189 protein-coding genes, 1 tRNA gene and 2 pseudogenes (2 of these 192 running past the window's edge) are annotated in these 230,686 nt (G+C 69.4%); 99 read left to right on the top strand and 93 right to left on the bottom strand.

Annotated features, from left to right (window positions below):
- The 8 genes and pseudogenes from MUU77_RS01760 to MUU77_RS01725 all read right to left on the bottom strand — a co-directional run.
- On the bottom strand, window positions 1–446 hold the 5' portion of the coding sequence (locus MUU77_RS01760; protein ID WP_245090948.1) for a hypothetical protein. Its footprint begins 82 nt before the window's first position; the window shows 446 of its 528 coding nt (coding positions 1–446); its start codon is at window positions 444–446; its stop codon lies off the left edge, out of view.
- Window positions 447–668: 222 nt separating this feature from the next.
- Window positions 669–1,076, bottom strand: coding sequence for a glyoxalase/bleomycin resistance/extradiol dioxygenase family protein (locus tag MUU77_RS01755; protein ID WP_245090946.1), 408 nt, complete (start codon window positions 1,074–1,076; stop codon window positions 669–671).
- A 10-nt stretch (window positions 1,077–1,086) separates the two neighbouring features.
- Window positions 1,087–1,512 (bottom strand): YciI family protein, encoded by a 426-nt coding sequence (locus tag MUU77_RS01750; RefSeq protein ID WP_245090943.1) that lies wholly within the window; start codon window positions 1,510–1,512, stop codon window positions 1,087–1,089.
- A 93-nt stretch (window positions 1,513–1,605) separates the two neighbouring features.
- Window positions 1,606–3,705 carry an NHL repeat-containing protein gene (locus MUU77_RS01745; RefSeq protein WP_245090940.1) on the bottom strand — a complete coding sequence of 700 codons (2,100 nt, stop codon included), beginning with the start codon at window positions 3,703–3,705 and terminating at the stop codon, window positions 1,606–1,608.
- A gap of 70 nt (window positions 3,706–3,775) precedes the next feature.
- A complete protein-coding gene (locus tag MUU77_RS01740; protein WP_245090937.1) occupies window positions 3,776–5,374 on the bottom strand; it encodes a DUF11 domain-containing protein in 1,599 nt (532 codons plus the stop codon).
- A 443-nt stretch (window positions 5,375–5,817) separates the two neighbouring features.
- Window positions 5,818–6,561 carry an energy transducer TonB gene (locus MUU77_RS01735; RefSeq protein WP_245090933.1) on the bottom strand — a complete coding sequence of 248 codons (744 nt, stop codon included), beginning with the start codon at window positions 6,559–6,561 and terminating at the stop codon, window positions 5,818–5,820.
- A 45-nt stretch (window positions 6,562–6,606) separates the two neighbouring features.
- A complete protein-coding gene (locus MUU77_RS01730; protein WP_245094131.1) occupies window positions 6,607–7,563 on the bottom strand; it encodes an isoaspartyl peptidase/L-asparaginase in 957 nt (318 codons plus the stop codon).
- A gap of 270 nt (window positions 7,564–7,833) precedes the next feature.
- Window positions 7,834–8,352: pseudogene (locus tag MUU77_RS01725) on the bottom strand (cyanophycinase); the annotation flags it as partial.
- Window positions 8,353–8,665: 313 nt separating this feature from the next.
- Here MUU77_RS01725 and MUU77_RS01720 point away from each other — a divergent pair.
- The 3 genes from MUU77_RS01720 (at window position 8,666) to MUU77_RS01710 (ending at window position 13,461) form a co-directional block, all read left to right on the top strand.
- Window positions 8,666–9,262 (top strand): sigma-70 family RNA polymerase sigma factor, encoded by a 597-nt coding sequence (locus tag MUU77_RS01720; protein ID WP_245090930.1) that lies wholly within the window; start codon window positions 8,666–8,668, stop codon window positions 9,260–9,262.
- A complete protein-coding gene (locus MUU77_RS01715) occupies window positions 9,240–10,274 on the top strand; it encodes a FecR domain-containing protein (RefSeq protein ID WP_245090927.1) in 1,035 nt (344 codons plus the stop codon). Before MUU77_RS01720 ends, MUU77_RS01715 begins: the two co-directional genes overlap by 23 nt.
- A gap of 136 nt (window positions 10,275–10,410) precedes the next feature.
- Window positions 10,411–13,461, top strand: a complete 3,051-nt coding sequence (locus MUU77_RS01710; RefSeq protein WP_245094129.1) for a TonB-dependent receptor — start codon at window positions 10,411–10,413, stop codon at window positions 13,459–13,461.
- Window positions 13,462–14,012: 551 nt separating this feature from the next.
- On the opposite strand, the gene MUU77_RS01705 is transcribed toward MUU77_RS01710, so the two are convergent.
- Both MUU77_RS01705 and arfB read right to left on the bottom strand, forming a co-directional pair.
- Window positions 14,013–14,573, bottom strand: a complete 561-nt coding sequence (locus MUU77_RS01705) for a lysophospholipid acyltransferase family protein (RefSeq protein ID WP_245094127.1) — start codon at window positions 14,571–14,573, stop codon at window positions 14,013–14,015.
- Between the two features lie 40 nt (window positions 14,574–14,613).
- A complete protein-coding gene (arfB, locus tag MUU77_RS01700; protein WP_245090923.1) occupies window positions 14,614–15,048 on the bottom strand; it encodes an alternative ribosome rescue aminoacyl-tRNA hydrolase ArfB in 435 nt (144 codons plus the stop codon).
- 134 nt (window positions 15,049–15,182) lie between these two features.
- On the opposite strand from arfB, the gene MUU77_RS01695 reads away from it, so the two are divergent.
- A complete protein-coding gene (locus MUU77_RS01695) occupies window positions 15,183–15,740 on the top strand; it encodes a DUF2059 domain-containing protein (RefSeq protein ID WP_245090921.1) in 558 nt (185 codons plus the stop codon).
- Window positions 15,741–15,845: 105 nt separating this feature from the next.
- Here the strand turns inward: MUU77_RS01695 and ung are convergent, their stop codons facing one another.
- The 5 genes from ung to rhlB form a co-directional block, all read right to left on the bottom strand.
- Window positions 15,846–16,553: a uracil-DNA glycosylase gene (gene ung, locus MUU77_RS01690; protein WP_245090919.1), complete on the bottom strand. Its 708-nt coding sequence runs from the start codon at window positions 16,551–16,553 to the stop codon at window positions 15,846–15,848.
- A gap of 16 nt (window positions 16,554–16,569) precedes the next feature.
- Window positions 16,570–17,409, bottom strand: a complete 840-nt coding sequence (locus tag MUU77_RS01685; RefSeq protein WP_245090917.1) for a response regulator — start codon at window positions 17,407–17,409, stop codon at window positions 16,570–16,572.
- A 14-nt stretch (window positions 17,410–17,423) separates the two neighbouring features.
- On the bottom strand, window positions 17,424–18,368 hold the full coding sequence (gene ftsX / locus MUU77_RS01680; protein ID WP_245090915.1) for a permease-like cell division protein FtsX: 945 nt from the start codon (window positions 18,366–18,368) through the stop codon (window positions 17,424–17,426).
- On the bottom strand, window positions 18,365–19,051 hold the full coding sequence (gene ftsE / locus MUU77_RS01675; protein ID WP_245090913.1) for a cell division ATP-binding protein FtsE: 687 nt from the start codon (window positions 19,049–19,051) through the stop codon (window positions 18,365–18,367). The genes ftsX and ftsE overlap by 4 nt, the downstream gene beginning before the upstream one ends.
- Before the next feature lie 164 nt (window positions 19,052–19,215).
- A complete protein-coding gene (gene rhlB, locus MUU77_RS01670) occupies window positions 19,216–20,883 on the bottom strand; it encodes an ATP-dependent RNA helicase RhlB (RefSeq protein ID WP_245090911.1) in 1,668 nt (555 codons plus the stop codon).
- Between the two features lie 226 nt (window positions 20,884–21,109).
- Between rhlB and trxA the strand changes: the two genes are divergently transcribed.
- The gene (gene trxA, locus MUU77_RS01665) at window positions 21,110–21,451 is read left to right on the top strand and encodes a thioredoxin TrxA (protein ID WP_062350453.1); all 342 of its coding nucleotides are present in this window, start codon (window positions 21,110–21,112) and stop codon (window positions 21,449–21,451) included.
- A 208-nt stretch (window positions 21,452–21,659) separates the two neighbouring features.
- Entirely contained in the window at window positions 21,660–23,363 is a 1,704-nt protein-coding gene (rho, locus tag MUU77_RS01660; protein ID WP_245090909.1) for a transcription termination factor Rho, read from the top strand.
- A gap of 46 nt (window positions 23,364–23,409) precedes the next feature.
- On the opposite strand, the gene MUU77_RS01655 is transcribed toward rho, so the two are convergent.
- Complete coding sequence (locus tag MUU77_RS01655; RefSeq protein WP_245090906.1) at window positions 23,410–25,377, bottom strand: winged helix-turn-helix domain-containing protein; 1,968 nt, start codon at window positions 25,375–25,377, stop codon at window positions 23,410–23,412.
- 176 nt (window positions 25,378–25,553) lie between these two features.
- On the opposite strand from MUU77_RS01655, the gene MUU77_RS01650 reads away from it, so the two are divergent.
- Window positions 25,554–26,417 (top strand): DUF2306 domain-containing protein, encoded by an 864-nt coding sequence (locus MUU77_RS01650; RefSeq protein ID WP_245090904.1) that lies wholly within the window; start codon window positions 25,554–25,556, stop codon window positions 26,415–26,417.
- Window positions 26,418–26,451: 34 nt separating this feature from the next.
- On the opposite strand, the gene MUU77_RS01645 is transcribed toward MUU77_RS01650, so the two are convergent.
- Window positions 26,452–27,282 carry an energy transducer TonB gene (locus tag MUU77_RS01645; RefSeq protein ID WP_245090902.1) on the bottom strand — a complete coding sequence of 277 codons (831 nt, stop codon included), beginning with the start codon at window positions 27,280–27,282 and terminating at the stop codon, window positions 26,452–26,454.
- A 132-nt stretch (window positions 27,283–27,414) separates the two neighbouring features.
- Between MUU77_RS01645 and MUU77_RS01640 the strand changes: the two genes are divergently transcribed.
- Window positions 27,415–29,211: a monovalent cation:proton antiporter-2 (CPA2) family protein gene (locus MUU77_RS01640; RefSeq protein WP_245090899.1), complete on the top strand. Its 1,797-nt coding sequence runs from the start codon at window positions 27,415–27,417 to the stop codon at window positions 29,209–29,211.
- Here MUU77_RS01640 and MUU77_RS01635 read toward each other — a convergent pair.
- Together MUU77_RS01635 and MUU77_RS01630 are read right to left on the bottom strand one after the other, a co-directional pair.
- Window positions 29,208–32,501, bottom strand: a complete 3,294-nt coding sequence (locus MUU77_RS01635; RefSeq protein ID WP_245090896.1) for an ankyrin repeat domain-containing protein — start codon at window positions 32,499–32,501, stop codon at window positions 29,208–29,210. The two genes, MUU77_RS01640 and MUU77_RS01635, sit on opposite strands and share 4 nt — an antisense overlap.
- Entirely contained in the window at window positions 32,494–32,751 is a 258-nt protein-coding gene (locus MUU77_RS01630) for a YcgL domain-containing protein (protein ID WP_245094126.1), read from the bottom strand. The genes MUU77_RS01635 and MUU77_RS01630 overlap by 8 nt, the downstream gene beginning before the upstream one ends.
- 163 nt (window positions 32,752–32,914) lie before the next feature.
- Here MUU77_RS01630 and MUU77_RS01625 point away from each other — a divergent pair, with 163 nt between their 5' ends.
- Genes MUU77_RS01625 through hemF form a run of 3 tightly spaced genes read left to right on the top strand, consistent with a single transcriptional unit; the run spans window position 32,915 to window position 36,794 of the window.
- Window positions 32,915–35,281, top strand: coding sequence for a S9 family peptidase (locus MUU77_RS01625; protein ID WP_245090893.1), 2,367 nt, complete (start codon window positions 32,915–32,917; stop codon window positions 35,279–35,281).
- Between the two features lie 3 nt (window positions 35,282–35,284).
- Complete coding sequence (locus tag MUU77_RS01620; RefSeq protein WP_245090891.1) at window positions 35,285–35,836, top strand: hypothetical protein; 552 nt, start codon at window positions 35,285–35,287, stop codon at window positions 35,834–35,836.
- A gap of 28 nt (window positions 35,837–35,864) precedes the next feature.
- Window positions 35,865–36,794, top strand: a complete 930-nt coding sequence (hemF, locus tag MUU77_RS01615; protein WP_245090888.1) for an oxygen-dependent coproporphyrinogen oxidase — start codon at window positions 35,865–35,867, stop codon at window positions 36,792–36,794.
- 175 nt (window positions 36,795–36,969) lie between these two features.
- Here hemF and MUU77_RS01610 read toward each other — a convergent pair whose 3' ends face one another.
- Window positions 36,970–37,458: a YetF domain-containing protein gene (locus MUU77_RS01610; RefSeq protein ID WP_245090886.1), complete on the bottom strand. Its 489-nt coding sequence runs from the start codon at window positions 37,456–37,458 to the stop codon at window positions 36,970–36,972.
- 366 nt (window positions 37,459–37,824) lie between these two features.
- Complete coding sequence (gene polA, locus MUU77_RS01605; RefSeq protein WP_245090883.1) at window positions 37,825–40,587, bottom strand: DNA polymerase I; 2,763 nt, start codon at window positions 40,585–40,587, stop codon at window positions 37,825–37,827.
- 95 nt (window positions 40,588–40,682) lie between these two features.
- Between polA and MUU77_RS01600 the strand changes: the two genes are divergently transcribed.
- Entirely contained in the window at window positions 40,683–40,985 is a 303-nt protein-coding gene (locus MUU77_RS01600) for a DUF2782 domain-containing protein (RefSeq protein ID WP_245090881.1), read from the top strand.
- Window positions 40,986–40,995: 10 nt separating this feature from the next.
- On the opposite strand, the gene MUU77_RS01595 is transcribed toward MUU77_RS01600, so the two are convergent.
- The 3 genes from MUU77_RS01595 to MUU77_RS01585 form a co-directional block, all read right to left on the bottom strand.
- Entirely contained in the window at window positions 40,996–41,442 is a 447-nt protein-coding gene (locus tag MUU77_RS01595) for a universal stress protein (RefSeq protein WP_245090878.1), read from the bottom strand.
- A gap of 82 nt (window positions 41,443–41,524) precedes the next feature.
- Complete coding sequence (gene uvrD, locus MUU77_RS01590) at window positions 41,525–43,717, bottom strand: DNA helicase II (protein ID WP_245090875.1); 2,193 nt, start codon at window positions 43,715–43,717, stop codon at window positions 41,525–41,527.
- 125 nt (window positions 43,718–43,842) lie between these two features.
- Entirely contained in the window at window positions 43,843–44,472 is a 630-nt protein-coding gene (locus tag MUU77_RS01585; protein ID WP_245090866.1) for a TIGR00645 family protein, read from the bottom strand.
- A gap of 106 nt (window positions 44,473–44,578) precedes the next feature.
- On the opposite strand from MUU77_RS01585, the gene MUU77_RS01580 reads away from it, so the two are divergent.
- From MUU77_RS01580 to MUU77_RS01570, 3 genes are all read left to right on the top strand, one after another.
- On the top strand, window positions 44,579–45,295 hold the full coding sequence (locus MUU77_RS01580; protein WP_245090863.1) for a glutathione binding-like protein: 717 nt from the start codon (window positions 44,579–44,581) through the stop codon (window positions 45,293–45,295).
- A 762-nt stretch (window positions 45,296–46,057) separates the two neighbouring features.
- Entirely contained in the window at window positions 46,058–48,286 is a 2,229-nt protein-coding gene (locus tag MUU77_RS01575; RefSeq protein ID WP_245090861.1) for a S9 family peptidase, read from the top strand.
- A gap of 30 nt (window positions 48,287–48,316) precedes the next feature.
- On the top strand, window positions 48,317–48,751 hold the full coding sequence (locus tag MUU77_RS01570) for a cytochrome c oxidase assembly factor Coa1 family protein (protein ID WP_245090859.1): 435 nt from the start codon (window positions 48,317–48,319) through the stop codon (window positions 48,749–48,751).
- Window positions 48,752–48,811: 60 nt separating this feature from the next.
- Here the strand turns inward: MUU77_RS01570 and MUU77_RS01565 are convergent, their stop codons facing one another.
- Entirely contained in the window at window positions 48,812–49,273 is a 462-nt protein-coding gene (locus tag MUU77_RS01565; protein ID WP_245090857.1) for a hypothetical protein, read from the bottom strand.
- A gap of 220 nt (window positions 49,274–49,493) precedes the next feature.
- On the opposite strand from MUU77_RS01565, the gene MUU77_RS01560 reads away from it, so the two are divergent.
- From MUU77_RS01560 to hemB, 3 genes are all read left to right on the top strand, one after another.
- Window positions 49,494–50,426: a pteridine-dependent deoxygenase gene (locus MUU77_RS01560; protein WP_245094125.1), complete on the top strand. Its 933-nt coding sequence runs from the start codon at window positions 49,494–49,496 to the stop codon at window positions 50,424–50,426.
- A gap of 72 nt (window positions 50,427–50,498) precedes the next feature.
- Window positions 50,499–50,747, top strand: a complete 249-nt coding sequence (locus MUU77_RS01555) for a hypothetical protein (protein WP_245090855.1) — start codon at window positions 50,499–50,501, stop codon at window positions 50,745–50,747.
- Between the two features lie 97 nt (window positions 50,748–50,844).
- Window positions 50,845–51,834 carry a porphobilinogen synthase gene (hemB, locus tag MUU77_RS01550; protein ID WP_245090853.1) on the top strand — a complete coding sequence of 330 codons (990 nt, stop codon included), beginning with the start codon at window positions 50,845–50,847 and terminating at the stop codon, window positions 51,832–51,834.
- Window positions 51,835–51,901: 67 nt separating this feature from the next.
- On the opposite strand, the gene MUU77_RS01545 is transcribed toward hemB, so the two are convergent.
- Window positions 51,902–52,633, bottom strand: coding sequence for an outer membrane beta-barrel protein (locus MUU77_RS01545; RefSeq protein WP_245090850.1), 732 nt, complete (start codon window positions 52,631–52,633; stop codon window positions 51,902–51,904).
- A gap of 359 nt (window positions 52,634–52,992) precedes the next feature.
- On the opposite strand from MUU77_RS01545, the gene aroE reads away from it, so the two are divergent.
- From aroE to MUU77_RS01530, 3 genes are all read left to right on the top strand, one after another.
- Complete coding sequence (gene aroE, locus MUU77_RS01540; protein WP_245090847.1) at window positions 52,993–53,841, top strand: shikimate dehydrogenase; 849 nt, start codon at window positions 52,993–52,995, stop codon at window positions 53,839–53,841.
- A gap of 47 nt (window positions 53,842–53,888) precedes the next feature.
- Window positions 53,889–54,242 (top strand): hypothetical protein, encoded by a 354-nt coding sequence (locus MUU77_RS01535; RefSeq protein ID WP_245090844.1) that lies wholly within the window; start codon window positions 53,889–53,891, stop codon window positions 54,240–54,242.
- A 76-nt stretch (window positions 54,243–54,318) separates the two neighbouring features.
- The gene (locus tag MUU77_RS01530) at window positions 54,319–55,095 is read left to right on the top strand and encodes a ThuA domain-containing protein (protein ID WP_245090841.1); all 777 of its coding nucleotides are present in this window, start codon (window positions 54,319–54,321) and stop codon (window positions 55,093–55,095) included.
- Between the two features lie 7 nt (window positions 55,096–55,102).
- On the opposite strand, the gene MUU77_RS01525 is transcribed toward MUU77_RS01530, so the two are convergent.
- From MUU77_RS01525 to MUU77_RS01495, 7 genes are read right to left on the bottom strand one after another with little or no spacing between them, the layout of a single operon-like run.
- Window positions 55,103–56,131: a DUF4380 domain-containing protein gene (locus MUU77_RS01525; RefSeq protein ID WP_245090839.1), complete on the bottom strand. Its 1,029-nt coding sequence runs from the start codon at window positions 56,129–56,131 to the stop codon at window positions 55,103–55,105.
- An 8-nt stretch (window positions 56,132–56,139) separates the two neighbouring features.
- Entirely contained in the window at window positions 56,140–57,438 is a 1,299-nt protein-coding gene (locus MUU77_RS01520; protein ID WP_245090828.1) for a DUF58 domain-containing protein, read from the bottom strand.
- Window positions 57,435–58,436 (bottom strand): MoxR family ATPase, encoded by a 1,002-nt coding sequence (locus MUU77_RS01515; RefSeq protein WP_245090826.1) that lies wholly within the window; start codon window positions 58,434–58,436, stop codon window positions 57,435–57,437. Before MUU77_RS01515 ends, MUU77_RS01520 begins: the two co-directional genes overlap by 4 nt.
- Entirely contained in the window at window positions 58,433–59,632 is a 1,200-nt protein-coding gene (locus MUU77_RS01510; protein ID WP_245090824.1) for a DUF4350 domain-containing protein, read from the bottom strand. The genes MUU77_RS01515 and MUU77_RS01510 overlap by 4 nt, the downstream gene beginning before the upstream one ends.
- Window positions 59,629–61,188, bottom strand: coding sequence for a DUF4129 domain-containing protein (locus tag MUU77_RS01505; RefSeq protein WP_245090822.1), 1,560 nt, complete (start codon window positions 61,186–61,188; stop codon window positions 59,629–59,631). Before MUU77_RS01505 ends, MUU77_RS01510 begins: the two co-directional genes overlap by 4 nt.
- Entirely contained in the window at window positions 61,178–62,176 is a 999-nt protein-coding gene (locus tag MUU77_RS01500; RefSeq protein ID WP_245090820.1) for a stage II sporulation protein M, read from the bottom strand. The genes MUU77_RS01505 and MUU77_RS01500 overlap by 11 nt, the downstream gene beginning before the upstream one ends.
- Window positions 62,173–62,853 carry an RDD family protein gene (locus MUU77_RS01495; protein ID WP_245090817.1) on the bottom strand — a complete coding sequence of 227 codons (681 nt, stop codon included), beginning with the start codon at window positions 62,851–62,853 and terminating at the stop codon, window positions 62,173–62,175. The genes MUU77_RS01500 and MUU77_RS01495 overlap by 4 nt, the downstream gene beginning before the upstream one ends.
- A gap of 162 nt (window positions 62,854–63,015) precedes the next feature.
- Between MUU77_RS01495 and MUU77_RS01490 the strand changes: the two genes are divergently transcribed.
- The gene (locus MUU77_RS01490; protein ID WP_245090814.1) at window positions 63,016–63,282 is read left to right on the top strand and encodes a YkgJ family cysteine cluster protein; all 267 of its coding nucleotides are present in this window, start codon (window positions 63,016–63,018) and stop codon (window positions 63,280–63,282) included.
- 16 nt (window positions 63,283–63,298) lie between these two features.
- On the opposite strand, the gene MUU77_RS01485 is transcribed toward MUU77_RS01490, so the two are convergent.
- Together MUU77_RS01485 and MUU77_RS01480 are read right to left on the bottom strand one after the other, a co-directional pair.
- Window positions 63,299–63,676, bottom strand: coding sequence for a VOC family protein (locus MUU77_RS01485; protein WP_245090811.1), 378 nt, complete (start codon window positions 63,674–63,676; stop codon window positions 63,299–63,301).
- A gap of 37 nt (window positions 63,677–63,713) precedes the next feature.
- Window positions 63,714–64,262: a gamma carbonic anhydrase family protein gene (locus MUU77_RS01480; protein WP_245094124.1), complete on the bottom strand. Its 549-nt coding sequence runs from the start codon at window positions 64,260–64,262 to the stop codon at window positions 63,714–63,716.
- Between the two features lie 61 nt (window positions 64,263–64,323).
- Here MUU77_RS01480 and MUU77_RS01475 point away from each other — a divergent pair, with 61 nt between their 5' ends.
- The 4 genes from MUU77_RS01475 to xth all read left to right on the top strand — a co-directional run bounded on the left by MUU77_RS01475 (window position 64,324) and on the right by xth (window position 68,423).
- Entirely contained in the window at window positions 64,324–65,859 is a 1,536-nt protein-coding gene (locus MUU77_RS01475) for a coniferyl aldehyde dehydrogenase (protein WP_245090808.1), read from the top strand.
- A 207-nt stretch (window positions 65,860–66,066) separates the two neighbouring features.
- Window positions 66,067–67,530, top strand: coding sequence for an MFS transporter (locus MUU77_RS01470; protein WP_245090790.1), 1,464 nt, complete (start codon window positions 66,067–66,069; stop codon window positions 67,528–67,530).
- On the top strand, window positions 67,497–67,625 hold the full coding sequence (locus MUU77_RS18465) for a hypothetical protein (protein ID WP_256452064.1): 129 nt from the start codon (window positions 67,497–67,499) through the stop codon (window positions 67,623–67,625). The genes MUU77_RS01470 and MUU77_RS18465 overlap by 34 nt, the downstream gene beginning before the upstream one ends.
- 27 nt (window positions 67,626–67,652) lie before the next feature.
- On the top strand, window positions 67,653–68,423 hold the full coding sequence (gene xth, locus MUU77_RS01465) for an exodeoxyribonuclease III (RefSeq protein WP_245090786.1): 771 nt from the start codon (window positions 67,653–67,655) through the stop codon (window positions 68,421–68,423).
- Window positions 68,424–68,536: 113 nt separating this feature from the next.
- Here the strand turns inward: xth and MUU77_RS01460 are convergent, their stop codons facing one another.
- A complete protein-coding gene (locus MUU77_RS01460) occupies window positions 68,537–68,794 on the bottom strand; it encodes a GlsB/YeaQ/YmgE family stress response membrane protein (RefSeq protein WP_245090783.1) in 258 nt (85 codons plus the stop codon).
- A 175-nt stretch (window positions 68,795–68,969) separates the two neighbouring features.
- Between MUU77_RS01460 and MUU77_RS01455 the strand changes: the two genes are divergently transcribed.
- The 10 genes from MUU77_RS01455 (at window position 68,970) to MUU77_RS01410 (ending at window position 81,490) form a co-directional block, all read left to right on the top strand.
- Complete coding sequence (locus MUU77_RS01455; protein ID WP_245090780.1) at window positions 68,970–69,587, top strand: 4'-phosphopantetheinyl transferase superfamily protein; 618 nt, start codon at window positions 68,970–68,972, stop codon at window positions 69,585–69,587.
- A gap of 7 nt (window positions 69,588–69,594) precedes the next feature.
- Window positions 69,595–70,251, top strand: coding sequence for a 16S rRNA (guanine(527)-N(7))-methyltransferase RsmG (gene rsmG / locus MUU77_RS01450; RefSeq protein WP_245090777.1), 657 nt, complete (start codon window positions 69,595–69,597; stop codon window positions 70,249–70,251).
- A gap of 187 nt (window positions 70,252–70,438) precedes the next feature.
- Window positions 70,439–71,236, top strand: a complete 798-nt coding sequence (locus MUU77_RS01445; protein ID WP_245090774.1) for an AAA family ATPase — start codon at window positions 70,439–70,441, stop codon at window positions 71,234–71,236.
- Window positions 71,236–72,132 carry a ParB/RepB/Spo0J family partition protein gene (locus tag MUU77_RS01440; protein WP_245090772.1) on the top strand — a complete coding sequence of 299 codons (897 nt, stop codon included), beginning with the start codon at window positions 71,236–71,238 and terminating at the stop codon, window positions 72,130–72,132. Before MUU77_RS01445 ends, MUU77_RS01440 begins: the two co-directional genes overlap by 1 nt.
- Window positions 72,133–72,346: 214 nt before the next feature.
- Window positions 72,347–74,119: a DUF885 family protein gene (locus tag MUU77_RS01435; RefSeq protein ID WP_245090769.1), complete on the top strand. Its 1,773-nt coding sequence runs from the start codon at window positions 72,347–72,349 to the stop codon at window positions 74,117–74,119.
- A 313-nt stretch (window positions 74,120–74,432) separates the two neighbouring features.
- Window positions 74,433–74,669: a 50S ribosomal protein L28 gene (gene rpmB, locus MUU77_RS01430; protein ID WP_055939185.1), complete on the top strand. Its 237-nt coding sequence runs from the start codon at window positions 74,433–74,435 to the stop codon at window positions 74,667–74,669.
- Between the two features lie 13 nt (window positions 74,670–74,682).
- Window positions 74,683–74,847: a 50S ribosomal protein L33 gene (gene rpmG / locus MUU77_RS01425; protein ID WP_027070918.1), complete on the top strand. Its 165-nt coding sequence runs from the start codon at window positions 74,683–74,685 to the stop codon at window positions 74,845–74,847.
- A 256-nt stretch (window positions 74,848–75,103) separates the two neighbouring features.
- Window positions 75,104–76,513, top strand: a complete 1,410-nt coding sequence (cls, locus tag MUU77_RS01420; protein ID WP_245090766.1) for a cardiolipin synthase — start codon at window positions 75,104–75,106, stop codon at window positions 76,511–76,513.
- Between the two features lie 42 nt (window positions 76,514–76,555).
- Entirely contained in the window at window positions 76,556–77,956 is a 1,401-nt protein-coding gene (locus MUU77_RS01415; protein ID WP_245090763.1) for an FAD/NAD(P)-binding protein, read from the top strand.
- Between the two features lie 63 nt (window positions 77,957–78,019).
- Window positions 78,020–81,490, top strand: coding sequence for a PAS domain-containing hybrid sensor histidine kinase/response regulator (locus MUU77_RS01410; RefSeq protein WP_245090760.1), 3,471 nt, complete (start codon window positions 78,020–78,022; stop codon window positions 81,488–81,490).
- Window positions 81,491–81,919: 429 nt separating this feature from the next.
- On the opposite strand, the gene MUU77_RS01405 is transcribed toward MUU77_RS01410, so the two are convergent.
- The gene (locus tag MUU77_RS01405) at window positions 81,920–82,978 is read right to left on the bottom strand and encodes an IS110 family transposase (RefSeq protein WP_245090756.1); all 1,059 of its coding nucleotides are present in this window, start codon (window positions 82,976–82,978) and stop codon (window positions 81,920–81,922) included.
- Between the two features lie 147 nt (window positions 82,979–83,125).
- Here MUU77_RS01405 and MUU77_RS01400 point away from each other — a divergent pair, with 147 nt between their 5' ends.
- Window positions 83,126–83,641 carry a hypothetical protein gene (locus tag MUU77_RS01400; RefSeq protein ID WP_245090757.1) on the top strand — a complete coding sequence of 172 codons (516 nt, stop codon included), beginning with the start codon at window positions 83,126–83,128 and terminating at the stop codon, window positions 83,639–83,641.
- 882 nt (window positions 83,642–84,523) lie between these two features.
- On the opposite strand, the gene MUU77_RS01395 is transcribed toward MUU77_RS01400, so the two are convergent.
- Window positions 84,524–85,582 (bottom strand): IS110 family transposase, encoded by a 1,059-nt coding sequence (locus MUU77_RS01395; protein WP_245090756.1) that lies wholly within the window; start codon window positions 85,580–85,582, stop codon window positions 84,524–84,526.
- 576 nt (window positions 85,583–86,158) lie between these two features.
- On the opposite strand from MUU77_RS01395, the gene MUU77_RS01390 reads away from it, so the two are divergent.
- The 5 genes from MUU77_RS01390 (at window position 86,159) to MUU77_RS01370 (ending at window position 88,544) form a co-directional block, all read left to right on the top strand.
- The gene (locus MUU77_RS01390; RefSeq protein WP_245090755.1) at window positions 86,159–86,479 is read left to right on the top strand and encodes a PLD nuclease N-terminal domain-containing protein; all 321 of its coding nucleotides are present in this window, start codon (window positions 86,159–86,161) and stop codon (window positions 86,477–86,479) included.
- 96 nt (window positions 86,480–86,575) lie between these two features.
- On the top strand, window positions 86,576–87,004 hold the full coding sequence (locus MUU77_RS01385) for a hypothetical protein (RefSeq protein ID WP_245090754.1): 429 nt from the start codon (window positions 86,576–86,578) through the stop codon (window positions 87,002–87,004).
- A 99-nt stretch (window positions 87,005–87,103) separates the two neighbouring features.
- Window positions 87,104–87,403 (top strand): hypothetical protein, encoded by a 300-nt coding sequence (locus tag MUU77_RS01380; protein WP_245090752.1) that lies wholly within the window; start codon window positions 87,104–87,106, stop codon window positions 87,401–87,403.
- Window positions 87,404–87,492: 89 nt separating this feature from the next.
- Window positions 87,493–87,909: an OsmC family protein gene (locus MUU77_RS01375; RefSeq protein ID WP_245090750.1), complete on the top strand. Its 417-nt coding sequence runs from the start codon at window positions 87,493–87,495 to the stop codon at window positions 87,907–87,909.
- Window positions 87,910–88,034: 125 nt separating this feature from the next.
- The gene (locus tag MUU77_RS01370) at window positions 88,035–88,544 is read left to right on the top strand and encodes an HIT family protein (protein ID WP_245090748.1); all 510 of its coding nucleotides are present in this window, start codon (window positions 88,035–88,037) and stop codon (window positions 88,542–88,544) included.
- A 31-nt stretch (window positions 88,545–88,575) separates the two neighbouring features.
- Here MUU77_RS01370 and MUU77_RS01365 read toward each other — a convergent pair whose 3' ends face one another.
- Window positions 88,576–89,244: a response regulator transcription factor gene (locus MUU77_RS01365; RefSeq protein ID WP_245090745.1), complete on the bottom strand. Its 669-nt coding sequence runs from the start codon at window positions 89,242–89,244 to the stop codon at window positions 88,576–88,578.
- Window positions 89,245–89,391: 147 nt separating this feature from the next.
- Window positions 89,392–91,335 carry an acetate--CoA ligase gene (gene acs, locus MUU77_RS01360; protein ID WP_245090742.1) on the bottom strand — a complete coding sequence of 648 codons (1,944 nt, stop codon included), beginning with the start codon at window positions 91,333–91,335 and terminating at the stop codon, window positions 89,392–89,394.
- A 319-nt stretch (window positions 91,336–91,654) separates the two neighbouring features.
- Here acs and MUU77_RS01355 point away from each other — a divergent pair, with 319 nt between their 5' ends.
- From MUU77_RS01355 to MUU77_RS01345, 3 genes are all read left to right on the top strand, one after another.
- The gene (locus MUU77_RS01355) at window positions 91,655–93,037 is read left to right on the top strand and encodes a DcaP family trimeric outer membrane transporter (protein ID WP_245090739.1); all 1,383 of its coding nucleotides are present in this window, start codon (window positions 91,655–91,657) and stop codon (window positions 93,035–93,037) included.
- An 11-nt stretch (window positions 93,038–93,048) separates the two neighbouring features.
- Window positions 93,049–94,710 (top strand): MFS transporter, encoded by a 1,662-nt coding sequence (locus MUU77_RS01350; protein ID WP_245090736.1) that lies wholly within the window; start codon window positions 93,049–93,051, stop codon window positions 94,708–94,710.
- A gap of 127 nt (window positions 94,711–94,837) precedes the next feature.
- Window positions 94,838–95,218 (top strand): tautomerase family protein, encoded by a 381-nt coding sequence (locus MUU77_RS01345; protein WP_245090733.1) that lies wholly within the window; start codon window positions 94,838–94,840, stop codon window positions 95,216–95,218.
- 6 nt (window positions 95,219–95,224) lie between these two features.
- On the opposite strand, the gene MUU77_RS01340 is transcribed toward MUU77_RS01345, so the two are convergent.
- On the bottom strand, window positions 95,225–95,569 hold the full coding sequence (locus tag MUU77_RS01340) for a calcium-dependent protein kinase 21 (protein ID WP_245090730.1): 345 nt from the start codon (window positions 95,567–95,569) through the stop codon (window positions 95,225–95,227).
- Between the two features lie 85 nt (window positions 95,570–95,654).
- Between MUU77_RS01340 and MUU77_RS01335 the strand changes: the two genes are divergently transcribed.
- The 4 genes from MUU77_RS01335 (at window position 95,655) to MUU77_RS01320 (ending at window position 100,786) form a co-directional block, all read left to right on the top strand.
- Window positions 95,655–96,488, top strand: coding sequence for an ATP-binding cassette domain-containing protein (locus tag MUU77_RS01335; protein ID WP_245090726.1), 834 nt, complete (start codon window positions 95,655–95,657; stop codon window positions 96,486–96,488).
- Window positions 96,481–97,308, top strand: coding sequence for a bifunctional DNA-formamidopyrimidine glycosylase/DNA-(apurinic or apyrimidinic site) lyase (mutM, locus tag MUU77_RS01330; RefSeq protein WP_245090724.1), 828 nt, complete (start codon window positions 96,481–96,483; stop codon window positions 97,306–97,308). Before MUU77_RS01335 ends, mutM begins: the two co-directional genes overlap by 8 nt.
- A gap of 84 nt (window positions 97,309–97,392) precedes the next feature.
- The gene (locus MUU77_RS01325; RefSeq protein ID WP_185894519.1) at window positions 97,393–97,959 is read left to right on the top strand and encodes an ECF-type sigma factor; all 567 of its coding nucleotides are present in this window, start codon (window positions 97,393–97,395) and stop codon (window positions 97,957–97,959) included.
- A gap of 22 nt (window positions 97,960–97,981) precedes the next feature.
- The gene (locus tag MUU77_RS01320) at window positions 97,982–100,786 is read left to right on the top strand and encodes a serine/threonine-protein kinase (RefSeq protein WP_245090712.1); all 2,805 of its coding nucleotides are present in this window, start codon (window positions 97,982–97,984) and stop codon (window positions 100,784–100,786) included.
- Window positions 100,787–100,792: 6 nt separating this feature from the next.
- Here MUU77_RS01320 and MUU77_RS01315 read toward each other — a convergent pair whose 3' ends face one another.
- Genes MUU77_RS01315 through MUU77_RS01305 form a run of 3 tightly spaced genes read right to left on the bottom strand, consistent with a single transcriptional unit; the run spans window position 100,793 to window position 102,947 of the window.
- On the bottom strand, window positions 100,793–101,416 hold the full coding sequence (locus tag MUU77_RS01315; RefSeq protein WP_245090709.1) for a thymidine kinase: 624 nt from the start codon (window positions 101,414–101,416) through the stop codon (window positions 100,793–100,795).
- Between the two features lie 29 nt (window positions 101,417–101,445).
- On the bottom strand, window positions 101,446–102,150 hold the full coding sequence (locus MUU77_RS01310; RefSeq protein WP_245090707.1) for a hypothetical protein: 705 nt from the start codon (window positions 102,148–102,150) through the stop codon (window positions 101,446–101,448).
- 47 nt (window positions 102,151–102,197) lie between these two features.
- A complete protein-coding gene (locus MUU77_RS01305) occupies window positions 102,198–102,947 on the bottom strand; it encodes a hypothetical protein (RefSeq protein ID WP_245090705.1) in 750 nt (249 codons plus the stop codon).
- A gap of 59 nt (window positions 102,948–103,006) precedes the next feature.
- Between MUU77_RS01305 and MUU77_RS01300 the strand changes: the two genes are divergently transcribed.
- From MUU77_RS01300 to MUU77_RS01290, 3 genes are read left to right on the top strand one after another with little or no spacing between them, the layout of a single operon-like run.
- Complete coding sequence (locus MUU77_RS01300) at window positions 103,007–104,983, top strand: UvrD-helicase domain-containing protein (RefSeq protein ID WP_245090702.1); 1,977 nt, start codon at window positions 103,007–103,009, stop codon at window positions 104,981–104,983.
- Between the two features lie 57 nt (window positions 104,984–105,040).
- A complete protein-coding gene (locus tag MUU77_RS01295) occupies window positions 105,041–105,427 on the top strand; it encodes a hypothetical protein (RefSeq protein ID WP_245090700.1) in 387 nt (128 codons plus the stop codon).
- Window positions 105,428–105,447: 20 nt separating this feature from the next.
- Window positions 105,448–105,822, top strand: coding sequence for a VOC family protein (locus MUU77_RS01290; RefSeq protein WP_245090697.1), 375 nt, complete (start codon window positions 105,448–105,450; stop codon window positions 105,820–105,822).
- 7 nt (window positions 105,823–105,829) lie between these two features.
- On the opposite strand, the gene MUU77_RS01285 is transcribed toward MUU77_RS01290, so the two are convergent.
- Both MUU77_RS01285 and MUU77_RS01280 read right to left on the bottom strand, forming a co-directional pair.
- On the bottom strand, window positions 105,830–107,251 hold the full coding sequence (locus tag MUU77_RS01285) for a DUF2235 domain-containing protein (protein ID WP_245090694.1): 1,422 nt from the start codon (window positions 107,249–107,251) through the stop codon (window positions 105,830–105,832).
- A gap of 16 nt (window positions 107,252–107,267) precedes the next feature.
- Window positions 107,268–107,882: a hypothetical protein gene (locus MUU77_RS01280; protein ID WP_245090691.1), complete on the bottom strand. Its 615-nt coding sequence runs from the start codon at window positions 107,880–107,882 to the stop codon at window positions 107,268–107,270.
- Between the two features lie 210 nt (window positions 107,883–108,092).
- Between MUU77_RS01280 and MUU77_RS01275 the strand changes: the two genes are divergently transcribed.
- Window positions 108,093–108,581 carry a DinB family protein gene (locus MUU77_RS01275; protein WP_245090688.1) on the top strand — a complete coding sequence of 163 codons (489 nt, stop codon included), beginning with the start codon at window positions 108,093–108,095 and terminating at the stop codon, window positions 108,579–108,581.
- Between the two features lie 3 nt (window positions 108,582–108,584).
- Here the strand turns inward: MUU77_RS01275 and MUU77_RS01270 are convergent, their stop codons facing one another.
- Window positions 108,585–109,238: a DUF480 domain-containing protein gene (locus MUU77_RS01270; protein ID WP_245090685.1), complete on the bottom strand. Its 654-nt coding sequence runs from the start codon at window positions 109,236–109,238 to the stop codon at window positions 108,585–108,587.
- 114 nt (window positions 109,239–109,352) lie between these two features.
- On the opposite strand from MUU77_RS01270, the gene MUU77_RS01265 reads away from it, so the two are divergent.
- From MUU77_RS01265 to plsB, 5 genes are all read left to right on the top strand, one after another.
- Window positions 109,353–110,261 (top strand): 5'-nucleotidase, lipoprotein e(P4) family, encoded by a 909-nt coding sequence (locus MUU77_RS01265; RefSeq protein WP_245090683.1) that lies wholly within the window; start codon window positions 109,353–109,355, stop codon window positions 110,259–110,261.
- Window positions 110,258–110,983 carry an orotidine-5'-phosphate decarboxylase gene (pyrF, locus tag MUU77_RS01260; protein WP_245090658.1) on the top strand — a complete coding sequence of 242 codons (726 nt, stop codon included), beginning with the start codon at window positions 110,258–110,260 and terminating at the stop codon, window positions 110,981–110,983. The genes MUU77_RS01265 and pyrF overlap by 4 nt, the downstream gene beginning before the upstream one ends.
- A gap of 310 nt (window positions 110,984–111,293) precedes the next feature.
- A complete protein-coding gene (locus tag MUU77_RS01255; RefSeq protein WP_245090655.1) occupies window positions 111,294–112,226 on the top strand; it encodes a hypothetical protein in 933 nt (310 codons plus the stop codon).
- Window positions 112,223–112,597, top strand: a complete 375-nt coding sequence (locus MUU77_RS01250) for an excalibur calcium-binding domain-containing protein (RefSeq protein ID WP_245090653.1) — start codon at window positions 112,223–112,225, stop codon at window positions 112,595–112,597. The genes MUU77_RS01255 and MUU77_RS01250 overlap by 4 nt, the downstream gene beginning before the upstream one ends.
- A 117-nt stretch (window positions 112,598–112,714) precedes the next feature.
- Complete coding sequence (gene plsB, locus MUU77_RS01245) at window positions 112,715–115,402, top strand: glycerol-3-phosphate 1-O-acyltransferase PlsB (protein WP_245090651.1); 2,688 nt, start codon at window positions 112,715–112,717, stop codon at window positions 115,400–115,402.
- Between the two features lie 3 nt (window positions 115,403–115,405).
- Here the strand turns inward: plsB and MUU77_RS01240 are convergent, their stop codons facing one another.
- Both MUU77_RS01240 and MUU77_RS01235 read right to left on the bottom strand, forming a co-directional pair.
- Window positions 115,406–116,125 (bottom strand): hypothetical protein, encoded by a 720-nt coding sequence (locus MUU77_RS01240; protein ID WP_245090638.1) that lies wholly within the window; start codon window positions 116,123–116,125, stop codon window positions 115,406–115,408.
- Between the two features lie 298 nt (window positions 116,126–116,423).
- Window positions 116,424–116,630 (bottom strand): YdcH family protein, encoded by a 207-nt coding sequence (locus MUU77_RS01235; RefSeq protein ID WP_245094123.1) that lies wholly within the window; start codon window positions 116,628–116,630, stop codon window positions 116,424–116,426.
- Between the two features lie 94 nt (window positions 116,631–116,724).
- Here MUU77_RS01235 and MUU77_RS01230 point away from each other — a divergent pair, with 94 nt between their 5' ends.
- The 5 genes from MUU77_RS01230 to MUU77_RS01210 all read left to right on the top strand — a co-directional run bounded on the left by MUU77_RS01230 (window position 116,725) and on the right by MUU77_RS01210 (window position 121,304).
- A complete protein-coding gene (locus MUU77_RS01230) occupies window positions 116,725–117,873 on the top strand; it encodes a hypothetical protein (RefSeq protein WP_245090635.1) in 1,149 nt (382 codons plus the stop codon).
- A 44-nt stretch (window positions 117,874–117,917) separates the two neighbouring features.
- A complete protein-coding gene (gene ttcA, locus MUU77_RS01225) occupies window positions 117,918–118,829 on the top strand; it encodes a tRNA 2-thiocytidine(32) synthetase TtcA (protein ID WP_245090632.1) in 912 nt (303 codons plus the stop codon).
- Window positions 118,830–118,915: 86 nt separating this feature from the next.
- On the top strand, window positions 118,916–119,818 hold the full coding sequence (locus tag MUU77_RS01220; RefSeq protein ID WP_093489263.1) for a recombination-associated protein RdgC: 903 nt from the start codon (window positions 118,916–118,918) through the stop codon (window positions 119,816–119,818).
- A 273-nt stretch (window positions 119,819–120,091) separates the two neighbouring features.
- The gene (locus MUU77_RS01215) at window positions 120,092–120,454 is read left to right on the top strand and encodes a hypothetical protein (protein ID WP_245090629.1); all 363 of its coding nucleotides are present in this window, start codon (window positions 120,092–120,094) and stop codon (window positions 120,452–120,454) included.
- Between the two features lie 61 nt (window positions 120,455–120,515).
- On the top strand, window positions 120,516–121,304 hold the full coding sequence (locus tag MUU77_RS01210; protein ID WP_245090626.1) for a SprT family zinc-dependent metalloprotease: 789 nt from the start codon (window positions 120,516–120,518) through the stop codon (window positions 121,302–121,304).
- 133 nt (window positions 121,305–121,437) lie between these two features.
- Here MUU77_RS01210 and MUU77_RS01205 read toward each other — a convergent pair whose 3' ends face one another.
- Both MUU77_RS01205 and hemH read right to left on the bottom strand, forming a co-directional pair.
- Window positions 121,438–122,283: an alpha/beta hydrolase gene (locus MUU77_RS01205; protein WP_245090623.1), complete on the bottom strand. Its 846-nt coding sequence runs from the start codon at window positions 122,281–122,283 to the stop codon at window positions 121,438–121,440.
- Entirely contained in the window at window positions 122,280–123,245 is a 966-nt protein-coding gene (hemH, locus tag MUU77_RS01200; protein ID WP_245090621.1) for a ferrochelatase, read from the bottom strand. Before hemH ends, MUU77_RS01205 begins: the two co-directional genes overlap by 4 nt.
- 147 nt (window positions 123,246–123,392) lie before the next feature.
- Here hemH and MUU77_RS01195 point away from each other — a divergent pair, with 147 nt between their 5' ends.
- The 4 genes from MUU77_RS01195 to tatC all read left to right on the top strand — a co-directional run bounded on the left by MUU77_RS01195 (window position 123,393) and on the right by tatC (window position 125,836).
- Window positions 123,393–124,250: a lipid-binding SYLF domain-containing protein gene (locus MUU77_RS01195; protein WP_245090619.1), complete on the top strand. Its 858-nt coding sequence runs from the start codon at window positions 123,393–123,395 to the stop codon at window positions 124,248–124,250.
- A gap of 81 nt (window positions 124,251–124,331) precedes the next feature.
- Window positions 124,332–124,550 carry a Sec-independent protein translocase subunit TatA gene (gene tatA / locus MUU77_RS01190; protein ID WP_245090616.1) on the top strand — a complete coding sequence of 73 codons (219 nt, stop codon included), beginning with the start codon at window positions 124,332–124,334 and terminating at the stop codon, window positions 124,548–124,550.
- A 24-nt stretch (window positions 124,551–124,574) separates the two neighbouring features.
- Window positions 124,575–125,081 (top strand): Sec-independent protein translocase protein TatB, encoded by a 507-nt coding sequence (gene tatB, locus MUU77_RS01185; RefSeq protein WP_245090612.1) that lies wholly within the window; start codon window positions 124,575–124,577, stop codon window positions 125,079–125,081.
- Window positions 125,078–125,836, top strand: a complete 759-nt coding sequence (tatC, locus tag MUU77_RS01180; protein WP_245090594.1) for a twin-arginine translocase subunit TatC — start codon at window positions 125,078–125,080, stop codon at window positions 125,834–125,836. Before tatB ends, tatC begins: the two co-directional genes overlap by 4 nt.
- 110 nt (window positions 125,837–125,946) lie before the next feature.
- Here the strand turns inward: tatC and MUU77_RS01175 are convergent, their stop codons facing one another.
- Window positions 125,947–126,825, bottom strand: coding sequence for a BPSS1780 family membrane protein (locus MUU77_RS01175; RefSeq protein WP_245090592.1), 879 nt, complete (start codon window positions 126,823–126,825; stop codon window positions 125,947–125,949).
- A 32-nt stretch (window positions 126,826–126,857) separates the two neighbouring features.
- Complete coding sequence (locus tag MUU77_RS01170) at window positions 126,858–127,535, bottom strand: glutamine amidotransferase (protein ID WP_245094122.1); 678 nt, start codon at window positions 127,533–127,535, stop codon at window positions 126,858–126,860.
- 131 nt (window positions 127,536–127,666) lie between these two features.
- Here MUU77_RS01170 and glyQ point away from each other — a divergent pair, with 131 nt between their 5' ends.
- The 7 genes from glyQ (at window position 127,667) to MUU77_RS01135 (ending at window position 140,285) form a co-directional block, all read left to right on the top strand.
- A complete protein-coding gene (gene glyQ, locus MUU77_RS01165; RefSeq protein ID WP_245090590.1) occupies window positions 127,667–128,581 on the top strand; it encodes a glycine--tRNA ligase subunit alpha in 915 nt (304 codons plus the stop codon).
- 192 nt (window positions 128,582–128,773) lie between these two features.
- Entirely contained in the window at window positions 128,774–130,972 is a 2,199-nt protein-coding gene (gene glyS, locus MUU77_RS01160; protein WP_245090587.1) for a glycine--tRNA ligase subunit beta, read from the top strand.
- A gap of 263 nt (window positions 130,973–131,235) precedes the next feature.
- Window positions 131,236–133,020, top strand: a complete 1,785-nt coding sequence (locus tag MUU77_RS01155; protein ID WP_245090585.1) for an autotransporter assembly complex family protein — start codon at window positions 131,236–131,238, stop codon at window positions 133,018–133,020.
- Window positions 133,021–133,028: 8 nt separating this feature from the next.
- Window positions 133,029–136,847 carry a translocation/assembly module TamB domain-containing protein gene (locus tag MUU77_RS01150; RefSeq protein WP_245090583.1) on the top strand — a complete coding sequence of 1,273 codons (3,819 nt, stop codon included), beginning with the start codon at window positions 133,029–133,031 and terminating at the stop codon, window positions 136,845–136,847.
- Window positions 136,848–136,849: 2 nt separating this feature from the next.
- The gene (locus tag MUU77_RS01145; protein WP_245090581.1) at window positions 136,850–137,902 is read left to right on the top strand and encodes a winged helix DNA-binding domain-containing protein; all 1,053 of its coding nucleotides are present in this window, start codon (window positions 136,850–136,852) and stop codon (window positions 137,900–137,902) included.
- A 77-nt stretch (window positions 137,903–137,979) separates the two neighbouring features.
- Entirely contained in the window at window positions 137,980–140,121 is a 2,142-nt protein-coding gene (locus MUU77_RS01140; RefSeq protein ID WP_245090578.1) for a S46 family peptidase, read from the top strand.
- Window positions 140,118–140,285 carry an oxidoreductase-like domain-containing protein gene (locus tag MUU77_RS01135; RefSeq protein ID WP_245090575.1) on the top strand — a complete coding sequence of 56 codons (168 nt, stop codon included), beginning with the start codon at window positions 140,118–140,120 and terminating at the stop codon, window positions 140,283–140,285. Before MUU77_RS01140 ends, MUU77_RS01135 begins: the two co-directional genes overlap by 4 nt.
- Before the next feature lie 13 nt (window positions 140,286–140,298).
- Here the strand turns inward: MUU77_RS01135 and MUU77_RS01130 are convergent, their stop codons facing one another.
- The 3 genes from MUU77_RS01130 to MUU77_RS01120 all read right to left on the bottom strand — a co-directional run bounded on the left by MUU77_RS01130 (window position 140,299) and on the right by MUU77_RS01120 (window position 144,084).
- A complete protein-coding gene (locus MUU77_RS01130) occupies window positions 140,299–141,108 on the bottom strand; it encodes a nucleotidyltransferase domain-containing protein (RefSeq protein ID WP_245090572.1) in 810 nt (269 codons plus the stop codon).
- Between the two features lie 48 nt (window positions 141,109–141,156).
- Entirely contained in the window at window positions 141,157–143,046 is a 1,890-nt protein-coding gene (gene mnmG, locus MUU77_RS01125) for a tRNA uridine-5-carboxymethylaminomethyl(34) synthesis enzyme MnmG (protein WP_245090570.1), read from the bottom strand.
- A 447-nt stretch (window positions 143,047–143,493) separates the two neighbouring features.
- Window positions 143,494–144,084, bottom strand: coding sequence for a hypothetical protein (locus tag MUU77_RS01120; RefSeq protein WP_245090568.1), 591 nt, complete (start codon window positions 144,082–144,084; stop codon window positions 143,494–143,496).
- Between the two features lie 146 nt (window positions 144,085–144,230).
- Between MUU77_RS01120 and MUU77_RS01115 the strand changes: the two genes are divergently transcribed.
- From MUU77_RS01115 to MUU77_RS01105, 3 genes are read left to right on the top strand one after another with little or no spacing between them, the layout of a single operon-like run.
- A complete protein-coding gene (locus tag MUU77_RS01115) occupies window positions 144,231–145,193 on the top strand; it encodes a pyridoxal-phosphate dependent enzyme (protein WP_245090567.1) in 963 nt (320 codons plus the stop codon).
- Window positions 145,190–145,798 carry an ElyC/SanA/YdcF family protein gene (locus MUU77_RS01110; RefSeq protein WP_245090566.1) on the top strand — a complete coding sequence of 203 codons (609 nt, stop codon included), beginning with the start codon at window positions 145,190–145,192 and terminating at the stop codon, window positions 145,796–145,798. The genes MUU77_RS01115 and MUU77_RS01110 overlap by 4 nt, the downstream gene beginning before the upstream one ends.
- Window positions 145,799–145,843: 45 nt before the next feature.
- Window positions 145,844–146,281: a ketosteroid isomerase-related protein gene (locus MUU77_RS01105; RefSeq protein ID WP_245090565.1), complete on the top strand. Its 438-nt coding sequence runs from the start codon at window positions 145,844–145,846 to the stop codon at window positions 146,279–146,281.
- Window positions 146,282–146,338: 57 nt separating this feature from the next.
- On the opposite strand, the gene bioC is transcribed toward MUU77_RS01105, so the two are convergent.
- The 4 genes from bioC to bioB all read right to left on the bottom strand — a co-directional run bounded on the left by bioC (window position 146,339) and on the right by bioB (window position 150,466).
- Window positions 146,339–147,238 (bottom strand): malonyl-ACP O-methyltransferase BioC, encoded by a 900-nt coding sequence (gene bioC / locus MUU77_RS01100; protein ID WP_245090564.1) that lies wholly within the window; start codon window positions 147,236–147,238, stop codon window positions 146,339–146,341.
- A complete protein-coding gene (gene bioH, locus MUU77_RS01095) occupies window positions 147,235–148,008 on the bottom strand; it encodes a pimeloyl-ACP methyl ester esterase BioH (RefSeq protein ID WP_245090562.1) in 774 nt (257 codons plus the stop codon). The genes bioC and bioH overlap by 4 nt, the downstream gene beginning before the upstream one ends.
- A 53-nt stretch (window positions 148,009–148,061) precedes the next feature.
- Window positions 148,062–149,261 (bottom strand): 8-amino-7-oxononanoate synthase, encoded by a 1,200-nt coding sequence (gene bioF, locus MUU77_RS01090; RefSeq protein WP_245090560.1) that lies wholly within the window; start codon window positions 149,259–149,261, stop codon window positions 148,062–148,064.
- A 128-nt stretch (window positions 149,262–149,389) separates the two neighbouring features.
- Complete coding sequence (gene bioB / locus MUU77_RS01085) at window positions 149,390–150,466, bottom strand: biotin synthase BioB (protein WP_245090558.1); 1,077 nt, start codon at window positions 150,464–150,466, stop codon at window positions 149,390–149,392.
- A gap of 61 nt (window positions 150,467–150,527) precedes the next feature.
- On the opposite strand from bioB, the gene MUU77_RS01080 reads away from it, so the two are divergent.
- Window positions 150,528–151,232, top strand: coding sequence for a ComF family protein (locus tag MUU77_RS01080; protein ID WP_245090555.1), 705 nt, complete (start codon window positions 150,528–150,530; stop codon window positions 151,230–151,232).
- Window positions 151,233–151,275: 43 nt separating this feature from the next.
- On the opposite strand, the gene ubiA is transcribed toward MUU77_RS01080, so the two are convergent.
- Complete coding sequence (gene ubiA, locus MUU77_RS01075) at window positions 151,276–152,190, bottom strand: 4-hydroxybenzoate octaprenyltransferase (RefSeq protein WP_245090552.1); 915 nt, start codon at window positions 152,188–152,190, stop codon at window positions 151,276–151,278.
- Window positions 152,191–152,292: 102 nt separating this feature from the next.
- On the opposite strand from ubiA, the gene MUU77_RS01070 reads away from it, so the two are divergent.
- Window positions 152,293–152,369 (top strand) — tRNA-Arg (locus MUU77_RS01070).
- A 120-nt stretch (window positions 152,370–152,489) separates the two neighbouring features.
- Here MUU77_RS01070 and MUU77_RS01065 read toward each other — a convergent pair.
- From MUU77_RS01065 to MUU77_RS01030, 8 genes are read right to left on the bottom strand one after another with little or no spacing between them, the layout of a single operon-like run.
- A complete protein-coding gene (locus MUU77_RS01065; RefSeq protein ID WP_245090549.1) occupies window positions 152,490–154,349 on the bottom strand; it encodes a family 43 glycosylhydrolase in 1,860 nt (619 codons plus the stop codon).
- Between the two features lie 39 nt (window positions 154,350–154,388).
- Window positions 154,389–155,240 carry an aldose epimerase gene (locus MUU77_RS01060; protein ID WP_245090547.1) on the bottom strand — a complete coding sequence of 284 codons (852 nt, stop codon included), beginning with the start codon at window positions 155,238–155,240 and terminating at the stop codon, window positions 154,389–154,391.
- Window positions 155,230–156,267: a glycoside hydrolase family 43 protein gene (locus MUU77_RS01055; protein WP_245090545.1), complete on the bottom strand. Its 1,038-nt coding sequence runs from the start codon at window positions 156,265–156,267 to the stop codon at window positions 155,230–155,232. Before MUU77_RS01055 ends, MUU77_RS01060 begins: the two co-directional genes overlap by 11 nt.
- Window positions 156,268–156,284: 17 nt before the next feature.
- Window positions 156,285–157,769 carry an MFS transporter gene (locus MUU77_RS01050; RefSeq protein WP_245090543.1) on the bottom strand — a complete coding sequence of 495 codons (1,485 nt, stop codon included), beginning with the start codon at window positions 157,767–157,769 and terminating at the stop codon, window positions 156,285–156,287.
- Between the two features lie 59 nt (window positions 157,770–157,828).
- On the bottom strand, window positions 157,829–160,531 hold the full coding sequence (locus tag MUU77_RS01045) for a glycoside hydrolase family 3 protein (protein ID WP_245090541.1): 2,703 nt from the start codon (window positions 160,529–160,531) through the stop codon (window positions 157,829–157,831).
- Window positions 160,531–162,297: a glycoside hydrolase family 43 protein gene (locus tag MUU77_RS01040; RefSeq protein ID WP_245090539.1), complete on the bottom strand. Its 1,767-nt coding sequence runs from the start codon at window positions 162,295–162,297 to the stop codon at window positions 160,531–160,533. Before MUU77_RS01040 ends, MUU77_RS01045 begins: the two co-directional genes overlap by 1 nt.
- The gene (locus MUU77_RS01035) at window positions 162,294–164,285 is read right to left on the bottom strand and encodes a sialate O-acetylesterase (RefSeq protein WP_245090537.1); all 1,992 of its coding nucleotides are present in this window, start codon (window positions 164,283–164,285) and stop codon (window positions 162,294–162,296) included. The genes MUU77_RS01040 and MUU77_RS01035 overlap by 4 nt, the downstream gene beginning before the upstream one ends.
- Window positions 164,282–166,468, bottom strand: a complete 2,187-nt coding sequence (locus tag MUU77_RS01030) for an alpha-glucuronidase family glycosyl hydrolase (RefSeq protein WP_280640355.1) — start codon at window positions 166,466–166,468, stop codon at window positions 164,282–164,284. Before MUU77_RS01030 ends, MUU77_RS01035 begins: the two co-directional genes overlap by 4 nt.
- Window positions 166,469–166,581: 113 nt before the next feature.
- On the opposite strand from MUU77_RS01030, the gene MUU77_RS01025 reads away from it, so the two are divergent.
- Complete coding sequence (locus MUU77_RS01025; protein ID WP_245094114.1) at window positions 166,582–167,643, top strand: LacI family DNA-binding transcriptional regulator; 1,062 nt, start codon at window positions 166,582–166,584, stop codon at window positions 167,641–167,643.
- Window positions 167,644–167,713: 70 nt separating this feature from the next.
- Here MUU77_RS01025 and MUU77_RS01020 read toward each other — a convergent pair whose 3' ends face one another.
- From MUU77_RS01020 to MUU77_RS00980, 9 genes are all read right to left on the bottom strand, one after another.
- The gene (locus MUU77_RS01020) at window positions 167,714–170,257 is read right to left on the bottom strand and encodes an exo 1,3/1,4-beta-D-glucan glucohydrolase (protein WP_245090534.1); all 2,544 of its coding nucleotides are present in this window, start codon (window positions 170,255–170,257) and stop codon (window positions 167,714–167,716) included.
- An 8-nt stretch (window positions 170,258–170,265) separates the two neighbouring features.
- A complete protein-coding gene (locus MUU77_RS01015; RefSeq protein ID WP_245090532.1) occupies window positions 170,266–171,681 on the bottom strand; it encodes a sugar porter family MFS transporter in 1,416 nt (471 codons plus the stop codon).
- A gap of 90 nt (window positions 171,682–171,771) precedes the next feature.
- On the bottom strand, window positions 171,772–173,106 hold the full coding sequence (gene xylA / locus MUU77_RS01010) for a xylose isomerase (RefSeq protein WP_245090530.1): 1,335 nt from the start codon (window positions 173,104–173,106) through the stop codon (window positions 171,772–171,774).
- A gap of 41 nt (window positions 173,107–173,147) precedes the next feature.
- Window positions 173,148–174,641 carry a xylulokinase gene (gene xylB, locus MUU77_RS01005; RefSeq protein ID WP_245090528.1) on the bottom strand — a complete coding sequence of 498 codons (1,494 nt, stop codon included), beginning with the start codon at window positions 174,639–174,641 and terminating at the stop codon, window positions 173,148–173,150.
- Between the two features lie 205 nt (window positions 174,642–174,846).
- Window positions 174,847–175,545: a DUF6445 family protein gene (locus tag MUU77_RS01000; RefSeq protein ID WP_245090526.1), complete on the bottom strand. Its 699-nt coding sequence runs from the start codon at window positions 175,543–175,545 to the stop codon at window positions 174,847–174,849.
- A 23-nt stretch (window positions 175,546–175,568) separates the two neighbouring features.
- Window positions 175,569–177,098, bottom strand: a complete 1,530-nt coding sequence (locus MUU77_RS00995; RefSeq protein ID WP_245090524.1) for a tryptophan halogenase family protein — start codon at window positions 177,096–177,098, stop codon at window positions 175,569–175,571.
- 17 nt (window positions 177,099–177,115) lie between these two features.
- Complete coding sequence (locus MUU77_RS00990) at window positions 177,116–178,135, bottom strand: cupin-like domain-containing protein (RefSeq protein WP_245090522.1); 1,020 nt, start codon at window positions 178,133–178,135, stop codon at window positions 177,116–177,118.
- A 4-nt stretch (window positions 178,136–178,139) separates the two neighbouring features.
- A complete protein-coding gene (locus MUU77_RS00985) occupies window positions 178,140–178,898 on the bottom strand; it encodes a SapC family protein (RefSeq protein ID WP_245090520.1) in 759 nt (252 codons plus the stop codon).
- A gap of 160 nt (window positions 178,899–179,058) precedes the next feature.
- A complete protein-coding gene (locus MUU77_RS00980) occupies window positions 179,059–182,196 on the bottom strand; it encodes a TonB-dependent receptor (protein WP_245090518.1) in 3,138 nt (1,045 codons plus the stop codon).
- A gap of 516 nt (window positions 182,197–182,712) precedes the next feature.
- On the opposite strand from MUU77_RS00980, the gene MUU77_RS00975 reads away from it, so the two are divergent.
- The 3 genes from MUU77_RS00975 to MUU77_RS00965 all read left to right on the top strand — a co-directional run bounded on the left by MUU77_RS00975 (window position 182,713) and on the right by MUU77_RS00965 (window position 189,013).
- The gene (locus MUU77_RS00975) at window positions 182,713–183,711 is read left to right on the top strand and encodes a LacI family DNA-binding transcriptional regulator (RefSeq protein WP_245094110.1); all 999 of its coding nucleotides are present in this window, start codon (window positions 182,713–182,715) and stop codon (window positions 183,709–183,711) included.
- A 354-nt stretch (window positions 183,712–184,065) separates the two neighbouring features.
- Window positions 184,066–186,033 carry a hypothetical protein gene (locus tag MUU77_RS00970; protein ID WP_245090515.1) on the top strand — a complete coding sequence of 656 codons (1,968 nt, stop codon included), beginning with the start codon at window positions 184,066–184,068 and terminating at the stop codon, window positions 186,031–186,033.
- Window positions 186,034–186,334: 301 nt separating this feature from the next.
- Entirely contained in the window at window positions 186,335–189,013 is a 2,679-nt protein-coding gene (locus MUU77_RS00965; RefSeq protein ID WP_245090512.1) for a serine/threonine-protein kinase, read from the top strand.
- A gap of 46 nt (window positions 189,014–189,059) precedes the next feature.
- Here MUU77_RS00965 and MUU77_RS00960 read toward each other — a convergent pair whose 3' ends face one another.
- The 3 genes from MUU77_RS00960 to MUU77_RS00950 form a co-directional block, all read right to left on the bottom strand.
- Complete coding sequence (locus MUU77_RS00960; RefSeq protein WP_245090509.1) at window positions 189,060–192,788, bottom strand: hypothetical protein; 3,729 nt, start codon at window positions 192,786–192,788, stop codon at window positions 189,060–189,062.
- Window positions 192,789–192,799: 11 nt separating this feature from the next.
- Entirely contained in the window at window positions 192,800–198,331 is a 5,532-nt protein-coding gene (locus MUU77_RS00955) for an OmpA family protein (protein ID WP_245090507.1), read from the bottom strand.
- 448 nt (window positions 198,332–198,779) lie between these two features.
- Window positions 198,780–199,529 (bottom strand): GntR family transcriptional regulator, encoded by a 750-nt coding sequence (locus MUU77_RS00950; protein WP_245090504.1) that lies wholly within the window; start codon window positions 199,527–199,529, stop codon window positions 198,780–198,782.
- A gap of 124 nt (window positions 199,530–199,653) precedes the next feature.
- Between MUU77_RS00950 and zwf the strand changes: the two genes are divergently transcribed.
- The 4 genes from zwf (at window position 199,654) to MUU77_RS00930 (ending at window position 204,522) form a co-directional block, all read left to right on the top strand.
- A complete protein-coding gene (zwf, locus tag MUU77_RS00945; protein WP_245090502.1) occupies window positions 199,654–201,132 on the top strand; it encodes a glucose-6-phosphate dehydrogenase in 1,479 nt (492 codons plus the stop codon).
- A gap of 88 nt (window positions 201,133–201,220) precedes the next feature.
- Window positions 201,221–201,934 (top strand): 6-phosphogluconolactonase, encoded by a 714-nt coding sequence (gene pgl / locus MUU77_RS00940; RefSeq protein ID WP_245090499.1) that lies wholly within the window; start codon window positions 201,221–201,223, stop codon window positions 201,932–201,934.
- A gap of 165 nt (window positions 201,935–202,099) precedes the next feature.
- A complete protein-coding gene (locus tag MUU77_RS00935) occupies window positions 202,100–202,618 on the top strand; it encodes a c-type cytochrome (protein ID WP_245090497.1) in 519 nt (172 codons plus the stop codon).
- Between the two features lie 164 nt (window positions 202,619–202,782).
- Complete coding sequence (locus MUU77_RS00930; RefSeq protein WP_245090496.1) at window positions 202,783–204,522, top strand: ExeM/NucH family extracellular endonuclease; 1,740 nt, start codon at window positions 202,783–202,785, stop codon at window positions 204,520–204,522.
- Window positions 204,523–204,730: 208 nt separating this feature from the next.
- On the opposite strand, the gene MUU77_RS00925 is transcribed toward MUU77_RS00930, so the two are convergent.
- The 9 genes from MUU77_RS00925 to MUU77_RS00885 all read right to left on the bottom strand — a co-directional run bounded on the left by MUU77_RS00925 (window position 204,731) and on the right by MUU77_RS00885 (window position 210,782).
- Window positions 204,731–205,153, bottom strand: coding sequence for a hypothetical protein (locus MUU77_RS00925; RefSeq protein ID WP_245090495.1), 423 nt, complete (start codon window positions 205,151–205,153; stop codon window positions 204,731–204,733).
- A gap of 33 nt (window positions 205,154–205,186) precedes the next feature.
- The gene (locus MUU77_RS00920) at window positions 205,187–205,729 is read right to left on the bottom strand and encodes a DUF1697 domain-containing protein (RefSeq protein ID WP_245090494.1); all 543 of its coding nucleotides are present in this window, start codon (window positions 205,727–205,729) and stop codon (window positions 205,187–205,189) included.
- Window positions 205,730–205,736: 7 nt separating this feature from the next.
- Window positions 205,737–205,967 carry a DUF1653 domain-containing protein gene (locus tag MUU77_RS00915; protein ID WP_245090493.1) on the bottom strand — a complete coding sequence of 77 codons (231 nt, stop codon included), beginning with the start codon at window positions 205,965–205,967 and terminating at the stop codon, window positions 205,737–205,739.
- A 182-nt stretch (window positions 205,968–206,149) separates the two neighbouring features.
- Window positions 206,150–206,455, bottom strand: a complete 306-nt coding sequence (locus MUU77_RS00910) for a hypothetical protein (RefSeq protein ID WP_245090492.1) — start codon at window positions 206,453–206,455, stop codon at window positions 206,150–206,152.
- Window positions 206,456–206,717: 262 nt separating this feature from the next.
- Complete coding sequence (locus MUU77_RS00905) at window positions 206,718–207,071, bottom strand: hypothetical protein (RefSeq protein ID WP_245090491.1); 354 nt, start codon at window positions 207,069–207,071, stop codon at window positions 206,718–206,720.
- Between the two features lie 38 nt (window positions 207,072–207,109).
- The gene (locus MUU77_RS00900) at window positions 207,110–207,490 is read right to left on the bottom strand and encodes a hypothetical protein (RefSeq protein ID WP_245090490.1); all 381 of its coding nucleotides are present in this window, start codon (window positions 207,488–207,490) and stop codon (window positions 207,110–207,112) included.
- A gap of 135 nt (window positions 207,491–207,625) precedes the next feature.
- Window positions 207,626–209,350, bottom strand: a complete 1,725-nt coding sequence (gene ggt, locus MUU77_RS00895; protein ID WP_245090488.1) for a gamma-glutamyltransferase — start codon at window positions 209,348–209,350, stop codon at window positions 207,626–207,628.
- 50 nt (window positions 209,351–209,400) lie between these two features.
- Window positions 209,401–210,102, bottom strand: coding sequence for a 2OG-Fe(II) oxygenase family protein (locus MUU77_RS00890; RefSeq protein WP_245090486.1), 702 nt, complete (start codon window positions 210,100–210,102; stop codon window positions 209,401–209,403).
- Window positions 210,103–210,167: 65 nt separating this feature from the next.
- A complete protein-coding gene (locus tag MUU77_RS00885) occupies window positions 210,168–210,782 on the bottom strand; it encodes a tetratricopeptide repeat protein (protein ID WP_245094108.1) in 615 nt (204 codons plus the stop codon).
- A gap of 175 nt (window positions 210,783–210,957) precedes the next feature.
- On the opposite strand from MUU77_RS00885, the gene MUU77_RS00880 reads away from it, so the two are divergent.
- The gene (locus tag MUU77_RS00880) at window positions 210,958–214,665 is read left to right on the top strand and encodes an indolepyruvate ferredoxin oxidoreductase family protein (protein WP_245090480.1); all 3,708 of its coding nucleotides are present in this window, start codon (window positions 210,958–210,960) and stop codon (window positions 214,663–214,665) included.
- A gap of 47 nt (window positions 214,666–214,712) precedes the next feature.
- On the opposite strand, the gene MUU77_RS00875 is transcribed toward MUU77_RS00880, so the two are convergent.
- Window positions 214,713–215,474 (bottom strand): hypothetical protein, encoded by a 762-nt coding sequence (locus MUU77_RS00875; protein ID WP_245090477.1) that lies wholly within the window; start codon window positions 215,472–215,474, stop codon window positions 214,713–214,715.
- A gap of 272 nt (window positions 215,475–215,746) precedes the next feature.
- On the opposite strand from MUU77_RS00875, the gene MUU77_RS00870 reads away from it, so the two are divergent.
- Both MUU77_RS00870 and MUU77_RS00865 read left to right on the top strand, forming a co-directional pair.
- Window positions 215,747–216,469 carry an iron-containing redox enzyme family protein gene (locus tag MUU77_RS00870; protein WP_245090474.1) on the top strand — a complete coding sequence of 241 codons (723 nt, stop codon included), beginning with the start codon at window positions 215,747–215,749 and terminating at the stop codon, window positions 216,467–216,469.
- The gene (locus tag MUU77_RS00865; protein ID WP_245090472.1) at window positions 216,466–216,897 is read left to right on the top strand and encodes a VOC family protein; all 432 of its coding nucleotides are present in this window, start codon (window positions 216,466–216,468) and stop codon (window positions 216,895–216,897) included. The genes MUU77_RS00870 and MUU77_RS00865 overlap by 4 nt, the downstream gene beginning before the upstream one ends.
- 57 nt (window positions 216,898–216,954) lie before the next feature.
- Here the strand turns inward: MUU77_RS00865 and MUU77_RS00860 are convergent.
- Window positions 216,955–217,589: pseudogene (locus tag MUU77_RS00860) on the bottom strand (DUF938 domain-containing protein).
- Between the two features lie 72 nt (window positions 217,590–217,661).
- Complete coding sequence (locus tag MUU77_RS00855) at window positions 217,662–218,492, bottom strand: NYN domain-containing protein (RefSeq protein ID WP_245090470.1); 831 nt, start codon at window positions 218,490–218,492, stop codon at window positions 217,662–217,664.
- Between the two features lie 122 nt (window positions 218,493–218,614).
- Here MUU77_RS00855 and MUU77_RS00850 point away from each other — a divergent pair, with 122 nt between their 5' ends.
- From MUU77_RS00850 to MUU77_RS00810, 9 genes are all read left to right on the top strand, one after another.
- Window positions 218,615–220,243 (top strand): TldD/PmbA family protein, encoded by a 1,629-nt coding sequence (locus MUU77_RS00850; protein WP_245090467.1) that lies wholly within the window; start codon window positions 218,615–218,617, stop codon window positions 220,241–220,243.
- A gap of 298 nt (window positions 220,244–220,541) precedes the next feature.
- The gene (locus MUU77_RS00845; RefSeq protein WP_245090464.1) at window positions 220,542–222,176 is read left to right on the top strand and encodes a TldD/PmbA family protein; all 1,635 of its coding nucleotides are present in this window, start codon (window positions 220,542–220,544) and stop codon (window positions 222,174–222,176) included.
- Between the two features lie 23 nt (window positions 222,177–222,199).
- Window positions 222,200–223,534 (top strand): TldD/PmbA family protein, encoded by a 1,335-nt coding sequence (locus MUU77_RS00840; RefSeq protein WP_245090461.1) that lies wholly within the window; start codon window positions 222,200–222,202, stop codon window positions 223,532–223,534.
- A 146-nt stretch (window positions 223,535–223,680) separates the two neighbouring features.
- Entirely contained in the window at window positions 223,681–224,385 is a 705-nt protein-coding gene (locus tag MUU77_RS00835) for a DUF4159 domain-containing protein (RefSeq protein WP_245090458.1), read from the top strand.
- A gap of 118 nt (window positions 224,386–224,503) precedes the next feature.
- A complete protein-coding gene (locus MUU77_RS00830; protein WP_245090455.1) occupies window positions 224,504–225,496 on the top strand; it encodes a MoxR family ATPase in 993 nt (330 codons plus the stop codon).
- A 13-nt stretch (window positions 225,497–225,509) separates the two neighbouring features.
- Window positions 225,510–226,400 carry a DUF58 domain-containing protein gene (locus tag MUU77_RS00825; protein ID WP_245090452.1) on the top strand — a complete coding sequence of 297 codons (891 nt, stop codon included), beginning with the start codon at window positions 225,510–225,512 and terminating at the stop codon, window positions 226,398–226,400.
- The gene (locus tag MUU77_RS00820; protein ID WP_245090449.1) at window positions 226,397–227,554 is read left to right on the top strand and encodes a BatA domain-containing protein; all 1,158 of its coding nucleotides are present in this window, start codon (window positions 226,397–226,399) and stop codon (window positions 227,552–227,554) included. Before MUU77_RS00825 ends, MUU77_RS00820 begins: the two co-directional genes overlap by 4 nt.
- Window positions 227,551–229,713 (top strand): hypothetical protein, encoded by a 2,163-nt coding sequence (locus MUU77_RS00815; protein WP_345779057.1) that lies wholly within the window; start codon window positions 227,551–227,553, stop codon window positions 229,711–229,713. The genes MUU77_RS00820 and MUU77_RS00815 overlap by 4 nt, the downstream gene beginning before the upstream one ends.
- Window positions 229,710–230,686, top strand: partial view of a carboxypeptidase regulatory-like domain-containing protein gene (locus tag MUU77_RS00810; RefSeq protein ID WP_245090446.1) — the 5' portion only. It continues 850 nt past the right edge of the window; only the first 977 of its 1,827 coding nucleotides appear in the window; it begins with the start codon at window positions 229,710–229,712; the stop codon falls past the right edge of the window. Before MUU77_RS00815 ends, MUU77_RS00810 begins: the two co-directional genes overlap by 4 nt.

Genomic DNA, 230,686 nt, shown 5'->3' with positions numbered 1-230,686 from the left:
GGCACGAACGCCTTCATGTAGACGTTGATCGTCCTGTCGTTCACTTCCAGAATGATGCCGGGGTCGCCGATATCGCCATCCACGGCTCCATTGGGCACATGATGGAGGACGCGCTGGTCCCGGAATATGCTTGCAATGTCAACGGAAGCCGAATGCTTCACACCATCCTTCGACTTCCACACCACTTGGGCAGGTTCGGGGAAGTTGCCGACCGAGAGATAGCTCGCATCCAGGTTCGCAGGGTACTTCTCGCCCAGCGACGCTGAAGGCAGCTGAAGCACATCGTCTGGCTCGGAGATGTGAGTGAACCCGTTGTAGGTCACCCGGCAGCCATAGGTCGAGTAGCAGAACGCACCGAAGTTGTGCCGCACGAACGTCAACGGTTCGCTAGTCGTTGAGCTTGCGCCCCCCGAGGGCACGTGTCCGGATTCCTGCGTCATCGCCATGCCTTGGCACCCTGTGGTTACGCCCATCGATACGATCACCCCCGCGAAAGCAGAGCGAACGCCATTCCTGCTTGCAAGCGCAGATCTTCTGATCATCGCAAGGCCTCCTGCCAGAAACAGCCTTATCTGTACGACACGCCACCATGCGACGCAAGCCGCGACGCGCCAATGTGAGCAACGTCGCGCACTGCATTCATCTACTTCGGAGCCTCACCTGCTGCATCAGTCGGTAGACGGTCTGGCCTCATCCATGTGCACGACCTCCCACAGGTGGCCATCGAGATCCTCGAAGCCACGTTGGTACATGAAACCGTAATCCTTGGCTTGCATCGGCTCACGACCGCCGGCCGACAGCGCCTTGGCGACCATCGCATCCACCTCGCTGCGGCTGGCGACCGACAGGCAGAGCAGCACTTCCGTGTGCGTCCGCGCATCGCACAGCGACTTGCGGGTGAAGCCCTGGAAGAACGGCTCCACCAGCAGCATTACGTAAATGCTGTCGCTGATGACGAGGCAGGCGGCTTCGTCATTGGTGAAGCTCGGATTGGTCGCGTAGCCGAGCGCGTTGAAGAAGGCCTTGGACGCCGGCAGGTCGCGCACCGGTAGGTTCACGAAGATCTGGGTGCTCATGCGCTGCGCCTCACTGCGGACCACGGGAGGTGAGGTCGGCCGCCAGCCGCGCTTCCTGCTCGCGCAGCTCCGGCGTCAGCGCCTCGCCGAAGTCGTCCGCCTCGAACACGGGTCGCAGCTCGACTTCCGCACCGCCATCGAACGGCGCGCGCTTGATCCACTCGATGGCTTCGTCGAGATTGCGCACCTGCCACAACCAGAAGCCGGCGATCAGTTCCTTGGCCTCGCCGAAGGGGCCGTCGATCACCGTGCGCTGTCTGCCCTCGAACCGCACGCGTGCGCCGCGCGAACTCGGATGCAGGCCTTCGCCGGCCAGCAGGATGCCGGCCTTCACCAGCGCTTCGTTGAACTTGCCCATTTCGGTGAGCAGTCCGGTGCCCGGCATTTGGCCGGCTTCGGATGCGGGGCTGGCCTTCACCAGGACCATGACTTTCATTCGGGTTCTCCTTCGCGCGTGGCACCGGGCGATCCGGCGCTTTCAGGGAGACGACGAATGGAAGGGGCGGCGATCGACACGCCGCTCCCGCAGCTAGGGCAGGCGCAGCGGCAGGTCGCGGCGACCCTGCGCCTCATTGCCGCTGTGGTCGCGGGCGGTGATGCGCAGCACGTAGTCGCCGGGCGCAAGCACCTCGGGCTGCCACGCGCCTTCGGCCCAGGCGCCATCGCGCACGGTGTTGGTGACGCTGTAGCGGAACCGGGTGACGGCGCTGCCGTGCACGGTGATGCCGCTGCCCGGCGCATAGGCCACCTGCACGGCATCGTCGGCGGGCAGGCGCTGGAAATCGATGGTCATGCGCGGCGTTTCGAAGCCGGGCACCGGCGTGCCGTCGTGGTGCAGCAACTGGTAGCCCAGCGCATGCAGGCCCAGGCGCCTGCGCGGCAGGTTGCGGTCCACCTGGTCCCAGGCATCCACCACGATGCGCACGCCCCGCAGGTCGCGGGGCACCACCAGCCGGCCGTCCTGTCGCGCGTCCAGGGGCTGGTCCAGCGTATCGAACAGGGTCACCTCGTCGATGCGCGGCGGATAGGCATCGCTGAAGCCGGCGAAGCCCAGTGCGATCGCATTGCGCTCGTAACCGGACGGGCCGAGAGACAGGTGCACGTGCGCCATGCGGTTCACCGTGCCCAGCGCGTCGCCCACGGAGAAGCGGGTGCCGCGGCGCACGCGGATCCGGGACGGGTCGCCGCTGAAGTCATGCAGCAACTGGAAGCGCGCGGCATCGAGAAGTTGGCCGCTTGGCGCGCGCCCCACCTTCATGTGGATGTAGCCCAGCGGGCCGACCGCCAGCCCTTCGCCCAGGCCATCGAAACCCCATGCGGCCGCGGGGCTGCCGACCTTGCCATCGGCGATGGCCAGCACCGTGGCGCCCACATCGCCGCGGATGTCGAGCCCGCCGTGCAGGTGGTGGCGGCTCTCGCCCTGGTAGTCGCCGCGCACTTCGCCCAGCGTCCCCACGACCTCGTGCCATCCATCCTGCGGCGCGAGCGGCCAGCGGCCACCGGTATCGGGCAGAGGATCGTCCGGCGCGGGACCGACCGGCGTGACGACGGCCGCCGCACCCGGCGCCATCGGTACGATGCGATGCACGCGATGGCTGCCCGCGTCGGTGACGTACACGTCGCCGGCGGCATCGACGGCCAGGCCTGCCGTCCGCGAGAACCGCTGCCCCGGCAGATGGCCGGCCAGGGCCCGCCAGCGTCCATCGCGCATCACCTGCATCACGCGGCCGGTGGACAGCTCGCCCACGTACAGGTGGCCATCGTGGGTGAGCGCCAGCGCCAGCGGGCGGCGCGGCCCGGCCTGCGTGTCCAGGTCGGGCTGCAGCGGAAGCGTGCTGACGCCGCCCTTCGGCCCGATGCGGCGGATCGCATCGTTGCCCAGGTCGGCCACCCACGCGACCCCCGTCGCATCCACCGCCACGGCGGTGGGTGTATCGAAGCGCGCCTGGTCGCCGGTGCCATCCTGGAACCCGGGGCGGTCACCGCCGGCCAGCGTGCTCACCTGACCCTCGCGGCCGATCACACGGATGCGGTCGTTGTAGGTGTCGGCCACGTAGACCCGGCCCGCGCCATCCACGGCCACGCCGATGGGTCCGTTGAACAGCGCCTGCCCGCCCGGCCCGTCGCGGAAGCCGGGGCCGCCTCCGCCGGCGAGCGTGCTCACCACGCCCTGCGGGGTGACCTTGCGGATGGCATGGTTGCCGGTGTCGGCGACATACAGGTTGCCGTCGCCATCCAGCGCCAGCGCCGAGGGCGTATGGAAGGCGGCCGTCGCGCCACTGCCGTCGGCGAACCCTTCGCGTCCGCCCGCCAGGGTCGACACCGTCCCGTCGGGGGCGATGCGGCGGATCAGGTTGTTGTCGCCGGCGTCGGCGACATAGCGCGTACCGTCGGCCGCCACCACGATGCCCCAGGGGTCATCGAAGCGGGCCAGGGTGCCGGCCCCGTCCCGGAGCCCGCGCATGCCATCCCCGGCCACCCATGACAGCTGTCCGGCCCATCCGAACGGCGTGGCGGGCGGGCCGGATTCGGGCATGGGAACGGGGAAACGGGGGGTGACCAGGAAGGTCGCGGCGAGCGCGACGGTGGTCAGCACCACCACCGCCCATGCCCAGGCAGTACGACTCATCACTTCATTGCGGTGGTTCGGGACGCCGCATCATGGAGACTGGCGACGCGCTTGGGAAGCGCGCGCGGACCTACAGGCCGCTGGCCGTCACCTGGCAGGGCACCGTGAAGGTCACGGTCCCGCCGGCCGGCAGGGTCGGCACCGCCACGCCCGCCCCCACCAGACCCGGCAGCGAGCCTGCGCCGGGACAGGCGGCGCCACCACTGGCGCTGCAGGTGATCGGAGTGCCCGAGGCCGGGCAGTCCAGTCCGGCGCCGGGCGTGTCGCTCACCATCGCGCCATCGGCCGCAAGCGGACCTGCGTTGGAGACGACGACGGTGAAGTTCGTCAGCTGCCCGCTGTTCACCGGGCCCATCGCCGCCGACTTGACCACCGACACGTCGGTCGCCCGCGCGCTGTTGGTGATGGAACAGAGGATCGCCTGTCCGGCGTGCGCATCGGTGAGGGTCAGCGTGTTCCCGCTCAGCTTGCCGCCGGTGCACGTCCATGCGCTGGCGGTGTAGGGACGCGCATTGCCCGCGCCCGGCGTTTCGGACAGGGTGACGACATCGCCCGGCGCCACCTTTACGGCGGCGCCGGTATCGGTCTCGGCGGCGCTGTTGGCGACGGATGCGAGCGTGGCGGTGTTCGTGCCGCCGCTGGCCGACAAGGTGGCGCTGTCGTTGACCGCGGCATGGGTCCAGGTCTTGGCCAAGGCCAGGGTCGCGGGTGCGGCGTTGCTCAGCGTGCAGGTGATGGTCTGGTTGGCGCGGTAGTCGGCGGACGCAAGGGTGACCCGGCGCGCTGCCGTGTCCACCGTGGCGGCCACCGTGGCCCCGTTCTGGTCGGTGCAGGCGGCCGCCAGCAGGACATAACCGGAAGGGACGCTGGATTCGGTCAGCGTGATCGCCGCCGCGTGGTTGGTGAGCGGATACGCGTTCGACGCCACCGGCACGTTCTGCGCCGTGGTGACCAGATTGAACGCCTGCGACAGCGCATTGTTGGCGGTGATGCCGAACGTGCCCGTGCCGCCGGCGGACTGCTTGCGCACGATCAGCTTCGCGCCATCGAAACTCCAGCGCAGTTCCAGCTCGTCGCCCGCGCCACGATCGCCCGCCATTTCCACCGCGAAGGTCAGCCGGGTGATGCCCGTACCATTGAAGCGGACCGACCCACAGGCAGTGCCGTTGGACGTGGACAGGCACTCGGACGAGCCGGTCCCGCCGAAGGTGCCGGTCGTCGCGCGCGCGAAGCGGTTCTGCTCCGGCGTCACGGTGAACTGGGCGTTGCCCGACAGCCGTTCCAGCGCCACCGCCCCACCCGCGGCGGTGAAGCCGGTCAAGGTCCAGCGTGTGCCGTTGGGCCGGTTGTTGTCGTAGAAGCCGCCCAGGCGATCCACATGCAGCACCGGGTTGTCGACGGCCTTGCTGAAGGTGAACACGTAGTTCCGCGTGCCGGCACTGTCGTAGACCATCGTCAGCGAGGGGCCACCGTTGACGCCACCGCCGTACGGATCGCTCCACCAGCCGGTGCTGTTGAACGTGCCGGCCGAATACGCCTCGTCCGCCTGCCCCGTCAATGTCACGGTGATGCCGTTGACGGTGGCACTGGCCGAGGCGCTGCCGTTGGTCGTCCAGCCCGCAGTGATCAGCGCCAGCGCAGGGCCGGCCAGCAGCAGGCCGACGAGCACCAGGCCGGCCCCGAAGGCGCCAGGCCGTCGGCGCCGCACCGGTGCGGCGACCGCGGAGCAGGGAGCGTGCGGGTGGCGTGTGGAAGGCGCGCCGCTCGGGCGCAGATCACCATGAGCGCGGTACGACATCGACGAACGGAACCCCTGACGCGTCTGTTGACGAGGCGCTGCCCGGATCGGACCTCCCGGATGGCCCCGCCTGCCCCTGTGGTGGGACCCTCCCGTGGCGCCGGTCCTGGCGAGGCGGGGTGGACCCAAAGTGTGATCTGTATCTTAACTTACAGACGGCACATTTGATAACTGCGTCACAGTTGCAGCCGCAGGGGCGCGGCCAGAGGGGCCCATGTTCTGCCGGGATATCAGGGTTCGGTGGAGCGGCGACAGGGGATGCAGAGGGGAGCGCCCCGCCAATCCGGAGGGCACGGGTTCCCCGCGGACCCCGCCTACCCGGCCGTGACCGGCCTGAACGGGGAATCCAGCACCACCGGTTGCGAAGGGGAGGCGTCCTCTGCCCCCATCGCCGCCCTGCATTCGGGGGAGCGCTGCCGGGCCTCGCGCTCCTGCCGCCTGTACTCGTGCATGCCCGGGCCGCCCATCGCAAAGTCCACGGGGATCGCCATGCGGGTGGCGACGGGCGCCCCGTCGATCTCCTCGGGCAGGTAGCGCAGGGAGGCCACCCAGGTGCGCAGCGCCTGCTCGAACAGGGGCAGTTGGCCCTGCCGGGTTTCGATCTGTTCCACTTGCGCACGACCGTCCGTGCCGATCCGCACCACCACGCGGAACGCTCCGCCCTTGTTCCGCTTCGCCGCCTCGACCGGATACCGCGGCGCCGGAGGGAAATAGCGGCCATCGGCGTAGCCCGGACCATTCCAGCCATAGTCCACCGCCAGCCGCATGTCGCCATTGTCCGCAGGCACGGCACACGCATCCACGAAGACGGTCGTGGCGCCCGCACGCGGTGGTCCGTCGGCCCGGGCCGGCTCGAAACGCCATTGCCCCACGCGCTGCGCGATCGCTTCGCGGATCACGGCGGGCAGCTTCGGGTCCACCTCGACCTGTCGCGGCACGCCCTGCGCATCCAGCGCCACCCGCGCATGGGCGCGGAAATGGATCGGCTCGCGCGCCGGCTCGGCCGACGCCGCACTGAGGGCCACCATCAACAGCCCGATTCCCCACCACTTGCGCATGCTTCGTCTCTCCCCGGCGACAGCCGGAGCATAGCGCCATCGGGCTCAGCGCGCGGGCAGCGGGTCTTCCTTGTAGATGGCCACATGCGGCACGCCGTCGGCGCCGATCCAGCCGCGGTACATGCCCTCGGTATTGAACGGGAATGCCATGCTGCCGTCGGCACCCAGCGCGATTGCGCCACCGTCGCCGCCGGCCTTGGGGATGTCGCGGTTGATCACGCTGTCGGCGGCGCGCGCGATGCTGTGGCCGGCCAGGCGCACGCGGGCGCAGACCTCGTGCGCGGCCGCGGCACGGATGTAGTACTCGCCCCAACCGGTGCCGGAGAACGCGCAGCGGTCGTCGGCCCAGGTGCCCGCGCCGATGATCGGCGAGTCGCCCACGCGGCCGTAGCGCTTGTTGGTCATGCCGCCGGTGGACGTGCCCGCGGCCAGCTGGCCCTTCGCATCCAGCGCCAGCGCACCGACCGTGCCGAAGTAGGCCTTGCCCGGCAGCTCCTGCGGCGTGTTGCCCGCCTGCGCCTGCTTCTCTTCCTTCAGCGCGTTCTGCAGCTGCTGCCAACGCTTCTCGGTGCGGAAGTAGGACGGCTCGACCAGGGCGATGCCCTGCTCCTTCGCGAACGCCTCGGCGCCGCCGCCGACCATCATCACGTGGCGCGACCTGTCCATCACCGCGCGCGCCAGGGTGATCGGGTTCTTGACGCGGTGCACGCCGGCGACCGCACCGGCCTTGCCGGTGGCGCCGTCCATGATCGAGGAATCCAGTTCGTTCCTGCCGTCGTGGGTGAATACCGCGCCGCGGCCGGCGTTGAACTGCGGCGCATCCTCCAGCACGGTGATCGCGGCGGTCACCGCATCCAGCGCGGGCCTGCCGGCCTTCAGCTGCGCATGGCCCGCGCGCAGCGCCGCTTCCAGTGCGGTGCGCGCGGCGGCCTCGTCGGCCGGGGTCATGCCGGCGCGCTCCACGCCCGCGCCGCCATGGATCACCAGCAGCGGCGAATCCATCGCCACCAGCACGCCGTTGCGCACCGCGTAGCGACGCTCGGCCGCCGGGTTGTCGACGCGTCCGCCGGGCAGGTGCAGCACCGAATCGACGCCTGCGATGACGGTGTCCACGCGCTCCAGGTTCATCGGCTCGTCTTCGGCCTGCTTCTGCGCGAAGCCGCCCTTCACCACCGTGGCGCCGGCGCCCGGCGCGGTGGCGTACACGCGCGCGGTGCCGTCGCCTTCCACGGCGACCGCGGCGTCTTCATCCACGCCCAGGCCCAGGATGGGGCGGCCGGCCAGCGATTCGGCCTTGGCGACGAAGGCGATCAGCCGGCCCAGGCGGTTGCGCTCGCTGAAGTGCGTATCGGTGATGACGCCCTTCAGCAGCGCCAGCTGCAGGAAACCCGTCTCGATGGTGTTGTTCGGACCCAGTGGGTCGGCCAGCGCATGCGGGCTGATCACGCTGCCGCCGTCCATCGCGCCGTAGAGGTATTCGCCCTGCATGGCCAGGCCGGCGCTGGTGCCGCCCAGCGGCTTGCCCGCGCGCACGTGCGCATCCAGCGCCGCGCCCACCGGCGTGCCGCGCCAGTAACGCACGTAGCGCGACTGGTCGCCGCCGGCCAGGAAGATGCCGTCGGCGCGCTTCAGGCTGCGCAGCACGGCCGGATCGCTCGCGCCTTCGCGGTCGCTGAACACGTAGGTCTCCACCGAGGCGATGCCGCCGACCTCGTTGAAGAATTCCTCGCCGATCTCGCCCGCCTGCGAGGCGCGCAGCACCACGATGTGGCCGTTGCCGGCCTTCTTCATGAACCAGCGCATGGCCTCGAAATTGCGGTCGCCCCCGCCCATCAGCAGCAGGCCCGGCTGGACCTGGCCCGGCGTCCGGGCCGACACGTCGCCGAGCACGTAGTGGGCGGGCCTGGCCGCCAACGCCGGCACGGCCACCGCCAGCAACAGCATGCCCAGCGCACCGCGCCGTACCGCACCAAGGACAGACACCATGCCATTCACTCCACGTCGAAGGTCGCGGCAGGATGCCACGCACCGGTGACTTGTGGAGACGAAGCGGGGCCGCGCTTCCCCCATGCCGCGGCGCGCGCGCTTGGGCTAGAGTGCGGGCATGCCCACTGAATTCGATGCATGGTTCGTCCGCGAAGTGCTGGTCCATGAACGGGCACTGGCGCTGTTCCTGCAACGCCACTGGCCGCACCGCGACGAATGGCACGACCTGCGCCAGGAGGTCTATGCGCGGGTCTACGAAGCCGCCGGGCGCATGCGCCCGGACACGCCCAAGGCCTTCCTGTTCGCCACCGCGCGCCACCTGATGACCGACCGCCTGCGGCGCAGCCGGGTGGTGTCGATCGAGCCGGTGGGTGATTTCGAGTCCTCGAACGTCTACCTGATCGACGAGGTGTCGCCCGAGCGCTGGACCGGGACCCGCCAGGCGCTCAAGCGCGTGGTGGAGGCCCTGGACCGACTCCCCGACCGTTGCCGCGAAGTGGTGTGGCTGCGACGCGTGGAGGAGCTGCCGCAGAAGGCGGTCGCCGCGCGCCTGGGCATCAGCGAGAAGACCGTGGAAAAACATCTGGCCAAGGGGATGCGCCTGATCGCCGACCATCTGTACGGTGGCGACGACGCGCACGCGCCGGGCGGGCGCAGGAATGCCCGCCTTGTCATGGACGAGGACGATGGACATGACCGACAGCAGGCAGATTGAACAGCAGGCGGCGGACTGGCTGGTCCGCCGCGACGCGGGCGACTGGGCGCCGCACGACCAGCAGGCGCTGGAGGCGTGGCTGTCGGCGTCGGCGCGCCACAAGGTCGCGTTCCTGAGGCTGGAAGCCGCCTGGGCCGAGGCCGGCCGCCTGCAGGCGCTGGCGGCCGGCCTGCCGGCGGGCGGGCCGCCGCCGCGGACGGCGAGCGATGCGCCTGCCCTGCCCGACCTGCGCGGCATCACCTTCGCGCCGCGCCGTGCGCACGCGCGTACGGGCCGCTGGCGGCACGGCGTGGCGGCCGCGCTGGCGATGCTGGCGCTGGGCTCGGCCGCATGGGGCGGCTGGCAGCTGACCGGACGCCAGCAGGCGCACTACGCCAGTGCCGTCGGCCAGGTCCAGACCTTGACCCTGCCCGACGGCTCCACCGCCACCCTCAGCAGCGACAGCCGGCTCGACGTGCGGATCACCCGCCAGGAACGCCATATCGCGCTCACGCGCGGCGAGGCCTTCTTCGACGTGGCCCACGACCGGCGGCGCCCCTTCGTGGTGGAAGCGCAGGGCCGCCGCGTCGCCGCCGTGGGTACCCGCTTCTCCGTGCGCCGCAACCCCGAGGACGTGCGCGTGGTGGTGACCCAGGGCAAGGTGCGCCTTGAAACCCGCACCGGCGACGACGGGCGCGCGCAGCCGGTGGCGCTGCTGCCGGCCGGCAGCGTGGCCACCGCCGGGCGCAACGGCGTGCTGGTGCGCTCGGTCCCGGTGGCCGATGCCGAACGCTACCTGGAATGGCGCGAGGGATTCCTGACCTTCGACGACACCTCGCTGGCCGAGGCCGCCGCCGAGTTCAACCGCTTCAATGCACGCAAGCTGGAACTGGGCGACGCCACGGTGGCCGACCTGCGCGTGGGCGGCAATTTCCGCTGGTCCAATGCCGAGGGCTTCGCGCGCCTGCTGGAACAGGGGTTCCCGGTACGCGTGGAGCGGCACCCGGAGCGCATCGTCCTGCACGCACGCTAGCGGGCCGTCGCGCCAGCGACGAACGTCGCGGGGGGATTTGTCCGGTTCGTTCGTCCTGATGTCCAGAAGGCGCCATTCCGAGCGCCCCCGGGGAGAGTCGTCCATGCGGTATCCAATGCGAGTCCTGCTGTTGAGCATGGCCTGTAGCGCGGCGCTGTCCGCGCAGGCCCAGGCGGCCCCCGGCCGCATCGACCTGCCCGCCGGCGAGCTGGCCACGGCGCTGAACACGCTGGCCAAGCAGTCCGGCACCCAGCTGGTGTACCGCGCCGACCAGATGAAGGGCCGCCGCACTCCCGGCGTGCAGGGCGCCGCGACCACCGACCAGGCCCTGGAGCGCCTGCTGAAGGGCAGTGGCTTCGAGGCCAGGCGCGACGCCTCGGGTGCGGTGTTGATCGTGCAGGCGGACGCCACGCCGCGTCGTGCCCCGGCGCCGCGTCCCGCGCCTCAGGAGGCGCCTCCCGGAGGCGGTGCCGCGCAGGTCGAAGAACCCGTAACCCAGCTGGAGACCCTGCAGGTCACCGGCTCGCGCATCCCGCGTGCGCAGATCGAAGGCCCGGCACCGATCACCGTGGTGACCGCGGAGCAGATCCAGGCCGCCGGCCTGACCTCGGTGCCCGAGGTGCTGCGTTCGCTGAGCCAGAACAGCGGCAGCGTGCAGGGACAGCAGAACACCACCAGCGCCCAGTCCACGCCCGGCGCACAGGCGGTCGACCTGCGCGGCCTGGGTCCCAACCACACCCTGGTGCTGATCAACGGCCGCCGCATCGCCGACTTCCCGCTGCCGCTCAACGGCCGCAGCAACTTCACCGACATCGGCAACATCCCGCTGGGCATGATCGACCGCATCGAAGTGCTGACCGGCAGCGCCTCGGCGGTCTACGGCTCGGACGCCATGGCCGGCGTGATCAACTTCATCCTGAAGAAGTCCATCGACGGCACCATCATCGACTACCGCTACGGCGACACCGAGCGCGGCGGCGGCGAATCGCACAAGCTGACCTTGACCACCGGCTTCGAGCGCGATGCGTTCAGCGGCATCGTCGGCCTGGAGCTGCTCGACAAGCGCCCGCTGTGGGGCTACGAGCGCAGCAACCAGGACTCCACCCTCGACGCGCCGACCTCGCGCCGTCGCCTGCCGCGGCTCACCGCGCAACGCTACGACTGGGACGACGATGTCCTCGTCGGTCCCGCCGACGATTGCGCGGCGATGAGCGGGCTGAACGAAGGCACCACCGCGCTCGCGGAAAACCGCTGGGGCGAGCCCTACTGCGGCAGCGAGCGCGCCATCGCGTACCGGACGATCCAGAACGAGCGCAAGGGCTTCAACGCCTACGGCTCGTTCGAGTACCGCTTCTCCGACACCTTGTCGTGGTTCGCGGACGTCCAGCTGGGCCGCCAGGACGTGAAGCTGCTCACTGGCACCAACGGCAACGACGTGGTCAGCGACGTCATGGGCTGGGAGTTCCACGACCCCAACTCCACCGACAACAACGACAAGGTGTTCTACAACGCCGTCAGCGGCCATTACGAGGTCTGGTCGCGCCAGTTCACGCCCGAGGAGATGGGCGGGCTGCGCAACCGCATGAACACCACCACCCAGAAGACCTTCGGCGTGACGACGGGCCTGCAGGGTGCATTCGGCGACAACTGGAACTGGGAAGCCGCCTACAACCACTCGCAGTACAAGGCCGACGTGGGCATGCCGCGCATCCGCGCCGCCGCCGCCAACGAACTCTTCCTCGGCCCGCTGCAGGGCTACGACGCCGACGGCTACGCGATCTACAGCCCGGATCCGGCACGCCTGTTCACGCCGCTGACGCCGGCCGAGTTCGCCACCATCGCGGCGATGTCCACCTTCCACCCGAAGGCCGACAACGACAACCTCAGCTTCACCCTCGACACGCCGGTGCTGTTCACCCTGCCGGCCGGCGACGTGGGCTTCGCCGCCGCGATCGAGTACGGCCAGCAGTCGTACGAGATCAACCCCGATCCGCTCGCCCTGACCGCCGGCGCCTACTACGGCCCGCGCTACGGCGACGGCAGGGGCGACCGCGACCGCTGGAGCGTGGCCGGCGAGTTCCGCCTGCCGCTGCTGTCATCGCTGCAGGCCAGCCTGGCCGGCCGCTACGACCGCTACGAGTACGGCAACAAGAACCCGGGCAAGTTCACCTACAGCGCGGGCCTGGAATGGCGCCCGGTCGACACGCTGCTGGTGCGCGGCTCCTACGGCACCGGCTTCCGCGCGCCCGACATGCACTACCTGTTCGCCGGCGACGACTACTACCGCACGCTGTCGACCGACTACTACCAGTGCCGCACCGACCAGCCCGGGTTCAGCGATGGCGAGTGCTACGACGACGGCACCTGGGACATCAACACGTTCGACGTCTACACCGGCAACATGGACCTGGACGTGGAGACCAGCAAGTCGTTCTCGGCCGGCTTCGTGTGGTCGCCGTTCGCCAACTTCGACCTGGCGGTGGACTACTACCGCATCCGCGTGTCCAACCAGGTGCAGGCGCAGAGCCGCGAGCAGCTGCGCATCGACGAAGCCAACTGCCGCCTCGGCGTGACCGACTCGGGCCAGACCGTCGACGTGAACTCGCCGACCTGCGTCGACGCCCTTGCCCGCGTGATCCGCGATGCGGACGGCAACATCACCAGCGTGCGTTTCGCGCCGATCAACATCGCCAGCGAGGAGACCTCCGGCGTCGACGTGACGGCGAACTACCGCCTGCAGACGGCCAACGCGGGCGACTTCCGCTTCACCGGCAGCTACACCTGGACCGACAAGCACACGCGCCAGCAGTACCCCGGCGATCCGGAAGAAGACATGCTGGACGTCGGCTTCAGCGCCACCACGCTGCCTCGCCAGAAGGGCAACCTGGGCATCAGCTGGGACCGCAACGCGTGGGGCGCCAGTGTGTTCGGCAACTACCTGGGCCGCGTCGCCAACTACGACAACGACGCGTGGACCAAGGCCACGTGGCGCTTCAACGCCGGCGCGCGCTACGACATCAACGACCACCTGCGCGTGTCGCTGACCGTCAACAACCTGCTGGACGACATGCCGCCCAAGGACGCCACCTGGGCGAACTACCCGTACTACGACACGTCCTGGTTCGACTCCACCGGCCGCAGCTACTTCCTGCAGGTCACGTGGAAGCTGGGCGGCGCGCCGCTGTAACGAGCACCCCATGGAAGGGAGCAGGCCCGCCGCAAGGCGGGCCTTTTTCTTTTCGGGACCTCACTGGCCGACAGCGAAGAAGATTCGCGATCCGTCATCCCGGCGCACGCCGGAACCCGGCGTCTTCCGCACGAACAGGACGCCGCCCTTAAACCTCGCGGGAAATCCCGTCCCGTCATCCCAGCGAATGCTGGGATCCATTTTGCTTTTGCCGTGGACACCTGCCCGAACAATCCGCCGCCGCCGTAGGCCGATCCAGGCAACCGCAGGATCAGGAGGGGTCCCGGCCTTCGCTGGGACCCGGCGTCTTCCGCACGAACCAGACGCCGCCCTGAAACCTCGCGGGAAACCCCCTCCCGTCATCCCAGCGCACGCTGGGATCCATTTTGCTTTTGCCGTGCACACCTGCCCGAACAATCCGCAGCCGCCGCAAGCCGATCCAGGCACCCGCAGGATCAGGAGGGGTCCCGGCCTTCGTTGGCACGACGACCGCTTCGTCATCCCGGCGTACGCGCTGATTTAGTCCCGACCGGGCCCAAGCCCGCCGGATCTCACACCGTGCCGCGGTTCTTTCCCTGCCACGGCCGGTACCACGCGCGGATCGCGGCCATGTCGGCGTCCATGTCCCCGGTGGGGTAGTACACCTCGCCGATGCCGATGGTCTTCTCGGGGTAGTGGAAATACGCCATCAGGATGGGCACCTGCGCCTGCTGGGCGATCTTCAGGAAGCCGCCCTTCCACTTGTCCACGCGCTTGCGGGTGCCTTCCGGCGTCAACGCGAACCACATCCTGTCGGACTGGCGGATCATGCGGACCGCCTGTTCCACCGTGCCCTGCGGCGAGCTGCGATCCACCGGCACCACGCCCAGCTTGCGCAGCAGCGGCGACAGCGGCCACCAGAACAGCTGCGCCTTGCCCAGCACGCGCACCTGGAAGCCCATCGCGATCTTCGCCGCCATTCCCCAGATGCCGTCCCAGTTGGACGAATGCGGCGCCACGATCATCACCAGCTTGGGGATGTCCGGCAGCGTGCCGACGATCTTCCAGCCGGACACGCGCAGGAAGGTGCGGCCCATCCAGCGGGTGAAGCGGTTGGGCGGCACCTGCGGCATGTTCGGCGGGATGCGCGGGACGATGTCGTGGCTCAAGCGGTTACTCCCATTGGTTCTTCTGCGAACGGCCGCGCTTGACCTGGCTGCGCTCGCGCTTGGCGTCCAGCCGGCGCGCCTTCGCGGCGCGCGAAGGCTTGGTGGCGATGCGCTTTTTCGGCACCACCAGCGCGGCGGCGATCAGCGCGGCCAGGCGCTCGCGCGCGTCCTGCCGGTTGCGGTCCTGCGTACGGAAGCGCTGCGCGTCGATCACCAGCACGCCCTCGTCGGTGAGGCGGCGGTCGCGCTTGGACAGCAGGCGCTCGCGCAGGGCGTCCGGCAGCGACGGCGAACCCGCCACGTCGAAGCGCAATTCCACCGCCGTGGCCACCTTGTTGACGTTCTGCCCGCCCGCGCCGCTGGCGCGCACGAACCGTTCGACGAGTTCGTCGTCGGGTATCGACAGCGTCGGCGTGATTTCGAGTGCGGTGCTCCCCATGCGCGGATTGTAGTCAGGATGTGGGTCCGTTCGCAGCGCGCTGGCGCCCCGATCGCCGCCGATTAACACCAGATTTACTCCCGGACAGGCACCCTACGCCCCCGACTCCGAGCCGCCCACGCCGTCCACGCCGCATGTCCTACCTCACGTCGACCACGGCCCGCGCCCTGCCGCGCCTCCTGTTCGCCCTCGCCCTGCTGGCGTCCGCGCCGGTCTTCGCCGCCGAGCCCACCGATGCCGACATCGACCGCCTGCTGAAGGCGTCCCGCGCCGAAAGCCTGCTGGCCGGCGTGGTCCCGCAGATGGAGGCGGTGCAGCAGCAGGAGTTCGACAAGCATTTCGCCGGCAAGGAAATGACCGAGGAACAGAAGGCCGAGGTGGCGCGCATCCAGGCCAAGACCCGGGAGATCGTGCGCAAGGCACTGTCGTGGGAGCAAATGCGCCCGGTGTACCTGGACGTCTACAAGAAGACCTACACGCGCGAGGATGTGCGCGCGATCACCAAATTCTACGAAAGCGCCGCCGGCCAGCGCATGCTGGACAAGAACCCGGCGCTGATGCAGAACATCATGACCGCCGTGCAGCAGAAGATGGTGCCGATGCTGGATGAGCTGCAGGCCGAGATCAAGAACATCCCGGTCACGCCACCGCCCCCGGTTTCGCCACCGCAGAAGCGGCGCCGTACGCGCTGATAAAAAAAGACTGTAGGAGCGGGCCATGCCCGCGATGCTCTTCGGTCGGATCGCACACAAAAGCATCGCGGGCATGGCCCGCTCCTACAGAGACACACGTGCGCGTCAGAGCGCCAGCTGGTCGCGCGGCGGCAACCGCCAGTCGATCGGCACCTGCCCGCGCTGCGTCAGGTACTGGTTGGTCGCACTGAAATGCCCACAGCCCAGGAAGCCGCGGTGCGCCGACAACGGCGAGGGATGCGGGGCGCGCAGCACGCGGTGGCGACGCGTGTCGATCACCTTGCCCTTGGCCTGCGCGTAGCTGCCCCACAGCAGGAACACCAACCCTTCGCGCTCACGCGCCAGCGTCTCGATGGCGTGGTCGGTGAAGCCTTCCCAGCCCTTGCCCTGGTGGGCGCCGGCGCGTCCTTCCTCGACCGTCAGCACGGCATTGAGCAACAGCACGCCCTGGCGCGCCCACGGCAGCAGGCAGCCATGGTCCGGCGGCGCGATACCCAGGTCGGCATTGAGTTCCTTGAAGATGTTCGCCAGCGACGGCGGCACCGGCACGCCCGGCAGCACCGAGAAGCACAGTCCGTGCGCCTGCCCGGGACCGTGGTAGGGATCCTGCCCCAGGATCACTACCTTCACCGCGTCGAACGGCGTGGCGTCGAAGGCCGCGAAGATCTGCGGTCCCGGCGGGTAGATGCGCGCGCCCGCGGCCTTGCGCTGGCGCAGGAAGGCGGACAGCTCGCGCATCTCCGGACGCTGCAGCCAGTCGCCGATGCGCGCCTTCCAGGAAGGCTCCAGCCTGATGCGGTCTGCCTCGGTCATGCCGGACGCACGCGCCTCAGACCAGCGCGCGCGATTCGTCCATGCGCGCCAGGCGCAGCTGGAACAACACCTTGGTCACCAGCAGGCGCTCGGCGATCGGCTTCAGCACCAGGTCGTTGGCGCCGGCCTGCAGCAACTCGGCCTGGTTGTCGCGGTTGCTGTCGCCGGTCATCACCAGGATCGGCAGGCGCCGCTTGCCGTAGGCGAAATCCACGCGGATGCGCTGCACGATGTCGCGCCCGCTCAGCTCTCCTTTCAGGATCACGTCGGTCAGCACCAGGTCGAACTTGTGCGTGGACAGGCCCAGCGATTCGGCGGTGAGCAGAGCGAAGGCGTCCTCCGCCTTCAACACGTGCACCACGTTGAGCGACTGCCGCTCCAGCATGCGCCGCGTGGTCTCGGCCACCACGCGGCTGTCCTCGATGTAGAGGATCGTCGCACCCACCACCGGCTCGGGCTGCACGTAGCCGCGGATGAAGGCCGCCAGCGCCTCGTGGCCCAGGGCCTTGTCGAAGTAGTCGGTGACGAACTCGGTGAAGCGGCGCTCCTCCAGGTGCTGCTGGGCATCGCCCGACACCACGATCACCGGCACGTAGGCCTGGCCCGCCGCCTCGCGCACGCTGCGCGCGATCTCCAATCCGTCGCCGTCGGGCAGCGCCAGGGCGGTGGTGACCAGGTGCACTTCGCCCTGCTCCAGCGCAACGCGGGCCTCGGCGATGCTGGAACAGCCGATCACCTGCACGCCCGGTACTTCGCGCTGCAGCACGTCGGCGATCAGCTTGCGCACCAGCTTCGACCCATCCACCACCATCACGCGGGGCGCGTCGCTGATCAGATGCCGGAGCTCTTGAGCCATGAAGATGCGGGAAGTCAGGTGGCAGTCGGGCGAGTCTGACGCAAGAAGTGGCCGGTCACCAGCCATGCCCCCAGCCAGCCCACGGCCGTGGCCGCCAGCACCACGGCCGCCGCGCCCAGCGGGTCCAGCCCGGACAGCGCGAACGGGCTGCCATAGCTGCGCGCCAGCGCGGCCAGCGGGTCGCGCAGGGCCAGCGCGGCCAGCGTCAGCAGCCCCAGGGCCAGCGCGCCGGCCGCCAGGCCGTACCAGGCCCCCAGGTAGACGAAGGGCCTGCGGATGAAACCGTCGCTGGCGCCGAGCAACTGCAGTACGCCGATCTCCTCGCGCCGCGACTGGATGTCCAGCCGCACGGTATTGCCCACCACCAGCAACGCACCCAGGCCGAACAGGGCGGCCAGCACCCAGGTCAGGCGTTCACCGAACCCCATCCAGCCGGCCAGCCGCTCGCGCCAGGCCGCATCGTGCTGGAGCAGATCGGCTTCCGGCAACGCCTCCAGCGCGGCGACCAGCCTTGCCTCGTCGCCTTCGGGCACCACCACCAGCACGGCCGGCAGCGGATTGCCCTCCAGCAGGTCCAGCGAGCCGGCCAGCCCGCTGCGCTGGCGGAACTCCGCCAGGCCCTGCTCCGGCGTGCGCAGTTCCACCCGGGCCACGTCGTCGCGCGCACGCAGCGCCTCGGCCAACGCCTGCGCACGCGCCACCGGCGTCTCGGGGGTCAGGAACAGGTCGATCTCGCGCGACTGCTGCACGTCGCCGGCGAAGTGGCCCACGTTCTGCAATGCCAGCCACAGCCCCAGCGGCAGCGCGAACGCCACCGCCATCACGCCGACCGTCAGCAGCGTGGCCCATGGGCGGCGCACGGCGCGTCCCAGGCTGGACACGAAACTGTAGAGATGCTGGTCCAGCCAGATGCCCGCACCGGAACGCGCCTGCGCGCGGCTGTTCTTCGCCTCGCTCATTCGGCCAGGTCCGCCGGGGAGATGTCGTCGACCAGCTTGCCGTGGTCGAGGATCAGCACGCGCTTCTTCATGCGCTTGAGCAGCGACAGGTCGTGGCTGACCACCAGCACGCTGGTCCCCCGCTCGGGCATGGACGCGAACAGCGACATGATCTCCGCCGCCAGCGTCGGATCGAGGTTGCCGGTGGGCTCGTCGGCCACCAGCAGGCGCGGCTCGGCCACGATCGCGCGGGCGATGCCCACGCGCTGCTGCTCGCCGGCGGACAGCTGGGTGGGCAGCGCGTTTTCCCGGTGGCCAAGCCCCAGCCGCGCCAGCACCTCGCGCACCCGCTTGCCGATGTCGCCACGGCGGTCGCCGCGCAGGATCAGCGGCAGCGATACGTTCTCCATCACCGTGCGGTCGGTGAGCAGGCGATGGTCCTGGTAGACCGCGCCCACCTGGCGACGGTGCAGCGGAATGCGTCCGCCACGCACCTTCAGCAGGTTCCTGCCGCCGAACACCACCGCACCGCGGCTGGGCCGCTCGCTCAGGTGGATCAGCTTCAGCAGCGTGCTCTTGCCCGCACCGGAGTGGCCGGTGACGAACAGCATCTCGCCCTCGGCCACTTCGAAGCTGACATCCTCCAGCGCCGCGTGGCCACCGGGGTATTGCTTGCTGACGTTTTCGAATCGCAGGACGCTCATGTGCGTCGATTATGCCGGAGCCGGCCTGCCGGTTGCGATGCGCACCGGCACCCATGGCGACCAACGCACTTCTGTAGGAGCGCCCCATGGGCGCGATGCTTTGCTCCGGATGCTTTCCGGCAAAAGGCATCGCGCCCATGGGGCGCTCCTACAGGTGTCGGGGGTCAGTTGCCCGAGACGAGCGAACGGATCTTGCGGCCCAGCCGGGTCAGGAACCCCGCGTTGTCGTCGGCGGGCCCGGGTGCGGCGACCGGCCTGGGTGCGGCCGGCGCGGCATTCGCCACGGCGCCCTCGGCCCCTTCCAGCGGGCGGCCATGACGGCGGCGACGGCGCTTGCGCGGCTTGCGCTCGCCTTCGGGCAGCGCGGCCGCCTCGGGACGCGGCACTTCGGCGGCCTGCGCCACCGGCGCGGCAGCCTCGCCTTCGGGGCGTGGCGGACGCGGTGCGCGCGGCGGGCGCGGCTTGCCCTCGCCCGAACGCGGACCTTCGCGGCGGCCGCCCTCGCGACGACCGGCACCACCGGCGCCACCGGGCTTGCGGCCACCCCCACGGCGTTCTTCGTCGGCGGCCTTCTGTTCGCGCGCCTCGCGGAAGATCTGGCCGATGCTCTCCTCTTCCTCGCCCGCGGCCGGCTTCGGGCGCTCCGGACGCGGCAGCGCGGTCAGCAGCTCCGCGGTGACCGGCTCGGACGGGATCTTCTGCTCGATGTAGGCCTCGATGTCGGGCAGCGACATCGCATAGCGCTCGCAGGCGAAGCTGATCGCATCGCCCTCGGCGCCCAGGCGGGCGGTGCGGCCGATGCGGTGCACGTAGTCCTCGGCATCGAACGGCAGGTCGAAGTTGAACACGTGCGACACGCCGTCGATGTGCAGGCCGCGCGCGGCCACGTCGGTGGCCACCAGCAACTCCAGCTGGCCGGCCTGGAACTTCTTCAGCAGCGATTCGCGCTTCTTCTGCGGCACGTCGCCGGACAGCACGCCGACGCGGTAACCGGCGCGCTCCAGCGCACGCGCCACGCGCTCGACGAAGGCCTTGGTGTTGACGAACACCATGGTGCGCGCGCCCTCGCTGCGCGACAGCAGGCCGATCAGCAGCGGGATCTTCTCCTCGTCGGCCGGGTAGTACAGCTTCTGCCGCACCTTGGCCGCGGTGATGAACTCGGTTTCGACGACGAGCTTCTCGGGCTCGTTCATGTGCTCGTACGCCAGTTCCAGCACGCGGTGCGACAGCGTGGCCGAGAACAGCAGCGTCTGCCGCGTGGTGCGCTCGGGCATGCGCCGCAGCAGGAAACGGATGTCCTTGATGAAGCCCAGGTCGAACATGCGGTCGGCTTCGTCCAGCACGCACACCTCGCAGGCGTGCAGGCTGACCACCTTGTGCTGCTTGACGTAGTCGATCAGCCGGCCGGGGGTGGCGATGATGACGTCCACGCCCTTCTGCAGCAGTTCGCGCTGCTTGTCGTAGTCCACGCCGCCGTAGACCAGGGCGAAGCGCAGGCCCAGGTCGGCGCCGAACTTCACCGCGTCCTTGTGGATCTGGATGGCCAGTTCGCGCGTGGGCGCCAGGATCAGCGCGCGCGGATCCTCGGGCTTGCGCTCGGCCAGGGCCGGGCGGCTCAGCAGGCGGTTCATCACCGCCACCAGGAATGCCAGCGTCTTGCCGGTGCCGGTCTGCGCCTGGCCGGCCACATCGCGACCGGCCAGGGCGACCGGCAAGGTCATCGCCTGGATCGGCGTGCAGCGGGAGAAACCTGCGCCTTCCAGCCCGGCGAGCAGCGCCGGATGCAGGTCGAACGAGGAGAACGTGATGTCGGTTAACGGTTTGTCGCTCATGCCTTCTTCTTTTGCGTCGCTGTGTTCCGCGCGCGTGTCGTGTGAATGCGGTGGGTGTGCTTGCATCGGCCGAACCGGCGTCGCACACTGCGCCCCCTGTGCCGGGTTGCGCGACCACCTGGGTAACCTTGAAAAGGTCGCGGAACGCCCCAGTTTACCCCAATCGTGGAGGCCGTCCCGGCCCGAACCCGTCCGCGCCCGTCCGCGGACCCCGCAGGAGATCCCCGTGAGCGACAAAGTGACCCACGTCGGCGATGCCGATTTCGACGCCGCCGTGCTGCAGTCCGGCGAGCCGGTGCTGGTGGACTTCTGGGCCGAATGGTGCGGCCCCTGCAAGATGATTTCGCCGGTCCTGGACGAACTGGCCGAGACCTACGGCGGCAAGCTGAAGGTCGCCAAGGTCAACGTGGACGAGAACCGCGCCACCGCCATCAAGTACCACGTGCGCTCCATCCCGATGCTGCTGCTGTTCAAGGACGGCCAGATCCAGGCCACCCAGATCGGCGCCGTCGGCAAGGGCCAGCTGACCCAGATGATCGACAAGGCCCTGGGCTCCCAGGCCGCCTGAGCCCCTGGCGCCCCGCGCGGCGGGGCGCGCTGGCTGAATCCGCTTGAACCCGCCGTGGCGGCCCGGCTTGCCGCCACCCAGGCCCGGTGATAGTGTCGAACCCGAATTCCGGCGCAGGGGATGCGCCGCACCCATCTGAAGCCCCGTCTCCTTTTTACTCACCCGCCGCCGCAACGCCGGCGCTCGCCACCTAGCGAGGATTCGCAACTTGTCCGACAGCAGCAACGAAACCGGCGCCCCCGCCGAGAAGCGCGTGCGCAAGACCCGCGCCCCCAAGACCCCCGCCACCGATACCGCCGCTCCCGCCGAGCGCGCGGCCGATCCGGCGCCGCAGCTTCCGCTGCCGCCGGTCGCCGAACGCGCCGCGGCCCCCGAAGCGCCCCCGGCGCCCGCCGCCCCGGCCCCTTCGCAGGGCGCAGGCGAGAACGCCGGCCCGCAGGCGCAGGGCGGCCCGCAGCACGAGGGCGGCGACCGCGGCGAATCCCGCGACGGCAACCGCTTCGGCAACAACCGCCGCGACCGCTTCCGCAACCGCCGTGAGCGCAACCGCGACCGCCAGGGCAACGACGGCATGCCGCAGGATGGCAATGGCGGCGGCCAGGACGCGTTCGTGCCGCGCGCCATGCCGAACGTGCCGGAAGGGTTCCCGCAGTACTCGCTGGGCGACCTCAAGCGCATGCCCGCGCCCAAGCTGCTGGACATCGCCGAGCAGCTGAACATCCAGGAAGGCGTCGCCCGCGCCCGCAAGCAGGACGTGATCTTCGCCCTGCTGAAGGTGCTGACCCGCCACGGCGAAGGCGTCGCCGCCGACGGCGTGCTGGAAATCCTGCCGGACGGCTTCGGCTTCCTGCGCGCCGCCGAGGCCAGCTACCTGGCCGGCCCGGACGACGTGTACATCAGCCCCAGCCAGATCCGCCGCTTCAACCTGCGCACCGGCGACCACCTGGCCGGCCGCATCCGCTGGCCGAAGGACGGCGAGCGCTACTTCGCGCTGTCAACCATCGACACGATCAACGGCGAGCCGCTGGAAGCGTCGAAGAACAAGGTGCTGTTCGAGAACCTGACCCCCCTGTTCCCGCGCCGCCGCTTCACCCTGGAGCGCGGCAACGGTTCGTCGGAAGACATCGCCGGCCGCATCCTCGACCTGATGGCACCGCAGGGCAAGGGCCAGCGCGCCCTGATCGTGTCGCCGCCGAAGGCGGGCAAGACGATCATGATGCAGCAGATCGCCACCGCCATCACCACCAACCACCCCGACGTGCACCTGATCGTGCTGCTGGTGGACGAGCGTCCGGAAGAAGTCACCGAGATGCAGCGCACCGTGCGCGGCGAAGTGGTCAGTTCCACGTTCGATGAACCGGCCGCGCGCCACGTGCAGGTCGCCGAGATGGTGATCGAGCGCGCCAAGCGCCTGGTGGAGCACAAGAAGGACGTGGTGATCATGCTGGACTCGATCACCCGCCTGGCGCGCGCCTACAACAACGTGGTGCCCAGCTCCGGCAAGGTGCTGACCGGCGGCGTGGACGCCAACGCCCTGCACCGCCCGAAGCGCTTCTTCGGCGCCGCGCGCAACGTGGAAGAGGGCGGCTCGCTGACCATCATCGCCACCGCGCTGGTCGAGACCGGCAGCAAGATGGACGAGGTGATCTACGAAGAGTTCAAGGGCACGGGCAACAGCGAAGTGCACCTGAACCGCCGCATCACCGAGAAGCGCGTCTACCCGGCCATCGACATCAACCGCTCCGGCACGCGCCGCGAGGACCTGCTGATCGAACCGGAACTGCTGCAGAAGATCTGGATCCTGCGCAAGCTGCTGCACCCGATGGACGAGATCGCGGCGATGGAGTTCCTGCTGGACAAGATGAAGAACACCAAGTCCAACGACGAGTTCTTCAGCTCGATGAAGCGCTGAGCCAGCGCGCGATCGACGGAACGCCCCGCGATGCGGGGCGTTTTCGTTACCGGCAATGGAAATCGTGGGCGCCGATGGGCGCGCAGCCGTCGCCCCAACGCCCGGTCTGGCGCCAGTAGTCGACGATACCGGCCTGCACGAGCAGCGTCTTGAAGTCCGGGTGCGCGCGCAGGCCGGAGTACGGCGCGTTCCAGAAGGCGACATGGGAGTACTGCGCCATCGTGCCCTCGCCGAACCCCGGCTCGGCCTCGAGTTCGCGGCGCAGCGCGGCCACCGCCAGGTCCGCATCGCCCAGGGCATCGGCCACGCCGGTACGGACGTAGGCGGCGTCGCCGGCGTAGGCCTGGTCCGCGATCGCCCGGCGCACCCGCCCGAGCATCGCGTCGCGATCGTCCAGCACGTTTCCCAGATCGCGGAAGAACGGCGTATCGAAACCCTCGTACGCCTGCAATCGCCGGTGCAGGTCGCGCAGTTCGCGCTGGCCCCCGCCGCGCTTGCCCGCCAGTTGGCGGATGAAGGCGACATAGTCCGCCTCGCGCTGGCTGCCTTCCAGCCGCCGGCCGCGCTGGTATTCGGCCTCGGCGTCCTGGTAGCGGCGGGCGGCGGTGTAGTCGTACTGCAGGTCGCGGGAGAGGAACAGGGCCCTGGGCTCCACGGCACGCACCCGTTCCACCAGGGCGATGGTGTCCTCCAGGTGTCCCACGGCGTAGAGCATGTAGGCATAGTCCCAGGTGCGCTCCTTGCTGGGAGGCCCACCGTCGGCGACCTGCTTGGCCAGCGCGATGGCGTCGGCGTGGCGACCTTCCCGCCAGAGCGCATTCGAGCGGTCGCGCATGGCCACCCAGCTGCCCGGCGCGATGCGGGCGATATGCGCGCGGACCTGCGCGGCCTCGGCCCGCAGCCGGTCCGCCTGCGGGCCATCGAGTTCCTTCGCCATCGCGGTGAGCGACGACGCCAGCGCGTCCTGGCACAGTACGCATGCCGGATCCAGCGCGACCATCTCGCGCGCCAGGCGCAGCCGCTCGCGGTCGTGGTCGGCATCGAACTGCTCCCGCATCACGATGCCGCGCCAGCGCAGGAAACGCTCGTAGGCGTCGACCTGGGTGGTGCCGCCCTGCTCGCGGTTGAACCTGGCCACATCCAGCTTCACCCGCAGGGCGAGGGCCACGTCGCGCGATATCCCGTCCTGCATCGCGAAGATGTCGTGCAGCGGGCGCGCATAGGTTTTCGACCACAGATGGGATCCGTCCTCGGCACGGACCAACTGCGCGGTGACGCGCAGCCGGTGCCCGTCGCGGCGCACGCTGCCTTCCAGCAGATAGGCCACGCCCAGCGCACGGCCGATCACGCGCAGGTCCTCGTCCCTGCCCCTGAACGCGGCGCTGGAGGTGCGACCCACCACGCGCAGCGCGGGCGACTGCGCCAGCTGGTCGCGGATCTCCTCGGCCAGGCCCTCGGCGAGATAGCCCTGGTCATGGGCCTGCGAGAGGTCGACAAACGGCAGCACCGCCAGCGACGGCCGCGCCTGCGCCGCGAGGGCATCGCGCGGCACGGCGGACCCGGGTCCGCGCATCCTCCATGCGAGGGCACCGACGATCAGCAGCCCCAGTACGGCCAGGGCCGCGATCCGCGGCCAACGTGGCCGCGCCGGCGCGGCGGGCGCGGGCGGCGCGGCAGGCGCCGCGACGCCTTCCGTGGCCGGCACATCGAAGCGGTAGCCGATGCCGTACACGGTGTGCAGCAGGCGCGGCTGCTGGGCAGCCTCACCCAGCGCCTGGCGCAGCAGGCTCATGATGCGGTTGAGCACGCTCTGGGTGACGTGCCGGTGGCCCCATACCGCATCGAGGATCTCGTCGCGGCCGAACACCCGGCCCGGTGACGCCGCCAGCAAGGCGAGCACGGCGAACGCCTTGGGTTCGAGCGCCTGTTCGGCCCCTCCACGCAGCAGGCGCCGGCCGGCGAAGTCGATGACCACGTCGTTGAAGACAAGGCGATCGGGAGGCGGCTGCGGCATGCGCTTTCCCAGCGGGCAAGGCCCTCGGACCCGGAGTATAGGTGCGCGGGCGGGCGCCCCGCGCGACCGTCCCTGCGCGCGGCCTCACGACTTCCTGCGACTGGCCTAACGATCTGGACGACGCCGTGGGCGAGGCTGCGGGCCGATCGCGACCCGTTGACCGAACCGGAGCCCCCATGGACATCTCGCCCGCCCGTCACCGCCCGCCCGCCACCGTCGCACCCGAACAACGCCTGCTGCGCGGGCTCGGCCGCATGTTCCAGCTGCTCGCGCTGGCAGGGCTGTTCGCCTTCGGCACTTACATCGTGCTGCGCGCCGCCGGCGCCAGCCACCGGAACTTCGGCCAATGGCGCGCGCTGGTGGATGGGCTGGCGATGCCGACCGCGGCGGACTGGATCGCCAATCTCGGCATCGGCCTGCATTTCGCGATGGGCACGGTGCTGGTACTGACGTGGCCGATCCTGCTGTCGGCGCGCATCCGCAGCCGGCACCGTACCGTGCACCGCTGGACGGGCCGCGTCTACGTCACCGCCGGCCTCCTCGCAGGCGCGGGCGGCATGTCGTTCATCCTCACCCAGGGCGCCTACACGCCCGCGGCGTCGATCGCCTTCGGCCTCTGGGGCGCGGTGATGATGCTGTGCGCCGTCATGGCCTACGTGCACGCCCGGGCGAAACGCTTCGACCGGCATCGTGCATGGGCGATCCGCCTGTTCGCGATGGTGCTGGGGTCCTGGGTATTCGATCTGGAGATCCGTGCCTGGAAGGATCTCACCGGCGGTCTGGGCATGGGTGCGGGCGGCACCAGCGGACCGTTCGACTACGCCATCCTCTACCTGTTCTTCGTGCCCAACCTGCTGGTCGCGGAGGGCTTCATCCGCAACCTGCACCGGCGCATCACGCTACCGCGCCGGTGGGCCTGGGCCGCCATCGCGGGGTTCGCGCTGGCGGTCGGCGTGTTCGCCTATGCGGTCGTGATGGTGACGGCCACGGCCTCCGGCAAGTACGGCAAGCACCTGTTGCAGGTACTCGGCGGCGGATGACCATCGCCCTCCGCCGCACCGACCCGCACGCAGGCTACGAGCCTTCGCCGCCCAGCGGGGTCAGCAACCGCAGGCCCTTACCCATCTGGTAGAGCCCGCCCGCGAGCATGGCTTCCGGGCTTTCGCTCGAAGTCTGGTCGTCCTGGACCCAGGATATCGGTTCTCTAGGACCCGGAATGTAGACTCTCCACTGGCCATATGTCGGCGGCTTGTTGCCTGCCATCTCGTAATCGACCGGAACGCGCAACGATACGAACCCGTATTCGCCCGTCGCACCGGCAGGCACCGAGAACGACCACTGCTTGGCGGCTTTGAGCGCGGAGCGCGAGAATGCGCTCCTCATCCGCTTCATCTGGTTGGCGTCGCCGACCGTGCGCAGGTTGACCTGCTCGATCGCGGCCTCCATCACCTTGCCGTCCGCTCCGATCTTGAGCACCACGTACGCGATACCGCTCGCACCGATCTCCGCTGCACTGAGCGGAAACGACGGCGGCTGCATGTCCAGTACCTTGACGGCATCGGGTTGCGCGACGCGCTCCTCCGCGGTCATCGCATCCTTGCCGAAGTAGCTGCTGCGGATACCGACGCGGTACCCGCCTTCCTCCAGCTTGTTGGCGACCACCAGCAGACTCATCCGCGCCTTGACCCGCCGCGGCTCGCCGTCCACGAGCACGGGCTCGAACCTCCATGTCGGCCCGGCCCTGTCCACCAGCGACGCCACGACCTCCGGCAACTTGTCGCGCTGGTCCAGCTCGAGCCCACTGACGCTGCCGTCCCGCTCGATGAGGACAGAGCCCGTGACCAGCATGCTGGCCTCGGCCTGTTTGCGGATCGATTGCGGGCTCTGGGCCAGACCCGACCCCATGCAAACCAGGAGCACCAAGCCGGATACCCACGCACTGCAACACCTGATCAAGTGCCCCATACGCCCTCCTCTATCCCTGGAAGCGGGCCGGTCCGGCCCTGTCCGCCGCATACTATCCCCTCGAGGTGACGCATGCACGGTAGTGGTCTTGAGTTGGCGCTGGTGTTCCTGCTGGCCGCGGTGATCGCGGTGCCGGTATTCAAGCGGTTCGGGCTGGGCGCGGTGCTGGCGTACCTGGTGGCCGGCGTGGTGCTGGGCCCGGACGGCCTGGCGCTGGTGCGCGACGCCGACCGCATCCTCAACGCCGCCGAGATCGGCGTGGTGATGATGCTGTTCGTCATCGGTCTGGAACTGTCGCCCTCGCGCCTGCGGGTGATGCGCAAGCCGGTGTTCGGCGCCGGCGGGCTGCAGGTCCTGCTGAGCGCGCTGGTGCTGGGGGGGACCGCGCTGCTGTTCGAGCATCACTGGAAGACCGCGCTGGTCGTCGGACTGGGCCTGGCCCTGTCGTCCACCGCCGTCAGCCTGCAACTGCTGTCCGAACGCAAGGAACTGACCAGCGAACACGGCCGGCTCGGTTTCGCGATCCTGCTGTTCCAGGACCTGGTGGCCATCCCGCTGCTCGCCGCCATCCCGCTGCTGGGCGGCGCCAAGAACGAAACGCTGACCTGGACGATGGTGTTGCATGCCATCGGCGCCATCGCGATCGTGATCTTCGGCGGCCGGCTGGTGCTGCGCCACCTGTTCCGCGTGGTGGCGCGCACCCGCATGCCCGAAGTGTTCACCGCCACCGCATTGCTGGTGGTGCTGGGCATCGCCTGGTTCATGCAGCTGGCCGGCCTGAGCGCGGGCCTGGGCGCGTTCCTGGCCGGCGTGCTGCTGTCCGATTCGGAATTCCGCCACGAGCTGGAATCGCAGATCGATCCGTTCAAGGGCCTGCTGCTGGGCCTGTTCTTCATCGCGGTCGGCATGGACATCGACCTGGACGCGGTGGTGGCGCAGCCGGAACTGATCACCGCGGGCGTGGCGATCCTGCTGACGGTCAAGTTCGCGCTGCTGTTCGGCATCGGCCGCTGGCCGGGACGGCTGGAGCCGCGCGGCGCGCTGATGCTGGCCGGCACCTTGTGGCTGGGCGGCGAGTTCGCCTTCGTGGTCTTCAGCGAAGCGGCCCGGGTGAAGCTGATGAACGCCGAACTGCGCAACCAGCTGACCGCCATCGTCGGCGTCTCGATGGCGCTGACGCCGGTGCTGCTGCTGGGGCTGCATCGCCTGCTGGCGGGGGTGAAGCGCCCACCGCCGCAGGGCCGCACCTTCGACGAGATCCCCGATGAGCAACCGCAGGTGCTGATCGCGGGCATGGGGCGGTTCGGCCAGATCGTCGCGCGCCTGCTCACCGCCCAGCGCATTCCCTTCGTCGCGCTGGAACACAGCACGGAAACCGTGGACACGCTGCGGCGCTTCGGCAACATCCGCCTGTACTACGGCGACCCGACCCGGCCGGACCTGCTGCGTTCGGCGGGCGCGCAGCACGTGAAGGTGTTCGTGATCGCGATGGACGACCCGGATACCAACATCAAGGCCACCCGGCTGATCCGGCGGATGTTTCCCGACGCCCGCGTACTGGCGCGTGCGCGCAACCGCCAGCATGCGTGGCGGCTGATGGACCTCAGCGCGGAGGCCTATCGGGAGACGCTGGGCTCGAGCCTGGAGATGGCGCAGCAGGTGCTGGTGGAGCTGGGCGTGCCGCCGGAAACCGCCGCCGAGCACACGCGCCGTTTCCGCGCGCACGACGAAAAGCTGTTGCGCGCGCAGTACCTGGTCTACGACGACGATGGCGCGGTGATCCAGACCGCGCGCGATGCCATCAGCGACCTGGAGAAGCTGTTCGAAGCCGACGCGACCGGAGAAGGCCCGCCGGCACGCGGGCGTTAGCCGCGATCGCGCAGGAAACGCGCCATCGAGGCGCCCGCGCCGGGCGCGACCGGTACGAACTCGGCGGCCACGTCGATGAAGCCGCGCATCACCGCGATCTCGCGCGGGGTGCGGTTCAGGGTGTCGCGCAGCTCGGGATCGGCGCCCGCGCGCAGCAGCCGGCTGACCACGCGCAGCAGGCCGTGCAGCGACGCCAGGTGCAGCGGACCGAAGCCCCGCGGATCCTGCACGTCCAGCGACACGTCTTCGTCGAGCAGGCGTTCCAGGCCCGCCAGCACGACCTCTTCGTCGCAGGCCGTGCCGGGTTCGGCGCGGGCGCCGAGCAGCAGCAGCAGCGGCGTCACCGAGCCGGCCGCCACCTGCTCGGATTCCGCGCCCGACAGCAGCAGGGTGTCGAGCAGGGCGACCAGGCGCGGTTTCTCCCGCGCGGTGAACCCGTACAGCGCCGCGCAGTGCAGCGGCGTCAGCCCCTGCGCATCGCCGGCATGCACGTTGGCGCCGGCGGTGATCAGGCGCGCGACGATCTCCGGCAGCCCCAGCGCGGCCGCGAGCATCAGCACGGTGACGCCGCCGGGCAGGCGGTGTTCGATGTCGGCCCCGGCCGCAAGCAGCGCAGCGACGATGTCGGCCTGGCGCATGCTCACCGCGGCCGACAGCGGCGTGGCGCCAGTGGTGGCGGCGCGCTGCGGATCGGCGCCACGGGCCAGCAGCAGGTCCACGGTGGACCCGAAGCCGCCACCGGACGCGCGCAGCAGCGCCGTACACCCTTGCGCATCCGGCGAATCGACGTCGAAGCCCAGGTCCAGCAACCGCCGCACGGCGTCGCGGTCGCCGGCCATCGCCGCCGCCGGCAGGTCGGATGCGCGCAGCGCGCGCCGCGGCAGCGGCCAGGTACGCCAGTCCAGCCAATCGGCCAGGTCGCGACGCCCGCAGGCCAGCGCCACCCCGAGGGGGGTCTGTCCGTCGGCGGCGCGCGCATCGGGCGAAGCGCCCTTGGCGATCAGCTGCTTCAGCGCGGTTTCGCGGCCGAGTACGGCCGCCAGGTGCAGCGCGGTCATGCCATGGCTGTCGCGCGCCTCGCGGTCCACGCCGATGTCGAGCAGGCGATCGAGCAGGCGCTGCCAGCCCAGCCGTACCGCCAGCGACAGCGCCGGATCGCCCTGCACGGAATTGCCGAAGGGGTCCGCGCCCCGTTCCAGCAGGTCGAGGGCGCAGGATTCCAGCGTACGGGCGGCCTGATCGTCGGCGGCGCACGCTGCGAGGAAGCGGGCCAGCCCCCCTGCCCCGGCCGGCGACAGGCCGCGTGCAAGCACGATGCCCAGCGCCACCGTGCCTGCGGCCCCCTGGGACAGCAGGGTGAACGCGAGCGTGTCGCCCTGGGCGTTCCGGATTTCCGCATCGGCACCGTGGCGCAACAGCCACGCCAGGCGTGCCGGACGCTGCATCTCCGGGTCGTGCAGCAGCGCGCCGAGTTCTTCGCGCGAGCACAGGCGCGCCAGCGCGTCCAGACCTTCAAGCTGGCCACTGGCCAGGCCGTCGCGCAGCAGCGCGGAGGGCGCGCGGTCCGCCACCGTCTCGTCCTCGGCGGACGCCACCGCGCTGGGCAGCGCGTACGCCGGATCGAGCGCCGACACCAGCGCCCACCGGCCCGCTTCCGCGGCGGCGTCGACGGCGCGCCGGCCGGCGGCGTCGGTGTCGGCCGGATCGAGGCCCCATTCCAGCAGGCGACGCACCAGGGCGGGCGAGGCCTGTTCGGCGCCGCACGCCAGCATCAAGGCATTGCGCCGGTCCGCATCCCGGGCCAGGCGGTCGGCGCCGGCGTCGGCGAGCTTTTCCAGCACCGCAACGCGGGCGCCGACCGCGGCCTCCAGCCAGGGCGTGCGCTGTTGCGCATCGCGGGCATGCACGTCGGCACCGGCGGCGAGCAATGTGGCGACCACTTCGACATGGCCGGCGTGGGCCGCCTCGTGCAGGGCGCTGCGGCCCTGGGCGTCGCGCGCGTCCACCTTGGCCTTGTGCTTGAGCAGCAGCTGCACGCCGGCGGCATCGTCCTCCTCGGTCGATGCGGCGGCCAGCAGCACCGGCTGTCCGCCCTGCGGATCGGGACATGCGCCGCGCTCGAGCAGGAACTTCGCCAGCCGCCAGTTGCCGGCCATGCAGGCCACCCCCAGCGGGGTCAGGCCGTCGTGGTTCAGCGCATCCAGTTCGGCGGCGGCATCGCGCAGCAGCGCCACCACGCCGGGGTCGGAGCTGCGCGCAGCGTGGTGCAGCGGCGTGTTGCCGTCCGCATCGGCGATGCGCGGGTCGGCGCCGTTGGCCAGCAGGGTGGTGACCGCGTCGGGCCGGCCGTGCCAGCTGTCGCGGGTGGCGGCCAGCAGCGGGGTGACGCCGGCATGCGCGTGGTTGAGGTCCACGCCATGCGCGATCAGCGTGCGCAGCAGGCGCAGGTCGGGCAGCACCGCCGCCAGCGCGCCCAGGCTGCGCTGGTCGCGCGCGCCGTCCGGCGGCAGCGCATGCGGATCCGCGCCGGCTTCGATCAGCTCCAGCGCGCGCTCGACGCGCCCGCCGCGCGCGGCTTCGAACAGCGCCTGCTGCAGATCCAGGGCCTGGGCGGCCGTCTCGAGCGCCGGTTCGGGTGCCGCGTTGCTCCGGATGTCCGGCATGTCCACGACCGGCAGCACACCTGCGCCCTCCAGCCGCTGCACGCCCCAGTGCAGCGCCGGCAGCAGCAGCGCGTACGCCACCGCCGAACCCGCACGCAGCCCTTCCGGCACCAGGCCGGGCCACGCCAGCCAAAGCCCGCCGCCGACGGCCAGCGCCAACAGGGTGGCCACGGCCAGACCGCGCCAGGCATGGAAGTCGCGCTCCACCAGGCCACGCCAGTGCGCGGACAGGGCACCGCCGTCGCGTTCCAGTCCGTGCCAGAGCGGCCACGTGCGCCACAGCCCCACGATCACCGCGCCCACCACCGCGCTGACGCCCAGCGCGGCGGGCAGGCTGCCGGTGTCGCGCAGCGAGGCCAGCGGCCATGCCAGCAGCACGGCCGTGCCGGCAAAGGCGGCCGCCCATGCCAGCAGCAAGGCGGGCACGTCCTCGCGCCAGGCACGGGCCGGTGCCAGCACGCGCGTGCCACGCAGCCAGGACACCCCCAGCGCCACGGCTGGCTGTGCCAGACAGGCGCCGAGCGCGGCCAGCAGCCCCCCGGCCCAACCGCCGGCGCCGGCCAGCAGCAGGCCCGCCAGCAGGGCGGCCACGGCAACGGGGCGGGTCTGCAGCCGGGACTCAGGCATCGGGACGGACGGCAGGATCGGGCTGCGGCGGGAACTGGATGTGGAAGCCGCGCGCGGCCAGGTTGGTGCGCACGACGGCCACGTCCTCGCGGGCCAGTTTGCGGTCCGGGGTCAGGGCCACGTCCAGCACGAACGTCAGCGCGCCCAGTTGGGCGCGCAGCGGCTCCGGCACGCGGCCGAAGTCATCGCGCGCCGCCAGGTAGACGAACGTGTCGGCCTTGCGCTGGCTCTTGTAGACGTAGGCGTGCATCCGCGCGTACTGCGCCCTGCGAGTGGACAAGCGGGGATTGTGCGGGAAATGCCCCATGCGCGAAACCCGCGCCGCAGGCGCGCGCGGCATGACGATCAGCGGCCGGCGCCTGGCGGAGGGGCTGGTAATCTTCGCCTCTTCACCTTGCACTAACGGATGCCCGATGCGCCCCGCCCTGCTTGCCTTGCTGCTGCCGTTCGCCCTCGCCCCCGCGGCGCACGCCCAGACGACCGCGCCGTTCACCCTGGAACAGGCGATGGCCGAACCGGACTGGATCGGTCCGCCGGTGGAACGCGCCTGGTGGACCTGGGACGGCAAACAGGTGCAGTACGAACTCAAGCGCGACGGCAGCAGCGTGCGCGACACGTTCGAACAGGCGCTCGAAGGTGGCGCCGCGCATCGCGTGGCCGACGACCAGCGCGCGCGCCTGGACGCGGCCAACCCGGTCTACGATGCCGCCCGCCGGCGCATGCTGCTCACGCGCAACGGCGACCTGTTCGTGCGCGACCTGCGCAGCGGGGCGCTGACCCAGGTCACCCGCACCAACGAGGCCGAACAGCAGGCGCGCTTCGGTGCCGATGGCGCGGTGCTGTGGCGGGCGGGCAACAGCTGGTACCGCTGGACCGCCGGCACCGGCACCGCGCTCGTCGCCGAACTCAAGGCCGAACGCGACCCCCTGGCCCCGCCCAAGGCCGATGCGCTGCGCGAGCAGCAGTTGCGCACGATCCGCACGCTGGCCGATGACCGCGCCCAGCGCGAGACCGCGCAGCAGCAGGCCGAGGCGTGGCGCAGGGCCGATCCCACCCGCGCGCCGGCGCCGGTCTACCTGGGCGCCGAAGTGGAGATCGAATCGAGCTCGCTCTCGCCGGACGGGCGCTGGCTGCTGGTGGTCACGCGCAAGAAGGGCGCCGACGCCGGACAGGCCGGCAAGATGCCCAAGTACGTCACCGAATCCGGCTACGAGGAATTCCAGGACGTGCGCACGCGCGTGGGCCGCAACGCGCCGCTGCCGCATGCCCTGTGGCGGGTGGACCTGGCCGACGGTAGCGTCAAGCCGCTGGCCTTCGACCCGCTGCCGGGCATCGACCGCGACCCGCTCGCCGCGCTGCGCAGGAAGGCCGGACAGGAGCCACTGAAAGGCCACCGCGACGTGCGCGTGGAGAACGACAGCGACGGCAGCGCGGTGGCGTGGACGAACGACGGCACCCAGGCCGCCGTGCAGATCCATGCCGTGGACAACAAGGACCGCTGGATCGCCACCGTCGATCTGCCCGGCGCGCGCCTGCAGCCGCGCCACCGGCTGACCGATGAGGCGTGGGTGAACTGGGGCTTCAACCAGTTCGGCTGGCTGCCGGACAACCGCACGCTGTGGCTGCTTTCCGAAGAGTCCGGCTACTCGCACCTCTATACCGCCACCGGCACCGGGAGGCTGCGCGCCCGCACGACGGGCAGATGGGAAGTATCCGAGCCGCAGGTGGCGCCGGACGGCAACGGCTTCCTGTTCCTCTGCAACCGTGCCTGGCCGGGCGACTACGAGGTCTGCGGCCTCGATCTGGCCACGGACCAGCTGCGCGAAATCACCGCGCTCGACGGCGTGGAGGGCTTCAGTGCCTCGCCGGACGGCCGCCAGCTGCTGGTCCGCCATTCGCGCAGCTACACGCCCGCGCAGCTGTCGGTGGTGGGCATGGACGGCCGCCAGGCGCGGCAGCTCACCGATACCCGCTCCGCCGCCTTCAAGTCGCGCCGATGGCACGAGCCGCAGTACGTGCAGGTACCGTCGAAGCATGGCGCCGGCGTGGTCTGGGGCAAGTACTACGGCCCGGAGACGATGGAACCCGGCAAGCGCTATCCCATCGTGATGTTCGTGCACGGTGCGGGCTATCTGCAGAACGTCACCGCGCGCTATCCCAACTACTTCCGCGAGCAGATGTTCCACCACCTGCTGGTGGAGCGCGGCTACATCGTGCTCGACCTGGACTACCGCGCCAGCGAAGGCTACGGCCGCGACTGGCGCACCGCGATCTACCGCAACATGGGCCACCCCGAGCTGGAGGATTACCTGGACGGCCTGGACTGGCTGGTCGAGCAGAAGCAGGGCGACCGCGACCGCGCCGGCATCTACGGCGGCAGCTACGGCGGCTTCATGACCTTCATGGCGCTGTTCCGCTCGCCGGGCACCTTCAAGGCCGGCGCCGCGCTGCGGCCGGTGGTGGACTGGACCCAGTACAACCACGAGTACACCAGCAACATCCTCAACACGCCGGAACTGGACCCCGAGGCTTATCGCACCTCGTCGCCGATCGAGTACGCCGACGGCCTGCAGGACCACCTGCTGATCGCGCACGGCATGATCGACGACAACGTGTTCTTCAAGGATTCGGTGGTGCTGACGCAGAAGCTGATCGAGCTGCGCAAGGACAACTGGGAACTGGCGGCGTATCCGCTGGAGCGGCACGGCTTCACGCGCTCGGACTCGTGGCTGGACGAGTACAAGCGCGTGCTGAAGCTGTTCGAGCAGAACCTGAAATAGGCCATGGGCACCCCGTCGCCCATCACGAAGAGCGCCGCCTTCGTCACCGTCACCGCGAAGGTGTCGATCGTGATGGGCCTGGTGGCGACGCTGTACGCCGCGCTGCAGGTGCTGGTGGCACTGCTGGTGCTGCGCGGCGGCGAGATCGACAGCGTCCTCGCGTTCCTGGCCACGCAGCCGGTACCGGCTGCGGTGCGGTGGGCGCTGTCGCATGGGGTGGCCATCAGCGTCGGCTTGCTGCTGGCCAGTGGCGCCTTCCTGGCGGTCTCGGTGGGCCTGCTGCGGCGGCGCGCGTGGGGCTGGTGGGGTTTCGTGGCCTTCCTGGTGCTGGGCGCGGCCGCCAACTTCGGCGTCATCGCGGTGATCGATGCGCTCTTCACCTGGATCGACCAGCTGCCGAAGGCGCCGGATGCCGCGTCGTTGGCGGCCGAACTGGCCGCGCTGCGCCACCTGTCGCTGGCACTGGCATGGGCGACGGCGGTGACGTTCGGCGCCCTGCATGCGCTGATCGTCTGGCAGCTGTGCCGTCCCCACGTGCGCGCCGAGTTCGGGTGAGCGCAGCGTGCCCGGTAGAATGGGCGGCATGAACGACATCACGCCCGTCCGCGATTACCTGACCGACCTGCAGGACCGCATCTGCGCCGCCATCGAGGCCGCCGATGGCACGGCCCGGTTCCGCGAGGATGCCTGGAGCCGCCCGCCCGGCGATGCCTCGCCGATCCGCGGCGGAGGGCGCACGCGCGTGCTGCGCGATGGCGCGGTGTTCGAACAGGCCGGCATCGGGTTCTCGGATGTCTCCGGCGATCGGCTGCCGCCCTCCGCCTCCACACATCGTCCCGAACTTGCGGGCGCCTCCTGGCGCGCGGTCGGCGTATCGCTGGTCTTCCATCCACGCAACCCCTACCTGCCCACCACCCACGCGAACGTGCGCCACTTCCGCGCCGAGCGCGATGGCGAAACGGTGGCATGGTGGTTCGGCGGCGGCTTCGACCTGACCCCGTTCTATCCGGTGGACGAGGACGTGCATCACTGGCACCGGACCGCGCGCGACCTGTGCGAGCCGTATGGCGGACAGGCCCGCTACGACGCGCACAAGCGCTGGTGCGACGAGTACTTCTTCCTCAAGCACCGCAACGAGACCCGCGGCGTGGGCGGGTTGTTCTTCGACGACCTCAGCGAAGACTTCGGGCGCGACTTCGGCTACCTGCGCTCCGTCGGCGACGGCTTCCTGGAGGCGTACCTGCCCATTGTCGCGCGCCGCAAGGACGTGCCCTACGGCGAACGCGAACGCCAGTTCCAGTTGTACCGGCGGGGCCGCTACGTGGAATTCAACCTGGTCTACGACCGTGGCACGCTGTTCGGCCTGCAGAGCGGCGGCCGCGCCGAATCCATCCTGATGAGCCTGCCGCCGCTGGTGCGCTGGGAATACGGCTATGCGCCGGAAGATGGCAGCGACGAGCAGCGGCTGGCGGACTATCTGCGCCCGCGCGACTGGTTGGCCGAATTCGCCTGAGCCTGTTCTTCTTCTGCAGGAGCGAGGTGAGTCGCGACCGCGCGCCACCCAATGCGTGGGGCTTGGCCGGCGCACGCGGGGGCAGGCATTCCCTGTTTCCCGCGCGGTGCGGGCGAGACGAACGTCAACGGCGTTTCAGTTCCACGGTCGCGACTCACGTCGCTCCTGCAGGGAGCTAGGTCTGCCTGCCCACCACCGTGATGTGCCCGTTGTTCTCCAGCACGGCCAGGCGGATGTCGGCCATGTCCAGGCAACCGGCTTCGCGCATCGCCTTCTCGAAGTCCTCGCGACTGATCAGCTCGCGCCGCAGCACTTCGCGATAGACCTGCCCATCCCGCGCCAACAGCACCGGCACGCCTTCGATCCAGCGCTCCACCTTCGGCGACCGCGCCGATACCAGGCCCACGCTCCAGTTCAACGCGATCAGGGTGGCGGCCAGCAGCAGGCCGCCGCCCACCGACGTATCCTCGCCGAGCAGCGCGTTCTGCACCGCGTTTCCCAGCAGCACGACCAGCAGCATGTCGAACGGCGTGAACTGCCCCATCGTGCGCTTGCCGCTCATGCGGATCATGGCCAGCAGGATGAAATACACGGCGCAGGCGCGCAGCACGAACGCCCACCACGGCATGGCCAGCTGGAACATCGGTTCGAGGATCGCGCTCATGTGTCACCGCCTGGTCGAGGACGCCACGCACGGTAGCGCACGCCATCGGGCCAAACGACGGGCAATAAAAAGCCCCGCAGACCAGGGGGAGATCGGCGGGGCCAGAGGAGCGGGACCTGGGGAGGGGTCGTCGCTCCGGGGGAGATCGCTCCAGGGGATGGGAGAGATCAGCGACAGACGTTGCATCTGTCGCGAGCTATATGACCACTCCGCACATGGATGGTTCGTGAAGATTCCGGTTAAAAAACCGTAAGATTCAGGAGGAATTCAGTTTATTGAACTGGCCGGTATACAAATATACCTGTCAGGGTTTTCCTGAGCTTCCGCAAGTACATGTTCTGCAAGGAAAACGTTTTCAGCCCGGGCTCAGTGGGCCTCTTCCCAGTTGTTTCCCACCCCGCTGTCCACCACCAGCGGAACGCTCAGTTGCGCGGCGGCCGCCATCCGTGACGTCGCTTCGGCCAGCAGCTCCGGCACGAAGTCGGCATCGGCTTCGAACACCAGTTCGTCGTGCACCTGCAGGATCATCAGGGCCTGGTCGCGGTGATGCGCCAGCCACGCATCCACGCCGATCATCGCGCGCTTGATGATGTCCGCCGCGGTGCCCTGCATGGGCGCGTTGATCGCCGCGCGCTCGGCGCCGGCGCGCTGGCCCTGGGTGCCCTTGTTGATGTACTCCAGGTACAGGCGGCGGCCGGACACGGTTTCGACATACCCATGCTCGCGCGCCTGCTGGCGCGTGCGTTCCATGTAATCGCGCACGCCGGGGTAACGGCTGAAGTACAGCGCGATGTAGTCCTGCGCCTCGCCGCGCCCGATCCCCAGCTGGCGCGCCAGGCCGAACGCGCTCATGCCGTACATCAGGCCGAAGTTGATGGCCTTGGCGGCGCGGCGCTCGTTGGCGGTGACCTCCTCCAGCCTGCGGCCGAACACTTCCGCCGCCGTCGCCTTGTGGATGTCGGCGCCGGATTCGAACGCGCGCACCAGGCCCGGGTCCTGCGACAGGTGGGCCATGATGCGCAGTTCGATCTGCGAGTAGTCGCAGGCCACCAGCTTGCGGCCCGGCGGCGCGACGAAGGCCTTGCGGATGCGGCGCCCGTCGTCGGTGCGGATCGGGATGTTCTGCAGGTTGGGATCGGTCGAGGACAGCCGCCCGGTCGCCGCACCGGCCTGGTGATAGCTGGTGTGCACGCGGCCGGTGTCGGGGTTGACCATCTCCGGCAGCTTGTCGGTGTAGGTGCTGCGCAACTTGGCCAGGCCGCGGTATTCCAGGATCACCCGCGGCAGTTCGTGCTGGTCGGCGATGGCCTCCAGCGCCTCCTCGTTGGTGCTGGGCTGGCCGGTGGGCGTCTTCACCAGCACCGGCAGCTTCAGTTCGTCGAACAGCAGCGCCTGCAACTGCTTGGGCGAATCCAGGTTGAAGGTGCGGCCGGCCAGCTCGGTGGCCTTCTGCTGCGCCGCCAGCATGCGCTTGGACAGGTCGGCGCTCTGCCGGCGGAGTTCGTCGCCATCGATCATCACGCCGTTGGCTTCGATGCGCGCCAGCACCGGCACCAGCGGCATCTCGATGTCGCGGTACACGCGCTGCAGGCCCGGCTCCGCCGCCAGCCGGGGCGCCAGCACGCGGTGCAGGCGCAGGGTGATGTCGGCGTCTTCGGCCGCATAACGGGTGGCGTCGTCGACGGCCACCTGGGAGAACGGAATCTGCTTGGCCCCCTTGCCGGCCACGTCCTCGTACTTGATGGTGTCGTAGCCGAGGAAGCGCCTGGCCAGGCTGTCCATGTCGTGGCGGTTGCTGCCCGAGTTCAGCACGAAGCTCTCCAGCATCGTGTCGTCGGCATAGCCCTGCACGTCCACGCCATGGCGGCGCAGCACGTGCAGGTCGTACTTGCCGTGCTGGCCCAGCTTGCGCTTCGCCGGATCGGACAGCACCGGTGCGAGCGCCTCCAGCACCCGGGTACGGTCGAGCTGCGGCGGGGCGCCGGGGTAGTCGTGCCCCACCGGCACGTACACCGCCTTGCCGGTCTGCGTGGCGAAGCTGAGGCCCACCAGATTCGCCTGCATCGGATCCAGGCTGTCGGTCTCGGTATCGAACGCGAACTCGTCGGCCGCGCGCAGCTGCGCGACGAGCGCGTCGAGCTGCGCGGGTTCGGTCACGGCCGCGTATTCGCCCGCGGCGCCCAGCGCCGGGTCGACGGCTTCGTCGGGCGCCGTCGTGGCGACGCGTCCGGTGCCGCGCGCGCGACCCGGTTCCTTCTCGGCCACGGCGGACGCCTCGGGCGCTCCGCCTTCGAGTTCCTTCAGCGCCTGGTTGAAGCCATAGCGCGCGTACAGCTCGCGCAGCGCTTCGACATGGCGCTCGCGCAACGGCAGCGAGTCCGGCCCGCCCTCCAGCGCCACATCGGTCTTGATGGTGACCAGTTCGCGATTCAGCGGCAGGCGCGGCAGGGCCGCGCGCAGGTTGTCGCCGATCTTGCCCTTGATCTCACCGGCCCTGTCGATGATGGCGGCCAGCGAGCCGTATTCGCCCAGCCACTTGGCGGCGGTCTTGGGCCCGCATTTCTCCACGCCGGGCACGTTGTCCACCGCATCGCCCATCAGGGCCAGGAAGTCGACGATCTGCTCGGGACGCACGCCGAACTTTTCGACCACGGCGTCGGCGGAGTCCAGACGGCTGCCGCTCATCGTGTTGACCAGCGCCACGCCCGGCCGCACCAGTTGGGCGAAGTCCTTGTCGCTGGTGGAGATGGTGACCTGCATGCCCTGCGCCGCGCCCTGCAGCGCCAGCGTGCCGATCACGTCGTCGGCCTCCACGCCCTCCACGCGCAGCAGCGGGAATCCCAGCGCCTGCACGATGCGGATCATCGGCTCGACCTGCGCACGCAGGTCCTCGGGCATCGGCGGCCGGTTCGCCTTGTAGTCGGGATAGAGCTCGTCGCGGAAGGTCGGCCCACTGGCGTCCAGCACGAAGGCCACGTAGTCCGGCTTTTCCTTCAGCGTGGCGCGCAGCATGTTGACCACGCCGAACAGCGCGCCGGTCGGCTCGCCCTGCGCATTGGTCAGCGGGGGCAGCGCATGGAACGCGCGGAACAGGTAGCTGGAGCCGTCGATCAGTACGAGTCTTGTCATGCCGGCATTCTACGCCGCACCCCCGGGCGCGGCGTCACGCGCAACGCGCCGCATTGGGCGCATAATCCGGCCGACTCCCCCGACAGGACGCCGCGATGAACCGCATGACGACCCTGGCCTTGCCGCTGTGCAGCCTGCTGGCCATCGCCGGCTGCGCGTCGACCGGCGGCCGCCCCTCCGAGGTGGACCTGGCCAATGCGCAGGTCGCCGTGCGCACCGGGACCAACGGCGACGTGATCGAGGAATACCGCGTGGCGGGCAACCTGCGCATGGTCAAGGTGACGCCGGCGCGCGGCGCGGCCTATTACCTGTACGACTCCGACGGCGACGGTCGCCTGGACAAGAGCAAGGACAACGTCGACGTCTCGCCGGTGTACTGGAAGCTCTACGGCTGGTGAGGTCCGGCGTTCAGCGGATCACCAGCACCGGCACGCCGCAGCGGGCCAGCACTTCGCTGGTCTGGCTGCCAAGCAGCAGGCGGCCCAGGGCGCGCCGCCCGTGCGACGCCATCACGATGAGGTCGCAGCCCTGGCGCTCGGCCGTGTCCACGATCGTCTCCGCCGCATAGCGGTCGGCCACGTGCAGCAGCTGCGGCGTCACGCCCGCCCGCTCACCCTCCGCCGCCGCCGCATCCAGTACCTTGCGCGCGGCCTCGTTGCGGGCGTTCTGGAAATCCGGCAGCGAGGTCGCCACCGCGCTCCAGCCCAGCGCATCGTCGAAACCGGTGTTGATGGGCTCGCTGACGGTCAGCACCGTGGCCTTGGCCTGCAGCCGGGCCGCCAGGGCCAGGCCGTGCTGCACGCCCTTGCTGGCCCGTTCCGAGCCGTCCGTCGCGATCAGGATATGCCGGTACATGCCGCACCTCGTGGTGATGGGATGCGGCCATTACACGCCCGCCGGGCTTAGGGCGCCGTGATCTGGATCAACCGGCGGCCCCCTAGAGGGCCTGCAGGTTGGCGTAGGCCAGCACCAGCCACTTGCTGCCCTCGCTGGCGAAATTGACCTGCACGCGCGCGTGCGCCCCGCTGCCCTCGTAATCGGTCACCACGCCCGGCCCGAACTTGGCATGGGTGACGGTCTGGCCCAGCTTGAGTCCCGGTGTCTCCAGGCTGGCATGGCCGGGCGCGGGACGGGTGGCGAAGCCGGAGGCCGGCCGGCTGACCTGCACGCGCGGGCGCACTTCGTTGAGCAGGTTCGCCGGGATCTCGCGCAGGAAGCGCGACGGGATGCCGTACATGTCCTGGCCATGCAGGCGGCGCGCCTCGGCATAGGTCAGGACCAGCTTCTGGCGGGCGCGGGTGATGCCCACGTAGGCCAGGCGCCGCTCCTCTTCCAGCCGGCCGCTCTCGTCCAGCGAACGGTTGCTGGGGAACAGCCCCTCCTCCAGTCCGGCCAGGAACACCAGCGGGAACTCCAGGCCCTTGGCCGAGTGCAGCGTCATCAGCTGCACGCCGTCCTCGCCGGCCTCCACCTGGCCTTCGCCGGCCTCCAGCGCGGCGTAGGACAGGAACGCGACCAGCTCGCTCATGCCTTCCGTCGCGTCGTCGTCGTCGATGCGGCGCACGAAGCGCGAAGCGACCGACACCAGCTCGTCCAGGTTCTCGGTGCGCGATTCGGAATCCAGTCCGCCACGGCTCTCCTTCGCCCAGTGCTCGCGCAGGCCCGAGCGGACCAGTACGTGGTCCACGCGCTCGGCCAGGTCCAGTTCGGCGGTTTCGCCGGCCAGCTGTTCGACCAGCGCCATGAACGCGGCCAGTGCGTTGCGTGCGCGCCCGGCCAGTTCCGTGCCCTGGGTGGCCAGCATGGCCGCGCCCCACAGCGACACGCGCGCGTTCCGCGCGAGACGACGCACTTCGTCCAGCGTGCGCTCGCCGATGCCGCGTGCCGGCGTATTGACCGCGCGTTCGAAGGCGGCATCGTCGCCGCGGTTGGCCACCAGGCGCAGGTAGGCCAGCGCATCCTTGATTTCGGCGCGCTCGAAGAAGCGCATGCCGCCGTAGACACGGTACGGCAGCTGTTCGGACAGCAGCGCTTCTTCGAACGCGCGCGACTGCGCGTTGCTGCGGTAGAGGATGGCGGCGTCGCCCAGGCTGCCGCCGTCGCGCACCCATTGGCGGATGCGTTCGACGACGAAGCGCGCTTCGTCCATCTCGTTGTAGGCCGCGTACAGGTCGATCGGCTCGCCGTCGCCGGTATCGGTCCACAGCTGCTTGCCGATGCGCCCGGGGTTGTGCGCGATCACCGCGTTGGCCGCGCCCAGGATGTTGGCGCTGGAACGGTAGTTCTGCTCCAGCCGGATGGTCCGCGCGGAGGGATGGTCGCGCAGGAACTGCTGCATGTTCTCGACCTTCGCGCCGCGCCAGCCATAGATGCTCTGGTCGTCGTCGCCCACCACGAAGACATGCCCGGTGTCGCCGGCCAGCACGCGCACGAAGGCGTACTGGATGGCGTTGGTGTCCTGGAACTCGTCCACCAGGATCTCGCGGAAGCGCGTGCGGTAGTGCGCCAGCAGGGCCGGCGTGTCGCGCAGCAGTTCGTGCGCGCGCAGCAGCAGTTCGGCGAAATCCACCAGGCCGGCGCGGTCGCAGCGTTCCTGGTAGCCGGCGTAGACCTGGCGGCGCACGTCCAGCCAGTCGTCGTTCGGCGCCGGCTGGATGTGCTCGGGCCGGCGGCCTTCGTCCTTCTGCTCGTTGATCCACCAGGTGAGCTGCTTGGGCGGGTACTTGCCCTCGTCCAGTTCCATCGCCTGCACCACGCGCTTGACCAGCCGCTGCTGGTCGTCGCTGTCCAGCACCTGGAAGGTCTCCGGCAGCTTCGCTTCCTGCCAGTGCAGCCGCAGCAGGCGGTGGGCCAGGCCATGGAACGTGCCGATCCACATGCCACGGCTGCCGTTGCGCAACTGCACATCGGCGCGCGCGCGCATTTCGCCGGCGGCCTTGTTGGTGAAGGTCACCGCCAGGATGCCGTGCGCGGGCACGCCGTGCACCTCGTTCAGCCAGGCGATGCGGTGGGTCAGCACGCGGGTCTTGCCGGAGCCGGCGCCGGCCAGCACCAGGTAATGCCCGGGCGCGGCCGAGACGGCGTCGCGCTGGGCGGGATTCAGGTCATCGAGCAGGTGGGAGACATCCATCCGCGCATTTTACGGCCTGCGGCGGCCCATACCCTGAGACGCAGTCCGTTCAGGCCCGTTCGGCGACGTGCATGAAGGCCCTGCCAGCGGCCGGCGGCCAGCCGGAGCCCACCTGCATGCCGGGATCAGTGCGCCGCGTGCTTGCCCTGCGTACCGCTGTTCATCAGCTTGTCGGTGTAGGCGATGCCGATGGCGGACAGGATGAAGATGGCATGGATGATGGTCTGCCACATCACCCCGGTGGCGGTGAAATCACTGCAGGTCTTCGCCAGCCAGCCGGCGGTCCTGGCGGCTTCCGCGGCGGCGAAGGCTTCCGGCGTGCCGCACAGCGGCAGGCCGGCCAGCGTGCTGGCGCCGATGAAGGTCTTCAGCAGGTGGATGGACGAGATGCCGATGATCGCCATGGCCAGCTTCACCTTCAGCACGCTGGCGTTGACGTGGCTCAGCCATTCCGGCTGGTCGGGATGCTTCTCCAGCCCCATGCGCGACACGAACGTCTCGTAACCGCCCACGATGACCATCATCAGCAGGTTCGAGATCATCACCACATCGATCAGGCCCAGCACCAGCAGCATGATGTCCTGCTCGCTGAGACTGGTGGCGCCATGGACCAGATGCCACAACTCCTTCAGGAACAGGATGACGTACACGCCCTGCGCCACGATCAGGCCCAGATACAGCGGCAGCTGCAGCCAGCGCGAACTGAAGATCAGGGCGGGCAGCGGGCCCAGGCGCGCGGATTTGGGATCGGTCATGCGGGGAACGGTCTTTTCCAGGGATGGCGCAGGGTAGCGGCCGGATCCGACGCTGCCAAGTCCGCGACCGCCGCTAGACTGCGGGCCTGCCCCGCGAGGAACCGCCATGATCGACCTGTACTACTGGCCCACGCCCAACGGCCACAAGATCACGCTGATGCTGGAAGAACTGGCGGAGGCGGGCGCGCCGCTCGAATACCGCCTCGTGCCGGTCGACATCGGCAAGGGCGACCAGTTCAAGCCCGATTACCTGGCGTTTTCGCCCAACAACAAGATGCCGGCGATCATCGACCACGCACCGGCCGATGGCGGCACGCCGATCAGCGTGTTCGAGTCCGGCGCCATCCTGTTGTACCTGGCCAACAGGAGCGGACGCTTCTTCGGTGCCGACACGCGCCAGAAGGTGGCCGTGAACCAGTGGCTGATGTGGCAGATGGGCGGCCTGGGACCCATGACGGGACAGTACGGCCACTTCACCGTGTACGCGCCGGAGAAGATCCCGTACGCCATTGACCGTTATACGCGCGAAGTGCGGCGCCTGCTCGGCGTGCTGGACACGCAGCTGGCGAAGCATGCCCATGTCGCCGGCGAGGACTACAGCATCGCCGACATGGCGACCCACCCGTGGATCAACGCGTACGACAAGGCGCCACTGGACCTGTCGCCGTACCCGCACCTGCAGCGTTGGCATGCCGCCATTGCCGCACGTCCGGCCGTCCAGCGCGCGTATGCGCTGACGTCGCAGGTCAATCCGGATGCCGGCAAGCCGCTGACCGAGGAAGAGCGCCGGCACCTGTTCGGCCAAGGCACCCCCAACCTGTAGGCGCGCCCTTGGGCACGATGCCTTTCTGACGACCCTCGCAGAGCATCGCGGGCATGGCCCGCTCCTACAGGCCATCTGCGGGCATGCCCTGCAATGACGGTGCGTCCCACCTGCGGGCATGCCGGGCAATGACGGCGCGTCGAACCTGTAGGAGCGCCCTTGGGCGCGATGCCTTTCTGTGGACCCTCGCAAACGCATCGCGGGCATGGCCCGCTCCTACAGGCCATCTGCGGGCACGCCATGCAATGACGGTGCGCCCCACCTGCGGGCATGCCGGGCAATGAAGGCGCGTCGAACCTGTAGGAGCGCCCTTGGGCGCGATGCCTTTCTGACGACCCTCGCAGAGCATCGCGGGCATGGCCCGCTCCTACAGGCCATCTGCGGGCATGCCCTGCAATGACGGTGCGTCCCACCTGCGGGCATGCCGGGCAATGACGGCGCGTCGAACCTGTAGGAGCGCCCTTGGGCGCGATGCCCTTCTGCAGACCCTCGCAAAAGCATCGCGGGCATGGCCCGCTCCTACAGGCCATCTGCGGGCATGCCAGGCGATGACGGTGCGCCCCACCTGCGGGCATGCCGGGCAATGACGGTGCATCCCACCTGTAGGGGCGCCCTCGGGCGCGATGCCTTTCTGTGGACCCTCGCAAACGCATCGCGGGCATGGTCCGTTCCTACAGGCATGCCATGCGATGGCTGCATCTACACCACCGGGTCCGGATGCAATAATCCGGGCCTGACCGGCCCTGCCGCCCGAGAAATCCGATGCGCCTTGCCCTGTTCGCCCTGATGACCGTCGCCACTGCCCTGCCCGCCCACGCCGAGAAGCTCACCCTGGAAGCCATCACCGGCAGCGCGCCGCTGTCGGGCCCGACGCTGACCAAGCCGCAGATCGCGCCGGATGGCACGCGGGTGACGTTCCTGCGCGGCAAGGACAGCGACCGCAACCGGCTGGACCTGTGGGAATACGACGTCGCCAGTGGGCAGACGCGCCTGCTGGTGGATTCGTCGGTGGTGCTGCCGGGCGAGGAGGTGCTGAGCGACGAGGAGAAGGCGCGCCGCGAACGCCAGCGCATCGCCGCGCTGTCGGGCATCGTCGACTACCAGTGGTCGCCGGATGGCAAGGCACTGCTGTTCCCGCTGGGCGGAGAACTGTATTTCCACGACCTGGCGAAGTCCGGCAGGGACGCGGTACGCAAGCTGACCGATGGCGGCGGCTTCGCCACCGATCCGAAGATCTCGCCGAAAGGCGGCTTCGTCAGCTTCATCCGCGACCGCAACCTGTGGGTCATCGACCTGGCCAGCGGCAAGGAAGTGCGACTGACCGGCGATGGCAGCGAGACCGTGGGCAACGGCGTGGCCGAGTTCGTCGCCGATGAGGAAATGGACCGCCACACCGGCTACTGGTGGGCGCCGGACGATTCGGCCATCGCCTTCGCCCGCATCGACGAAACGCCGGTGCCGGTGCAGAAGCGCTACGAGGTCTATCCCGACCGCACGGAGGTGATCGAGCAGCGCTATCCGGCGGCCGGCGACCCCAACGTGCGGGTGCAGCTGGGCGTGATTGCGCCCAAAAGCGGCGCGAAGCCGCGCTGGATCGACCTGGGCAAGGATCCTGACATCTACCTGGCCCGCGTGGACTGGCGCGATCCGCAGCGCCTGACCTTCCAGCGCCAGTCGCGCGACCAGAAGAAGCTCGAGCTGATCGAAGCCACCCTGGCGACGGGCGGACAGCGCACGCTGGTGACCGAAACCTCGAAGACCTGGGTGCCGCTGCACAGCGACCTGCGCTTCCTGAAGGACGGCCGCTTCCTGTGGTCGTCGGAACGCAGCGGGTTCGAGCATCTGTACGTCGCGTCGGAAGACGGATCGACGCTGACCGCGCTCACGCAGGGCGAATGGGTGGTCGACGGCCTGCTGGCGGTCGATGAAGCCGCCGGCCTGGCCTACGTCAGCGGCACGCGCGACGGCGCCACGGAGACGCATGTCTATGCCGTGCCGCTGTCCGGCGGCCAGCCGCGCCGGCTGACGCAGGCGCCCGGCATGCACGCGGCCACCTTCGCGCGCAACGCCAGCGTTTTTGTCGACAGCTGGTCCAGCGACACCACCCTGCCGCAGATCGAACTGTTCGAGGCCGACGGCACGAAACTGGCGACCCTGCTCGCCAACGACGTCACCGATCAGACGCACCCGTACGCGAAATACCGCGCCGCCCACCAGCCGACCACCTACGGCACGCTGACCGCCGCCGACGGCGCCACGCCCCTGCACTACAGCCTGATCAAGCCGGCCGGTTTCGATGCGAAGAAGCGGTACCCCGTCGTGGTCTTCGTCTATGGCGGCCCGGCCGCACAGACCGTGACGCGCGCCTGGCCCGGCCGCAGCGACAGCTTCTTCAACCAGTACCTGGCACAGCAGGGCTATGTGGTGTTCTCGCTGGACAATCGCGGCACGCCGCGCCGGGGTGCGGCCTTCGGCGGTGCGCTGTACGGCAGGCAGGGCACGGTGGAGGTGGACGACCAGCTGCGCGGCGTCGAATGGTTGAAGTCGCAGTCGTTCGTCGATCCGGCGCGCATCGGCGTGTACGGCTGGTCCAACGGCGGCTACATGACGCTGATGCTGCTGGCCAAGCACAGCCAGGCCTATGCCTGTGGCGTGGCGGGCGCACCGGTCACCGACTGGGCGCTGTACGACACCCACTACACCGAGCGCTACATGGGCCTGCCGAAGGCGAACGAAGCCGGCTACCGCGAAGCCAGCGTGTTCACCCACCTGGACGGGATGGGCGCCGGCAAGCTGCTGCTGATCCACGGCATGGCCGACGACAACGTGCTGTTCACCAACTCCACCCGGCTGATGAGCGAACTGCAGAAGCGCGGCACGCCGTTCGAGCTGATGACCTACCCCGGCGCCAAGCACGGCCTGCGCGGCAGCGACCTGCTGCACCGCTACCGCCTGACCGAGGATTTCCTTGGCCGTTGCCTGAAGCCGTAAGCGTTCAACGGGAAACGACCGGAGCCCCGCATGCACGCCACCGCCCCGCCCCCCTCCACCTGGTGGAGCCGCAACTGGAAGTGGTGTGTACCGGTGCTGGCGGCGCTGCTGCTCGCGCTGTTCGCCGCCTTCATCTTCGGCATCCTGGCGCTGGTCTTCGGCGCGATGAAATCCTCGGACCCGTACCAGCACGCGATGGCACGGGCGCAGGCCGATCCCGCTGTGACGGCCGCGCTCGGCACGCCGATCCAGGCCGGCTGGCTGGTGCAGGGCAACTTCAGCAGCAACGGGCCCGACGGCGAGGCCAACCTGTCCATCCCGCTGGACGGCCCGAAGGCCGACGGCACGCTGTTCGTCGTGGCGAAGAAGCACGCCGGCCAGTGGCGCTACGAAACACTGGCGGTGAACGTGGACGGGGGCGAGCGGATCGTGCTGGAACACGACGCGGCGATGCCCCTGCCCTGATCCCCGAACGACGAAGGCGGCCCAGGGCCGCCTTCGCGCATCCGATCCTGGCGGACCGCGTCAGGGTTTCGGGGCGGGATCGGGCACCACGAGGGACGGATCCACCGGCGTACCCGGCGGCACGTAGATCGCGATGCCTGCGGCCTGCTTCTGGGTGGTGGGGATGCCCATACTCAATCCGCCACCGGAGTGGCGGCCGTAGCTGCCCGCGCCGACCGACATGCCCACCGGCGATCCGCTGGACCCCACGCCCAGCAGCACCACGCCATTGGCGCCCAGGGCGGCGGCTTCGCGCTTGAGGCGCGCCACGGCGGCGTCGGTCTGGCCCTGGGTGCCGAAGCCGACCGCGCTCTTGGACTCCAACTGGGCGATTTCCTGCGAACCCGCCGGTGGCGTGCGATAGACCTGCACCTGGGCGGGATCGATCGGCGCGCGGGCCTGGCCCAGCATGACCTTGGAGCTGCCGGCACAGCCGGCGGTGAGCGCTACGGCGAACACGATGGCGGCGATGCGGAACGACATGGCGGCTTCTCCCGGTGGCCTTGCGGCGATCTTCCGCCGCACCGCCTGAATACTGGCATATCCCGTCGCCGGACGGCGGCGCCGGGGCGGCGGGTTATCATTTCACCTTGACCATGCACCTGTTTCCCGCACGATGAGCTCCGCTCCCGACCTCCCGCCCGCGCCGCAGCGGCTGGCGGTCGACTACGTCCACGCTCCCGGCCCGCAGGCGCTGCTGGGCATGCCCGAAACGCTGGCGGTGTTCGGGTTCGGCACGCTGGCACCGGCCTCGGCGGCCATCGACGATCCCCGCTACCTGCACGTGCCGCTCTCGCCCCTGCGTGAAGCCGCGGCCCCGTATGAGGTGTGGCGTTCGGCCGGCCCGGTGTCGACCGGTCGTGATGGCGACATCCGCTACAGCCACGACGGCGCGCTGATGTTCGGCGTGCTGGAGTGGGAGGAGCCGGCGGGCGGCATCCTGCATGCCAGCGCGCGCGCCTACGCGGCGATGGCGGCGTTCTGGCGCGGGAGCGGTTACCCGCACCTGCTGCGGATCTGGAACTACTTCGACGCCATTACCGAGGGTGAAGGCGATGGCGAACGCTACCGGCAGTTCTGCGTGGGACGCGTGCAGGGGCTGGGCAGCGTGGACACGCGCACGCTGCCGGCGGCCACCGCCATAGGCAGCCGCGACGGCCGCCGCGTGCTGCAGGTCTACTGGCTGGCCGCGCGCGAACCCGGCCTGCCGCTGGAGAATCCGCGCCAGGTCAGCGCCTACCGCTACCCGCGCGAATACGGCCCGCAGTCGCCCAGCTTCGCCCGCGCCCTGCTACCGCCGTCGCCGCAGGTGCCGCTGCTGCTGTCCGGTACGGCCAGCATCGTGGGGCATGCCTCGCAGCACGCCGATTCGCTGCGCGCGCAGCTGGACGAAACCCTCACCAATCTGGACAGCCTGCTGGGCGCGGCGCGCGCGCGCACCCCGGCGTTGTCGGCGCATCTGGACGCCAGCTCGCGGCTCAAGGTCTACTTGCGCGACGCGGCCGATGCCGATGCCGTCGCCGCGCAGCTGGAGGCCCGCCTGGGCACCCGCGTGCCGTGGCTGATGCTGCATGCCGATGTCTGCCGCCGCGAACTGCTGGTGGAAATCGAGGGCATGCACGGCGTCGGCGCTTGAAGCGGCGGACCCGCATCCGCATAGTGCGGGCATGAGGCGCCGCAACGTGCGCCCGGCTGCGGAGGATGTGCGATGGGACTGATCAGCCTGCTGTGGGGCATCGTGGCGATGGTGTGGATGGTGCTGGCCCTGATTCCCCTGCTGGGTTGGGGCAACTGGTTCCTGATCCCGTTCGCGGCGGTGGGCGCGATCATCGCGGCGGTCGGCATCCTGTTCACCCGCACCGGGAACCGGGGCCGCGCCAAGGTCGGGCTGGTGCTCAACGGCCTGGTCATCGTGGTGGGGATCTTCCGCCTGTCGCTGGGTGGCGGATTGGTCTGACGCCCTTCCGGACGCAGCGTTCCGCGCTGCGACCGCCTGTCGCAGGCCGGGTCGGGCGGCGCGGGCGTATCATGCGGCGCTCTGCCAGGAGCCCATGATGGCCTACCCCTACACCCGCCCGCGCCGCATGCGCCGCGACGAGTTCTCCCGCCGGCTGATGCGCGAGAACGTGCTGACCACCAACGACCTGATCTACCCCGTGTTCGTGCACGAGGAAAAAGGCCGGGTGCCGGTGGCGTCGATGCCGGGCGTCGAGCGACTGTCCATCGATGAGCTGCTGCGCGTGGGCGAGGAAGCGCTGGAACTGGGCGTGCCGGTGCTGGACCTGTTCGGCGTGCCCGATCCGGCGGCGAAGACCGCCGACGGCCGCATCGCATGGGATGAGGACGGCATCATCCCGCGCGCGATCCGCGCGCTGAAGGCGCGCTTTCCCGAACTGGGCGTGATGAGCGACCAGGCGCTGGATCCGTACACCACGCACGGCCAGGACGGCCTGATCGACGACACCGGCTACATCCTCAACGACGAGACCATCGAGGCGCTGGTCAAGCAGTCGCTGGCGCATGCCGCTGCCGGCGTGGACATCCTCTCGCCCAGCGACATGATGGACGGCCGCATCGGCGCGATCCGCGAGGCGCTGGAGAAGGCCGGCCACATCAACACCCGCATCATGTCGTACGCGGCCAAGTACGCCAGCGCGTTCTACGGCCCGTTCCGCAGCGCGGTGGGCAGCGCCGCCAACCTGGGCAAGGGCAACAAGTTCACCTATCAGATGGACCCGGCCAACTCCAACGAAGCGCTGCACGAAATCGCGCTGGACCTGGACGAAGGCGCGGACATGGTGATGGTGAAGCCGGGCCTGCCGTACCTGGACGTGATCCGGCGGGTGAAGGACGAGTTCGGCGTGCCGACCTTCGCGTACCAGGTCAGCGGCGAGTACGCGATGATCAAGGCCGCCGCCGCGAACGGCTGGCTGGACGAGAAGGCCTGCGCGCTGGAAGCGCTGACCGCGTTCAAGCGCGCAGGCGCCGACGGCGTGCTGACCTACTTCGCGCTGGATGCGGCGCGCTGGCTGCGGGACGGCTGACGTCGACCGCATGCTCTGGAAATGAAACGGGAGCCTTGCGGCTCCCGTTTTTGTTCCTGCTCCCGAATCAGAACCGTGCTTCGACGCCCAGCGTCACCGTGTCGGCACGGCTGAAGTCGCAGTCGTAGCTGTAGTCGTCGTCGCAGTCGCTGTCGTAGTACTCGTCGGCGTAGACGAATCCTGTGTACCCGAGCGTGATGTTGAAGTGGCGGTTGATGTCCACGCCGACCGCCAGGCCGGCATAGCCGCCGTCGGTGGAGAAGTCGCCACCACCGGGGATGTCCTGTTCCGCGTCGAAGTAACCGCCGCGCACCATCATGAACCAGGGGCTCTCACCGAAGGTCATGCGAGCATTGGCGCCCACGGCCTTGTAGGTCGCCTTCGCATAGCGCCAGCCGCCGTCGGTCGTTTCGTCCAATCGGCCACCCGACAGTTCCACGCCCACCTGCGTCCACGGGCCGGCCTGCCAGCGGTAGCCCGCGCTGACGGCCACGGCGTCCTGCTCGACGTCTTCGTAGATCCAGCCCTGGCCGGCCTGCACGCCGACGAAGAAGCCGCCGTCATCCTGCTCGCGCGCGGAGGTGTCGAAGGTGGCGGCATAGGGGGCCGGGGCAGGCGCCGCTGCGGGAGCGGGTGCCGGCGGGGCGGCATCGGTCTGCGCCGGCGCGGCGGATTGGGCGGGCGCGGGTGCCGGCGTTTCCTTCTTGCGGAAGGCGTCGTAGGCCGGCGAGAGCGACTGGGCCTGGGCGTGGAAGGCGAAGGCCACCAGGGCCAGTGGCAGGCAACGGAACAGCGTCATCGGATTTCCCCTTTCGGTCGTGGTGATGTCCCCGCGTCCTTGCGGTACCGGCGGGGTGGAGTGGGTGCTCGGCTTGCGCCACAAAGGCATGCACATGCGGGAGCAGCGTCCGGCCGGTTCGCGGCCGGTGGATGCCCGCGCGGCTCCGGATTCGATGGAGGGCGGCCGGACTCCCCTTCCCGGCCCACCTGTCGCCGTGATCCCTGGCACCGTTGCGGCGGCGGCACAGTGCCCCGGCGCCCACGGCCTGTCAAGCCGCCGCCCGCGCGCGGTAGACTCGGGCAGAGCGGCAGCGGCGCCCCTGTTCGCGGCGCGTCCCTGCGGCATCCCTTTCCTCCTGCCCGACGGGTTCCCGCACCATGTCCAGCCATCGCTATGCCGTCTTCGGCCATCCCGTCGCCCATTCGTTGTCGCCGCGCATCCATGCCGCGTTCGCGCAGCAGACCGGCATCGCGCTGGAGTACACCGCCATCGATGCGGCGCCGCACGGCTTCGTCGCCGCGCTCGACCGCTTCGCCGACGACGGTGGCGCGGGCGCCAACGTCACCCTGCCGCTGAAGGAAGCGGCCTTCGCGATCTGCACGCAGACCACCGACCGTGCGCGCCGCGCCGGTGCGGTCAACACGTTGACCCGGAACGAGGGCCAGTGGCATGGCGACAACACCGACGGCGCCGGGCTGGTGCGCGACCTGACCGGTCGCCACGGCCTGGACCTGCGCGCACGGCGCGCGCTGCTGCTCGGCGCCGGCGGCGCGGCGCGCGGCGTGGCGCCCGCGTTGCTGGACGCGGGCATCAGCGAGCTGATCATCGTCAACCGTACCGCCGAACGCGCGGACGCGCTGGCCGATGCGCTGGGCGAACCCGAGCGCGCGCACTCGCGCTACTGGCAGGACCTGGGCGATCTGGGCGACTTCTCGCTGATCGTCAATGCCACGTCGGCCTCGCGGCAGGACCAGGGCGCATTCACCCTGCCCTTCCACCTGGCCACGCCGCGCACGCTGGCCGTGGACCTGAACTACGGCGAGGCCGCCATCCCGTTCCTGGCCTGGGCGCGCGCCGCCGGCTGCCACGATGCGGTGGACGGGCTGGGCATGCTGGTGGAACAGGCCGCGGAGGCCTTCGAGCACTGGCACGGCGTGCGCCCGGACACCGACCCGGTCTACGCCGCGCTGCGCGACCGGGACAAGGTGCTGGTGACGGCGGATTGAAACGCGCACCTGCGTTACCCTGCATGCCATCACCGACGGAGTAGCACATGGACGGATTCCTCACCCAACTGCTGACGATGCTGGGCTACCAGCTGCCCGAACTGCTGGCCTGCGTGGCCGGCGTGGCGATGCTGTCGATGTGGGCGCCTGCCGCGCCGGGGCGCTCGCTGGCGCTGGCGGGTACGGGACTGATGCTGGCGGCCACGGTGTTGCGGGGCGCGATGAGCGCGTGGCAGGCCTGGATGATCCACAGTGCGGCCGATGGGTACGCCTCGATCAGCGGGATGATGTCGCTGTTCGGCGCCATCGGCATGTTGCTTGGGGTGCTGTCTGCCGTGGGCCTGGTGATGTTGGCCTGGGGCGCCAGCAAGGCGATGCAGGCCGCCCGCACGCCCGCCTAGGCGAGAACCGCATACCCGCGGCACCAATCGGAATAGCTGCACGCACGCCCAGCGCGCCAACCGGTAGCATCGCGGCATGACCCGACGCCTGCTGATCCTGCTCCTGTGCCTGGCTGCCCTGCTGCCGTGCACCGCCCTGGCGCAAGGCCAGTTCAAGGTGCTGGTGGTGGCCATCCCCAATCGCTACCACCACGACTACGCGGTGGTCGCCCAGCCGCAGTTCGAGCGCATGGCGCAGCGCCATGGCTTCGACCTGACCTGGTCGTGGAACAGCGCCCCCTTCGACGGCGACCTGTCGCCGTATGCCGCCATCGTGCTGCTCAACACGCCGGGCGATGAGTTGAAGGGCGCGCAGCGGGCGAACTTAGAGGCGTATGTGCGCAAGGGCGGTGGCGTGGTGGCGGTGCATCGCGCCCTGATCTTCAACCCGCCCGGCGAGTGGCCGTGGTTCGAACGCCTGATCGGCCGCACCTTCCGCATCCATCCGATGGTGCAGACGGCAGCCGTGCGCGTGGAGGATGCGTCGTTCCCCGCCGCCTTCGGCCTGCCGGCACGCTGGATATGGACGGACGAGTGGTACGAGTTCAACGCACCCGTCACCCGCGGCCTGCGCACGGTGCTGAGCGTGGACGAAACCAGCTACGACCCCACCCGCATCTGGCCCGGCCAGACCGCCAAGGGCATGGGCGAGCACCATCCCGTGGCGTGGTACCACCGCTACGACGGCGGGCGCGTGTTCGTGACCGCGCTGGGCCACACGCCGGCGCTGTACGACGATCCGCGGTACCTGGAGCACCTGTACGGCGGGCTCTGGTGGGCCGCGACCGGCAAGGGCATCGATACGACGCGCTGAGGCGGGGTCAGTCGGCCACCGCCCCGGCGCACAATGCGAGCCGGGCGCAGAGGAAGGCCACATGCGCCTGTGGCGTGTCCGCGCCGTCGTAGCGCAACACCGTCCAGCGTTCGCGCGCCTGCATCGCCTGGCCCGGCGCGAGCGTGCGGTAGGGCGCGTGGACTTCCATCTCCAGCAGCCCGGCAGCGACATCGGCCCCGTGGTCGAGGTAGAGCTCGACCTGGCCCTGTTCGGGATGGATCGCGCTGCGTGGCTGGTGGTCGAACCGGATAATGAACGCCTGTCCCTGGGCGAAGCCCGCCATCCACCCTGCCGAGGGTTGCAGGAGCGCCTTGCCGCGGCGGATGGCCGCCAGCGCCTGCGGCGGTTGGAATGAAAACACGCCCGCGTCGATGCGCCAGGCGGGCGCCATGCCGTCCGCCCCCTGGATGCGCACATCGCCGGCACCGGCCACCGGCACGTACACGCGGGTGGCGGCCGAGGTGCGCGTGTTGAACCACAGATCGCGCGAGACGGGCCGGTCGCGGATGTTGCGCGCCAGCGCAGTCACCTCCAGCGTGGCCGGATCGGCGGGATCGAACGCGAACGACTTCAGCAAGCGCACGCCGGTGACGGGGCTGTCGATGCCCTCCAGCACCAGCCGACCGGGTGCGCGCGCCACCACGCGCGTCTGCGCGAAGGCCAGGTACGGATCCGGCGGCCACACGGCACGGGCATCGCGGCGCGCTGCGTTCACCTGCTGGTCCGACCACCAGCCGCTCTGCGGGCCTAGCCATACATCATGGCCGAGGTAGCCGATGTCGTCCGCAGTCGCCGATACCTCCGGGTCCGGCTGCGACGCCACCGGCTCGCCGATCTTGATCAGGCTGGGATGCCCCTCCAGGCCGAACGCCAGCACGCGCCCGCCCAAGGCGGGCGTGACTTCGAGCACTGCGTCGCGCGACTGCAGGCGGATGCGTTCGACGTCCGCGGCATCGGCCGCGAACACCTGCATCCAGACCGCCATCGCGAGCAGGGGGATCGCCTTCGCGCGCATGCGGGCCACTACAGCACGCCGTCCCGCTTCACCGCCAGATAGCGCTCCACCAGCGCGGCCGGCAACTCGTCCGCGGTGACGTCCAGCACCATCACCCGGTGGCTGCGCAGGGCCTCGTGTGCGGCGGTGCGCTGCTCCAGGTAGCGCGCGACGGCGCCGGCATGGATGGCGCCCTGCAGGTCGTGCACGTCCTCGCCGAGCGCGGCGTCCAGCGACTTCTCGCGCAGGCTGGCCACGCAGACCAAGTGGCGGCGCTGCAGCAGCCGCACCGACGCCAGCAGGTCGTCGATGTCCTCGTCGCGCACGTTGGTGACCAGCATCACCAGCGCGCGGCGGCGTTGCCGCAGGCTCAGTTCGGTGGCGGCGGCCAGGTAGTCGGTGGCCACCGCGCGCGGTTGCAGGTCGTAGCTGGCGCGCAGCAGCGTATCGATCGCCGCCATGCCGCGCTGGGGCGCCACCCAGCGGCTGTCGCCGCCGGCGGCGAACAGGCCCACGCCGTCGCCCTGCCGCAGCGCCAGGCACGACACCACCAGTGAGGCATTGAGCACGTGGTCGAAATGGCCCAGCGCGTCCTCGCGCGCCATCATCCGGCGGCCGGTGTCGATCAGCATCACCAGTTGCTGGTTCTTCTCGTCCTGGTACTCGCGCGAGATCAGCTTGCGCGAGCGCGCGGTGGCCTTCCAGTCGATCTGGCGCAGGCTGTCGCCGACGCGGTACTCGCGCATCTGGTGGAAGTCGGTACCCTCGCCGCGGCGGCGCTTCAGGTGCGCGCCCACCAGGCGCGAAGCCTGTTCGGCACTGAACAGCGCAAACCGCGCCAGCGGCGCGAAGTTGGGGTACACGCGCACCCGCTGCGGCACGCCGGCCACGCGCGATTGCCGCCACAGCGCCAGCGTCGAGCGCAACCGCAGCTGCACACCCTCGAAGCGGGCATCGCCGCGCGCGGTGGGACGCAGGCGGTAGGTGAAGCGCGTCGCCGACACCGGCGCCAGCGACAGCCTGCGCGGCAGGCCCGACGACGTCCATCCGCCCGGATGCAGGTCGAATACCTCCAGCCGCTGCCGGACGTGCGTTTCCAAGCACAGCGCCACGTCGCGCTCGACGCCCAGCGGCAGGGCTTCCGGCACTTCGCGCACCACGTCCGGCGTGGGCCGGCCGCGCAGACGCCACCCATCCAGCGCCGCGATGCCCAGCATCGCCACGCCCGCCAGCTGCCATTGCCACAGCGGCCAGGCGAGGAACGGCACGGCCAGACCGGCCACACCCCAGCCTGCGATCAGGGCGATGAGCAGCGGTGCGGGCCTCATTTCCGGGGCGCGTCCACCTTGGCCAGCAGCGCACGCAGCGCATCGTCCGGCGACTGGCCTTCGATCTGCAGCTCGGGCGCCAGGGTGATGCGGTGGCGCAGTGCGGGCCGGGCGATGTCGCGCACGTCGTCCGGGGTGACGAAGTCGCGCCCCTGCAGCACCGCCTGCGCACGCGCGGCGCGCACCAGCGCCAGGCTGCCGCGCGGCCCCGCGCCCAGCGCGATGCCGGGCCAGGTGCGCGTGGCGGCGACGATGCGCACGGCATAGTCGATGACTTCCGGATCCACCCGCACGGCCGCGGTGTCGCGCTGCATGGCGACGATGTCGGCCGCACCCAGCACGCGGCTGACCTGCGACAGGTCGAAGTCGGCGGCGGTGCGGCCGGTGGTGATGGCATCCACCATGCGCTTCTCATCCTCGATGGCCGGGTAGTCGATCAGCACCTTCAACAGGAACCGGTCCAGCTGCGCCTCCGGCAGCGGATAGGTGCCTTCCTGCTCCACCGGGTTCTGGGTGGCCAGGGTGATGAAAGGCGGCGCCAGTTCGAACGACTTGCCTTCGATGGTCACCTGGCCTTCCTGCATCACCTCCAGCAGCGCCGACTGGGTCTTGGCCGGTGCGCGGTTGATCTCGTCGGCCAGCAGGATGTGGGTGAACACCGGGCCGCGGCGGATCTTGAAGCTCTCGGTCTTCGGGTCGTAGACGGCGTGGCCGCTGACGTCGCCGGGCATCAGGTCCGGGGTGAACTGCACGCGCGCATAGGTCAACTCCAGTGCCTGCGCCAGCGCGCGCACCAGCAGCGTCTTGCCCAGCCCGGGCACGCCCTCGATCAGCACATGGCCCCCGGCGAGCAGGGCGATGAGGATCTGGTCCAGCACTTCGGGCTGGCCGATGAAGGCCTTGGACACTTCTTCGCGCACGGCGTCGGCGCGTGCGGACAGCGCAGTACCGGGCGTCGGCGGAAGTGCGGGCGGGGCGGCGGCGGTCTGGTCGTTCATAGGCGGTTTCTCAGATGGATCAGCAGGGCGATGCGGTCGCGGAAAGCCTGCCGGTCGTGCGAGGCAGGCGCATTGAGCGCGGTGCGGATGCGCTCGGCCGGCAGGCCGGTGCGCTCGGCGAGGGCGGCCACCTGCGGCTCGCCCGACAGCGCGGCAGCCACCGCATCGCGACGGCGCAGGCGCGCCAGGAAGGCCTGGCGGACCGCGGCGTACAGCATGACGCCGCGGCCATAGCGGTAGAGGTGCTCGCCGCTGGCGCGCACGTGTTCCAGCAGCGAACGGCGTTCCCCGGCCGGCGCCGGCACGGGCGGCCCGAAGCGCTGCATGCGCATCCACAGCCAGGCCGCCAGCGCCAGCAGCAGCGGCGCCCACACCATCCAGCCGCGCAGGAACACGGTGCGCCACAGCGAGGGCATCTGCGCCGCATACACCAAGTGCACGGTGCCCAGGCCGTAGTTGGGTGCCAGCACCTGGCGCGCGAGGGCGCGGTGCGGCGCATCGCGCAGACCGCCTTCGGGCGGCTCGTCCATCGCCTGCCGCGCCAGCGGGCGCGAGGCGGTGTTGGTCATGAAGTCGAAGTCGGCCAGCAGGTCCACATGGCCGCGCCCGCGCGCCAGCCGCGCATAGACGTATCCGGCCTGCAGGTCGCCCCAGGCGAGCTCGGGCACCACGCCATCGAAGGCGAAGCGGCGGCCGGTGCAGAACTCGACGTGGTGCTCCTCGCCCTCGACCTGGAAATCCACGCAGTCCGGACTCTCTTCCACCAGCCACACCGACAGCAGGTCCAGCAGCGGAACCTGCGGCGCATCCGGACCCGCCACATCCTCGCCCGGCGAGTACAGCGGCGTGCGCACCAGCAGGTGGCCGCCCCCCTCCACCCACTCCAGCAGGCGTTCGGCATCGGGGGGCGAGAGCGTGCGCGGATCGTTGAACAGCAGCAGCGTGTCCGCGGGCGCGAGCGCGTTGTCCTCCAGCAGCAGGCGCTGGCGCGCGTTGACCTTCACGCCCTCGGCTTCCAGCGTCTTCTCCAGCGCATACAGCGGGTTGTAGGCCGCTTCGCCGGTGGGCGGCAGGTACAGCGTCTTCTCGACCCGGTGGAACGTGTGCCGGAACCACGCCACCAGCAGCACCAGCACCAGGGCGAGCACCAGCACGGCCACGCCCACCAGCCGGCCGTTGCGACGCGCCGCGGTCACGACGCCCACCCGTAGCGCTGCTGCAGTTCGCCCAGCAGCGCCTCGAACTCGTCCTCGCCCGGCAGCCGCTCCGCGTAGGCGGCGTACTGCCAGATCCTGACCACGCGCGCGAAAGCCTGGCGGTCCGCCGCCTGCGGCATGCGGCGCGAGGCGCGCAGGCATTCGGCCTCGGTCGCGCCCGGCGGCAGCACGATGTCGGCGCGCCGCACCATGCTGTCCACGCTGGCGCGATAGAGCAGCGCCAGCGCATGCCGCGGACGCCCTTCGCGCCATGCCCGCCGTGCCGCGGTGGCGATGTCGTCCGGCAGGGTCTCGGGCAACGTCAGCGCCTCGCTCACGGCAGGCGCCGGCGCCAGCACGGGCGGCCGCGCCAGGCCGCGCATCCACGGCCACCAGTGACGCACCGTCGCCAACAGCGCCAGCACCAGCACGCCCACGACCAGCCACAGGCCCCATTCGCCGATGAAGGCCACCATGTTGCCGATGCCGCCCAGCCAGGCGCGGTCGCGGCCGGCCGTATCCGGGTCCTGTTCCGGCGCGCGCTGGCGTCGTTCCCACGAGGTCTGGGTGTGCCGGCGGTCGAGCAGCGGATCGCGGTACGCCTGGTCGGCCGCCTTGCGGAAGGCGCGGTCATCGACCCGCTGCTCGCCGAACACGATCGGCAGGGTCGGCGGCGTGGGCGCGTCGCGCGGCGGCGCCGGTGCGGCGGGTGCCGGGGCGCGCTCGCCGTGCCGCTCCTGCGCCCGCGCGCCATCCGCCCCTGTCCACAGCAGCACGACCAGCAACAGCGGCGCAGCCGCAGCCAGGCGCGCGCGCAGGGTGCGGAACACGATCTCCAGGTCCCAGGCCTCGATCTGCGTGCGCCGGTTGAGGTACAGGCCGAAGCCGGCACCCACGTAGAACGGTTCCACCACACTGACCGCCGCCCATGCCAGCGCATTCCAGCCCAGCTTCAGCCATGCCGGCCATTCCGTCGCCAGCATGCCGAACGCCGCCTGCATGCTGTCCGGCAGCAGGTCCTGCGGCAGGTACATCACCACCGCCGCCACGCCGCCCAGCAGCAGCGCGGTTTCGAAGTGCAGGCACACCAGCGTCAGCAGCATGGCCGTGCCGTAGGCCTGCCCGGCCAGCACCCGGCGACGCTGGCGCAGGCGTTCGCCCTGCACGCCCTCCAGCAGGTCGATCGGCAGGTGCAGCGAACGCACCGGCGACAGGCGCCGCCACGTCAGCAGGTGCGGCAACGTGCGCACTCCCCACGACGCCTGCGCGCGCAGCGTTTCGCGCGTGCCCGGCACGCTGCCGAACACCGCACGCGAGATGACGTACAGCGGGATGCGGTCGAAGGCCGGCTTCAGCCACCACATCACGGCGGCCGCCAGCCAGAACTGGTCGATCCACCACGCGCCGAGGTTCAGCAGCGCGAACACCGGCAGCGTCAGCCACAGCCACGGCTTCCAGACGGCGCCCGCATGCCGGCGCACCAGCGCCATGCCCAGTTCCACGGCCTCCCAGTCCGAGCGCGCGCGCAGCCGGACGGTCAGCTGCTCAATCCGCATCGGCCACCCCGCGTCCGCCCAGGCCCAGCCACGCCGCCACCAGCGTCCACAGCACGCCGGACACGCTGTATTTCACCGCCGCGGGAATGGACTGCGTCGAGGACCAGAATGCCTCGATGAAGGCCGCCACCAGCAGCATGAAGGCCACGCCCAGGCACAGCCGCGCGCCCTTGGCACCGGCATGGGCCAGCGCGTCCACGCGCCGCCGTCGCCCGGGCGCTATCAGCCCCAGCCCCAGTCGCAGGCCGGCGCCACCGGCCAGCACGATGGCGGTCAGTTCGAACGGCGCATGCCCGCACACGAACCGCCACAGCGGATCGCCGTACCCGATCTGCTGCAGATGGCCGAATACCGTGCCGATGCCCACGCCGTTGACCACCAGCACGAACAGCGCGCCCACGCCCGCAAGCAGGCCGCCAGCGAAGGTGCGCAGGCCGATGCTGATGTTGTTCCAGATGTACACGCCGAACATCTGCCAGTCGCTGCCGCTCTCGCGCCCCAGCGCATGGCGGGCGTCGTTGGGGTCGTACATGCGCTCGTACATGGCCACCTGCTCGGGCGAGGCCAGGCTGTACACCAGCTCCGGCCGGACCTGCAGCAGCACGAACATCAGCACCAGCGGCACCACGAACACCACCGCGGCCACCGCCATGCAGCCGGCCTCGCTGCGCACCAGCCGCGGAAAATCCGCCAGCAGGAAGCGCACCGCGTGCTGCCAGCGCGGCGGCGGCGTGCGGTACAGCACGCCGTGGCCCTGCTGCATCAGCGCCTGCAGCCGGTCCACCACCACCGGGCTGTAGCCGCGCCTGCGCGCCAGCGCCAGGTGCTGGCAGATGCGCCGGTAGCGTGCGGGCATGTCCTCGTCGGTCAGGACGCCGTTGTTGCGCTCATGGCGCGCGCGGCGTGCGCTGCCACCGCGCGCCTGCAGCCAGGATTCGAAGGCCAGCCATTCGGCCTGGTGGCGGGCGACGAACTGTTCCTGCCTCATCGCCGTCCCAGCAGCCAGTTGGCCATGCCGTACAGGCGCTGCACGCCCACCTGCCCGCGCGCGCCGGTGACCGGCTCGGCCAGGTTGGCCAGTTCCTCCTGCCGGGCAGGCGTCAGCCGCGGCGCGCGCTCGCCGAAGGCGACGATGGCGCCCTGTTCCTCCGGCGACAGCCGCGCCGGCGGCACGAACACGGTATTGACCGGCGCCGGCGCGTGTTCGCGCTCGCCGCCGGCATGCACCACCAGCGTGCCCGCCACCATGTCGCCCAGCCGGCGCGCATGCGGATCGGCCAGGCAGGCGACCAGGCCGGCGGCATAACCGAACGGCAGCATGTCCACGGTGCGCAGCAGGTTGCGCGTGATCGCCGCCAACCAGCCCACCGGGGCGCCATCGGCCGACACCACCCGCAGGCCCAGCGCCTTCTTGCCCGGCGTCTGTCCGCGCCAGACCGACTCCAGCACGATGGGGTAGGCCCAGAACACCAGGAACAGGCCGATCAGGTACAGGCCCTCGCCCACCTTGCCCAGCATCGCCAGCACCATGCCCATGAGCATCAGCACGCCCATGCGGATGGCCAGGTCGATGCCCCAGGCCAGCGCGCGCGGCACCGGGCCGGCAGCAGGCAGGTGCAGGCCCACGCCTTCGGGCGTGACGACTTCGCGATAGGTGTCCAGCATCAGGCGCGCACCCGGCGACGCCCCGCCTGCATTGGCAGGATGGCCGCGCTGCATCCGATGTGGTTGAAGTGGCGTGTTCCGCTGTCCATGCGCCGTCCCCGTGCCCGGCGACTTTAGCTGGCCGCGCTTCACTTGCCCAGCCGCACTAGACTGCGCGTCATCGTGGACACCCTCTTTCACTGCCGCACCGGCTGCGGAGCCTGCTGTACCGCCCCTTCGATCACCTCGCCGATCCCCGGCATGCCGCACGGCAAGCCGGCAGGCGTGGCGTGCGTGCAGCTGGATGAAGCGCTGCGCTGCCGGCTGTTCGGCCTGCCGGAACGGCCGGCGTTCTGCCGCACGCTGAAACCCGGGCCGGACATGTGCGGCGCCAGCCGCGCCGAGGCGATGGCCCTGCTGGCGGCACTGGAGCGGGCCACCTCGCCCTGACGCCGCCGCGCCGCGCTCACGCCACCTGCGTGGAGATCCACCAGGTGGTGCCACCCGCATCGCGGAAGCCACCGCGGCGATCGCCGTCGCCCTTCTCCTGCGGCGCCTGCACCGGCGTGGCGCCGGCCGCCAGCGCGCGCGACCACGTGGCATCGACATCCGGCACGTACAGGTGCACATGGCTGGCGACGGGCGGCCAGCCGTCCATGCCGTCGGCCAGCATCAACACGGTGTCGTCGATGCGGACTTCGGCATGGCCCAGCCGCTCACCCATCGGGTGCATGCGCAGCGGCTGGGCATCGAACACGACGGTGAGGAAATCGATCGTGCGCTGCGCGCCGTCGACCACCAGGTACGGGGCCACCGAGGTGTAGCCGTCCGGTTTCCAGGCCATGCGGGTCTCCCAGGCGGCGCGGAGCGCGCGACGCCCATCATGCCGCGGGGGATGTTGGCTGCAGGTAACGGTCCTTCAGCTTGACGTAGTGGCCGGCCGAATAATGCAGGCTCTCGATTTCCTTCTCGGTCAGGGCACGCGCGAAGCGGGCGGGATTGCCCAGCCACAGCTCGGCCTCGCCGACCACCTTGCCCGGGCCCAGCACCGCACCCGCGCCGAGGAAGCCGTACTTCTTCACCGTCGCGCCATCCAGGATGCAGGCGCCCATGCCGATCAGGCACAGGTCCTCGATGGTGCAGGCGTGGATGATGGTGCCGTGGCCGATGGTGACATCGGCGCCGATCAGCGTGGGATAGCCGGCCTTGTTGTACGGGCTGTGGTGGCTGACGTGGACGATGGTGCCGTCCTGCACGTTGGTGCGCGCACCCACGCGGATGAAGTTGACGTCGCCGCGCAGGATGGTGCCCGGCCAGATCGAGACGTCCTCGGCCAGTTCGACATCGCCGATCACGGTGGCCGCCGGATCGACGTAGACCCGCGGCCCCAGGACGGGAAAGCGGCCAAGATAGGGGCGCAGGGCGGTCAGAGTGTCGGTCATGCCCGGATTGTAGTGCGCCCGCGCGCAAGGGAAGGCATACACTCCGGCCATGACGACCTTCCCGCACGCCGCCACGACCGCCGCGAACGCCGCCATCACCGCCGCCAACGCGGCGATAACGGCCGCCTCCACGACGGCGCCGACCGACCCGGCTTCCCCCGCCTCCGCAGCCGGTGGCCCGCTGCGCGACACGCCCGTGTCCGATCTCGCGCCCACCCTGGACCGGCTGCGCCAGGCCTGGCAGGCGCGCAAGCCGGACTACGACCAGCGCCGCGACGACCTGCACCGCCTGCGCGATGCCTTGAAGCGGCGACTGCCGGAGATGGCCGACACGGTCGCGGCCGACTTCGGCCACCGCTCGCGGCACGAGTCGCTGATCGCCGACGGCATGACGGTGCTCAACGAGATCGACCACCTGGCCTCGCACCTGCGCCGCTGGATGAAGCCCAGGCGCGTGGGCGTGGGCTGGCGTTTCTGGCCGGCGCGCGCGGAAGTGCGCCAGGCGCCGGTCGGCGTGGTGGGCGTGATCTCGCCATGGAACTACCCGGTCAACCTGGCGCTGATCCCGCTGGCCACCGCCATCGCCGCCGGCAACCACGTCTACCTGAAGCCGTCGGAGCACACGCCGCGCACGACCGCGTTCCTGCGCTCGTTGCTGGCCGAGGTGTTTCCGCTGGAACGGGTCGCCGTGGCCGCCGGTGGCGCCAAGGTGGCGGGCGCGTTCGCCGCGCTGCCCTTCGACCATCTGGTGTTCACCGGTTCCACCGCCGTGGGCCGCAAGGTGATGGCCGCGGCCGCACCGAACCTGACACCGCTGACCCTGGAACTGGGCGGCAAGTCGCCGGCCATCGTCTGCGACGACTATCCGGTGGAACAGGCCGCGGCGCGTCTGGCCACGGGCAAGTGGTTCAACGGCGGACAGACCTGCATCGCGCCGGACTACGTGCTGCTGGTGGGCCGCAGCCGGCGCGATGCGCTGGTGCAGGCGCTGCGCGGGCAGGTGGCCGCACGCTACGGCGACCTGTCCGATGCCGGCGACTACACCCGCATCATCAACGACGGCCAGTTCGCGCGGCTCGACGGCTACCTGGACGACGCACGCCAGCGCGGACACGAGGTGGTCCCGCTCGCCGCCGCCCATGATCGCGCGCAGCGCCTGTTCGCGCCGGTGCTGGTGCTGGAGCCGGGCGACGAGGCGAAGGTGATGCAGGACGAGATCTTCGGCCCCATCCTGCCCATCCGCACCGTCGCGTCGCTGGACGAAGCCATCGCCTACATCAATGCCCACGACCGTCCGCTGGCGCTGTATCCCTTCAGCCACGACCGCGGCCGGGTGGAGAAGATCCTGCGGCACACCCTGGCCGGCGGGGTGACCGTCAACGACACCGTGCTGCACTTCGGCATCAATGCACTGCCGTTCGGCGGCATCGGGCCCAGCGGCATGGGCGCCTACCACGGGCGGGCAGGCTTCGATGCGATGAGCAAGGCGCTGCCGGTGCTGTGGCAGCCGCGGCGGGCCGGCAGCGACCTGCTGAAGCCTCCGTACTCCCGGGTGGCGAAGTTCATCGACTTCATCATCCGCTGAGCGGCGGCGACGTCGCCGCCGCGATGCTTCCGCTGCCGGGCGCTGCGTGGCCGCGTGGCGACAAGGACGGTGCGCGCCGTAACGTCCCGGCAACCGACTCCGGTTCTGCGGCGACACCGCGATCCGAGGACAACATCCGTCCGCAGCTTCGTCGAGAATCGTCCTTCCCGTTCGTCGGACGGGAAGACGCCCACCTGACGGACCGCCATGTCGAACCTGAACCCGCCCGCCAAAGCCACCCGCCGCGAATGGATCGGGCTGGCCATCATCGCCCTGCCCTGCATGGTCTATGCGATGGACCTGACCGTGCTGAACCTGGCGCTGCCGGCGATCAGCGCCGAACTGGACCCCAGCGCCAGCCAGCTGCTGTGGATCGTCGATGTGTACGGCTTCCTGGTGGCCGGCTTCCTGATCACCATGGGCACCCTGGGCGACCGGATCGGCCGGCGCAGGCTGCTGCTGATCGGCGCGGCGGCGTTCGCGCTGGCATCGGTGATCGCCGCCTTCTCGCGCAGCGCGGAAATGCTGATCGCGATGCGCGCCCTGCTGGGCGTGGCCGGCGCCACGCTGGCGCCGTCGACGATGTCGCTGATACGCAACATGTTCCATGACGAACACCAGCGCCAGTTCGCCATCGGCGTGTGGATCGCCGCCTTCTCGGTGGGCGGCGCCATCGGCCCGCTGGTCGGCGGCCTGCTGCTGCAGTGGTGGTGGTGGGGCGCGGCGTTCCTGGCCGCGGTGCCGGTGATGGTGCTGCTGCTGGTGCTGGGGCCGAAGCTGCTGCCCGAGTACCGCGACCCGGACGCAGGCGCGCTCGATCCGCTCAGCATGGTGCAGTCGCTGTTCGCGGTGCTGGCCGTGGTCTACGGGCTGAAACGCATCGCGGAGTACGGCACCGATGTGCGCGGCATCGCCGTGCTGCTGGTCGGCCTCGCACTGGGCGTGCTGTTCGTGCGCCGGCAGAAGCACCTGGCCTATCCGTTCCTGGACGTGACCCTGTTCCGGCGGCCGGCGTTCTCGGCGGCCATCGTGGCCTATGCGCTGGCCGGCCTGTCGATGATGGGCGTGTACATCTTCATGACCCAGTACCTGCAGCTGGTGCTGGGCCTGACGCCGCTGCAGGCCGGCATCGCGACGGTGCCATGGTCGCTGTGCTTCACCGTGGGCTCGCTGCTGGCGCCGCGGCTGGCGCGGCACTGGGGCGCGCGCCGGGTGATGGTGCGCGGCCTGCTGCTGGCGGCGGCCGGCTTCGGCATCACGGCCCTGGTGGTGCCGCCGTACGGCTTGTGGATCCTGATCGCGGGCATGCTGGCGATGAGCTTGGGCATGGCGCCGGTGTTTACCGTGGGCAACGAACTGATCATCACCACCGCCCCGGCCGAACGCGCCGGCGCGGCCTCCGCCCTGGCCGAGACCAGCGCCGAGCTCAGCGGCGCACTAGGCATCGCCGTACTGGGCAGCCTGGGCATGCTGGCGTACCGTCTGTGGCTGGACCCGGCCCTGCCCCCTCACTCGCCGATGCCGACACCACCCGCGCGCTGTCCACGCTGGGTGGCGCGGTGCAGGTGGGTGGCGAACTGGGCGGCGCGGCGGGCGCGGCCGTCGTGGACACCGCGCGCCATGCCTTCACCGATGCCATGCGCGCCATCGCCGTGTTCGGCATGGCGATGATGCTGGTGGCCGCCTGGATGGCCGCGCGGCTGATGCGCGATGGCGAAGGCGAGCCGCACGGCGCCCTCGTGGCGGACGAGGCGGCGGGCGCCTGACCGTGCCGCTGGCTTAGAATCGCCGCCATGAAGATCGCCAGCTGGAACGTCAATTCGCTCAACGTGCGCCTGCCGCACCTCACCCAGTGGCTGGGCGCGTTCGCGCCGGACATCGTGGGCCTGCAGGAAACCAAGCTGGAGGACCACCGCTTCCCGGACACCGCGCTGGCGGAGCTGGGCTATCGCAGCGTGTTCGCCGGGCAGAAGACCTACAACGGCGTGGCGCTGCTGGCGCGCGAGGCCATCGGCGACCTGCAGGTGGGCATCCCCGGTTTCGACGACGAACAGAAGCGCGTGATCGCCGCGACGGTAGGCGAGGTGCGCTTCGTCAACCTTTACGTGGTCAACGGCCAGGACGTGGGCACCGACAAGTACGCCTACAAGCTGCGCTGGCTGGAGGCGGTGCACGACTGGCTGGCCGCCGAACTGCAGGCGCATCCGAAACTGGTGGTGATGGGCGACTTCAACATCGCGCCAGACGACCGCGACGTGTTCGACCCCAAGGTGTGGAACGACGACCATATCCTCACCTCCACCGCCGAGCGCGCGGCGCTGCAGCGGCTGTGCGCGCTGGGCCTGCACGACGCATTCCGCCTGCACAGCGACGAAGCCGGCGTCTACAGCTGGTGGGATTACCGGATGGGCGGCCTGCGCCGCAACCTGGGTCTGCGCATCGACCTGACGCTGGTGTCCGACGCGTTGCGCGGACACGCGGTGGAGTCGGGCATCGACCGCGAGCCGCGCACCTGGGAGCGCCCCAGCGACCATGCCCCCGCATGGGTACGGCTGGGGGGTTGAGGCAGGCCTGCTTCGCGGGCACCGGACAAGCAAAGGCCCGGCTTTGGCCGGGCCTTTGCATTGCCACGGGCCTTGGGTGCGTCTCGAACGCGCACGCGGCCGCAGCGGAACCGCTACCTCGCGCGGCCGCGGGTGAACAGGTTCACGATGAGCAGCAACACCACCGCGCCGATGAAGGCGGTGACCAGGAAGCCGACCCAGCCGCCGCCCAGGCCCAGGCCCAGGGTCGGCAGCAGCCAGCCGCCGAGGAACCCGCCGATGATGCCGACCACCACATTCAGGATGATGCCCTGCGAACCGTCGCGCTTCATCACGATGCTCGCCAGCCAGCCGGCGATGCCACCCACGATCAGATAGATGAGAAAATTCATTTCGTCGCTTCTCCCTTGATGGACAGGACCCCGTGCCGCGGGGCACGCTTGAATCTTCAACGCATGGCGTGAAACCGCCGTTAACTCACGTGGGGGAAGCGTCCTTGCCCGTGCTACATAACGCCAACGCCGCCGCCTTGCACGCCGTGCCGCACCACGCGGGAAGCCTGCGCGGGTGAACTGGCGCGAAGCACCCGCCGACTGGCGTCACGACGGCATCGCGTTGTGGCTGTTGCCGCACGCGCCGCGGCAACGCGGGGAGCCGCGTGCGCGCGCGTCGCTGGCGCGCACGCTGGGGATGGCGCCGGAGGCGCTGCCCATCACCCGCGATGCCCAGGGGCGGCCGCACTTCATCGCCCCGCTGCACCGTCTGGAGACGGGCTGGAGCCACAGCGGCGAAGCGCTGCTGCTGGCGCTGGGCGAAGACGTGGAACTGGGCGTGGACATCGAGCGGCTGCGCGCCCGCCCGCGGGCGATGGAACTGGCCGAACGCTTCTACCATCCCGACGAGACCGCCTGGCTGCGCGCCCTCGGCGACGAAGCGGAGCGGCTGCTCGCGTTCGTACGGCTGTGGTGCGTCAAGGAAGCCGTGCTGAAGGCCCATGGCCAGGGCATCTCCTTTGGCCTGCACCGCTTCCATGTCGCCCTGGACGAAGGAGCGCCGCGCCTGGCCACGTGCGACCCGGGCCTGGGACGCCCCGACGACTGGCGCCTGCACGAGTGGGCGCCGCGGCCGGACTACCGCGCCGCCCTGGCCTGGCATCCGCGGGGGCTGCGTGAAGGCCTGCGATAATGCAGCCATGAACGACACCGCCTTTCCCGCCGACCTGCGCGAGACCCTGCACCGCGGACTGCTCGCGCTCGGCCTGGACGCCGACGCGCTGGCGCCGCCCCTGCTGGCCTACCTGGCCCTGCTCGACCGCTGGAACAAGACCTACAACCTCACCGCGATCCGCGACCCGCGCGAGATGGTCACCCGCCACCTGCTGGACTCGCTGGCGATGCATCCGTTCGTCGACGACCTTGCCGCGCGCGGCGGCGCGCTGGCCGACCTCGGCACCGGTCCGGGCCTGCCCGGCATTCCGCTGGCCATCGCCAAGCCCGGCCTGCGCGTCACCCTGGTCGAGAGCAACGGCAAGAAAGCGCGCTTCCTGCGCGAAGCGGTACGCACGCTCAAGCTGGACAACGCACGCGTGGCCGAGTCGCGTGCCGAGGCACTGGACGAACCGCAGGCCTACGACGCGCTGACCGCGCGCGCGCTGGATGTGCTGGCCGGCATCATCGAGGTCGGCGGCCACCTGCTGAAACCGGGCGGCGCACTACTGGCCATGAAGGGCGTGCGGCCCGACGAGGAGATCGCCGCCCTGCCCTCCGGCTGGTCGGTGGCCGCCCTCGAACCGCTGGCGGTGCCCGGCCTGGTGGGTGAGCGCCACATGGTCGTTGTCCGCCGCGACTGAACCGCGCACCCCGTTGGGGCGTGCGGTGTAACTCCTTGATATGACTGACCGCGGCAGCGCCCCGCCGCACATGCGCGTGCGCGGATGACCGGATATGCCCCCTGTTGTCCGTTGGGACGATTTCGCACGCCCGCTCCCAAGCCCGCATAATCCCCTACCCACCCCGTAACCGATAAGGCGCCCTCGCATGGCCCGCATCATTGCCATTGCCAACCAGAAAGGCGGAGTCGGCAAGACCACCACCGCGGTGAATCTGGCCGCCGCGCTGGCGCGTGCGCCGCAACGCGTGCTGCTGGTCGACCTGGATGCGCAGGGCAACGCGACGATGGGCAGCGGCGTGGACAAGCGCGAGGTCGAGGCCTCCACCTGCGACGTGCTGCTGGGCGAAGTGGAGGCCAGGGCCGCGGTGGTCACCACCGCCGAAGGCTTCGACCTGATGCCGGGCAACATCGACCTGACCGCAGCGGAGATCCAGCTGATGGAGTCCGACGGCCGCGAGCAGCGCCTGAAGACCGCGCTGGAAAGCCTGCGCGGCGACTACGACTTCATCATCATCGACTGCCCGCCGGCGCTGTCGCTGCTGACGCTCAATGCGCTGACCGCCGCCGATTCCGTGCTGGTGCCGATGCAGTGCGAGTATTACGCCCTGGAAGGCCTGTCGGCCCTGATGGAAACCATCGAGGCGCTGCGCGCGCGCCTGAATCCCGGCCTGGAGATCGAAGGCGTGCTGCGCACGATGTTCGACATCCGCAACAACCTGGCCAATGCCGTCTCCGGCGAACTGACCTCGCATTTCGGCGACAAGGTGTTCCGCACCATCGTGCCGCGCAACGTGCGCGTGGCCGAAGCGCCCAGCCACGGCCAGAGCATCGTCGGCTACGACCGCGCCTCGCGCGGCGGCGTGGCCTACCTGGGCCTGGCCGGCGAGATCCTGCGCCGCGCCGCCGACCGCAAGAAGCAACAGCAGCACATGGAGCACGCCTGATGAGCGCCCCGAAGAAGCGCGGCCTGGGTCGCGGACTGGAAGCCCTGCTCGGACCGAAGGCCGCCGAGACGCCGCCGCCGGAAGCCCAGCCGGGCGAGGCCCTGCGCACGCTGCCGGTGCAGCAGCTGCAGCCGGGCAAGTACCAGCCGCGCATGGCGATGGACCCGTCCAAGCTCAGCGAGCTGGCCGAATCGATCAAGGCGCAGGGCGTCATCCAGCCGATCGTCGTGCGCGAACTGTCGCCGGGCAGGTTCGAGATCGTCGCCGGCGAGCGCCGCTGGCGCGCCTCGCAGGAAGCCGGCCTGGCCGAAGTGCCGGTGGTGGTGCGCGAACTGGACGACCGCACCGTCATCGCGATGGCGCTGATCGAGAACATCCAGCGCGAGGACCTCAACCCGCTGGAGGAGGCGCAGTCGCTGCAGCGCCTGATCAACGAATTCTCGCTGACCCACGCCGAGGCCGCCGAGGCCGTGGGCCGTTCGCGCGCCGCGGTGTCCAACCTGCTGCGCCTGCTGGAACTGCCGCCGGCCATCCGCGCCCTGCTGGAAGCCCGCCGGCTGGAAATGGGCCACGCGCGCGCCCTGCTGACGCTGTCGCCGGACCTGGCCAGCAAGCTGGCCTCCGACGCCGCCGAGCAGGGCTGGTCGGTGCGCGAAGTCGAACACCGCGCGCAGCAGTTCGCCGCCGGCAAGGTACCGGTCAACGGCAAGAAGGCCAAACCGGCCAAGGCGGCGCCGCAGCCGGACATCGCCTCGCTGGAAACCGAGCTGTCCGAAAGCCTGGGCACCCGCGTGACCATCGCCCACGGGCGCGGCGGCAAAGGCAAGCTGATCATCCAGTACACCGACCTGGACACGCTGGATGGCGTGCTGGAGCGCCTGCGTCCGAAGGGCTGAGGCCGGATCTCTGTAGGAGCGACGTCAGTCGCGACCGCACGTCTTCCGTTCCCGCACCCCCGGACCATGCGGCAAGAGCGCGGCATGTCCTCCTGCATCGCCGCGATCGATCAGGCCATCCCGGTCGCCAGGCCCCACGGTCGCGACTGACGTCGCTCCTACAGAAAGCGCGGGCCGCATCCCTGCATTACCATCCGGTTTCCGCTTCCACCGGATGCCTGCCTTGAACCTCCGCATCGCCGCCCTGCTGCTTGCCTGCGCCCCGCTGCAGGCGCTCGCCTCCTCGCCCACCGATGCCGACCGGCGCTTCCAGGCGATCTACGAGAAGGAATGGACCTGGCGGCAGGAGCAGACCGGCCAGGCCGACGAGGACAGCGACACCAGCGGCGACAACACCCGCCTGCCCGATGTGGGCGCCCCCGCGCAGCAGGCGCGGTTGAAGGTCTGGGAGCAGGTACTGAAGGAACTGGACGGGATCGACCCGGACCGACTCTCGGCCGAGAACCGCATCAACCTGGCCATCTACCGCCCGCAGGTGGAGAACCTGGCGGCGGAGGTGCGCCTGCGCACGTACGAGATGCCGTTCAATTCCGATTCCTCGTTCTGGTCGAACCTGTCCTTCATGGCGCGCCGGCAGATGAAGACGGCGGACGACTACCGCGCCTACGCGGCACGCCTGCGCGACGTTCCGCGCCACTTCGACCAGCACATCGCCAACATGCGTGCCGGCCTGGCGCGTGGCTTCACCGTGCCGCGCGCGGTGCTGGACGGCCGCGATGTCTCCATCGCCGCAGTGGCGGAACTGAAGGATCCCGAGCAGTCCGCCTTCTATGCGCCTTACAGAAAGATGCCGGCCAGCATTCCCGCCGCCGAACAGGAAGCGCTGCGCAAGGAGATCCGCGCGGCGATCAGCGAGCAGGTCGTGCCCGCCTTCGGCACGCTGCTGACGTTCTTCCGCACCGAGTACATGCCGCAGGCGCGCACCACGCTGGCGGCGGAGGCGATGCCCGGCGGCAAGGACTTCTACGCCCAGCAGATCCGCGAATACACCACGCTGGACCTGAGCGCCGAGCGGATCCACCGGATCGGCCTGGAGGAAGTCGCGCGCATCCGCGCCGAAATGCAGGAGGTCATCGAGCAGACCGGCTTCAAGGGGACGTTCGCCGAGTTCCTGGCCTTCCTGCGCACCGACCCGCAGTTCTACGCCAAGACGCCGCAACAGCTGCTCGACCGCGCGGCCTGGATATCCAAGCGGGTGGACGGCGAGGTCGGCAAGTACATCGGCACGCTGCCGCGCGGGCGCTTCACCATCGTCGAGGTGCCGGCCGACATCGCACCGTTCTGGACCGCTGGCCGCGGTGGACTGGGCACGTACTGGCTGAACACCTACAACCTGCCCTCACGGCCGCTGTACAACCTGCCGGCACTGACCCTGCACGAATCCTCGCCCGGCCACTCGCTGCAGGCGGCGCTGGCGCAGGAACAGGGCGAGCAGCCCGCGTTCCGCCGCGACAACTACATCTCGGCGTATGGCGAGGGCTGGGCGCTGTACACCGAGAAGCTGGGCAAGGAGATGGGCATCTACGAGACGCCCTACGAGGATTTCGGCCGCCTGACCTACGAGATGTGGCGCGCCGCCCGCCTGGTCATCGACACCGGCGTGCACCACAAGGGCTGGAGCCGCGACCGGGCCCTGGCCTACCTGCGCGACCACACCGCCCTGTCCGAGCACGAAGTGACCACCGAGGTGGACCGTTACATCTCCTGGCCGGGCCAGGCGCTGAGCTACAAGCTGGGCGAGATCGCCATCGTCCGCCTGCGGGCCGAGGCCGAACGCGAGCTGGGGCCGAAGTTCGACATCAAGGCCTTCCACGACGCCGTGCTGAAGCAGGGCTCGGTGACACTGCCGGTGCTGGAAAGGCAGATCCGCGCCTTCATCGCCGCCAGCAAGGCCGGCTCGGCCAAGGCGGCCGCGGCCGCGCCGTGACCCGCCCGACCTGCGCGATGCCGTAGGGCCGGGCTTGCCCGGCTCCTGGCTGGAGGGGACCCGGGCGCCCGGGCGGCGGCGGGCTCCGCGCCAGGCACGCCGGCCTAAGTGCTTGCGGCACAAGGGAAACGCAGGCATAATGCGCGGCTCGCTGCGTCCGGCCCCGCCGGATCTGCGGCCGGAAGCGCGATTCCGGCTTGGGTCAGCAGCGGTTTTCCTGCCGTATCGCGCGGTGTCCGACCTGCCCTGCAGGCCGTCCATCGGGCCGCCGTCCCCCAGGCTATGGGCGACACAATTACCAATCGAGGTGCGTATGTCCCGCGTATGCCAAGTGACCGGCAAGCGTGTGATGACGGGTAACAACGTCAGCCACGCCAACAACAAGACCCGTCGTCGTTTCCTGCCCAACCTGCACGAGCGCCGCTTCTGGGTCGCCAGCGAGAACCGCTGGGTCAAGCTGAAAGTGTCCGCGCACGCGCTGCGCACCATCGACAAGAACGGCATCGACTCCGTTCTGGCCGAGCTGCGCGCGCGCGGCGAGAAGATCTGAGGAGTAATCGAACATGGCATCCAAGCGCGACAAGATCCGTCTGATCTCCTCGGCCAACACCGGCCATTTCTACACGACGGACAAGAACAAGAAGAACACCCCGGGCAAGATGGAAATCAAGAAGTACGACCCGGTCGTGCGCAAGCACGTGATCTACAAGGAAGGCAAGATCAAGTGACCTGGGGGCGCGTTCGCGACGCGAACGCCTTTGCCACCAGGTCATCCCCGCGAAAGCGGGGATTCAGCGCCTCCCAGGAAACCCCGCTCCGGCGGGGTTTCCTGTTTTTGGCTTCGGTAGATTGCGAAAGCTGCCCCTCATCCGCCCGTTGGGCACCTTCTCCCCGCAAGCGGGGAGAAGGATTCGGTGGCGGGTTTTCATTTGCCCGTCCACCTGCGCAGAATCAGGGCATCCCCTCCCAGGACAGGCGCACCCCATGGACTGGTCCCTTGGCACCGCGCTGCTGATCGTCGACTGGTTGATCCGGCTGGCGGCGCTGTGGTGGATCCCCAGCCGCACCGCCCCGGCCGCGGCGCGCAGCTGGCTGCTGCTGGTGGGCTTCGTGCCATTGCTCGGCCTGCCGTTGTACCTGCTGCTGGGGCATCCCTGGCTGTCGCGTGAGCGCGTGCAGCGGCAGGCCCGCGCCTCGGATGTGATCCGGGAAGAGCAGCGCCCGCTCAGTGCCCTGCGCTGGTCCCCGCACAGCGGCCCCGCGGCCGAGATGGCGCCGTTGATCGAGCGCCAGGGCGCCTTCATGCCCACGCATGGCAATGCGGTCGTCCTGCTGGACGATTACGACGCGTCGCTGCGTGCGCTGCTGGACGACATCGGCGCCGCGAAGCACCAGGTCCACCTGCTGTATTACCTGATGTTCGACGATGCCGTAGGCGAAGCGGTGACCGCGGCACTGTGCGGCGCCGCTGCGCGCGGCATCACCTGTCGCGTGCTGCTGGATGCCGTGGGCGCCAAACGCGGACTGCGCGCCTATCGCACGCGCCTGCGCGCGGCGGGCGTCATCGTGCACGACATGCTCCCTGGCGGTCTGCGCTGGCGGCGGAGCGGCCGCATGGACCTGCGCAACCACCGCAAGATCGCGGTGATCGACAACGGCATCGGCTATGTGGGCTCGCAGAACCTGGCCAACGCGACGTTCGTTCCCGGCCACCCGAATCGGGAACTCGTCGCGCGCGTGCAGGGTCCGGTGGTCTCGCACCTGGAGGGCGTGTTCGCCAGCGACTGGTACATCGAAACCGGGGAGCGGCTGGACGTGCGTCCCGACCTGTCCGTGCAGGCGCAGGATGTGGCCGCGCAGCTGCTGCCCAGCGGGCCCGCCTACCCCTTCGAGAACGCGCGCGATACCGTCAACGCCCTGATCCACCTGGCGCGCCACAAGGTGGTGCTGACCACGCCCTACTTCGTGCCCGACGACGCCACGCTCAGCGCTTTGCGCATCGCGGCGCTGTCCGGCGTGGACGTGCAGCTGGTGCTGTCGGCCACCAACAACCAGACGCTGACCTCGTGGGCCCAACAGTCGTACTACGCCGAGTTGCTGGCCTGTGGCGTGAAGATCGCGCTGTACCGGCCGCATTTCCTGCACGCCAAGCACCTGACCGTGGACGAGGACATCGCCCTGGTCGGCTCGATCAACCTGGACATCCGTTCGTTCGCGCTGAATGCGGAGATCGGACTGGTCTGCTACGACGCCGGCGTGGTGGCGCGCATTCGCGCGATCGAAGCCGACTACCTGGCGCATGCGGATGTGGTGCAGGCCGAGGCATGGCAGCGGCGGCCCGGGTGGCAGCGCAGCCGCGAGGGCATCGCACGGCTGGCCGATTCGCTGATGTAGCCCGGCGCCGGGCCGATCCGGCGCATTCGCTACAATGCGCGCATGAGCGAAGACACCCCGGCCGCCCCGCTGCCGCCCTGCGACCTGGCGATCATCGGCGGCGGTGCCGGGGGCGTGCTGGTGGCGATGCAGGCGTTGCGCCAGGCCACGCTGCCGCTGCGCATCGTGATGATCGAACCACGCAGCGTGCTGGCGCAGGGCGTGGCCTATGCGACCACCCATGGCGAACACCTGCTCAACGTGCCCGCGGCCCGCATGAGCGCGTTCGACGACCGTCCCGAGGACTTCCTGGACTACGTGGTCGCCACCACGCCGGCGGGCGGTCCGGACCGCGCCTCTCTTGCGCACGCCTTCATCGAACGCCGTCGCTACGGCGAGTACCTGCGCGTACGCCTGGCCGAGGCCGTCGCGGCCAGCCCGGCAAAGCTGCAGGTCATCCACGACCGCGTCGCCGAACTCGAGCCGCGGCCCGACGGTGCGACGCTGCGGCTGGTGGGGCATGGCGACCTGCAGGCCGCAGGCGTGGTGCTCGCGGTGGGCAACACGCCCAAGCCCCTGCCCGCGCGCGGCGCGCCGCAGCTGCCGGAAGGGCGCTCGCTGGCGGCGTGGGATTTCGACGCCGTCAAGGCGATCCCACGGGATGCCGACCTGTGCATCGTCGGCTCCGGCCTGAGCATGGTCGATGCGGTGCTCAGCCTGGCCGACAACGGCCATGCGGGCACCATCCATGTGCTGTCGCGGCACGCGCTGCTTCCGCTGCCGCATTGCCATGGCCCGGCCGCCACCTTCGATCCCGCGCCGCTGCAGGCCATGGGCCTGCGCGCCCGCATGCGTTTCCTGCGTGCAGCGGCAAAAGACGCCGCGGCCGAAGGCCTGCCCTGGCAATCGGTGATGGAACGCGTCCGCCCCCACGTGCAGGCACTGTGGCAGTCGCTTCCGCTGCCCGAGCAGCGGCGGTTCCTGCGCCATGGGGTGCGCCAGTGGGACGTGCACCGCCACCGCATCGCGCCCGAGGTCCACGCCCGGCTGCAGTCGCTCGTCGAACACGGGCAGCTGCGCCTGCATCGCGGCCGCCTGGACACGGTGATGGTCGAAGGGCGCCGCCTGCGCGTCAGCACGCAGGCCCACGACGGCCGCACCGACGAGTTCGACGTCGACCACGTGGTCAACGCCACCGGCGTGGAAATGCGCGCGCAGACCATGCGCAATCCGCTGCTGCACGACCTGCTGGGCAAGGGCCACGCGCAGGCCGGGCCGCACGGCATCGGCCTGAAGGCCGCACGCGACGGCCGCATGGTCGATGCGCAGGGACAGCCGCAGCCCCGCGTGTTCATCCTCGGCAGCCTGCGCATCGGCTGCGTGTGGGAGAGCATCGCCATTCCCGAACTGCGCGGCCAGGCCGCAACCGCCGTGCGCGGCCTGCTGGCCCCGCCCGCGGCCTGACCGCACGCCGGCGGACCGCCCGCACAGTACACTCGGCGGCGGGTTGAGCGCCGGGAGAGGGCGTTGGTTTCCAGCTGGATCCTGCTGTTGGTGTCCATCGGCTACGCGGCGCTGCTGTTCGGCGTGGCGTGGTGGGGCGACCGTCGCCCGATGTACCCCGACCGCCCCTGGCTGCGCCCGGTGGTCTACAGCCTGGCGCTGGCGGTCTACTGCTCGTCGTGGACGTTCTACGGCGCCGTCGGCAGCGCCGTGCGCAACGGCCTGGGCTACCTGCCGATCTACCTGGGACCGCTGCTGCTGCTGCTGTTCGGCTGGCGCATCATCGAGCGGCTGGCACTGATCGCGCGCAGCGAGAACACGGTTTCCATCGCCGACTTCATCTCCTCGCGCTACGGCCGCTCGCGCCGGCTGGCCGCCCTGGTCACCGTCATCGCCCTGATCGGCGTGGTGCCCTACCTGGCCCTGCAGTACAAGGCGGTGGCGATGAGCCTGAGCGTGCTCAGCGGCGACGGCGGCGACAGCGCACACGGCTTCTTCAGCGACCCGGCGCTGTATGTCGCGCTGCTGATGGCGCTGTTCGCCGCGCTGTTCGGCACCCGCCAGGTGGACGCCACCGAGCACCACCACGGCATGATGCTGGCCATCTCGCTGGAGTCGGTGGTCAAGCTGGTAGCGATGATCGCCGTGGGCGTGTTCGCCTACCTGTGGCTGGGCGACAACGCCTTCCGCGTCACCAACTCCGCACGCACGCTGTTCGAGAACGCGCCACCGGTGGGCTTCATCGCGCAGACACTACTGGGCTTCCTGGCCATCGTCTGCCTGCCGCGCCAGTTCCACGTGGCGGTGGTGGAGTGCAGCGACGTGGGCGACATCCGCAAGGCGCGCTGGCTGTTCGGCGGCTACCTGGCGCTGTTCTCGCTGATGGTGGTCCCGGTGGCGGCCGCGGGCGCGTCGCTGTTCGGCGGCACCAGCGTGGCCGACGACAGCTACGTGCTGGCGCTGCCGCTGGCCGAAGGGCGCACCGCACTGGCGATCATCGCCTACGTGGGCGGCTTCTCGGCGGCGACCGGCATGGTGATCGTGGCCAGCATCGCGCTGGCGACGATGGTCAGCAACGACCTGATCATGCCGGTGCTGCTGCGGCGCGGCTGGGCCGAGCACCACGCCGAGGCCGATGTGGCCTCGCGCGTGCTGTGGATCCGCCGCGTGGCGATCCTGCTGTTGGCGCTGACCGCCTATTCCTACTACCGCAGCAGCAGCAACGACAGCACGCTGGCCTCGTACGGACTGATGGCATTCGCGGCAGTGGCGCAGTTCGCCCCGGGCCTGATCGGCGGACTGTACTGGCGCGGCGCCAGCCGGCGCGGGGTAGAGGCCGGCATGGTGCTGGGCTTTGCGACGTGGATCTACACCCTGCTGCTGCCGACGATGACGCAGGCCGGCTGGTTCGGCATGGCCTGGCTGCACGACGGTCCCTTCGGCATCCACTGGCTGCGCCCGCAACAGTTGTTCGGTCTGAGCGGCTGGGACACGCTGACCCACGGCACGTTCTGGTCGCTGCTGGTCAACACCGGCACCATGATGATCGTCTCCGCACGCTCGCGTCCCGGCGTGGACGAGCGGCTGCGCGCCGCACCCTTCCTCGACCCGTACGCACAACGCCCGGCCCTGGTGGCCGGCGAATGGCCCGGCAGCGTGCGCGTGGGCGACCTGCGCACCCTGGCCGAGCGCGTGGTGGGCGAACGGCATGCGCGCCGCGCCTTCGCCGAGCAGGCGCAACTGCTGGAACGCGAGTTGCAGCCCAACGCGCCCGCGGATCGCGCCTGGGTGCAGTTCACCGAGCGCCTGCTGGCCGCCGCCATCGGCGCCGCCTCCGCCCGCATCGTGCTGACCAGCGTGCTGCGCGGCTCGGGCATGGAACTGGGCGAAGTGGTGGCCGTGCTGGACCAGGCGGGGCAGGAACTGCGCTTCAACCGCGAGATCCTGTCCACCACGCTGGAGAACATCAGCGCCGGCGTCAGCGTGGTGGACCCGGACATGCGGCTGGTAGCCTGGAACCGGCGCTACCAGCAGATGTTCGGCTACCCGGACGGCATGCTGTACGTGGGACGCCCGGTCGCGGACCTGATCCGCTACAACGCCGAGCGCGGCGAACTGGGCGAGGGCGACGTGGACGCGCAGATCGACAAGCGCATCCGCTACATGCGCGCGGGCTCCCCGCACATCTTCGAACGCGTGCGCGCGGACGGGCAGGTGATCGAGATGCGCGGCCAGCCGCTGCCCGGCGGCGGCTACGTCACCAGCTACAACGACATCACCGATTTCAAGCGCGCCGAAGCCCTGCTGCTGGAGACCAACGAGACGCTGGAGCAGCGCGTGGCCGAGCGCAGCGAGGCCGCGGAGCACGCGCAACAATCGCGCACGCGCTTCCTTGCCGCGATCAGCCACGACGTGCTGCAGCCGCTGAATGCGGCGCGCCTGTTCGTCAGCGCATTGCGCGACAGCGAGCAGGGCGACGATGCGCAGGCGCTGGAACGCAAGCACCTGAGCGAGCGCGTGGACGCCTCGCTGCGCGCGGCCGAGGAACTGCTGGACGGTCTGCTGGATGTGTCCCGCCTGGATGCCGGCGGCCTGCACGCGCAGATCAGCGACTTCGATGTGGGCGAACTGCTGCGCGAACTGGCCGCGCAGTACGCCCCCGTCGCTGCGGGCCGCGGGCTGCAACTGCGGGTACATGCGCGTGCCGTGCCGGTGCGCAGCGACCGCCGCCTGCTGCGCCGGGTACTGCAGAACTTCCTGGCCAACGCGCTGCGCTATACGCGCGAGGGCCGCATCGTGATCGGCATGCGGGTGCGCGGCGACCGCGTCGCGCTGCAGGTCTGGGACACGGGGCCCGGCATTCCCGAAAACCACATGCGGCAGATCTACGACGAGTTCCACCGCTACCAGCAGCCGTTCGACTGGGGCGAGCGCGGCCTGGGCCTGGGGTTGTCGATCTGCCAGCGCATCTCCCGTCTGCTGCAGCACGAACTGGATGCGCGCAGCCGGGTGGACCACGGCAGCATGTTCTCCATCGTAGTACCGCGCGGAAACCCGCTGAGCGAACGCCGCGCGTCGGCGCGGCGCGGCACCCTGGCCAACGACTCCCTGGCCGGCCTGCGCGTGCTATGCGTGGACAACGACCGCGAGATCATCGACGGCATGCAGGCGCTGCTCGGCCGCTGGCAGGTGGACGTCATCACCGCCACCACCGTGGACGAGGCCTTGCAGAGGATCGCCGAGGGCCCTTCGGTGATGCTGGTGGACTACCACCTGCACGACCGCCTGGACGGCCTGGCCACGCTGGATGCCCTGCGCGCCGCCAGCCCCGGCCCCATCGCCGGCGCCCTGCTCACCGCCGACGGCCGCGACGAACTGAAGCGCGAAGCCCGCGAGCGCGGCTACCGCCTGCTCACCAAGCCCGTAAAGCCCGCCTCGCTACGCGCGTTCCTGGCCGCCCACCACGTCCCCCTGCAGCTCCCCGCCCTCGATTGAAGCCCGCCCTACAGCCCTAATCTTTGGCGGACAACGATCGAGGCAGATGTCCCCGCCCTGAAGTCGCACCTTGAGGCGACTTGGGACAACCGAGACAAGAACGAGACATACCTCGGTGTCCTGCGCAAACTGCAGTCCGGTAAATGACTCCCAACAATCATGCAGGACTGCCCCGTCAAGCGGTCATTGCCAAAGTGATCTGATCGCGGAAGTGGAACGGTTGCAGTCGTGTATCCGGCCTTAGGGTGAGCAGCGTCTGCCCAGGCCATCATGGAATCTGCGGAGCGTGCACCTATCGTTCAAGCGGCCTGCCAGGCCGACATTGTTTTCGGCGTTGTCCGCTCCGGGACGAACGCTTCGCCATGATGAAGATCGTTTCAGGCAACTCCCGACGTTGAAGCGGTGCATTTGCGTGTTGAGGCGGTGGGCTTAGGTGGCGTGCGGCCGCTCGCTGACGTGGCGCGGATCGAACGGCATGCCGTGGTGTTCCATCGCCCACAGCCGTCGGGCCAGCTTGTTGGCCAGCGCGCAGGCGGCCTTGTTGTGGCCGCGGGTGTCCTGAACCTTCAGCGCCCAGGCCTGCAGCGGATCGAGGGCTTGCCCGCGCCGCTGTTTCATCCGCGCCGCCTGCAGCACCGCGCGTGCGCCGTGGATCAGCAGCGTTCTTACGTAGACATCGCCGCGCTTGGTCAGGCCTCCCAGCCGGCGCTGCTGGCCCGAGGAATGCTCGCGCGGGGTCAGTCCCAGCCACGCCGAGAACTGGCGCCCGCTGCGGAAGCGCGACAGATCGCCGGCACTGGCCCGTAGCGCGGTCGCCGTCAGCAGGCCCACGCCCGGCACGCCACGGTAACGCTGCACCGCCACCTCGCGTGAGGCGAATTCCTCCAGCCGCTGCTCGATCGCCGCCATGTCCTTGTCCAGTTGCGACAGTCTGTCGATCTGCTCGGCCAGGCTGTGGCGCAGCGTCATCGGCAACTCGTTGTCACCGTCTTCCAGCGCATCGCGTACCGCCCCCGGCACCTTGGCCGCTCCAACGGGTACCGCCACGCCGAACTCGCGCAGCACGCCCCGCAACAGGTTGAGCGTGGCGGTACGTTCACCCTTGAGGTGTTCACGCAGCCGGTGCAGCGCCTGGATGCCCTGCTGCTCCGGGGTCTTGACCGGCACCCCGGCCATGCCGGCGCAGCGGTCCGCTTCCAGTATCCCGGCCACGTCGTTGCGGTCGGTCTTGTTGCCGCGCACGTAGGGGCGCACGTCACGTGCGGGAAGCAGGCGTACCGTGTGGCCCTGGCGCTGGAAGCGGCGCGCCCAGCAGTGCGCACCGCCGCAGGCCTCCATCAGCACCCGCAACGGCGGCCGGGTCTCCAGCGAACGGATGAAGGCCCGGCGCGAGAGGCGCTTGCGCTCGATGACCCGGCCCTGCGCATCGGCGAAGGCCAGCTCGAAGACCTCTTTTGCCAAATCGATGGCGACGGTACTAGCATGCATGGCGTGGACTCCTCTCGTGATCCCGTGTCCTGATGGAAACATCAGTCTGGCTCTTCGAAGCCGTTTGGTGACGCGGGAGGAGTCCATCCCATCATTCAAGCCGAACCCGCTTCGCGGGCCGGCTTAATTCCGGTGTTAGGGGACTGCATGAAGTTCAGTTGGGCCTTGGGGATCAGCTTTGCAGCAATTGCGGTAACGGCCTGCATGGCCGAGCAACCGCCTGCCGAAGTTGCACAGGAACCGTTCGCCTCTGGCTACGAGGACAATCCCGAAACCGGACTGCCCATGAATCCATCGAAAGCGCGCCTTCCTTCATCTGTAAAGATCATTTCGGACACGCAATCCAACTTCGGCATCGACGTATCTGGGCTCAAACCGGAGCATGCGTCGATTGTTGCTTCTGCATGGAAGAGCTACCAGGCAATCCTCGCCGGCGGGCGCCCCCAGTGCGATCCAGCGCCATTTGCCCCCTCAGACGGAGGCACTGAGATCTACTATTGTCAGGGCTACGACATCTCACGAGTACATGGGTTGGCCGGGTCGGCCGAGGCACCGGGGTACGAGTACGGTCCGTCGCTTGATCTTCTCAACGGCCAGCGGGTAGAGCGGCTAAAGTTCTACACAGATACGGAGCTGGCCAAACTTGTCGGGCCAGCCCCCTAACAGTTCATTCAAGCCGAAGCCGCTTCGCGGGTCGGCTTAATTCCGGTGTTAGCTCTTTGGGGAGAGATCGACAGTATTCAAGCAACATTCGTCTTGCGTGCTGCTTCTTGCGCTTGCTTGCAGCGGCTGCGTTAGCCACTACCAACCAGTTAAATCAGATCGCGCAGCTACTTTTACCCTCGTTCGTGGCGCCACTGAACTTGGCGCCAAGTCTCTACAAGAGTACGAGGCATATCGAGACGCATCCTGCACAAAGGCCCCAGGAACGGGCCGCTTGGCAGCACTCCTGACATATGGGTCGCAAACCAAAACTGCAAAGATTGAGCCCGAAAAGCCGATCTATCTGCTAGCAAAGACGTACCTCTTTGGGACAGCTCCGCGGCGCGATGGAGATGACATCAATGTGAGATTCTATATTACGACTGATTCCTGCATGAATCTTGTGCGATTCACGCCAAATCCATCAGGTACCTATGAGGTCCAGCAAGAAGCATCCTCCAGTGGTTGCACGCTCACCGTTCTCGATTCCTCGACCAGTAGAGCGCCCAGTGATCTTGTAATAGAGGATGCTCGCTCGTGCGCAGCCCCTGCGCCAAAGAGCTAACAATTCATGTATGGACTCCTCCGTCAATCGGTCGTTGCCGAAGTGATCTGATCGCGGAAGTGGAACGGTTGCAGTCGTGTATCCGGCCTTGGGGTGAGCAGCATCTGCCCGGGCCATCATGGAATCCGCGGGGCGGGTGCCTATCGTTCAAGCGGCCTGCCAGGCCGGCATTGTTATCGGCGTTGTCCGCTCCGGGACCGAACCCTTCGCCATGATCAAGATCGTTTCAGGCAACTCCCGACGTTGAAGCGGTGAATTTGCGCGTTGAGGCGGTGGGCTTAGGTGGCGTGCGGCCGCTCGCTGACGTGGCGCGGATCGAACGGCATGCCGTGGTGTTCCATCGCCCACAGCCGTCGGGCCAGCTTGTTGGCCAGCGCGCAGGCGGCCTTGTTGTGGCCGCGGGTGTCCTGAACCTTCAGCGCCCAGGCCTGCAGCGGATCGAGGGCTTGCCCGCGCCGCTGTTTCATCCGCGCCGCCTGCAGCACCGCGCGTGCGCCGTGGATCAGCAGCGTTCTTACGTAGACATCGCCGCGCTTGGTCAGGCCTCCCAGCCGGCGCTGCTGGCCCGAGGAATGCTCGCGCGGGGTCAGTCCCAGCCACGCCGAGAACTGGCGCCCGCTGCGGAAGCGCGACAGATCGCCGGCACTGGCCCGTAGCGCGGTCGCCGTCAGCAGGCCCACGCCCGGCACGCCACGGTAACGCTGCACCGCCACCTCGCGTGAGGCGAATTCCTCCAGCCGCTGCTCGATCGCCGCCATGTCCTTGTCCAGTTGCGACAGTCTGTCGATCTGCTCGGCCAGGCTGTGGCGCAGCGTCATCGGCAACTCGTTGTCACCGTCTTCCAGCGCATCGCGTACCGCCCCCGGCACCTTGGCCGCTCCAACGGGTACCGCCACGCCGAACTCGCGCAGCACGCCCCGCAACAGGTTGAGCGTGGCGGTACGTTCACCCTTGAGGTGTTCACGCAGCCGGTGCAGCGCCTGGATGCCCTGCTGCTCCGGGGTCTTGACCGGCACCCCGGCCATGCCGGCGCAGCGGTCCGCTTCCAGTATCCCGGCCACGTCGTTGCGGTCGGTCTTGTTGCCGCGCACGTAGGGGCGCACGTCACGTGCGGGAAGCAGGCGTACCGTGTGGCCCTGGCGCTGGAAGCGGCGCGCCCAGCAGTGCGCACCGCCGCAGGCCTCCATCAGCACCCGCAACGGCGGCCGGGTCTCCAGCGAACGGATGAAGGCCCGGCGCGAGAGGCGCTTGCGCTCGATGACCCGGCCCTGCGCATCGGCGAAGGCCAGCTCGAAGACCTCTTTTGCCAAATCGATGGCGACGGTACTAGCATGCATGGCGTGGACTCCTCTCGTGATCCCGTGTCCTGATGGAAACATCAGTCTGGCTCTTCGAAGCCGTTTGGTGACGCGGGAGGAGTCCATCCCATCATTCAAGCCGAACCCGCTTCGCGGGTCGGCATTATTCCGGTGTTAGGTCGCTATGGAAGCTAATCGTGTAACTCTCAGAGACGGCACCGAAGCAACACTGTACCGCTCGGAATCTGGGACTTGGGCTTGCCCGGTATGCGGCAGCGTCGAGCTCACCGAGCAGCCCTATTACAGCGACGGTAGCGCCTCATTCGCCATGTGCAGTTGCGGCTTCGAGTTCGGCTTTGACGACGACCCCGGGGCTTCGGCAGAGGCGGAGCCATCAGTTGCTGCAAACTGGACTAGATGGCGTACCCGGTTTCTGCGTAAGCTCCGACGTCATCCGCAGGCGTTGGCGCAGGCCTCAGAGCGATTGAGGGCGATTGGGGTGACCGCATGATCGACTGGGCGCGGCCTAATTCATTCAAGCCAAGCCCGCTCCGCGGGTCGGCTTAATTCCGGTGTTAGGCCGCTAAAGCAATCCCATGAGCTCGGAGGTGCGCAATGAGTAAACTCGGCCTCGTCGCATTGCTGGTCGCTTCAATCACGATCAGCGTGATACTGGTAGTCGGCGTTGTCCGGAGCAGCCGCACTCCGCTGGATAAAGCTTGGCGCATCCTCCTGCTCTTAGTCCCTGTTGCTGGCCCTCTTCTCTACTGGCTCATCTATTCCGACACCCCGCCTCAGCCTCAGCATCTGCAAGACTGGGGGCCGCGCGGCCACTACACCCACACATGGATCGCCATTAAACCGATACTTGAGCAGGGTCTGCGCAGACGGGCTGATGATCAATCTCAGACAGATGACGATCACCATGACAAGTAGAACGACGTTTGTGCTGCGACTCCATCTGGCGCGGCCTAACAACTCATTCAAGCCGAACCCGCTTCGCGGGTCGGCTTAATTCCGGCGTTAGACCGCATGATGGATCTCTCCGACTTCAAGTACATCTGGGATGGGACTGATCCGGGCTGGGTGGTCCATCGCCGCACAGAGGATCGCGAGCACCTTTCGATAGTGTTTCCTGACGGAGCTGATCTCCTGGACCTGAAGGCCATGAGGGCCGTACTGCCGGAGCTGGCTGCTGCCTCCGCAGTCGATGTAATGGCACTGAACGGGGCGTTGAGTTTTGACCTGGGAGAGCACGAGTCCTCCATTGCACGCCGCCTCAAGGAGTTGTGCGCCTCTCGGCAGCTTACGATTCGTTCGGAAGCCCAACAGTTCGTCCGTTACGGAGTCGTCAATGAACTGCGGCGGGTCTACTGCATTATCGAAGACAATGAACTGAACCGAGCAGTGGCTGAGCATGCAATCCATCAAGGAGTGCCGGTTCGCGAGTCAACTGTGTAGGCTGCGCCCTAACATTTCATTCAACCCGAACCGGTAGTTCCTGCGGTTTGGTGGACACCCTGGCCCACATTGCGGTTCAGCCTGATCCTGGCACCAGGAATGAATGTAGATCGCGAACGCTCGACCCGACCTTGGACATGGCCGTTCCTCTACTACGTGGGGTTGGGTCTTCTGCCCGTCTGGGTCGTCGCCGGATACATTGTCCATGACGCCCGATACGGGCTGACGCTGCCATGGATGTTGCTGTTCTTGCCCGTCACCTTTCTCATGGCAGCGATGGGCTTTGCCGCACATGCCTTCCTTGGTCGTTCACTGGATGCGATCTCGTCCTACGCCTTGGGCACGACCGTCTACTTTGCCGTTCCCCTGATGGCCTTTCTTGTCACCAGGGTGCTGTAGGCCATGCCTGACCGCCCATTCAAGCCAGATCCGGTCCGCGGACGGGCTTGACCGAGCGCAAGGGCCGCCACCCCTTCCGGAGATCCACGATGGAGATTTCAGCGATCGTCAAGAACGCCGGTACCGAGCACGTGGTGGCAGTGCGTACCGGGGGCGATGAGCGGCCACTGTCCATTCCCGCCAAAAGCGCCGGCAGGGGCTCCGGTGTCAATGGCGGCGAGTTCCTGATGCTCGCCCTGGCCACGTGCTACTGCAACGATCTTTACCGCGAAGCCGCTCGTCACGGCATCACCCTGGACGCGGTAGAGGTGGAAGCCACCGCGCATTTCCCCGGCGTCGGCCTGGCCGCTTCCGATATCCGGTACCGGGCCAGGGTGGTCTCGCCTGCCGACCCCGCCGCGATCGCCGCGTTGCTGCGGCACACGGATGCGGTTGCGGAGGTGCACAATACGCTCAGATCGGGCCAGCCCGTGGTCCTGGTCACCGAGTCGTCGATCCAACCCTGACCGTGCGCCCGGCCGATCCCGCTGCGGCCGGTGTCGGATGGCCTCGCGCCTGGCCGTGCGGCACCCCGCTTCCGACGCGGCCCGGTTTCGCTGCCGGCGCTGGATCTGCCTAAGTGGAGACAGACATGCTGGAACTGCCCACCCGAGACCCCTGCGACCTGTGCGTGGCCGCCGCCGAGGAACGGTGGAAGATCATCGATGAAGGTCCGCACACGCTGACGGTGATCAATCCCTGGCAGTTCGAAGTGGGACAGTGCTGCGTCATCACGCGCCGCCATGTCGCGACGCTGCTGGATCTTTCCGATGCCGAGTGCGCGGCCGTCATGGCCGCGGCCAAGCGGGTGGCCGAGGCGCAGGTCCGCGCCTACCGGCCGCTTGGCATACTGACGTTCCAGAACAACGGGGTGTACAGCGGACAGGAAACGCCGCACTTCCATTTCCACGTGGTGCCACGCCAGCGGGGCAGCGACTGGGGGATAGGCCCGCCGCAACTGGCGACGTTCGACGGTGCCGGGCGCGCGTGGGGCACGGCGCATGATCCCAGCGACGATGCGGGACGCCGGTCTCGCGTTCGGGCGTCCCGCGAGCAGCTTGCCGCCACGGCGGCCGTGCTGAGGTCGCAGCTTCCGCCATAGCCCGCGCCATGCCGTGGCGCGTGGCTTCGCCCTACTCCGCCTCTTCCGGCGGCAACACGATGCCATCCGGGTCCACCGCCAGCCGGCCCGCGGCCAGCACCGCCTGGGTGCGGTTGGTGACGTGCAGCTTGCGCAGGATGGCGGTGACGTGGGCCTTGATGGTGGCTTCGGACACGCCCAGGTCGTAGGCGATCTGCTTGTTGAGGCGGCCGGCGCCGAGCATCTGCAGCACCTTGAACTGCTGCGGGGTGAGGTCGCGCAGGCGCTGCGCGGTTTCCTGTTCGTCGCGGCTGGTGGCCGGCGCGCTGTGCGCCTCCTCCGGCACCCAGCGCTCGCCGTCGAGCACGGCGCCGATGGCCTGGCCGATGGTGTCCGAATCGGCCGACTTGGGAATGAAACCCAGCGCACCGTGGTCCAGCGCGCGGCGCATGACCGCCGGTTCCTCCCGCGCCGACACGATGACCACCGGCAGCTGCGGATGCAGTGCGCGCAGGTGCACCAGCGCGTTGAAGCCGTGCGCGCCGGGCATGTTGAGGTCCATCAGCAGCAGGTCGGCATCGGGGTGGGCATCGACCAGGGTGTACAGCGCGTCCACGCTGTCGGCTTCATGCAGCTTCACGCCCGGCATCACGCGCTGCACGGCGCCGCGCAGCGCTTCGCGGAACAGCGGGTGGTCGTCGGCGATCAGCAGGGTAGGCATGGGGCGGGAGCAAGGAACGAGTGGGGAGGAACGAGGAGCGAGTGAGGGAATGGCGTACGAGTGCGCGGGAATGCGAGGGGGTAGAGGAACAGTGTACAGGCGCCGTTGCGGCTACTCGTTCCTCGTTCCTCCCCGCTCGTTCCTGCTTCACCTGACCTTGCGTTCGGCGACCAGCGACTCGACCACCGACGGATCGGCCAGCGTGGAGGTATCGCCCAGCTGCTCGGGTGCGTTCTCGGCGATCTTGCGCAGGATGCGGCGCATGATCTTGCCCGAGCGGGTCTTCGGCAAGCCGGGCGCCCACTGCAGGTGGTCCGGCGTGGCGATGGGGCCGATCTCCTTGCGCACCCAGGCCACCAGTTCCCTCAGCAGTTCCTCGCTCTGCGCCTCGCCCGCCTTCAGGGTGACGTAGGCGTAGATGCCCTGGCCCTTGATGTCGTGCGGGAAGCCCACCACCGCGGCCTCGGCCACCTTCGGATGGGCCACCAGCGCGCTCTCCACTTCGGCGGTGCCGATGCGGTGGCCGGACACGTTGATGACGTCGTCCACGCGGCCGGTGATCCAGTAGTAGCCATCCTCGTCGCGGCGGCAGCCGTCGCCGGTGAAGTAGGTACCCGGGTAGGTGCGGAAATAGGTGTCGATGAAGCGCTGGTGGTCGCCGTACACCGTGCGCATCTGGCCGGGCCAGGAATCCAGCAGCACCAGGTTGCCTTCGGTGGCGCCTTCCAGCTGCTCGCCATTGGCATCCACCAGCGCCGGCCGCACGCCGAAGAACGGCAGCGTGGCCGAGCCGGGCTTGAGGTCGATGGCCCCGGCCAGCGGGGTGATGAGGATGCCGCCGGTCTCGGTCTGCCACCAAGTATCCACGATGGGGCAGCGGCCGTCGCCGACCACGTCGTAGTACCAGCGCCAGGCTTCGGGGTTGATCGGCTCGCCCACGCTGCCCAGCAGGCGCAGCGAGGCGCGCGAGGTCTTCTTCACCGGCGCTTCGCCCTCGCGCATCAGCGCGCGGATGGCGGTGGGCGCGGTGTAGAAGATGGTGACCTTGTGCTTGTCGATGACTTCCCAGAAGCGCGACACGCTGGGGTAGTTGGGGACGCCCTCGAACATGACCGCGGTGGCGCCATTGGCCAGCGGGCCGTAGACGATGTAACTGTGGCCGGTGACCCAGCCCACGTCGGCCGTGCACCAGTAGATGTCGTCCTCGCGCAGGTCGAACACCGCCTCGTGCGTGTACGCCGCATACAGCAGGTAGCCGCCGGTGGTGTGCAGCACGCCCTTGGGCTTGCCGGTGGAGCCGGAGGTGTAGAGGATGAAGAGCGGGTCCTCGGCGTTCATGCGCTCGGGCTCGCATTCGGCCGGCTGCGCATCGACCACTGCGTCGAACCAGCGGTCGCGCGGCATCTGCATGTCCACCGCCCCGCCGGTGTGGCGCACCACCAGGACGGTCTCGACGGAGTTGGTGCCGGGCAGCTTCAGCGCGGCGTCCACGTTCGCCTTCAGCGGCACCTTCCTGCCGCCACGCAGGCCCTCGTCGGCGGTGATGATCAGCTTGCTGCCGCAGTCGGCCACGCGGTCGGCGATGGAGTTGGGCGCGAAGCCGCCGAACACCACCGAGTGGATGGCGCCGATGCGCGCGCAGGCCAGCATGGCCACGGCGGCGTCCGGGATCATCGGCAGGTAGATCGTCACGCGGTCGCCCTTCTGCACGCCCAGCGCGCGCAGCGCGTTGGCCAGCCTGCAGGTGCGTTCGTACAGTTCGCGGTAGGTCACGCCGTAGGACGGCGTATCCGGGCCATCGGGTTCGAACAGCAGCGCGACCTTGTCGCCACGCTCGGCCAGCTGGCGGTCCAGGCAGTTGACGCTGGCGTTGAGCTCGCCGTCGGCGAACCAGCGGATATGGAAATCGTCCAGGGCGTAGCTGACATCCTTGACCTGGGTGGGTTTCCTGAACCACTGCAGCCGTTCGGCCGCCTGGCCCCAGAAGGCATCGGGATTATCGATGGACGCCTGGTAGTCGCGGAGGTACTGCTCGCGCGTGATGCGGGCCTTGGCCGCGAATTCCGGCTTGACCGGATACAGATCAGTCATGAGGTCCTCCCGGGACGTTCCTGTGATGCGCCGATTCTGAGGCATGGATGAGGGCCGGGCGAAGCACGGCATGACATGCGGCGCACCACCGGCGCCACGAGTTTGACGCATACGGTCGTGCGGCATCGCAGCATCGGGCTTAGACAATGGTCGTAAAGCGCAGGCGTGCTGCCTGCGACCGGTCGTCGCACCCCTTGTGCAGCAAGGGTTTCTCCGAAAGGGGGCGACGTTACGACTAATGGCGAATAGGCGCCGTCCGCGCACAGGCGCAAGTCTCCGTCAGCCGCGCAACGCGGCCATCAACCTTTCGGGAGGGGTTATGACCCAACGTTCCGCACTCATGGCGCGACGGCCACTGGCCGCTGCGCTCTTCGTCGCTCTGATCGCGCCGGGGATGGCGTTTGCACAGACCGCCAAGGAAAAGGCGCTGGAGGCCCGCGTGGCCGAACTGGAGCGGCAGGTGCAGCTGCTGCTTTCGTCGCAGCAGCAACAGCAGAGCCAGATCGCCACCACCCAGGAGCAGGTCACGCAGGTGCAGGCCGCGCAGGCCGCCAAGCCGGCCGTGCCCGCGGGCAAGCAGCCGATCCAGGGCACCACCATCATGACCGCGGCCAACCCGGGCACGACGTTCTCGTACGGCGGCTTCATCAAGATGGACGCGATGGCCACCGACACCAGCGACGGCCGCATCGCCGATGGTTCGTCCGGCCGCCTGTTCTACGTGCCCAGCACCATTCCGGTGGCCGGCGCGGGGGCCGACGGCGGCGACCCGTATGCCGACTTCCATGCGCAGTTCTCGCGCTTCTGGCTGAGCGCTGACCACGTGACCGACAGCGGCGACAAGTTCAAGGGCTTCGTGGAGATGGACTTCTTCGGCGGCGGCAGCAATGCGCTGGCCGGCAACGAGACCGCCACCAACACCTACGCCGTCACCCTGCGCCATGCCTACGTCAGCTGGAACAACTGGCTGGCCGGCCAGACGTGGTCCAACTTCATGGACGTGGCCGCGCTGCCGGATGCGGTGGACTTCGTCGGCCCGACCGACGGCACGATCTTCGTGCGCCAGGCCCAGCTGCGCTACACCCAGGGCCCGTGGTCGTTCTCGCTGGAGAATCCGCAGACCACCGTCACCCCGTACCAGACAGGCACCCGCTTCAACAGCGGCGACAACGCCCTGCCCGACGTCACCGCGCGCTGGCTGACCAAGGGAGACTGGGGCCACTTCACCGTGGCCGGCATGGTGCGCCAGTTCAAGCTGCTGGACGAAACCGACACCGGCGCCTCCGTCAGCGTGTCGGGCAAGTTCAACCTGGGCAAGAGCGACGACATCCGTTATGCCGTGAACGCCGGCCAGGGCATCGGCCGCTACCTGGCCTTCGGCGTGGGCAGCGACGTGGTGACCGAAGCCGATGGCGACATCAGTGCGCTGGACGGCTACGGCGGCTTCGTGGCGTGGCGCCACGTGTTCAGCCCCAAGGTCCGCACCAACCTGATGTACTCGGCCTCGCACTTCGACAACGACGCTGGCATCACCGGCTTCGGCGTCACCGAGCGCACGCAGTCCATGCATGCCAACGTGATCTATTCACCGTTCCCCAAACTGGACCTGGGTGCCGAACTGATCTATGGCCAGCGTTCGCTCGAGGATGACCGCGAAGGCGACCTGAAGCGTCTGCACACCACCGTCAAATACACTTTCTGAGGGGAATCCGCATGAGCTCCACGACCGTGAAGCATTCCGCCACAGGCGAGCTGACGAAGGGCCACAAGAAGGTCATCTTCGCCTCCAGCCTGGGCACCGTCTTCGAGTGGTACGACTTCTACCTGTACGGCTCGCTGGCGGCGATCATCGCCAAGCAGTTCTTCAGCGGCGTCAACCCGACCACCGGCATGATCTTCGCGCTGCTGGCGTTCGCGGCGGGCTTCTTCGTCCGTCCGTTCGGCGCGGCGTTCTTCGGCAGCCTGGGCGACCGCATCGGCCGCAAGTACACCTTCCTGGTCACCATCCTGATCATGGGCATCTCGACCTTCCTGGTCGGCGTGCTGCCCAACTACGAGACGATCGGCATGGCCGCGCCCGTCATCCTGATCCTGCTGCGCCTCGCGCAGGGCCTGGCGATGGGCGGCGAGTACGGCGGCGCGGCCACCTACGTGGCCGAACACGCGCCCGACGGCAAGCGCGGCCTGTACACCAGCTTCATCCAGACCACCGCGACGCTGGGCCTGTTCCTGTCGCTGCTGGTGATCCTGGCCTGCCGCCTGTCGCTGGGCACCGAGGCCTTCGAGGCCTGGGGCTGGCGCATTCCGTTCCTGGGTTCGATCATCCTGCTGGGCGTTTCGGTATGGATCCGCCTGCAGCTGAGCGAGTCGCCGCTGTTCCAGCAGATGAAGTCCGAAGGCAAGGGCTCCAAGACACCGTTCCGCGATTCGGTGAAGGGCGGCAACCTGAAGCTGATGCTGCTGGTGCTGTTCGGCGCCACCGCCGGCCAGGCCGTGGTGTGGTACGGCGGCCAGTTCTATGCCCTGTTCTTCCTGCAGAGCATGCTGAAGGTGGACCCCACCGTGTCCTACCTGCTGATCGCCGGCTCGCTGGCCCTGGCCACGCCGTTCTTCCTGTTCTTCGGCTGGCTGTCGGACCGCATCGGCCGCAAGAAGATCATCATGGCGGGCTGCCTGCTGGCGGCGGTCACCTACATGCCCATCTTCAAGGGCATCACCCACTCCGCCAATCCGGCCATCGATGAGGCGCGCACCGCGTCGCCGGCCATCGTGGTCGCCGATCCGGCCACCTGCAGCTTCCAGTTCGATCCGGTGGGCATCCGCAAGTTCACCAGCTCGTGCGACGTGGCCACCGCCGCGCTGACCCGCGCCGGCGTGCCGCACTCGATCCAGGCCGGCCCGGCCGGCAGCACCGCGCAGATCCAGGTCGGCGGCGCCACGGTGACCTCGTACGAAGCCGCCGGTCTGTCCAAGGAAGATGCCAAGGCGCAGGGCGACGCCTTCGGTGCGGCGCTGAAGGGTGCGCTGACCAGCGCCGGCTATCCGGAGAAGGCGGACACCGCGCGCATCAACATCCCGATGACGCTGTTCCTGCTGTGGGTGCTGGTGATCTACGTGACCATGGTCTACGGCCCGATCGCCGCGTATCTGGTGGAGCTGTTCCCCACCCGCATCCGCTACACCTCCATGTCGCTGCCCTACCACATCGGCAACGGCTGGTTCGGTGGCTTCCTGCCGGCGATCTCCTTCGCGCTGGTGGCGGGCACGGGCAACCTGTACTACGGCCTGTGGTATCCCATCGGCATCGCGGTGATGACGCTGGTGATCGGCACGCTGTTCCTGCGCGAGACCAAGGACGTGGACATCACGAAGTAATTCCAGGGTCCTCCCCGCCGGCCCGGCCCAGGGCCGGCATCCCGACGCCGGCCCTTGTGGCCGGCGTTTTTCTTTGGGCGCGGGACGACGGGATAAGCTGGCCATCCGGCTCACCTGGAAACGCACCATGCCCCTGGTCACGCTCACTGTCCGCAAACCGAAGGACGCGGCCTTCAAGTCGTCCGTGCTCGACGCGGTGCATGCCGCGCTGGTCGCGTCCGGCGTGCCCCCCACCGACCGCTTCCAGCGTGTGCTGGAACTGTCGGACGAAGACTTCCGCTACGACCCGGGATACCCGGATGTCGCCGGCGTGCGTGGCGAGGACTTCGTCCTGATCGAGATCCTGTGGTCGGCCGGGCGCAGCGTGAAGGTGAAGAAGGCGCTGCTGGCCGACCTGATGCAGCGGTTGCAGGCCGCGGGACGGGATCCGGAGAATGTCATGGTCTGCTTCAAGGAGACGACGTGGGAGAACTGGGCGTTCGCCGGTGGCCGCCTGATCCACACCTGAGGCGATCTACTGCGGCGGCGCCGCCAGTTCCCGTTCGCTGAGAAAGCCATTGCGGTCCACGTCCTGGCGGCGGAAGCGCTCGGCCAGCTGGGCCAGATGCGCCTCGCGGGTGATGGGCCTGCCGCGCCCCCCAGGCAGCTCATCCACCGACAACGTGCCGTCGCGGTTGCGGTCCATGCCCTCGAAGGCATAGCTCATCCAGGCCTGGTACTCGGCCAGGCTGACGCGCCCGTCGCGGTCGGCGTCCATCCGCGCCAGGTAATCGCCGGTGGCCGTGACCTGGGCCCGCGCGGCGTACGGCAGACAGGCGATGGCGATGGCGATGGCGAGGACGAGCAGGCGGGCACGCATGGCCGCATTGTAGGGCGATGATGCGCACGGCGGACGTGGCGCGGATTCGGGTACGCTGCACCGGCTCGCTCCCGCCCCCGCGCCGATGAACCTGCCCGCCTCTCCCGCCGCGACGACACCGCTCGCGCCCCTGTTCGAACTGGACCGCGCCACCGTGGTGCGCGGCGCCACCCGCGTACTGCACGACCTGTCGCTGCGCATCCCGCTGGGCCAGCACACGGCCATCCTGGGGCCCAACGGCTGCGGGAAGTCCACCTTCATCAAGCTGATCAGCCGCGAGCTGTATCCGCTGGCCCGCGAAGGCGACGCGCCGGTGAAGGTGTTCGGCCTGCGCCGCTGGAACGTGAACGAACTGCGCAACCGCCTGGGCCTGGTGACCAGCGACCTGACCCGCGACCTGCAGCAGATGCCCTACCTGCGGGTGGAAGATGCGGTGGTCACCGGGTTCTTTTCCAGCTTCGTCGTGCCGCCGCACCGGCAGGTCGACGCCGACATGCGCCTGCGGGCGCGGCGCGCGCTGGAGCAGGTGCGCGCGACCCCACTGGCCGACCGCCAGGTGGCCGAACTGTCCACCGGCGAGATGCGCCGCGTGCTGATCGCGCGCGCGCTGGTGCACGAACCCCAGGCCCTGCTGCTGGACGAACCCACCGCCGGCCTGGACCTGGTGGCGCGCCGGCATTTCCTGGGCCTGATGCGCAGCCTGGCGCAGCGCGGGATCACCCTGGTGCTGGTCACGCACCACATCGAGGAGATCATCCCGGAGATCGACCGTGTGCTGCTGTTGCGCGATGGCGCGCTGTACGCCGATGGCGACCGCGCCGGCACGCTGACCGGGACCCACCTGAGCCATGCCTTCGGCGGCCCGGTGCAGGTGCGCCGGGAAGGCGAGTACTACGGAGCCGTGCCCGGCCATGCCTGAACTGCCCGAGGTCGAGACCACCCGCCGCGGGCTGGCCCCGCACGTCGAAGGGCGGCGCATCCAGGCGGTGACCCTGCGACGGCCGGACCTGCGCTGGCCCATCCCCCCGGAAGTGGCGCGCGACCTGCCCGGCCAGCGCATCCAGGCCGTGCGGCGCCGTGCGAAGTACCTGCTGATAGATACCGAGGCCGGCAGCGCGCTGCTGCACCTGGGCATGTCCGGCAGCCTGCGCGTGCTGCCGGCGACCACGCCGGCGACGGCGCACGACCACGTCGACATCGCCCTGGCCGGCGCGCGTGGCGGCGCGGGCCGCGTGCTGCGCTTCAACGATCCGCGCCGCTTCGGCTGCCTGCTGTGGCAGACCCCGGGCGAGATCCATCCCCTGCTGCAGGGACTGGGGCCGGAACCGCTGTCGGATGCGTTCGACGGCGACTACCTGTTCGCGATGAGCCGGGGACGCAAGGCGCCGGTGAAGACCTTCCTGATGGACCAGGCGGTGGTGGTGGGCGTGGGCAACATCTATGCGGCGGAGAGCCTGTTCCGCGCGGGCATCTCGCCGCTGCGGGCCGCCGGCAAGGTCTCCCGCGAGCGCTACGCGGCCCTGGCCGAGGCCGTGAAGGCGATCCTGGCCTACGCCATCACCCGCGGCGGCACCACCTTGCGGGATTTCCTCAGCCCGGACGGGGCGCCCGGCTACTTCGAACAGGAACTCTCCGCCTATGGGCGGGGCGGCGAATCCTGCCCGCGCTGCGGCCGGCCGATGAAGCAGGCCCTGGTCGGCCAGCGGGCCACCGTGTGGTGCGGCCACTGCCAGCGCTGACGCGCCTGCCCGTGCCATGGGGCAGGTGCCCGGTGATTGTGAAATAACGTTATATTCGCGCCCTTGGCTCCGCAGGGGAGAAGGATGGCCGACGCACCCGACATCACGCTGTGGCTGGACTCTGCCCGGGGCGGCGACCGCGCCGCGCTGGACCGCGTGCTGGCCACCCTGTACCAGGAACTGCACACCATGGCCCGCCGGCAGCTGTCCGGCCAGCACGGCTATACGCTGGACGCCACCGCGCTGGTGCACGAGTCCTACCTGAAGCTGCTCGGCTCCACCGGCACGGCCAAGTTCGAGGACCGCGCGCATTTCTTCGCCTATGCCGCCTCCTCGATGCGCAGCGTGGTGGTCGACTACGCGCGCAGCCGGCTGGCGCGCAAGCGCGGCGGCGACCTCAAGCGCGTGGCCGACATCCCGGAAGAGGTGGAGGGCAACCTGCGCCTGGACGAGGACATGCTGGCGCTGAACGATGCGCTGGAGAAACTCGCCGCCGCCGACGAGCGCCTGGCCCAGGTGGTGGAGATGCGCTACTTCGCCGGCCTGTCGGAGCTGGAGATCGCCGAACTGCTGCAGCGCTCCGAGCGCAGCATCCGCCGGGACTGGCAGAAGGCGCGCATGTTCCTGCTGTCGGCCATGCAGGACAGCTGAGGCCGGCGCGCAGCGCACCGCGATGGACGCCGAACGCTGGCAACGCCTGTCGCCGCTGCTGGACGTCCTGCTGGAGCTTGACCCGGAGGCACGCGCGCAGCAGCTGGAGATCCTGCGCGCGGACGATCCGGAGACCGCACGCGAACTCGAGAAGCTGCTCGCGCTGGAAGAGGAAGGCGACGATTTCATCGACCAGCCGCTGGTCGACAAGCCCGACCAGCTGAAGCCCGGCATCCGCATCGGTCCGTACCAGCTGGAATCCATGCTGGGCGAGGGCGGCATGGGCATGGTGTGGCTGGCCTCGCGGGCCGACGGCCTGTACCAGCGCCGCGTCGCCCTGAAGCTGCTGCGTCCCGGCCTGGCCGACCCCAACCTGCGCCTGCGCTTCACCCGCGAACGGGAGATCCTGGCGCGGCTGGAGCACCCCAACATCGCACGCCTGCTGGACGCCGGCATCGGCGGCGAGGGACAGCCCTACCTTGCGCTGGAATACGTCGAGGGCGTGTCCATCACCGACTACTGCCAGGCCAACAACATCGGCCTGGAAGAGCGGCTGAAGCTGTTCCTGCAGATCTGCGAGGCGGTCAGCCACGCGCACGCCAACCTGATCGTCCACCGCGACCTCAAGCCGTCCAACATCCTGGTGACCCCCGGCGGCGATGTGCGGCTGCTGGATTTCGGCATCGCCAAGCTGCTCGACGACCCGGAGCCGGCGCCCGTGCATCCGCGCACCGAGGTGCGCGCCTTCACCCTGCACTACGCCGCACCGGAACAGGTGCGCGGCGAACTGGTCACCACCATGACCGATGTCTATTCGCTGGGCGTGGTGCTGTACGAACTGATCGCCGACACCAAACCTTACCGCCTGCGCCGGCAGACCGATGCCGAATGGGAGCAGGCCATCCTCGCGGTCGAGCCGCTCAAGCCTTCGGTGGCCACGCTGCGTACCACGGACGGCAGTCGCAGCCGCTGTCCGGATGCGCGACGCAACGCGCGACGCCTGGCCGGCGACCTGGACAACATCGCCCTGAAGGCCCTGCGGAAGGCGCCGGAGCAGCGCTATCCCTCGGTGGAGGCACTGTCGCGCGACCTGCAGCGCCACCTGGAAGGCCGGCCCGTGCTGGCCCGCCCGCAGAGCCTGGGCTATCGCTTGCAGAAGTACCTGGTGCGCCAGCGCTGGACGCTGGCCATCGGCGGACTGACCACGGCGCTGCTGGTGGCGGCGCTGGCGGCAAGCCTGTGGCAGGGTCGCCAGGCCATGCGCGAAGCCGCCCGCGCACAAGCCATGCAGGACTTCGTGATCGGCCTGTTCGACAACGCCAGCGCTTCACAGCAGGGCAGCACCTTCGATGCGCGTGAACTGCTGGCCGCGGGCGAACGCCGCGGCATGCGCGAGCTCGCCAGCCAGCCGCTGGCGCAGGCCGAGTTGCTGGGCGTGATAGCGCGCCTGAGGTTGGGCCTGGGGGACTACCGTGAATCGCTCGCGCTGCTGGAAAAGCAGGCACGCGTGCTGGACGCCACGCCCGATGCCCCGGACAGCCTGCGCCTGCAGGCCGCCACCCAGCACGGGCGCGTGCTGCGCCTGCTCGGGCGTTCGCGCCAGTGCGCGCAGGCGATGGCGCACATGGAGCCCCGGTTGCCGCGCCTGTCTTCCCGGCTGCCGCTGGCGGTGGCGGAGTTCCAGTCGCAGAACGGCCGCTGCCGTGCCGATGCGGGCGAGAAGCAGGTGGCGCGACAGATGTTCGAGCGCTCACTGGACACCCGCCGTTCGTTGCAGGACGAAGCCGGTGTCGCGGAGAATCTGCGCGACCTCGCCCAGTTGGATGTGGAGTTGGGCAACGCCGAGGCGGGCGTGCGCGGCTACCGCGCCGCCCTGGCCCACCTGCAGGCGCACGGTCATGCGCGGCATCCGCTGGCCATCGAAATCCAGCGCAGCCTGGCACTGCTGTACCGCAACCGCGGCGAGACCGATGCGGCCCTGGCCTCGTTCCAGCGCGCGCGCGATCTGTCCGAGGAGATCCACGGGCCCCGCCATCCGTTGACCCAAGCGTTGCGGCGGCACATCGCGGCCGTGCACGTGGACCAGGGCCGGCTGCTGCAGGCGGACGAGGAACTGCGGCGACTGCATGCGATGACGCTGGAAACCCTGGGCCCGCGCCACCGCGATGCCGCCTCGAGCTGGAACTCGATGGGCATCGTCGCGTGGGAGCGGGGCGACGCCGCCACCGCGGTGCGCGACGTCGGCCAGGCCATCGACATCTGGCGCGAGAGCGAGAGCCTGCAGATCCTGCCCGGCGGCCTGTTCAACTACGGCATGGTGCTGCACAGCGCCGGCCGCTACGACGAGGCGCTGGCCGCACTGGAGGAGTCCCGGCGCATGCGCGTGGCCACCATCGGCGCCAGCCATGCGCTGATAGGCGAGACCGACCGCATGATCGGCGAGGTGCTGGCCGACAAGGGCGACCTGGACGGCGCCACCGAGCGCTTCGACCGCGCGGTACGACTTACCCGGGTGGGCTTCGGGCCGGAGCATCCCCGTACCTGGTTCGCGGAACTGTCGCTGGCACGGCACCAGATCCGGCTGGGACGTCCGCAGCAGGCCCTCGCGCCCCTGGAGACGCTCGCCCGCCATGAGGGTGGCGGCAGCGAAGCGCCCAAGCTGCGCTGGCTGGCGCGCGGCTATCTGGCCCAGGCGCGGTGCCGGATGGGCGAACGCGAACGCGCGCAGCGCGACCTCGACGCCCTGGGCGCCGAACTGCGCAGCGCCCAGCCCGACGGCGGCGTCATCCCGCGCGAGATCGCCGCCTTGCGTGCGGCCTGCCGCTGAGGCGGCTCACGCCAGGGGCAGGCCGGGCTGCAGGGGATCGATGCGTCCCTCGCCGCGCGCGATCTTCTTGAACTCGGCGCGACTGACCGACACGTAGCGCTCGTTGCCGCCGATCTCCACCTGCGGTCCATCCTGCACGGCGAGGCCTTGTTCGTTGACGCGCACCGTCATGGTCGCCTTCTTGCCGGTGTGGCAGATGGTCTTGATCTCGCTGATCTCGTCGGCCCAGGCCAGCAGGTACTGGCTGCCCTCGAAGAGCTCACCCCGGAAGTCGGTGCGCAGGCCATAGCAGAGCACCGGGATGCGCAAGGCATCCACCACCTCGCTGAGTTGCCAGACCTGCGCGCGGGACAGGAACTGCGCCTCGTCCACCAGCACGCAGTCCAGCTTGCCGTGAGCGGCGATGTCGTCGCGGATCCAGTGTTCCAGGTCGTCGCCGCGCTCGAACGCGACCGCCTCCGATCGCAGGCCGATCCGCGACGCCACCACCCCGGCCCCGGCACGGTCGTCCAGCCGCGGGGTGAGGATCGCCACCCGCATCCCGCGCTCGCGATAGTTGTGCGCGGACTGCAGCAGCGTGGTGGTCTTCCCGGCATTCATCGCCGAGTAGTAGAAGTAGAGCTTGGCCATGGCGCCATTGTAAGGGGCCGACCCATCCGCTACTCGCCTTCGGGCGGCCTGACCTGCTCGACACCGCCCACCTCCACGCTGCCTTCCGGGGGCGCTCGCCATTGAGCATCCTGCCAGGCCTGGTATTGGGCCGGGTCCCAGAAAGTGGGCGAGTAGAAGCGGCTTCCATCGATCCGCTTGGGAACGCCGTGATCGTCGTACACGGTCACCGTCCTTGGCGGCGCCACCGTCCTCGACGACCACTGGATGTCGCGCAGATGCCGGCGCAGGTGCCGCTCCAGACGGCCACGGGCGACACCATCACCGTACTCGGCCAGGCGCACCGGACCGTCCTGCGCCACGCGCGCCTTTTCGGCATTGTCCAGCGCGCGCCAGTAGCGTTCGCGTACCCCGACGAACACGGCATAGCCGCGCTCGGCCGCGATGTCGGCCCATACGTAGGCCGAGGCGCGATCCACGGCCGCGCCCAGGCCTTTCCAGTCCATCTCCGCCAGCATGGCCTGCGAGGGCTTGTCGCCGTACCAGGCGGCCTTCAGGAATTGCGCGCGCGCCAGCGCGAAATCCCCCTCGGCATAGGCATCCCATCCCTGCTTGCGGTGTTTCATGTCCGGGTGCGCGTTCAGGAACACCGCACTGCTCAGGGTGGCCTGCTGCTTCCGCGAGATCGGCTTGGCCCCCTCCTGCGCCGCCGCGGCCTGCAGGGCCGCCAGACAAGCCAAGACAATGGCGCCCATCCACCTACGCCGCTTGCGGTTCACGTCCATGCGCGACCTCCCCGATCCTAGGGCTTGCCGGGCCCCGCCTCGGACTCCACCGACTCCAGCTCGCCCACGCGCACACGCCCTTTCAGCGGCGCCTTCCACAGCGCATCCTGCAACTGCCAGTATTCCCTGGGCTGCCAGTACTTCTTTGCATAGTATTCGTCGCCACGCAGGGTCATGCCCGTCCCCGCCAGCGGGCCGGTGTTGGGAATGATGGTGAGGTTGCCGACAAACCCCACCCGACTTCCCGTGACGCGACGCATCTCACGCTTGAGGATCCTCTCCAGCCTCGGCTTGGCCACATCATCGCCATACTCGGCCAGCACCGCCTGGCCGCGCTCCAGCGCATCGCGACGCTGCGCTTCGTCCAGCGCCCTCCAGTACCCTTCCCGGCGCACCAGAAAATCGTGATAGGCCCGCTCCGCGGCGATATCCATCCAGGCGTAGGCGAGCGCCCGGTCCTCCGGCACTCCGATGCCGCCCCAGTACATCTCGGCGATGATCGCCTGCGCCGGCTTGTCGCCATAGTAGGCGGCACGCTTGAGTTCGGTCATCGCGGCGGCGTAGTCCTTGCGCTCATAGGAGCGCACGCCTTCGGCACGCCATCGCAGGTCCGGATGGGCTGCCAGGAATCCCTCCGTCAGAACCGCCGGATCGATCCTCTCTTCCTGGGCGGCGGCGTGCGCCGACGGCAGGGCAGAGGCGATGACAAGCAGACAGCAGCCGAGAATGCGCATCCAGGTAACCTCCATGTGGGCCAGCCCGGCCATGCTATAGGGAGCAGGGCGCCGTTGTCTGTAAACTGACGACCTACGCAGAAGTACGCCCCATGCACGGTCTCAACCCCCCCCAACGCGCCGCCGTCCTTCACAGCAGGGGCCCCCTGCTGGTGCTCGCGGGTGCGGGCAGCGGCAAGACGCGCGTGATCGTGGAGAAGATCGCGCACCTGATCGCCGGCAACCACTTTCCGGCGCGCCGGATCGCGGCGATCACCTTCACCAACAAGTCCGCCAAGGAAATGCGCGAACGCGTGTCCAAGCGCATCAAGGGCGACGCGGCCGAGGGCCTGACGATCTGCACCTTCCATGCGCTGGGGCTGAAGTTCCTGCAGATCGAACACGCCGCCGTGGGCCTGAAGCGCGGCTTCTCCATCTTCGACGCCGACGACGCCAGCGCGCAGGTCAAGGACCTGATGTACGGCGCCAAGCCCGACGAGGTGGAGATGGCGAAGAACCTGATCTCGCGCGCGAAGAACGCCGGTCTCTCGCCGGAAGAGGCGCTGGCCCACGCGCGCACGAACCGCGAGAAGGAAGCCGCGCTGCTGTACCAGCGTTACCAGGACCGGCTGACCACGTTCAACGCCGTCGATTTCGACGACCTGATCCGCCTGCCGGTGCAGGTGCTCGAGAGCGACCCGGAAATCACAGCGGCGTGGCGCGAGCGCATCGGCTACCTGCTGGTCGACGAATGCCAGGACACCAACGACGCCCAGTACCGCCTGCTGAAGGCCATCGCCGGCGAGCGCGGCGACTTCACCTGCGTGGGCGACGACGACCAGAGCATCTACGCCTGGCGCGGCGCCAATCCCGACAACCTGCTGCAGATGGCGAAGGATTATCCGGCCCTGCAGATCATCAAGCTGGAGCAGAACTACCGCTGCAGCAACCGCGTGCTGCGCGCCGCCAACGCGCTGATCGCCAACAACCCGCACGAACACCCGAAGAAGCTGTGGAGCGACCAGGCCGACGGCGAGCGCATCCGCGTATGGGAATGCCGCGACAGCGAACACGAGGCCGAAAAGGTCGCGGCCGAGATCTCCTTCGTGCATGCGTCCAGGAGCGCGGCCTGGAGCGACTTCTGCATCCTGTTCCGCGGCAATCATCAGTCGCGCGCGCTGGAGAAGGCGCTGCAGCTGCTGCGCATCCCCTACCACCTGACCGGCGGCACCGCCTTCCTGGAGCGCCAGGAAGTGAAGGACGCCCTGTCGTGGCTGCGCCTGCTGGTGAACCCCGACGACGACGCCGCTTTCCTGCGCGCGGTGCAGTCGCCCAAGCGCGAAGTCGGCGCCACCTCGCTTGCCAAGCTCGCCGAGATGGCGCAACACGCGCACCTGCCGCTGTCGCGCGCCGCCGAATCGATGGGGGCGCTGAAGGCGCTGCCGCCGCGCGCGGCCAATGGCCTGAGCGCCTTCGTCGACATCCTGCGCGACCTGCGCCGCCACGCCGAGGAACTGCCCCCCGCGGACCTGGTGCGGCGGCTCAGCGAGCGCTCCGGCCTGCTGGCCGACCTGCGCGCGCAGTGCAAGGACGAAGCCTCGTTCCAGCGCCGCCGCGCCAACCTGGATGAACTGGCGGACTGGTTCGAGGGCGGCCCGCGCGGCAGTTCGGCCGGCGACCTGGCCGCGCAGCTGGCGCTGCTGTCGCGCAACGACAAGGACGATGGCGGCAACCAGGTGCGCCTGATGAGCCTGCACGCCGCCAAGGGCCTGGAGTTCCCGTACGTGTTCATCGTCGGCTGCGAGGACGGCACGCTGCCGCACGAGACCAGCGTGGAGGAAGGCAACCTGCAGGAAGAGCGGCGCCTGATGTACGTGGGCATCACCCGCGCCAAGATCCAGTTGTGGCTCAGCCACAGCCGCGAGACCCGCCGCTTCGGCGAACGCCTGCGCCTGCAACCCAGCCGATTCATCGACGAACTGCCAGCCGATGAGCTGCAGCGCGACGGCGCGGATCCGGTGGCCGATGCGGAACGCAAGAAGGAACGCGCCAGCGCCGGCCTGGCCGCGATCCAGGCGATGTTCGACTGACGCGCGCCGGCGGCGGTTGCGCTACGCTGCGCGGCATCCACACGTAGGGAGCGGGGCATGACGCGCGACAGCAGGGCTTGGCGGTGGATCGGCTTCCTGATCGCCCTGGTCGGCGTGGGCTTTCCCTACTGGCAGCTGGCGCCGGAACAGGCCGGCCTGCCGCGCGCCCTGTATGGTCCCGGCCTGGTGGCGGTGGGCGTGATCGCCATGCTGCTGCGCGCCTTCGGTACTGGCCGCTTCCTCAGCTTGTGGCTGCTGATCGGCGCGGCCGTGCCGGTCGCGGTGCTGGTGCGCATCGCGGTGGACGCAGCGCGCGGCGTGACCGGCCCCGGCGCGCCGGTGGCCGATGTGGTGGTGGCCTTGGGCCTGGGCCTGGCCGCGTCGCTGCTCGGCATGCTGGTCGGCAGCCTGTTCCTGCTGCGCAGCAGCCGGCGCCCGAAGTGATGACCGAAGGGGGCACCGCAATGGAACCCCGACTTTCCGGCATTCGCCAGATCGCCATCACCGTCAGCGATGTCGAAGCGGCGCTGGCGTTCTATCGCGATGTACTCGGCCTGGCGTTCCTGTTCCAGCCGGGACCGACGCTGGCCTTCCTGCAGGCCGGCGATGTGCGACTGATGCTGACCACGCCGCAGGGCGCAGGCACCGTCGGCGCGAACTCGATCCTCTATTTCAGCGTGGAGGACATCCAGGCCACCCAGGCCGGACTGGTGGCGCGCGGCGCCACCGAGGAACGCCCGCCGCAACTGGTCGCGCGCATGCCGGACCACGAACTGTGGACCGGCTTCCTGCGCGATCCGGACGGCAACCTGGTCGGCCTGATGGAGGAAAGGCGCTGATGTGCGCTCAGCGCACTGGACCGGATGCTTCGCGTACCGGCTCGCTGACAGCGGGTATCACCTCCATCTGCTGAGCCGCCGCCAGATGCCTCGCGACATCGGCCTGGAACTGCCTGCCCCAGGGACCACGAAGGTATTCACTCACTACGGCCGACATTGGGTCGCTTCCGTTTGACGCACCCGCCCGCGACGCCCGCTCCACGATCTCATTCAGCCCGGACCAGGTGGAGCGATCCCCTGCATCGTCGACACGCCCGTCCATGGCCTGCGGGGATGCCTGCAACGACACGCCGGTGCGGCGCTCGATCTGGGCATCGAGCGCATCGTCGATCGGCTGCTTGCGGTTGCAGTCGTCGACCACGCCACGCCGGCAGAGCCGTTCCGGCGCCAGCGTGTCCTCGTGGTCGCGGACGCCGTCGTGATCGTAGCCACGCGTGCCGTACAGACCGCCCATGTGCTGGTCGGAGCGATGGATGACGAACTGGGCAGGGTCATCGGGAACGGGCCGCTTTTCGAGATAGGGCCGGTCACTCAACCGGTTGAGGAACTCCACGCCCAGATTGAAGCTCAGCGCGCCCAGGCCGTTGCGCCGGTACGTATCACCGATGTCGCTATGGCAGCCGGCCACCCATGCGTTGTAGTTGCGATGGTCTTCGCTGAAACCCCGGGGAACGTGCTGGCTGGAGGGGAAAAGATCGCGACGCTCGTGCTGTGCCGTGATCTGCAGGGTGGACAGCGTCGAGGGCGGAAGGCGCCGGTCGTGTTCCTCGACCCCCGTCGACACGGGGTCGAAGAGCAACGCGACTTGCGGAGTTTTGCCCGGCTCCACAAGCAGGGGACGGTCCGCATACTGGATGCTTACGACAAGATTTTCCGCGTCGCGCTCCACCTTCACGCCCAACGGGTCGCGGATGCCCCGCTCGTGCACCATGCGCTCCAGGGCCGCAACACTCTCCGCACCACGGCTGAAACCCACGCCCGCTATCCTGACCTGGGCCAGGGGATCTTCCTCGAGCCATTTCTTGGCCTGCTCGCAGAGCTGCAGATAGGCCGTCTCGACCCGCTCGTCGAAGGTATGGCCGAAGCGGCCGTCCCACAGTTTTTCAGGCTTCTTCAGCAGGCCGTTCTGGGTGTAGGTGCCTTCTACATAGCCCGCGGCGATGCGCGCGGGCTTTCTTTGTTCGATCTGGTCATACAGCTTGGCGACGGCGCTCCATTTCTCTGGTTCGTCATCGAACATGCTATTGCCGGTACCGTCCATCGTCGCAACATACAGTCGCTCGTGCGGACGATCTCTCCGAAGGAGAACGGGGATACGGAGCTGCGCCAATGCCTCCTCGGCGCTACGATAACTCTCGGGACCCTCGGCACCGACGATCTCGATGTCGACGCCGCCATCGCGCGGCTGCGAGTTGTGGACCGAACCCATGACGAGCACTCCTTGCTCAGTACGTGCGGCTGAATACCTTGATCAGGTCGTCGCGGAAATCACTGTGCGGACGATCCGGAAACTGCGGCTTCTTCAACGCGATCATGGCCCGCATGTAGACGTTGATGGTCCGATCGTTCACCTCCAGGATGATTCCGGGCGTCCCGCTGGTCGCAGGATCCAGGGCATCTTCCCGTGCCACATGGTGTCGTATCAACTCATCCCGGAAAATTTCACCGATGTCGATCTCGGCCTCAAACGGCGTCCCGTCCTTCGCGCGCCAAGTGACGCGGGCCGGGGGCGGGAAGTTCGGAATGGGGCCACGGCCCGCACTCAGCAGCTTCTCGAGCGGCCGCCCATACGATTCGACTGCGGGCGACGGCCTGTCTTCCGCTCCATGCCTGAAACCACGATAGACGATCTCGCACGATTGGGTGTCGAAGCAGTGGCCGCCGAAATAGTGCGCCCTGAACTTCAGCGGCCATTCGGCGCCGACGTTGGTGTAGTGGCCCTCCGGCAGCGCGGAAGAAGGCCCGGATGAGGTCGATGTGGCCATGGTGGCGTGGCATCCTGTCGTGGCAACGGAGATCAGCGCGCTGGTAGCGAGGTTCCGGAGAAGGCGTCGTTCCATGATGGCGTTTCCCAGCCTGTCGGCGATGCCGACGTTAGCGTGGACGGACCCTGCCTGCAATCGCCATTGGAGGGTATCCGCGCGAACCCGCTTACTCATTCCTCTCGCGCTGGACGAGTCGATGCGGACAATGCACACAACAGGCACAGGAGACGCAGGGGCATGGCGAGCGATGCACGATTCACATTACTGGCGACGTACAACCAATGGATGAACCGCCGCCTCTACGACGCGGCCGCGGCATTGACGGATGAAGCGCTGGCCCAGGATCGCGGCGCGTTCTTCGGTTCGGTGCTCGGCACGCTGAATCATCTGGTGGTGGCCGATACGATCTGGCTCAAGCGGTTCGCCGCCGCCGTCGATGCCTCGCCCATGCTGGCCGCGCTGGACGACACGCCGATGCCGGCCGCACTGGACGCGATGCCGTATGCGACGCTTGCGGCACTGCGCGCGCGGCGTGAATGGCTGGACGCACTCATCCTGCGCTGGGTGGACACGCTCACGCCGGCGCAGTTGTCGTCCCGCCTGACCTACAGCAACACGAAGGGAACCCCGTTCACGCGCAGCGTCGAAGGCCTGCTCACGCACCTGTTCAACCACCAGACCCATCATCGCGGACAGGTCACCACCTTGCTGTCGCAGGCGGGCGTGGAGGTGGGCGTGACCGACCTGCTGGCGCTGCTGCCGGACGAAGCCTGAGGCTCAGTCGTCACCCGTGGCGAGCAGCCGGGATACCTGTTCGCGCAACGCGGCCACCTCGCCTTCCAGCGCCGCGATGCGCGCTTCGAGGTCCGCATGCGCGGGCTCGCCAGCGAGCGGTGCGGACGGCAGGCGCGCCGCGATCGCGGCCACATCCACCGGGCCGCAGAGCAGGTGCGCGTACCGGTCTTCGCGCTGTCCGGGGCCGCGCGGGATCTGCACCACCAGCGCAGGTTCGCGCTGGGCCAGGCGGTCGAGATGGTGGCGCACGTCATCGGCGTCGGCGAACTTGAACAGGCGTTCGCTGCGCGCGAGCAGTTCGTGCACCGTCTGCGCGCCACGCAGCATCAGCAGCCCCAGCAGCACGGCCTGCTGCTGCGGAATGCCGAAGAACGCCGCGGTCCGGTGCTCGTAGCGCTCGGCGCGCGAAGAGAACACCTGCTTGGCCAGCCCTTTCTGTTCCAGCTGCCGCAGCGCATGGTTCACCGCGCCCGGATCCAGCGCCATCACCGGCTCGCGCGCGGTCTTCTGGTTGGCCGCGACCTGCGCGGCGTTCACCGTCAGCGGATAGGTCTCCGGCGTGGTGGCTTCCTTCTCGATCAGGCAGCCCAGCAGGCGGGCCTCGGCGGCGTTCAGGACGGGCGCGGTGTCTTGCATGGAGGCATCGGGAACAGGAACGGGCCGGCAGGATAACCCGATGCATCGCCGCGCCAAACGACGGCTGTAACACCGGTCGGCTAGAATTCCGGCACTTCGAAGACCGGATCCCACATGCGCGTTTCCCTGCTCGCCGCCGGCCTGGCGGCTTCGTTGCTGACCCTGTCCGCGTGCAAGCGCACCGAACCCGCGGCGGCGCCGGCCGCGCCCGCGGCGCCCGCTGCCGCCGCGACCCAGGCCAAGCCCTCCGGCACGCACGACAATCTCAACGCGGTGGCCTGGGTGCAGACCTCGGTGGAATACCGCGCGATCACCACCCAGACCTTCCGGGCCGCCGCCGACCATCTGGATGCCGCGCTGAAGGAAAAGCACTGGGATGCACTGGTGCCCGACGAGCGCGGCAACGCCGCCACGGGACTGAAGCCTGCCGTGGTGATGGACGTGGACGAGACCGTGCTGGACAACTCGCCCTACCAGGCCCGCCTGATCCGCGACGGCAAGGAATACGACGAGGTCAGCTGGGACCAGTGGGTGGCCGAGAAGAAGGCCAAGCCGCTGCCGGGCGTGGTGGATTTCGCCAAGGCCGCCGCCGAGAAGGGGGTGACCGTCCTGTACATCTCCAACCGCGCCGTGCACCTGAAGGAAGCCACGCTGGCCAACCTGCGCGAAGCGGGCCTGCCGGTGGCCGACGACAGCGTGTTCCTCGGTCTGGGCACGGTGCTGGAAGGCTGCGAGCAGAACGGCAGCGAGAAGAACTGCCGTCGCCGCCTGGCCGGGCAGAAATACCGCGTGCTGATGCAGTTCGGCGACCAGATCGGCGACTTCACCGAAGTGGTGGCCAATACCCGCGAGGGCCGCCAGGCCCTGTTCGACGAATACGACGACTGGTTCGGCGAGCGCTGGTGGATGCTGCCCAACCCCACCTACGGCTCGTGGGAACCGGCCCTGTTCAACAACGCCTGGGATCAGCCCGCCGCTGCCCGCACCCAGGCCAAGCGCGACGCGCTGGACTACGCGCCGTGAGCGGCGCCGGCCCCGTTGCGCTGACCGCGCGCGAGCGCCTGATCTTCGCGCTGGACGCTCCCTCCGGCACCGACGCGTTGGCGTGGGTCGACCGGTTGGGCGATGCGGTGCGGTTCTACAAGATCGGCATGGAGCTGCTGGCCAGCGGCGATTACTTCACCGTGCTGGACGAACTCGCCCGGCGCGACAAGCGCGTCTTCGTCGACCTGAAGTTCTTCGACATCCCGGCCACCGTGGCCGGCGTGATCCGCGGCCTGTCGCGCTGGCCGGTGACCTACGCGACCGTCCATGGCTGGCATGCCGGGATGATGGAAGCGGCCGCGGCCGCGCGCAGCGGCGACCTGCGGCTGCTGGCGGTGACCGTGCTGACCTCGATGGATGGCGCCGATCTGCGGGCAATGGGCATCAACAGCGGCGAACCGGCCGAGATCGTCGTTCAACGCGCGCTGGCAGCGCAGGCGTCCGGCATCGACGGCGTGATCTGCTCGGGGCAGGAGGCCGGCCTGATCCGCGCCGCCACCGGCCCGGGCTTTTCCATCGTCTGTCCCGGCATCCGCCCGGGAGGGCCGGTGGGCGACGACCAGAAGCGCACGGTGGGCGTGGCCGAGGCCTTCGCCCTGGGCGCCGATGCGATCGTGGTGGGGCGGCCCATCAGCCGGGCCGCCGACCCCAAGGCGGCGGCCGAAGCCATCCAGGCCGAAATTGCGGAAGCAATCAAATAAAAACAATGGCTTAGATGGATTTACTTCAGGTATTGCCTTAGCATCCGGGCACGGGTAGGCTGTGCGCATCCGGCCCTTGGGCTGGAGATGTGCCACAACACTTCGTCCTCCGGCTTCGGCCGGATTTCAGGGGACCCGACGCGTCGCAAGACACCGGGTCCCCTTTTTTGTTCCGGCGGGCCGTCGCCTCCATGGCGTCGGAACGATCGCTGCCGTTGCCCGCCCCCGCCTTCGCTTCCCAACTGCGACGTCCATGCTTGCCGCTCCCCGCGCCGGCCGCGAAGATGCGGGGCGACTGGGGAGTCACTGGATGAAGCCGAAGCCCTCTGCGTCCGCCGTACGCGTGCTGGCCGCCCTCGTGCTGCCGCTCGTGCTGATGGCCGCCTGCAAGAAGCGCGAGCCCGAGGAGCTCGCTGGCGCCGCCAGCGAGCCCGCGGCGGCCGTGCGCCAGTTGGCCACCCACCTGCAGCGCAACGACCTGGAAGGCTTCGCCCGCGATGCCGTGCCGCCCGCCACGCATGCGCGGCTGGAGGCGGCATGGCGCGCCGGGCAGAGCCGCTGGCCGCTGACCGAACTGCCGCTGGACGACAAGCTGGTGCCGATGCTCGCCGCGCTGTCCGCGCCCGATGCGGAAAAGACCCTGCAGCGCAGCTTCGACCGCCAGTTCGCGCGCCAGGACCGCGACCTGAAGGAAGCCGCGCGCACGCTGGGCCTGTTCGGCGTGCAGTACGTGAAGAACGAGGGCAACTACACCCAGGAAGAGCGCGACCACTATGCACAGGTGATCGCGGCGCTGGGCGAGTGGGCCCAGCAGGCCCCGCTTGGCGATCCCGCCCTGGCGCGCACCACACTGATGCGGCTGGCGCCCGCCGCGCGCCGCAGCGGGCTGACCACCGAGCAGGCTCTCAGCGAGGCCGGCATGACCGCCAGCCTGCGCCGGCTGACGCCGTTCTTCATCGAGGCGAAGGCGACGTTCGCGCGCTATGGCCTGCCCCTGGACACCACGTTCGCCGACCTGCGCACGGGCCTGGTGGACCAGAAGGGCGACGCCGCCACCGTGCGCATCCACTATCCGCTGGGCGAGCGCGAGATCGACACCGTGGTCAGCCTGACCCGGCGCGAGGGCCGGTGGTACCTCAGCGACTATCTCAGGCACGCCGATGCCGTGCTGGCGGCGGTGACGGCCGCGCCGGGCACCCCGCCGCCACCGCCGCCCGAAACCGAAACCCCGCCCCCGCCATGAGGGGCCCGGCACAGGCCGCGTGGGCGTCCTTCGCGCTCGCGGGGCTGCTCGCCTGCGCGGCCGTCACGCACGCGCACCCCGGTGGCCTGGACCGGCACGGCTGCCATACGAACCGGAAGACGGGCCAGTACCACTGCCATCGAAGCGCCGCACCGGCCAGCGCCGCCCCCGTCGCGCCCCTGCCCCCGCCTGGACGCACCCCTGCCACGCCGGTGCCCATGCGCGAGACGGCGCCCACGCGGGCCTTCCGCAACTGCGACCAAGCCCGCGCCCGGGGTGCGGCGCCGGTACGACGGGGCGATCCGGGCTATGGCCCCCATCTGGACCGCGACGGCGACGGCGTGGGCTGCGAACCCTACCGGGGGCGCTGACACCCCGCGTTTCAGCCACGTGCGCCGCTGCCGCCCCCCCGGAGGCGACCGCAACGCACCCGCAGCGCGCGCCACGCGCTGCGGCGGCTTTCCAGCCAGCCACGGGCGTGGGCCATAATGCGGGCGATGCCTGAACAGAATTCCCTGCCGTTCCCGGACGCCCCGAAACCCCCGTCGCCGGCGCAGAAGCCCGCGACGACGGATGCGCCCGCGCCCGAGGCGGCGCCGGACCCGGCGGCCGGCCACGACCACGCCGCGCCTGCCGCCGGCGTCCCGATGGCCCCGCCGCCGACCACCCGCCAGGCCAAGCGGCCGCTGTGGGCGCGCCTGCTCGGCCGCGTCGCCGATCCGTGGCTGGCGCTGAACATCGAACCCGAGGCGCCGGTCGGCCTGCTGGACGGCCGACCGGTCTGCTACGTGCTGGAGGACTATGGCCTGTCCAACGCGCTGATCCTCGATCGCGCCTGCCGCGACGCCGGCCTGCCCTCGCCGCTGGTACCGGTGCCGGTCGGCGGCAATCCGCTGGGCCGCAAGCGCGCCTACGTGGCGCTGTCGCGCCGCAACGCCAGCACGCTGATCCCCGACCAGGTCAGCGCCAAGACGCATTCGGGCTCCCTCGCCAAGCTGTTGCAGGCCCATCGCGCGCAACCGGACCTGGACGTGCAGCTGGTGCCCGTGTCGATCTTCGTCGGCCGCGCGCCGGACAAGCAGAGCGGCTGGTTCTCGGTGCTGTTCTCGGAAAACTGGGCCATCGTCGGCCGTTTCCGCCGCCTGCTGGCCATCCTGCTCAACGGCCGCGGCACCATCGTGCGCTTCGCGCCGCCGGTCTCGCTGCGCGACACGGTCGATGAAGGGCTGGAACCCGAACGCACCGTCCGCAAGCTGTCGCGGGTGCTGCGCACGCACTTCCACCGCATCCGCGAAGCCATCATCGGCCCCGACCTGTCCACGCGCCGGCTGCTGGTGGACCAGGTGCTGGCCGCCGAGCCGGTGAAGGAAGCCATCGGCGAGCAGGCCAGGCGCGACAAGTCCAAGCCCGAGGATGCCTGGAAGAAGGCGCACGCCTACGCCTGGGAAATCGCCGCCGACTATTCCAACCCGGTGGTGCGCTCGGCCAGCTTCCTGCTGAGCCATGTGTGGAACCAGATCTACGACGGCGTGCTGGTCCACCACCTGGACAAGTTCAAGGACGCCGCGCCCGGCCACGAAGTCGTCTACGTGCCCTGCCACCGCAGCCACATGGACTACCTGCTGCTGTCCTACCTGCTGTACGAGCGCGGCATCGTGCCCCCGCACATCGCCGCGGGCATCAACCTGAACCTGCCGGTGGTGGGCACGCTGCTGCGCAAGGGCGGCGCGTTCTTCATGCGCCGCAGCTTCCGCGGCAACCCGCTGTATTCGGCGGTCTTCACCGAGTACGTGGCGCAGCTGGTGTCCGGCGGCTACTCGCTGGAGTACTTCATCGAGGGCGGGCGCTCGCGCACCGGCCGGCTGCTGCCGCCCAAGGGCGGCATGATCTCGATGACGGTGCGCGCCTTCCTGCGCCAGCCGCGCAAGCCGGTGCTGTTCCAGCCGGTGTACATCGGCTACGAAAAGCTGCTGGAAGGCACCAGCTACCTGGACGAACTCAGCGGCCGCCCGAAGGAGAAGGAATCCATCTGGGCCGTGCTGTGGGGCATCCCCAAGGTGCTGCGGCAGAACTACGGGCAGGTGGTGGTGAATTTCGGCGAGCCCATCCTGCTCAACGAGGCCCTGGCCAGGCACGCGCCCGAATGGGGAGGCCAGCCGGTGGGCGAGGAAGAGAAGCCCGCCTGGCTGTCGGACACGGTGGATGCGCTGGCGCAGCAGATCCAGGTCAACATCAACCGCGCCGCCGACGTGAACCCGATCAACCTGCTGGCGCTGGCGCTGCTGTCCACGCCCAAGCACGCGATGGGCGAGGCCGACCTGATCGCGCAGATCGAACTGTCCAAGACGCTGCTGGCCGAACTTCCGTACTCCGACCGCGTCACCGTCACCCCGCATTCGCCCGAGCGCATCATCGCCCACGCCGAGGAGATCAACATGCTGCAGCGGATCAAGCATCCGCTGGGCGACGTGCTGAGCGTGGACGGCGACACCGCGGTACTGCTGAGCTACTACCGCAACAACGTGCTGCACCTGTTCACCGCCTCGTCGTGGATCGCGTGCTGCTTCCAGAACAACCGCCGGATGAGCCGGGCCGGGGTGCTGCGGCTGGGCCGCACGCTGTACCCGTTCCTGCAGGGCGAGCTGTTCCTGCCGTGGAGCGAGGACGAGTTCGCCGAGCGCATGGAGCGCACCATCGAGGTGTTCGTCCGCGAAGGCCTGCTGCAGCAGGTCAACGAGGACGACGGCGGCATCCTGGCGCGCAGCGCGGGACAGACCGACGAAGTGTTCCGCCTGCGCGCGATCGGCCACTCGCTGCAGCAGGCCTTCGAGCGCTACTACATCGCCATCTCGGTGCTGGTGAAGAACGGGCCCGGCACGCTGGGCGCCGCGGAACTGGAGAGCCTGTGCCAGCAGGCCGCGCAGCGGCTCAGCCTGCTGTACGCGCCGGCGGCGCCGGAGTTCTTCGACAAGACGCTGTTCCGCGGCTTCATCCAGAAGCTGCGCGAGCTGAGGCTGGTCTGGCCCGACGAGAACAGCAAGCTGGTGTTCGACGAACGCCTGGACGCCTGGGCGCGCGACGCCAAGGCCATCCTGGGGCGGGAGCTGCGCCACACCATCGAGAAGGTCAGTCCGGAAGCCGCGCGCCCGGCGGAACTCCCGCCTGCGCAGGACTGAGCCTCAGCCGGCCACGTTGAAGCTGCGCGTCAGCCACGCCTTGGCGGGCATCGCGCGCGCCGGGTCGCGGACCAGGCGCAGCAGGGGCGAGCCGCACTCGGACAGGTGCGGCTCGTCGTCCAGCACCAGCACCATGCGCAGCAGGTCCACGCCGCCGGGCAGGATCGCCGGCGGCAGGTACTCGCGGAAGCCGTAGTGCTCGAACACGCCGTGCAGGAACGGCTCGCACGCCAACAGGCAGAACTGGATGCGCGACTCCTGCGCCCAGCGGTAGGCTTCCTCCAACAACCGGTCCACGACCGGCTTGCTGCGCTGGTCGGCCTGCACCGCGAACCGCGTGCCCACCGCCACCTGCGACAGCGGCCAAGTGCGCGCGAACGCATCGACCTGGAACAGGCTGCCGTACTCCACCTGCACCGCCAGCGGCGAGAAATCGTGCAGGCGCAGCGTGGCGATCGCCTGCGCGCCCTTCTCCACCGCCAGGGTGGTGCCGCAGGCATCCAGTCCATCGGCGACGCGCTTGCTGCGGTCGCCGAACTGGCCCTGTTCGTGGAAATACACTTCGCGGCGCAGGCGCGGCACGTCGCCCAGCGGGTCGCCGGGCGCGATGCGCCGCGTGCGCAGCCCCATGCCCGCCGTCGCCTCCTCCGCCAGGCCCGTGGCCGCCAGCGCGTCCCGCAGGCGCGGCTCCAGGCGGTGGTTGAATGGCTTGTCCTGCTGCATGCCGCTCCCTCGCCACGGCGCGCGCAGCGCACGGGGCTCGTCGTTGGGGACCGCGGCGCCGGCAGGACGGCATGCGGTCGGGTCGTAGGGGAAATCCCCACACCCGGGACTGAAGCAAGCATCGGGCCAACTTGGCCGGACCGTGTTCCGGGCGCGGGCAGGGGCAGCCAGCGCCGGATGTTTCAGGGACTTGACTCGATCGCCGACCGGGCCGGGCCAGGACTGCGCCGGCAGTGGGTGACGCCCCACGTCAGATTCGGTCGAGCGCGGCCTGACATCGGACCCCCGGGGGGATCGATCAGGCGGGCTCGTCCGGGATCAGCGCGCTTTCCAGCCGCGCGATGCAGTCCTTCAGCCACAGCTTGCGCTTCTTCAGGCGCTTGACCGCCAGTTCGTCGGCCTCGGTGTCGCCTGCCAGGCGTGCGATCGCCGCGTCCAGGTCGCGGTGCTCCAGCCGCAGCGCGGCAATCTTCTCGGCGATGTCGGCAGGGTCGCTGGCGTCCACCCGGCGAGCGTACACCGTCGCCGCGTAGGTGGCACCACGAATGCTACGATCGCGTGCCGGCGAGGGACCGGCGTCATCCATCCTGGGGAAATCGATGTCGTTCCTGTCTCGCTGCTGCCTGGCGGCGCTCTTGTCGTGCGCCCTTCCATCCAACGTCCTCGCCGCCGAGCGGACACCGCCGCCAGGCGACGTCCTGCACGGGGCGCCCCTGCACCTGGTGGTGCTGAACGACCGCGTGCGCATGCAGGTGCCCTACGTCGGGCCGGCGGGCGTCCCCCAGGTAGTCTCCAACACGATTCCCGCCGGCCCCCTGCTTGCGGGCAATCTGATCGGCGGCCTGGTGGTGGCGGGTATCGAGCACCAGCGTCTGAAGGAGGCGCGCGAAACCATACAGCCTGCCTACGATCTGCTCCGGACCCAGTCCTGCCTGCTCGATGGCAGCACCGTGTTCATGGATGCACTCCAGCCCGTGGCCCAGGGCGCGGCGCAGCCTGCCGTGGCCCGGCAGGTGCTGGCCACCGGCAAGACCCTGGATGACGTGGTGTCCGCGAAGGACGAGCGCCACATGCTGCTGATCAGCTATGCGCTCACGCCCGACCTGGAGTATCTGCTGACCACGGTGCAGGTGATGTATGCGCCTCAAGGCGAGGGTAAGAAGGATTCGCGGGTCAGCTGGGACGGCCAGATCACCGTGGCAAGCCCCGCCGCACCCCTGGCCGACAAGACGCCGGAGGACATCGATCGCCTGGTGAAGGAAACCAACGCCCGCTGGGCCGCCAGCGGTGGCGATGCATTGGTCGATGCCGCGAACCGTGGCGACCGCAGCGCCCGACGCGAAGTGGTGACCCGCTATCGTGCGCACCAGGATCTCCTAAAGCAGGCACGGTCGCCCGAGTGGTCGTTGCCGCATGCCGCCATCGAGCGCGCACGCACCTGGGTGGCCGAGGACTGCGCGGCCCTCCATCGCGCCGTCCAGGCGAATGCGGATGCCGCCGCGAGCCTGCTGCCGCGCCTCTACGCCCAGGACTTGCAGGCGCTCCCGAAGCCGGGCTTCTGGAAACTGCCCCCCATCACCGAAGAGTCCTGGAACGGCCTGACCATCCGCGCCTCCGGTCCTGCCGCCTGGCTCGCATGGCCCGAGGGCTTGCCGGTCCCCGGCCGGCACCCGTCATCCGCGTGGATGCCTGACGACGAGGCGGGCGCCTCGGGCGATACGGGCGAGCGCGGCGCTTCGGGCCCGTGAGCGCGGGCGCATGAGGGGAGGGAGGGGCCGGGTAGAATGAGGGGATGAACACCGTCCTGCCCCTGCCCGACCCCGTCCTGCGCCGCCCGGCCGCCGATCCGCGCCGCAGCGTGCACGAGCAGGGCAAGCTGGCCAAGCGCCTGCGCCGCCAGGTGGGCCAGGCGATCGCCGACTTCGGCATGATCGAGGAAGGCGACAAGGTGATGGTGTGCCTGTCCGGCGGCAAGGACAGCTACACGATGCTGGACATCCTCCTGCAACTGCAGAAGAAGGCGCCGGTCCGCTTCGACCTGGTGGCGGTGAACCTGGACCAGAAGCAGCCGGACTTCCCCGAACACGTGCTGCCGGGATACCTGGAACGCGTGGGCGTGCCGTTCCACATCATCGAGCAGGACACCTATTCGGTGGTCAGCCGGGTGATTCCGGAAGGCAAGACCATGTGCTCGCTGTGCTCGCGCCTGCGCCGCGGCGCGCTGTACAGCTACGCCGAGGAGAACGGTTTCACCAAGATCGCGCTGGGCCACCACCGCGACGACCTGGTGGCCACGTTCTTCCTGAACCTGTTCTTCCACGCCAAGCTCTCCGGCATGCCGCCCAAGCTGCTGTCGGACAACGGCAAGCATGTGGTGATCCGCCCGCTGGCCTACGTGCGCGAAGACGACATCGCGCAGTACGCGGAAGCGAAGGCCTTCCCCATCATTCCCTGCAACCTGTGCGGCAGCCAGGAGAACCTGCAGCGCAAGCAGGTCAAGAGGATGATGGACGCGTGGGAACGCGAGTCCCCCGGCCGCATCGAGACCATCGCGCGCGCGCTGGGCGACATCCGCCCTTCGCAGCTGTCCGACCCGAAGCTGTTCGATTTCCTGTCGCTCGGCCACCGCGAAGGTGCCGCGTTGCCTGATGTGCATGCGTGGCTGGCAGGCGGGGAATCGGGATTGGAGAATGGGGAATCGTAGAAGCCGAGCGCTTCGTTTCCCTCGCCACGTCCTTCGCTCCTGCCGCTTCGATTCCCCACTCCCTGTTCCCCACTTCCGGCTCTTCAATGTTCTTCCGCAATCTCACGCTGTTCCGCTTCCCCACCTCCCTCGATTTCTCCCAGCTCGACGAGCTGCTCCCGGAAGCCGCGCTCAAGCCCGTCGGCCCGCTCGAACTGTCCTCGCGTGGCTTCATCTCGCCGTTCGGCCGCGGTGAAGAAGCGCTGTCCCACCGCATCAACGATGCCATCTGGCTGAGCGTCGGCGGCGAGGACAAGATCCTGCCCGGCGCGGTGGTCAACGACCTGCTGCAGAAGAAGCTGCTGGAGATCGAGGAGAAGGAAGGCCGCAAGCCCGGCGGCAAGACCCGCAAGCGACTGAAGGACGACCTGCTGCACGAACTGCTGCCGCGCGCCTTCGTCAAACCCTCGCGCACCGATGCGCTGATCGACCTGGAACACGGCTTCATCGCCGTCGATGCCTCCTCGCGCAAGACCGGCGAGAACGTGGTCTCGGAAGTGCGCCGCGCGCTGGGCAGCTTCCCCGCGCTGCCGCTCAATGCCGAAGTCGCGCCGCGCAGCGTGCTGACCGGCTGGATCGCCGGCGAGCCGCTGCCCGAGGGCCTGTCGCTGGGCGAGGAGTGCGAGCTGAAGGACGCGATGGAAGGCGGTGCGGTGGTCAAATGCCAGAACCAGGAGCTGCAGAGCGACGAGATCGCCAAGCACCTGGAAGCCGGCAAGCAGGTCACCAAGCTGGCGCTGGTGCTGGACGACCACGTGTCGTTCGTCCTCGGCGAGGACCTGATCGTGCGCAAGCTGAAATTCCTCGACGGCGCGGTCGACCAGCTGGAGAACACCGAGCACGACGACCTGCGCGCCGAACTCGACGCCCGCTTCGCCCTGATGGCGGGCGAACTGAAGCGGCTGTTCCTGGTGCTGGAGCACGCGCTGAAGCTCAGCAAGGCGGACTGAGCCTCACTCACGCCGACCACCGGGTCCGTTTGCCCGGCGGCGCAATGCGCGGTAGGTTGCAGGGGCGGCAGGTCGTGCACGAGCGCCCTCCTCCGGCAGCGCGCGGTCCGGCGCGCCCCGAGGAATGCCCGTCCATCTCCCACCGCCCGGCCCACCGGCAGTCGAGCGGCGCCGGAACCTGGGGGGCTGCGACGCTCGGCCCCCCTTCGGCGTACCTGCAAGGAGCGCTCGCCCTGCCGGCGGACGCACGTGTCCACCCACCGAGGAGTTGTCATGAAACTGATTTCGCTCTCCGCTGCCCTGTTCTCCGCCGCTCTGTTCTGCGTCCCGGCATGGGCGCAGACGCAGGCCCAGACACTGACCGTTCCGGGCACCATGACGCAGGCCGGACACACGTTCGCCCGCCAGTGCTCCGATGCGGCCTTCGCCAACCACCCGGATCCGGCAGCACTGGCCCAGCGATGCGAGCGCCTGCTGGCGCGCTGGCAACAGCAGGCGAACCGGCGGATCGCCCATCGCGCCAACCCGCGCGTGGAGGCGGTTTACGCGGCGACGGCGGACCAGGCCAACCTGCCTTACGACACGACTGCGTTCTACCGCCAGGCCCCGCTCGTCCACAGCTACGGCGGCCGCTGATGCCTCCACCCGACGCGCCTGCTTCCGCAGGCGCGTCATCACCGCTTTACAATGCAGGGACATGTCCCCGCCCCTGCACCGCCTGATCGCCCGCGCGCCCCGCAGCGTAGAACGCGACACGGTCGATCTGGCGCTGGAGGACGGTCGCACGATCACAGTGCAGCGGGTGCGCGACCCCCGTGCCAAGCGCCTGAAGCTGAGCGTCGACGAGCGCGGGGCGCGGCTCACCGTGCCGTGGCGCGCCAGCCTGGTCTCAGGGGATCGTTTCCTGCAGCAGCACCGCGACTGGGTGGCGGGACAACTGGCGCGCCATGCGCCGGATGAGGACGTCGTGGCGCTCGTTCCGGGTGCCGCCACGCGCCTGCCGCTGCGCGGCGAGAACCTCCCGCTGCACTGGCACGCAGGCCGCTTCGCCCGCATCACCCGGCAGGACGACAGCGTCCATGTCGAGCTGCCCGCACGCGCCAGCGCCGCCTCGCTGCGGCGGACGCTGCGCGCGTTCTACGAAGCCGAGGCGCGCGCCGACATCGGACGCTGGCTGCCCGGCTATCTCACGGGGTTGCCACGCGCGCCTCGGCAGATCCGGCTGAAGGTGATGTCGTCGCAATGGGGCTCGCTGGCGCCGGACGGCACGCTCACCCTGGACCTCGCGCTGGTCCTGGGCCGGCCTTCGGCGTTCGAGTACGTGCTGGTCCACGAGCTGTGCCACCTGCTGCAGGCCAACCACTCGCCGGCGTTCTGGCACGAAGTCGAGGCCCGCTTCCCGGCCTGGCGCGACGAACGCGCCTGGTTCCACGCCGAAGGGCGCCGGCTGAAAGCCCGCCTGCACGGGCTGCTGGCCGGGGACTGACGAGCCGCGCGACTGCCGGCACGGCCGGCGGCCTCGCTTTTCCGGTTGACGCTGCCATGTCCCTGCCGGTGTCGCCCATGCGCAAGGGCGACACCGCCCGGCGCTGGATTTCCACCGCGCCAGGCCGGACCGATCAGGCCCGCAGGAACGGGCCTATCAACGTCGCGACGCGGGCCGGGTCCTCCATGTGGAGGTGATGCGTACCGGCGACGACGTGCAGCCGGCCATCGGGCAGCAGACTGGCCCGCCGGCTGCGCAACGGCTCGGGGAAATACGGCTGCGGCGGATCGGCGTAGACCACGGTGGTCGGGCAGCCGATGCCGGCCACCAGCGCCGCCAGCTGCGCCTCGTCCAGGCGCTGCGGCGTGGGCAGGGTCAGGCGCGGGTCGCTGCTCCACACGAAGCCGCCCTCGACCGGCCGCACGCCCCGTTCGACCAGCAACCGTGCAGCCGCTTCGCTCAACTGGTTGGCCTGCATGCGCGCGCGCACCGGCGCGGCCAGATCGGCGAATACCCGCAACCGCTTGCCCGGCAACGCGCGCGCCGCGGCGATGGCCTCGCGCCAGCGGTCGGCCGTGCGTTCGACCGTTTCGGCCAGCCCGCCCAGTGCCTCGATCACCACCAGCCGCTGCACGCGGTGCGGCACGGCGGCCGCCAGCAGGCTGGCGATGCCGGCCCCCATCGAATGTCCCAGCAGGCAGAACGTCTCCCAGCCCAGCGCATCGGCGATGTCGAGCACCGCGTTCACCGCCACGCCGCTGGTGTATTCCGCGCCCGGCGCCAGATGCGCGCTGCGACCATGGCCGGGCAGGTCCGGCGCCACCAGTTGCAGGTCCGGCAGGTGGGCGGCCAACGGCAGGAAGCTGGCGGCGTTGTCCAGCCAGCCGTGCAGTGCCAGCACGCGCGGGCCGTGGTGGCCCGCGCGCAGGCCGGTGATGCGCCCGAGCGGGATGTCGAGCTCGAATTCGCGCAAGGTCATGCCGCTTCGTCTGCGGCCCGGCGCGCCAGCCCCGCCAGCGCGTCGGCATGCGCGGGCGCGTCGTTGAGGCAGGGGATGTAGCGCAGCGACCCGCCACCGGCCGCATGGAACAGCTCGGCGTTCTGCATCGCGATCTCCTCCAGCGTCTCCAGGCAATCCACCGCGAAGCCGGGGCACACCACGTCGACCCGCCGCACGCCGCGCGCGGCCATCGCCTGCAGCGTGGCGTCCGTGGCCGGTTCCAGCCAGCGCTCCTTGCCGAAGCGCGACTGGTAGGTCAGCGTCCATTCGCCATCATGCAGGCCCAACGCCTGCGCGATGGCCCGCGTGCTGGCTTCGCAGCGCTGCGGGTACGGGTCGCCGTTGCGCGCCAGCCGCTGCGGCAGCCCGTGGTAGGAGAACACCAGGTGCTCGCCCGCGCCGTGTTGCGCACGCCAGGACCGGATCGATCCGGCCACCGCCGCGACCCAGCCGGGATCGACCGGATAGTCTTCGATGAACCGCACTTCCAGGCCGCTGGCCTCGCGCGCCACCACATCGCGCACCGACTCGGTGGTCGTGGTCGAGTACTGCGGATAAAGCGGCAATACCACCACCTTGCGCACCCCTTCGGCCCGCCATGCCTGCAGGCGCGCGCCGATGGAGGGCTCGCCGTAGCGCATGGCCTCCTGCACACGCCATTCCGGCAGACGGGTCTGCACCGCGCCGGCCAGCCGCCGCGTGTACACCGCCAGCGGCGAACCTTCCGGCATCCAGATGCTGGCGTATTTCGCGGCGGCCTTCGGGCCGCGCAGCGGCAGGATGATGAAATGCAGCAGCGGGCACCACAGCCAGCGCGTCAGCTGCACCACGCGATGGTCGTGCAGGAACTGGGCCAGGTAACGCCTGACCGCGCGCGGCGTGGGCGCTTCCGGCGTTCCCAGGTTGACGATGAGCAGGGCGGTGGAGGGCGTGTCGTTCATCCGCGTATTGTGGCAGAGCGGACCGACCGCACGGCCCGGACACACCGGCCTTCACGGCAGCCGCCGGCGTCAGCACCGATTCATCCGCGCCCGCCTACTTTCAACCGCTTGCAGCGTGCTGCTGCGATTTCGCTTACGGAGCCCGCCATGAACCGCACCTCCCGCCGCCTGCTGCCGCCCACCGCGCTCGCGCTGGCCGCCGCCCTGTTCGCTGGCCAGGCCATCGCGGGGCCGAAGGAGGACGAGCGCGCCACCAATGCGGTGCGCGTGCTCAACGAGATCCAGCGCATCCCCGAGAACGGCATTCCCGACAAGCTGCTGGACGAAGGCAAGGCGATCATCGTCATCCCCGACACCCTGAAGGCCGGGCTGGTGATCGGCGGTCGCCGCGGCCATGGCCTGATGTCGGTGAAGAACCCCGACGGCAGCTGGTCGCAGCCGGTCTTCGTCAAGCTCACCGGCGGCAGCATCGGCTTCCAGGCCGGCGTGCAGTCCTCGGACGTGGTGCTGGTGTTCCGCAACGACCGGTCGCTGGATTCCATCGTCAACGGCAAGGTCACCCTGGGCGCCGACGCCGGCGTGGCCGCGGGGCCGGTGGGCCGCAACGCCAGCGCCGCCACCGACGGCCAGCTGAAGGCCGAAATCTGGTCGTGGTCGCGCGCGCGCGGCCTGTTCGCGGGCGTGGCCCTGGATGGCGCCGTGCTGCAGATCGATGACGAGGCCAACACGGCCGTCTACGGCAGCGCGGCCACCCCGCGCGCCATCTTCGAGAGCCGCGCCGGGCGACCGTCCGATGCCGTGGTCGGCTTCCGCGACCAGCTGGAGGAAGTCACCGAGCTGGCCCGCGGCAACCGCGGCACCGGCGGCGCCGCAGCGCCCGCCACGGCGCAGGCGCCTGCACCGGCGGTGGCGCCGGTGGTGGTGGAGGCGCCCGCGCAGACGCAGGGCTTCGAGCCGGTGCAGGAGGGCGAGGTGCGCACCGAGCCGCTGGACGGCACACCGTAACGGACGTCATGGGCGGGCGGTGACATCCTCACCCCCCGCCTGCGCTATCCTGAGCGCCCCAACTTTTCCTGCGAGCACACCATGGGCGGTTTGAGCATCTGGCATTGGATCATCGTGCTGGTGGTCGTGCTGCTGGTCTTCGGCACCAAGCGCCTGCGCAGCGCCGGCAAGGACCTCGGCGAGGCCGTGAAGGGCTTCAAGGAAGGCATGCGCGACGACAAGCCGGCCGGCCAGCTGGGCGACCAGTCCCGCAACGACGAAACCAGCGCCTCCAAAGAGCGCGACCGCGACGCCAGCTGATCCGGCGGGGCATCCGCCGCGACCATGTTCGACATCGGTTTCAGTGAACTGCTGGTCATCGCGGTCGTCGCGTTGATCGTGCTCGGCCCCGAACGCCTGCCCAAGGCGGCCCGGTTCGCCGGGCTGTGGGTGCGCCGCGCGCGTGCGCAGTGGTACTCGGTCAAGGACGAGCTGGAGCGCGAGCTCGCTTCCGAGGAACTGAAGCGCAACCTCAAGGACGCCCAGGACGCCCTGCGCGACACCGAGCAGCGCATCCGCGACAGCGCGCGCGAGACCGAACGCCAGTTCGAGGAAGTGCGCCAGGCGGCGCGCGACGATGCCAGGGCCCTGCGCGAGGACGTCGAATCCGCGATCACGCCGCCCGCGCTCGCCAAGCCGCCGGCCGCCGCGCCCGATCCGGCTCCGGCGATCGAAGAGGAAGGCCGCCTGGCCTCGACCACGGACGTGCACGACGAGGCGCGGGGCGAACAGGCGCAGGCCTCCGACGTGGGCACCACGGCCGACCTGTTCCCGCCGAAGGAGCCGCGATGAACCGCGAAGCGTCCGGGCCGGAAGCCGAAAGCAGCCTGATGGAGCACCTGCTGGAGCTGCGCACGCGGCTGGTCCGCGGACTGGCGGGCACCGGGCTGATCCTGCTGGCGCTGTTGCCGTTCGTGCGCCAGCTGTACGACCACCTGGCCCGGCCGCTGATCTCCCAGCTGCCCGCCGGCCAGGCCACCCAGATGATCGCCAGCGACCCAACCTCGGGCTTCTTCGCGCCGATCAAGCTGGCGTTCTTCCTCGCCCTGTTCCTGTCCTCGCCCTGGCTGCTGTTCCAGGCCTGGAGCTTCGTCGCGCCCGGCCTGTACAGGCACGAGAAGCGGCTGGCCATGCCGTTGCTGGTCTCGGCGATCGTGCTGTTCTACGCCGGCTGCGCGTTCGCGTACTTCCTGGTGCTGCCCAGCGTGTTCCACGCGCTGACCGTGTTCACGCCGGACATCGTGACGCTGGCGCCGGACCCGGCGAAGTACCTGGACTTCGTGATGGTGATCTTCCTGGCCTTCGGCGTCAGCTTCGAGCTGCCCGTGGCGCTGGTGATCATGGTGTTGCTGGGCTGGGTGACCCCGCAGCAGCTGCGCGAAGGCCGCGGCTACGCCATCGTCGGCGTGTTCGTGGTGGCCGCGCTGATCACCCCGCCGGACGTGGTCTCGCAGCTGATGCTCGCCATCCCGATGTGCCTGCTGTACGAGCTGGGCATCGTGGCGGCAGGATGGTTGAAGCCGCGCCCGCGCCCCGACGGCGCCTGAGCGCACAGGACGCCGCGCACGCGGCAGCGCGCGCAAGGGGCACTACCGCGCTCGATTCCCTGCCGGCTTCGCGGTCCGACCGCAGCCCATCTTGTCGCGATACGGACGGCTCAGACTTCGATCCGGGTGGGCGCTGCCGATGCGCCCGGCACCGGGCTCGCGCCCAGCATCTGCCGCCACGCCGTGTAAGCCGCGCCCGCCAGTACCGGCATGACGACCGCCATCAGCACGAACTGCCACAGCCCCATCGCGAGCGTCGGCCCCAGGACCAGCGCCAGCAGCGACGCCACCAGCAGCGATCCCATGCCGACGGCGAAGATCGCGATGCCCGCCAGCAGGTAGAACACCAGCATCGCGGTCCAGTTGTGGGCGCACGCGCGCAGGCTGTTGCGCATGGCGTCGATCACATGCGTGTTCTGGAACAGGATCTGGGGTGAGGCGACGAACGTCATCCACTTCACCGCCACGAAGACCAGCGCCACCAGCAGCAGCCACAGCAGCAGGCGGCCCGCCGGCAGGCCTTCGACCAGGGCAGGATCCGGCTGACCGCCGGCGGCGGCAATGGCCTGCATCTTCTGGTAGACCTCGGCCAGGCGCTGCAGTTGTTCGGTGCCCACCATAACGAACAGCAGGGCCCCCATCACCAGCGCCGCCAGCAGCTGCGGCAACAGCGTGGCCAGCAGCGCGGGCGCATGGCCCTCGCGCACCGGCTGCAGCAGGTTGGACGGCGTCGCGTGGCGACCCTCGTCGACCTCGCGTACCGCCCACAGCATGCCGGCGAAGAACAACGGCCCCGCGAGGACAAGCAGGAGCTGCATGGCCAGCGTCATGGCCGGCAGCGTCACCGCCACCAGCATCACGCCCATCGACAACAATCCCCACAACACCGCCAGCGTCGCCAGCGGCACCGGCGCACGCTTCAGCAGGGCGAAGCCCGCCAGCAGCCATTCCGCGCCGGCACTGGCCGGCACCTTGTTGATCGTCGACATCGAGGGTTCTCTGGGGAGGGTGCGGCGGTGGATCAGCGCGCGTGCAGGCCGCGCGCATGGCGGACGAACCGCCGCAATAGTTTGCGGGCTTGCGGCGCCGCCGTCACGTTGCGGGCGATGGTGCCGGGGCAGTGCCCCTCGCTGCGCAGGTGCTCGGCGCGGGCGTGCACGTAGCCGCGCATGTGGTGGGTGGCGAATTCGGGGTGGAACTGCACGCCCCAGGCGCGGTCGCGCCAGCGGAAGGCATGGCAGTCGTCCTGCGCCGAGCGCGCCAGCACGGTGGCGCCCTCCGGCGGCCGGGCCACCGTCTGCACGTGGGTGGCGTGGGCGGTGAACTTGAGCGGCAGCGCCGAGAACAGGGGGTCGTCCTGGGCATGCGGGTGCAGGTCGATATGGACGGTGCCGGATTCGCGCCCGGCCGGGTTGTAGGCCACCTCGCCGCCCAGCGCATGCGCCAGCAGCTGGTGGCCATAACAGATGCCCAGCAGCGGCAGGCCTTCGTGCGCGGCGTCGCGCAGCCATTCGGCGCTGCGCTCGCTCCAGTCCGCACGGTCGGTGACCATCGCGGCCGAGCCGCTGACGATGACGCCTGCGAACCCCTCCCGCCCGGGCAGCGCATCGCCCTGCTCGACGTTGGCCACCACCGTCTCGCCCGCCTCCAGGCCGGCCGCCACGCGGATCCAGTGCGGGAAGCCGCCATAGCGCCGCATCGAGCGCACCGGCTGGCCGGTTTCGACGATGAGGAACGGAGCTTTCACGCGGGCGTCCACGGCGGCAAACATCGGCGGAATAAGGGCTTGCCCGTATACTAGCCCGCTTTTCCGCAGTGCACGATAACGCCATGGCCGGACACACAATTTCACCGGTAACCTTCCAGGGCCTGATCCAGACGCTGAACCAGTACTGGGCCGAACAGGGCTGCGTCCTGATCCAGCCGCTGGACCTGGAAGTGGGCGCCGGCACCTTCCATCCGGCCACCTTCCTGCGCGCGCTGGGTCCGGAGCCGTGGAATGCCGCCTACGTGCAGCCCAGCCGCCGTCCCACCGACGGCCGCTACGGCGAAAACCCCAACCGCCTGCAGCGGTACTACCAGTACCAGGTGGTGATGAAGCCCAACCCCGACAACATCCAGGAGCTGTACGTGGGGTCGCTGAAGGCGCTGGGCATCGATCCGCGCGTGCACGACCTGCGCTTCGTCGAGGACAACTGGGAATCGCCCACGCTCGGTGCCTGGGGCCTGGGCTGGGAAGTCTGGTTGAACGGCATGGAAGTCACCCAGTTCACCTACTTCCAGCAGGCCGGCGGCCTGGAGTGCAGGCCGGTGCTGGGCGAGATCACCTACGGCCTGGAACGCCTCTGCATGTACCTGCAGAACGTCGACAACGTCTACGACCTGGTCTGGACCACCGGCCCGCAGGGCGTGGTGACCTACGGCGACGTGTACCACCAGAACGAAGTCGAGCAGAGCACCTACAACTTCGAGCACGCCGACGTGGAGGAACTGTTCCATCGCTTCGACGCCTGCGAGAAGGAATCGCTGAAGCTGGTCGAGGCGGGCCTGCCGCTGCCCGCCTACGAGCAGGTCACCAAGGCCAGCCACAGCTTCAACCTGCTGGACGCGCGCCGCGCCATCTCCGTGACCGAACGCCAGCGCTACATCCTGCGCGTGCGCAAACTGGCGCAGGCCGTGGCCGAGGCGTACTACGCGCAGCGGGAGAAGCTGGGCTTTCCGGGGTTGAAGAAAGAAAACGCGTAGCGCCCCTCCCCCTCGGCGACCGCAGGAAGTCCCTGTGGGAGAGAGGGGTCGGGGAGAGGGTCCGGTGGAATCCGGAGGGTCCGCCGCCGCGGACTCCGCCGCACCCTCATCCGCCCCCGTATCAAGTACGGGGCAGGCTCTTCGGGCACTTTCTCCCGAGGGGAGAAGGGAACAACTCAAGGTTGCATGCACATGAGCGAACAAAAACCCCTGCTGGTCGAACTCGGCACCGAAGAACTGCCGGTCAAGGCGCTGCCCGGCCTGGCCCAGGCCTTCTTCGACGGCATCGTCGCGGCACTGGAGAAGCGCGGCATCGGCTTCGAGCGTGGCGACGCCAAGCCGCTGTACACGCCGCGCCGCCTGGCCGTGCTGCTGCCGGCGGTGGCGGTGGAGCAGCCGGAGCAGACATCCGAAGTGCTGGGCCCGTACCTGAACATCGCGCTGGACGCCGACGGCGCGCCGACCCGGGCGCTGGAGGGTTTCGCCGCCAAGGCCGGCATCGACTGGACCGCGCTGGAACGCACCACCGACGGCAAGGGCGAGCGCTTCGTCCACCGCGCGGTGAAGCCGGGGGCGAAGACCGCCGACCTGCTGGCCGACATCGTGCGCGAGGCGCTGGCCGGCATGCCGATCCCCAAGCCGATGCGCTGGGGCGCGCACGAGTACGCGTTTGCGCGGCCCGTGCACTGGCTGGTGCTGCTGCTGGGCAAGGACGTGGTGCCGGCCCAGGTCCTGGGCGTGACGTCCGACCGCATGAGCCGCGGCCACCGCTTCGAGCACGACAAGCCGGTGTGGATCAACGATCCGGGCGACTACGTGATGGCCCTGCAGGGCGCGAAGGTGCTGGTCGATCCCGACGCCCGCCGCGCACGCATCGTGGAGGAGGTGGAAACCGCCGCCGCACAGGCCGGCGGCACCGCGCGCGTCACCGACGACAACCTGGAGCAGGTGGTCTGCCTGACCGAGTGGCCGGCGGCGGTGCTGTGCAGTTTCGAGTCCGCGTTCCTGGCCGTGCCGCAGGAAGCGCTGATCGAGACCATGGAGATCAACCAGAAGTTCTTCCCCGTGCTGAGCGATGGCGGCAAGCTGACCGAGCACTTCATCGGCATCGCCAACATCGAATCGCAGAACGTCGATGAAGTGCGCAAGGGCTACGAGCGCGTGATCCGCCCGCGTTTCTCCGACGCCAAGTTCTTCTTCGACGAGGACCTCAAGCAGGGCCTGGCGTCGATGGGCGACGGGCTGAAGACGGTGACCTACCAGGCCAAGCTGGGCAGCGTGGCCGACAAGGTCGCGCGCGTCGCCGCGCTGGCGGAAACCATCGCCGCGCAGGTCGGCGCCGATCCGGCACAGGCGCGTCGTGCCGCGGAGCTGGCGAAGAACGATCTGCAGTCGCGCATGGTCAACGAATTCCCCGAACTGCAGGGCATCGCGGGGCGTCATTACGCCCTCGCTGCCGGCGAACCGAAAGAGATCGCACTGGCCATCGACGAGGCCTACCAGCCGCGCTTCGCCGGCGACGACATCGCGCTGTCGCCGCTGGGCAAGGTGCTGGCCATCGCCGAGCGACTGGATACGCTGGCGGGTGGTTTCGCCGCGGGGCTGAAGCCGACCGGCAACAAGGATCCGTTTGCGTTGCGGCGGAATGCGTTGGGGTTGGCGAGGACGGTGATCGAGAGCGGTTTCGCGCTGAATGTTCATGCGTTGATCGAAGAAGCCATCACGCTATTGCCAGATTTCGATCCCCAGACCAAGAGCTTCAAACAGAAGCAAGCCCTTTCATTGGCCGCTGGCCTTGTGCATGGTCGATCCAGCCAAGTGCAAGCTCGAATCATGGGTCGTCCCGAGGCAACCCGCGAACACACAGAAGAGACGCCTTCCGGAGATATTTACGACTTCATCCTCGACCGCCTGCGCGGCTACTACGCCGACAAGGGCGTGCCCGCCGCGCACTTCACTGCGGTCGCCGAACTGAAGCCGGCCTCGCTGTACGACTTCGACACCCGCCTGGACGCCATCGGCACGTTCGCCACGCTGCCGGAGGCCGAGGCGCTGGCCGCGGCCAACAAGCGCATCGGCAACATCCTGAAGAAGGCCGACATCGCCATTCCGCATGCGGTGGACCGTGCGCTGCTGACCGACCCGGCCGAAAGCGCGCTGGCCGAAGCGGTGGAAGCCGTGCTCGGCGAAACCGACGAGGCCCTGCACCACCACGACTACGTCACCGTGCTGAACCACCTTGCCCGCCTGCGCCCGCAGGTGGACGCCTTCTTCGACAGCGTCATGGTGAACGCGGACGAGCAGGCGGTGCGCGCCAACCGCCTGGCCCTGCTCAAGCGCCTGGCCGACCGCTTCCGCGCGGTGGCCGCCATCGAGCATCTGTCCAACTGATGTCGACTCACCTTCTCCCCGCGTGCGGGGAGAAGGTGCCCCCGTACTTGATACGGGGGCGGATGAGGGGCGAGCGCGGTCTTGCACCGGGCGCCTGCGCATCCCCTCTCCGTTCGCCCCTCTCCCGCCTCCGGCCCCCTCTCCCCGCACGCGGGGCGAGGCGAGGTCCTGTGCATCGCGACGATCGCGACACATGAATCATCGCTCGCCCGAAAAGCCTCACCTCTTCACCGCGCTTAACCCGCACCCGTTATCCTGCACGCATGCGTCGACTCCCCCGCCTGGCCACCTTCGTCGTCCTGCTTGCCGCCACGTCCCCGGCCTGGGCGGCGGCCATTGTCGACAAGGTGACCATCGAGGGCCTGAACGACGAACTGATGGTCGAGAACGTCAACACGGCGCTCTCCCTCAACGACTCGCTGGGCAGGCGGCTGGGCGAGTCGCGCCTGGAGTACCTGCTCAACGAAGCGGCCGCCGAGACGCGCGAGGCGCTGGAGCCGTTCGGCTACTACTCGCCCACCATCACCGTCGACGCGCCACGTACCGAAGCCGCCGACGACGAGCGCCTGACGGTCACCGTGCGGGTACAGCTGGGCGAACCAGTACGCGTGCGCCGGCGCGAGCTGTCCATCGAGGGCGAAGGCGGCGGCGACCGCTACCTGAAGGAAGACCTGGATGCCTTCGCGCCCAGGGTCGGCGAGGTGTTCGACCACACCACCTACGAAGCCAGCAAGCTGACCATCGTGCGGCGCCTGGCCGACCGCGGCTACTTCGACGCCGACTTCACCCACCGCCGCGTGGAAGTCACCCGCGCGGACCACGCCGCCGATATCGCCCTGGGCTGGGTCAGCGGCATCCGCTACGACATGGGCCCCACCACCTTCCTCCAGGACAAGTTCGATGCGGGCCTGCTGGACAAGCTGGTGTACTGGGACGAAGGCAGCTATTTCCACCAGGGCAAGCTGGACCGCCTGCGCGAATCGCTGGTGGGGCTGGACTACTTTTCCAGCATCGACATCCAGGCCAACCCGGACAAGGCCGAAGAAGGCCGGGTGCCCATCGACGTCAAGCTGGAACTGGCCAAGCGCGACATCTACACCGCCGGCGTCAGCTACGGCAGCGAGAGCGGCCCCGGTATCCGCCTGGGCCTGGACCGGCGCTACGTCAATTCGCGCGGGCACAAGCTGTCCACGCACCTGGACTACGCGCAGAAGCGCAAGACGCTGCTGACCCAGTACCGCATCCCCGCCTTCAAGTGGCTGGATGGCTGGTACACCGTCGGCCTGCAGGCCAGCGACGAGCAGACCGACTACATCGACCTGCGCCACGTCGAGTTCACCGGCAGCCGCAGCGGCCAGGTCAGCGAGGACTGGACGGCGGTCGCCTCCATCCATGCACTGCGCGAGCGCTGGCGCTATGTCGAGGACGACCCGCTGACCGGCCTGCCCGACACCACGGTGCAGTACGCCACCTTCACCTATCCCTCGCTGCGCGCGGACTACACCAACTCGCCGGTGGGTTCGAACCGGCCCGACCAGCTGGCCGGGTCCATCCTGCTGCGCGGCGGCGTGGAGGGGGCCGGCTCGGATGCCAACTTCCTGCAGTTCCACATGCGCGCGCGCTGGTCGCAGCAGTACAAGACCAACAGCGCGCTGATCGTGCGCGGCGAGTACGGCCACACCTTCACCAGCTCGCTGGTGGCCATGCCGCCGTCGCTGCGCTTCTTCGCCGGTGGCGACCGCAGCATCCGCGGCTACGCCTGGCGCGAAGTCGGACCGCGCCGCGGCGATTACGCGCTGGGCGCGAAGAACGTGCTTACCGGCAGCGTCGAGTACGAGTTCTATCCCAAGGGCGGCCCCTACGGCGGTGCGGTGTTCGTGGACACCGGCAGCGCCTTCGACGGCACCCGTCCGCAACTGAGCACCGGCATCGGCGTCGGCCTGCGCTGGCGTTCGCCGGTGGGGCCGGTGCGGCTGGACATCGCGCACGGGCTGGATGATCCGGATTCCAGCTTCCAGCTCTATCTCAACATCGGGACCGACCTGTGAAGCGACGCGTGCCCGACAACCTGAGCCCCGAGGAGCGCGAGGCCCGCATCGCCGAGCTGCGCGCGCGCCGCCGGGCGCGCATGCGCACGCTGGCGATCCGCAGCGCCATCGGCACCGGCGTGCTGGTGCTGCTGCTGGGCATCGGCCTGTACTGGCTGCTGCAGACGGTCGCCGGTCGCGACGTGCTGCTGGCGCAGATCCAGGCGCGGCTGCCGGCGGACGCCTCGCTGACGTACCGCTCGGTCGATGGTCCCATCGCCGGTCCGCTGACCCTGCGCGGCGTGGATTTCCGCTGGGACGCGATCCGCTTCACCGCCGACGAGGTCTACCTGGAACCGGACCTGCGGCCGCTGCTGGGCAAGCGCCTGCGCCTGGACGTGCTGAAGCTGCGCGGCGCGATGCTCGACGTGCCTGAGAGCGATGAACCGTTCGAACTGCCGCACTGGCCCGACCTGCTGCCGCAGATCGAGATGCCGCTGGCGATCCAGGCCGACCGGCTGGAGATCGACCGCTTCCTGATCCGGCAGGGTGGCCAGCCCGTCATCGACATCGCGCGCGCCACCGGCGGCCTGGACATCGGCAACGGCTACGTGCATGCCGAGAAGCTGGCCATCGCCAGCGACCGCGGTGCGTTCGGCGTGCAGGGCGATTACGCACCGCGCCGCAACTACCGGACCGACCTGACCGCCACCGGCGTGTTTCCCGCCGCGGCCGGCCGCACGCCGGCCCGGCTCGGACTGGTGGCGCGCGGCGACCGCGCGCGCATGAACGTCGCCCTGGCCGGCGCCGCACCGGCGCCGCTGCGCGCCACGCTGACCCTGCGCGGCGAAACCAGGCCCACCTGGAACTTCGCCGCCAAGACCCAGGCGCTGGACCTCGCGCTGCTGGGCCTGATGGACGACGGCACGCCGGTGGCGTTCGACCTGGCGGCCAAGGGCGCCGGCGGCGCCGCGGACCTGCAGGGCACGGTGCAGCAGGGCGACATCGCCGTGGTGATCGAGCCCTCGCATGCGCGCATCGACGGCGAAGTCCTGACCGTGGAGCCGCTGGCCATCCGCGCGTTCGACGGCTATGCCTCGCTGCGCGGGCGCGCGGATTTCACGGTGCCGGAAAATCCGGAATTCCGGTTCGCGGTGAATGCCCGCAGCCTGCGCTGGGGCACCGAAGCGGACAGCATGATCGGCGCCGAGGGCGACTTCGGCCTGGCCGGCAAGCTGGAAGCCTGGGCCGCCATCGGCAAGGCCACGCTGACCCGCGGCGAGGACAGCGCGCTGCTGGAATTCGACGGCCGCGGCAATGCCGAGCGCGTGCGACTGCAGACGCTGCGCGCCACCATGCCCACCGGCACGCTGGATGCGAGCGGTACCGTCGGCTGGTCGCCGGTGCTGGACTGGGACATCGCCGCGACGCTGGCGGGCTTCGACCCCGGTTATTTCGCCGCGGGATGGAAGGGCGACATCTCCGGCAACCTCACCTCCAAGGGCCGCCAGCGCGAGGACGGGCTGTTCCAGGGCACGCTGGACGTGCCGAAGCTCGCCGGTCGCCTGCGCGACCGCTCGCTGGACGCGCGCGGCACGTTCGCGCTGGATGGCCGCAACGGCGAAGGTGATCTTGCGCTCTCGCTGGGCGGCAGCCGGGTCACCGCCCGGGGCAAGGTCGGCGACACGCTGGACGTGGACGCGGATTTCCGGCCGTTGAATCTGGCCGACCTGGCGCCCGAGGCCAGCGGCACGCTGGCAGGCTCGATCACGCTGACCGGCGCGCGCACCGCGCCGGACATCCAAGCCGACCTGGGGGGCGAGAACCTGCGCTGGAACGACTGGAGCGCCGGTGCGCTCAGCCTGCGCGGCCGCCTGCCCTGGCGCAGCGGCAGCGGCGAGCTGGCACTGCAGGGCAGCGCCGTGAACGTCGGCACCGTGCTGGACAGCGTCGGCCTCACGGCGCGCGGCGCGGTGGAAGACCTGCGCTTCGATGGCGATGCGCGCAATGCGATGGGCGCGGTCGCGCTGTCGGGCTCGGTGCAGAAACGCGGTGCCGACTGGCAGGGCACGCTCGAGGCGCTGCGCATCGCCCCGTCCAAGGGCAATCCGTGGACGTTGCGGCAGCCGGCGCGTTTTGCCCAGAAGGGCGCCAACTGGACGCTGTCGGAAAGCTGCCTGGCCTCGGACATCGGCGGCGCGCTGTGCGCCAGCGCCGACTGGCCGCGACAGGGCCTGCAGGTACGCGGCGATGCGTTGTCGCTGGCGCTGGTCCAGCCCTGGCTGCCGCCCAGCAACGGCCGCCCGCTGACGCTGCGCGGCGAGTTCACCCTCGATGCGACGCTGCGCCCGGCCGGGAACGCATGGCAGGGCGAAGTGCACCTGGCCTCACTGGATGGCGGCCTGAAGATGGGCACCACGGCGCGCGGAGAGATCATCCGGTACGACAACTTCACCCTCGATGTCGATTTCACCCCGCAGCGCATCCAGGGCCGCCTGGGCACCGGTTTCAAGGGCGACGGCTATGTCGATGCCACCTTCAACACCGGCTGGGATGCGTTCGCGCCCTTGAAAGGCGACCTGTATTTCCACAACTCGCGCCTGTTCTGGATGGAACTGTTCTCGCCCGACCTGGTGCGCCCGCGCGGCAAGCTGGCCGGTCATATCGGCGTGGCGGGCACCCGCGGGCACCCGCTGCTCAGCGGCGAGGCGACGCTGACCGAATTCACCGGCGAACTGCCCGCGCTGGGCGTGTCGCTGGTGGACGGCGGCGCCGAACTGGTCGCCCTGTCCGACGGCAGCGCGCGCATCGACGGCAGCATGAAGACGGTGTCGTCCACCGGCGGCACCGGCACCGGCGGCGTGCTCAGCGTGGCCGGCACCCTGGGCTGGAACAACGACACCACGCCACTGCAATTCCAGGTACGCGGCGACAACGTACTGGTGGCCGACACCACCGACCTGCGCGCGGTGGCCTCGCCCGACGTGCAGGTGGGCTTCGCCGACAACACCATCCAGGTCCGCGGCGAGGTGGGCATTCCCTCGGCCACCATCGACGTGGAAAAGCTGGACGAAGGCGTCTCCGCTTCGGAGGACGTGGTGGTGCTGGACCCGGCCGATCCCGAGCGCGCGCCCAGCTCGCGGCTGGACCTGGACCTGTCGCTGAAGGTCGGCGACGAGGTCAGGCTGAAAGGCTACGGCCTGGAGGGCACGCTGGCCGGCACGCTGCACGTGCGTTCGCAGCCCGGCCGCGAGATGCTGGCCACGGGCCGGCTGGACGTGGACGGCCGATACGAGGCCTACGGCCAGAAGCTGCGCATCACCCGCGGCGAGCTGACGTGGAGCAACAACGCCGTATCCGATCCGCGCATCAACATCCGCGCCGAGCGCGAAGTGGTCAGCGCCAGCGTCACCGCCGGCATCGACGTCACCGGCCGCGCCAGCCAGCCGCGCGCGCGCGTGTGGTCCAACCCGTCCCTGTCCGAGTCCGAAGCGCTGGCCTACCTGGTGCTGGGCCGCTCGCTCAATACCGCCAGCAGCGACGAAAGCCAGCGCATCAACGCGGCCTCGTCGGCGCTGGGCGCGGGCGCGGGCCTTCTGGCGTCGCAGTTGGGCGCGAAGATCGGCCTGGACGATGCCGGGGTGCTGGAATCGCGCACGCTGGGCGGCTCGGTGTTCGGCGTGGGCAAGTACCTCTCGCCCAAGCTGTACGTCAGCTACGGCGTATCGATGATCGGCTCCGGTTCGGCGGTGACGCTGAAGTACCTGCTGCGCAAGGGCTTCGACGTGGAAATCGAATCCAGCACCATCGAGACGCGCGGCTCGATCAACTGGCGCAAGGAGAAGTAGGCGTGCTGCCGTCGCTGACGGCGCGGCGCCTGCATGCGCAGGGTATCAGCGCGCCCGCGGCGGCATCTCCCGCCGATGCGGTGCGCCATCTGGGCGCGATGCAGGCGCAGGACTACCACGCTGCGTTGTGGGCCGTCGGCCTGCGCACCCAGGGCGCCACGCGGGCGCAGGTGGAGGATGCGATCCAGCGCGGCGAGATCGTGCGCACCTGGCCGATGCGCGGCACCCTGCACCTGCTGGCGCGCGAGGACGTGCGATGGATGGTGGCGCTGCTGGCGCCGCGCGTGCAGGCCGCGAATGCGGCCCGCATCGCCCGCGACCTGGGGCTGGATGCGACCACCCTGGCCCGTGGCCGGCACGCGGTCGAGCATGCGCTCGCCGCCGGCACGCCGGTCGCGCGGTCCGCTCTGTATGTCTGCATGGACGCCGCGGGTTTCGCCAGCGCCCACCAGCGCGGCCTGCACCTGCTGAACTGGCTGGCGCACGAAGGCGCGATCTGCCAGGGGCCGCGGCATGGCAAGCAGCCGACCTTCGTGCTGATGGATGCGTGGGTCCCGCCGGGTGCGCCGCTCGCCCGCGAGGAAGCCCTGCACCGGCTGGCGCTGCGCTATCTGCAGGGCCATGGACCGGCGACCGCCGCCGATCTCGCGTGGTGGTCGGGACTTACGCAGAAGGATGCGCTGCGGGCGCTGGAACTCGCCGGCTCCGCGCTGGAGAAAGAGACGCACGACGGCACCACGTGGTGGTGGCGCGCCGACGCTCCCCTCCCCGCACGCTCGCGTGCCATCCACCTGTTGCCCGCTTTCGACGAATACCTGATCGGTTACCGCGACCGCACGCCGGTGCTGGATGCGGCGCATACGCGGCGCGTGATCGGCGTCAACGGACTGGTCGCTGCCACGGCGATCGTCCAGGGCCGCGTGGCGGCGACGTGGAAGCGCGGCGGCGACACCGACGTGGCGCTCGATCCGCTCCGCGCATTGGCCGACGCCGAACACGAAGGCATCCGTCGCGCGGCGCGACGCTGGCGGCGCTTTCTTGGCGAGGCACGCTGACGGCACGACGCGGGCCATCGTTGCCGCACCGGTGCGTAACCCGATATCGTGACCGTCTTCTCCGCTGGATCCGCACCATGCGCCGCCGACGCTCGCCTTCCGCCCTCGCCCTGGGTCTTGTCCTCGCCCTGCCCGCCCACGCCGGCGAAGGCATGTGGATGCCCTCGCAGCTGCCGCAACTGGCCAAGGCGATGCGCCAGGCCGGGTTCAAGGGCAAGCCGCAGGCCCTGGCCGATGTCGCCGCCGCACCGCTGAGCGCCGTGGTCCGTGCGGGTGGCGGCACGGGTGCATTCGTCTCCGCGGACGGCCTGATCCTGACCAACCACCACGTCGCTTACGGCGTGATCCAGTACAACAGCGGGCCCGCGAAGAACCTGATCGACGAGGGCTTCATCGCCGCCGACCACGCGGGCGAGCTGCCGGCCAACCCGGATTTCCGCGTCCTGGTCACGGTGGGCTACGACAAGGTCACCGACCGCGTGCTGCGGGACACCGCCGGCAAGACCGGGCGCGACTACTTCGATGCCGTGGATCGCGCCAGCAAGGCCATCGTTGCCGAGTGCGAGCGGGAGGCCGGCGTGCGCTGCAGCGTGGCCGACATGTACTACGGGACCGACTTCTACCGCATCCGCCAGCTGGAGCTGCGCGACATCCGCCTGGTCTACGCGCCGCCACGCGCGATCGGCAACTACGGCGACGAGATCGACAATTTCATGTGGCCGCGCCACACCGGCGACTTCACCCTGCTGCGAGCCTACGTGGGCAAGGACGGCAAGCCGGCCGCCTACAGCGCGGACAACGTTCCCTACCGCGCGCCGGCGCACCTGTCGCTGGCGAAGGACGGACCGAAGGCCGGCGACTACGCGATGCTGGCCGGCTACCCGGGCACGACGTACCGGCACCGCACCGCCGCCGAGTTCGACCAGCAGGTCAACTGGACGCTGCCGGCGCGCGTGGCCGTGTTCGACCAGCTGATCGACGTGATCGAAGCCGCCGGCAAGCAGGATGCCGACGCCAGGACGCGCTATGCCGCGCAGCTGCAGTCGCTGAAGAACAACCGCAAACGCGCCGCCGGCGAACTGGAAGGCCTGCGACGCAGCGACGCCGTGCGCGTGCGCGCCGAAGACGAACGCGGCATGCTGGCCACCGCGGCGGCCGCGAAGGAACGGGCCGACATCGATGCGCTGGACGCCTCGATCGCCGCCGGCTCCGCGGTGCGCGAGCGCGAACTGCTGCTTTCCCTGTTCGGTTCGCAGTCCCAACTGATGCGCAGCGCGATCACGCTGGAGCGCCTGCGCGTGGAGTCGGCCAAACCGGACGCCGAGCGCGAGAGCGGCTACCAGGTGCGCGACCACGCCCTGATCGAGGGCGTCCTGAAGCAGGTACAGCGCCGCTATGCACCGGACGTGGAGAAAGCCCTGCTCACGGCCTTGCTGACGCGTTACCAGCAGTTGCCCGAGGCACAGCGCCTGCCCGGCTTCGATGCCGCCTTCGGCCGCACGCCCGCCGCCCTGGAGCAGGCACTGGATGCGCTGTACGCGGACACGAAACTGGGCGAGGAGGCCGAACGCCTGTCACGCTTGGCGGCGGCGCGCGAAGGCAGGCCGATGGCCGCCGACCCGCTGATCGACCTGGCGGCGACGCTGGTGCCGGTGCAGCTGGCGCTGGAGCAGGAGCGCAAGACCCGCGCGGGCGAGCAGCTCCGCCTTCGCCCGGCCTACATGCGTGCGCTGTTCGCCTGGCGCCAGCAGCAGGGTCGCGCGCTGTACCCGGATGCCAACGGCACGCTGCGCGTGAGCTTCGGCAGGGTGGACGGCTTCTCGCCGCGCGACGGCGTGCAGTACACGCCGGTGACCACGGTCGCCGGCATCGTCGAGAAGAACACCGGCCAGGTGCCGTTCGATGCGCCGAAACCGCTGCTGGACGCCATCGCCCGGGCCGACTTCGCGGGCACCGAAGACCCGGCGCTGAAGACGCAGACGGTCAACTTCCTCACCAACCTGGACACCACCGGCGGCAACTCGGGCTCGCCCGTGCTCAACGCACGCGGCGAACTGATCGGCCTGAACTTCGACAGCAACTGGGAATCGGTCAGCGCCAGCTGGATGTTCGACCCGCGCTACAAGCGCGCGGTGCACGTGGACATGCGCTACCTGCGCTGGCTGATGGGCAAGGTGTATCCGGCGCCGCACCTGCTGAAGGAAATGGACGCCCGGTGACGCCCGACGACGACCCGCGCCCGCTCGAACCCGAGCCGCCGCTGCCCAGCGACTGCTGCAACAGCGGCTGCCCGATCTGCGTGCACGATCTGTATGCGGAACAGCTGCAGCACTATCGCGAGCGGTTGGCGGACTGGAAAACCCGACATCCAGATGCCGCTTAAGTGGCCTCGTTGGTTAACAAGCCTCCAAGCAACGGCGGAAAAACGTATCCAGCTCCGCATCCCCGCCCTCATGCCCGGGCAGCAGCGGGGGTGAAGCTTGCATACGCTCCAGTTCGGCCTCCAGATAGTCGCTGATCACAGGGATGCGTGGACCATCATCGACCTCTTTGCTCGCGCGCTTCACGGCCAGCAATGCATCGATTGCATTGCGGACGGGGCCGTGGGGCAACAGGCAGTCGAGCATGACCTCGAACGCCATCGGCGGTGGCACTTGGTTGACTTCAATCCAGCGACAAGCCAGCACCGGACGGATGACATAAAGATACTTCTTGGTGCGCACTCGTTCGCCGCGAAGATAGCCGCGGAAATTGCCCTTCGCCATACTGTGGTAGTGGTGCCAGCCAGCAGCACGCGAATAGAATCGCTCCGATAGATGCGTCAATGATTCGACCGCAGACGCGTCGACGCGATAGACGATTGGCGAACGCAACCATTCTGACAACGTGGGGTTGGACTTGGAGAGCAAGCGCAATGCTTTGCGAAGGTCCCAGCCACTGACATCCAGGTCGCTGTCGATCGGAAGCTCGATCACATCGCGCTGCGGCTGCCCGGGACGGGTGCGTTCGTTGACGGTTAGGTACCAGGAAGGACGATGCACGTACACGAAGCGCGCGTCGTAGTCGCTGTCGGGCGACGAGAAACCCCAGCCCCGGCTTCCGGATTCGCATGCGAAGAGAATCCGCACATCGTGCTCGCTTTCGATGCGCTCGAGCGCCTGCTCGATCGCGGCGCGTTTTTCCGGCTCCACCGGATGGATATCCATGCCCTTCCCCCTTCTTGAGAAGGGAGTATCGCATCGGAACTCCCCAGCTCACGCCACCCGGCTACGCCGCGCGCGCTCCAGATGCACCAGCAGCAGCGAGATGGCGGCGGGCGTCATGCCGGGGATGCGCTGGGCCTGGCCGATGGTTTCCGGCTGCACCCGCTCCAGCTTCTGCTGCACTTCGGCCGACAGGCCGCGCACGCTGGCGAAGTCGAAGCCGGGCGGGATCGGCGTGGATTCATTGCGCTGCTGGCGTTCGATCTCGTCCCGCTGGCGGTCCAGGTAGCCGGCGTACTTCACGCCGATCTCCACCTGCTCGGCGACCTGCGCATCGTCCACGGCGGGACCGATGGACGGCACCGCCATCAACTTCGCGTAGTCCAGCTCCGGGCGCTTGATCAGGTCGAGCACGCTGGTCTCGCGGCTGACCTGCACGCCCAGCGTGTCGGCGACCTCGCGGCCCAGCGCGTTCGCGGGTGTGGCCCACAGCGCGCGCAGGCGGCCGGTCTCGCGGGCGATGGCCTCGCGCTTGGCTTCGAAGCGCTGCCAGCGCGCGTCGTCCACCAGGCCCAGCGCACGGCCGGTTTCGGTCAGGCGCAGGTCGGCATTGTCCTCGCGCAGCTGCAGCCGGTACTCGGCGCGGCTGGTGAACATGCGGTACGGCTCCTTGGTGCCGTGCGTGATCAGGTCGTCGACCAGCACACCGAGATAGGCCTCGTCGCGACGCGGCGACCAGGCCTCCTTATGCTGCGCCAGGCGCGCGGCATTGAGGCCGGCCAGCAGGCCCTGCGCCGCTGCTTCCTCGTAGCCGGTGGTGCCGTTGATCTGGCCGGCGAAGAACAGGCCGGCGACCGCCTTGGTTTCCAGCGACGCCTTCAGGCCGCGCGGATCGAAGAAGTCGTACTCGATGGCGTAGCCCGGACGCGTGATGTGCGCGTGCTCCATGCCGCGGATGCTGCGCACCAGCGCCAGCTGCACATCGAAAGGCAGCGAGGTGGAGATGCCGTTGGGATAGATCTCGGCCACGTCCAGGCCTTCCGGCTCGACGAAGATCTGGTGGCTGGCCTTCTCGGCGAAGCGCACCACCTTGTCCTCGATGGACGGGCAGTAGCGCGGGCCGATGCCTTCGATCTGGCCCGAGTACATCGGCGAGCGGTGCAGCGCGCCGCGGATGATCTCGTGGGTCCGCTCGCTGGTATGGGTGATCCAGCACGACACCTGGCGGGGATGGTCGGCGGCGCTGCCCATGAACGACATCGCCGGCCGCGGCTCGTCACCCGGCTGCTCCTCCATCACCGCGTAGTCCAGCGAACGTCCGTCGATGCGCGGCGGCGTGCCCGTCTTCAGCCGGTCGACGACGAAGGCGCCCTCGCGCAGGCGCTGCGCCAGGGCGGTGGCCGGCGGATCGCCCGCGCGGCCGCCGGCATACTGCGTTTCGCCGACGTGGATCTTGCCGGCGAGGAAGGTCCCTGCCGTCAGCACGACCGCGGGGGCGTGGAAGGTCAGTCCCGTCTGGGTGACCGCGCCCCTCACCCGGCCACCCTCGATGACCAGGTCGTCGACGGCGGCCTGGAACAGGGTGAGGTGGGGTTGCGCTTCCACGGCGCGCCGGATCGCGCTGCGGTACAGCGCGCGGTCGGCCTGGCACCGCGTCGCACGCACGGCGGGCCCCTTGGAGGCATTGAGCGTGCGCCACTGGATGCCGGCACGGTCCGCTGCCCACGCCATCACGCCCCCCAGCGCGTCGATCTCCTTCACCAGATGTCCCTTGCCGATGCCGCCGATGGCCGGGTTGCAGCTCATCGCGCCCACTGTTTCCACGTTGTGGGTCAGCAGCAGGGTGCGCGCGCCGGTGCGGGCGGATGCAAGGGCGGCCTCGGTGCCGGCATGGCCGCCGCCGATGATGATGACGTCGTAGTGGTGGAAGCTGGCGCTCATGCTGGGTTCCGGAGCCTGCGACGCAGGCAGGCCGTGGCGATGGTTCGGGTGGCGGGCGGGGAACGGCGAAGTTGGCACGCTTCCTGCTGCAACCCCGTGCACCCGTCGTGGCAAGCGACCAGGGGCGCCGGGCTGGTAATTGGAACAGGGGCCAGCCATGCGCACGCCGGGGATGCCGGGGGGCCGGTAGTCGGGGGACTGCCGGCCCCTTTTTTGTGCGCGCAGGATACCAGACCAAGAAAAAAGCCCGGCTTGGCCGGGCTTTTTGTTAGGCGCCGACGTCCGGCAGGGCCGGAACAGGGGGGATCCAGATTTCCCCACCGGACGTCGACATTGAACCTTTATTGCCGATCACGTCAGAAAGCGACGCAACCGGTCAACTCACGTTCGCAGCCTGCGACGACGTCTTGGGGAAAGCAACGGCTCCGGTGGCCCCGGAGCCCCGAATCAGGGTTCGCGCTGACGGATGGCATTGCCCGGCCGCGCCGAAGGACGCGGCGCCGGGGCGGAACGTTCGACCCGGGCGGGGGCTTGGCGCTCCGTCGGCTGGGGGCGCTCGGCCGCACGCGGTGCCGAGGGTGCCGGCATCACCCGCGACGGCCGGTAGCGGCCTTCGCCCACCCGCGGCTGGCTGGGCGAGGGCAACGCCTGCCCGGAACGGTTGGGGACCATCGGCTGCGAGCCGCCTTCACGCCAGCGACCGGTCGGGTCCCGCCACGGGGGCGGCCGGTTGCCGCCACCCGGCGGTTTGTCGCCGTCGCCCGGGCGCGGCGGGCGCGGATGATGATGCGGCGGGTAATAGGGATAGTACGGACCGTAGTACCCGTAATACGGGTAATAGCCGCGATACCCGCCGTACCCGTAGCCGCCATAGACGCCCACCCCGCCGTAATAACCGCCGTACGGGTCGTAGTACTGCGTGCTCGGCCGGCCATGGTAGTAACCGCCCGGGGCGGTGTCGCCGACGTAGTCGTACGTCGCGCAGCCCCCCAGGGCCAGGCTGGCGACGGCAAGGGCGTACAAGGATGAGCGTTTCATGTCGGGACCCCCCGGGATGCTGTCGGCAGCATCGGCCCGATGCATTGAATCCGTGCTTAACCCCCGGGACCGCGGCCGCTTGCGGGCTGCCCGTGCAGACCCGCTTCAGCCGGCGGCGGACCGCGACGATGCGTTAACCTTTCGGCATGTCGATGCCCCTGCCCACCTACGACGACGTCCTCGCCGCCGCCGCCCGTATCGCGCCCCATGCGCATGCCACGCCCGTCCTGCATTCGCACGCGCTGGATGCCCTGGCCGGCTGCGCGCTGCATTTCAAGGCCGAGCCGCTGCAGCGGGCGGGCGCCTTCAAGTTCCGCGGCGCCTGCAACGCGGTATGGGCGCTGGACGAGGCGACGGCAGCCCGCGGCGTGGTGACGCATTCGTCCGGCAACCATGGTGCGGCGCTGGCGCTGGCCGCGCGCACGCGGGGCATCCCCTGCCATGTGGTGGTGCCGGAGGGTGCCAACGCCGCCAAACGGGCCAACATCGCGCGCCAGGGCGCCACCTTGCATACCTGCGCGGCCACCATCGCCGCCCGCGAGGCGACCGCGGCGCAGGTGCAGGCCGACACCGGCGCCCGCCTGGTGCACCCCTACACCGATCCGCATGTCATCGCCGGACAGGGCACCGCCGCGCTGGAACTGGTCAACGCCGAAGGCCCGCTGGATGCCGTGGTTGCGCCGGTGGGAGGCGGCGGCCTGCTGTCGGGCACGGCGCTGGCCGTTGCCGCCACGGCGCCCGGCTGCCGCGTGGTGGGCGCCGAACCGGCCGGTGCCGCCGATACCGCCCGATCCCTGGCCGCCGGTGAGCTGCGCCTGGACTTCGTGCCCGACACCCTCTGCGACGGCCTGCGCGGCACCCTGGGCGCCCCCAACTTCGCCCTACTGCGCGCGCACCGGGTGGACGTGGTGACCGTGCCGGATGCCGAAACACTGGCCGCGATGCGGCTGCTGTGGGAATGCCTGAAGCTGCTGGTGGAACCCTCCTCCGCCATCGCCCTGGCGGCCATCCTGCGCCAGCGCGAACGCTTCGCCGGACAGCGGGTCGGCGTGATCCTGTCCGGCGGCAACGTCGACCTGGATGCGCTGCCATGGAAGGTCGCGGCATGAACGCGCGTCGCAGGAAGCCCCGGCGCGGGGTGTTCGGCTGGACGTGGCGACTGCTGCTGGCGGTCCTGGTCTGGCTCGCCGGCGTGGCCGCCTACATCACCTGGGTCGGCCAGCGCGACGACGCCCGGCCCGCCGATGCCATCATCGTGCTGGGCGCGGCCGCTTACGACGCCAAGCCGTCGCCGGTGTTCGAAGAGCGCATCCGCCACGGCATCGATCTGTACAAGCGCGGGCTGGCGCCGAAACTGATCTTCACCGGCGGCTACGGCGGCGTCGGCGCGCGCTTCTCCGAGTCCCAGGTGGCGCGCCGCTACGCGTTGCGCCAGGGCGTGCCGGACAAGGCGATCCTGATCGAATCGCTGTCGCGCAACACCCACGACAACCTGCGCCAGGCATCGCTGTTGATGCAGCAGCACCAGCTGCACGACGTCATCGTGGTCAGCGACCCGCTGCACATGGCCCGCGCGCTGCGCATCAGCCGGGACCTCGGCATCCGCGCGGTCGGTTCGCCCACGCCGACCAGCCGCTTCCGCACCTTCGCCACGCGCTGGCGGTTCCTGCTGCAGGAAGTGTATTTCTTCCACCGCGACCGCCTGCCGCGCTGAAAGCGTGGCGTATCATCGCCAGCTCGCCCACCACCGGGATCCGCCATGAAGATCGACGGCACGCGCCGGCAGGACCGCGCCACCGAACTCGTCCTCAGCTACTACGCCGCCTTCAACCGCGGCGACTGGGAGGGCATGCTGGCGATGCTGAGCGAGGACGTGGTGCACGACCTCAACCAGGGCGCGCGCGAAGTCGGCCGCGAGGCGTTCGCGGACTTCCTGGGGCGCATGAACGCCAGCTACCGCGAACAGCTGCGCGACATCGTGGTGCTGGTCACCCAGGACGGCCAGCGCGCGGCCGCCGAATACGTGGTGCACGGCGAGTATCTGCATACCGACGAAGGCCTGCCGCCGGCGAACGGCCAGACCTATGCGCTGCCGGGCGGCGCCTTCTTCGATATCCGCGATGACCGCATCGCACGCGTCACCAACTACTACAACCTGCAGGACTGGATCCGGCAGGTGCGCCGCGACGAGCGCTGAGCCGGCGCGACGCGCGACCCACCGCCGCGGGTCCGCGCGGCAAATCCCGCGCTGCAACTACTCGCCGCGTCGCCGGATCGGGATCTTCGACAGCGGCACCGCCGCGATGTCCTCCCCCTGCTCCCGGATGGGTGCGCCCGCCGGCGGCGCCCAGGCATGGGCGTAGATGACATCCCAGGTGCTGGGCAGCCTGCCGTCCGCGCGACGCAACGGTTCGTAGGCCGCCGCCGCGGCCGCGAAGCGCGCGCGACCGGTCAGCGTGTGCCGGCGTTGGCGCAGGGCGTTGGTCGCACCCATCGCGCGCAGTTCGCGCATCAGCGCCGGCAGGTCGTCGTAGGTCAGCGTGAAGCGGTCGCGGTCGAGCACCGGGGCGCGGAAGCCGGCCAGCATCAGCGCATCGCCGAACTGGGCGATGGGAGGGAACGGGCTGACATGCGGCGCGTCGTCGGCCTGCGCGAACGCATCGCGCAGTTCCTGCAGCGTCTCCGGCCCGAACGTCGAGCACACCAGCAGGCCGCCGGGTTTCAGCGCGCGGCGGAAACCGTTGAACGCGGCCGGCAGGTCGTCCACCCACTGCAGGCTCAGGTTGCAGAACAGCACGTCGACGCTGGCTTCCGCCAGCGGCAGCGCGCGCAGGTCGGCGCAGACGCGCTGGAACGGCTTCCACCAGCCGGCCTGCTTCTTCGCCTCGCGCAGCATGGGCAACGCCAGGTCCAATGCGATCACCTGTGCCTTAGGCCAGCGCTTGCGCATGGCGGCGGCCGCATGCGCGGGGCCGCAGCCCACGTCCAGCACCACCTTCGGATCCACGGCATCCTGGCCCTGGCGCAGGGCGAAGTAGTCCAGCGACTCCAGCAGGCGCTTCTCGACCTCGTGCTGCAACGCCGCCGCCGCATCGTAGCCGGCGGCCGAGCGCGAGAACGCACGCCGGATGTGGCGCTGGTCGAACGTGCTCATGCCGCCGCCTCCGGCAGCGCCTGCATGAAGCGCTCCACTTCGGCCGCCACCAGGTCGGCATGCCCCAGGAATGGCGCATGGCCACCACCGGCGATCTCGACGAAGGTGGCCGCCGGCGCCATCGCGGCGGCCGCCTGCATGGCCTTTGCCGGCACCAGCAGGTCGCGCCGCCCGGCCAGCCACAGGCTGGGTACGGAGAGCGCGGGCAGGATGGCGCGCAGATCGGACTGTTCGAGCAGGTGCAGGCCCTGCTGCAGGGCTTCCGGTGCCGGCTCGCCGCGCGCGTACAGGTCGTGCTTGAGCGTGCGCAGTTCGCTGCGTGCGTGCTCGGAGCCCATCGTGTCCAGCGCGAGGAACCGTTCCAGCGTGCCGGCATAGTCGTCGCGCAGGTCGTCGCCGAACTGTGCGAACACGCGGCCTTCCACGGCGTGCGCCCAGTCCCCGTCCCGCACGAAGCGCGGCGTCGCGGCCACCATCGCCAGTCCGCGCACCCTCGGCGACGAAGCCGCCGCCTGCAGCGCGAACAGCCCGCCCAGCGACCACGCCAGCCAGGCGGCCGGCGGCGTGCGGGCGAGGATGGCGTGGACGGTGGCGTCCAGTGCCAGCGGCACCTCGCTGTCACGGCTGAAGCCGTGCCCGGGCAGGTCGACGAGATGGAGCGTGTAACGGTCGGAGAGCCGCTGCACCAGCGGGGCGAATACGCCACCATGCAGCGCCCAACCATGCAGCAGCACCAGGGAGGGGCCGCTGCCGAGGGTTTCGATATGCATGCGGCCTATTGTCGCCGATCCGGCGTGGCCCAGGATCGCCGAAGGCGGGCGCCTCAGGCCACGGCGCCGTGCACGCGCTGCACCGCCTCCCACGAGCGCGCCAGGGTATCCACCAGACCGTCCACGTCCTGCGGCGAGTGCAGGGCCGACAGGGTCACCCGCAGCCGGGCCTTGCCGTCCGGCACCGTGGGCGGGCGGATGGCCGGCACCAGGTAACCGGCGCTGTGCACCGCGGCCGAGAGCGCCAGGGCGTTGCTATCGCTGCCGCACAGCACCGGCTGGATGGGCGAATCCGAGGCCATCAGCTGCAGCCCGGCGCGCTGTGCGCCACTGCGGAAGCGGTCCACCAGCGACTGCAGCTTCTCGCGCCGCCACTGGTCGCGGCGCGCGTGCTTCACCGCCACGCGGGTGGCCGCCGCCAGTGCCGGCGGCAACGCCGTGGTGTAGATGTAGGGACGCGCGGTCTCGGCCAGATGCTGGATCAGCGCCTCCTCGCCCACCACGACGGCGCCGTAGCCGCCCAGCGCCTTGCCCAGCGTGACCAGTTGCAGCGGCACGTCGGCCACGCCCATGCGCGCTTCGGCCACGCTGCCGCGGCCTTCGGGTCCGCGCACGCCGACGCCGTGCGCATCGTCCACGAAGAACAGTGCCTGCTGCATGCGTGCGACCAGGCTCAGCGCGCGCAACGGCGCGGCATCGCCATCCATGCTGAAGACGCCGTCGGTCGCCAGCATGGCCGCGCCGTCCGGCTGCAGCTTCAACTGGCGCAAGGCGCCTTCGGGATCCAGGTGCGGATAGCGCCGCAGCCTGGCGCCGGCCAGCCGCGTGGCATCGAGCAGGCTGGCGTGGTTGAGGCGGTCCTGCACGCACACGTCGCCGTCCTCCAGCAGGGCCTGCTGCACGGCCAGGTTGGCGAGGAATCCGCTGCCGAATAACAGCGCCCGGGGATAGCCCAGCCAGTCGGCGATGTCGCGCTCCAGCCCCTCATGCGCGGCGTGGTGGCCGCTGACCAGGTGCGAGGCCCCGGCGCCGGTGCCCTCGCGCGCGGCGGCGTCCTGCAGCGCATTGGTGACTTCGAACTGCTGCGCCAGGCCCAGGTAGTCGTTGCTGCTGAACTCGGTCAGCCAGCGGCCCTCGACCTCCACGCGCACGCCATCGCGCCGGTTGACGGTGCGGCGCGTGCGTTGGCGCGCCTGGGCCACGCGCTGCTGGCGCTGGGCGAGGATGCGGTCGTGCAGGTCGGGGCGTGTCATGGGTTCGGCACCGGGTACGGGAGCGCGCATCGGCGGCACCGGCCGGGACACGCCGACACCGACGCGCCGGGACGCGATGCCCGCGCCGGCGTGATGGCCTTCGTCCTGTCCCCTGTGGTGCCCCCCGACTACGCCGCCTGGCCGCAGCACGGCGCAGGATGGGTGATGTCGGCATGCACCGTACCGCTGCCGGTGCCTTCCATTCTGTGATGGTCGTGCATGTTTTCCACCTGTACCTGCATGGGGCGCAGGCCCAGGCGCGCGAACAGGGCCTGGTCGCGCTCGGTATCCGGGTTGCCGGTGGTCAGCAGCTTTTCGCCGTAGAAGATCGAATTGGCCCCGGCCAGGAAACACAGCGCCTGCAGTTCGTCGCTCATGGCCTCGCGGCCGGCCGACAGGCGCACCATCGACGCCGGCATCACGATGCGGGCGACGGCTATGGTGCGGACGAACTCGAACGGGTCCAGTTCGGCGGTGCCGTGCAGCGGGGTGCCGGCCACCTGCACCAGCCGGTTGATCGGCACCGAGTCCGGATGCACCGGCAGGTTCGCCAGCGCCTGCAGCAGGCCGGCGCGCTGGTCGCGCGATTCGCCCATGCCGACGATGCCGCCGCAGCAGGTCTTCATGCCGGCATCGCGGACGTGGGCCAGCGTATCCAGACGGTCCTGGTACTGGCGCGTGTGGATGATGTCGCCGTAGAAGTCCGGTGCGGTGTCCAGGTTGTGGTTGTAGTAGTCCAGGCCGGCGTCCTTCAACGCGTGCGCCTGCTCGCCGCTCAGCATGCCCAGGGTGGCGCAGGTCTCCAGGCCCAGGGCCTTCACCCCGCGGATCATCGCGGCGACCTTGGGGATGTCGCGGTCCTTGGGCGAGCGCCAGGCCGCACCCATGCAGAAGCGCGACGCCCCGGCGGCCTTGGCCTGCGCGGCCTTCGCCAGCACCTGCTCGGCGTCCATCAGCTTCTGCGCTTCCACGCCGGTGTCGTAGCGCTGCGCCTGCGGGCAATAGGCGCAGTCCTCCGGGCAGCCGCCGGTCTTCACCGACAGCAGGGTGGAGACCTGGACTTCCGCCGGATCGAAATGCGCGCGGTGCACGGTCGCGGCCCGGTGCAGCAGGTCCGGGAACGGCAGGTCGAACAGGGCCAGCAGTTCCTCCCGTTGCCAGTCGTGGCGCAGCAGGGGGGCATCGCTGGAAATGTGAACGGACATCGCGGCCTCGGCGGAGTACAGTCGCGGAAGTCTGGAAACCGGGCCCCGCCCTGTCAACCGCATGGATGCCCTGAAAGTTGACGGCTGGTGGCGCCGGGCCAGCCGGCTGCTGCTCACACCGCGCTGCCTCATCTGTCGCGAACGCGGCTGCAACGGGCGCGATCTGTGCGCTTCGTGCTTCGGGCGACTCCCCTGGAATCCCAGCGCATGCCTGCGTTGCGGACTTCCCATGCCGGCGCCGGGAACCTGCGGCGACTGCCTGCGCAACCCGCCCGCGCTGGCGGAAACGCGGGCGGTGTTCGTGTACGGCTTTCCCTTGGACCGGCTGGTGCCGCGCTTCAAGTTCCATCGCGACCTGGCGGCGGGACGCCTGATGGCCGACCTGATGGCCGGCGCACTGGCCTCCGCGCCGCGTCCGGATGCCCTGGTACCGGTGCCGCTGCACGGCCGCCGCCTCCGCCAGCGCGGCTACGACCAGGCGCTGGAACTGGCGCGCCCGCTGGCCGCCGCGCTGGCCCTGCCGGTGCGCGCGGACCTGCTGCAGCGCATCCGCGCCACGGCACCGCAGTCCGAACTCGATGCCGGCCAGCGCCGGCGCAACCTGGCCCGCGCGTTCACCGTGGCGGACCAGGCCGCACCGCCGGCGCATGTGGCGCTGGTCGACGACGTGATGACCACCGGCGCCACGCTGGAGGCGGCGGCCCGTGCGCTGACGGCTGCTGGCGTCGAACGGGTGGATGCCTGGGTGTGTGCCCGGGTGCCATGAGGCAGCGGCCGCCCCGTTCCGCGCAACCGCCGGCGCGACTCCGTCAGAAGGGCCAGACCGCCAGGCCGGACAGGTCCAGCGCCAGACCGGCGAACACCGCCGCGCCCACCCAGTTGTTGTGCAGGAAGGCGCGAAAGCAGGCCTCGCGCCCGCGGTGGCGCGCCAGCACGAACTCCCAGGCGATCAGCAGCGCGGCCACGCCCAGCGCCAGCAGGTGGTAATACAGCCCCAGCCCCGCCTGCCGGCCCACCAGATACAGCGCCACCAGCATCAGCGCGTACAGCACGCCCTGGATCACCAGGTCCAGGTCGCCGAACAGGATGGCCGTGGACTTGGAGCCGGCGCGGATGTCGTCCTCGCGGTCGACCATCGCATACCAGGTGTCGTAGGCGGTGGCCCACAGGATGTTGGCGCCGTACAGCAGCCAGGCCACCGGCGGCACCTCGCCCTGCACGGCGGCGAACGCCATCGGGATGCCCCAGCCGAAGGCCAGGCCCAGGTAGACCTGCGGCAGATAGGTGTAGCGCTTTAGATAGGGATAGCTGGCCGCCAGGAACAGGCCGGCGAAACTCAGCCACACGGTCAGCCGGTTCAGCGTGAGCACCAGCCCGAACGCCACCAGCATCAGTACGGCGAACACGGCCAGCGCTTCGCGCCCGGAGACCGCGCCGGTCGCCAACGGGCGCCCGCGGGTGCGTTCCACCTGCGGGTCCAGCCAACGGTCGGCGTAATCGTTGATCACGCACCCCGCGGAACGGGTCAGCCACACCCCCACCGTGAACACGAACAGGGTCCACGCCGACGGCACGCCATCGGCCGCCAGCCACAGGGCCCACCAGGTGGGCCACAACAGCAGCAGCACGCCGATGGGGCGATCGCCGCGCACCAGCTTCCAGTACTGGCCCAACCGCTCGCGCCAGCGCGGCATGGCTTCGGTTTCGAAACGCTCGTATCCCATGCGCGAAAGGGTAACAGGCACGCCGCCCGGGGCCGGATTTTCCGCATGGCCCGCGCCGGAGTGGGCCAACTCCCCGCTTTGCGGCTAGAATGCCGGTCCCGTGCGCCTGTAGCTCAGCCGGATAGAGTAGTGGCTTCCGAAGCCATTGGTCGGGGGTTCGAATCCCTCCAGGCGCGCCAATCCCGCTCAGACCAGGCCACCGGCACTGTTCCGGGACGCCTCCCGCCGCCGGCTTTCCGGCGGCCACCTGCCCGGCCCGGAAGCGAGGCGCGCGGCGTCCCGCGCGCTTCCGCCCACCGCTACGGCGAGGGCGGCACCGAAATGCCGGCCTCGGTCTGCACCACCGGCTTCAGGCTGCCATCGGGGTTGTACTGCAGGTGCTCCACCGTCACCGCGCGCCGGCCGATGGCGCCGTGCTGGTCGCCGACGGTGAGCGCGGCGTTGTGCAGGAACAGGTACCAGCGGCCCTTGAACTCGGCGATGCCCGGGTGGATGGTGAAGCTGTACTTGCCCGAACCGGTCAGTTCGCCGCGATACGTCCACGGGCCCGGCAGCGATGTCGCGGTGGCATAGGACACCCGCTCATCGCGGTGGGTAGCGCGGTCGAGCGAGGCATAGGTCAGGTAATACGTCGCACCGCGCTTGTGCAGCCACGGCCCCTCTTCGAAATGCGGCGGCGTGATCTCGGTGACGGGACCGTCCAGTTCGGTCATGTTGGGCTTGAGCCGCGCGATGTAGCAGCGGCGGTTGCCCCAGGCGATCCACGTCGTGCCATCGTCATCGGTGAAGACCGTCGGATCGATATCCTCCCAGCTGTGCGTGCCCTTCGGCGTCATCGCGTTGGTGATGAGCGCCGCGCCCTTGGCATCGACGAACGGACCGGTCGGATGGTCGGATACCGCAACACCGATCGCCTTGCCCGGCTGCGTGCCGTCATGTTCGACCGCGGCGTAGAACCAGAACCGCCCGTCCTTCTCGATGGCCTGCGAGGCCCAGGCATCCGCCTTCGCCCAGCGGAAGTCGGTGGCCTTCATGATCGGCCCGTGATCGGTCCAGTCCGCCATGTCCATGGTCGAGTACACCCGCCACTCGCGCATGTTGAACATCTCGTCGCGCTGCGCCTCGTCGTGGCCGACATACAGATAGAGCCGGTCGCCGACCACGAGCGGCGCCGGGTCAGCGGTGAACCGGTCGCGGAACAGTGGATTCGACCTGGGGACGACCGACGCGCCCGGGCCGGCTCCGCGTTCCAGCCAGCCATGCATCTTCATCCAGTCCACGAACGCCGCGAACCAGCCGGTGCTGGTGGTGGCTTTCGGATACATGCCGAATCCGTGCCCGCCGCGTTCGTAGAGATGGAACTCCACCGGCCGCCGCGCCGCGCGCCAGCGCTCGATCAGGCCGAAGCCGTCGCCGGCGAACAGGCCGTCGTCGGCGCCGATCGCCACGAACAGCGGGGGTGCGTCCGCGGGCACGTCCAACGCGGACAGCGGACCGTAGACGGTGGCGATGAAAGCGGGCCTGGCATCCTCGACCCCCAGGGTCGTGGCGAGGGTCAGCATGGCGCCGGCCGAGAAGCCGACCATGCCGACGCGGTCGCGGTCGATGCCCCATTCGTCTGCGCGCTGGCGCACCAGCGCGAAGGCCGCGCGCGCGTCGGCGAGCTGCGGACCGAGATGGGCGATGGCCTTGGAGGGGTCGAGGTGCGCCGGACGTGCCCCGGACATCCGCGCCCGCATGTCCGCGGCGAAGGCATCCAGGGCGGCAGGCGTGGGTTCCAGGCGGTACTTCAGGACGAACGCCGCGATGCCCCGCGCAGCCAGCGCGCGCGCCACGTCCCAGCCCTCGTTCTGCATCGACAGCGTGCGGAACCCGCCACCCGGCGCCACGATCACGGCGGTGCCGCTGGCGTTCTCCGGCGCCGGCAGGAACGGGGTCAGGGTGGCCTCGCTGACGTTGCGGGCGAAGACACTGCCGTACTGGCGATGCCAGGTTTCGGGGTGCCGCGCGCCCGGCAGCGGCCCCGTTTCCAACGCGATGGCGCCGGATTGCGCGGGTACGCCGACCGGCGTCATCGCATCGTCCTGCGCAAGGGCCGGTGCCGCGATCGAGCAGGACGCGATCGCCAGCAGGAACAGCGTGCGGAGTTTCGGGTGCATGCAGATGCTCCGTGAGAGCGGCGGATGCGATGGCGGTACTCAGCCGCCAGTGGAATCCCAGACCAGATCGAACGTCAGCTGCAGCCGCTGGCCCGGCGCCAGACGTTGCGGCGCCAGGTTGAACGCGTCGGGCGGCCCGGTCTGCGGCTCCACGCAGGTCGCATGCGCGGCGGCGTCGTAGACCACCCAGTGCGAGACATCGGCCTGCAGATCGAGGCGCTGTGGGCCCCGCTGGAGCGAGATGGCCCCGCCCGCGAGAAAGCAGTCGTCCCACGGTCCCGGCGCGGGCGGGACCCGCGGCAGCGTGGCGATGCCATCGGCATCGCGCGGATACATCGCAGCAGGCGTGAACACCAGTCGGTCGGGCTTGCGGAACCACGGATGCCAGCCCAGCGCCGCGGGCATCGCCCGATCGGCCGCCTGCACGGACAACACCAGGCGCAGCGCGTTGTCTTCGCCCAACGTCACCGATTGATGCGCGCTGCCGCCGAAGGGCCAGTACCGGTCGCGGGGGAGCGCCAGCGACAGCCTGGCGCCGTGCGGATCGTGCGCGTCGACCTGCCAGGACCGGGAGAAGCCGACGCCATGGATCGCATGCGCCCCGAAGTTCACCGGCAATGCATGCGCATGCCCGTCGAAGTCGAAGCGCCCCCCGCGCACGCGGCCGGCCCACGGCACCATCGGGTAACACCCCCACGCGATGGTCGCGTCCCGGCCCTCCTCCGGACCCACCAGCCAGTCCGTGCCGGCAAACCGGATCTGCGCCAGGCGGCCTCCCGCCGCCGGCGCCAGCGCCACCTCCAGCGGACCGCGACGCAGCCAGTGCAGCGGTCCCGGCGGCATCGGCGCCAGCGCGTCGTCCCGTGCGGCGCGAGGGAGATCAGCCCCCATAGGGATCGATGGTGCGGATGCGCCCGTCGGCCTGGTGGTGCAGAGGCGTGCACTTGGTGGTACGCAGGTGCGTCACGCCGCCCGACAGCAGGGCGTCGTGGTAGAACAGATACCACTGGCCCTCGAATTCGCAGATCGAATGATGGGTGGTCCAGCCCACCACCGGCGTCAGGATCACGCCTTCATAGGTGAACGGGCCGTAAGGGCTCTCGCTGACGGCATAGCACAACAGGTGCGTATTGCCGGTGGAGTACGACAGGTAGTACCTGCCCGCGTGCTTGTGCACCCATGGCCCCTCGAAGAACCGGCGGGCATGGTCGTCGGCGCGCAACGGGTTGCCGTGCCCGTCCAGGATCGTCACTTCGCGCGTCGGCTCGGCCAGCGCGGTCATGCCCTCGTCCAGCCGGGCCACGCGCGGACCGAGCGCGGGCGCATCGCCGGTGGGCTCCTCATGCGCCGCGTCGTAGCGGTTGTCGCGGTACTTCTGCAGCTGGCCGCCCCAGATGCCGCCGAAATACAGGTAGTGCGCCCCGTCGTCGTCCTCGAACACGGCCGGGTCGATCGAGTAGGCACCCTCGATCGGCGCCGGTTCGGCGGTGAACGGCCCTTCCGGACGATCGGCGATGGCCACGCCGATGCGGAACAGGCCGCCGCCGTCCTTGGCGGGGAAGTACAGGTAGTAGCGGCCGTCCCGGCACGCGGCGTCCGGCGCCCACATCTGCTTCTCGGCCCAGGGCACGTCGCGCACGTGCAGGGCCAGGCCGCAGTCGGTCGCCTCGCCGTCGGGCGAGTCCATCCTCAACACGTGGTAGTCCTGCATGCCGAAGTGCCCGCCCTCATCGTCGAACGGCGCGCCCGCATCGATGTCGTGCGAGGGATAGATATAGAGCCGGCCGTCGAACACATGCGCCGAGGGATCGGCCGTGTAGATGTGGGTGACCAGCGGGCGGGAGATGGCGCGGTCCGCCAGGTGTGCGAGTTCGCTGTCGTGCACGGGGGATGCTTCGTGGGATGCGATATCGGTCATGGGCAGGGGTCCTGGCATCACGCCGCGCCAGCGGCCGTGCGGCGGCGCTGGTCGAGTTCGTGTTCGATGCGCGTCTCCATGCGCTTGTCGATTTCGTAGAGGAAAAGCAGCGCCACCGCGACCAGGAACGGAAGCGAGCAGTAGAGGCTCACGGTCAGGCGGATGCCGTCGACGACGGCCGCAGGCTGCTGCACGGCGCCGGCCTGGTAGCCGTAGTGCGCCAGGATGCCGGCGACCAGTGCGCCGCCGACGCTCAGGCCGATCTTCAGGCCGCAAAGCATGGCCGAGAAGATGATCGCGGTCGCACGGCGGTCGTTCTTCCACTCGGAGTAGTCGGCCACGTCGGCCGTCATCGCCCACAGCAGCGGAATGGTGATGCCGTAGCAGAAGCCGTGCAGCATGAAGGCGCCGAACACCATGGCCACCGCCGTCGGCGGGAAAGCGTAGAACGCCAACAGGAACAGCGTGGAGGCGAACAACGCACCGCCGAACACGTCGCGCTTGCCGAAGCGGTCGGCCAGCCCGCGCGACAGTCCGATACCCAGGATCATGCAGACGATGCCGCTGCCGTTGAACAGGCTGAAGGCGGACGTGGCCGGATCCTCGGGCCACTGGAAGCCGGCCAGGCCCATGCCGGTCAGTGCGGCGTTGAGGCCGGCGACGAAGCCGTTGAACCCCGACGCCTGGAGGAACGAGGCCAGTGCCGCCTCGCTCATGTAGTACTGGAAGTAGTAGATGTACGTGCCGCCCTTCAGGGCCAGGTTCATGAACACCAGCACCGTCAGCAGCAGCATCACCTGCCAGGGCCGGTTGCGCAGCAGGTCCGACAGGTCCTGCAGCACGCCGGAAGATTGCGCCTTCGTCGGCACCACGCGCTCGCGCGTGGTCAGGAACGTGATCAGGAAGAACGCCGTGCCGACGATGGCGAATACCGTCATCACCCGCTCGAAGCCCTGCACCCGGTCGCCGTCGCCCAGGATCAGCACCAGCGGCATCAACAGCACCTGGATGATGAACTGCGCGATCATCACCGCCACGAACCGGTACGCCGACAGGCTGTTGCGCTGCGCCATGCTGCCGGTCAGCACGCCGCTGAGCGCGGAATACGGCAGGTTGTTGGCCGCGTACACCAGCACCAGCAGGGTGTAGGTCGCCAGCGCATAGGCGATCTTGCCCCGCTCGCCGAAGTCCGGGGTGCTGAAGGCCAGCAGCGACAGCACGCCGAAGGGGACCGCGGTCCACAGGATCCACGGCCGGAACTTGCCCCAGCGCGTGGCGGTGCGGTCGGCCAGGACGCCGATCATCGGCGTGAACACGAACGCGCCAAGCAGACCCACCACGAAGATGATGGTCGCGGCCGTGGCCGCCGGCAGCCGGTAGACATCGGTGTAGAAGAACGCCAGATAGGTGATCAGCGTCTGGAAGATCAGATTGGCCGCCAGGTCGCCCAGGCTGTAGCCGACCTTTTCCCGGATCGACAAGGATTGTTCAGTGCTGGCCATGCGGCGGTGTTCCCGGATATCGGTGGAGGACGGCCTGCGGGTCGTGGAGGGGCCGCGCGTCATTCACGGCGCGCCTCCACCTCGAAAACGGCGCGGACGCGTGCGTCGGCGCTGGAACCGCCCACGCGCACTTCGTAGCGCCCCGGCTTCACCCGGTAGCTGCCGCTGGCCTCGTCGTAGCGGCGCAATGCGCTGCCGGGCGCCAGTTCGAACGCCAGCGTGCGCCGCTCCCCGGGCGCCAGGTGGACGCGCTGGAAGCCGCGCAGCTCCTGCTGCGCGTCGCCGGGCGCGGCCTGCAGCGGGCGCACGTACAGCTGCACCACTTCGTCGCCGGCGCGCTTGCCCGTGTTGGTCACCTCCACCTGGACCTCCAGGCGTCCGTCCGGTGCGACCGCGCGCGCGCCGGTGCGCAGGTTGCGGTAGTCGAATCGCGTGTACGACAGGCCATGGCCGAACGGGTACAACGGCGTGCCGCGGAAATAGCGGTAGGTGCGGCCTTCCATCGTGTAGTCGTCGAACGCCGGCATCGCCTGGTCGGCCTTGTAGAACGTCACCGGCAGGCGGCCGCCAGGATTGGTGTCGCCGAACAATGCCTCGCCCACGGCCGTGCCACCGCGTTGGCCCGGATACCAGCTCATCAGGATGGCCGGCAGGTTGGCCTGCGCCCAGTCCACCGCCAGCGCCGAGCCGCCGGTCAGCACCAGCACCACCGGCTTGCCGGTCGCATGCAGCGCCTCGAGCAGGGCGCGCTGCGTGGCGGGGAGGCGCAGGTCGGTACGGTCGCCGCCGGCGAAGCCCGGATAGTTGACCGTCATCTCCTCGCCTTCGACATCGCCGGTCAGGCCGCCGACGAACACCACCACGTCCGCATCGCGGGCAATCTGCAGCGCCTCCTCGAACGGCGGCTTCGCACCGGGCATGCGCCAGGCCAGGCGCACGCCGGCATCGCGTTCGGCGTCGTAATACTCCAGCCGCAGGTCGTAGGCGCGCCCGGCCTGCAGGTCCAGCTCCACGCCATCGCTGCGCAGGCGGTCGCTGTTGGTCCAGTGGTCGAGCACGCGCCTGCCGTCCACGTACAGGCGGAAGCCGTCGTCCGCCGCGGCTTCGATGCGGTAACGCCCCGACACCGGCGGCAGCAACTGGCCGCTCCAGCGGATGCTGAAGCCATCGTTCGGCACGCCCTGCCCCGGCCCCGCCTCGCCGCGCGCCTGCAGGTTGTCGGTCGGCGAGCCGCGGTCCCAGCGGAAGCCGATCTGCGCGTCGGTGCGCACCAGCGCGGGCGATCCGGACAGATCCTGCGTGCGGAAGTATTCGCCGCGCAAACCGCGCTCGGGAGAATCGGAGGACGGCCGCAGGTAGGCCGCCTCGATCAGCGGCGTGGCCGCGGGATCGTCGCGCCCTTCCACCAGGTCCACGCCGCGCGCATACGTCACCTCGACGCCCTTCGCGGCCTCGCGGATGCCCTGCAGCAGCGTGACCGGCGCGGCCGGCGTGCCGAAGTAGTTGCCGAGCAGCGCCATGGTGTCGTCGGCGGTCGGACCGACCACGGCGATGCGCTTCAGCTCGCGCGACAACGGCAGGATGCCATCGTTCTTCAGCAGCACCAGCGACTCGCGTGCCGCCTTCAGCGCCAATGCGTCGTGCGCCGGCGCCTGGTTCACCGAGTAGGGAATCCGGGCCCAGCGCACGCGCTCGGGCGGATCGAACATGCCCAGCCGCATCCGCGCGGCGAACAGGCGCGTCACCGCGTCGTCGATCTCGGCCTCGCTGATCAGACCCTGGCGCACGGCCGCAGGCAGGGTGGAATACTCCTCGCCGCATTCCAGCTCGGTGCCGTTCTTCACCGCCAGGGCGGCGGCGGCTTCGCGGGTGGCGACGATCTTGTGGTGCTTCCACACATCGACGATGGCCCAGCAGTCCGAGACAACATAGCCCTCGAAACCCCAGTCGCGGCGCAGCACGTCGCGCAGCAGGAACCTGCTGGCGCTGGCGGACTCGCCGTAGACGCGGTTGTAGGCGCCCATCACCGCATCCACCTGGCCCTCCTTCACCAGCGCTTCGAACGCCGGCAGGTAGGTGTCGTACAGGTCGCGCTTGCTGGGGCGCGCGTCGAAATGGTGGCGGTCGGCTTCCGGGCCGCTGTGGACGGCCAGGTGCTTGGCGGTGGCGTCCAGCTTGCGGTACACCGGATCGTCGCCCTGCAGGCCGCGCACGAAGGCCACGCCCATGCGCGCGGTGAGGTAGGGATCTTCGCCGTAGGTTTCCTGTCCGCGGCCCCAGCGCGGATCGCGGAAGATGTTGATGTTCGGCGACCAGAAGGTCAGGCCCTGGTAGCGCCCATGCTGCCCGTCGCGGACGGCCTGGTGGTGCTTGGCGCGCGCTTCGTCGCTGATGGTGGTGGCCACTTCGCCCATCAGCGGCACGTCGAAGGTGGCCGCCAGTCCGATGGCCTGCGGGAACACCGTCGCCTGGCCGGCGCGCGCCACGCCGTGCAGCGCCTCGTTCCACCAGTCGTAGGCGGGCACGCCCAGGCGCTCGATGGCCGGCGCGGCGTTCTGCATCTGCGCGGCCTTTTCCTCCAGCGTCATCTGCGCGACCAGCGACGCCGCGCGCGCCTGGAAGCTGCGCGAGGTATCCAGCCACGGTTTCTCCTCCGCTGCCTGCACGGCCGGTGCGAACAGCGCGGCGGCATACAGCGCGAGCGCGCACAGACCGGGTGCGGTGCGGCGGGCGGCGGGAACGGACAGGGTCGGGGTCTTCATCATTCGTTCCTCCAAGCGCGCTCGTCGCGCGCGAACGGTCCCAGCAGGGCGCCGACGAAGCCGCCGGCACGGTCGGTACTCAGCACGGTGCCGTCGACCTGGCCGGCGAGCACCTGCCAGCCACGCCCATCGCCGAGGTCGAACGCGAACGCGTAGTCGCCTTCATTCCCTTCGATCTTCAGGCGCAGCGCCTCGGTCGCATCGACATCGCGCGTGGCCAGGGTGCGCGTGCTGCCGCTGCCGTCGCGCCCCTCCAGGAATACCGTCATGCGGCCGCCATCGGCATTGCGCACGCCGAGGAAGTACCAGTACGCCTCGCTCTGGAACGCCGCCATGCCCGCCGCCACACCCGCTGCGGGCCTCGTCATCGCCATGCTGGCCTCGAAGCGCAGGTGCTGCTGGCGCCGGCCGAGGAACGCCGGGTTGCGCAGCGTCTCCAGGCCTTCGCTCAGCGGATGCACCGCCAGCGCACCGGGACGCGCGGCCAGGTCGGCCCACGCCTGCTTCGGCACCCGCACCCGCAGCCATTCCGATGCCAGCGCGGGACCGTCGAATTCGTCGCGATGCACGAAGTTGCCGGTGGACGGGGCCTGCCTGGCCTCACCGCGCATCCACGACGGCGCCTTCGCCACGTAGGGAATGGTCTGGCCCGCCGGCAGGATCTCCGGCCAGCCGTCGCGCCATTGCACCGGCAGCAGATACGTCTCGCGCCCGGTGTTGTAGTGGCGCTGCTGGTAGTTGCGGCTGGCCAGGAACACCGCCCACCATGAACCGTCCGGCCCCTCCACCAGGTCGGCATGGCCGGCGTTGGTGATCGGCAGCGGACGGTCCGCGGGCAGGTCGCGCTGGGTCAGGATGGGGTTGCCCGCATAGGGCACGTAAGGCCCCCAGACCTCGCGGCTGCGCAGCACCACCTGCGAGTGCTGCGGGCCCGTGCCGCCTTCGGCATCGGACAGGTAGTACCAGCCGTCGCGCTTGTAGATGTGCGGGCCTTCGATCCAGATGGGATTCTTCTCCGGCTCCACGCCGCCGTCGATCAGCACCTTGCGCGGACCGACGGGCTGCAAGCGCGCCAGGTCGATCTGCTGCATCCAGATGGCGCGGTGACCGTCGTAGCGCGCCGGTCCGGGCGGCTCGTCGTTGTTGAGCAGATAGACCTTGCCGTCGTCGTCGAAGAACAGCGACGGGTCGATGCCACCGATGGTCGGCAGCCAGTGCGGGTCCGACCACGGACCGGCCGGGTCGCGCGCGGTGGCGATGAAGTTGCCGCCGCTGTCGGTCGCCGTGGTGACCACGTAGAACGTGCCGTCGTGGAACTCGATGGTCGGCGCGAAGATGCCGCGCGACACGCTCAGGCCATCGAAGTCCAGTTGCGTGGGGCGGTCGATGACGTTGCCGATCTGCTTCCAGTGCACCAGGTCCGTGCTCTCGAACACGGGAATGCCGGGGAAGTAGGTGAAACTGGAATTGACCAGGTAGAACCTGCCGTTGGCGGCAACGATGCTGGGATCGGCGTGGAAGCCGGCCAGCACCGGATTGCGGTAATGGCCGGCCGGCAGCGGCGCTTCGAACGCGGCATCGCGCCCGCTGTATTCGAACCAGTCGAAATAGACCGGCGGCGCGGGCTGCGGCGGCTTTGCGTCCACCGCCACGGCGAGCAGCAGCAGGGCCAGGCCCGCGATGCCGCGCGCGAGCCAGCGCTGCGCGCGGCCCACGGCGGCCTTGCGGTGACGGGGTTCGTGCGTGCGCAGGGAGTACGGCGTCATCGGGGCACCTCGGCAGCAGGGAGGGAAAGTTCGAACGGACCGGCCGGCAATCCGGTGCCATCGCGCAGCGTGCACACCGGGCCATCCGCCCAGCAGTAGCGCACGCGCGTGGCGTCGGCGGCACGCTTGCCACGCAGCACCACATGCCGTCCGTCGAGCACGACATCCGCGTAGTCGCAGCGATGCGCCGCATCGCAGAGTTCGAAGCCGATGGGGCCGTTCGCGCCGGTGGCCACCAGGGCGCCGTCGACATCGTCGAAGGCAACCCTCAGGCCGCCGTCCGGCATGCGCGATGCGGAACGCGCGACCGGACCGGAGGGGGCAAGCCCGCGCTCGCCGTAGACCACATGGCGTGCCACGCGCGCCAGGCGGCGACCGAGCTCCTGCTTGTTCGGCGGATGGATGTCGTAGGCATCGCCGATGTCGATGGCGACCGCCAGCCCGGAGCGCGGGTCCTCCGCGACGACCCGCCGCTGCGCCTCGCGCAGCTGCGCCCAGCCGCTTTCCACCGGGGCCGAAGGCGGCATGCCATAGCCGGCCAGCTGCACCACCAGCCAGGGCACCTGCGCGCCGAAGCGGGCGCGCCAGTCGTCGCGCAGCAGGCGCAGCCGCGCGGCGTAGGCAGCGCCGTCGCCGGTATTGGACTCGCCCTGGTACCACAGCATGCCGCGCAGCGCGTAGTCGCCCAGCGGCGCGATCATGCCGTTGTACAGCGTCGACAGGCCTGCCGCGGCCTGCCATGGCGCCCGGGGCGGCTCATCGGCGCCCGCGGCCTGACGGTAGCGCCAGCCCCTGTCCAGCACCACGCGCGTGCCATCGTCGAACGTCAGCGCATGCGCGCGGGCCGGGCCGGCGAGTCCTCCATCACGGTAGGTGTCCAGCACATTGACCACCACCGTGTTGGTGCCCGCCTTCAACACCCCCCGCGGCAGCGGATAACGGCGCGGTTCGCCTGCTCCGTAGCGGCTGCCGACGGCCATGCCGTTCACCCAGGTCATGTCCGTTTCGTCGGCCGGCCCGAGTTCCAGCGTGGCCGCGCGTGCCGCCTGCGCCGCCGTCAACGTCACCTGGGTGCGATACCACATCATGCCGTTGTAGCCGGCCAGCGCGGGTACGCCCCACTGTTCCCACGCGCCGAGCGCGGCAGGCGCCGTGCGCCAGCCGGTATCGGGGGCATCCGCGCGCCAGGGCATGTCGCCCGGCGTGGCGCCCTGGCGTGTGGTCCACCAGTGTTCCCAATGGTGTCCCCACCGCGTGAGCGCCGCGGGGGTGTCGGTGGCGTACAGCGCAAGCACGTCCAGCGCTTCGTCGCTGCCGCCTCCGGCACGCAGGGCGGCGGCGCTGGTCCAGGCTTCGATCCGGGAACCGCCCCAGGCGGCCTGGATCAGTCCCATCGGCACGTCGACCGTCTTCTGCAGTTCACGCGCGAAGTAGAAGCAGGCCGCGGAGAAGTCGCGCACGCTGTCCGGTGTGGCGGGCTGCCACCGCACCGGGCCGCCGAACTGCGCCTGCGGCGTCACCGCGCTGGCCTGCGGTACCGTGAACAGGCGGATGCGCGGATGCGCGGCCGAAGCGATCTCGCTGTTCGCATCCAGCGCCCGCCAGACCGGCAGCTCCATGTTCGACTGCCCCGAACACAGCCATACGTCGCCCATCTGCACATCGCGCACGACCTGCGTGGCCGTTCCTGCCCGCACCACCAGCGCATGGGGACCGCCGGCCGGCATGGGCCGCAGGATGGCGCGCCACCTGCCATCGGCACCGGCGCGCACTTCGGTCTTCTGCGGCCCCAGGGCGACAGACACGACGTCTCCGGGACCGGCTTCGCCCGATAGCCCGATGGGCTGGTCGCGCTGCAGCACGGCGTGGTCCTGGAACATCGGGTGGAGCAGAGTGGCGGAGGCCCCCTCCTGTGCAGCCGCGCCCATGCAGGCATGCGACAGCGCCAGCGCCATGACCGCGCCCGCGAGCATGCGCGCCCGGGTCATCGGCCGTCTCCCGGCGCGAACGGGAACTGCAGCGCCTGGTAGTACGCCAGCGGATGCGGTGGCGGAACTTCACCGGCCGGCAGTTCGCGCCCGTTGATCGACTGGAAATAGGCCACGCTGGCGTCGCGCCACCACTGCGCCTCGTTCCGCTGGATGCGCAGGAAGGCGGCGACATGGCGGTGGCGGGCGTCGTCCACCTCGCCCCGCAGGCGGTCCCACGTGGCCTGCATCTTTTCCACCTGGCGCACGCCGCGCGTGTAGCGGTGGACCAGTTCGTCCCACAACGGGCGCCCGGACGCCATGCGATGGTCCCACGGCACATGGTGGAACCACAGCAGCAGCGATTCGGGCACGCGCGCCACATCGCCGAATTCCCGGGCGACATCCGGCGCGTACTGCGAAACGGCATCGCTGCCCCGCGCGGTGCGGTCGAAACCGATGCCATCGCGATCCGCGCGGTGGTAATACACCGACGTCCAGTCCGCGCGCGGCCCACCATCGACCCATGGACCCGGCCCGTAGTGATGGCCGCGCGCCATCACGTGGTGCAGCCCCAGCGGCGTCATGTAGTCCACGGCCGCCTCGCGCGAGGCCATCATCATGTCGACCACCGGGTCCACGACGTGCTCGGCTCGCGAAAAGGTCATCGCCGCCCAGTCGGTGGCGATGTCGCGTGCGGACTGCTGCGGATTCCATGCCAGGCGGCCGAAGGCGTACCAGTTGGCCTGGTCGAAGTGCGAACCGCTCCAGGTGCGGTCATCGCCGATGTTGGCCACGCCGGCGATGCCGGTCAGCGTATGGCCGTCGAGCGTGCCGTCGACCACCCGCGCCACGGTGGAGCCGGCGCCGCGCGCCCGCGTGTCGGCGCGCAGCACTTCCTCGTACAGCGGCCCCAGGTAGACCAGGTGCGTCGCGAAGCCCAGGTATTCCTTGGTGATCTGGAACTCCATCATCAGCGGCGTGCGCGGCATGGCCCCGAACAGGGGGTGGAACGGCTCGCGCGGCTGGAAATCGATCGGCCCGTTCTTCACCTGCAGCAGCACGTTGCGGCGGAACGCGCCGTCCAGGCTAATGAACTCGTTGTAGGCCTGCCTGGCGCGGTCCTCCGGCACGTCGTGGGCGTAGACGAAGGCGCGCCACATCACCACGCCGCCGTGCGGCGCCAGCGCGTCGGCCAGCAGGTTGGCGCCGTCGGCGTGCGAACGTCCGTAGTCCTGCGGACCGGGTTGGCCTTCCGAATTGGCCTTGACCAGGAAGCCGCCGAAATCCGGAATCACCGCGTAGATCTCGTCCGCCTTGTCGCGCCACCAGCGTCGCACGTCCGCGTCGAGCGGATCGGCGGTATCCAGCCCCCCGAGTTCGATCGGCGCGCTGAAGCGCGCGCTCAGGTAGACCCGGATGCCGTAGGGGCGGAACACGTCCGCCAACGCCGCCGCCTTGCGCAGGTAGTCCGGCGACAGGCTCAATGCATCCGCGTTGACGTTGTTGAGGACGGTGCCGTTGATGCCGAGCGAGGCGTTGGCGCGGGCATAGTCGGTGTAGCGCGGATCCTTCCAGTCCGGCAGCGTGTGCCAGTCCCAGAGCGAGCCGCCGGCGTAACCGCGCTCGACGTAGCCGTCCAGGTTGTCCCAGTGGTTCAGCACCCGCAGCTTCACGCGCGGCGACTCGCGCACCTCCAGGCCTTCCAGCGCTGCGCCCGTCTGCAGCAGGCGCAGCAGGTGGAACACGCCGTACAGCACGCCGATGTCCTGGCGCGCGGCGACCAGCACCAGGTCGCGGTTGCCGACGCGCGTTTCGCGCAGCAGGTAACCTTCGTCGCCGACCGCCTCCAGTTCCCGGCGGAGCGGCGCAATCCAGGGCGATGAGGCCGGCGTGCCCATGACCAGGACGCGGTCTGCCCCGGGTGCGGACCGCACGGGCGGCGTGCGGCCCAGCAAGCCGGACAGACCGCGCATCAGTTCCTCGCGTGCGGCGCGCTGGGTGGCGGTCCGGTCGGGCGCGACCACTTCGCCCAGGCGCGTGCGGTACTCCTGCGCCAGCGCCGGGGCAGCGGGAACGTAGCGCATCCACAGCGCATGGCCATCCTCCGCTTGCGCCCCGCTCATGCAGCCCAGCAGGGCCAGGGTCATGGGCAGCAGCCAGCGCCACCGCCGGTCGCTGGAGCGGCGGGTTGGCGGTAACATCCGGATGTCCGGGGGGCAGGCAGGCGGGACGCGATCCATCATCTCCCCGCGCGCCTGCGCCGGGCCGGCTGGCCGCGTTGCGGTGCCGCCACAGTCGAAGAAGGGAATACGTGTTGGAAAAGCCGAAGAAGTCGATCCGCCGCAAGACCAGCGGCGTCACGATCGATGAAGTGGCCGCCCTGGCGGGCGTGTCGCCGATGACGGTATCGCGGGTCATCAACGGCCAGGGCAAGGTCCGCGACGCCACCCGGGAACGCGTCATGCGCGCGGTCCGCGAACTCGACTACACGCCCAATCTGGCCGCCAGTTCGCTGGCGGCGGCGCAGCACACGCGCATCGCCCTGATCTACACCAATCCCAGCGGCGCGTACCTGCGCGAACTGCTGGTGGGCCTGCTGCGCGTGGCCTCGCGCACGGCGGTGCAACTGGTCATCGACTACTGGGAAGACCTGGACGCCGAATCCGAGCGCAAGGCCGCGCGTGCGCTGGGCAAGCGGGTGGACGGGGTGATCCTGCCGCCGCCGCTGTGCGAATCGCGGGCGGCGGTGACCGAGCTGGTCAAGGCCGGCATTCCGGTGGTCGCCATCGCATCGGGCCGGTTCAGCGACGACATCTCGTGCGTGAGGATCGACGACTTCCGCGCCGGGAAGGAGATGGCCGAACACCTGATCCAGCAGGGTCACTCCCGCATCGGCTTCATCCGCGGGCGTCGCGACCTGAGCGCCAGTTCGCGGCGCTACGACGGCTTCGTCACCGCCTTGCACGAAGCCGGGCTGGACGTGGACCCCGAGCTGGTGCAGCCCGGCGACTACACCTACCGCTCCGGGCTGAAGGCCGCCGAGAAGCTGCTGGCCCAGCGCAAGCCGCCCACCGCCATCTTCGCCAGCAACGACGACATGGGCGCGGCAGCGATCTCGGTGGCGCATCGCCGCGGCCTGGACGTGCCGCGCGACCTGTCGGTGGTCGGCTTCGACGACACCTCGGCCGCCACCACGGTGTGGCCGGAACTGACCACCATCCACCAACCGATCGCCTCGATGGCGAACGCGGCCATCGACATCCTGTTGCGCAGCATCCGGCGCAAAGCCGACGGGCCGCGCGTGCTGATGGACCACGTGGTCCCCCACCGGCTGGTCGCGCGCGACTCGGTCGCGGCTCCGCCCAGGCGCCGGTAGCGCACCACGGCACGTCATGCCGCCGCCCCTCCTTGCAGGCGTGGCGTGCGGCCGGCGCGGGCCGACCCGCTCACGCATCCGGACATGCGACGGTCGCCTCGGCTTCGTTCAGCGCACCCAGCATCACGCGCGACACCGAGATCGTCATCGACCCGGCGGTCCCGATGGACCACGGACGGTCCAGCCTGGCGACATCGGCGCCAGCCTGGGCCAGGCACTTCAGCGGCACGCCCACGCGCGTCCATTGGCCGGCCGGCAGTTGGGCCAGTGTCGGTGCCAGCGGCACGCGCGCGGCGCATCCGGTGCCGCAACCGACCGACAGCCAGGCCTCGCCGCTGGGGGCGGCGTCCACGCGCAGCGTGGTCAGCAGCATCACGTCGCCATTGCTCTCGCGCTGCAGGTCCAGCGCGGTGTGCGACTGCAGCGCCACGACCGCTTCACCCTTGCCCGACCACGTGAAGCGACGCGCATCCTCCTGCGCCAGGTGGTCCACGCCGGCAACGCGCAGCAGGTCGCCGTTCAACGCGTGCGGCACCTGGGTGACGCTCACGCCCTGGCCATCGCCGGCTTCCAGGCGCAGCGTCATGCCGGCACCGGTATCGCCGCGGGCGAAGAACACGCCCGGCGCACCCTCATCGCCGGTCACGCCCGAGTCTTCCGGCAACACGGCCAGCTCGCCCTGGTCGGCATAGGACAGGCCATGGCCGAAGGGGAACAGCGGGTCGTAGCCGGGCTGGCCCACGTTGTTGGCGTACTGCGTGGCGGTGCGCGGCCAGCTGAAGCTGAGTTTGCCGGTGAAGTCGTACTGCACGCTGCCATCGGCCTTGCGCAGCAGCACATCGGCGATGCCGGCGCCTTCGGAGCCGGGCAGCCAGGCCGCCACGAAGGCATCGGCGGCGTTGATCTCGCGGTTGACCCACAGCGGACGCCCGCTCAGGAACACCGCCACCACCGGGATGCCGTCGGCCTTCAGGCGCTTGATCAGCTGCAGGTCGCTGTCATCGCCGGGCTTGTACAGCAGCGTCTGCAGATCGCCCTGGAACTCGGCGTACGGGTTCTCGCCGAACACCACCACCGCCACGTCCGGCTTCTGCGTGTACGTGCCGTCGACGGCCAGGATCGCCTCGCCCCCCGCTGCCTTCGCCTGCTGCGCGATGCCCTCGTAGATCGAGTCCGCGTTGGGGAAGTCCTTGCGCGTGGTGCCGGTGCCCTGCCAGTTCAGCGTCCAGCCGCCGGCCTGCTTGCCGACATCGTTCGCGCCGTCACCAGCCACCAGGATGCGCTGCCTGGGCTGCAGCGGCAGCACGCCGCCGGCGTTCTTCAGCAGCACCAGCGACTGGCGCACCGCCTGGCGCGCCACCGCGCGGTGCTCGGGCGCACCGAGCAGGGCGAACTGCCCGCCCACCGCACGCGCCGAGGGCTTGCCCGCCTCAAACAGGCCCAGGCGGAACTTCACCCGCAGGATGCGGCGCACCGCATCGTCCAGGCGCGCCTGGCTGATCGTGCCGGCCTTCACCGCCGCCAGCGTGGTTTCGTAGAAACCCTTCCAGCTGTCCGAGGCCATGGCCATGTCCAGGCCGGCATTGATCGTGGCCGGGCAGTCGGTGTTGGTGCAGCCCTGGACCTGGCCATGGCCGTTCCAGTCGCCCACCACGAAGCCGCCAAAATTCATGCGGCCCTTCAGCGCATCGGTCAGGTACGCCTTGTGGCCGTGCATCTTCTGGCCGTTGACGCTGTTGAAGGAGGCCATGGCCGTCTGCGCGCCGGCGGCGATCGCCGGCGGGTAGCCGGCGGCGTGCAGGCGCACCAGCTCGGCTTCGCCGATCCTGGTATCGCCCTGGTCCTTGCCGTTGGTGGTGCCGCCATCGCCCAGGAAGTGCTTGACCGAGGCGATCACATGGCGCCCGTCCAGGAACTCGGGCGTGCCGACCTTGCCCTGCAGGCCTTCGACCATGGCGGCCGCGTAGCGGGCCACCACCTCGGGCGACTCGGAATACCCCTCGTAGGTGCGGCCCCAGCGGTCGTCCTGCGGCACCGCCACGGTGGGGGCGAAGGTCCACTCCATGCCGGTGGCGCGGGTCTCCAGCGCGGTGATCTGGCCGATCCGGCGCAGCAGCTCCGGATTGCGCGTGGCGCCCAGGCCGATGTTGTGGGGGAACAGGGTGGCGCCGACGATGTTGCTCTGTCCGTGCACGGCATCGATGCCGAAGATCACCGGGATGGCCTTGCCGCCCTGCGAGGTGTCCATGGAGGCTTCGTAGAAGGCATCGGCCAGGGCCAGCCATTGCGCGGGCGAGGCATCGTAGCGGCCACCGGGATCGGAGTTGCCCCCGGCCAGGATCGAACCGAGCCGGTACTTGCGCACGTCCTCCGGGGTGAGGCTGGCGATGTCGCCCTGGACCAGCTGGCCGACCTTCTCCTCCACCGTCATGGTGGCCATCAGGTCGGTGATGCGCTGTTCGAGTGCGGCATCCTCGGCCAGCGGCCAGGCCACCTGCGGCCAGGGGTTGGCCTCGCCCGCCGCAGGCGCGAGGGCCTTGTCTTCGCCCCGGCAGGCGGCCAGGGCCAGCACCAGGGCGGCGATGAGCGCACCGCCGCGCGTGTTCGTGGACATGATCGTCTTCATCCTTGCATCTGCTCCAGTTCGCGCCCCTTGGTCTCGTGCACGTACTTCAGGACGAAGACCACCGAGATCGCGGCGGCCAGGGTGTACAGGCCGTAGGCACCGGCCAGGCCGATGCCGGTGAGCAGCATCGGGAAGGTCCAGGTGATCAGGAAGTTGGCGCCCCACTGCGCCAGACCGGCCACGGCCAGGCCCGAGCCGCGGATCTGGTTGGGGAACATCTCCCCCAGCATCACCCACATCACCGGGCCCCAGGACAGGTTGAAGAACACCACGTAGGCATTGGCGGCCACCAGCGCCAGCACGCCCATGTTCCCCGGCAGCTGCAGCGTGCCGGCCGCGTCCAGGCGGCCGGTGGCGAAGGCCCAGGCCACCAGCCCCAGCGTCACCGCCATGCCGGCCGAGCCGGTCCACAGCAGCGGCTTGCGGCCGATGCGATCGACCAGGAACATCGACACGATGCAGGCGCCGATGCTCAGCGCACCGGAGATGACGTTGATCAGCAGCGCGTCGTTCTCGGAGAAGCCCACCGCCTGCCAGAGCACCGCGCCGTAGTAGAACACCACGTTGATGCCCACCAGTTGCTGGAAGGCGGCCAGGCCGATGCCGACCCAGACGATGGGCCGGATCTTGCCGGTGCTCTTGCTGATCAGGTCCGACAGCCGCGGCGCATGATGGTCGGCGGCCAGCGAGGCCTGGATCTCGGTGAGTTTGCTTGCCCCGGTCGCAGCGCCGTAGAGCCGCGTCAACACGCTCAGCGCCTGCTCCTGCCTGCCCTTGGCCGCGAGGTAGCGCGGACTCTCCGGGATGAACAGCAACGCAGCGAGGAACAACGCGGCGGGCAGGATCTCCACCCAGAACATCCAGCGCCAGGCTTCAAAGCCCAGCCATAGCGGGGCCAGCGAGGAACTGGCGAACTTGGCCAGGACATAGTTGCTCAGGAAGGCGGCGAACAGACCCGAGATGATGGCGATCTGCTGCACCGTGGCCAGCCGGCCCCGATAGCGTGCCGGCGAGACCTCGCTGATGTAGGCCGGGGACATGACACTGGCTGCGCCGACCGCGAACCCTCCGATGACCCGGTACACCACGAACTCGATCGACGAGGTCGCGATGCCCGAGCCCCAGGCCGAGACCAGGAAGAACACCGCCGACCACAGCAACATGGTGCGTCGTCCATAGCGGTCCGCGAGCGTGCCCGCGAACCATGCGCCTACCGCACAACCCAGCAGCATCGAGGCCACGTTGAAGCCGGTCACGGCCGCATCGGATCCGAACGCGGCCTTCAGCCCATCCACGGTGCCGTTGATGACACCGCTGTCGAAGCCGAACAGGAAACCCCCGATCGTGGCCACCAGACTGATGAGGATGATGAAGCGCGTGTTCTCATCGGAGCGCATTGCCGCATGTTCCATCGAAGGTTCCCCTGGTGTGTCATCAACGCCGCGGTGCCGGCGGGGATCGCCGCCAGGCACCTTCGCATCCGTCCTGTTCCTGCTGGATCGTCAGCGCAACAGGTACTGGTTGAGCAGGTTCTCGTAGCGCTCCTGCTTGCCGCTGATCTGCCTGGGCTCACCCAGGGTGGCCGCCAGCGCGGCCAGCTCGGCCAGTCCCAGGGCGCCGGTCTCGAAGTCCTTGCCCTTGCCACTGTCGAAGCTGGCATAGCGCTGCCTGCGCCACTGCTCCCACGGCGAGTCGGTCAACAGCGCGTGCGCCACTTCCAGCCCGCGGGCGAAGGCGTCCATGCCGCCGATGTGGGCGATGAACAGGTCTTCCAGGTCGGTGGACTCGCGGCGCACCTTGGCATCGAAGTTCAGCCCGCCCTCCAGCCCGCCCTGGCGCAGCACCACCAGCATCGCCCCCACCGTGTCGTACAGGTCGGTGGGGAACTGGTCGGTGTCCCAGCCGTTCTGCGCATTGCCGCGGTTGGCATCGATGCTGCCCAGCAGGCCGTGGTCGGAGGCCACCTGCAGGTCGTGCTCGAAGGTGTGGCCCGAGAGCGTGGCGTGGTTGGCCTCGATGTTGAGCTTGAAGTCCTTCTCCAGCCCGTGCTCCTTCAGGAAGCCGGCCACGGTGGCGCTGTCGAAGTCGTACTGGTGCCTCATCGGCTCCATCGGCTTGGGCTCGATCAGGAAGTTGCCCTTCAGCCCGATGCTGCGGCCGTAGTCGCGCGCCACGGTCAGGAAGCGGGCCAGGTGGGCGAGCTCGCGCTTCATGTCGGTGTTGACCAGCGAGGCGTAGCCTTCGCGCCCGCCCCAGAACACGTAGTGCTCACCGCCCAGTTCCACCGTGGCCTCCAGCGCGGCCTTGACCTGCACCGCGGCGCGGGCCACCACGGCGAAGTCCGGGTTGGTGGCCGCACCGTTCATGTAGCGCGGATGCGAGAACAGGTTGGCCGTGCCCCACAGCAGCTTGAGGCCGGTGGCGTCCTGGCGCGCCTTGGCCAGGGCGGTCATGTGCTTGAGGTTCTTCTCGTACTGGCCGATGTCCTCGGCATCGGGGGCCAGGTCGATGTCGTGGAAGCACCAGTACGGCACGCCCAGCTTGGTGAAGAACTCGAAGGCGGCATCGACCTTGGCCTCGGCCGTGGCCATGGGCGAGCCGGCCTCCCACGGGAAGTGGCGCGTGCCCGGGCCGAAGGGATCGTGGCCGGCGTTGCAGAACGTGTGCCAGTAGCAGACCGCAAAGCGCAGGTGCTCCTGCATGGTCTTGCCGCCGATGGTCTTGTTCGCGTCGTAGACCTTGAACGCCAGCGGGTTGTCCGAGCCGCGCCCTTCGAAGGGAATGCGGCCGATGCCGGGGAAGTATTCCTGGGCGCCGATGAAGGGCTGGGTGCTCATGGTGCGGTGATCCTGTGGTTGTGCGTGAGGTGCAGGGAAGGTCAGCCGCGCTGCAGCGGCGTGACGGCATGGAGGTGGCGCAGGAAGCGTTGGTAGCCGGCGGCATAGGCCGCGGTGCGGGCCGGATCGGGGGTGGCGGACAGGGCCGGGTCCAGGGCCACGTGGGTGCGGGCGATCTGCGCGATGGACGCCTGGCCGCCCTGTGCCTTGTCCCGTGCCCACAGCGCCTGCAGGGCCGCGCCGAAGGCCGCGCCCTCGGACTGCACGGGCACCTGCACCGGCAGGCCGAACACATCGGCCACCAGTTGCCGCCAGGCCGCGCTGTTGCTGCCCCCGCCGGTCAGCACGATGCGCTCGAAGGCCATGCCCGCGCCCAGGAAGGCATCGAAGCCGTACTTCAGGCTGTAGGTCGCCCCTTCCACCGAGGCGCGGTAGAGGTGCGCGGCGGTCAGGTTGGTGGTGTCCAGGCCGGCCAGCACGCCCTTGCCCTGCGGCAGGTCGGGCGTGCGCTCGCCGTTGAGGAAGGGCAGCATCACCAGTCCGTCCGCCCCCGGCGGGGTGGCCTGCAGGTGCGCATCGCCCTGGCGCGTGCTGAAGCCGAAGGCCTTGGCCACCTGCTCGGTGGCCACGGTGCAGTTCATCGTGCAGATCAGCGGCAGCCAGCCGCCGGTGGAGGAGCAGAAGGCGGCCCAGGTGCCGGCCGGATCGACCACCGGGGTATCCGAGTAGGCGAACAGCGTGCCCGAGGTGCCCAGGCTCATCGCCAGCCGGCCCTCTTCCACGCAGCCGGTGCCGATGGCCGCCATCATGTTGTCGCCGCCGCCCACGGCGACCTTCACCGTGGCCGGCAGGCCCAGCTGCGAGGCCGCAGCCGGATCGATGTCGAACAGCGCATCGGGCGCGGCGATCGGCGGCAGGCACGCGGCCAGGTCGCGCTCGCCATCGGTGGCCTGCAGCAGCGCCTGGGACCACGTGCGCGTGCGCACGTCCAGCCAGCCGGTGCCGGAGGCATCGCCCCACTCGCAGAAGCGCTGGCCGGTGAGCACGAAGTTCAGGTAGTCGTGCGGCAGCAGGATGGTCGCCAGCTTCGCGTAAGCCTCGGGCCGGTGGGTCTTCGTCCACGGCAGCTTGGAGGCGGTGTAGCCGGCCAGGATGGGGTTGCCCGCCAGCGCGATCGTCGCGGTCGAACCGCCCACGGCGTCCATGATCTGCGCGCACTCGGCCGTGGTGCTGGTGTCGCACCACAGCTTGGCCGGGGCGAGGACCTGGCCCTCGGCATCCACCGGCACGAAGCCGTGCTGCTGTCCCGAGACCGCCAGCGCGGTGACGCGTGCGCGCACGGCCGGATCGATGCGCGCGAAGCAGCCCTGCATCGCGGCCACCCAGTCGCCCGGGTGCTGCTCGCGGCGGCCGTCCGGGCCACCGGCCAGCTCCAGCGGCGCGCTGGCCATGGCCACCAGCGCGCGGGCGGCCGGGTCGTACACCACCACCTTCAGGCTCTGCGTGCCTGCATCGATGCCAGCCACCAACGCCATCGACCCCACCTCCGACCTACAAAAAGTTAGCGCTACCATTTCGCCCGGAAAAAAAAGCGAACCCCCTGGATCGCCCGTTCTTCCGACACGGCAAGCCTGTCGGATGCCGCTGCGGCGACACTGTAACCAGCACCCGGCGAAAAAGCGTGCTGCACCGCAGAATCCTTTGCGGAACAACGGGTTGAAGCGGAAGACGAGGGGTCCATCAGCCCGCCGGATCGATGAAGGCGTTGATCGAAAGACGCCCCTGCAGGGGATCGGTCGGCAGCGCCCGGCCGTTGTCGATGCGCCCGCAGTGGAGCGAGTTCCGCCGGTACACCACCAGCCGGTTGAACACCCCCTCCACGCTGGCGATACGCTCGAACAACGGTGTGTCGCCATCGATGTAACCCGCGCCAGGCGTGTCGTCCTGCCGGCTTTCCTGCGCCAGGCGATCGAAGTACGCCGCATGGCGGCCTTCGTCGACGTACTCGAACCCGGTATGGCGGTGCCGGTAGAAGTCCGTGCCGCCCCATGCGCCGCGGAACAGGTAGTGCACGGTGGCCAGGCCGTTGCGATTCACCGAATCGATGTGCGGCACGCGTTGCCGGAAATGCAACGTGGCGGGCGGTTGCGTGACCAGCGAGAAATGGCACATAGGAAAGGTGAAGCGGCCCGGCGCCATATCGAAGCACTCGCGCAGCAACGGATTGAGCGTCGCCTCCAGCAACGACTGGTAGGACACCGGCGCGGGTGCGCGGACGCCGGGAAACATCGACGACTGCTTCACGTAGTGGCGCGTGGCCGCTTTCCGCAGCATCCGTTCCGGATCGGCCAGCAGGTTGTCGACGACCAGCAGGGGCGCGCCTTCGCGGCCGATCGCCTGGCGGGCGATCCGCATGTCCGGATGCAGGGACAGCAGCATCGGCGAGCCTGCGTGCGTGCCGGTCAGCGCGGCACTGGCCGGTCGCCCCACACCTCGGGGCCGGCCTTGCAGTAGCCGTCGATGAAGGCCTGCTGCGATGGCATCGTGGCCACGGCCCGTTCGAGGGGACTGCGGATGGAATCCAGCAGCCTGCGCAGGTCATCGTCCGCCAGTGCGCGCGCCAGCGGATGGGGGGCGCCCGGCTGGATGCCCTGGCCCAGCATCACGTGGGTCCAGGAATCCACGCGGAAGAGTTCGTCGGGGTCCTGCCAGGCATGCGCGCGCTCGCGCCACGCGCGCAGGCGGATGTCCAGCGAGTCGGGCAGCGGCATCTCGCGGCACGCCTTCCACAGGGGCTCGTCGCGTTGCGTGGCGTGGTAGTGGAGGATGATGAAGTCGCGCACGTGCTCCATCTCCGCGCGGCTGACGTCGTTGTACAGCTCCACCAGCGAGGAGGCGATGCCGTCGAAGGGGAACAGCTGCACCAGCCGCACCACCGCGCTGATGGCCAGATGGATGCTGGTCGATTCCAGCGGTTCGATGAAGCCGCTGGCCAGGCCCAGCGCGACCACGTTGCGGTTCCATGCCTTCAGCCGGCGTCCGGTCCGGAACGGCACCAGCCAGGGATCGCGGATGGGCGGTGCGCCGACGTCGCGCAGCAGCTTGGCACGGGCCTCGTCATCGGACATGTGGCGGCTGGAGAACACCAGCCCGCACCCCACGCGATGCTGCAGCGGGATATGCCAGCGCCAGCCGGCCTCGTGCGCGATGGCGCGCGTGTACGGCACCGGCGGGCCGACGGACTCGGTCTGCACGGCGACCGCGCGGTCGCTGGGCAGCCACTGGTTCCAGTCTTCATAGCCGGTCTGCAGCGTCTGTTCGATCAGCAGGCCGCGGAAGCCCGTGCAGTCGATGAACAGGTCGCCTTCGATGACCTGTCCGTCTTCCAGCACCAGCGCCTGCACGGCGCCATCGACGGCGTGCTGCCTGACCTCGCGGATCTTGCCCTCCACCCGCCGCAGTCCGTGGCCTTCGGCGATGCGGCGCAGGAATTTCGCGTACAGGCCCGCATCGAAGTGATACGCGTAATTGACCTGCGGCTGGGTCTGCAGCGAGAACCGGTCGCCCCGTGAGGCGAGCGTCTCCAGGCAGAAGTCGCCCAGCTCCGACGGCATGCCGCGGCGCAGGCTGTCCAGCCAGAAATGGTGGAACGCCGCCGCCCACGTGCCCTGGCCGGTGATGCCGAAGGGATGGATGTAGCGTTCGCCGGGACGGCGCCAGTTCTCGAACGAAATGGACAGCTTGAACGTGCCGGCCACCGCGCGCAGGAACTCCTGCTCGTCGATCTGCAGGAAACGATGGAAGGTGCGGATGGGCGGCACGGTGGATTCCCCCACGCCGACGGTGCCGATCTGCTCGGACTCGACCAGGGTGATGTCCAGGCGGTCGCGGAACTGGTGCGAGAGCGCGCAACCGGCCAGCCAGCCGGCCGTGCCGCCGCCGGCAATCACGACTTTGCGGATGTGGCCTTCAGGCTTGTCTGCGGGATCCACTGCGGTTGCTCCGGATGTCAGCGATTGAGGCGGCCGATCAGCATGGCGCGGATGCGCCGCGCCAGCGTTTCGTCGATGGGTCCCAGCAGGTCGCGCGCCTGCGCGGGCAGGTGCTCTCCCGCCCGCCCGGCGGGACCGAACACGTAATACTCGAAGATCTTCGCCCAGGCCTGCTTTTCGCTGGCGGGCAGGTCGCGCACTGTCCACAGCGCATGATGGAGGGCGGAAAGCGGCGAGGACAGGAACGCCGGAGAGCGGCGCCACCAGTAGTTCACCAGCACGTTGAACGGCTCCAGACCGCGCACGTGGTGCCACCACATGCTGGGGATGAAGAGCACATCCCCCGGCTCGAGCACGGCCGTCTGCGCCGTTGCCAGCGCCTGGCGGAAGCGGGGATGGCGTTGGAAATCCGGCCGGTCGAAATCGACCACGCTGACGACCTGGCCGCCCGGCGTCGGATCGAGTGGACCGGGGTACAGGTTCTCGATCTGATCCGGCGGGAACAGGGTGAACCGCCGCCTGCCGACGGCGCAGCAGGCCAGGTTGTCGGGCACGTCGAAGTGGCAGGACGCGACCACACGGTTGCCGATCCAGATGCTGGGTGGCGCATCGATTCCATGCCGGGCCAGGTGCAGATCGTTGTCCTGCGCCAGGCCGGGAAGCGCGCGATCGACCCGCAGCGACGCCACGTAGTAGGTCGGCGGCCGCGCGTCCTCCAGGTGGCCTGCGATATCGTCCAGCACCTGCGCAAGCACGCCGCGCCGGACTTCGAAGTTCAGCCGGGTGAAGTCCTCGTTGTAGAACGGCCGGCCTGCGATGTCCGGGGTGCCGAAGGAGTACTGCACGGGCACGCCGGCATCGAAGCTGCGCAGATAGGCCATCGCCTCCCGGGTGGACCGCAACCCCGCCTGCACCAGCCCCCATTCGCGCACGAGGCCCTTCAGCACCACGGGCTGGCCGTCGGCCATCAACGCATCCAGCGGCAGCGCATCGATCCCGACGTCCTCGCGCGTGCGTATCGCCGTGCCGTCCGCCATGACCTCAGCCCCTGGCGGATGCAGGCGCGGCGTCCTGCGCACGCAGGCGGCGCTGCTTCTCGGCCATCAGCCGGCGCACGTTGTGCAACGACGCCAGCATCAGATACGCGCCTTCCAGGTAGCCGGTCCGATTGAGCTGGTACAGCGACGGGCCGTCCAGCATGGACAGGCGGTCGCGGTCGATGCCGTGCAGGCCATTGACGACCACCCGGTGCCGTTGGTCCAGCTGCACGTCCAGGTTGACCGGTTGTATCAGGCCGTTCGCATCCAGCGCCGCGAACATCGCGGCCCCGTAGGTGGCGCCGTCGCGGATGCCGCGCAGGACGTTCGCAATGTGTTCGAGGTAGGGCGTATTGCCCCCCTGCGGGAGGAAGACGGGCTCGCCGGACGCCGCCTTCACGCGCGGATGGTCCAGGTCCACGTGCATCACCGCTTCCTGCCTGAGCTCGCCGTCCACGTGCTGTTCCTGGAAGCCGATCAGGAACGGTCCCTTTGCGGTGGCGCCGGGCAGATAGGAGGCATTCCAGCGGCCGTCCTGCAGGAACAGGTTCTCGCGTTGCTCGAAACCCAGCAGCGCGACCGACTGCCACGCGCCGCCGTCCGGATCCTTGCGCAGGAAGATCGGATACTCGCGCTGCAGCTCGGCGAACTCGCTGGGAAACGCCGGCACCATCCCCACGTCGTCGCCGAACTCGGGGCCGAAGCCCGTCGCCACGCGCAGGTCGCGGTGCGACACGTTGTTGAGCACCTCGTAACGGGCCATCTTCCCTCCCCAGAAGCCAGCCGACCGCCTTCCACATACTAACGCCAGCGGAACGGGGCCGCGCCGGCTGCCGCCCCATCCGCACGCCTCGACAAAGGGGACCGCTGCTCGCGCAGCGGTCCCGCTCGGCGACATCCGGAGAGGGCGGTTATCGCCAAACTCAGAACTTGTAGCGGACGCCCACCATGTAGCGCGGGCTCTGGTCGGCCAGCTTGACGATCATCTCGTCGGTACGCGCACGCCAGCGCACGTCTTCGCCCGTCAGGTTGATCGCCTCCAGACCGAAGGACCACTGGTCGTTGAGCGTGTAGTTCACGCTCAGGTCCCACTGCTCGTATTCCTCCACGTAGTACGGGTTGCGGCTGGCGCCCTGGTTGGCCAGGATCAGGTACTCGTCGCGCCAGTTCCACGCCAGACGCACCGACCAGCCGTACTTCTCGTACATGAACATGGCGTTGGCGGTATCGCTGAGTCCGAGCAGCGCGAACTGGTCGACGGACGGGTCTCCGCCGTCGTCGTAGCCCACGTCGCCGCGCACGACGGTGTAGTTGGCCAGGATGCCGAAACCGGTGTCGCCGAAGAAGTACTGCCCGCCCAGCTCCCAGCCGTGCAGCTTGGCCTGGTTCTGGTTGATCGGCCGGTTGACGTTGAACATGTACAGCGGGTCGTCGGCTTCGCCGTACAGGTTGTAGGCCGCCTCGGTCGCCAGGGTCTGCGCGCCGGTACCGTCGAACGCCGCCAGCCCGGCCGGGTCGTTGCGCAGCAGCGCCAGCGCCGTGAACAGCGAGGTGTCGTTGGCCGAGCATGCGGCCGCGTTGGCCGCCCCGACCTGGGCGACGCAGGCCGCACTGGTGAGGAAGTCCAGCGCGGCCTGCGCATCGGGGCCGGAGGTGGGATCGCGCAGGCCGTACAGGGATTCCTGGCCGATGGTGTTGCCGATGAAGTTGTCGACCGACTTGTTCCAGTAGGTCAGCGACACATAGCTCGCATCGGCGAAGTACCACTCCAGCGCCAGGTCCAGGTTGTCCGATTCCAGCGGCTTCAGGGCCGGGTTCTGCGCGGTGCCGCTGGCCCGCACGGACGGATCGATGAGCACCGAACCGAACGGCTGCTGCGCGCCGGGGCCCGCGTAGAGGTTGCCGTAGGGCGCACGCGCGATGCTCTTGCCGAACGAGGCGCGGCCCTTCAGTTCATCCGTGAAATCGATGCTGAAGTCCAGGTTGGGCAGGATGTAGCTGTAGCTGGTCTTCTCGCTGAAGGGCTGCTGCTCGTCGGACAGCACGATGCGGAAGTCGTTGTTGGCCTGCCACTCGATGGCTTCGGGAATGGCGATCACCGAGGTCGACACGACGTCCGTGGTCTCGTACCGCACGCCCAGGCGGGTGTTGGTGCGCATGCCGCCCAGTTCGCCGTCCAGTTCCACCTGGAAGTAGGCTGAATGAGTCTTCTCCTCCACCCGGTTGTCGGCCGCGCGCTGCGGGCTGACGCCCAGCCCCACGCCATACTGGCCCGCTGCCCATTGGGCGAGTTCGCCGGCGTTGCCGCGCCATGCCGGCCAGCTGGCCGCGCTGAAGTCGTCGAACAGGCCGACGATGTTGACCGGACGCAGCAGGTCCATCAGTCCGGCCGCCGTGTCCGAATCCACGTTGGCCACGCCCCAGTCGCCCAGCGTCGAGTACGCTTCCGCCGCCTGGATCCGGTGCGTCGTCGACTTGTTGGTGTCCACGCCGAACTGGAAGCGGCCCTGGTCGAAGCTCCACTCACCGTCGATGCGGGCCTGCTTGATCTCGCTGACCTGGGTCTGGGCGTTGATGCGCAGCACCTGCGAGCCGATCTCGCCTTCCACGAAACCCGGATTGACCACGCCGTTGGTGCCGGCTATCGCGTCGTCGGTGGTCGGATACCAGGTCTGCGTGCCGACGGGCAGGCCGTTGTTGAACGCCAGTTCCTGCACCCAGGAGCCGCCGCAATGCGGGCCGGTGGTGCAGTTGTTGGTGCCGGCGATGCTCATGAAGATGGAACCGCCGCCCGTCAACGGATCGTTCGGCCGGCTCTCGTTCTTGGAGTTGTGGGCGTCGAAGGTGAGACGGAAGTTGTCGCTGACGTCCCAGGCCGCGTTGAAGCCCAGCGAACCCAGCTTGTACTTCTGCATGGTGCGCTGCTGCTCGAGCCCGAAATCCTTGGTGCCCGCGATCTCGCGGATGTAGATGGGCACGGCCACCGCGCCGCTGGTATCGAACTCGATGTCCGTGTAGTTGCTGTTCTGCAACCACATGCCCTGTTCGCCACGATTCTCGGTGATCTCGTTGGTCGAATAGGTGTAGTCCAGCGTCAGCGTCAGGCTGTCGGTCGGCGCGAACTGCACCACGGCCTGGCCGTTGACGCGCTCGCGCTCGAAATCCGAGAAGGCGTAGCGCAGGTCGTTGGGGCGCGCATACAGGTCGCCGATCGCCGGTGCGTTGACGACGTTGGGGTTGCCGGGCATGGTCCCGGTCCACGGCTGCACGTTCCAGTAGTTCTCGGTGGCCTGCACCGACCCGCCCTTGCGCTTCTGCTGGCTGGCGCTCAGGCTCACGCCGAAGGTCTTGTCGGCATTGGTGAAGCTGAAAATGCCCGACAGTTCCGGGGTGATGTCGCTGTCGAAAGGCTGGCTCCGGTCGGAGACGGCCTTCGCGCTGGCGCTGGCGACGACGCCGTCGTAGTTGAACGGACGCGCGGTGAGGATGTTGATGGTGGCGCCGATGCCGCCGCTGGGCACCTGCGCCTGGCTGGTCTTGTAGACCTCGATGCCGTTGATCGCTTCTGCCGCCAGCTGTGCGAAATTGAACGCACGCGTGCCGCCGTCCACGCCGCCGATGGCCACCTGCCCGGCCGCGCCGTAGGCATCCGCACCCGGCATCTGGCGACCGTTGAGGGTCACCATGTTGAACTGGGGTCCGAAGCCGCGCGCCGTGACCTGCGCGCCTTCGCCATCCCGGCGCTCGATCGAGATGCCGGTGATGCGCTGCAGCGATTCGGCCAGGTTGGTGTCGGGGAATTTGCCGATGTCCTCGGCGCTGATCGCGTCGACGACACCTGCGGCATCGCGCTTGATGTCCATCGCCTCGCTCAGGCTGCTGCGCATGCCGGTGACCACTACCGCGTCCAGCTCGGTCGCTTCGGTGGACGCCGCCGGTGCCTGCTGCGCGGTCGGCGCAGGCGGCGGTGCGTCCTGTCCGAACGCGGGATTGATGACCAGCACACCTCCGACGAAGGTGAACATGGCCCTCGATTTGAACTTCGCCAACTTCCGGCTCATGAACTTGCCCTCAGGTCTGGAGTTCTACGGAAACTGCACGCACTCATGGATCTCCCCTTCTCGCTGCGATCGTGATGGATGTTCCGCCCCCCCCTGGGGCGACCACGGGCGGGGCCCGTCTTCCAGACCAGGTGTTGGCGGGCCCCGACGGTTCCGCTGCGCATCCTGGCTTCAAGCGTGACGACGACGCGATGGGAACGGGCGGCCGGCGGACTGCCGGATTGGCCGCACATCAGTGGTAGCGCTACCATTGCGTTGCTGCGGAGACTAATCATGCGTGTTCGCGCTTGTCACCATGCAGCGCAGCAAAGCGCAGGCATCACGGGCGGGCGACGAAATACGCCGTTTTGATGAAAACGCTTCCAGCTGCCGCAATGCGCCAGTAACACCGGTTTCTCCCATCCGTCTTAACAGTCCACGGAAACCCAGCACGTGAAGAAGGTCCGCAAGGCCGAACGCCGCAAAGGCCGCGCCATCACCATCGACGAGGTCGCACGCCATGCCGGTGTGTCCCCCATGACGGTATCGCGCGTGGTCAATGGCCACGCCGGCGTCCGCGACGGCAACCGCGAGCGCGTCATGCGCAGCGTGCGCGAACTCGGCTATCGGCCGAACCTGGCCGCCAGCGCACTGGCGGCGGCCCAGCACACGTGCATCGCGCTGATCTATACCAACCCCAGTTCCAGTTATCTGCGCGAACTGCTGGTCGGTGCTCTCCGCGGTTCCGCCCGCGCCGCCGCCCAGCTGGTGATCGCCACCTGGGACGGCCTGGACGCAGAGGGCCGGCGCAATGCTGCGCGGCAGATGGCCAAGAGCGTGGCGGGCGTGGTCCTGCCGCCTCCGCTCTGCGAATCCCGCGCCATCGTCACCGAGTTCGCGCAGGCCGGGGTACCGGTCGTGTCGATCGCATCCGGTCACTTCGGCGAAACGACGTCCTGCGTCCGCATCGATGATCATCGGGCGAGCCTGGACATGGTGGCGCACCTCATCGCGCACGGCCATACCCGCATCGGCTACATCAAGGGCGACTCCAACCAGACGGCCAGCGGACACCGCTGGCAGGGCTACAGGGACGCGCTGTCCGCGGCCGGCATCGCCTACGACGACAAGCTTGTCCAACCCGGTTATTTCACTTACCGGTCCGGACTGGAGGCCGCCGAACGGCTGCTCGCACTGCGCCGCCCGCCCACCGCCATCTTCGCCAGCAACGACGACATGGCGTCGGCGGTGGTCTCGGTGGCGCATCGCCGTGGCCTGGACGTTCCACGCGACCTGTCGGTGGTCGGCTTCGACGATACCTCGGCTGCGACCATGGTGTGGCCGGAACTGACCACCATCCACCAGCCGATCGCCGCAATGGCGGATACGGCCATCGACATCCTGCTGCGCGAGATCCGCAGCAGCGCTGCCGCGGCGCGCGTGGTCGTCCATCACGTCGTGCCCCACCAGCTGGTACAGCGCGCCTCCGTCGCGACCCGCGACAACTCCAAGCCCAGGAAAGACCGGCGCGACTAGCGGGCCGCTTTGCCCCCGGAGGAGCCAACGGCGGTCAAGGGCGAATGACACCGCCCATGGGATGCCCGGCCGCCGGAAGTCGCGGGCCTGCGTTGCGGCCGTTGCCATGAAGGCCCGCGACGGTCAGCACGCCGCGTCGGAACAGGGCATGGGGAAGCGATGTCCTCCCTGCGCATGCCAATGCGAATTGGACACAGGAGCGTGGTGCGGTGGCGGGAAGGCAGACGCGGCCCGTCGCGGCTCCATCCTGGATGGAGGGCGAGCCGCCGGGGGAATAGGGGTCCGAACGTCCTCGGCAGGTGCCTCATGTCGCCCGCATCGCATCAGCACCGGCAGGCCCTTGTCGAGAGACCCATGAAGAGTTCAAAGATAATCCTTGTTTCGTTGCTGGCGGCGCTGGGCGCGGGATTCGCGTTGCCGGCGAGCGCGCAGTTCAAGGTCAACGCCACCTTCCGCAACAGCAGCGAACCCGGGTGGACGTTCTCGGGCAACGACAATACCGGCAACAACGACAGTGGCATCCTGACCGGTGGCCGCGGACCGATCTCCGACGGCAACAACACCAATGACGCGGTGGGCAACGGCTGGCTGCGATTGACGACCGATCGCGCCAGCCAGGTCGGCAGCGCACGCTATACCGGCGGATCGTTTCCTTCCAGCCAGGGCGTGATCGTCGAATTCGACTATGTCGCCTGGAGCGGCACGGGCGCGGACGGCATCAGCTTCTATCTGTACGACGCCAACCAGACGATGGCCGGCGCACTGGAGGGTGCCGGTCTGGGCTACTGCGAAGGAGCCGGCGGTTATCTGGGCATAGGCCTGGACGAGTTCGGCAATTTCTCCGGCCAGTTGCCCAGCGTGATGGGCGGATGCTCGTCCCTGAGCGGAAGCCCCGGTTCGGCGGCCGATCGCGTGGTCGTACGCGGCCCCCTCAGCGCCAACAACGTCTACGTGGGCGGCGCCGCGGCGCCTGGCGGCATCGATGTGCCATCCACCGCGGTCCGTCCGGCCGCGGACAGGGCGCGCGTGCTGCTGATACCCAATGGATCTGGCGGTTATCGCGTCACCGTCGGCCTGGGCCAGGCCGGCGGCACGATCAGCAACGTGCTCGCCGATCTGAACTTCCCCTACACCGCGCCAGCCAACCTCCGCATGGGCTTCGGCGGATCCACCGGCGGGCTGAACAACATCCACGAGGTGCGGGGCGTGGTGACGTCCACGCCGGCGGACATCGTGGTGACCAAGACCGCTGCGTCGGCCACCGGCTACCTGCGTGGCCTGCCGATGACCTACACGGTGACCGTCACCAACGCCGACATCAATCCGGTGGACCCGGGCAATCAGGCTCCCACCATCAACGGGGCCAATGCGGCCGATATCGTCGACACGATACCCGCGCAGATCGCCGATACGACATGGACGTGCACCGCGACGGCAGGCTCCACCTGTCCCGCGGCGAGCGGCAGCGGCCATCTTTCATTCGCCGGCGGGTACACGCTGGCACCGGGTGGCGTGCTGACCTTCACCATCACCGGCACCGTGGCCACCACCTCCGCCTGCGGCGCCACGGTCGGCAACACGGCCAGCGCCGACTTCGCCGCCACGGACGGGTTCGCCGATCTCGACCCGTCCAACAACAGCGCCAGCGCGACGTTCACGGTGCGGTGCCCCTCGTTGACCGTGAACAAGGTTTCGGTGGATGGCGTCGGCACGTTCGGCTTCACCGGCACCAACGGCATCCAGTCGCACAGCATCACCACCGGCACCGCCGGTACGGCCGTGGCCGGCGCGATGCAGACCCTGACGGCGGCGGGCGTGGCGACGACCATCACCGAGGCTGTACCGCCGGCTCCGTTCGAACTGGGCTCCATCGCCTGCACGGGCCTGGGCACCGGCGGCGCCGCGACGGTCGACCTGGCGACCAGATCGGTGACCCTGGATGCGCAAGCCACCACCACGGCGGGGCCGATCTCGTGCACCTTCACCAACGAGACCCGCAAGACGGACCTGCGCGTGGTGAAGACGGCCTCGCCGATCCCGGCGGCAAGCGGCAGCATCGTCGACTTTTCCCTCACGGTGACGAACAGCGGACCGCTCGCCGCATCCGACGTGTTGCTCAGCGACACGCCCGGGGCCGGACTCGACTGCTATTCCCCCGGCAGTACCGCGACCTGCAGTGCCTCCGGCGGCGCAAGCTGTCCTTCGCCCACCGTCGCCGTGAGCGCTCTGCTGGGGGGTGGCATCACCCTTCCCGCACTGCCGGTCGGCGGGGAGGTGGTGGTTGCGCTGCGTTGCACGGTCACCGCAACCGGACTGCCTTGACGGCGCAGGCGTACGTGCCCCCTGCCGAAGGGTAGGATCGCGGCGGCAGTGCGAACGCGGCCTGCGCCTGCGGCCACGTCATCCAGCGAACCGCTCCCGGGAAGTGCCGGGACGATGCTGCGGCACGGATCCAGGATGGCCGTGCCGGGGCCCGGGGGCAAACCGCCAGCCCCGCTCCTTCGACCACGCCTCCGGCAGATGCGGTATCCCTGTGGAGACCGCGTGCCCAGACTGTACCCGACGGTCCACGACCCCACGCACGCCAGCCTGTATCCTGCGCGTATCCGAATGACCGTCTTCAATGTCCGACCTTGAGGCCCGTGCGCTCCGCCTGTTCGACGAATACGTCGAACTGGCGCCACGGCGACGTGCGGACGCCCTGGCCGCGCTACGGACGCGGGAGCCTGCGCTTCATGACGCCCTGCACAGGCTGCTCCAGGCGGATGCGGCCTCGTATCCGCTCGAGGGCGGCGCGCTCGATGCGCTGTACGCCGGACACGCCGGACACGAGGGGGGCGGGATGGACCCTTCGTGCTTCGAACGTATCGGCACCCTGCTGGGACCTTGGCGCATCGATCGCGTGCTCGCACAGGGCGGCATGGGCGCGGTCTACCAGGCCAGTCGCGCTGACGGCCAGTACGAGAAAACGGTCGCCCTGAAGTGCATTCGCGCGGAGATGTCGTCTCCCATCCTGGTCGATGCGTTCATGCGGGAACGCAGTCACCTGGCGAAGCTCGATCATCCCAACATCGCGCCCCTGCTGGACGGTGGCGTGGAGGCCGACGGACGGCCCTGGTTCGCCATGCGCCTGGTCCAGGGCGTTTCGATCGACGAGTGGGCGGAGCAGCAGCGGCTGGATCTGGCCGCGCGCATCAGGCTGCTCCTCCAAGCCTGCCGCGCCCTTCAATACGCCCATGCCCACGGCGTGCTGCATCAGGACATCAAGCCCGGCAACCTGCTGGTATCGGCGGATGGCGTGGTGCATCTGGTCGACTTCGGACTGTCCACGCTGATGGGCGGGCGCGACAGCGGCGCATCCCCGCCCATTGCGGTGTCCAGCGGCTATACCGCGCCCGAACTGCTGACAGGGGGCACCGCTTCGGTCGCGGCCGACGTGCACGCGATGGGCGTGGTGCTTTACCGGTTGATGGTGGATGCATGGCCCCGCCCGCCGCAGCCACTGCACGCCCAGCTGACCGGCATCGGCGTACGTTCCGCGCACGCGCCCTCGAGGCTGGCCGCAACCGCCCTTCCGCAGGTCGCCTATCTGCGCCAATGCCGCGATACCTGCATGTTGCGCATGAAACTCCGGGGAGACCTGGATGCCATCGCACTGAAGTGCGTCGCGCTGGAGCCAGGCGAGCGCTATGCCAGCGTCGGCGCTCTGATCGACGATCTGGAGCGTTGGCTGGCGCGCAGGCCCGTGCGGGCACGTGGCGCAGGCCGTGCGTATGTCATCGGCCGCTTCTTCCAGAGAAACGCACTGCCCACGCTGCTTGTCGGCATGGTGATGCTGATGGGCGTGGCGGCGGCGGGCGTATTCGCATGGCTCCACTGGCGCGGCCAGCAGGAAGCCCGCGACATGCTGCTGGTGTCCACGATGTTCGAGCAGACCCTGGGGGCGGCCACGCTGTCCGGTCTGGCCGAAGCGCGCCCGTCCTCGCGCCAGTTGCTCGAGAAGACGGAAGCGCACCTGCGTGCACTGCCGCCCTCGTCGAGCCCGGTGATCCGTGCCCGCGCGCTGACCTCCCTGGCGCGCAGCTATGCCGTGCTGGGCGACTATTCGCACGCGCTTGCGCTGGCCTCCCAGGCCAACCGGCTGCTGACGGACAGTCCTGCGCACCAGTCCGAGACGCAGGCCACCCTCGCGACCCTGCTCAATCTTCAGGCGCGCCATGCCGAAGCGCGCGATGTCGCCGCCCAAAGCCTTCGCCAGTCGACATCCGCCCGCCCCACGGCGGACATCACCACCCTCAATCTGCTGACGGAGCTGGCGCGTGCCCACTGGGGATTGTCGGAGCACGACGCCGCGTTCGACGCCCTGGGCTTCGCGCAGACCGTGGCGGCGGGCCTGAGGTCGCAGGCGGCGCTCGATACCCAGGTCGAACTGTCGATCCTGCGTGCCCAGTGGCATCTGCAACTGATGAACATTGCCGACGCCGGTCGCGAGCTGGATACCGCAACGGCATTGGCCCGCGAGGCCTCCCCATCGCTGGCCGACAGCGTCAACGAAGCACGGCTGACGCTGCTGCTGCTGAAAGAGGACCACCGCCAGGCCGGGCAGGTGGCGGAAGCGCTGCTCGCATCGCGCCGGCAGCGGCTGGGCCCGGAGCATCCGGACACCGCACGCAGCCGGCGCCTGAGGCTGGAGGTGCTGGAAAGACAGGGACAGGCCGCCCATATTCCACCGGCCACCCTGCGTGAGACGCATGCGGCCATCGTCGCCGCCTACGGGAAAGCACACCCGGAGTACGCGCACCAGCTACTGCTGGAAGCGCGCCTGGAGCGCCCGCATGACGTGTCGAGAAGCGTCAGCGTGTCCGACGGCGCGATACAGCTGCTGGAACGCATCCTGGGCCCCCGCCATCCCACCACGCTCGCCGCCAAGGAGGAGCAGGCCCAGGCGCTGGTCCAACTCGCTTCCACCCAATCCGGATCCGCTCGGCGGATATCGTTGACCCATGCCATCAGCATGCTGCAGGAAGTGGTGCACACCACCCGGCAACGCCAGCAGCCTTCGCCCAGGGCCAAGTACCTGCTGGCGCAGGCACTGCTCTTGCGCGCGGCGGACAGCGCGCCGGATGCCGCGACGGACCGGAGGCGTGCGGAGGGCTTGCTGCAGGATGCGCTGGTGGAAGCCAGCCGCCAGTTGGGCCCGCGTCATTCGGCGACGGTGCGTATCCGGAATGCCCTGGTCGGGAATTTCCTTCCGGCATCCCGCAACGCTTCGGCGGGCACGCCCGCCGCCGCTGGGCGATGATCCGGTGCCGGCCGCGGGCCCGTCCTGGGCCCCGGCCCGCGGTGGGTCAGTAGGTGCCCACCAGGTTGAGGAACCAGCCCCTGTGGTCGTAGTCGAAGTCGGTCAGGTCGTCGCTGAAATCGGTGAAGTTGTAGCCCACGCCGATGCGGAAGTTCTTGTTCAGGTCGCGGTCCACACCCACCAGGACGCCCTGCTTGGTACCCCCGTCCCCGACATCGAGCCAGCGGTATTCGGCCAGCGCATGCCATTGGGTACGCAGGTCGTAACGCATCTGTGCGGCGGCGAAGGTGGTGGCCGAGTCCAGCCACACGCCGGTCCCGCGGCCCATCCGCACTTCGCCCTCGCGACGGGCCAGCTTGCCTGCGAATTCCCAGCGCTGGTCCAGCTTGTACACGCCTTCGAAGGAGAGGATCTGCGACTTCTGGTCGTACTCGGCCCCGCCCAGCTGGCCCAGCGTGGCCAGGTCGTAGAGGTAGGTATAGCGCCCGAATACGCCCCACCGCTGGTTGTCCCAGGGCCGGTAGGCAGAGCCCACGTTGCCCTCGATGAACTTCGCGCCGGCCAGCGGGTTGAGCTGGTCGTCGGTATCCGAATAGTTCAGTCGCGCGGCGATGCGCCAGCTCTCGTTGATCTTGTGGGTCAGGCGGTGGGTGCTGACCCATTGCTCGCGCTGCTCGGCGCCGCGATCCTCGCGCCACTCCAGCTTGCTCTGCCAGTCCGTGTCGGGCGAAGTGCGGCCACCGGACACGCTGATCGCGCGGCGGTCGACGTTGCCGCCGGCCGTGTTGGTCAGCTCGCCGTCGGACAAGGTGAAGCCCATGTTCCAGCCCTGCGCCGGATAGAAGTCCATGCCGAAGGTATGGGCCAGGCCTGATTGGCTGGGCTCCTTCAGGAACTGGCTTTCGTTGTACAGGTTGACCTGGTTGGACAGGCGCCAGCGCTGGCCCAGTGTCCAGCCGTTCTGCGCGTTGCGCGTGAACAGCGAGTCGTAGGCCGTGGTGTCGGTGGAGTACGTGTAGGCGCCGTACACCGAGTGCTCGGGCGTCAGGCGGTGCTCGGCATTCACGGTGGCCGCCTGGCCGCGGTCGCCGGTGGTGACGTCCGCGCCCACGGACGAGTTGTCGCCATACAGGTACTTGCCACCCAGCGTCAGCGCATCGTTGTCGGCGTACTGGCCACCGTCGTCGTCGAGCGTGAACTGCGCCAGCCCGTACAGTTCCAGCGTGCTGCCGAAGCGTTGCAGGTATTTTACCGCGCCCAGCGTGCCGGCCGCATCGAGGGAGGTGCCTTCGGTATCCACGCGGCGCAGTTCGGCGCTGAGCGTGCGGGTGTCGTCCAGGCGCCATTCCAGCGTGGCCTGGGCCTGGGTCAGCGACTCGGCGGCGCTCTCGGCACGGGTGTAGCGTGCGTACACGCCGAGGTTGGGGGTGAACTGGCCCTGCACTTCAGCGCCGTACTCGGTGATGGCCTGGCCGGTGTCGTAGCGCGAGATCGAGTAGCCGGCACTGGTGTTGCGCCACCAGGCGCCCATGCTCCAGTCCTGGTCGGTCCAGCCCAGCTCCTTGAGGTTGGCGCGCGCCTCCAGCGATTTGGCCTCGCCTTCGCGGCTCAGGCTGGTGTCGTTCTGCTGGATGAAGCTCAGGCCACCGTTGTCCGAGAAGAACACCGGCGCACCGAAGGATTCGGTCTGGGCGTACTCGGCCTTGAGGTAGGTGCCCTTGCCGGCCTGCAGGGTCAGGTCGCCCGCCGCGAGCGTGTAGTCCTCACCGGCGCGGTTCTCCTGCACGTAGGTGGCGCCCACGCCGACGTGGTGGCCGAACCAGTGCTTGCCGCGGAAGCCGGCACTGACGTCGTCGGCATCGAAGCCGGAGGGCACCCACTCGTAGTCCACCAGCAGGCGCTGCTCGAAGCCATCCAGCGGCGCGTCGCGGGTGAGGGTGGGGATGTTCTCGCGGGTGACCTGCGCCAGCGGACGGGTCAGCAGGATGCGGCCCTGCAGTTCGTCGACCTCGTAGTCCGCCCCCCGCTGCAGCACCACGCGGTTCTCCACCCGGCCCGTGGTCAGGTCGCGGATCTCCAGGGTCACGATGTCCGAACCCGGCAGCAGATCGGTATGCCGCAGGTAGTACAGGCTGCCGCCGGTGCCGATGAACTCGTTGTGGCCCGGCGCCGTCTCGGCCTGCGAGCCGAACACGCGCAGCTCGGTGCCCGGATCGCCCCAGCGGTTGGTGGCCAGCGAACGCCAGTTCAGCGCCGCGCCGTACAGCGAGCGCTGGTATTGCGCGTACTCGGTCCCGGCGATGCCCGTGCTGTAGTTGCCCCACAGCGCCTGGTTCTTGTCCCAGTCCACCCGCAGGTAGAACCGGCCCATCGTGTCCACGTCGCGGTAGGTGGTGGAGTCGTCGCCGTAGACGGGGTAGTACAGATCCGGATCCAGGCGGCGGAACACGTCCTGCGGATCGGCCTGGGTGAAGCCGTTGAACAGCCGCTCCAGGTCCCGTTCGGTCGTATCGGCCTGGGCCGTGACCAGGTATTTGCCGCGCAGCTTGGCCTTGCCGTAGAACGCCAGCCGGCCGTCGCTGATCACATCGTCCTGATAGCGCGTGTCGTTGGCGAACGCGGCGCTTGAGCCGCTGACCTTGTTCTGCGCGATGGTCACATCGGCCAGGCCCACGCCGAAGAAGTAGCGCCCGGTCACATCGACATCCAGCGTATGGGACGCTGTCGACCCGCCAGCGCCCTGACCGCCTCCCAGACCGATCTGGAACCGGTGGTGGCCCACCGGCACCAGATACTCGGCCACGAACTTGCGCTCCTGATCGACCGGATAAGCCTCGCCATTGAGGGTCAGCGAGGCGGTGGCGGGAATGTTGCGGCCCTGGATGCGGATGCGCGATCCGTACATCGGGATGTTCTGCTGGCGCAGCCCGTTGCCGGAGAACACGCTTTCCACCAGGCTCTGCGTCTGGGCCTGCTCGGCGCTGAGCGAGGCGCCCTGCGAACGCTCGATATCGGTGCGCAACTGGTCGATGCCGCGCTCGGCATCCTCGAGCGACACCAGCTGCAGCGTACGCGGATACGTCTCATCGAACGCGCCATCCTTGCCGTAGGCGCGCAGCACGTAGACCAGTTCGTCGCCCTTGCGGAACCGATACCGGTCCGGCAGTGCGCCCTCCCATGACGTGCTCGACACCGCCGCCACCTGGACCGGCACCGAGGCGATCGGCTCGATCAGGTCGCCATCGCTGCTGCGGTACAGCGTGATCTCCATCCGCTCGATGAAGGCCGGATAGTTGCCGCGCACATAGAACTGCACCGGACGGGCGATCCGCTGCCCGTCGAACGGCACCATCGAGGGCGCCGAGACCGACAGTTCGGCCTGGCCCAGGGTGGGGTCTTCGGTGGCCCAGATGACGCCGCCGCCAGGCAGGTCGATGGAGAACTTGCCCATCGCGGTGGCCTTGCCCGGCTGCTCCATCGCCACGGTGACGCGGCGGTCCGGTTGCAGGGCTTCGGAGCTCGAGGTGCTGTCGGTCCCCTGCGTCACCGGCCTGTCGTAGCCGCGGGTGCGCAGCCGGAACAGCAGGCCTTCTTCGCCCGTGCAGCGTTCGCCGTCGCAGTCCACGGCCGCGGCCGCACCGGCCAGGCCATCCTGCTGCGCCTGCGAGGGCGGGCGCGACGGCGCAGCCGTCTGTGCGCCGGCCAGCGGCGCCGTGCCGGCCAGCAGGCCGATCAGCGTGTAGTCCAGCAGTTTCATCTTCATGCGCTTCTTCATGACCGGCCCCCTCACTTCCGTACGCCGACAGGGGCTGCCGGGTCGTTGCTGGCTTCGACGCGAACGTGGGCACGCACCTCCGGACTCAGGCGTTTGGCGAGCGCTTCATAGACCGCCCTGGCGCGACGCATGCCCAGGGCGACGTTGTAGGCGTGCGAGGCCCGCACGTCGGTGTGGCCGACGATGGCGATGCTGCCGCCGCCGGTCCTCTCCAGGGCCGCGGCCACCTTGTCCAGCAACGGCTCGAACTCGGGCCGGATCGCCGCCTTGTCGGTATCGAACAGCACCGTGCCCAGCAGCGCGCCGCCTTCGTCCACGCCCACGATCATCGAAGACGGATCGTCGACGGTGCCGCGGGCGCTGACCACCAGGCCCTGGGCGGACGCGACATCGAGCCTGTCCAGCAGGGCGGCCTTGACCGCATGCGCGCGCTCGAAGGCCAGGCCCTGGCTGTCGCCATTGGCCTGGATGACCACTTCGCCGCCCTGGTACTGGCGTACCTTGGCCGCCATCGCCTCGATCACAGGCAGGTACTTCTCGCGCACTTCCGCGCTGCCGGGGGCGAAGAAGACGTCGCCCATCTCGAGCTCGACCTGCTCCGATCCGCCTTCGATCACCTGTTCCGGCAGGGTGACGCCCCAGTCGAAGCGGACCGGCACGCCGGGGGTGACCCGACGCAGCAGCGGATTGTCGGTGCTGAACCGCGCTCCGGCCGGCAGCGTGGACGGGTCGACTTTCAGGATGAAGTTGCGACCGCGCTCCCATGCCCCGCCGGACACGTCCGCCAGGTGGTAGCGGCCGTACTGGTCGGTCTCGATCAGCAGGCCTTCCACCGAGGCGATGCGCACGCCGGGGATACCGCGCTCGTCGATACCGGTGTTGCGGATGACGTAATCCACCACGTAGCCGCCCTCGGACTGGGCCACCCGGCGTTCGACCGTGAGGGCTGCCGCGGTCAGGCCCTTGGCCGCTTCACCGGACTGCTCGACACGGGTATTGCCTGCCGCATCCATGCGCACCGTGACCCCTTGGTTGCTGGTCAGCACGAAGTCGTCAGTGAAGCTCAGCTCGTTCAGACGCTGGCGGATCACCACCTCATGGTCCTCGACCGGATCGGCCACCGACTGACGGCCACTGATGGCGCCCACGGCGATGCCGTGCAGCAGCGGCGAGCTCGCATCGGGCACCGGCTGCGGGCCCGCGCCACGATCGACCGTGGTGGAGTGGGCGATGTAGGCCGCCGGTGCGAAGCCGCCCTGCACCTTCACATCGCTCAGCGCGGCGCTGTCCTGCCAGCCGTCGCCGTCACGGTCGTTGAACACCGTACCGAACACCAGGCTGTCGTCCAGCAGCGGATCAGCCGTCAGCGTCACGTCGGCCGTGGCCACGTTGGACACCGGATCGCCGGTGGCCGAGCGCACCTGGGCCTGGTTGACGTGCGTGCCCGGACGCACGCCCGCGCCCACGCGCATCACATAGACCAGGCTCGCGCTCTGGCCCGCCGCCACGTCCACCCCGCTGAAGCGCAGCGGGGTGCCGCCGGACACCGTGGCCATGGCGTCGGCATCGCTGGCCAGCAGGGAACCTTCCACATAGCTGAAGCCCGCCGCCGGCGTGTCCACCACGCTGCCGTTGACCAGGTCCACGCTGCCCACGTTCTCCACCGTCAAGGTGTAGCGCACCAGGTCGCCGATCCGGACTTCGCGGCTGCCCGCCGTCTTGGTCAGGCGGATCTCCGGTGCTTCCAGTTCGTGCTCCGTGCTGCAGGTGGTGCAGGTGGGCGGCTCGCCACCGCCGCCCGATGCGCTCACCTGGTTGCCCACCACCGGGCCGGCGTCCGGGTTCACGACCGCCTCGTAGGTCAGCCCGTGTACGCCGGCAGGCGTACCGGCCGGCAGGCGGCAGGTCAGCCGCGCGCCGTCGAAGGTGCAGCCGGCGGGCAGTGCCCCCAGGGTCAGGCCGCGATCGGGCGTATCGACCAGGACCAGCGCTTCGCGCAGGGCCGATCCACTGATGTCCACCGTGAGCGTGTAGCGCACCGTCTGGCCCACGTGCACCCGGGTACCGGTGCCCGGGTCGGACGACTTGGACACCACCACGTGGGGCGCGGTGACCGGCGTCTGCGTCGTGCAGGTGTCCGCACAGGTGGGCGCATCCTCGCCCGTGGCCACCACGGCGTTGTCCACCGTGTCCACGGCCTGGTCGTTGACCATGGCGGTGTAGGTCACCGTGTAGGGGCCCGGCGCCGTGCCCGCCGGCAGCGTGCACACCAGCGGGTTGGCGCCGTTGCAGGTGTACGCACCGGCATCGGTCACCGCACCGAAATCCAGGCCTGGACCCAGCGTGTCGGTCAGCACCAGGTCACTGGAGGTGACCGCGTTGACCACGTGGGTGGTCAGCATGTAAGTGACGGTGTCACCCACGCGGGCCTCGGTCTGGCCTGACGGCAGCGCTGCACTCTTGGAGTACGTCACCAGCGGAGGCAACGGCTCGGTTACCGGGGTTTCGGTGCTGCAGGTGCCTGCGCAGGTCGGGGCATCGTCGCCGGCACCGACCACCGCGTTGTTCACCGTGCCGGTGGCGCGGTCATTGACCGTGGCCGTGTAGGCCACCGTGTAAGTGCCCGGCACGGTGCCCGCCGCCAGGGTGCAGACCAGCGGGTGGGTGCTGCAGGAGAACACCCCTGCAGAGACGGTGCCCAGATCCAGGCCGGCGCCCAGGGTGTCGGTCAGGGTCAACGGCCCCGTCGTACGGGCGTTGGCGACGGTGACGGAGACCGCATAGGCGAGCGTATCGCCTGCGGAAACCTCGGTCTGGCCCGCGGGCAGGACGACGGACTTGCTGTAGGTCACGACGGGGTTCTCGACCGGGGTGTCGATCTCCGTGGTGCAGGCCGGATCGGTGCTGCCCGCCGGGCAGACCGGACCGGTCACCACCGCCGTGTTGTGGATGTTGCCCGCATCGGCGTCGGCCTGGGTCACCGTGTACGTACCCACCAGCTGGCAGGTCGCGCCCGGCGCCACATTCGGACACGTGGTGCTGTCCGGGGCGATCAGCGCATCGCTCACCACCACGTCGGCCTGGGTCGTGTTGCCGGTGTTGGTCATCGTGACCGTGTAGGTCAGCACGTCGTCCACGCTCACCGTGCCGCTGGCATCGCCATCGGCATTGCCCGTAAGCGCCTTCACCAGCGTCAGCGCAGGATTCCGCGTCGCCGTCACCGTCACCGTGTCCGGCGGCGAGCTCGTCGTGCCATCGCTGGCGCGGGCGATGTTCGTCACCGTGCCCGCATCGATGTCCGCCTGCGTCACCGTGTCCGTCGCCGTGCACGTGATCGACTGCGTCGGCGCCAGGCCACCGGCCGGCAGCGCCGGGCAGCTCACCGTCGCGATCCGGTCGTCGCTCACCGTGATGGCCGCCGTGATCGTCGTGTTGCCGCTGTTGGTCACCAGGTAGCTGTACGACAGCACCTCACCCACCGACGCATAGCTCGGCGTGGTCGTCGTCTTGTCCAGCGTCAGCGCAGGATTCCGCGTCGCCGTCACCGTCACCGTGTCCGGCGGCGAGCTCGTCGTGCCATCGCTGGCGCGGGCGATGTTCGTCACCGTGCCCGCATCGATGTCCGCCTGCGTCACCGTGTCCGTCGCCGTGCACGTGATCGACTGCGTCGGCGCCAGGCCACCGGCCGGCAGCGCCGGGCAGCTCACCGTCGCGATCCGGTCGTCGCTCACCGTGATGGCCGCCGTGATCGTCGTGTTGCCGCTGTTGGTCACCAGGTAGCTGTACGACAGCACCTCACCCACCGACGCATAGCTCGGCGTGGTCGTCGTCTTGTCCAGCGTCAGCGCAGGATTCCGCGTCGCCGTCACCGTCACCGTGTCCGGCGGCGAGCTCGTCGTGCCATCGCTGGCGCGGGCGATGTTCGTCACCGTGCCCGCATCGATGTCCGCCTGCGTCACCGTGTCCGTCGCCGTGCACGTGATCGACTGCGTCGGCGCCAGGCCACCGGCCGGCAGCGCCGGGCAGCTCACCGTCGCGATCCGGTCGTCGCTCACCGTGATGGCCGCCGTGATCGTCGTGTTGCCGCTGTTGGTCACCAGGTAGCTGTACGACAGCACCTCACCCACCGACGCATAGCTCGGCGTGGTCGTCGTCTTGTCCAGCGTCAGCGCAGGATTCCGCGTCGCCGTCACCGTCACCGTGTCCGGCGGCGAGCTCGTCGTGCCATCGCTGGCGCGGGCGATGTTCGTCACCGTGCCCGCATCGATGTCCGCCTGCGTCACCGTGTCCGTCGCCGTGCACGTGATCGACTGCGTCGGCGCCAGGCCACCGGCCGGCAGCGCCGGGCAGCTCACCGTCGCGATCCGGTCGTCGCTCACCGTGATGGCCGCCGTGATCGTCGTGTTGCCGCTGTTGGTCACCAGGTAGCTGTACGACAGCACCTCACCCACCGACGCATAGCTCGGCGTGGTCGTCGTCTTGTCCAGCGTCAGCGCAGGTGCGGACTGGAAGGTGTTGACGATGGTGCAGGTCGCGGACTGCCCGTTGGCCAGCGTCAGCTGGTTGCCGCTCAGCGTCCCGGCAGTGCAGTTCCAGCCGCTCCCGACATAGTCGGCGGGACCGCCGGACTCGGCCAGCGTATAGGTGCCCGCGGAGACCTGACCGCTCGCACCGCCTGCTCCGCTGATGGACGTCGGGCCGGTCGCGGTCAGGGTCCAGTCGGCCGGGGACGCCGTTCCGCCACCGGTGTTGTCCACCGTCTTGACCAGCGTCAGCGTCGCCGCCTGGTCGTCGTTGGCGATCGTGCAGGTCGCACTCTGACCGCTGGCCAGGGTCAGCTGGCTGCCCGACAGGGTGCCGGCCGTGCAGCTCCATGCGCCGGCGGCATATCCGGCCGCCGTGACTTCCGACAGCGTGTACACGCCGGCATTGACCGGGCTGTTGGTCACCGCAGCCGTGCCGCTGATGCCGGTGATCGTGGTCGGACCGGTCGCTGTCAGCGGGAAGCTGGCGACCGTGGCGGTGCCGCCGTTGTCGTTGACCACCGTCTTGACCAGCGTCAGGGTGGCGGGACGGTCGTCGTTGGTGATGGTGCAGGTCGCGACATCATTGCCGGCCAGGCTGATGCTGTTCCCGGATACCGCTGCACCCCCGTTCTTCACGCAGCTCCAGGTGTTGGCGGTGTAGCCCGCGGGTCCGCCCGTCTCCGACAGGGCATAGGTCCCTGCGGGGACCGCCGCGCCGGTGACCGCCGCCGTACCCGTCGCGCCCGAGAGGGTGCTCAAGGTCCCCGTCGCGACCAGCGTCCACTCGGCGGCGGCGGCGGTGCCGCCATTGTCGTTGACGACCTGCTTGACCAGGGTCAGGCGGGGCAGCGCGAGTACGTCGACGGTGGCGGTAGAGGTGTTGTTCGCCGGGTTGCTGTCGACCACCGGAGAGCCGGCAGGCAGGGCCACCGTGGCGCTGTTCTGGACCGAGGTCTGGGCGTGGGCGGGCGCAAGGAGCGCCAGGGTGGCCAGCAGCAGGCCCGATGTAGTCGCCATCTGGCGGCGGAGGGCCGCTTTGAACAAGTAGGTCAGGCCGTGCACGGTAGTCCCTTGCGCTGAATCTGGACGAGCCAGCCGGGGACTGCCTCCCCCAAGGCTGTCTTGAAGTTGCCACCCCTCGCCGCCCCCCAGTCGCCGCGGCTTTTCGGGATTTACGTCACAATTCGCGGCCTGTGCCCCGGAGAGGACACGGAATCCATAAATGTGATGGCAATTACATATTCACGTAATCTTAGCGTCAAATTGCGGACGGATGCCACTACATTCATGTACGTGATCACACTTTTCACGTACGGCACGCCATTTTCTTGACGCTCAGGGGCCTGGGATTCGCTGCGGGAAAGGCGCAATTGGCGCGCAAGCGAAGGCATCCCGCCATCCGGGAGATGGCAGGTCAGGGGGCTGGGATCAGGGTGGGCAAGCCCGTCAGGGCTTGCGGCAGGCGTCAGTCGCTCTGCAGTTCGGCGACGAAGTCGTAGGCGTCGCCGCGATAGTAGGACCGGGTGGACTCCACGACCCGTCCGTCTTCCAGGAAGGCCCGGCGCTCGACCAGCAGGCCCGGCACCCCCACCGGCAGTTCGAGGTGGCGGGCCGCCTCCTCATCCAGCGCCACGGCCCGCAGACGCTGCAGGGCCCGCTTGGGGCGATGGCCGTAGGCGTCCAGCGCCTCGTACAAGGAAGTCGTCACGCTGTCCGGATCCGGCAGCAGCGCGTACGGCACCAAGGTGCGTTCGATGGCGATCGGGGAGCCGTCGACGTGCCGCAGGCGGTACATGCGCACCACGCCACTGCCTGGCGACAGGTTCAGCGCCATCGATTCTTCCGGGGTCACTTCCCCCACCGAACGCTCCAGGAACTTCACCTGCGGATTCAGCCCGCGCTCGCGCAGATCATCGGTGAAGCTGGTCAGGCGGGAGAACTGTCGCAGGATCCGCTCGGCAACGAAGGTACCCGCGCCCTGCCGCTGCACCAGCAGACCACTTTCGATCAGGCCGGCCAGTGCCTTGCGGATGGTCACCCGCGAAAGATCCAGCAGCTGGGCCAGATCGCGCTCGCTGGGAAGCGCCTGGCCCGGCCGCAACACGCCCGCGTCCATGAGGTTCTGCAGCGCACGGCGCAGGCGCAGGTAGGCCACCGCCCGGGTGGACTCACCGGTCTGCAACCTCTGGTATTCCTCGAGCAGGTTTTTTTGCATGGCGAACAAGATACCAGTGACGTACCAATGACGCAACAATGTCTTCACAGCACCGGACCTGTTGGCGATCCATGGTAGCTCGGTGGTATGGTTGCACTCCATTCTGGTGCGCCGAGACACGCCCGTGACCGCGAAGACCCTGCCCGTCGACACCTTCGATCTCGTCATCTTCGGGGGCACCGGCGACCTGGCGTTGCGCAAGCTGCTGCCAGGGCTGCTGCGACGCTATGCCGATGGCCAGATTCCGGAAGACAGCCGCATCCTGGGCGTGGCCCGCGACAAGCAGGGCGATGCGGAGTACCGGGCCAAGGTGGGCGAAGCCCTGGCCCGCATCGCCGCTGCCGACGAAACCCTCCAGGCCAGGCTGCCCGCCTTCCTCGACAAGCTGGGCTACCTGGCCCTGGATGCCACCAAGGATGAGGGCTGGGACGAGTTCGCCACCCGCCTGCTGGCCACCGGCGAGCGCATCCGGGTCTTCTACCTGTCCACCAGCCCCACGCTGTTCGTGGCCATCTGCGACCGCTTGCGCGCGCACGGGCTGAACAACGGCAACGCCCGCGTGGTGATCGAGAAGCCGATCGGCCACGATTCGGCCAGCGCCGCAGTCATCAACGACGCCGTGGGCAGCGCATTCGCCGAAAGCCAGATCTTCCGCATAGACCATTACCTGGGCAAGGAAACGGTCCAGAACCTGCTGGCGCTGCGCTTTGCCAACATCCTGTTCGAACCGCTGTGGAACGCCAGCCGGATCGACCACGTGCAGATCACCGTGGCCGAAACCGTCGGCCTGGAGAAACGCGCCGGCTACTACGACACGTCCGGGGCGCTGCGCGACATGGTGCAGAACCACCTGCTGCAGCTGCTGTGCATGGTGGCGATGGAGCCCCCCGCCGCCCTGCAGGCCGATGCCGTGCGCGACGAGAAGCTGAAGGTGCTGCGCTCGCTCAAGCCGATCCGCGGCGAAGACGTGGGCCACCTGTCCGTACGCGGCCAGTACCGCGCCGGCGCCAGCAGCGGCGCCGCCGTGCCCGGCTACCTGGAGGAACTGGGCAAACCCGATTCCCGCACCGAAACCTTCGTGGCCCTGAAGGCCGAAGTCGATAACTGGCGCTGGGCCGGCGTGCCTTTCTACCTGCGCACCGGCAAGCGTCTGGCCGAGCGCGTGTCCGAGATCGTCATCGCCTTCAAGCAGATCCCCCACTCCATCTTCGACGACAGTGCCGGTCCGGTGATGGGCAACAAGCTGGTGCTTCGCCTGCAGCCGGACGAGGGCGTCAAGCTGTGGCTGATGATCAAGGACCCCGGCCCCGGCGGCCTGCGCCTGCAGCACGTGCCGCTGGACATGAGCTTCGCCGAGGCCTTCGGCGTGCACCAGCCGGAAGCCTACGAGCGCCTGCTGATGGACGTGGTGCGCGGCAACCAGACCCTGTTCATGCGCCGCGACGAAGTCGAGGCCGCATGGGCCTGGATCGACCCCATCCTGTCGGCCTGGGACAACCTGCGCGAGACGCCCAAGCCCTATACCGCCGGTTCGTGGGGCCCCAGCGCCGCCGTGGCCCTGGTCGAACGCGACGGCCGCACCTGGCACGAAGACACCGTCTGACGTCGCCGGCCCCGTCATTGCGGGGCCCCTCACCCGGCGCCAGGCCGGACCGCCTTCCCCCGGGAAGCCCCCACTCCCGAGCCATTCCATGCCCCCCACCGATCTCTCCCTGCAGATCCAGCTGCACCCATTCCCGGACGGCGACGCCGTCGCCCAGGCCCTGGCCCAGGCCGTGGCCGACGACCTGCGCGCGGCCCTGGCCCTGCGCGGCGAAGCCAGCGTGGCCCTGTCCGGCGGCACGACGCCGCGCCGCTTCCTGCAGGCGCTCTCCCGGCAGCCCATGGACTGGGCGAACGTCACCGTCACCCTGGTCGACGAACGCTGGGTGGATGAGCGCCACGAGCGTTCCAACGCCCGGCTGGTGAAGGAACACCTGTTGCAGGAGGCCGCCGCGGGCGCCCGCTTCGTGCCGCTGTACCGCCCGGCGGCTTCGCCGGACCTGGTGCTGGCGGACGTGACCGCCGCCCTGCCCGCCACGCTCGACGTGGCGGTGCTGGGCATGGGGGGCGACGGCCACACCGCCTCGTTCTTCCCCGGCGGCGACCGTCTGGCCGAAGCGATGGATCCGGACGCCCCGGAACGCGTGCTGCCGATGCTCGCCCCCGGCGCAGGCGAACCGCGCATCACCCTGACCCTGCCGGTGCTGCGGCAGGCCGGCCGCCTGTACCTGCACATCGAGGGCGGCGAGAAGCGGCAGGTGCTGCAGCAGGCCCTTTCAGGACAGGGGGCCGGTGCCGGCTATCCCATCCGTGCGTTGCTGCAGGCCCTGCGCGCCCCGCTGCAGGTCTATCTGACGCAGTGACCGCAGCGCGCCGGTGTTGAGGCAAAGACGGCCTCACTGCTTATAATGCCGCCTTGCCCGCGGCGTTCCGGCGCCCGGTCCCGCCAGGATCGCGCCCTGCGCCATCCGCCGGCCCCCGTTTCGTAGCCATGCGCGGCCCCGCGGCCGTGCTGCCAAAGGTGGAAAGTGCGTAACTACGACCTCGAATTCCTCAAGCATTTCTCGATGGTGATCGGCTTCCTGATGCTGGTCACGGCGGGCCTGATCGTCGGCGCGTACTTCCTGCACGACAGCCTGCCACCGGAAGTGAACCCCAAGGCCGCCCAGATCACCGAGGCGCGCATCGCGCCGGCCGGCGCGGTCTATGCCGGTGAAACCGGTGCGGCGGCGCAGGCCGCTGCCGCCGCCGCCGCTGCAGCGGCGGCTTCGTCCCAGGTCGCCTATGGCGGCACCCTGGACGGCGGCGAGATCTACAAGAACCTGTGCGGCGCCTGCCACACCAATGGCGTGGGCAAGGCCCCCATGCTGAACGCCGCCGGCATCGGCGCACGCGCCGCCAAGGGCGTGGACATGCTGTACACGCACGCCATCGAAGGCTTCACCGGCCCGGACGGCGGCATCATGCCCCCGAAGGGCGGCAACCCGGCCCTCACCGACGAGCAAGTGAAGGCCACGGTCGACTGGATGTTGGCCAACAGCAAGTAAGGCTTCGCGCCTTCCGCCGAAACGCCGCCTCCGGGCGGCGTTTCTGTTTGTGGCGCACCAGGAGGCTCCAACACTCCTTTCTCCCCGCTCGCGGGGCAAGGGGGAAACCCTCCCGTCACCCATTCCGCTTACCCTTGCCACCTCGCTTCAACGGTCGCCTCTCGATGACGTCTTCCCGCACGCTGCCCACCCTCGCACTGCTCGCCACCCTCGCACTGCTCGCCACCCTCGCATCGCCCGCCTGCGCCTTCACGCCCAGGGAGCACGTCACCCCCATCGGACACGTGCAGGGCGAAACCGCACGCAGCGCGCTCGACGGCCAGACCGTCACCGTCGAAGGCATCGTCACGGCGACCTTTCCCGAGCTGGGCGGTTTCTTCATGCAGGACGCGGGGGATGGACAGGCGACGACGTCCGACGCCCTGTTCGTGGCCTTCGAAGAAGGCGCGCCCGCGCCGTCCGTCGCCGCTGGCGACCGTCTGCGTGTGCGCGGCATCGTCGGCGAGCGCAAGGCCGGTGGCGAGGACACGCTGACCGCACTTCACGCACCGGTGATCCAGCCGCGCGGCAAGGGCTGCATCGCGCCCACCGTGCTGACCGCCCTGCCCGGCGCGTGGGAGCCGCTGGAAGGCATGCTCGTCCGCATCGACGCCCCCCTCACGCTCAGTGGCACGCATACGCTCGAGCGTTTCGGCGAACTGATCGCCAGCTTCGACGGCCGCCTCTGGCAGCCCAGCGAACTCGCCGCACCCGGCAGTGCCGCAGCCCGGCGCCTGGCTGCGGACAATGCGCGCCGCACCCTGCTGCTGGACGACGGCAGCGCCCAGCGCGATCCCGCCACCGTCTGGTACGTGAAGCCCGGCCAGGCGCTGCGCACCGGCACCGTGCTGACCGGCGTGCAGGGCATCGTGGAACAGCGCCTGGGCAGCTGGCGCGTGCAGCTCACCACCGCGCCGACGATCGCCCCGCCGGAACGCCCGGCCGCGCCGCAGGTCGCGGGCCACGTCCGCATCGCCGCGTTCAATCTGGAGAACCTGTTCAACGGCGACGGCAAGGGCGGCGGCTTCCCCACCGAGCGCGGCGCCAGGACGCCGGACCAGCTGAAGGCGCAGATGGCCAAACTCACCGCCACCATCCGCGGCCTGGACCCCGACATCGCCGCACTGATGGAACTGGAGAACGACGGCTACGGCGCGGACTCCAGCCTGGCCCAGCTGGTCGCTGCCTTGAACGCCGGCGCAAGCACGTGGCGCTTCGTCGACGCCAAGCAGGGCCCCGGCCCGGACACCATCCGCGTCGGCATCATCTACCGCAGCGACAGGGTGAAGCCCACCGGCAAGTCCGCCACGCTGCTGGAAGGCCCGTTCGGCGAACGCAGCCGCAGCCCGCTGGCGCAGGCCTTCGTGCGCGGTCGCGGCGCGCCTTTCGTCGTGGTCGCCAACCATCTGAAGTCGAAGGGCTGTTCCGAGGCCACGGGCGCGGACGCCGACCAGAAGGACGGTGCCGGCTGCTGGAATGCGCTGCGCCTGGATTCGGCCAAGCGCCTGGATGCCTGGTTGAAGACCGACCCCACCCGCACGCGCAGCGACCGCATCGTCATGCTCGGCGACTTCAACGCCTATGCGATGGAAGCGCCGGTGCGCTGGCTGCGCGATGACGCCGGCTGGGTGGATGCGTTCACCCGGGCCGGCATCGAACAGCCCTACAGCTACGTCTACAGCGGCCTCACCGGCCGCCTCGATCACGCCCTGCTCAGCCCGTCACTGGCGAAGCAGCTGCGCGGCGCCGCCGAGTGGCACATCAACGCCGACGAGCAGGATGCGCAGGGTTACGCCGACGGCGATGCCAGCGTGCCGTTCCGCAGCTCCGACCACGACCCGCTGCTGCTGGGATTCGATCTCTGACGCAGGCCCCAGGGCCGGCGATGCGCCCGCGGACCCACTCACACCTCGATGTGTGCCATCGAAGGTCTGACGTGCGCTGACGAGGTTGCTCTCTTCGTCGACGAAGCATCCACCGAGATGCCGCACCCCGGAGGTGCGTCATCGCTGTTCCATTGTTCGCCGCCGAAGAGAATTCCTTCGTCACCGCAAAAGAGAACATCGGCGACGTCTATGGGCCCGATGCAACCCGGCCCTCGATGCGCGCGGCGACCGGCGAGTAGTAGGCCAGCGCCAGGCATGCGCCCCAGGCCAGCGTCGACGCATCGGTCAGCATCGCCTCGATCGGCGACGACATCGTGGGACCGGTCAGCAGATACAGGGGAAGGCACAGCACGGTGATGCCCAGCGACAGCGTGCGACCCCAGCGCTTCAACAGGAAGAGGCCCGCGAACCCCACCACCGTGATGGCGAGAGCCGCCATCCCCACCCCGGTCGCAATCCCTTCCTTCTTGAACAACCACGGCGGCGGCTCACTGGCGTAGGCATCCGCCAGCGCCTGCGAGTAGCCACCGGGAAGGAAGGCCGTCGCGATGGCCGCGATGGAGAGGGTCGCGGAAGCGATCAGGAACAGACGGAAGCGCGCGATCGTCATGTGGGATGGCATCGGCAGGGACGGGAACGGACGTCAGGCATCGATCTTGTCCACCAGCGCCCGCAGTTTCAACACGGTGGCCCAGTTGCGGGTGGTGGCAGCCTTGCCCGCCTTGCCCAGCAGCGCTTCGGCCGCCTTGCTTTCCAGGATGCCGCTGGCGCAATGCAGGTAGGCGGCGCGCGTGCCGATGTGGAACTGTTCCGGCGCGACGACGTGCGGCTCGATCGCCGACATGGCCGACAGCATGCCGGCGTCCGCCACGAAGGCGACCAGCAGGCGCGAGGGATCGTCGGCCGATGCGAACGGGTTCTCGCGGACGATCAACGCCAGTTCCTTGGCCGACACCACGATGACAGGGACCTCGATGCCAAGGCGCGTCGCGATGGCGGCCGAGATGTCGGCGGCAAGCTTCTTCGGCGCGCCCTTGCGCGCCTTGAAGGCCACGTTGCCGCTGTTGAGCAGCGTGGCGACGTCGGTGTAACCCATGTCCTCCAGCAGCGCGCGCAGGTCCGCCATGGCGATGCGCTTGGCCTTGCCGACGTTGATGCCACGGAGCAGGGCGATGCAGGTGGTCATGGGGGCCTCATTCAACCGGCGCGAAGCGCGGCACGCTGCGCCCGTCCACCATCACGTCCTCGCAGAACATCGCGTACGGCCTCACCCACAGCCCGCCTTCGCCGTACAGCGCGCGGTACACCACCACCGGCTCCAGCGTCTCGCTGTGCCGCGCCACGGCGAGCACCTCGTAGTCGTTGCCTTTGTAGTGGCGGTAGAGGCCGGGGGTGAGTTCGGGGAGGGCGGGGAGTGTGGGCATGTGTGTGCCTAGTGAATGAGTAGGGTGGGCCTTGGCCCACCGTTGCGGACATTGTCCATGACAAGGGAGCAGGGAATGGTATGCATCGCCTGCGGCTCAATCCGTACTACGGCTGTGTCTCGGTGGCTTGTACAGCGCGCGAACATCCAAAAAGTTCCGACTCGATCACGCTCCGCACATCCTCAACCGATCCCGGCCAAGGAAGTCTCGCCAATGCCTCGCGCTCCGCGCGCTCCCAACGCGGAAACATGGGTACCGTACGACGCGCCCATGCCAGCAGCTTTGGTAGCGTGGGGTAGCGTGCTCTGACGCGACACCTCGATCCAGCCATCCGGATATTCCTGGACATCGATCGCTTGTCGCACACCCCCCTCCCACCACGAGAGCTGCCAGTTGCCTGCGTCGTAATACGTGTCGTAGGAGATCGTAAGCCCATGCTCCCGGGCCACGGCTTCCACAAGTTGACGGATGACAGGATCAGCTTCCACGGCGTTCCTTGAACGGGATGGGTTCGGCGGAGGGGTTGAGTAGGAGCAGCGCGTTAGGTTGGGGTGATCTTGCGAAACCCAACAGGTGATGCTTCGTTGCTGCGATGTTGGAGTTCGCTCTGTTCACCCCAACCTATGAATTACGTCAGGGTACGATCTCGAACCAGGCCTCCAGGCCCTTGTCGCCATCGCCGTCACTCGCCTGCCCGCTGCAGGTGGCCCTGCGCGGGTTGTCGTAATCGTGATGAACGACGCGGTACAGCTACTGTGGCACACCGGGGCGGTCGACGGTGACAAACAGCTTCGCGCCTTCGCCGCACCGCACGTAACGCGCGGTGGCATTCCGGGTCTTCGTGCCGATCCTTGCCTCCAGGCGGATCTCGGTCGCGGTGGATGCCACGACCTTCATCGTGCCCGAATAGGGCTCGCGAGCTTTCGGGGACAGCCCGACGATGCGGTAGTCGCCCTGCAAACGCTCAACTGTTCTTGCCTCGTTGCCCTCGCTCGGCGCACAGAAACCATAAAGCCGTGAGCGTGCCGCCGTCGGCAGCGGTGGTGGCGGCGGGGGATCGGCCACGCCCAGCAGGAACACCGTCAGCAGTATCCACGTATGCATAGCCCGGCTCCCGGATGCAGGCGATACACGGTGCGACCTCAGCGCTTTCCGAGGGTGACGCTGAAACCTTCATGGAAAGGCGCAACGGGGGGCGCTGGATACCTCCTGCCCACCATGTCCTCCGAAAAGCACTTTAATGCGGGGTTGTCCGGAAAGATCACGAACTCGGTGATCTTGCCTTCTGCATCGATGACCGCGACCGCACTGAACTCATCGATGCCGGCGCTCTTCGCTGTACGAGCGCATTTCGCGTACACGCTCGACCAGAACGTATTGTGGGTCGTGATCAACCGTTGCTCATAGGAAGCACCCTCCCACGTCGCGGTCTGCACAGCCTGCTTGTCCCACAGCGCCTCCCACCGTTCGCTCTTTGCTTCGCCCGCAACTGCAGGAGAAGCCAGCAAAGCGAGCAGTGCCATCAACAATCCTGCGCATTCGATCCTCATCCTTCAATGTCATGTTGTTGATAGGCAGGCCCGCACGCATCGCGGCCACGCCATATCCCAGGCCGCGATTGATCTTGAACCAAAAGCGTCTCAGCATGATGTCTTGCCTCAGTATCCCGCCGCCTGCCCATCCTTGCGACTCTCGCTGGCGCCGTAATACACGCCGGTCTCGGGGTCGCGCCTGATCGCCTGGTAGCCGCCGTAGGGACCCAGTGCCCATTCGACATGATGGCCCTTGTCCATCAGCGCGCGCACGGTTTCGTAGGGGAAGCCGGATTCCAGCTGCACCACGCCGCCGTCGCTCATGGCCTTCGCGCTGCCCACCGGTTCGGTGGAGCCTTCGTGCTGGACGCGCGGGGCGTCGCCGGCTTCCTGCAGGGTCATGCCGAAATCGATCAGGTTCATCACGATCTGCACATGGCCCTGTGGCTGCATGGCGCCGCCCATCACGCCGAAGCTGACCCACGGCTTGCCGTCCTTGGTGATGAAGGCGGGAATGATGGTGTGGAACGGGCGCTTGCCCGGTGCGTAGCAGTTGGGATGCGGCGCGGCACCTTCGCACCCTTGCAGCACGAACATTTCGCCGCGGTCCTGCAGGATGAAGCCCAGGCCCGTCGGCGCCATGCCGCTGCCCATGCCGCGGTAGTTGGACTGGATCAGCGAGACCATCATCCCGTCCTTGTCGGCGACGGTCAGGTAGATGGTGTCGCCTTCGTCCAGTTCCTTCGGCGTGCCGGGCTGCACTTCGCGCAGCACCCTGTCGGGGGAGATCAGCCTGGCGCGCTCCCGCGCGTACGGCTTGGAGATCAGGCGCGCGACCGGCGCGGGCTGGAAGGCGGGATCGGCGTACCAGCGCGCGCGGTCGGCGAAGGCCAGCTTCTTCGCCTCCACCAGCAGGTGCACATGCTCGGGGCTGTCGAACGGAATCTTCGAGAAGTCGTAGCCTTCCAGCACGTTGAGCATCTGCAGCGCGGCGATGCCCTGCCCGTTCGGCGGCAGCTCCCAGACCTCGTAGCCGCGGTAGCCGGTGCTGACCGGCTGGACCCACTCGCCACGGTGCGAAGCCATGTCTTCGTACGACAGGAAGCCACCGTTGGCCTTGAAGTACGTGTCGATGGTGCGGGCGATGTCGCCCTTGTAGAACGCATCGCGGCCACCATCGGCGATCTTCTGCAGCGTGTCGGCCAGGTTCGGGTTCTTCCACATCTCGCCGATGCGCGGCGCACGCCCGTCGAGGGTGAACTGCTGGGTGAAGCCCGGGAACTTCGACAGCCGCGGCACGGATCGCTCCCAGTAGTAGGCGATCGTCTGGTGCACCGGGTGCCCTTCGCGCGCATAGCGGATGGCCGGCGCCAGCAGGTCCTTCACCGGCAGCCTGCCGAAGCGCCCGTGCAGCGCGAACCACGCGTCCACCGTGCCCGGCACGCTGACAGGCAGCGGGCCGTGCGGCGGGATGTCGGTGATGCCCTGCTGCCGGAAGTAGTCCAGCGTGAGCGACTTCGGCGAGCGGCCGGAGCCGTTGTAGCCGTGCAGCTTTTTCGTCTTCGGATCCCATACGATGGCGAACAGGTCGCCACCGATGCCGTTGCCGGTGGGCTCCATCAGGCCGAGTGCCGCGTTGGCCGCGATGGCCGCGTCCATCGCGGTGCCGCCCTGCTTCATGACGTCCAGCGCGATCTGCGTGGCCAGCGGATGCGAGGTGGCCGCCATCGCGTGCGGCGCGATGACATCGGAACGGGTGGCGAAGGCGCGGCCGGCGATGCGGTCGGCGGCGGCGGCGTGCGATGCGGCAAGCAGCAGCGCGCAACAAGCCAGGGGTCGCAACAGGGACATTGACACCTCCTATCGGGGACGCGGGAGCATGTCTGCGCGCTGCGCAGACTTCAGGAGCGGCGGAACCAGCCCGTGATGCTGTAACGATGGTCACCCGCCCAAGGCGCCACCTGGCTGACCTGATGCGCCTGTGGCACGCGGAACAGGCTGAGGCTGTTCCAGTGCGGGGTGAAAGTCTCGACGACGTTCTGCCGGTCATCGACGAACTGCAGCAGGCCGCCCCAGTCGGCTTCCCAGCGGCGTCCCAGGTTGATGACGTAGGCGAACGCCCGGTCTTCCTCGTGCGACTTGTCGTCGTGCATGCGCAGGAAGTGGCCGGGGCGGTAACGCACGGCCATCGCACTCACCATCCGGATATCGGCATCGCCGGTAAGCTCGCGCGCGAAGGCGAGGAACTCGGGCGAGTTGAGGAAATCCACCACCGCGTGCAGCACCAGTCCCGGATGCAGGCCGTCGCGGCGCGCCTCGATCATCTTGAAGCGATCGAAGAAGAATTCGAACCCGCCCATCGCTCTGCGTACCGCCTCCATGAGGCGAGCCCGGTCCTGCTGGGGGGGCGGCAGCCCTTGCGCGGCGGCGGGCAACAGCGGCGGCCTGTCGCTGCGCTGGCCGGGCTCCCACGGGACTTCGCGGCTGAGGCACTCACGCAGTCGTTCCGCCGACGACTCCTGCAGGAACGCCGGGATCTGGACCCTGCCCACCGCATCCAGGCGTGCGCGATGGGATTCGATGCCGAGGTCGTTGTTGATCATCGAGGCGCGCGCCCTTCCGGCAACCGCACACTGCGGCCGCCCACCGGGCCCATTGTCTCACGCGGTCAGGGCCAGGTCGGTGGATTGGCTTGCCAGGCACCCAGGACTTCGGCCAGCGTGTCGCGATCTTCCTGCTTCCAGTCCGGGAGCTGCGAAGCGAAGTTGCGTGCGTCGATCCAGACGGCGGGTTCCGTGCGCACGGCGGCGCCGAACCAGGCAACCGCTTCCTGCTTGCGGTCCAGACGCCACAGCGCCAGTGCCAGCGTGGGCGGCGCCCACGAGGGCGATCCGTAGGCGCTGGCGACTTCGACCCAGCGCGTCAGCGCCGGCTCGACCTGGCCCGCGCGAAAGAGGTCCCACGCGTAGTTCCACCGCACGGCGCGCCCCAGCGTGCCTTTGGTGTCCGTCTGCGCCAGGGCCTGCTGGTAGAGCTGGCTGCCCAGGTCCGCGCGCCCGTCGCTGAAAGCGATGTGGGCCAGCTGTGCGGTGGCCTCGAGTTGTCGACGGCCGCGGTCGCGTTCACGCACGAGCGCCTGCACCTGCGCTTCTCCCTCGCCCTCGACCACGACGATCGGCCGCACCGTCGCCTTGTCCTCGTCGAAATAGAACTCCTTGGGCTTGGGCACGCTCTGTGCGTGCGCGGAAAACACCACGGATGCCAGCACGGCGGCCAGCAGCATGCACTTACCGGATTTCACGAACGTCCCCCAGACAGCCGATGTACCCCGACCCCATGCTAACCGCTGCAACGCACAATGACGAAGTGACGGGCGTCACAGAAAAGGCCGCTGTTACAATGCGCGCCTTCGCGCCCGGGGGTTGTCGGGCCTCGCCAGCCGCTTGCACGGGCCCGCCATGACCAGCACCGCCGAACTCACCTCACCCTCGTCCGCCAATCTGCCGCAGCTCGGGGTGATCGACAGCGACTACACGCTGGAGCACAAGTACACCCGTACCGACGGCCGCATCTACCTGAGCGGCGTGCAGGCGCTGGTCAGGCTGCCGTTGATGCAGCGCCTGCGCGACCAGGCCGCGGGCCTGAACACGGCCGGTTTCATCAGCGGTTACCGCGGCAGCCCGCTGGGCGGCTTCGACCTGGAGCTGTGGCGCGCGCGCAAGCATCTGGAGACGGCGGGCGTGAAGTTCACTCCCGGCCTGAACGAGGACCTGGGCGCCACGATGGTGTGGGGCACGCAGCAGACCAACCTGTTCCCGGGCGCCAAGGTCGATGGCGTCTATGCCATGTGGTACGGCAAGGGTCCCGGCGTGGACCGCTGCGGCGACGTGTTCAAGCACGGCAACGCGGCCGGCACCTCGAAGTTCGGCGGCGTGCTGGCGCTGGCGGCGGACGACCACAACTGCCGCAGCTCCACCCTGCCGCACGGCTCGGAAGACGAATTCGTCAGCGCCATGATGCCGATCCTCAACCCGGCCGGCGTGCAGGACATCCTGGACCTGGGCCTGGTGGGCTGGGCGATGAGCCGCTACACGGGCCGCTGGATCGGCTTCAAGACGATCGCCGAGACGGTGGAATCGTCGGCCTCGGTGCAGGTGGACCCGTTCGCGCGCGAGATCGTGCTGCCGGAGGACTTCGCCATGCCGGCCGGCGGGCTGAACATCCGCTGGCCCAACCCGCCGCTGGACCAGGAGATGCGCCTGCACAAGTACGCGGTGGCGGCGGCGCAGGCGTTCGCGCGGGCGAACCGGGTGGACCGGATCGTGCTGGATTCGCCGCGCGCGCGCCTCGGCATCGTCACCACCGGCAAGAGCTACCTGGACGTGCTGCAGGCGCTGGAGTACCTGGGCCTGGACGAGCAGGCCTGCGCCGACATCGGCATCCGCGTCTACAAGGTCGGCATGACCTGGCCGCTGGAACCGGTGGGCATCACCGAGTTCGCCAAGGGGCTGGAAGACATCGTCGTGGTGGAGGAGAAGCGCGCCTTCATCGAGCGGCAGATGAAGGAGTACTTCTACAACTGGCCGGCCAGCGCGGGTACGCGCCCGTCCATCGTCGGCAAGTACGACGAAGCGGGCGAGTGGATCCTGCCGTCCACCGGCGAGCTGACCCCGGCCACCATCGCCGGCGTGATCGGCCGCCGCATCCAGCGTTTCTTCACGACCGAATCCATCGAACAGCGCCTGCGCTGGATGGAGGAGAAGGAAGCCGAGATGGCGCTACCCCGCGCCAACTTCCCGCGCGTGCCGCACTACTGCTCGGGCTGCCCGCACAACACCTCGACGGTGGTGCCGGAAGGCTCGCGCGCGCTCGGCGGCATAGGCTGCCACTACATGGTCACGTGGATGGACCGCAGCACCGATACCTTCACCCACATGGGCGGCGAAGGCGTCACCTGGTCCGGGCAGGCGCCGTTCACCGAGACCCCGCACGTCTTCCAGAACCTGGGCGACGGCACGTTCTTCCATTCCGGCTCGCTGGCCGTGCGCCAGTCGGTGGCCACCGGGGTGAACATCACCTACAAGATCCTCTACAACGACGCGGTGGCGATGACCGGCGGCCAGCCGGTGGACGGCACCCTGTCGGTGCCGCAGATCGCGCACATGATGCGCGCCGAAGGCGTGGACACCATCGTCGTGGTCAGCGACGAGATCGGCAAATGGAGCAAGCGCGAGCTCTTCCCGTCCGGCGTGGAGTTCTTCGACCGCAAGGAGCTGGACGACGTGCAGCGCCGCCTGCGCGAGGTGAAAGGCGTCTCCATCCTGATCTACGACCAGGTCTGCGCCACCGAAAAGCGCCGCCGCCGCAAGCGCGGCAAGCTGCCGGACCCGGCCAAGCGCACGATGGTCAACACGCTGGTCTGCGAAGGGTGCGGCGACTGCGGGGTGAAGAGTTTCTGCGTGTCGGTGCTGCCCAAGGAAACCGAGTTCGGCCGCAAGCGCGAGATCGACCAGTCCAACTGCAACAAGGACTTCCGCTGCGTCGACGGCTTCTGCCCCAGCTTCGTCACCGTGCACGGCGGCAACCCGCGCAAGGGCAAGAAGGCCAATGCGGCGGACCTGCTGGCCTCGCTGCCGGCGCCAGCGTTCAAGTCGGACCTGGCCCAGCCCTGGAACATCCTCATCACCGGCGTCGGCGGCACCGGCGTGGTGACCATCGGCGCGCTGCTGGGCATGGCCGGCCACCTGGAAGGCAAGGGCGCCAGCGTGCTCGACCAGACCGGCCTGGCGCAGAAGGGCGGCGCGGTGACCACGCACATCCGCATCGCGCGCACGCCGGAGGACATCCACGCCGTCCGCATCGCCGCCGGCGAGGCCGACCTGGTGCTGGGCTGCGACATGGTGGTGGTCAACGACTACTGGGTGCTGTCGAAGGTGCGCGGCGAGCGCTCCCAAGTGGTGCTGAACACCTACGAGGCGATGCCCGGCACCTTCACCACGCATCCGGACATGCAGTTCCCGGCCACCGACATCATCGCCGGCGTGAAGGTCGCCCTCGGCGGCCGCGAGCCGATGCTGGTCGACGCCACCCAGGTGGCCACCGCGCTGATGGGCGATGCGATCGCCAGCAACCTGTTCATGCTGGGCTATGCCTGGCAGCAGGGGCTGGTGCCGATCTCGTACGAGGCGATCATGCGCGCCGTCGAGCTCAACGGCGCCGCCATCGAGATGAACAAGACCGCCTTCGCCTGGGGCCGCCTGGCGGTGGTGAATCCGCAGGCCGTGCAGGAGGCCGCCGGGCTGATCCGCAATGCGCAGACCGAGAGCGAGCGTACCCCGCGCGCCCTGCAGGTGCTGCCGCCGGGCGAGTGGGAAAGCACCGAGTGGGGCGCGAACGCAGCGCCGCGCAATCCCGGCAACGAGAGCGAACTCCGCGGCCTGCCCGAGGACGGCGCGAATGGCGGCGGCGTCGCGTTCCTGCCGCTGGACGACCTGCGCCTGTCGCGCTCGCTGGACGAACTGATCGCGCGCCGCAGCGCCTTCCTCACCGAATACCAGGACGCCGCCTACGCCGCACGCTATACGGACCTGGTGGCCAAGGTACGCAACGCCGAGAACACCCGCGCGCCGGGTTCGACCGCACTGACCGAAGCGGTCGCCCGCTACTTCTTCAAGCTGATGGCGTACAAGGACGAGTACGAAGTCGCGCGCCTGTACACCAGCGGCGAGTTCAAGCGCCGGCTGGAGCAGCAGTTCGAAGGCGACTACGAGGTGCACTTCCACCTGGCGCCGCCGCTGTTCGCCAAGAAGGACGCGCATGGCCGCCTGATGAAGAAGGAATACGGCCCGTGGATGTTCAAGGCTTTCGGCCTGCTGGCGAAGCTGCGCTTCCTGCGCGGCGGTGCCTTCGACGTCTTCGGCTACACCCAGGAGCGCAAGGGCGAGCGCCGGTTGATCGCCGACTATGCCAGCACCATCGACGAACTGCTGTCGGCGCTGGACGCGGACAAGCTGGGCCTGGCCGTGGAGATCGCCAGCATTCCCGAGCACATCCGCGGCTACGGGCACGTCAAGGAAAAGCACCTGCACGCCGCCAAGGCGCGCGAGGCCGAGTTGCTGGGACTGTGGCGCAACCCCAAGGCCCTGCACATCGTGCAGGCCGCATGACCGGCAACCCCGCTTCGGCGGGGTTGCTTCTTTCGCGCCACGCCGGCCTAGGCGCGACCTCCCCGCAGCGACGCCAGCGCCTGCCGCAGCGGCGGCTTGAGCGGCCGCGCGAACGTGCGGTAGACGAAGGACAGCGCCCGCCGCGCCCGCGGCACCCGCCAGCCCAGGCCTTCCTCGATCGTGTAGACGCAAGGGGCGCAGACCCCGCACGGCCTGCCGCGCAGCGGCCGGTGGCAGAACCAAGTCATCGCCATCAGCGGCTCCCAGCCGGCCAGGCGTGCCTGGCGCTGCATGGCCCGCTTGTCGATGGAGAACAGCGGGAAGCTGAAGTAGCGGAACAACGTGTACTCGGGCGTGCCGGCCTGTCCGCTGGCGACGCGCACGCTGCGGTAAGCGCCCGCCTGTTCGAACGCCACCACGCGCGAGGACAGCAGCGCCTGCACCTTGTCGTCGACGTGCACGCTCATCTCGATGCCCTCCACGCCGTGCTGCTTGCAGAACATCGGCAGCCACGCGTACTGGCTGCCGATGTACGTCCGGGTACGCACTTCGCGCAGCGCGTCTTCGATCACGGGATCGGGCACCAGTCCGGCGACCGGGAAGCGCCGCAACGGCCGCAGCAACGCACGGGTATGCGGGTACCGCGCATGCAGTGCGGCGGTGATCCGGGCGATCGCCTCCAGTTCGGTGCCGGTGGAGGCGCGTGTGGCGTCTTCCAGATAGTAGGGCGTCACCGGCAGTCGGTGCTGCAGCAGCAGGCGCAGCAGCTGGAACGTCGAATCCCAGCCGCTGGTCCACAGCAGTCGCACGCCCTCGGCCGCGCCCGCGGGGTCACACGTCTGCGCTGGCATGCGCGCTGCATCGCTCGTCCGCATCATGGAGCCGATGCTAGCAACGGCGCGGCTCCGCCGCCTGCGCTTCTCTTCACATCCATGAGCGGCGCCCTTGCGCGTCGCGCGCACAACGCGCCCAAGCCCTCGGACTGTGCACGTTCTACTCACGCCGGCCGATTCCATCATGTGACGACGGCGTGTACACGCGTTTGCGCCGCGTGCCGCCGTGCCACCCCCAGGAGCGAGCAATGCAAGACCACCCCACGACCCGGGAGCAGTTCTGGCGCTTCGCCGACGCGGCCAAGGAAGCGACCGAAGCGCTGGCCGCGCGACGCATGCGCGTCCTCCCCGACCTCGACATCGCCGAACTGCGCGGCTTCTGCGTGCAGTACCGGTTCTTCACCATCGACTACATCACCGACCTCGCGCTGCTGGTCTCGCGCCTGCCGTTCGGCGGGCTGCGCAGCCTGCTGGGCCAGATCCTCGCCGAGGAACTGGGCGAAGGCGATCCTGCGCGCGCACACCCCACCGTGTACGACCGCTTCCTGGCCAGCATCGGCGTGGACGAGCGCGACATCGAGCGGGCGCTGCCGGCGAACACGGGCATCCTGCAAGGCCTGACCCGCGACCTCGCCCGGAGCCCGGTGGCGTATGGCGTCGGCCTGCGCGGCATGGGCGGCGAATGCCTGTGCCAGACCTATCTGTCGGTGATGTTCGAGCACATGCGCGCCCATCCCTACCTGCGCGCGAACGAGGACCGGATCGACTGGGAGTTCTGGACCATCCACACGGGCGAAGAGGACATCGTGCACGGCGAGCTGACCCGCGCGGCCATCGACGAGTACCTGCGCCACGACCCCGGCGTCCTGCCCGAACTGGCGCGCGGCTACGAGCGCAGCATCGGCGCGTGGAATCTGTTCTGGCAGAACATCGTCGATGCGCATGCGCCGCAGCTGGAGGCCGCCTCGTGAACGCGGCGGCCGGCACGATCCGCCAGTTCCACCTCGCCTTCCCCGTACGCGACCTGGACGAGGCGCGCCGCTTCTACGGCGGAACGATGGGCTGCCCGATGGGACGCAGCGACGCGTCTTACCAGGACTTCGACTTCTTCGGCCACCATCTGGTCGCGCACATCGGCGGCGACGGCCAGCCGCTGCACAACGGACGCTTCGATGGCGAGGCCGTGCCGGTGCCGCATTTCGGCCTGAACCTGGACCGCGCCGCGTGGGAAGCCCTGGCCATGCGCCTGAAGGCCGCCGGCATCGCGTTCCACGAAGAACCGCATCTGCGGCTCAAGGGCAGGCCGGGCCAGCACGTGACCATGTTCCTGTTCGATCCGTCGGGCAATGCGCTGGAATTCAAGTCGTTCGACGATCCGGAACAGACCTTCATCCCGTAGCCTGCGCCATGCGCACGACCTGATGAATCCATGCGGCAGGGCGAGATCGCGCTGTCCTCATGGTTCCTCTGGCGATGCAAGCCCGTGCGCATGGCGCACGCCACGCCTGGACCAGACGATGCAGCGGTTGTTCGCCGGCATTGCGTTGTCCTCGACCAGCCGCAGGCCGATGCCGCGCGCCAACGCATCCACGGCCTCGAAGTCGCGGATGCCGGAGGCTGGATCGCGGTCCTTCAGCCACTGCTCGAAGGCTCGGTTGCTTTCACTGGTGAAGTCGCCACCGTAGTTGAAAGGGCCGTAGGCCGCCAGCAGCCCCCCGCCGGCAGCACCCCGCCGACCCCGGCGAAGAATGCTTCCACCTGCGGCCAGCCCATGATGTGCAGGGTGTTGGCGGTGAACACCGCATCGAACAGGGTATCCGGCCAGCGACCCTCGACATCCAGCTCGATGCCGGGCGGCGTATTGGACAGTGCCGCCTCAGCGAGCCACTGCGCGATGCCGGGCAGGTTGTCCGCGCGGTCGCTGCACTGCCACGACAGCCAGGGCATCGCGGCGGCGAAGTGCACGGCGTGCTGGCCGGTGCCGCTGCCGATTTCCAGCACGCGGCGCGTGTTGCCCAAGTGGCGTCGCAGCACCTCGAGGATCGGCCCCTGGTTGCGTTCGCAGGAAGGGGCGAAGGGCCTGGCGCTCATGGCGCGCAGCGTGCGCCATGCGCACGACCGCCTGGCCCTCTCCACGACGCGTCGACGTGCGCGCGGCGCATGCTACGCCGAACGCACGTAGAACCGCTTCGCCCCGCCTTCGCCGGCGCGCTCCTCGACGGTGAAGTGGCGCGGATGCGCCTTCATCAGGTCGCTGAGCTTCTTGTGCCCGTAAAGGCGGGTATCGAAGTCCGGCCGCACCTTGCTGAGGTAGCTGCCGACGCTGCCGAGGAAGGCCCACCCCTGGTCGTCGCTCGCCTCCTCGATGGCCTGGCGGATCAGCTTCAGCGGCAGCGACTCGTGCCTGGCCGGTTCGACCACGGGTGCGGCGGTGGGCTCGGCCTGCCCCGCGGGCTTCTTCGCCGCCGGCCTGGCCGCCTTCTTCGCGGGCTTCGGCGGCGGCGGAGCGGCCGGCGCGGACGCTTCGCTGCGCAGCACCTCCACGTAGATGAACTTGTCGCAGGCCTGCACGAAGGCATCCGGGGTCTTGCGCTCGCCGAAGCCGTACACGGTCAGCCCTTCCTCGCGCAGGCGCTGGGCCAGGCGGGTGAAATCGCTGTCGCTCGACACCAGGCATACGCCGTCGAAGCGGCCGGTGTACATCAGGTCCATCGCGTCGATGATCAGCGAGCTGTCGGTGGCGTTCTTGCCGCTGGTATAGGCGAACTGCTGCACCGGGTTGATGGAATGCTTCAGCAGCGCCTGCTTCCATTGCGTCATGCGGGTGCTGGTAAAGTCGCCGTAGATGCGCTTCACGCTGGCCACGCCGTACTTGGCCACCTCGGCCAACAGGCCTTCGATCACCGCAGGCTGCGCGTTGTCGGCATCGATCAGCACGGCGAGCCGCGGCTGCTCGTCGTCGCTCTCGGGGCGTACGGACGGACGGGACTTCATGCGGGCGCGTTCCTGGGCGGGATGCGCGCATTGTGCACCACGTCGCCCGCCCGTGACCGGCGTCACTTGACGCTGCGCGGCACGCCGACGACAGTCCGGGGCTCCTCCGCCCGGACACGCGCATGCAGCGACGCGACTTCCTGACCATCGGCGGCCTGGCCTTCGCGGGCCTGGCCCTGCCCGGCACGCGGGTGATCGCCGCCGAGGCCCTGCTGGAGCCGGGCGACGTGGCGAAGAAGAAGCGCCTGGCCGAGGCGGCGTTGGCGGCCGCCACCGCGGCGGGCGCCACCTATTGCGATGTGCGCATCGGCCGCTACCTGCGGCAATCGCTGATCACCCGCGAGGACAAGGTGCAGAATGTGGTGAACACCGAATCCTCGGGCGTCGGCGTGCGCGTGATCGCACAGGGCGCCTGGGGGTTCGCGGCGACCCACGACCAGACGCCCGAGGGCGTGGCGGCCGCGGCGCGGCAGGCGGTCGCCATCGCCGGCGCCAATGCGCGCATCCAGGGCAAGCCGGTGCAGCTGGCCCCGCTGAAGGGGGTCGGCGAGGTCGCCTGGCGCACGCCCATCGTGAAGAACGCCATGGCGGTGCCGGTGAAGGAGAAGGTGGACCTGCTGCTGGACGCGAACGCCACCGCCCTGGCCGCCGGCGCCAGCTTCGCCGCCTCGCGCATGTTCGTCGTCAACGAGCAGAAGTACTTCGCCAGCACCGACGGTTCGTACATCGACCAGGACGTGCACCGCATCTGGGTGCCCTTCACCGTGACGGTGGTGGACAAGGCCAGCGGCCGGTTCAAGACGCGCGATGGCCTGTCCGCGCCGATGGGCATGGGGTACGAATACCTGGACGCCGACGCTGCCGACAGGTTCATGCTGCCGGGCGGCGTGGTGGCCTACGGCGCGTCCTATGATCTGCGCGAGGACATCATCGCGGCGGCGAAGCAGGCCCGTGCCAAGCTGACCGCGCCCTCGGTGAAGCCGGGCAAGTACGACCTGGTGCTGGATCCGTCCAACCTGTTCCTGACCATCCACGAGAACGTCGGCCACCCGTTGGAACTGGACCGCGTGCTGGGCTACGAAGCCAACTACGCCGGCACCAGCTTCGCCACGCTGGACAAGCGCGAGCAGCGTTTCCAGTGGGGCAGCCCCATCGTCAACTTCAGCGCCGACAAGACCGAGCCGCGCAGCCTGGGCGCGGTGGGCTACGACGACGAAGGCGTGAAGACACGGCGCTGGGACCTGGTCAAGGACGGCGTGCTGGTCAATTACCAGGCCACCCGCGACGAAGTGCACCTCCTCGGCGAGGATGCCCCGCACGGCTGCAGCTACGCCGACTCGTGGAGCAGCGTGCAGTTCCAGCGCATGGCCAACGTCTCGCTGGCGCCGGGCAAGGCCCCGCTGACGGTGGCCGAAATGGTGAAGGACGTGGAGAACGGCCTGTACATCCACGGCCGCGGCTCGTATTCCATCGACCAGCAGCGCTACAACGCGCAGTTCGGCGGGCAGCTCTGTTTCGAGATCAGGAACGGGCAGGTCACGCGGCAGGTGGAGGACGCGGCCTACCAGATCCGCACGCCCGAATTCTGGAGTGCGTGCGCGGCGATCTGCGATGCCCGCGACTTCCGCCTGGGCGGGTCGTTCTTCGACGGCAAGGGCCAGCCCAGCCAGGTGTCGGCGGTGTCGCACGGCTCGGCGACCACGCGCTTCAACGGCATCAACATCATCAACACCGCGCGCAGCCTCGGATAGATGTTCAGCCGTCGTCCCAGCGCACGCTGGGACCCATTTGGCTTTTGATCTTCCCGTCTGATTCGGAGCGAGAGCAAGATGGATCCCAGCGTACGCTGGGATGACGGTTCGAGGTCTGCGCGCAAACCCCGGATGATCCGTTCGATCACGATGACGGGCTTCATCTATGCCGAAAGTCATTTGACGTTGTCGGCATGCAGGGCAAGAATCGGCGACGACCTGCGCGGGGACTGCGCGGGCCGACGCACTACCGTCGCAGCCCCGCCTGCCCCGCAGGCCCAATCGGTGGAGAACTGCCTTGCAACGTCGTGACTTCCTGGCCATGACCGGCCTCAGCCTGGGCGGCCTGATGGTGCCGTCCTTCCTCGGCAAGGCGATCGCCGCCGAGCAACTCCAGTCCACCCTTGATGTCGCCTTCAAGAAGCGCCTCGCCGATGCCGCGCTCGCCGCCGCCAGGCAGGCCGGCGCGACCTACTGCGACGTGCGCATCGGCCGCTATCTGCGCCAGTTCGTGATCACCCGCGAGGACAAGGTGCAGAACGTGGTGAACACCGAGTCCACCGGTGCGGGCATCCGCGTGATCGCCAACGGCGCCTGGGGCTTCGCCGCCACCAATACGCTGACCGCCGAAGGCGTGGCCGGCGCCGCGCGCCAGGCCGCCGCCATCGCCAAGGCCAACAGCAAGACCCAGACCGCGCCGGTGCAGCTAGCCAAGGCGCCGGGCTTCGGCGAGGTGTCGTGGAAGACGCCGATCAGGAAGAATGCGATGGAGGTGCCGATCAAGGACAAGGTCGACCTGCTGCTGGGCGTCAACGCCGCGGCGATCAACGCCGGCGCCGACTTCGTCAACTCGATGATGTTCCTGGTCAACGAGCAGAAGTACTTCGCCAGCACCGACGGCTCCTACATCGACCAGGACGTGCACCGCATCTGGGTGCCGATGACGGTCACCGCCATCGACAAGGCCAGCGGCAAGTTCCGCACCCGCGACGGCCTGTCCTCGCCGATGGGCCTGGGCTACGAGTACCTGGACGGCGATGCCGGGCAGAAGTTCACCACGCCCAACGGCGTGGTCAACTACGGCCACTCCTACGACATGAAGGAGGACGCCATCGCCGCCGCCAAGCAGGCGCGCGCCAAGCTGACCGCCCCGTCGGTGAAGCCGGGCAAGTACGATCTGGTGCTGGACCCCTCGCACACCTGGCTGACCATCCACGAATCGGTCGGCCATCCGCTGGAGCTGGACCGGGTGCTCGGCTACGAGGCCAACTACGCCGGCACCAGCTTCGCCACGCTGGACAAGCGCGAGCAGCGCTTCCAGTACGGCAGCGAGCTGGTCAACCTGTTCGCCGACAAGACCCAGCCCGGCAGCCTGGGCGCGGTCGGCTACGACGACGAAGGCGTGAAGACCAAGCGCTGGGACCTGGTGAGCGCCGGCAAGCTGGTCGACTACCAGACCATCCGCGACCAGGCCCACATCCTGGGCAAGACCGAATCCGACGGCTGCTGTTACGCCGACTCGTGGAGCAGCGTGCAGTTCCAGCGCATGGCCAACGTCTCGCTGGCCGCCGGCAAGACCAAGCTGTCCGTGGCCGACATGGTGAAGGACGTCGAGAACGGCATCTACATCATCGGCGACGGCTCGTTCTCGATCGACCAGCAGCGCTACAACGCGCAGTTCGGCGGCCAGCTCTTCTACGAGATCAAGAACGGCACGATCACCCGGCAGATCGAGGACGTGGCCTACCAGATCCGCACGCCGGAATTCTGGAACGCGTGCGCCGCCGTCTGCGACGAGAGCGACTACCGTCTGGGCGGCTCGTTCTTCGACGGCAAGGGCCAGCCCGGCCAGGTGTCCGCGGTCTCCCACGGGTCGTCCACCGCGCGCTTCAACGGCATCAACGTCATCAACACCGCCCGCTCGCTCGGCTGACCGGCGCAAGGAGACCCTAGAACATGAGCATCCTCACCGAAGCGCAGGCCAAGGCCATCCTGGACAAGGTCCTCGCGCTGTCCAAGGCCGACGAATGCACCGCGTCGCTGACCGGTTCCGTCGACGGCAACATCCGCTTCGCGCTGAACAACGTGTCCACCAGCGGCATCGTCAGCAATACCGACCTGGGCGTGCAGGTGGCGTTCGGCAAGCGCGTGGGCGTGGCGACGATCAACGAGTTCGACGACGCCGCGCTGGAGCGCGTGGTACGCCGCGCCGAAGACCTCGCCCGGCTGGCGCCGGAGAATCCCGAGTTCATGCCGGCCGTGGAGAAGCAGACCTACAGGCCCAGCGCCACCTTCAGCGAGTCCACCGCCGCCATCACCCCCGAGTTCCGCGCCCAGGTGGCCGCCGACTCGATCGGCCCCTGCAAGGCGGAAAAGCTGATCGCCGCCGGCTTCCTGGAAGATGGCCAGAGCTTCGTGGCCTTCGCCAACAGCAAGGGCAACTTCGGCTACCAGAAGGCCACGGCGTTCAACTACACCTGCACCGTGCGCACGGAAGACGGCCGCGGTTCCGGCTGGGTCGGCCGCAACCTGAAGGACGCCAGCGCGTTCAAGGCCGACAGCGACATCCGCATCGCCATGCGCAAGGCCAGCGAATCGGCCGAGGCCAAGGCGCTGGAACCGGGCAAGTACACGGTGATCCTGGAACCGGCCGCGGCCGCGGGCCTGATCTCGTTCATGATGAACTTCTTCGACGCGCGCCAGGCCGACGAAGGCCGCAGCTTCCTGTCCAGGAAGGGCGGCGGCAACAAGCTGGGCGAACAGGTCTACGACCCGCGCGTGAACATCAGCGCCGACCCATGGCACCCGGGCGCCGAAGTGATGCCGTGGGATGGAGAGGGCCTGCCGCGCGAAAAGATGGCCATCGTCGAGAACGGCAAGGTGGTCAACCTGGAGTACTCGCGCTTCTGGGCGCAGAAGCAAGGCAAGCGCGCGATCGGCTCGCCGGGCAACCTGCTGATGGCCGGCGGCAACAAGTCCACGGCGGAGCTGGTGGCCGGCACCCAGAAGGGCATCCTGGTCACGCGCACCTGGTACATCCGCATGGTCGACCCGCAGACGGTGCTGCTGACCGGCCTGACCCGCGACGGCACGTTCTACATCGAGAACGGGCAGATCAAGCATCCGGTGAAGAACTTCCGCTTCAACGAATCGCCGGTGATCATGCTCAACAACATCGAGGAACTGGGCAAGCCGGTGCGCGTGGCAGGCGACGAGTCCAGCTTCGTGATGATGATCCCGCCGATGAAGCTGCGCGACTTCACCTTCACCTCGCTGTCGGACGCGGTGTAAGGGCGAGAAGTGAGTGGAAAGGAACGAGGAACGAGTCGGGTGCCTGGCCATAGTCGATACCAACGAGGTGCTGGGCCCCTAGTCGCAACTCCGGTACAGGCGGAGCTGCATTCGTTCCTCGTTTCTCCGCACTCGTTCCTGGCCCCATGACCCGCGCCGAGTTCCTGCGGCTTGCGGGCGGCGGCCTGGCCGGGGCGCTGCTGGCCGGCGTCCCGCGCGGCGCGCGTGCGGCGGGCAACTACGACTTCTGGTTCACCCGGCTGAAGTACGACTCCGGCGACTGGGACGTGGACGCGCGCATGCCGTCCAACCTGATCACCTCGCTGATCGACTACACCACCCTGCGCGTGGACCCGAAGGAGCACGTGCTGGCATTGTCCGACCCGCGCATGCTCGCCGCCCCGTTCTGCTACCTGGCCGGACACAAGCTGGTGGAGTTCAACCCGGGGGAGCGCCGCCATTTCGAACGTTACGTGCGCAATGGCGGCTTCGTGTTCGTGGACGACTGCAACCACGACATCGATGGCCTGTTCGCCAAGTCCTTCGAAGCGCAGATGGCCTCGATCTTCGGCCCCAAGGCGATGAAGAGACTGCCCAACACCCATGCCGTCTATTCGTCGTTCTTCAAGTTCGACGGCCCGCCGGCCACCAGCTTCGAACTCAACGGCTGGGGCGACGACCTGGTGCACGAATACCTGCAGGGCATCGAGATCAACGGCCGCCTCGGCGTGCTGTACAGCAACAAGGACTACGGCTGCGAATGGGATTACGACTGGCGCAACAAGCGCTTCCTGGCCGAGGACAACACCAGGTTCGGCGTCAATCTCGTGATCTACGCGCTGACGACGTGAACGCACACACCCCTGCGCCTGTAGGAGCGCCCCATGGGCGCGATGCTCCTGCCGCGACGCATCCGGAGCACGAGCATCGCGCCCATGGGGCGCTCCTACGCATCTTTCGGGATACACCATGACGTCTCTCACCGAATCCGACCTCCAGCAGCAGCTGGCAAAACTCGGCGAACTCCGCACCGCCATCGGCCAGGCCATCGTCGGCCAGCAGGACGTGGTGGAACAGCTGCTGATCGGCCTGCTGGCGGGCGGCCACTGCCTGCTGGAGGGCGTGCCCGGTCTGGGCAAGACGCTGCTGGTGCGCTCGCTGGGGCAGGCCTTGCACCTGCAGTTCCGTCGCGTGCAGTTCACGCCGGACCTGATGCCCAGCGACATCCTGGGCACCGAGCTGCTCGAGGAAGACCACGGCACCGGGCACCGCCATTTCCGCTTCCAGCCGGGCCCGATCTTCACCCACCTGCTGCTGGCCGACGAGCTGAACCGCACGCCGCCCAAGACCCAGGCCGCGCTGCTGGAAGCCATGCAGGAACGCACCGTCAGCTACGCCGGCACCACCCACGCACTGCCCTCGCCGTTCTTCGTGCTGGCCACGCAGAACCCGCTGGAGCAGGCCGGCACCTACCCGCTGCCGGAAGCCCAGCTGGACCGCTTCCTGCTGCACATCCGCGTCGACTATCCCACCGAACAGGAAGAGCACGACATCCTGGCGCAGACCACCGGCCGCGCCGGCGGCGACGTGCCGCGGGTGATGGAGGGCGAAGCGGTGCTGGCGCTGCAGCAGCATGTCCGCGACGTGCACATCAGCGAGGACCTGCTGCGCTGGATCACGAAGCTGGTACGCGCCAGCCGGCCCGGCGACGGCGTGCCCGATGAAGTCCGCAAGTACGTGCGCTGGGGCGCCGGTCCGCGCGCCGGCCAATCGCTGGTGCTCGCCGCGAAGGCGCGCGCACTGCTGCATGGGCGGCTGGCCGCGACGCGCGAGGACATCGTGGCCCTGGCAAAGCCGGTGATGCGGCACCGCCTGCTGCTGTCTTTCGCCGCCGAGGCGGAGCAGGTCGGTGCCGATGACGTGATCGCCGCGCTGCTGCGTGGCGTGCCGCTGGCCGGCTGAGTCCGCCCTGCCGATGGCGCACGACCTGATTCCCGCCGATGTCCGCAGCCGGTTGAAGGACCTGCGGCTGACCGCGCGACGCGCCATCGGCGCGCAGGGGATCGGCCTGCACCACAGCCGCAGCCGCGGCGCAGGGCTGGAGTTCGCCCAGTACCGCGCCTACGAGCCGGGCGATGAACTGCGCCAGATCGACTGGAAACTCTATGCGCGCTCGGACCGCTTCTTCGTGCGCGAGGCCGAGCGCGAAAGCCCGCTGACGGTGTGGATAGTGCTGGACGCAACCGCGTCGATGGCGCAGCGCGACGGCAGCCGCGGTACGCGCTTCGACGCCGCGCGCGGCCTGGCCGCCTGCGTCGCCGAACTGGCCCTGCGCCAGGGCGATCGCTTCGGGCTGATGGTGCTGCATGGCGAGGGCGTGCGGTTGGTGGCGCCGGGCAACGGCGCGCGCCAGCGCGACCAGCTGCTGCTGGCGCTGCATGGCCTGCGCGCCGAGGGCGGGTTTCCCGCGCAGGAACGGTTGGGCCCCGTGTTCGAGCGCCTGGGCGCCGGCGATCTGGTGCTGGTGCTGAGCGACTGGTTCGACGACGCCATGGCAGCGCTGGCCGAACGCCTGGCCGCCGCGCGGCGCGAGGTGCTGGCGATCCAGCTGCTCACCGCGGACGAACGGGATTTCCCGTACGCGGGCGGCCACCGCTTCCGCGACCCGGAAACCGGCGAAGAGCTGCTGGGCGATGCGGCCGCCCTGCGCGCGGACTACCTGCGGCGGTTCGGCCGGGCGCAGGACGCGCTGGACGCACGCCTGGACGCCGCCGGCATCCGCCACGCACGGCACTACACCGACCAACCGCTGGACCTGCCACTGCGGCGGTTGTTCGGCGCGCGCGACGCGGCGGAATACGCATGAGCCTGGCGCTGCTACTGCCCGCCGGCCTGGCCGCGCTCGCCGCCCTGCTGCTGCCCCTGCTGCTGCACCTGGCGCGGCGGCACGAGCAGACACCGACCGATTTCGCCGCGCTGCGCTGGCTGCGGCAGAAACCGAAGCCGCGCCACCGCATCCGCTTCGACGAATGGCCGCTGCTGCTGCTGCGCCTGCTGCTGCTCGCCCTGCTGGCGCTCTGGCTGGCGCGGCCGGTGCTGTCGGGCTGGGACGATGCGCGCCCGTGGGTCGTCGCCGTGCCGGGCGTGGATGCCGGTGTCGTGCGCGCGCAGACGGCCGATGCGCGCGCGCGGCTGCACTGGCTGGCGCCGGACTTCCCGTCGCTGGATGAGCCGATGCCCGCCGGCACGCCCGCCATCGGCAGTCTGCTGCGGCAGCTGGATGCGGAGCTGCCCACCGGCGTCGCCCTGACCGTGATCGTGCCCGCCACGCTGCAGGGCGCGGATGCCGGACGGCCCGCGCTGTCGCGCGCGGTGACATGGAACGTCGTCGGCGGTGCCATGCCGGCATCGTCGGCGAAGGCATCGCCGCCACCTTCACTGGTGGTCCGTCACCCGGTGGGCGACGAGCGTGGCCTGCGCTATCTGCGCGCCGCCGCACGCGCGTGGCAACCCAACGGCTCGACGGCCGTGCGGATCGGGACGATCGATGCGCCGTTGCCTCCGCCGTCGCAGCCGTTGGTGTGGCTGGCGCCCGGACCGGTGCCCGCGCCGGTCACGCGATGGATCTCGGCCGGTGGCGTCGCGTTGCTGACCCACGAAGCCAGGTTGGACGGCATTGCGATGTCGCCGATGACCTGGCGCGATGCCGACGGTGCCCCGCTGGTCGAAAGCGCCGCATTCGGGCAGGGCCGGGTGATGCGCTTTAGCCGGCCGCTGCGGCCCGAGGCGATGCCGGCACTGCTCGAAGCCGACTTCCCGCACCGCTTGCGCGCGCTGTTCGAGGGTCCCGCCGTGGCGCCCATGCGCGTGCCGGCGACGGACTACGCGCCCATCCGCGGTGGCACGGCCTATCCCGTTGCGCCGCGCGATTTGCAACCCTGGCTTGCGCTGCTGATCGCCTTGCTGGTGCTGGTGGAACGCTGGATGGCCACGCGACGCACGCGGAGCGTGGCGCCATGATGCTGTCCGCATGCGACCGCCTCGCGCAGGTCCGCCGCCATGCGGCGCTGGGCCGACTGCTGTCGGGTGCACCGGTTCCCGTCGCGCTCACCGGCCTGCTGTGGCGCTTCGCATCCCCCGCTGTGGCCGTCGCCGTCGCGCTGGCCGGGACCGCGGTGCTCGCCGCGCTGGCCTGGCGGCGGACACGCGCGTTCGATACCGCCTGGCTGGTCCGCCAGCTGGACACACGGCGCAAGGACCTGGACGACAGCAGCGATCTGCTGCTCGCGCCGCCCGCTTCGCTGACGCCGCTGCAACAGCTCCAGCAGGCGCGTGTGCGCGAACGCCTGCGCACCCGACCGGCCCCGGACCTGCGCGCACCGTGGCCGTGGCCGCGCATCGTGGCGATGTGGCTGGTCGCCGCCCTCGTGGTCGCCGCTGCCGCGCTCTGGCCTGCGCGCGCGCCGCAATCGCGCACGCTGGCGCCCGCGGACGAGGAGGCGCCCGTCGCCCCCGGCGTGCCGCGGCTCGTCGCCCAGCGGCTGCACGTCGCACCGCCGGCCTACACCGGACGGCCACCCCGCGACGAAGCCGGGCTCGATGCGAAGGCACCCGCCGGTTCGCGCCTGGGCTGGACGCTGCGCTTCGATCCGCAGCCGGCCGCCGCGGATCTCGTTTTCCATGACGGGCGGCGTCTTGCGCTGGTCCGCCAGGGCGATACCTGGCACGCGACGCATGTGCTGGCGAAGTCCACGCTGTACCGCGTGGTCGCCGCCGGCGCCGGGGGCCCGCCGCCGAAGCTGCGCCGCCTGGATGCGATTCCCGACCGCGCACCCGAGGTGAAGGTGCTGGCGCCCGATCGCGGCCTCAGCCTGGTGGCCGTGGGGCAGTCGCGCTGGTCGCTGGCCTTCGAGGCGCGCGACGACTACGGGGTCGCATCGTCGGCCACGCTGAAGCTGACGCTCGCGCAGGGCAGCGGCGAGAACATCGCATTCAAGGACCAGGCGATGACGCTGCACGGCACCGGTCCGGCGACCGCGCGCCGCTTCACCGCATCGCTCGACCTCGCAGCGCTCGGCATGGCGGTGGGCGACGACCTGATCGCGCAGCTGACGGTGCACGACATGCGCTCGCCTGCGTCACAGCGCGCGCAGAGCCCCGGCCTGATCCTGCGCTGGCCGGCCGACCTCGGCCAGGAGAGCACGGGACTGGAGGGGCTGGTGAAGAAGGTCATGCCGGCCTATTTCCGCAGCCAGCGCCAGATCATCATCGACGCCGAGGCCCTGCAGAAGCAGAGGCGCGGCCTGGCGGCGGATACCTTCGTCACGCGCGCGGACGCGATCGGCGTGGACCAGCGCATCCTGCGCCTGCGCTATGGCCAGTTCCTCGGCGAGGAAGCCGAGGGCGAACCGCAACCGCCGCCGACCAGCGATGCCGACCACGACCCTGCGGAAGACGACGGACACGACCACGCCTCCACAGGCGCGGCCCAGGACGGTCACGACCCTGCGACCTCGGCGACGGGCGCGAGCTTCGGCCGCGAAGCCGACGTATTGGAAACCTACGGACACACCCACGACCACGCCGAGGCCGCCACCCTGCTCGACCCCCAGACGCGCGCCACCCTGAAGAAGGCGCTGGACCAGATGTGGCAATCGGAACTGCACCTGCGCCAGGGGCATCCGGACCAGGCGCTGCCGTTCGCGTACAAGGCGCTGGAATACATCAAGCAGGTGCAGCAGGCCACGCGCATCTACCTGGCACGCGTGGGCCCGGAACTGCCGCCCATCGACGAGACACGGCGGATGGGCGGCGATCGCACGGGTATCGCGGCGCGGGCGCTGGGACCGCTCGAACGCGTGCCCGACGACGCGGACGCGGCCCCCGCACGCGCATGGCGCGCCCTGGCCAACGATCGCGCGCCGGCGGATGGCGCGGACCTGGACGCGCTCCAGGCGTGGCTGCGCGCGAATGAAGCGCGCGTGCCGGATGCGCTGGACCTGTTCGCCGCCATCGATGAAGTCCGCGGCGACCCGGCGTGTGCGCCCTGCCGCGCGCGCCTGCGCGCGCTGCTGTGGTCGGCATCGCCGCAACCGCCCGCACGGGTGCCGCGCCGGCCCGCACCGGACGATGCGGGCCGCCGTTATCTCGATGCCCTGCAGCAGGAGCCCGCGCGATGACCCTGCCCGCGACCCTGCCCTGGCTGCTGGCCGGCCTGCTCACGCTGGGCGTGCTGCTTGCGTGGACGCGCCTGATCGCGCGACGCCGCGGCGCTTCCGCCGGCGTGCGCGGCTCCCGTACGCGCTTCCTGCTGCTGTGCGGCCTGCAGCCCGTCTGCGCGCTGCTGCTCTACTTCACCCTGCTGCCGCCGCGACAGGCGTCGACCCCCGGCACGCTGGTGGTGATGACCGCGAACGCAGGCCAGGTGGCGCTGCCCGCTGCGCTGCTGGGCCAGCCCCGCGTCGCCCTGCCGGAGGCCGCGACGTCCGACGGCAGCGAGCGCGTGCCGGACCTGGGCACCGCGCTGCGCCGGCATCCGGAGGTGCGCACGCTGCACGTCGTCGGCGATGGACTGGAAGCCCGCGACCGCGATGCGCTGGGCGGCCGGCGCATCGTGTTCTCGCCCACGGCCTTGCCGCGCGGTGTCGTCGAACTCGCTCCGGTGGGTGTGGTGGCGCCGGGCGACACCTTTGTCGTCAGCGGGCGGGTGAACGGCGTGGCGAAGGCGACGGTGGCGCTGTTCGACCCCGCAGGCCAGCGCATCGATGCCGGGCCGGTGGACGCGCTGGGCCAGTTCCGACTCACCGGCGTCGCCCGCCTGCCGGGCCCGGCCCTGTTCCGGGTGGAAGCGCGGGCAGCGGGCGGAGGCGTGGCCGACGCCGTGTCCTTGCCGGTCTGGACGCAGCCGACGCAGCCGCCCCGCGTCTGGATACTGGCCGGCGCACCCAATGCCGAAGGAAAGTACCTGCGTCGCTGGGCCACGGACGTGGGCATTCCGTTGCACATGCAAATAAGCCTGGGTGGCGGCATCCGGCTGGGCGATGCACCGCTGCCGATGAGCGCCGAGACGCTGCGCCGCTTCGACCTGCTGGTGCTGGATGCGCGCACAGCCGCCGGACTCGGCGAGGCGCAACGCGTGGCCCTTGGCGCGGC

Source organism: Pseudoxanthomonas sp. F37 (assembly GCF_022965755.1).
Classification (GTDB): domain Bacteria; phylum Pseudomonadota; class Gammaproteobacteria; order Xanthomonadales; family Xanthomonadaceae; genus Pseudoxanthomonas_A.
The sequence above is the reverse complement of the archived record's forward strand: the minus strand, read 5'-3'. Positions and strand labels throughout refer to the sequence as shown.

Coding starts and splice junctions, on each gene's coding strand:
- MUU77_RS01755 (WP_245090946.1), bottom strand. CDS start 1,076: ATGAGCACCCAGATCTTCGTGAACCTACCGGTGCGCGACCTGCCGGCG.
- MUU77_RS01750 (WP_245090943.1), bottom strand. CDS start 1,512: ATGAAAGTCATGGTCCTGGTGAAGGCCAGCCCCGCATCCGAAGCCGGC.
- MUU77_RS01745 (WP_245090940.1), bottom strand. CDS start 3,705: ATGAGTCGTACTGCCTGGGCATGGGCGGTGGTGGTGCTGACCACCGTC.
- MUU77_RS01735 (WP_245090933.1), bottom strand. CDS start 6,561: ATGCGCAAGTGGTGGGGAATCGGGCTGTTGATGGTGGCCCTCAGTGCG.
- MUU77_RS01730 (WP_245094131.1), bottom strand. CDS start 7,563: ATGGATTCGCCGCTGCTGGTGATCCATGGCGGCGCGGGCGTGGAGCGC.
- MUU77_RS01720 (WP_245090930.1), top strand. CDS start 8,666: ATGCCCACTGAATTCGATGCATGGTTCGTCCGCGAAGTGCTGGTCCAT.
- MUU77_RS01715 (WP_245090927.1), top strand. CDS start 9,240: ATGACCGACAGCAGGCAGATTGAACAGCAGGCGGCGGACTGGCTGGTC.
- MUU77_RS01710 (WP_245094129.1), top strand. CDS start 10,411: ATGGCCTGTAGCGCGGCGCTGTCCGCGCAGGCCCAGGCGGCCCCCGGC.
- MUU77_RS01705 (WP_245094127.1), bottom strand. CDS start 14,573: ATGCCGCAGGTGCCGCCCAACCGCTTCACCCGCTGGATGGGCCGCACC.
- arfB (WP_245090923.1), bottom strand. CDS start 15,048: ATGGGGAGCACCGCACTCGAAATCACGCCGACGCTGTCGATACCCGAC.
- MUU77_RS01695 (WP_245090921.1), top strand. CDS start 15,183: ATGTCCTACCTCACGTCGACCACGGCCCGCGCCCTGCCGCGCCTCCTG.
- ung (WP_245090919.1), bottom strand. CDS start 16,553: ATGACCGAGGCAGACCGCATCAGGCTGGAGCCTTCCTGGAAGGCGCGC.
- MUU77_RS01685 (WP_245090917.1), bottom strand. CDS start 17,409: ATGGCTCAAGAGCTCCGGCATCTGATCAGCGACGCGCCCCGCGTGATG.
- ftsX (WP_245090915.1), bottom strand. CDS start 18,368: ATGAGCGAGGCGAAGAACAGCCGCGCGCAGGCGCGTTCCGGTGCGGGC.
- ftsE (WP_245090913.1), bottom strand. CDS start 19,051: ATGAGCGTCCTGCGATTCGAAAACGTCAGCAAGCAATACCCCGGTGGC.
- rhlB (WP_245090911.1), bottom strand. CDS start 20,883: ATGAGCGACAAACCGTTAACCGACATCACGTTCTCCTCGTTCGACCTG.
- MUU77_RS01655 (WP_245090906.1), bottom strand. CDS start 25,377: ATGCCGCAGCCGCCTCCCGATCGCCTTGTCTTCAACGACGTGGTCATC.
- MUU77_RS01650 (WP_245090904.1), top strand. CDS start 25,554: ATGGACATCTCGCCCGCCCGTCACCGCCCGCCCGCCACCGTCGCACCC.
- MUU77_RS01645 (WP_245090902.1), bottom strand. CDS start 27,282: ATGGGGTCGGGTCTGGCCCAGAGCCCGCAATCGATCCGCAAACAGGCC.
- MUU77_RS01640 (WP_245090899.1), top strand. CDS start 27,415: ATGCACGGTAGTGGTCTTGAGTTGGCGCTGGTGTTCCTGCTGGCCGCG.
- MUU77_RS01635 (WP_245090896.1), bottom strand. CDS start 32,501: ATGCCTGAGTCCCGGCTGCAGACCCGCCCCGTTGCCGTGGCCGCCCTG.
- MUU77_RS01630 (WP_245094126.1), bottom strand. CDS start 32,751: ATGCACGCCTACGTCTACAAGAGCCAGCGCAAGGCCGACACGTTCGTC.
- MUU77_RS01625 (WP_245090893.1), top strand. CDS start 32,915: ATGCGCCCCGCCCTGCTTGCCTTGCTGCTGCCGTTCGCCCTCGCCCCC.
- MUU77_RS01620 (WP_245090891.1), top strand. CDS start 35,285: ATGGGCACCCCGTCGCCCATCACGAAGAGCGCCGCCTTCGTCACCGTC.
- hemF (WP_245090888.1), top strand. CDS start 35,865: ATGAACGACATCACGCCCGTCCGCGATTACCTGACCGACCTGCAGGAC.
- MUU77_RS01610 (WP_245090886.1), bottom strand. CDS start 37,458: ATGAGCGCGATCCTCGAACCGATGTTCCAGCTGGCCATGCCGTGGTGG.
- polA (WP_245090883.1), bottom strand. CDS start 40,587: ATGACAAGACTCGTACTGATCGACGGCTCCAGCTACCTGTTCCGCGCG.
- MUU77_RS01600 (WP_245090881.1), top strand. CDS start 40,683: ATGAACCGCATGACGACCCTGGCCTTGCCGCTGTGCAGCCTGCTGGCC.
- MUU77_RS01595 (WP_245090878.1), bottom strand. CDS start 41,442: ATGTACCGGCATATCCTGATCGCGACGGACGGCTCGGAACGGGCCAGC.
- uvrD (WP_245090875.1), bottom strand. CDS start 43,717: ATGGATGTCTCCCACCTGCTCGATGACCTGAATCCCGCCCAGCGCGAC.
- MUU77_RS01585 (WP_245090866.1), bottom strand. CDS start 44,472: ATGACCGATCCCAAATCCGCGCGCCTGGGCCCGCTGCCCGCCCTGATC.
- MUU77_RS01580 (WP_245090863.1), top strand. CDS start 44,579: ATGATCGACCTGTACTACTGGCCCACGCCCAACGGCCACAAGATCACG.
- MUU77_RS01575 (WP_245090861.1), top strand. CDS start 46,058: ATGCGCCTTGCCCTGTTCGCCCTGATGACCGTCGCCACTGCCCTGCCC.
- MUU77_RS01570 (WP_245090859.1), top strand. CDS start 48,317: ATGCACGCCACCGCCCCGCCCCCCTCCACCTGGTGGAGCCGCAACTGG.
- MUU77_RS01565 (WP_245090857.1), bottom strand. CDS start 49,273: ATGTCGTTCCGCATCGCCGCCATCGTGTTCGCCGTAGCGCTCACCGCC.
- MUU77_RS01560 (WP_245094125.1), top strand. CDS start 49,494: ATGCCCGAAACGCTGGCGGTGTTCGGGTTCGGCACGCTGGCACCGGCC.
- MUU77_RS01555 (WP_245090855.1), top strand. CDS start 50,499: ATGGGACTGATCAGCCTGCTGTGGGGCATCGTGGCGATGGTGTGGATG.
- hemB (WP_245090853.1), top strand. CDS start 50,845: ATGGCCTACCCCTACACCCGCCCGCGCCGCATGCGCCGCGACGAGTTC.
- MUU77_RS01545 (WP_245090850.1), bottom strand. CDS start 52,633: ATGACGCTGTTCCGTTGCCTGCCACTGGCCCTGGTGGCCTTCGCCTTC.
- aroE (WP_245090847.1), top strand. CDS start 52,993: ATGTCCAGCCATCGCTATGCCGTCTTCGGCCATCCCGTCGCCCATTCG.
- MUU77_RS01535 (WP_245090844.1), top strand. CDS start 53,889: ATGGACGGATTCCTCACCCAACTGCTGACGATGCTGGGCTACCAGCTG.
- MUU77_RS01530 (WP_245090841.1), top strand. CDS start 54,319: ATGACCCGACGCCTGCTGATCCTGCTCCTGTGCCTGGCTGCCCTGCTG.
- MUU77_RS01525 (WP_245090839.1), bottom strand. CDS start 56,131: ATGCGCGCGAAGGCGATCCCCCTGCTCGCGATGGCGGTCTGGATGCAG.
- MUU77_RS01520 (WP_245090828.1), bottom strand. CDS start 57,438: ATGAGGCCCGCACCGCTGCTCATCGCCCTGATCGCAGGCTGGGGTGTG.
- MUU77_RS01515 (WP_245090826.1), bottom strand. CDS start 58,436: ATGAACGACCAGACCGCCGCCGCCCCGCCCGCACTTCCGCCGACGCCC.
- MUU77_RS01505 (WP_245090822.1), bottom strand. CDS start 61,188: ATGCGGATTGAGCAGCTGACCGTCCGGCTGCGCGCGCGCTCGGACTGG.
- MUU77_RS01500 (WP_245090820.1), bottom strand. CDS start 62,176: ATGAGGCAGGAACAGTTCGTCGCCCGCCACCAGGCCGAATGGCTGGCC.
- MUU77_RS01495 (WP_245090817.1), bottom strand. CDS start 62,853: ATGCTGGACACCTATCGCGAAGTCGTCACGCCCGAAGGCGTGGGCCTG.
- MUU77_RS01485 (WP_245090811.1), bottom strand. CDS start 63,676: ATGGCCTGGAAACCGGACGGCTACACCTCGGTGGCCCCGTACCTGGTG.
- MUU77_RS01475 (WP_245090808.1), top strand. CDS start 64,324: ATGACGACCTTCCCGCACGCCGCCACGACCGCCGCGAACGCCGCCATC.
- MUU77_RS01470 (WP_245090790.1), top strand. CDS start 66,067: ATGTCGAACCTGAACCCGCCCGCCAAAGCCACCCGCCGCGAATGGATC.
- MUU77_RS18465 (WP_256452064.1), top strand. CDS start 67,497: ATGCGCGCCATCGCCGTGTTCGGCATGGCGATGATGCTGGTGGCCGCC.
- xth (WP_245090786.1), top strand. CDS start 67,653: ATGAAGATCGCCAGCTGGAACGTCAATTCGCTCAACGTGCGCCTGCCG.
- MUU77_RS01460 (WP_245090783.1), bottom strand. CDS start 68,794: ATGAATTTTCTCATCTATCTGATCGTGGGTGGCATCGCCGGCTGGCTG.
- rsmG (WP_245090777.1), top strand. CDS start 69,595: ATGAACGACACCGCCTTTCCCGCCGACCTGCGCGAGACCCTGCACCGC.
- MUU77_RS01445 (WP_245090774.1), top strand. CDS start 70,439: ATGGCCCGCATCATTGCCATTGCCAACCAGAAAGGCGGAGTCGGCAAG.
- MUU77_RS01440 (WP_245090772.1), top strand. CDS start 71,236: ATGAGCGCCCCGAAGAAGCGCGGCCTGGGTCGCGGACTGGAAGCCCTG.
- MUU77_RS01435 (WP_245090769.1), top strand. CDS start 72,347: ATGCCTGCCTTGAACCTCCGCATCGCCGCCCTGCTGCTTGCCTGCGCC.
- rpmB (WP_055939185.1), top strand. CDS start 74,433: ATGTCCCGCGTATGCCAAGTGACCGGCAAGCGTGTGATGACGGGTAAC.
- rpmG (WP_027070918.1), top strand. CDS start 74,683: ATGGCATCCAAGCGCGACAAGATCCGTCTGATCTCCTCGGCCAACACC.
- cls (WP_245090766.1), top strand. CDS start 75,104: ATGGACTGGTCCCTTGGCACCGCGCTGCTGATCGTCGACTGGTTGATC.
- MUU77_RS01415 (WP_245090763.1), top strand. CDS start 76,556: ATGAGCGAAGACACCCCGGCCGCCCCGCTGCCGCCCTGCGACCTGGCG.
- MUU77_RS01405 (WP_245090756.1), bottom strand. CDS start 82,978: ATGCATGCTAGTACCGTCGCCATCGATTTGGCAAAAGAGGTCTTCGAG.
- MUU77_RS01400 (WP_245090757.1), top strand. CDS start 83,126: ATGAAGTTCAGTTGGGCCTTGGGGATCAGCTTTGCAGCAATTGCGGTA.
- MUU77_RS01395 (WP_245090756.1), bottom strand. CDS start 85,582: ATGCATGCTAGTACCGTCGCCATCGATTTGGCAAAAGAGGTCTTCGAG.
- MUU77_RS01390 (WP_245090755.1), top strand. CDS start 86,159: ATGAGTAAACTCGGCCTCGTCGCATTGCTGGTCGCTTCAATCACGATC.
- MUU77_RS01385 (WP_245090754.1), top strand. CDS start 86,576: ATGATGGATCTCTCCGACTTCAAGTACATCTGGGATGGGACTGATCCG.
- MUU77_RS01380 (WP_245090752.1), top strand. CDS start 87,104: ATGAATGTAGATCGCGAACGCTCGACCCGACCTTGGACATGGCCGTTC.
- MUU77_RS01375 (WP_245090750.1), top strand. CDS start 87,493: ATGGAGATTTCAGCGATCGTCAAGAACGCCGGTACCGAGCACGTGGTG.
- MUU77_RS01370 (WP_245090748.1), top strand. CDS start 88,035: ATGCTGGAACTGCCCACCCGAGACCCCTGCGACCTGTGCGTGGCCGCC.
- MUU77_RS01365 (WP_245090745.1), bottom strand. CDS start 89,244: ATGCCTACCCTGCTGATCGCCGACGACCACCCGCTGTTCCGCGAAGCG.
- acs (WP_245090742.1), bottom strand. CDS start 91,335: ATGACTGATCTGTATCCGGTCAAGCCGGAATTCGCGGCCAAGGCCCGC.
- MUU77_RS01355 (WP_245090739.1), top strand. CDS start 91,655: ATGACCCAACGTTCCGCACTCATGGCGCGACGGCCACTGGCCGCTGCG.
- MUU77_RS01350 (WP_245090736.1), top strand. CDS start 93,049: ATGAGCTCCACGACCGTGAAGCATTCCGCCACAGGCGAGCTGACGAAG.
- MUU77_RS01345 (WP_245090733.1), top strand. CDS start 94,838: ATGCCCCTGGTCACGCTCACTGTCCGCAAACCGAAGGACGCGGCCTTC.
- MUU77_RS01340 (WP_245090730.1), bottom strand. CDS start 95,569: ATGCGTGCCCGCCTGCTCGTCCTCGCCATCGCCATCGCCATCGCCTGT.
- MUU77_RS01335 (WP_245090726.1), top strand. CDS start 95,655: ATGAACCTGCCCGCCTCTCCCGCCGCGACGACACCGCTCGCGCCCCTG.
- mutM (WP_245090724.1), top strand. CDS start 96,481: ATGCCTGAACTGCCCGAGGTCGAGACCACCCGCCGCGGGCTGGCCCCG.
- MUU77_RS01325 (WP_185894519.1), top strand. CDS start 97,393: ATGGCCGACGCACCCGACATCACGCTGTGGCTGGACTCTGCCCGGGGC.
- MUU77_RS01320 (WP_245090712.1), top strand. CDS start 97,982: ATGGACGCCGAACGCTGGCAACGCCTGTCGCCGCTGCTGGACGTCCTG.
- MUU77_RS01315 (WP_245090709.1), bottom strand. CDS start 101,416: ATGGCCAAGCTCTACTTCTACTACTCGGCGATGAATGCCGGGAAGACC.
- MUU77_RS01310 (WP_245090707.1), bottom strand. CDS start 102,150: ATGGGCGCCATTGTCTTGGCTTGTCTGGCGGCCCTGCAGGCCGCGGCG.
- MUU77_RS01305 (WP_245090705.1), bottom strand. CDS start 102,947: ATGGCCGGGCTGGCCCACATGGAGGTTACCTGGATGCGCATTCTCGGC.
- MUU77_RS01300 (WP_245090702.1), top strand. CDS start 103,007: ATGCACGGTCTCAACCCCCCCCAACGCGCCGCCGTCCTTCACAGCAGG.
- MUU77_RS01295 (WP_245090700.1), top strand. CDS start 105,041: ATGACGCGCGACAGCAGGGCTTGGCGGTGGATCGGCTTCCTGATCGCC.
- MUU77_RS01290 (WP_245090697.1), top strand. CDS start 105,448: ATGGAACCCCGACTTTCCGGCATTCGCCAGATCGCCATCACCGTCAGC.
- MUU77_RS01285 (WP_245090694.1), bottom strand. CDS start 107,251: ATGGGTTCGGTCCACAACTCGCAGCCGCGCGATGGCGGCGTCGACATC.
- MUU77_RS01280 (WP_245090691.1), bottom strand. CDS start 107,882: ATGGAACGACGCCTTCTCCGGAACCTCGCTACCAGCGCGCTGATCTCC.
- MUU77_RS01275 (WP_245090688.1), top strand. CDS start 108,093: ATGAACCGCCGCCTCTACGACGCGGCCGCGGCATTGACGGATGAAGCG.
- MUU77_RS01270 (WP_245090685.1), bottom strand. CDS start 109,238: ATGCAAGACACCGCGCCCGTCCTGAACGCCGCCGAGGCCCGCCTGCTG.
- MUU77_RS01265 (WP_245090683.1), top strand. CDS start 109,353: ATGCGCGTTTCCCTGCTCGCCGCCGGCCTGGCGGCTTCGTTGCTGACC.
- MUU77_RS01255 (WP_245090655.1), top strand. CDS start 111,294: ATGAAGCCGAAGCCCTCTGCGTCCGCCGTACGCGTGCTGGCCGCCCTC.
- MUU77_RS01250 (WP_245090653.1), top strand. CDS start 112,223: ATGAGGGGCCCGGCACAGGCCGCGTGGGCGTCCTTCGCGCTCGCGGGG.
- plsB (WP_245090651.1), top strand. CDS start 112,715: ATGCGGGCGATGCCTGAACAGAATTCCCTGCCGTTCCCGGACGCCCCG.
- MUU77_RS01240 (WP_245090638.1), bottom strand. CDS start 116,125: ATGCAGCAGGACAAGCCATTCAACCACCGCCTGGAGCCGCGCCTGCGG.
- MUU77_RS01230 (WP_245090635.1), top strand. CDS start 116,725: ATGTCGTTCCTGTCTCGCTGCTGCCTGGCGGCGCTCTTGTCGTGCGCC.
- ttcA (WP_245090632.1), top strand. CDS start 117,918: ATGAACACCGTCCTGCCCCTGCCCGACCCCGTCCTGCGCCGCCCGGCC.
- MUU77_RS01220 (WP_093489263.1), top strand. CDS start 118,916: ATGTTCTTCCGCAATCTCACGCTGTTCCGCTTCCCCACCTCCCTCGAT.
- MUU77_RS01215 (WP_245090629.1), top strand. CDS start 120,092: ATGAAACTGATTTCGCTCTCCGCTGCCCTGTTCTCCGCCGCTCTGTTC.
- MUU77_RS01210 (WP_245090626.1), top strand. CDS start 120,516: ATGTCCCCGCCCCTGCACCGCCTGATCGCCCGCGCGCCCCGCAGCGTA.
- MUU77_RS01205 (WP_245090623.1), bottom strand. CDS start 122,283: ATGACCTTGCGCGAATTCGAGCTCGACATCCCGCTCGGGCGCATCACC.
- hemH (WP_245090621.1), bottom strand. CDS start 123,245: ATGAACGACACGCCCTCCACCGCCCTGCTCATCGTCAACCTGGGAACG.
- MUU77_RS01195 (WP_245090619.1), top strand. CDS start 123,393: ATGAACCGCACCTCCCGCCGCCTGCTGCCGCCCACCGCGCTCGCGCTG.
- tatA (WP_245090616.1), top strand. CDS start 124,332: ATGGGCGGTTTGAGCATCTGGCATTGGATCATCGTGCTGGTGGTCGTG.
- tatB (WP_245090612.1), top strand. CDS start 124,575: ATGTTCGACATCGGTTTCAGTGAACTGCTGGTCATCGCGGTCGTCGCG.
- tatC (WP_245090594.1), top strand. CDS start 125,078: ATGAACCGCGAAGCGTCCGGGCCGGAAGCCGAAAGCAGCCTGATGGAG.
- MUU77_RS01175 (WP_245090592.1), bottom strand. CDS start 126,825: ATGTCGACGATCAACAAGGTGCCGGCCAGTGCCGGCGCGGAATGGCTG.
- MUU77_RS01170 (WP_245094122.1), bottom strand. CDS start 127,535: ATGCGGCGCTATGGCGGCTTCCCGCACTGGATCCGCGTGGCGGCCGGC.
- glyQ (WP_245090590.1), top strand. CDS start 127,667: ATGGCCGGACACACAATTTCACCGGTAACCTTCCAGGGCCTGATCCAG.
- glyS (WP_245090587.1), top strand. CDS start 128,774: ATGAGCGAACAAAAACCCCTGCTGGTCGAACTCGGCACCGAAGAACTG.
- MUU77_RS01155 (WP_245090585.1), top strand. CDS start 131,236: ATGCGTCGACTCCCCCGCCTGGCCACCTTCGTCGTCCTGCTTGCCGCC.
- MUU77_RS01140 (WP_245090578.1), top strand. CDS start 137,980: ATGCGCCGCCGACGCTCGCCTTCCGCCCTCGCCCTGGGTCTTGTCCTC.
- MUU77_RS01130 (WP_245090572.1), bottom strand. CDS start 141,108: ATGGATATCCATCCGGTGGAGCCGGAAAAACGCGCCGCGATCGAGCAG.
- mnmG (WP_245090570.1), bottom strand. CDS start 143,046: ATGAGCGCCAGCTTCCACCACTACGACGTCATCATCATCGGCGGCGGC.
- MUU77_RS01120 (WP_245090568.1), bottom strand. CDS start 144,084: ATGAAACGCTCATCCTTGTACGCCCTTGCCGTCGCCAGCCTGGCCCTG.
- MUU77_RS01115 (WP_245090567.1), top strand. CDS start 144,231: ATGTCGATGCCCCTGCCCACCTACGACGACGTCCTCGCCGCCGCCGCC.
- MUU77_RS01110 (WP_245090566.1), top strand. CDS start 145,190: ATGAACGCGCGTCGCAGGAAGCCCCGGCGCGGGGTGTTCGGCTGGACG.
- MUU77_RS01105 (WP_245090565.1), top strand. CDS start 145,844: ATGAAGATCGACGGCACGCGCCGGCAGGACCGCGCCACCGAACTCGTC.
- bioC (WP_245090564.1), bottom strand. CDS start 147,238: ATGAGCACGTTCGACCAGCGCCACATCCGGCGTGCGTTCTCGCGCTCG.
- bioH (WP_245090562.1), bottom strand. CDS start 148,008: ATGCATATCGAAACCCTCGGCAGCGGCCCCTCCCTGGTGCTGCTGCAT.
- bioF (WP_245090560.1), bottom strand. CDS start 149,261: ATGACACGCCCCGACCTGCACGACCGCATCCTCGCCCAGCGCCAGCAG.
- bioB (WP_245090558.1), bottom strand. CDS start 150,466: ATGTCCGTTCACATTTCCAGCGATGCCCCCCTGCTGCGCCACGACTGG.
- MUU77_RS01080 (WP_245090555.1), top strand. CDS start 150,528: ATGGATGCCCTGAAAGTTGACGGCTGGTGGCGCCGGGCCAGCCGGCTG.
- ubiA (WP_245090552.1), bottom strand. CDS start 152,190: ATGGGATACGAGCGTTTCGAAACCGAAGCCATGCCGCGCTGGCGCGAG.
- MUU77_RS01065 (WP_245090549.1), bottom strand. CDS start 154,349: ATGCACCCGAAACTCCGCACGCTGTTCCTGCTGGCGATCGCGTCCTGC.
- MUU77_RS01060 (WP_245090547.1), bottom strand. CDS start 155,240: ATGGGGGCTGATCTCCCTCGCGCCGCACGGGACGACGCGCTGGCGCCG.
- MUU77_RS01055 (WP_245090545.1), bottom strand. CDS start 156,267: ATGACCGATATCGCATCCCACGAAGCATCCCCCGTGCACGACAGCGAA.
- MUU77_RS01050 (WP_245090543.1), bottom strand. CDS start 157,769: ATGGCCAGCACTGAACAATCCTTGTCGATCCGGGAAAAGGTCGGCTAC.
- MUU77_RS01045 (WP_245090541.1), bottom strand. CDS start 160,531: ATGAAGACCCCGACCCTGTCCGTTCCCGCCGCCCGCCGCACCGCACCC.
- MUU77_RS01040 (WP_245090539.1), bottom strand. CDS start 162,297: ATGACGCCGTACTCCCTGCGCACGCACGAACCCCGTCACCGCAAGGCC.
- MUU77_RS01035 (WP_245090537.1), bottom strand. CDS start 164,285: ATGACCCGGGCGCGCATGCTCGCGGGCGCGGTCATGGCGCTGGCGCTG.
- MUU77_RS01030 (WP_280640355.1), bottom strand. CDS start 166,468: ATGTTACCGCCAACCCGCCGCTCCAGCGACCGGCGGTGGCGCTGGCTG.
- MUU77_RS01020 (WP_245090534.1), bottom strand. CDS start 170,257: ATGTCCACGAACACGCGCGGCGGTGCGCTCATCGCCGCCCTGGTGCTG.
- MUU77_RS01015 (WP_245090532.1), bottom strand. CDS start 171,681: ATGGAACATGCGGCAATGCGCTCCGATGAGAACACGCGCTTCATCATC.
- xylA (WP_245090530.1), bottom strand. CDS start 173,106: ATGAGCACCCAGCCCTTCATCGGCGCCCAGGAATACTTCCCCGGCATC.
- xylB (WP_245090528.1), bottom strand. CDS start 174,641: ATGGCGTTGGTGGCTGGCATCGATGCAGGCACGCAGAGCCTGAAGGTG.
- MUU77_RS01000 (WP_245090526.1), bottom strand. CDS start 175,545: ATGCTGCTGTCCCTGCATCCGGACATGCGGATCGCCCGCCAGGCGATC.
- MUU77_RS00990 (WP_245090522.1), bottom strand. CDS start 178,135: ATGGCGGACGGCACGGCGATACGCACGCGCGAGGACGTCGGGATCGAT.
- MUU77_RS00985 (WP_245090520.1), bottom strand. CDS start 178,898: ATGGCCCGTTACGAGGTGCTCAACAACGTGTCGCACCGCGACCTGCGC.
- MUU77_RS00980 (WP_245090518.1), bottom strand. CDS start 182,196: ATGAGCCGGAAGTTGGCGAAGTTCAAATCGAGGGCCATGTTCACCTTC.
- MUU77_RS00975 (WP_245094110.1), top strand. CDS start 182,713: ATGACGGTATCGCGCGTGGTCAATGGCCACGCCGGCGTCCGCGACGGC.
- MUU77_RS00970 (WP_245090515.1), top strand. CDS start 184,066: ATGAAGAGTTCAAAGATAATCCTTGTTTCGTTGCTGGCGGCGCTGGGC.
- MUU77_RS00965 (WP_245090512.1), top strand. CDS start 186,335: ATGTCCGACCTTGAGGCCCGTGCGCTCCGCCTGTTCGACGAATACGTC.
- MUU77_RS00960 (WP_245090509.1), bottom strand. CDS start 192,788: ATGAAGAAGCGCATGAAGATGAAACTGCTGGACTACACGCTGATCGGC.
- MUU77_RS00955 (WP_245090507.1), bottom strand. CDS start 198,331: ATGGCGACTACATCGGGCCTGCTGCTGGCCACCCTGGCGCTCCTTGCG.
- MUU77_RS00950 (WP_245090504.1), bottom strand. CDS start 199,529: ATGCAAAAAAACCTGCTCGAGGAATACCAGAGGTTGCAGACCGGTGAG.
- pgl (WP_245090499.1), top strand. CDS start 201,221: ATGCCCCCCACCGATCTCTCCCTGCAGATCCAGCTGCACCCATTCCCG.
- MUU77_RS00930 (WP_245090496.1), top strand. CDS start 202,783: ATGACGTCTTCCCGCACGCTGCCCACCCTCGCACTGCTCGCCACCCTC.
- MUU77_RS00925 (WP_245090495.1), bottom strand. CDS start 205,153: ATGACGATCGCGCGCTTCCGTCTGTTCCTGATCGCTTCCGCGACCCTC.
- MUU77_RS00920 (WP_245090494.1), bottom strand. CDS start 205,729: ATGACCACCTGCATCGCCCTGCTCCGTGGCATCAACGTCGGCAAGGCC.
- MUU77_RS00915 (WP_245090493.1), bottom strand. CDS start 205,967: ATGCCCACACTCCCCGCCCTCCCCGAACTCACCCCCGGCCTCTACCGC.
- MUU77_RS00905 (WP_245090491.1), bottom strand. CDS start 207,071: ATGCATACGTGGATACTGCTGACGGTGTTCCTGCTGGGCGTGGCCGAT.
- MUU77_RS00900 (WP_245090490.1), bottom strand. CDS start 207,490: ATGGCACTGCTCGCTTTGCTGGCTTCTCCTGCAGTTGCGGGCGAAGCA.
- ggt (WP_245090488.1), bottom strand. CDS start 209,350: ATGTCCCTGTTGCGACCCCTGGCTTGTTGCGCGCTGCTGCTTGCCGCA.
- MUU77_RS00890 (WP_245090486.1), bottom strand. CDS start 210,102: ATGATCAACAACGACCTCGGCATCGAATCCCATCGCGCACGCCTGGAT.
- MUU77_RS00885 (WP_245094108.1), bottom strand. CDS start 210,782: ATGCTGCTGGCCGCCGTGCTGGCATCCGTGGTGTTTTCCGCGCACGCA.
- MUU77_RS00880 (WP_245090480.1), top strand. CDS start 210,958: ATGACCAGCACCGCCGAACTCACCTCACCCTCGTCCGCCAATCTGCCG.
- MUU77_RS00870 (WP_245090474.1), top strand. CDS start 215,747: ATGCAAGACCACCCCACGACCCGGGAGCAGTTCTGGCGCTTCGCCGAC.
- MUU77_RS00855 (WP_245090470.1), bottom strand. CDS start 218,492: ATGAAGTCCCGTCCGTCCGTACGCCCCGAGAGCGACGACGAGCAGCCG.
- MUU77_RS00850 (WP_245090467.1), top strand. CDS start 218,615: ATGCAGCGACGCGACTTCCTGACCATCGGCGGCCTGGCCTTCGCGGGC.
- MUU77_RS00840 (WP_245090461.1), top strand. CDS start 222,200: ATGAGCATCCTCACCGAAGCGCAGGCCAAGGCCATCCTGGACAAGGTC.
- MUU77_RS00835 (WP_245090458.1), top strand. CDS start 223,681: ATGACCCGCGCCGAGTTCCTGCGGCTTGCGGGCGGCGGCCTGGCCGGG.
- MUU77_RS00830 (WP_245090455.1), top strand. CDS start 224,504: ATGACGTCTCTCACCGAATCCGACCTCCAGCAGCAGCTGGCAAAACTC.
- MUU77_RS00825 (WP_245090452.1), top strand. CDS start 225,510: ATGGCGCACGACCTGATTCCCGCCGATGTCCGCAGCCGGTTGAAGGAC.
- MUU77_RS00820 (WP_245090449.1), top strand. CDS start 226,397: ATGAGCCTGGCGCTGCTACTGCCCGCCGGCCTGGCCGCGCTCGCCGCC.
- MUU77_RS00815 (WP_345779057.1), top strand. CDS start 227,551: ATGATGCTGTCCGCATGCGACCGCCTCGCGCAGGTCCGCCGCCATGCG.